The following is a 230,686-nucleotide window of genomic DNA, read 5'->3' as shown; positions in this document are numbered from 1 at the left end:
AGGCCGCGTACTCGGCGGAGCTGGCCGCGCGGGCCGGCGACCGGTACACCGAGCTGATGGCGCTCGCCTTCCAGGCCCAGATCGAGACCCTCATGGGCCACCCGGACGCCCCCGCGACCATCCGGCGGGCGCTGGAGGAACCCCAGGACCCGAGGGTGGCCTGCCATCACAACGGGGCCGGCTACTCCCGCTTCCGCTGGCTGATCATGAGCGACCAGCTGCCCGAGGCCCGCGCCGCGGTCACCGCGCTGCTGCGCGAGGTGCGCCGGCACGGGTGGGTCGAGAGCGAGGTGCACTTCCTGCGCGGGGTCGCCGAGACCGAGCTGCACTCCGGCCACTGCGGGCGCGCCCTCGACCTGGCCCGCGAGAGCCTGCGGCTGGCCCGCGACACCGGGATCGGCGAGGTGGCCTCCGCGGTGCTGACCTCGCTCGCGGAGGCCGCGGGCGGGGAGCTGGACCGGGCGCTGGCACTGGCGCGGGAAGCGGTGGAGCACGCCGAGGAGGACGGCGACCAGATGTACGTCTCCCGCGCCCTGGCCGCCCTCGGCCACGCCCAGCTGGTGGCGGGGGACGCGCAGGGGGCGGTCCGTTCGCTGCGCCGGGTGCGCGAGGTCGAGCAGGGCCTCGGCATCACCGACCCGGCGCGCGGCCGCTGGCACGGCGACCTCGCCGAGGCCCTGGTGCGCAGCGGTGAACTCACCGAGGCGCAGGACGTCATCGACGTCACGCGCGAGCAGGCGCTGCGGCTGAACCGCGAGAGCGTCCTGGCCGTCCTGGACCGGGCCGAGGCGCTGGTCCGCGCGGCCCGCGGCGAACGGGACGCGGCCGTGGCCCAGTTGACGTCGGCGCAGGACCGGCTCGGCAAGCTGGGCTACGGCCTGGAGGAGGCGCGGGCCGCCTTCGCGCTGACCCAGCTGCGCACCGGCGCTCCCGGCCCGACGTCGTACGACGAGGCGGCCCGGCTGTTCCGCCGCTGCCGTGCGCTGCCGTGGCTGCGGCAGGTCGAGGCGGCCGCCGAGGCGCGCCCCGCGGAGACGGTCCCCACCCCCGTCTCCCCGCCGGACGGCCTGGACAGCCTGAACGGGCTCGCCGCGATGGAGCGTCAGGTCGCCGCGCTCGTCATGGAAGGCGCGACCAACCGGGAGATCGCCGCGCGCCTGTTCATCAGCGTCAAAACGGTCGAAGCCACACTTACCCGCGTCTATCGCAAGCTGGGGATCCGATCGCGGGTCGACATCGTCAGACTCGCGGCGGGACGCCGTACGACGTAACTTCACCCGTCTTTGTCGGTCGCGCGGGTTTACCGACCACGACCGAGGGTTTTCCCTGCCCAACTCCCTTAGGGGGTTCCCTCATTGGGAAGGGCAACTTCCGGGACCTACCTTGTGGATGTGCCGCTCGCCGGGCACACGGGGTCGGTCCCGCGGCCCCCGTGCACGACCCCCCACCCGCGCGTCCCCCACCGGCAACCCCCACTGAGGAGTCTCATGCTCGGGCTCACCCGTGCCAGAAAGACCGCCGCCGTCGCGGCGACCGCTGCCGCCGCCGCGGCCGCACTGCTCAGCGCCCCCACCGCTGAGGCCGCACCCCAGCCCATCGTCGGCGGTACGACGACCACGACGACCGCGTACCCGTTCATGATGCAGATCACGGACGCCTCGCAGAACCAGTTCTGCGGTGGCACGCTCGTCTCCGCGACGAAGGTCGTCACCGCGGCCCACTGCATGGTCGGCGAGACCACCAGCAGCGTCCGCGTCGTCGGCGGCCGCACCTACCGCAACGGCACGAACGGCACGGTCAGCCGGATCAGCGACATCTGGGTCCACCCGGACTACACGGACGCCACCGACGGCAACGACGTGGCCGTGCTGACCCTGTCGACCTCGATGCCGTACACGACGGCCTCGTACGTCGACTCCTCGGACACCGGTGTGTACGCGACCGGCGCCACTGCGCGCATCGTCGGCTGGGGCACCACCTCCTCCAACGGCAGCTCCTCCAACCAGCTGCGGACGGCGACCGTGCCGATCGTCTCCAACTCCAGCTGCGCGAGCTCCTACGGTTCGGACTTCATCGCGTCCGACATGGTCTGCGCCGGATACACCTCCGGCGGCGTTGACACCTGCCAGGGCGACAGCGGCGGTCCCCTGCTCATCGGGGGCGTCCTGGCAGGGATCACTTCCTGGGGCGAAGGCTGCGCCCAGGCCGGTTACCCGGGTGTCTACACCCGGCTGACCACCTTCTCGGACGAGGTGACCGAACAGGTCGAGTCGTAACCGGGATCGGCACCCAGAAGGTCTCCTGAGCATCCCTCAGGTGAAAGACCAGGGGGCGTTGCGGGCCTCCACGAGCGGCCCGCAACGCCCCCTATCCATGTCCGGCGCCTCCCTTCCATGGGCCGTTGTCAGTGGGGACTGTTTCAATGGGTGGCGGATGTGGGTGCTGGGTGACTGGGGGTGATGGGCATGGTGTCCGCGGACCGTTTGCCGGCCTTCGCGGCGATGTCGCTGCTGGTGATCGTGATTCCGGGGCCGAGCGTCCTGTTCGTCATCGGCCGCGCCCTGGCACACGGCCGCCGCACGGCCGTCGCGACCGCGCTCGGCAATGTCTTCGGCTCCTATCTGCTGGTGGTCGCCGTCGCGGTGGGGATCGGCTCGCTGGTGGAGCGGTCCGTGGCGATCTATCTGACGGTGAAGCTGGCCGGCGCGGCCTATCTGGTCTACCTGGGCGTGCAGGCTTTCCGGCACCGGGGGGAGCTGAAGGCATCGGCGATACAGGCGCAGCCGGCCGGACCGTCGCGCGGTGATCTGCGCACGGTCCTCGACGGCGCCCTCGTCGGTGTCACCAACCCGAAGGGCGTGGTGTTCTTCGCCGCCGTGCTCCCCCAGTTCGTGGACCACTCGGCGGGCCATGTCCCGTTGCAGATGCTCCTGTTGGGCCTGGTCCCGATCACCATCGGCCTGGTCACGGACACCTTGTGGGGCCTGACCGCGTCGGCGGCCCGCACCTGGTTCGCCCGCTCCGACCGCCGTCTGTCGCTGATAGGCGGAGCGGGCGGATGCACGATGATCGGGCTCGGGGTGACGGTCGCGGTGACCGGGCGGGCCGACTGACGCCCACCGGGGCATGGCTGTGGCTACGGGATGACGGTCCCGAAGCGGATGTCGTACGGCGTCTCCGGGTGCATCACCTTCAGCATCCGCTCCCCTTCTTCGGTCACCTCCGCGCGCTGGGCCTTGGTGAGTTCTGTGAACTGCTCGATGACGAGGGCGTCGCCGAGGATCCGCCACACGCCCGCGAGGAAGCCGTCGACAAGGAGGGGGCAATAGACCGTGTTCGCCTGCCAGGTGCGGCCATGGTTGGCGGGTGGAATCACCCGGGTGCGGTCGGCGTGGGAGAGGAGGAGGTTGTCGAACTCGGGCAGGAAGCGGGGCAGGGCCGGGGTGTCCGGGTCGGGGCGCGGGGCGTCGGGGAGGTCGAAGAGTTCGACGCCGTTCTCGTCCTGGAAGGTGACGAGCTCGGGGCGGAGCCGTTCGAAGGCGTCGCGCATCCGGGTCAGGCCGGACCAGGTCTGCATGTCCTTCACGGAGGCCGGCCCGAAGGCGGCCAGATAGCGCAGGACCGTGGCCTCCGGGGAGGCGGCCGGCTCGGCGGGGCGGCCCAGCCAGTACTCGGCGGTGGTGAGGGCGACTTGGGCGCTGCGCCCCCACATCCCCCGCGGAGTGATCTGGACGAGCGGCAGCTTGCAGCGGGCGGCGACGGCCAGGGACTGCGGATCGGCGTCCGGCCACTCGGCGCCGAGGGCCTCGCGGAGCTGCTTCATGGTGCGGGGCTCGGCCTCGACGAGGTCGCGGGCGAGGGCGGCGAGCCGGTCCAGGTCGACGCCGACGAGGCCCTTGCGGAAGTAGTTGATCTCACGGTCCCGGGCGGGCTGGACCAGCGGGCGCAGGGTGAGGCTGTCGTCGGCGGTGTGCAGATGGATGGTCGAGCGCATGGTGACGATGCGCACCGTCGCACGGTCGGCCAGCAGCCCCGACAGCTCCTCGGGCGTGAAGCCGTCGAGCCGGGCGGCGAGCGCGTAGTACGGCGGCTTGACCTCCTGTGCCTGCAGGCCGACCAGATGCTCGACGGCCGCCAGAGCGGACATCCGCGAGCGGCGCAGCAGCAGCTGCCGGTCGAGGGTGGCGCGGTTGAGGGCGCGGGTGCCGAGCACGGGGCCGGGGGTGGTCGTCGTCTGCTTCGTGCCGCGCGTGGCCGTGGTCCGGTCCGTGCCGGGCTGGGGCGTGGTCCGCTTCGTCATGCCGGGCACGCTAGCGAGGCTTGCGGACACCTTCGGTCCGCAACTCTCACGGAATCCAGGTTCGGCCCGTCCCGCCCATGCCATTCGCCCCGTATATCCTGCTCCGAGATCACGCACTCGTCGTCCCGACCGGGAGGCAGCCGCGATGTCCGAGCGACGCGCACGCCCCGCCTCGAAGAACTCCATGAAGTCAGTCTGGCGCCGGGCCCTGACTCCGCCGCAGTCACCGCAGCCACCGGATCCGGATCCGCCGACGCGCCCGGCTGTTCCCGGGTCCTCCGAGGTGGCGAGCGTCGTGGAGGCGGCGGTGTACCAGGACGGCGTCCGCGTCTCCTCCCCGGCCACGCTCGCCGACACCTACGGCGAACTGCGCGACCAGCCGTCCGGCATGGCGTGGATCGGACTGGCCCGCCCCACCGAGGCGGAACTCCTCTCCCTCGCGGCGGAGTTCGACCTGCACCCGCTCGCGGTCGAGGACGCGATGGAGGCACATCAGCGGCCCAAGCTGGAGCGCTACGGCGACACGCTGTTCGTGGTCCTGCGCGCGGCCCGCTACCTCGACGCGCCCGAGGAGGTCGACTTCGGCGAACTGCACGTGTTCGTCGGCCCCGACTTCGTGATCACCGTCCGCCATGGCGCGGCCCCCGATCTGTCGGCGGTGCGGCAGCGCATGGAGGAGACGCCGGAGCTGCTCAAACTCGGCCCCGAGGCCGTGCTCTACGCGATACTGGACGCGGTGGTCGACGGCTATGAGCCGGTGGTGGCGGGCGTCCAGAACGACATCGACGAAATCGAGACCGAGGTCTTCCGCGGCGACCCCGAGGTCTCCCGCCGCATCTACGAACTCTCCCGCGAGATGGTCGAGTTCCAGCGCGCCACCCGCCCGCTGGTCGGCATGCTGCACGGCCTGATGGCGGGGTTCTCCAAGTACGGCACGGACGAGGAACTCCAGCGCTATCTCCGCGACGTGGCCGACCACGTCACCCACACCAGCGAACGCGTCGACGGCTTCCGCCAGGCCCTCACCGAGATCCTCACGGTGAACGCGACGCTGGTGACGCAACAGCAGAACGCGGAGATGCGGGCGTTGGCGGAGGCGGGATTCGAGCAGAACGAGGAGATCAAGAAGATCTCGAGCTGGGCGGCGATCCTGTTCGCCCCGACACTCGTCGGGACCATCTACGGCATGAACTTCAAGCACATGCCGGAGTTGAGCTGGAGCTTCGGATACCCCTTCGCCATCTGCCTGATGGGGGTGGTTTGCGTGAGCTTGTACGTGATTTTCAAACGCCGGGACTGGCTCTGAGCCCCTGATTCGCCCGGCCTCGGTCGATCCACTCCCGGGCTAGACCGGGAGGGAGGCGAAGGCCTGGAGCGCGGCCGTCTCCTTCAGTTCCGCCCAGACCGTCTTGCCGTGCCGGGCGTGTCGTGTGCCCCAGTGTTCGGCGAGTTGGGCGACGAGGAGCAGGCCGCGGCCGCCCTCGTCGTAGGTGCGGGCGCGGCGTTGGTGCGGGGTGGTGCTGCTGGCGTCGGAGACCTCGCACAGGAGGCTGCCGACGGGGTCACCGCCCGGCCCTCCAGGAGGCTGGGGAAGGATGAGGCGCAGGCGGATGGGGGGACGGCCGTAGCGGATGGCGTTGGTGACCAGTTCGCTCACCACCAGTTCGGTGGTGAAGTCGAGGTCGTCGAGACCCCAGGTGCTGAGCTGGCGGGAGACGCTCGAGCGGGCCCCGGCGACCGCGGCCGGGTCGGGCTCCAGGTCCCAGCTGACGACCTGGCGGTCCCCGAGGGCGTGGGTGCGGGCCAGCAGCAGGGCGACGTCGTCGTCCGGGCGGCCCGGCAGCAGGGCTTCGAGCACGGCGTCGCAGGCGGTCTCCAGGGAGGGGGCGGGCCGGGCGAGGGCTTGGCGGAGCAGGGTGAGCCCGGTCTCGACGTCGTGGTCCCAGGCCTCGATCAGACCGTCGGTGTAGAGGGCGAGGAGGCTGCCTTCGGGGAGGTCGACCTCGGTCGCCTCGAAGGGCAGGCCGCCGAGGCCCAGCGGTGGGCCCGGTGGCAGGTCGAGGGTGGCGACGGGGCCGTCGCGGGTCACCACGGCGGGCAGTACGTGGCCCGCTCGGGCGAGGGTGCACCTGCCGCTGACGGGGTCGTAGACGGCGTACAGGCAGGTGGCCCCGATCTCCGCGGAGGCGGTCTCGGTGTCCGGGTCGGTGGAGGCCTCGGTGGACAGGCGGTTGACGACGTCGTCGAGGTGGGTGAGGAGTTCGTCCGGCGGCAGGTCGATGTCGGCCAGGGTGCGTACCGCGGTCCGTAGCCGGCCCATCGTGGCGGCGGCGTGGATGCCGTGCCCGACCACGTCGCCCACGACGAGGGCGACGCGGGCTCCGGAGAGCGGGATGACGTCGTACCAGTCGCCGCCCACGCCGACCTGGCCACCGGCGGGGAGATAGCGGCAGGCGACCTCCACGGCGGACTGCGGTGGCATCCGCGTCGGGAGCAGGCTGCGCTGGAGGCTGAGAGCGGTGCTCCGGGCGTGGGTGTACCGGCAGGCGTTGTCGACGGCTATGGCCGCCCTGGCGGCGATCTCCTGAGCGAGGAGCAGGTCCTCGTCGTCGTAGCGGTCGGGGTTGCGGTGGCGGGAGAACTGGGCGACGCCCAGGGTGGTGCCGCGGGCGCGCAGGGGCACGACCAAGGTCGAGTGGACCGGGTGGACCTCGTGTGCGTCGAACGGGCCGTCCATGTGGTGCCGTGAGGGCTGCCCGGTGGCCAGGGCGCGGCCGGGCGGCGATCCGTCCGGGACGGTGTGGAGCTGCTGCTGCGCGATCGCCGGGTCGGGGTCGCCGGTCACCGAGCGCCGGGCGACCCGGCGCAGTACGCGCGGTTCCTCCACCGGGGCGTCAGGGTCGTGGAGCGCGGAGTCGAGCAGGTCGACGGTGACGAGGTCGGCGAACCGCTCAGTGGCGAGATCCGCCAGTTCCTCGGTGGTGCGGGCGATGTCCAAGGTGGTGCCGATGCGCACGCCGGCCTCGTTCACCATCGCCTGCCGCCCCCTCAGGCGGCGGTCCCGCTCCTCCTGGAACGCCGTGACGCCCTGCTCGGACGTGCGGTCCACGTATCCGGTCGTCGCCGCGATCACTTTGCGCGCCGCCGCGCTGATCAGCTCGGGGTCGCTCGTCAGCCGGGGCAGTTCCGCGAGCAGCCGGTCGAGGGCGATGCCCTGGGCGAGCCGGTGGGCCCGCAGCATCGCGGTGACGGGTATCCCGTGCCGGGCGAGCCGGCGGGCGCGGTCGACGAAGGCGACGGGCGGATCGATCAGGCCCGGCTCGATGCCGTGCTCGAGGCCCGACAGCGCGGTGAGGATGTGCTCGGCGATGTTCATCGCCGTCATGCGGGCGAGGCCCGGGTCCTCCCACAGCTGCGGTACTTCGCCGCGCAGGCACTCCTCCACGTCGGCGATCAGCGTCTCCGCGCTCAGGCCGAGCACATGTGCGGCACGGGAGACGAGGCTGTCCGCGGTGACGTCCACAGTTCGACGTTACGCCGTACGGCTGGGTACGGATCGTCGGGAGGTGCGCCCCGCCCGGCCGCCTCGATGCCCGCGCGCGGGGAGACGCCGCCTGCCCGGACCGCGATGACACGAGGCAGGCAGGGTGGTGCGGGGGCTCGTGCCGGGTCACGGGACGGAGGCGGAGTTCTCCTCGTACCGGTCGGCCTCCCTCGCCACCGGCTCCTCCTCGCGGTGCTTGCCGGTGGCCTTGCGGCCGGGCGGTACCGCGAGGACGATCACCGTGCCGGCAACCCTGACGCTCCCGCCGATCAGGCTGGTCAGTGTCACGGCGTGGCGTCTGTGGGACGACATGGGCGAAGGACTCGTGCACCGCGTCGAGGAGGGGCCTGGGCCTGCCGGGCGCCGCCGGCGGGGTTCTTCGCGACCTGCCCGGCCACCGCCAGGCCGCCTCCCACCGAGTCCTTCGCCGTCTCCAGCGCGGCGTGCGGGAGATTGCCGCCGACCAGGTCGGTCAGCCGGTCGCGGTAGGCGGTGCCCAGCAGGCAACCTCCCGCGGCGCCGAGATCATCGCCCGGCGCACGGTGTGGTGCCGGACGAGACGTACGGCCGTCGCATGGCCGCCTGCGCGACGCTGGACGCCGCGGGGTCCCGGCTGGCCCTGGTCGGCCGTCCGGCATCGGCGGCGGACCTGCCGGTGACGGGCGCCGACCACGACAACTGCGGCGGCGGGCTTGATGTGCCGGGTGACGTACCGGTCGTGGGCTATGACGACGTGCCCTTCGCGCGACCGACCTGACCCCGCCTCTCACGACGGTCCGGGCGCCACACGAGGAACACGGCCGTACGGCCGGCTCTGGAGCGCGAGGAGTTTCCGCCCGGTGACGACCACGTCGGTGCTCGGCATGCAGTCGGTCCGGCTCTTGTGGCGCGGCTTTGTGCGCGGCCCTGGTGTGCTGCCACCACCCGGGCCAATCGGCAACCCCGAGCGCTACCCCATCCGGTGGCTTATCGCCGTCGCAGGGTTATTCATATCAGCCTATTTCCTATTCATCCACTGTCCGGCTCTTGGTGCTGACCAGCCGTCACGAGGCCCTGAACCAAGTCGAGGAGAGTGGAGAAAATGACAACATCGCCGAGATGGCGATCTGTTCTTGCGCCGGCCGCCATGGCTGCCGCGCTCGCCGCCGCCGCGCTGACGAGCGCGAGCACCGCCCACGCACAGGACCACATCACCCCGCACCCTCCGCACCCGGCAAAGCCCGCCCACCCGGCACATGGGCCGAAGCCCGCCTACCCGGCACATCCGGGGAAGCCGGCGTACCCGGCACATCCGGGGAAGCCGGCTTATCCAGCGCATCCGGGGAAGCCGGCCAAGCCCGCTTATCCGGTCAAGCCTGCCAAGCCTGAGCTGCCGGCCAAGCCTGACCACCCGGTGCATCCAGGGAAGCCGGCCAAACCTGCTTACCCGGCCAAGCCCACCAAGCCCGAACTCCCGGCGAAGCCCGCCTACCCTGCCAAGCCGGAACTCCCCACCAAGCCTGCTCTCCCCGCAAAGCCCGAGCTCCCGGCAAAGCCGGAACTCCCAGCGAACCCCGCACTCCCGGCCAAGCCCGCACTGCCCGCAAAGCCGGAACTCCCAGCGAAGCCCGCACTCCCGGCCAAGCCCGCACTGCCCGCAAAGCCAGAGCTGCCTGCGAAGCCCGCACTCCCCGCGAAGCCACAGCTGCCGACGAAGCCCTCGCTGCCGGCCAAGCCCACCAAGCCGGAACTCCCCACAAAGCCGGAACTCCCAGCGAAGCCGGCTCTCCCCGCAAAGCCGGAGCTCCCCACCAAGCCCTCGCTGCCGGCCAAGCCCACCAAGCCGGAACTCCCCACAAAGCCCGAACTCCCGGCCAAGCCGGCTCTCCCCGCAAAGCCCGAGCTCCCCACCAAGCCCTCGCTGCCGGCCAAGCCCACCAAGCCGGAACTCCCCACAAAGCCCGAACTCCCGGCCAAGCCGGCTCTCCCCGCAAAGCCCGAGCTCCCCACCAAGCCCTCGCTGCCGGCCAAGCCCACCAAGCCGGAACTCCCCACAAAGCCCGAACTCCCGGCCAAGCCGGCTCTCCCCGCAAAGCCCGAGCTCCCCACCAAGCCCTCGCTGCCGGCCAAGCCCACCAAGCCGGAACTCCCCTCCAAGCCTGACCACCCCACAGTCCCGAAGAAGCCCGACCACCCCAAGAAGCCCGACCACCCCAAGAAGGTCGAGCACCCGAAGAAGGTCGAGCACCCCAAGAAGGTCGAGCACCCCAAGAAGGCCGAGCACCCCAAGCACTCCGAGAAGCACGAATGGTGAGCACGGCAAGGAGAGGCTGACCCTCCGTCTCCAGGGAGCGGCACAGGTCGGCCGGCGTAGCTGGGCCCGGGTGTCCGGGCCCGGCTACGCCCATGTCAGGCCCGGCCGCGCTCTTGCGGGCAAGCTCATCCACCCCGTGGATGAGGCAGATCCGGGATTGCGATCGCCCGGAGGATGGTGGCGCGGAAGCGGACGGCCCATAGTCGTCCCTACCCGCACGCCGCTGTCCGGACCAGCCGCCGGCGTGCGGTCGTCCACCGCATCCGCCGTGTGGTCGTCCACCGCATGCCGTGCGCCGTCGGCGCCAGTGAACGGCATGCCCGCTCCCGTACGCCGTCCCTGGAGTCGCCATGCCCGGTTCCGTTTCCCCGACGCCACCCGCCGCCGCGGCCGATGACGCCGCTCCGCCGCCCGTCGCCGTGGCGGGCCCCGCCCACCTGCTGCGTGTGACGCTGCTGATGGCGGGCAGCTGTCTGCCGATCCTCGGGGCCGTGCTGATCGCCCCGGTGCTGCCGAGGATGCAGGACCACTTCGCCTCGACGCCGGGCGCCAAGGCCCTCGTCCCCCTCGCACTGACCGTGCCGGCGCTGTCGCTGGCGCTGCTGGCGCCGTTCGCCGGGGTGATCGTGGACCGGCTGGGCCGCAAGCGGCTGCTGATCGTGACGACCGTCCTGTACGCCGTGTTCGGCACGGCACCGCTCTGGCTGGACTCGCTCGGCGCCATCATCGCCAGCCGGGCCCTGGTCGGTGTCGCCGAGGCCGCCATCATGACCTGCTGCACCACGCTGATCGGCGACTACTACTCCGGTCACCGGCGGGTGAAGTACCTCGCGCTGCAGACGATGTGCGCCTCCGCGTCCGCCACCGTCTTCTTCGTACTCGGCGGAGCCGTGGGCGCGGCGGGCTGGAAGATGCCCTTCTGGGTGTACGCCGTGAGCCTGGCCCTCGCTCCGCTGATGGCGTCCGCCCTGCCCAGCCCGGTTGCCCGCGCGGCCGGCGACGAGAGCCCTGCCGGGGCAGCGAACTTGGCGGTCCACCGTCCTTTCCCCTGGCGGCAGTTGGCGGGCGTCTGCGCCCTCACCTTCTTCGGGGCGATGGTCTTCTACACCGTCCCCGTGGAGATGTCGTACCTGCTCGACGACCTCGGCGTGGAGAACTCCGGCATGATCGGTCTGGCCACCGCGATCGCGAGCGCCGCCACCGTGGGCGGTGCGGTCGCCTTCGCCCGGCTCCGGCGCTCTCCCGACCCGATGCTGCCGGCCGTCTTCGCGGTCTGCGCGCTCGGCTTCGGGGTGATGTCCCTGGCGGGCAACGCGCCGCTGCTGGTCGCCGGGGCGGTGATCAACTGCCTGGGTACGGGCATGCTCCTGCCCGCGTTGCTGACGAGCGCCATGTCCCGGCTGGCGTTCGAGGACCGCGGGCGTGGGACGGGACTGTGGATGGCGGCCTTCTTCGGCGGGGAGTTCGTGTGCCCCTTGGTACTGCTCGCCGGGGAGTCGGCGGTCGGCGGCCTCGCGGGTGCGGTGGGGGTTCTGGGGGCGGCTACGGCGCTGGTGGCGGCGAGTCTGCGGGCTGCCGGCCCGGCAACGCCCCGAGGGGCGCGGGGAACCGCGCGACCAGCCACCACGGACCCGCAGCCGAACGGCAACCCGTCGCGGCACTCACAGTAGGTCGCTTCAGCCCCCTCCGTCGGCGTCCCCCCTCAACGTCTCCCCCACCTCCGCCGCCTTCCGCCGCAACCAGATGTGCGCCGCATCCTGCGCATGCACCGGATGCCACCACAACGCCACCTGCACCGGCACCGCTTCGAAAGGACACGGCAGAACCCGGACCCCCGCCGAGCGCACCGCCCTGCGGGCGAGCCGCTCCTGGATCATCGCGACCCTGCGGGTGCCCTCGATCATGTGCGGCAGCAGCTGGAACGTCTGGACCGAGACCTCCACTTGGGGGCTGATGCCGAGCATGCTCAGCTGGCGGGCGGCCGGGGCGTCGTAGGGGCGCTGGTAGACGGCCCAGGGCAGCCGGGCCAGGTGGTCGAGGGTGAGGGCGTCGCCGACCTCGGGGTGGTCCTCGGCGATCAGGCACAGCCAGCGGTCCTGGTAGAGGTCGATCGCGGGGAAGCCGTCGATGACGCCGTGCGGCATCAGCAGTCCGTCGACCGTGCTCAGCAGGGCGGCGGTGTTCTCGGTGACGGAGGGCGCCGGGTGCTGGAAACCGAGCCGGATGCCGGGCGCCTCGTGGTGGACGGCCCGGGCGAGCGCGGCGCCGAACACGGCCGCGCCGTAGTCGGAGGCGAGCAGCGTGAACTCGCGGGACTCGGCGGCCGGGTCGAAGTCGGCCTGGCTGGAGAAGACCCGCTCCAGCAGGTCGCACGCGGTGGCACTGCGGTCCCGCAACGCGACGCCGAGCGGCGTCAGTTCGTAGGAGTTGCCGGTCCGGGCGAGCAGTTCGTCGTCGAAATGGCGGCGCAGCCGGGACAGCGCCGCGCTCATCGCCGGCTGGCTCAGTCCGATGCGCTCGCCGGCCCGGGTGACGTTGCGTTCCTCCAGGAGGGCGCGCAGGGCGACGACCAGATTGAGGTCGAGTCGGGACAGGTTCACCGGGCACCGCCTAGCGAGCGAGGGCCATCCATAACGTGGATGAGCCATATCCACAAGATTGATTTCCGTGATCGGCCGATCGGGTTCAGAGTAGACCGCAACCCAGCGGGAGGACATCTCATGGCAACACTCGTGCAACCTGCCGGCCCGTTCGCGCTCGGCACGTTCTCCGCTCCGGGCGTGGCCGCGTTCCCCGGACTCGTGGCCCGGGAGCGGGTACTGAACCTGCGCCAGGTCCTGGCCTGGGAGCCGTCCGATGTGCGCGCCGTACTGGACCGGTGGGAGGAGGCCCTCCCCGTCCTGCGCACCCTCGCGGCGGAGGACGCCCTGGACTGGCAGCCGCTGGAGGGCCTGCGGGTGCGCGCCCCCGTCGAGCCCCGGCAGATCTTCCAGTCCGGCGCGAACTACCGGCAGCACGTGATCGACCTGGAGGTCGCCCACCGCTCCCCCGACGACCCGCGCACGGTCGAGGAGGCGCGGGCCGAGATCGCCGCGGTGATGGACCGGCGGGCGGCCGAGGACCTGCCGTATGTCTTCATCGGCCTGCCCACCACGATCGCCGGCCCGTACGACGACGTCGTCCTCCCCTCCTGGGCCGAACAGCCGGACTGGGAGCTGGAGTTGGCGGCTGTGATCGGCAGGCCCGCCTACCGGGTGTCCGTCGAGGAGGCGCCGGAGTACGTCGCCGGGTACACGATCGCCAACGACCTCACCGACCGCGCCACCGTCTTCCGGCGGGACATGAAGGCCATCGGCACGGACTGGCTGCGCTGCAAGAACACCCCGGGCTTCACGCCGCTCGGACCGTGGCTGGTTCCGGCCGAGTCGATCTCCGATCCCGGTGATCTGCGGGTCACCCTCAAGCTCAACGGCGACACCATGCAGGACGAGTCCACCAAGGACATGTTGTTCGGCATCGCGCGGCTGGTGTCGTACATCTCGCAGACCGCGCGGCTGCTGCCCGGCGACCTGGTGCTGACCGGCAGCCCGGCCGGCAACGGCATCCACTGGGGGCGGCTACTGCGGGACGGCGACGTCATGGAGGGGTCGATCACCGGTCTGGGCGTGCAGCGCACCCGCTGTGTGGCGGAGGGCGCGGCATGAGCCCGGACCGGCACGACCCCGAGGGCGCGATCGCCGAGGCCGCCAAGGCGTACTCCAACTGGGGGCGCTGGGGCGAGGACGACGTGCTCGGCACGCTCAACTTCCTCGACGAGGCCAAGCGCCGGGAGGGTGCCGCCCTGGTACGGCGGGGCGTGAGCTTCTCGCTGTCGCAGCGGTTCGACATGAACGGGCCGCAGAAGGGCTGGCGGCGGCGGACCAACCCCGTGCACACGATGCTCGACACCGGCACCGACGCGGCGCTGGGCAACCAGGGCTTCCCGCACGGCATCGGCGGCGCGGACGACGTGATCGCGATGCCGCTGCAGTGCTCCACCCAGTGGGACGGCCTCGGGCACATCTTCGACCACGGCAACGCCTGGAACGGGCGGAAGGCCGAGAAGGTCGTCACCTCCGACGGCGACCTCGTCACCGGCATCGAGCACATGGCGCCGTACGTCGCCGGGCGTGGCGTCCTGCTGGACGTGGGCCGCGTGGTCGGCGAGGACGGTGAGGACGGCGAGCTGCCCGACGGGTTCGCCGTGACCGAAGAGCACCTGACCGCGACCGCCGAGGCGCACGGGGTGAGGGTGGGCCGCGGTGACCTCGTGGTCGTGCGGACCGGGCAGCTGGCCCGGGTGCGCCGGGACGGGTGGGGCGACTACGCGGGCGGGCCCGCGCCGGGGCTGTCGTTCACCACGGCGGACTGGCTGCACCGCACCGAGATCGCCGCGATCGCCACCGACACCTGGGGCTTCGAGGTTCGGCCGAACGAGTTCGAGGGCGCCTTCCAGCCGCTGCACCAGGTCGTCATCCCCAACATGGGGCTGCTGATCGGCGAGATGTGGGACCTGGAGGCGCTCGCCGAGGACTGTGCGGCGGACGGCGTGTACGAGTTCTGGCTCACCGCCGCTCCCCTGCCCATCACCGGGGCCGTGGGCTCACCCGTCAACCCCATCGCCGTCAAATAGGCCCGCGGCCTGCCGGGTTCCGCCCTTCGCTCCCGCCCCGGTGGCATACCCGGCCCCCTGGCCACCCGTCAGTCCGCTCACCGACGGGTGGCCCCTCACACCACCGTCACCGAGTATCCGCCGGAAATGTCCGGCTCGCACTCGGAGCGGCCGCACCGCACCCCCGCCCCCCAACCCAGCACCCCGCACCTCCAGCCGCTCGATGCCGCGCGGCCCGACCTCGGGAGGGACCCCGACATGACCGACAGCCGCTCCCTCTCCCAGCCTCCCGCTGGGGGAACTCCCACCGTCCTCGTCATCGGCGGGGGCGCTTCCGGCAACGCCGTCACCATCCTGCTGCGCCGCGCCGGCATCACCGTCGACCTGATCGAGGCCAGGCCCGACTGGAACGCCACCACCGGCTCCGGCATCACCCTCCAGGGCAACGCCCTGCGGGTCCTGCGCGACCTGGGCCTGTGGGCGGAGGTGGAGGCCTGCGGATTCGCCTTCGGCACGCTGGGCATCACCGCCCCCGACGGCACGGTGCTGCACATCGCGGAGGACATCAGGACCGGCGGCGAGGACCTGCCCGCCACCCTCGGGATGCAGCGCCCCCGGCTCCAGCAGATCCTCATCGACGCGGTCCGCGCCTCCGGCGCCACCGTGCGCCTGGGCACCACCGCCGAGTCCCTGGAGCAGGATGCCGACGGGGTCTCGGTCCGCTTCAGCGACGGCACCGAGGGCCGCTACGACCTGGTCGTCGCCGCCGACGGCGTCAACTCCGCCACCCGCGCCGCGATCGGCATCACCGACAAGCCGGAACCGACCGGCATGGGCATCTGGCGCATCGCCGCCCCGCGCCCCGAGGGCGTGGACCGCACCGACCTCGCCTACGGCGGCCCGGCCTACATCGCGGGCTACACGCCCACCGGCGAGGACACCCTCTACGCGTACCTGGTCGAAGGGTGCCGGGACCGCGCGTCCGTCGACGCGGCCGACCAAGCCGACGAGATGCGCCGCCTGGCGCAGGCGTACGGCGGTGCCTGGCCGGAGATCACCCAGCACATCACCGACTCGAAGCAGGTCAACTACACCTGGTTCACCCGGATGCTGGTCGAGGGCTCCTGGCACCGCGGCCGGGTCGTCCTCGTCGGCGACGCCGCCCACTGCTGCCCGCCCACGATCGCGCAGGGCGCGGCCATGTCCCTGGAGGACGCCCTCGTCCTCACCGAGTTGCTCACGAGCGGACGGGACTGGGACGACGAGCTGTTCCAGAGCTACTACGACCGACGGATCCCCCGGGTCCGGACCGTCGTCGAGGCGTCCGTGCAGATCGGCCAGTGGCAGCTGGACGGCGTGCGTGACGCCGACCTCCCCGGGCTGATCGGCCGCACGATGAACTTCCTCAAGGAGCTGCCGTGACGGTGCCCACCGTGGACATCCACGCCCATCTGCTTCTCCCGGAGATCGAGGAGGCCGTCGCCGGTCACCCCGGACTCGCCGGGGCCCAGGGTCTCGACGCCCGCCGCAACGGCCCGGCGGCCCTCGCCGTGAACGGCCCCATGGTGGGCGCCCGGGTGCCGAGGCTGACGGACGTCGCCGTGCGCCTGGCGGCCATGGACGAGGCCGGCGTGGACGTGCAGCTGGTGAGCCCTTCACCGGGCCACTACCACTACTGGGCCGGCCCTCGACTGGCCGACACCGTCTGCCGGTCGGCCAACGAGGGCACCGCCGCGCACTGCGCCAAGGCCCCCGACCGTCTGCACGGCCTCGGTCTCGTCCCCCTCCAGCACCCCGACCTCGCGCCGGCCCTGCTCGACCACGCCCTGGAGCAGGGGCTGAGGGGCGTGGAGATCTCCTCGCACGCCCCGGGGCCGGGCGGGACCCGGGAGGTGGAGCTCTCCGACCCGCGGCTCGCGCCCTTCTGGGCCCGCGCGGAGGAGAAAGGCGCCCTGATCTTCCTGCACCCGTTCGGCTGCACGCTCGACGAGCGCCTGGACCGGTGGTACCTGTCCAACACGGTCGGCCAGCCCACCGAGAACGCCGTCGCCCTGTCCCACCTGATCTTCTCCGGCGTCCTGGACCGCCATCCGGGCCTGAAGCTGGTGGCCGCGCACGGGGGCGGCTACCTCCCCACCCACATCGGCCGCTCCGACCACGCCTGGCGGGTCCGCCCCGACGCCCGGAGCTGCTCACGGGAGCCGAGCAGCTATCTGAGGCGGCTGTACTTCGACTCCCTCGTCCACGACCCGCTCGTACTCCGAGCCCTGATCGGCACCGTCGGCCCCGACCGCGTCCTGCTCGGCTCCGACTTCCCCTTCGACATGGGCACCGACGACCCGCTGGGCGCCCTGCGCGCGGCCGGCCTGCCCGACCACGACTTCCACGCGGTGCGGGGCGGCAACGCCGCCGCCCTGCTCGACCTCGCCTGAGGAGGAACCCCCCATGAGCAACCGTCTGCTCACCCACCTGCGCCACGTCGACCTGGCCGTACCCGACTACGACAAACAACTCGACTTCTACGCCGGCGTCTGGGGCCTGACCAAGGTCGCCGAGGACTCCGGGATCTCCTTCCTCGCCGCCGAGGGCAGCCCCGAGCAGTACGTCGTACGCCTGCGCAAGGCCGACGAGAAGCGCCTCGACCTCGTCTCCTACGGCGCGGGAAGCCCGGCCGACGTGGACACGCTCGCCGAGCAACTCCACTCCCAGGGCGTGCAGTTGGTCTCACGGCCGGGCAAGCTCGACACCCCCGGCGGCGGTTACGGCTTCCGCTTCTTCGACGTCGACGGCCGCACCATCGAGGTCTCCGCCGACGTCGAGGTCCGACAGCACCGCAGGATCGAGGAGAAGGAGTCGATCCCGGTGAAGCTGTCGCACGTCGTCCTCAACTCGCCGGATCTGGACAAGACCAAGGCGTGGTACGAGACCCACCTCGGTTTCCGGCTCTCCGACACCCTCGGCCATCCGCACATCGGCGACGTCATGCATTTCATGCGGATCAGCAACCAGCACCACTCCATGGCCATCGCCAAGGGCCCGCACACCTCGCTGCATCACATCTCCTTCGAGATGCGCGGGATCGACGAGTACATGCGCGGCTCCGGCCGGGTGATGCGCGCCGGCTTCAAGAAGATCTGGGGGCCAGGCCGGCACATGGCGGGGGACAACACCTTCACCTACTTCCTCGACCCGCACGGCAACACCGTCGAATACACCACCGAGCTGGAGGAACTGGACGAGGACACCTGGCACCCGCACGTCTACGACTTCTCCCAGCCCGAAGTCACCGACCAGTGGGGCACCGCCAACCCCATGAACGAACTGGTCACCAAGGAGTCCTTCAACGACCCCGACGGCGGCTGCTTCGTCGCCCCGCCGGTGTAAGGGGCGCCGACCGTTGCGTATCGCCACCTACCTGTACGAGGGGCGCCGTCACTGCGGGGTCGTGGAGGACACCGTCGTCCGGGCCCTGCCCGACGGCACCTCGGCCCTCGACGCCCTCGGCGCCCGTCCTGTGGGCGATCCCGTCCCGCTGTCGGACGTACGCCTGCTGCCGCCGCTTCAGCCGCCGACCGTCCGGGACTTCGTCACCTTCGAGGAGCACGTCGAAGGCGTACGGCGCTCCGTGGACGGGACCGCCGGGGTGCCGGAGCGGTGGTACGCGGCGCCGACCTTCTACTTCACCAACCCCTACGCGGTGTACGGCCCGCACGACGACATCCCGATGCCGCCGGGGTCGGCCGTGCTGGACTTCGAGCTGGAGGTCGCCGCCGTGATCGGCCGCGAGGGCCGCGACCTCACCCCCGAGCAGGCCCGGGACCACATCGTCGGCTACACCGTCTTCAACGACTGGTCCGCCCGCGACCTGCAGTCGGCGGAGATGAAGGTGGGGCTGGGCCCCTGCAAGGGCAAGGACACCGCCGCGACCCTCGGCCCGTACCTCGTCACCGCCGACGAACTGGAGCGGTACCGCGACGCCGACGGCTTCCTGCGGCTGGCGCTCACCGCTTCGGTGAACGGCGAGGTCGTCGGCAAGGACCTGCTGTCCAACATGAGCTGGACCTTCGAGGAGATGGTCGCCTACGCCTCGCGCGGCACCTGGGTGCGCCCGGGAGACGTGCTCGGCTCCGGCACCTGCGGCAACGGCGGCTGCCTGGCCGAGCTGTGGGGTGTGCGCGGCGCACAGGACCCGCCGCCGCTGAAGCCCGGCGACACGGTGACGCTCACCGTGGAGGGCATCGGTTCCGTGTCCAACACCGTGGTGCCGGGCGAGGCACCGGTGCCGCTGCCGACGGGCCGCCGCCGCAGCCGGGAGCGGCCGTGACCGATCCGCGTCCCAGGCGGCTGCTCGGCAAGGTCGTGGTCGTCACCGGCGCGGCCCGGGGCCAGGGCGCCGCCGAGGCCGAGGCGCTGACCCGCGAGGGCGCCCGGGTGATCGCCACCGACGTCACGGAGGCACCCGGCTGCCGCCGCCTCGACGTCACCAGCGACAAGGAGTGGGCCGAACTCGCCGCCGAGATCGAGGAGTCGTACGGCCGTGTCGACGGCCTGGTCAACAACGCGGGCGTCACCTGGCGCGCCCGCCTCGGCGACGTACGTCCCGACGACTTCGACCGCGTCCACGCCGTCAACGTGACCGGCCCGCTGCTCGGCATCCAGCGCCTCGCCCCGCTGATGCCGCCGGGCTCGGCCATCGTCAACGTCGGCTCGACGGCCGCGCTCACCGGGCACTATCCGGTCGCCTACACGGCCAGCAAGTGGGCGCTGCGGGGCCTGTCGAAGACGGCCGCGACCGAACTCGGCCCCCGCGGCATCCGCGTCAACACCATCCACCCCGGCTACATCGAGACCGAGATGACCGCCTCCGCGGCCCCCGCGTTCCGCGCGGCGAACATCCGCGAGACACCGCTCGGCCGTACCGGCACCGTCGACGAGATCACCCCGCTCGTGGTCTTCCTGCTCTCCGCGGAGGCGTCCTTCATCACCGGCGCCGAGATCCCCGTGGACGGAGGCCTCACCGCACACGGTGGCGTCAAGTCCCTCTCGGATGCGCTGCGATCTCCTGTTCCGCCCAGATGATCTTGCCGTCGGCCGTGTACCGCGCCCCCCAGCGGTGCGACAGCTGAGCCACCAGAAACAGCCCCCGGCCCCCCTCATCCATGCTCCGAGCGTGCCGCAGCCGCGGAGCGGTGCTGCTGCCGTCGGCGACCTCGCAGGTCAGGCGGGAGTCGCGGAGCAGCCGTAGGCGGATGGGAGGTTCGGCGTAGCGGATCGCGTTGGTGACCAGCTCGCTGACGATCAGCTCGGTCGTCATGGCCAGTTCCGCGAAGCCCCAGTCCTCCACCTGCCGGGTCGCGCGGGCCCGGACGTCGGCGACGGCGGCCGGGTCCACGGGCACGTCCCACGAGACGACGTGCTCGGCACCGAGGGCATGGGTGCGGGTCAGGAGCAGGGCGATGTCGTCGGGCTGCGGCACGGGCACGAGCTGCCGCACCGCGGACGAGCACAGGGTGCCGAGGTCGGGGTCGCGCCGGGACAGCAGGTCGCCCAGCCGGGCCATGCCCCGCTCCATGTCGCCGCCGGCCGCGTCGATGAGCCCGTCGGTGTAGAGGCCGAACAGGCTGTTCTCGGCGAGTTCGATCTCGCAGGCCTCGAACCCCATCCCGCCCAGCCCGAGCGGCGGCCCGGCAGGGGGCTCCGGGAAGGAGACCTGCCCGTCGGGCGAGACGACGACCGGTGGCGGGTGCCCGGCACGGGCCATCGTGCAGCGCCGGGTGACCGGGTCGTAGACGGCGTACAGGCAGGTCGCCCCGAGGAAGGCGGTCGTGCTCTGGTGGGCCGCCCCGGCCCCGTCGGACCCCTCGGGCACCTGGGCCCCCGCCTCGTACGGGTGCTCCTCGCTGAGCCGGAGCACCAGGTCGTCCAGGTGGGCCAGCAGTTCGTCGGGCGGCATCTCCATGTCGGCGAGGGTCTGTACGGCGGTGCGCAGCCGGCCCATGGTCGCCGCCGCGGTGATGCCGTGGCCGACGACGTCGCCGACGACCAGGCCGACCCGGGCGCCGGACAGCGGGATCACGTCGAACCAGTCGCCGCCGACCCCGCCCGTCGGGTCCGCCGGCAGATAGGAGGAGGCCACCTCCAGCGCCGTACCGCCCGTCAGGGCCTGGGGCAGCAGACTGCGCTGCAGGGTGACCGCGGCCGTGTGTTCCCGGGTGTAGCGGCGGGCGTTGTCGACGCACAGCGCCGCTCGGGCCACCAGCTCCCGGGCGACCAGGACGTCGTCGGGCTGGAACGACACGGGATTGAGCGACCGGAGGAACGTGGCGAGGCCCAGGGCGGTGTTGCGGGCCCGCATCGGCACGGAGATCAGGGAGTGCAGGCCGAACTCGCGCATGCTGGCCACGCGCGCGGGCTGTTCGGTGGCCCACTGCTCGTCCGACGGATCGAGGACCGGGATGAGGATCGGCTCGCCGTCGACTATCAGATGCGCGTCGTGAGGCGGGGGCACGAAGTCCACCCGGTCCCCGATCCGTGCCACGGCCTCCGGGGCGCCCTCGCGCACCGAGCTCAGACCGGCCCGGCGCATCACCGGCCTGGGGCGCGCCGGTCCCGCGTCGGTGAGCCACGCTCCGTGTCCCTCGGTGCTGAGCACGGGCTCCAGAAGGTCCACGACGACGAAGTCCGCGAAGCGGGGGACGGCGAAGTCGGCCAGTTCCTGAGCGGTCCGCAGCACGTCCAGCGTCGTGCCGATCCGCGTGCCTGCCTCGTTGACCAGTGCCAGCAGCCGGCGGGCGTTCCACCGCTCGGTGACGTCCAGAACCATGTAGCAGACACCGGTGATCGAGTCGTCCTGGTCCACGAGGGGGAAGAACGAGGTGGAGTAGGCGTGCTGGCGGTGCGGATCGGCCCAGCTCCAGCCCACGTACTCGTAGTCGGTGACCGGGACGCCGGTTTCCAGGACCTTGCGCATCAGGCCCTCGATGGTCTCCGTCTGGAGGCCCGGCAGCAGTTCGCTCAGCCGTCGCCCCAGCCGCTGCTCACGGGGCACTCCGCCGAAGCGTTCCAGGGTGTCGTTCAGCCAGACGTAGCGCAGCTGTGTGTCCATCACGGCCATGCCGACCGGCGAGCGGGTCAGGAACCCGTCGAGGATGGACTGGCCCACCGTCCACTGCGGGCGCCGCTCCCGTGCCGAGATCAGAAAGCACTCGTCCGTCCCGATGCGGAAGGACGCGGAGACCCGCAGGTCCACGTCGATGCGGCGGCCGTCACGGTGCCGTAGTGGGATGAGCCCGCTCCACCCCATGCCGGCGCGGCAGCGCTCCGCGATGCCGGCCACCCGCATCGGATCGCCGGGTATCGCCAGCAGACGCGCGGCCGGGCCGCCGACGATCTCCGGCGCCGGGTGGCCGAGGAGTACTTCCGCGGCCCGGGTCCAGCCGAGCACCGTCCCGTGTGCGGACACCACCGCCGCCGCGTCGGAGGACGCGTCGAAGAGCGCGCGCGGTCCTGCGGACGGAGGCGCGTCGGGTTCTTCTCGCGGAGCATCCATGGGTCCTCACGCAGCGTCCATGGGTCCCATCCCGTACACGACCATGTTCCTGCTTGTCCGCCGGATGTGCACGGGGCCGAGGGCCCCGTGCCCTCCGTCTCCTCTCCGGCCTCCCTCTCCGCGCCGGGCGCGCGGCGGACGGACCGGAGCGGTGGGCACGGCGGAGGAGCGGAGGGAGCATGGAAGTGCCGGCCGTCCCAGCCGTGGTACCCGGGGGTGTATGGCCGAGGTCGGCGGGCCCGGCCGGCCGGTGGCGGAGGAGCTGGGATGACAGCCGAATCTTTCGAGTCCAACCGAGACGAGTACGGCCCCGAGGCGTCCCGCCCGATCGGCCTGCTGGACGTGCTGAGCGTGGCCGCGGTGGTCGTGGACGCCGACGGGCGCATCGTGTTCTGGACCCCGCAGGCCGAGGAGCTCTTCGGCTACACCTCCGAGGAGGCCCTCGGCACCCATGCGGCGCGGCTGTTCATCCACCCCGAACATCTGCCGGCGGTGGCGAAGCTGTTCGCCGAGGTGCTGAAGACCGGCCGGAGCTGGGCCGGTGCCTTCCCCATCCGGCACAAGGACGGCAGCACCCGGCTGACGGAGTTCCGCAACATGCGGCTGCTGGACGATCTCGGGGACGTCTACGCCCTGGGCATCGCGGCCGACCACTCCCTGCTCCAGCGCGTCGAGACCGACCTGGCGCTGTGCGAGCGGCTGATCAACCAGTCCCCGATCGGTCTCGCCCTGCTCGACCCCGATCTGCACTATCTGCTGGTCAACCCGGCGCTGGAGCGCATCGACGCCACCCCGGCCGAGGACCACATCGGCCGCCGGCTGCGGGAGACCCTGCCGCTGCCCGACATCGACACCATCGAGTCCGCGCTGCGCCAGGTGCTCACCACCGGCACCCCGCTGCTCGACCAGTACCACGTGGGCCGCCCGCCGGCCGATCCCGAACACGAGCACGCCTGGTCGCTGTCGTTCTACCGGCTGGAGGACCCCGGCGGGCGGATCCTGGGCGCGGCCATCTCGTTCGTCGACGTCACCGAGCGGCACCGCGCGGCCGCCGAGGCCGACCGGGCGCGGCGGCGCCTCGCCCTCATCGCCGACGCCTCCACCCGCGTGGGCACCACGCTGGAGGTGGAGCGGACCGCCCACGAACTGGCGGAGGTCGCCACGCCCGAGCTGGCCGACGTGGTCGCCGTGGACATCCTGGACTCCGCCCTGGCCTGCCGCCGCAAGCGCAAACCTGACAACGGCCCCGAGCTGTTCCGCGCCCTCGCCCTGAAGTCGGCGTATCCCAGCGTGGCCCTGCGCGCCGCCGACCCGCCCGGAGACCTCGCCGCCTACGAGGGCGACCGCCTGGTCACCCTCTGCGTGCACACCGCCCGCCCGGTGCTGGTGCGCCATGTCGGCCCGCACGATCTGCCGCGCATCGCCCGGGACCCGGAGGCCACCTCCCTGCTGGCCCGGGCCGGCGTCCACTCGTATCTGGCGGTGCCGCTGATCGCCCACGGCGAGGTGCTCGGCGCCCTGGACCTGAAGCGCACCCGCAACCCCGTGCCGTTCGACGACGACGACGTCGTCCTGGCCAGTGAGCTGGCCAGCCGAGCCGCCGTGGCCATCGACAACGCCCGCTGGTTCCAGAGCGTGCGCAACACCGCCCTCACCCTCCAGCGCAGCCTGCTGCCCGACCACCCGCCGCACCACCCCGGCCTGGAGCTCGCCTCCCGCTACCAGCCCGCCCAGGCCACCAGCGAGGTCGGCGGGGACTGGTACGACGTCCTGCCGCTGACCGAGGACAGGACCGCCCTGGTCGTCGGCGACGTCATGGGCAACGGCATCGACGCCGCCGCCACCATGGGCCGGCTGCGCACCGCCACCGTCGCCTACGCGGACCTCGACCTCGATCCCGGCGCCGTGCTCCAGCACCTGGACAAGATCACCTGCGATCTGGAGCACTACATCGTCACCTGCCTGTACGCCGTGTACGACTCCCGCACGCGTCGGTGCCACATCGCCAACGCCGGGCACATGCCGCCCGCGCTGGCCCACCCGGACCGGCCGCCCGAACTGCTCGACCTGCCCACCGGAGCCCCGCTCGGCGTCGGCGGCATCCCGTTCGAGACCACCTCGGTCGACCTCGGCCCCGGCGATCTGCTGGTCCTGTACACCGACGGCCTCGTCGAGACCCGGCACCACCCCATCGACGACCGCCTGAACGTCCTCCTCGGCTTCCTCGACGAACCCCGCAGGCCGCTGGAGGAGACCTGCGACCTCCTGCTGTACGGGCTGCGCCACCCCGACGACCACGACGACGTCGCCCTGCTCGTCGCGCGGGTCCTGTAGCCGGAGTCCGTCCCGACCCTCGAGCGTCCCGACCCGCGGCCGTCCCGTTCCGGGGCCGTCCCGTTCCGGGGCCGTGCACGTCTTGCCCGCGCCGTGCGCCCGGCGCACGCTGGTCGTATGGGTGCGCAGAGCGGCCCCACGCTCATCAACTCGGTACAGCGGGCCTTCCGCCTGCTGGAGGTGGTGAGCGCGCACGAGAACGGCGCGCCGGCGAAGCAACTCGCACGGGAGGCAGGCCTGCCGCTGGCCACGACGTATCACCTGCTGCGGACGCTGGTCCACGACGGATATGTGCGCAAGCTCGACGACGGCGGGTTCATCCTGGGCGAGCGGCTCCAGACGCTGCACACGGCGGGCCGCACCCAGGCGCTGCTCAGCCGGATCCGTCCCACGCTCGCCGCGCTGCGGGACGAACTGCACACCGCCGCCTACCTCACCTTCTACGAGGAGGGCGAGATCCGGGTCGCCGAGATCGTCGACGGCCCGCGTGCCCCCCGGGTCGACCTATGGGTGGGGTTCGAGGACGCGGGGCACGCCACGGCGCTGGGCAAGTCGGTCCTGCGCGAGCTGGACGAGGAGTCACGCAAGGAGTACCTGTCCCGGCATGCGCTCGCCGACCTCACACCCAGGACTATCACCGACACGCGTGACCTGCTCCGGCGGCTCGACGCCTCGCCGATGGCCCCGGCCGTGACGGACATGGAGGAGTACTCCCTCGGCACGGTCTGCGTCGCGGTGCCCGTGTACAGCGGGACGACCCTCGGCTCGCTCGGCGTCTCACTGCGGGCCGACCGGCGCTCCCGGCTGGAGGAGATCACAGCGCGGCTGATCCCCACCGCGAGCCGCGTCACCAGGGGCCTCTCGCTCACTATCTGAAAATGCCGTCCTTGTCCCGTCCGGACCGAACCGATTTCCTAAATAAACCGGACATTTCACGGGCGTAAGCCCCCGCACACAGGTGAGGACAGCGGACAAGACATGAGCGAGGCCCTCCACCACGGCCGTGACCACTGGCCGAGGCGACTGGGCGCGGCTGCGCCCGTACTGCCCATCCTGATCGTCTCCGCCCTCGTGTTCTTCGATCTCATCGGCGGATCGGGGATGACCTGGGTGCCGCTGCTCGCCACGGGTCCCGCGCTCGCCGCCACCACCTGCGGGCCGCGCGGCGTCCTGTACGTGGGCCTGCTCGCCGCCGCCCTGAGCGTGACCCTCGGTATCCGCGGCGGCGCCGCGGATGCCAGCGAGCTGGCGGTCGCACTGGCCGCCCTGCTGGTGGTCACCCTGGCGTGCGCCCTGACCAGCGCGCTGCGCGGACGGCGCGAGCGGGTGCTGGCGGCGGTCCGCTCCGTCGCCGAGGCCGCCCAGCACGCCCTGCTCCAGCCCATACCGGCCACGGTCGGGCCGTTCCGGGTGGCCGTCCGCTACAGCGCCGCCGCGGCGGAGGCCCGGATCGGCGGCGATCTCTACGCGCTCGTGTCCACGCCGTACGGGGTCAGGCTGATCGTCGGCGATGTGCGCGGCAAGGGGCTGCCGGCCGTGGGGACCGCCGCGCTGGTGCTGGGTGTCTTCCGGGAGGCCGCCCACGACGAGCCCGATCTCCTCGCCGTCGTCGCGCGGATCGAGCGGAGCCTGGCGCGCAACCTGGGCAGCGACGACTTCGTCACCGCCGTGGTCGCCGGGTACCCCGGGGACGGGCAGCTGGAGGTCGTCAACTGCGGCCATGCGCCGCCGCTGCTGGTGCGCGACTCCGTCGTGGTGCCGGTCGAGCCGGACCGTCCGGCCCCGCCCCTCGGCCTGCGCACCCTCTCGGGCGAGACCCCCGCCCTGCAGGTACTGCCCTTCGCCGACGGCGACCAGCTGCTGCTCTACACCGACGGCGTCACGGAGGCCCGCAACCGCGACCGCGAGTTCTACCCCCTCGCCGAGGGCCTGGCCCGCCACACCTGCGACGAGCCGTCCCGCACCGTGACCGCCCTCCACGACGAACTGCTGAACCATGTGGGCGGCCAGCTGCACGACGACGCGGCCCTGTTGCTGCTGTGCATACCGCCCCAGGTGCCTGCACCCGCCTCAGGGGCGCGGGGAACTGCGCGACCAGCCACGACGCCGCGGTAGACGAAAGACGGCAGAACGCGGCACTCTCCCCACCGCCCTCCTGGCGGAGCGCCCCCGTGTTAGAAATGAGGCATGGCCGGAATCCTCGGCCGCCTGCGCTCGCTGTTGAGCGCGCGTACCGTCGCCCGGCAGGTCTTCGTGCTGCAGGCGGCGATCGTCGTGCTCCTCGTCGTCGCCGCGGTGGTGGCCCTCGTGCTGCAGGTTCGCGCCGACAGCAAACGGGAGGCCGGCAACCGGTCCCTCGCCGTGGCCGAGGCCTTCGCGCATGCGCCGGGCATCGCCGAGGCCCTGGCGGCCCCGGATCCGACCGCGGTGCTCCAGCCGCGTGCCGAGGCGGCGCGCGAGGCCACGGACGTCGACTTCATCGTCGTGATGACCAGGGACGGGATCCGCTACACCCACCCCGACCCGGACCAGATCGGCAAGCACTTCATCGGCACCATCGCCCCGGCCGCCGCGGGCGGAGTCGTGCGGGAGACGTACACCGGAACGCTGGGGCGGTCCGTGCGGGCCGTGGTCCCCGTGACCGACGGCGACGGCCGGGTCGTGGGGCTGGTGGCCGCCGGGGTGACGCTGGACCGCGTCGGCGGGTTCGTCGATCAGCATCTGCCGGTGCTGATCGGCTCGGCGGCGGTCGCGCTCGCCGTGGCCACCGCCGGGACCGCGCTGGTCAGCCGGCGGCTGCTGCGGCAGACCCATGGGCTGGGGCCCGCCGAGATGACACGGATGTACGAGCATCACGACGCCGTCCTGCATGCCGTACGGGAGGGCGTGCTGATCCTGGACGGCAAGCGGCGGCTGGCCCTGGCCAACGACGAGGCGCGCCGGCTGCTCGGGCTGGCCCCGGACGCGGAGGGCCGGCGCTGCCGCGAGCTGGGCATCGGGAGCGACCTCGCCCAGCTGTTCGCCTCCGGGCGGGACGCCACCGACGAGGTGCACCTGGCCCGGGGCCGTCTGCTCGCCGTCAGCCAGCGGGCGACCGACCGGGACGGCGGGCCGCCCGGCAGCGTGGCGACGCTGCGGGACACCACGGAACTGCGGACGCTGACCGGCCGTGCGGACGTGGCGCAGGAGCGGCTGAAGCTGCTGTACGACGCGGGACTGGAGATCGGCACCACCCTCGACGTCACGCGCACCTCGCAGGAGCTGGCCGACTTCGCGGTGCCGCGGTTCGCGGACTTCGTCAGCGTCGATCTGGCGGACCCGGTGCTGCGCGGCGAGGAGCCGAAGGTGGGCCGCACGGACATGCGCCGGGTCGCGTTCCGTGGCGTGCGGGAGGGCAGCCCGCTCTATCCCATCGACGAGCTGATCCACTTCGCCCCGACCACCCCGCAGGCCTTCGGGTTCGGCACGGGCCAGACCGTGCTGGAGGCGGACATGCCCGCCTTCTCCGGCTGGCAGGAGCAGGATCCCGAGAACGCGCGCAAGATCGTGGACTTCGGGATCCACACGATGCTCACCGTCCCGCTGCGCGCCCGTGGCGTCATCATGGGCATGGCCACCTTCTGGCGCGCCGACCGGCCCGAGCCTTTCGAGCCGGACGACGTCTCCCTCGCCGAGGAGCTGGTGGCGCGGGCCGCCGTCAGCATCGACAACGCCCGCCGCTACACGCGCGAGCACACCCTGTCGGTCACGCTCCAGCGCAGCCTGCTGCCCCGGGCCCTGCCCGACCAGAGCGCCCTGGACGTCGCCTACCGCTATCTGCCCGCGCAGGCGGCGCAGGGCGGGGTCGGCGGCGACTGGTTCGACGTCATCCCGCTGCCGGGGGCGCGGGTGGCGCTGGTCGTGGGGGACGTCGTAGGGCACGGACTGCACGCGGCGGCCACCATGGGGCGGCTGCGCACCGCGGTCCACAACTTCTCCACCCTGGACCTCCCGCCCGACGAACTCCTCGGCCACCTGGACGAGTTGGTCGCCCGTATCGACCAGGACGAGGGCGACGTCCTGCACGACGGCGAGCGCGCGCCCGTCACCGGAGCGACCTGCCTGTACGCCGTGTACGACCCGTCCTCCGGGCTGTGCAGCCTCTCCCGCGCCGGCCATCTCGAACCGGCCCTCGTCCACCCCGACGGCCACGTCGAGTTCCCCGCCGTCCCCGGCGGGCCGCCGCTGGGCCTGGGCGGCAGCCTGCCCTTCGAGGCGACGGAGCTGCGGCTGCCCGAGGGCAGTGGGCTGGTCCTGTACACGGACGGGCTGGTCGAGGACCAGGGGCGGGACATCGACGAGGGACTGGAGCGACTGCGCGGGGCGCTCGCCGCGGCGCCTCCGACGCACGGCCGGACGCCGGAGGAGACGTGCATGGCGGTCCTGGGTGCCCTGCTGTCCGAGCGGCCGCGCGACGACGTCGCTCTCGTCGTCGCCCGGACGCGACTGCTGCCCGCCGACCGCGCGGCGACCTGGGACGTCCCGGACGACCCCTCCGCCGTGGCCCGGGTCCGGGCGGCGGCCACCCGGACGCTGGACGACTGGGGGCTGACGGAGGAGGCGTTCACGACCGAGCTGATCCTCAGCGAGCTGGTCACGAACGCCCTCCGCCACGCCACCGGCCCCATCCGGGTCCGTCTGATCCGCGACCGCGCCCTGATCTGCGAGGTCTCCGACGCCAGCAGTACCGCACCGCATCTGCGCAGCGCGGCCACGACGGACGAGGGCGGCCGGGGGCTGTTCCTGGTGGCGCAGTTCGCCGAGCGGTGGGGCACCCGCTACACGGCGCACGGCAAGGTGATCTGGACGGAACAGCCCCTGGGCGTCTGAGTCCTGCGGCGCCTCAGTCCCCGTGCGCCTCCAGCGCCGCCCGCACCCCCGACTCAAGGGCGCCCTCGATCCACGACGGCTTGACCGACGTGTGGTCCCCGGCGAAGTACAGCGGACCCTCGGGGGCACGGATGGCTTCCAGCAGCTCCGTGTGCTGGCCGGGGAGGAGCACGGATGCCTCGCCGTACGCGTACGGATCGCGCAGCCAGCTCTGTGTGCGCCCGGCGCCGGTGTAGAAGACCTCGACGCGCTGGCCGTAGACCTGTTGCAGGCCCCGCAGCGCGTGCGGGTAGCGGGCGTCCTCGTCGAGGGAGTCCCAGCGGGAGGCGTCGTCGGCCCAGCTGTAGGAGGCGAGGACGACACCGCCCTTGCTGCCGTCGACCGGATGGGAAGGGTTGATCATGAAGCGGTTGGAGTTGTCGGAGACCGAGCCGCCGCCGATGATGTGCGCCGCCTCCGGCTGGTCGCGGGTGGCCCAGCGGTTGGCGGCGTAGTGGGCGCGCTGCGCGTCGCTGATGTGGCCGCGCGGGACGGAGGGATGGGCGCCGAGAAGGCTGCCGTCGGCGGGGGCCTTGCCCTTGCGGTAGTCGTCGTAGAGGCCGGGCCGTACGGCGTCGAGCTCCCGTTTCCAGTCGGCCTCGGTGAACTCCCACCAGCGGCGGCTGAACTCGAGCAGCACCTTGGTCGCGCTGTCGTAGTGCAGCTCGGCGACCGCCCGCCGTTTCTTGTACGACATCAGCGGGCTGACCTGCACCTGCCGGAGCCCCGAGAACGGCACGGTGACGATGGCGAGGTCCCCGGTGAACTGCTCGCGCACGACCTTGCCGTCGCGTCCCTCGGAGACGGTGTCGATCCAGACGTGCGGGCCGTCGGCGCGGACGTGGGAGGTGTCGTCGGCGCCGGGCCGGCCGGGGGCCCAGTACTCGACGTGGGTCGCCCGCCGGTCGAGGCGGAGGACGTCGGCGACCTCCTTCAGCAACGCGTCCGGCAGTGTCGCCGTGCCGCCGACCAACTCCCAGAACGCGGTGTCGGGGCTGATCAGCGACTGGCTGATGAAGCTGTGGATGAAGGACAGCGGCAGCCGCGAGGTGAGGTTCTCCAGGGTGCCGATCAGATCGATGGTCCGTTCGTCGAAACCCGCCTCCTCGGTGAGGAACCGGTACATCGACCAGTCGCCGTACTTCTGCACGACCCGTGCCCAGCCCCGCACCCGCTCGGGCATCGGCTTGTCGACCCGCTTGCCGTCCGGCCCGACGGTGCTGAACTCGTCGCGCACGGGGTCCAGGGCGCGGCGCAGGATGGTCGAGGAGGGTGTGTCCCAGTACGCGCGGGGCACGCCGAAGGAGCGGTTGATCCTGCGGGGCGACCTGGCGTACTCGGAGCGGCGCACGCGGATGCCGTTGACGTGGAGCCAGGCGTGGTTGACGGGCTTGCCCTCGCCGTCGACGTCGACGAGGTGGAACCGGCGGCGTTTGACGCCGAGCTGGTCGATCAGGCTCATCACCAGCGGATGGCTGCCGGGGATGCGCATGGCGCCGGCCTCCGCGTACTGGGCCGGATCGGCGAAGGCCTGCGCCGCGTGCTCGTGCCCGCCGGTGCGGAAGGTCTTGATACGGCCGCCGACGCGGTTGCCGTTGGCCTCGACGAGCGTGACGTGGTGCCCGGCCCGCTTCAGCAGCCAGGCGGCGACCAGGCCGGCGGGTCCGGCGCCGACGACGAGGATCTTCTTCGCCGTCTTCGTCTTCGCGCGCGGGAGCCCGGAATCGAGGATCTTCCGGTACGTCGGCACCAGCGCCCGGTCCTGGTCGTCGACCACGAGGAGGGCGCGGGCGACGGCCAGGCAGGTGTCCCAGTCGGCGGTGGACCGCGGCCGGTGCGGGGCCTGTTGGGGGACGGCGGGTGCGGCGGCGGCCACGGTGGGAGTTAACGCGGCCAGCGCGGCCGTCGTGGCGGATGCGGTCGTGAATCGCCGCCGGGAGACGGGAGTTGAGCCGACAGGCGCACGGTGATTGTCCATATGCCCTGGATACGGGGGCGGAAGGAGGGCCGGTAGGGCAACCGTCGGTTCATCACCTGAACGGGCAAGCGCACCATCACGGCCCCACGCCGGGCGTGCGTCCGCACGCGGGTTTGTAAAGCGCGGATGACGAAACCGTTGACGGGGACATGGCCCACTTTTATCTTCGTGTCCCCATTACGATCGGAATCACGAACTCCGTTCGAAATCACGGACAGGGACGGTCTCGTATGCCCCGGATGTCTCATCCGCTCTTCAGGAAACGCCACAGATCACTGATCCTCTGCGTGCTCACCGCGCTCCTGGCCCTGATGGCGACCACGCAGCCGGCGTCCGCGGCGGACGGCCGCCCGTACACCAACCCGCTGAAGTCGTTCAAGGGCGCCGATCCCTGGCTGCAGTACCACGACGGCAACTACTACCTGATCACCACGACGTTCACCGGCATCCTCGGCATCCGCAAGTCGCCGACTCTCGCGGGCCTCGCCACCGCGCCCAACGTGCAGGTGTGGTCGGACACCACGTCGACCCGCAACACCAACTTCTGGGCGCCGGAGATGCATCTGTTCAACGGCCACTGGTACGTGTACTACTCGGCCGGCCAGAGCGGCGTCGCCTGCTGCGACTCCCAGCGCACCCACGTACTGGAGAGCGCCGGCACCGACCCGATGGGCCCGTACACCTACAGGGGTTCGCTCACCGGCTCCAACCTCACGCCGGGCGGCTGGCTGATCGACGCGAGCGTGCTGCAGGCCAACAACCGGCTGTACCTGATGGGCAGCGGGTTCATCAACGGCAGTACGCAGAGCCTGGTCATCGCTCCCCTGAGCAATCCGTACACCCTCGCGAGCAGCACCTTCACCGTCATCTCCAGCCCGACGCTGGACTGGGAGCGCTCCGGCAACCCCGTCAACGAGGGCCCCGAGCCGCTCTATCACGACGGCCGCACCTTCCTGACTTACTCCGCGAGCTCCTGCCAGACCGCCGACTACAAGCTCGGCCAGCTGGAGCTGACCGGCACGGACCCGCTCAACCCGGCCTCCTGGACCAAGAAGCAGACACCGGTCTTCCAGCGCAGTGACGCCAACAGCGTGTACGGCCCCGGCCACAACGGCTTCTTCACCTCGCCCGACGGCACCGAGAACTGGATCGTCTACCACGCCAACTCCGCGTCGAACGGCGGCTGCGGCAACGGCCGGACCACGCGCGCCCAGGAGTTCACCTGGAACGCCGACGGCACCCCGAACTTCGGCACCCCTGTCGCCCTCGGCACCACGCTGCCCGGCCCGTCCGGCGAGACGGCGGCGACGCCGGCGTCGTACACCCTCGTCAACCGGGGCAGCGGCAAGTGCCTCGACGTGAACGGCGGCAACACCGCCGACGGCACGAACATCTTCCAGTGGACCTGCAACGGCGGGGCCAACCAGAAGTGGAAGGTCGAGGACCTCGGCGACGACACCAACCGGCTGGTCAACGTCGCCACCGGCAAGGTGATGGACACCGCCGAATGTTCCGCCGCCGACGGCGCCGACATCCGGCAGTGGTCCTGGCTCAACAACAAGTGCCAGCGCTACCGCCTGGTCTTCACCGCGAGCGGCGACCACGTCCGGATCGTCAACGAGTCCACCGGCAAGGTCGCCGACGTCGCCGACTGCGGCACCGCGAACGGCACCGACGTACGGCAGTGGACGTGGCTGAACAACAACTGCCAGCAGTGGAAGCTCGTCCCCACCACCTGATCGCTCGCCCTTCTCATCGCCCTTCTCTGATCCGGAGAACTCCCTTGAGACGCATAGCCGTACGGCTGCTCATGGCCGTCCTCGTCGCCCTCGCGGCCTGCCTCACCGGGCCCGCCCCCGCGGCCCAGGCAGCCGTCCCCGACTCCCCCGCCGTGACCTACACCAACCCGATCGCCGAGAAGCGGGCCGACCCGCACATCTTCAAGCACACCGACGGCTACTACTACTTCACCGCGACCGTCCCCGAGTACGACCGCATCGTGCTGCGCCGGGCGACGACCATCCAGGGCCTGTCCACGGCCCAGGAGGTCACCATCTGGACCAAGCACGCCAGCGGCGTGATGGGCGCGCACATCTGGGCGCCCGAGATCCACTACATCGACGGCAAGTGGTACGTGTACTTCGCCGCCGGGGCCACCAACGACATCTGGGCGATCCGGATGTACGTCCTGGAGGGCACCGGCGCCAACCCGCTGACCGCCACCTGGACGGAGAAGGGGCAGATCAAGACCCAGTGGGAGAGCTTCTCCCTGGACGCCACGACCTTCGTCGTGAACGGGGTCCGGTATCTGGCCTGGGCCCAGCGCGACCCATCCGTGAACAACAACACGGACATCTACCTCGCGAAGATGGCCAACCCCTGGACCATCACCGGTACTCCGGTCCGGCTGTCCCGTCCCACCTACTCCTGGGAGACGGTCGGCTACAAGGTCAACGAGGGCCCGGCGGTCATCCAGCACGGCGGCAAGGTGTTCATGACGTACTCCGCCAGCGCCACCGACAGCAACTACTGCCTGGGCATGCTGACCGCGTCCGCGAGCGCCGATCTGCTCAACGCGGCGAACTGGAGCAAGAGTTCCACGCCGGTGTTCACCAGCAACGCGAGCACGAGCCAGTACGGTCCGGGGCACAACTCCTTCACCGTCTCCGAGGACGGCAAGTCCGACATCCTCGTCTACCACGACCGCAGCTACAAGGACATCTCCGGCGACCCGCTCAACGACCCCAACCGCCGCACCCGCGTCCAGAAGCTGTACTGGAAGGCCGACGGCACCCCCGACTTCGGCATCCCGGTGGCCGACGGGGTCACACCGCAGCGCTTCTCGTCGTACAACGTCGCGGACCGGTTCATCCGGCACTGGGAGTACCGGGCCAAGATCGAGCCCAACGTCTCCCCGCTCGCGGACTCGCAGTTCCGCGTCGTCACCAGCCTGACCGGCAGCGGCACGGTCTCGCTGGAGTCGGCCAACTTCCCCGGCTACTACCTGCGGCACAAGAACTTCGAGGTGTGGCTGGAGAAGAACGACGGCACCCCACAGTTCGCGGCGGACGCGAGCTTCTACAAGCGGGCCGGGCTGTCCGACTCGGCGGGGGTCTCGTACGAGTCGTACAACTACGCCGGGCGCTACATCAGGCACTACGAATACCTGCTGTACGTGCAGGCTCCGAGCACTGCGACGGACAGAGCGGACGCCACGTTCTATGCCCAGTAAGACGTCTCACCAGGTGACGCCTTGATTCCTTAAGATCGTTCCGTGGTCACCTTCCTCGTCGAACGCACCGTTCCGCTCCCCCTGGACGAGGCCTGGCGCCGCCTGACGGAGTGGCCCCGGCACGGCGAGGCCGTCCCCTTCACCCGCGTCTCGGTCACCACCCCCGAGCCCACCCACGAGGGCACCCTCGTCGTGGCCCGCTCGGGGGTCGGCCCTCTCTCCTTCGACGACCCGATGGAGGTGACCGTGTGGCAGCCGCCGAAGGGCGACTCACCGGGCCTGTGCCGGCTGGAGAAGCGGGGCCGGGTGGTCAGGGGCTGGGCCGAGATCGAGGTGCGGCACGGGCCGGGAGGGCGTGCGCGGGTGGTGTGGCGGGAGGAGCTGGGGGTGCGGTGGCTGCCGGGGCTCTTCGACGGTGTGCTGGAGCGTACGGGGCGGTATGTGTTCGGGCGTGCCGTGAATCGCCTGCTGCGCACCGCCTGACCGGTCGTTGTCAGTGCCCTCTCCTAGGGTTGCGCCGAACTCACGGTTCTCGCAGGGGAGGGTGGCGCGATGGGTGCCAGCGGCTGGACGTACGTCACCGAGTACAGGGGTGGTGTCGAGGCGTCCTTGGCAGCACTGCATGAGGAGGTCTTCGAGGAGCTCTACGGCGACGACGACGAGTACGGGTCGATCGGGGAGCTGTGGGCGGACGAGGATTTCATGGGTGAGGAGGGGACGCACTCGATCCTCGACATCCAGCGGGTCGTCCTCACGACGGCCGCCCCGTCGGAGCTCGACCCCGACGACTACATGACCCTGCGCCCCCTTGCGCCCGACCGGATCCTGCACCATTTCCGCAGCGACCGGCCGACGCCGGAGCGGTTCCAGGAACTGGTCGACGAGTCGTACGCGGACCTGCTGCGCCGCCGGCCGCACGAGCGCGGCGAGACGCTCCTCGACGAGAGCCGGATGCGGTGGACCGGACTGTACGTCGTCCTGTACACCGGCAACGAGCCGAGCCACCTCGCGGTGTTCGGGCAGTCGGGCGACTGAGCCTGTCCGGCCCAGGCGGGGGCTTCTGGCAGCGCCACGCGATCAAGCCACCGACCCGATCCGCCCCGCCGGCGTCGACCCGGACGTGGCGTCGTGATGGATCGGCGTGTGAGCGCCGGTGAGTGAAACCCCGCTGCCACCCCGCCGGTTCGCGACGATCTCCGACGCGATCGACAGGGCCGTCTCCTCCGGCGTACGGGCGCCGAGGTCGAGGCCGATGGGCGACCGGAGCCGGGCCAACTCCAGCTCGGTCACGCCGACTTCCCGCAGCCTCTCGTTCCGGTCGAGGTGGGTACGGCGGGACCCCATCGCGCCGACGTACGCCACCGGCAGCCGCAACGCCAGCTGAAGGAGAGGTACGTCGAACTTGGCGTCGTGCGTGAGCACGCACAGGACCGTCCGGGCGTCCACGGACGTCCGCTCCAGGTACTTGTGCGGCCACTCCACGACGATCTCGTCGGCCTCCGGGAAGCGGGCCTTGGTCGCGAAGACGGGGCGGGCGTCGCACACCGTCACGTGGTAGTTCAGGAACTTGCCGATCCGCACCAGCGCCGACGCGAAGTCGATCGCGCCGAAGACGATCATCCGGGGCGGCGGGACCGAGGACTCGACGAGCACCGTGAGCGGGGCTCCGCAGCGCGAGCCCTGTTCGCCGATCTCCAGGGTGCCGGTGCGGCCGGCGTCCAGGAACGCGCCCGCCTCCGCCGCGACCGTGCGGTCCAGCTCGGGGTGGGCGTCGAAGCCGCCGTCGTACGAACCGTCGGGACGCACGAGCAGTGCCAGGCCGAGCAGCTCCCGTGGCCCGGACACCACCCTCGCGACCGCCGTCGCCTCTTGGCCCGCGGCCGCCCGCAGCGCGGACGCGAGCACCGGGCGGACCGGATCCCCGGCCCGGACCGGCGTGACCAGGATGTCGATGATGCCCCCGCACGTCAGGCCGACCGCGAAGGCGTCCTCGTCGCTGTAGCCGAAGCGTTCCAGGACCGTCCCGCCGTCCTGCAGCGCCTGTTGGCACAGATCGTAGACCGCGCCCTCCACACAACCGCCGGAGACCGAGCCGATCGCCGTGCCGTCGGCGTCCACCGCGAGCGCGGCGCCCGGCTGGCGGGGTGCGCTGCCGCCGACCGCCACCACGGTGGCCACGGCGAAGTCACGTCCCTGCTCGACCCACCGGTTCAGCTCCTCGGCGATGTCCAACATCTGTCGGTCTCCTTGAACAGCGGTTGTGTGGAGGGCGGTGCTAGAACCGGCTAGTGCACGCCCAGCCAGCTCTCAATGGGATTGAGGGCGAAATACACCAGGAAGATGCCTGTCAGCGCCCACATGAACACCCCGATCTCCCGGGCCTTGCCCTGAGCGGTCTTGATGGCGACGTAGGAGATGACGCCGGCCGCGACGCCCGCGGTGATCGAGTACGTGAACGGCATGATCACGACGGTGAGGAACACCGGGATCGCGGTGGCCCGGTCCGACCAGTCCACGTGCCGCGCGTTCATCATCATCATGGCGCCGATCACCACCAGCGCCGCCGCCGCGACCTCGCCCGGCACGATCGCCGTCAGCGGGGTGAAGAAGAGGCAGGCCGCGAAGAACAGGCCGGTGACGACCGAGGAGAGGCCCGTACGGGCACCCTCGCCGACGCCGGTCGCGGACTCGACGAACACCGTCTGACCGGACGCGCCGGACACACCGCCGATCGCACCGCCCGCGCCATCGATGAACAGCGCCTTGGACAGTCCCGGCATCCGGCCCTTGTCGTCGGCCAGCTTGGCCTCGGTACCGACGCCGATGATCGTCGCCATCGCGTCGAAGAACCCGGCGAGCACGAGGGTGAAGACGATCATGCCGACCGTCATCGCGCCGACCTCGCCCCAGCCGCCGAACTCGACGTTGCCGAAGATCGAGAAGTCGGGCATGGACACCGCGCTGCCGTGCAGTTCGGGAGCGCCGCTGGCCCACTGCTTGGGGTCGATGACGTCGAACGCGTTGAGGGCGACGGCGAGGACGGTGCCGCCGACGATGCCGATCAGGATCGCGCCGGGGATGCCGCGCGCCTGGAGCATGAAGATCGCGAGCAGGGTGGCCGCGAAGAGCAGGACGGGCCAGCCTGCCAGTTCGCCGGCCGGGCCGAGGGTGACCGGGGTCGCCTCGCCCTGGTGCACGAAGCCGGCCTTGTAGAAGCCGATCAGGGCGACGAACAGGCCGATGCCCATGGTGATCGCGTGCTTCAGCGCGAGCGGGATCGCGTTCATGATCATCTCGCGCAGGCCGGTGACGACCAGCAGCATGATGACGACGCCGTACATCACACACATGCCCATGGCCTGCGGCCAGGTCATCTGCGGGGCGACCTGCGAGGCGAGCACGCCGGAGACGGAGAGGCCGGCGGCGAGGGCGAGCGGCACCTTGCCGAAGAAGCCCATCAGCAGCGTCGTGAAGGCCGCCGCGAACGCGGTCGCGGTGATGAGGGCCTTCTGGGCGAGCGTGTCCCCTGCCGCGTCCTTGCCGGACAGGATCAGGGGGTTGAGGAGGAGGATGTACGCCATCGCCATGAAGGTGGTGACGCCGCCGCGCACCTCACGCGCGAGAGTGGATCCTCTCTTGGTTATGTGAAAGTACCGGTCGAGCCAGGACCGTCCGGCCGGGACGCGGGTGCCTTCTCCCGCGTCTTCGGCTGTGGTCGCCGGCTCCAGTGACTGCTGGGTCATGTGGGCCTACTCCCAAGGTTCAAAGGGGCACCCGTACCAACCGCCGCGGCGGCTACGGGATTTGGGAAGGTGCTGCGGCCGCACGACCCGGGGGACGGCCCGAGACGAACGATCTGGGGGGGTACTCCGGGCGGCGCGGAGTGTGACGTTCCGTGCGCCGCCCGGAGGGTCTGTCACGCGGTTCCGGTGAGGTGTTCCGGACGCACCGGCGTGCGGTTGAGCTCCAGCCCGGTCGCGTTCCGGATCGCCGCGAGGACGGCCGGGGTCGACGACAGGGTGGGGGCCTCGCCGATGCCGCGCAGCCCGTACGGGGCGTGGTCGTCGGCGAGTTCGAGCACGTCGACTGGGATGGTCGGCGTGTCGAGGATCGTGGGGATGAGGTAGTCCGTGAAGGAGGGGTTCTTCACCTTCGCCGTCTTGGGGTCGACGACGATCTCCTCCATGACCGCCACGCCGAGACCCTGGGTCGTACCGCCCTGGATCTGGCCGATGACGGACAGCGGGTTGAGCGCCTTGCCGACGTCCTGCGCGCAGGCCAGCTCGATGACCTTCACCAGGCCGAGCTCGGTGTCGACCTCGACGACGGCGCGATGCGCGGCGAAGGAGTACTGGACGTGGCCGAAGCCCTGGCCGGTGCGCAGGTCGAAGGCCTCGGTCGGGCGGTGCCGCCACTCGGCCTCGACCTCGACGGCCTCACCCTCCAGGACGTCCACCAGATCGGCGAGGACCTCGCCGCCGTCGGTGACGACCTTGCCACCCTCCAGCAGCAGTTCCGCCGTCGCCCAAGCCGGGTGGTAGGAGCCGAACTTGCGGCGCCCGATCTCCAGGACCTTCTCCCGGACCAGCTCGCAGGAGTTCTTGACGGCGCCGCCGGTGACGTACGTCTGCCGCGAGGCCGACGTCGAACCGGCACTGCCCACCTGTGTGTCCGCCGGGTGGATCGTCACCTGCGTGACGCCCAGCTCGGTGCGGGCGATCTGCGCGTGGACGGTGACGCCGCCCTGGCCGACCTCCGCCATGGCCGTGTGCACGGTCGCGACGGGCTCGCCGCCGACGACCTCCATGCGCACCTTGGCGGTGGAGTAGTCGTCGAAGCCCTCGGAGAAGCCGACGTTCTTGATGCCGACCGCGTAGCCGACGCCGCGTACGACGCCTTCGCCGTGCGTGGTGTTGGACAGACCGCCCGGCAGCTGCCGTACGTCCGCGCCCTCGCTGCTCTCCCACTGGCGCTCCGGCGGCATGGGCATCGCCTTGACGCGGCGCAGGAGTTCGGCGACCGGGGCCGGGGAGTCGACCGGCTGCCCGGTCGGCATGATGGTGCCCTGCTCCATCGCGTTCAGCTGCCGGAACTCCACCGGGTCCATGCCGAGCTTCTTCGCCAGCTTGTCCATCTGCGCCTCGTAGGCGAAGCACGCCTGGACCGCGCCGAAGCCGCGCATGGCGCCGCAGGGCGGGTTGTTGGTGTAGAGGGCGATGGCCTCGATGTCCACGTCGTCGATCACGTACGGGCCGACCGACAGGGAGGAGGCGTTGCCGACGACCGCCGGGGAGGCGGAGGCGTAGGCGCCGCCGTCCAGGACGATCCGGCACTTCATGTGCGTGAGCTTGCCGTCCTTGGTGGCCCCGTGCTCGTAGTAGAGCTTCGCCGGGTGACGGTGGACGTGCCCGAAGAAGGACTCGAACCGGTTGTAGACGATCTTGACCGGCTTGCCCGTGCGCAGTGCCAGCAGACAGGCGTGGATCTGCATCGACAGGTCCTCGCGACCGCCGAAGGCACCGCCGACGCCGGACAGCGTCATCCGCACCTTCTTCTCGGGCAGGCCGAGCACGGGCGCGATCTGGCGCAGGTCGGAGTGCAGCCACTGGGTGGCGATGTAGAGGTGGACGCCGCCGTCCTCGTCCGGTACGGCGAGGCCGGACTCGGGGCCGAGGAAGGCCTGGTCCTGCATGCCGAAGGTGTACTCGCCCTTGACGATCACGTCCGCCTTCTTGGCGGCCTCCTCCGCGTTGCCGCGGATGATCGGCTGGCGGTGGACGATGTTGGGGTGCGGGACGTGGCCGCTGTGGTGGTCGTCGCGGTTCTCGTGGATGAGGATCGCGTCCGGGGCGGTCGCGGAGGCCTCGTCGGTGATGACGGGCAGCTCCCGGTACTCGACCTTGATCTTGGCGGCGGCGCGGCGGGCCGTCTCCGGGTGGTCGGCGGCGACGATCGCGACCGGCTCACCGTGGTGGCGTACCTTGCCGTGCGCGAGAACCGGGGTGTCCTGGATCTCCAGGCCGTAGTTCTTCACGTCGGTCGGCAGGTCGTCGTACGTCATGACGGCGTAGACGCCCGCCATGGCCAGCGCCTCGCTTGTGTCGATGGACACGATCTCGGCATGCGCGACGGTCGACCGCAGGATCTGACCCCAGAGCATGTCCTCGTGCCACATGTCGGACGAGTACGCGAACTCGCCGGTGACCTTGAGGGTGCCGTCCGGGCGGAGGGTCGACTCACCGATGCCGCCCTTGGTCTGGGAGCCCTGCGTGATCTTCGTAGGAGCGCCGTTGGTGGGCATGCTCAGACCGCCTCTCCCTGCCGGGCGGCCGCCAGGCGGACCGCGTCCATGATCTTCTCGTAGCCCGTGCAGCGGCACAGGTTGCCCGACAGGGCCTCGCGGATGTCCGCGTCGGTCGGGTTGGGGTTGTTCTCCAGCATCTCGTCGGCGGCGACCAGCAGACCCGGCGTGCAGAAGCCGCACTGGACGGCGCCGGCGTCGATGAACGCCTGCTGGATGGGGGAGAGTTCGGTGCCCTCGCCGGTCTGGGAGTCCTGCCCCTTGGCCGCCCACTGCTGGGCGTCCTGCAACGACGTACCGCAGGCACCGGAGGCGCAACCGCCGCCCTCGGCACGCTGCTTGGCAAAGTCCGCGAGACCCTCGACGGTCACGACCTCGCGGCCCTCGACCTGACCGGCGGCGACCAGGCAGGAACACACCGGCACGCCGTCCAGCCGGACCGTGCAGGACCCGCACTCGCCCTGCTCACAGGCGTTCTTGGAGCCCGGCAGACCGAGCCGCTCGCGCAGCACGTACAGCAGGCTCTCGCCCTCCCAGACGTCGTCGGCTTCCTGCGGACGTCCGTTGACAGTGAAGTTGACGCGCATCAGGCGACACTCCCTTCCTGATTGGTCGTGCCGTCAGTGCCGCGGTACGACTCCCAGGTCCAGGTCAGCGTGCGGCGGGCCATGATGCCGACCGCGTGGCGGCGGTAGCTCGCCGTGCCCCGGACGTCGTCGATCGGGTTGCAGGCGGCGGAGCACAGGTCCGCGAACTGCTTGGCGACCGACGGGGTGATGATCTTTCCGTTGTCCCAGAAGCCGCCCTCTTCGAGCGCCGCGTTCAGGAAGTCCTCGGCGGCCTTGGCCCGGATGGGCGTAGGAGCGGCCGAACCGATCCCCGTACGGACGGTCCGCGTCCGCGGGTGCAGCGCGAGCCCGAACGCGCACACGGCGATGACCATGGCGTTGCGGGTGCCTACCTTGGAGTACTGCTGCGGCCCGTCGGCCTTCTTGATGTGCACGGCGCGGATCAGCTCGTCCGCTGCCAGCGCGTTGCGCTTCACACCCGTGTAGAACTCGTCGATCGGGATACGGCGGCTGCCGCGCACCGACTCGACCTCGACCTCGGCGCCGGCCGCCAGCAGGGCGGGGTGGGCGTCACCCGCCGGGGAGGCGGTGCCGAGGTTGCCGCCGACGCCGCCGCGGTTGCGGATCTGCGGGGAGGCGACCGTGTGCGAGGCGAGAGCCAGGCCCGGCAGCTCGGCGCGCAGGCTCTCCATGATCTTGCTGTACGGCACCGAAGCCCCGAGCCGCACGCTCTCCTCGCCGACCTCCCACTCGTAGAGGTCGCCGATGCGGTTCAGGTCGAGGAGGTACTCGGGCCGGCGGTGGTCGAAGTTGATCTCGACCATCACATCGGTGCCACCCGCAATCGGCACAGCGGTGGGGTGCTCGGCCTTCGCGGCGAGCGCCTCCTCCCAGCTGGCGGGGCGAAGGAAGTCCATGACCGGCTCTCTTCTTGGTCTCGTGGGTCGTACGGTTTGAGCCAGATCTGGTGCGGCGGGCCCGGCTCGTTCATGTGCTGTTAACGCGCATTGACGTCAGTACACAGCGCCGTCCTCCACCGGGGTCAGTCACGGAAACCATGAAGGAGTTGGCTGGCCAGCGCGGTCATCTTGTAGATTCGTATGAACGGAGGTCACCAGTAACCTCCCCGTTTTTCCGTGGAAACGTGAGACACAGCCCTTGTGACCAGGGACACAGCCGGCACACGGCCCGGCGGAGGACGGTCACCGTTCACCGGCCCGCCGGGCGGGCCGCTCATCACACGACCTTCTAGATCCATCGTAGATTTCGAGACAAAGAACGGCGGCGACGAGAATGCGGCTGCGCGCACTGCTGGACACCGACGCGCTGGGCCTCAAGCTGCTCGGCGGCGAGGACGAGCTGGACCGCACCGTGCGCGGTGTGATGACCACCGACCTCAGGGACCCCAGCCGCTATCTCTCGGGCGGCGAGCTGGTCCTCACGGGGCTGGCCTGGCGCCGGGGCCCCGCGGACTCCGAGCCGTTCGTGCGCCTCCTGGTGCAGTCCGGGGTGGTCGCGCTGGCGGCCGGTGAGGCCGAGCTGGGGGACGTACCCGAGGACCTGGTCCTGGCCTGCGCCCGCCACCGGCTGCCGCTCTTCGCCGTGCACGAGTCGGTGGCCTTCGCGACGATCACCGAGCATGTCGTACGGCAGGTCAGCGGCGAGCGGGCCGGGGATCTCGCGGCCGTCGTCGACCGGCACCGCCGCATGATGACATCGGGCCCGGCGGGCGGCGGCCCGGACGTGGTCCTCGACCTCCTCGGCTCGGACCTGGACCTGCGGGCGTGGGTGCTGTCGCCGACGGGGCGGCTCATCGCCGGTTCGAAGGTCGGGGGCCCGGCGCTGCCCGCCGACCTGTGCGGGAGGCTGGCGGCGGAGCACCTGTCGGCCGCCCGCACGGGCCGCCGCGGCCCGCACCGAGTGACCCTCGGCAGTACGCCGTACTCCCTCTTCCCGATCCGCAGCAGCGGCCGCTCCCCGCAGGCCGCGCGGGACGTGCGCGAAACCGTCCTGTCGGACTGGCTGCTGGCCGTGGAGGCGGACGCGAGCGACTGGCCCGAGGAGCGGCTGGACCTCCTCCAGGGCGTCACCCAGCTGATCGCGGTGGAGCGGGACCGCAGGGACGCGGCGCGCACGGTCCGCCGCCGCCTCGCACAGGAAGTCCTCGAACTGGTCCAGACGGGCGCGGCACCAGCCGAGATCGCGGCGCGCCTGCGGGTCGCGGCCCCGGTGCTGCTGCCCGGCCTCGGCGCGGCACCCCACTGGCAAGTGGTGGTGGCCCGGGTCGAGTGGGAGGGCGGGGACATCGAGGCCGGCCCGGTCGCCCAGTCCCTGCTGGAGGAGGTCCTGGTGGACCCGCTCGCGACCGGCCCGGAACCCTCCGACCGCATCGCCGTGGCCCACACGGGCGACGAGGCCATCGCCCTGGTCCCCCTGCCCGCCGTCTCCTCGGAGCACGACGGCTCCGAGGCGGGGATCCTCGCCGACGCGCTCCTCGACTCCATCCGGGACCCGCTGGCGGCGGGTCTGGACGACGACGGCCGGGTCACGCTCGGCGTGAGCGCGGCGGTGCACTCGGCGGAGGGCCTGCGCGGCGCCCTGGAGGAGTCCCGCCACGCCCGCCGGGTGGCGGCGGCCCGTCCGGGCCGGGTCTGCGCGGCGGGACACCAGGAGCTGGCGTCGCATGTGTTGCTGTTGCCGTTCGTACCGGACGACGTCCGCCGGGCTTTCACGGCAAGGCTGCTGGATCCCCTCCGGGACTACGACCGCCGCCACCGCGCCGAGCTGATCCCCACCCTGGAGGCCTTCCTGGAGTGCGACGGCTCCTGGACGCGCTGCGCGACCCGTCTCCACCTGCACGTCAACACGCTGCGCTACCGAGTGGGCAGGATCGAGCAGTTGACGAGCCGGGACCTGTCCCGCCTGGAGGACAAGCTGGATTTCTTCTTGGCATTGCGGATGAGTTGAGCCCCCGCCACGTCTCCCGGGCCCCGGCCCGGGATGGCACCAAGTGCCGCCGCTGTCCCACGACTTTGTGAAATCCTTCACCCACCCTCTTGGCCGGGCCCGGCGATTCATGCTGAGATGCGGCCACCACTCAACAGCTCGATGGCGTGCTCGGGGAGGGCAAGGTGGCGGATACCGCCATGTCTGGTAACGGAACGACCGCCGGTGACGATCCACTCCAGACCGCGGTATGGCGGCTGCGCTCACGCGCCTGCTGGGCGGACGCGGCGGCCCTGCTCCAGCCGGTCACCGCGCAGGCCGCGCTGCAGCGGGCCGCGCTGCTGGTGGAACGGTGCCTGTACACCGAGCAGGGCTGGGAGGAGGCCGAGGACGCGCTGCGCACGGCCGAGGCGCTCGCCCACAGCGACGAGGAGCGGGGCGCGGCCGCTTGTGAACGCGGGCAACTTGCCTATGCGGCGACGTTGCACTCAGTGCGCGACCGGGCCGACGAGGCGCGGGCCGCGCTGGGGCGGGCGGCGGCGCTGATCCCTCCGGGGGCGGCGGGGAGGGCGTTGCTGGACTTCCGCCGGGGCCTGCTGGCGGAGAACCTGGCCCGCTCGCCCCAGGCGGCCCGCGCGGCATACCGCCGCGCGCACGCGGGCGCGACGGCTCACGCCGACCCGCTCCTGCTCTCCTTCACCTGGCGCCACCTGGCTGGACTCGCCTTGCGGGACGGTGAGTTGGCGGAGGCGCGGCACGGGTTCGCCGAGTCCCTCCGCATCCGCGAGGAGCTGGGCTACCTGGTGGGTACGGCGCCCGCGCTCGCCTCCCTGGCCGACACCGAGTCCGAACCCGAGGCGTCACGCCTGCGCGAGGAGGCCCGCCGCCTGTTCCGCCTCCTGGATGGTGTCCCCACCTGGCTGGCCCACCAACTGGCCCCCACGCCCCCGGCAGCCACCGCCTGAGCCAACCGCACATTTCCTCGCCCCCGCCGCCCCTACCCGTCCCATCCCGAAGGGGCTCCGCCCCTTCCACCCCACCAGGGGGGCTCCGCCCCCTGGACCCCCGTCGGCCCTGAAGGGGCCTCGTCCTCAAACGCCGGACGGGCTGAATCACGCGGACCGGCGCCGGGGAGTGACCGCCGCCAGATGCGCAGCCCACGGGGTGGGTGGAAGACGGACGGAGTCCTGGTGCCGCAGTCGCGTACGGCGGGAAGGGGACGTGCCGGGGGGTGTCCGCCCGCAGTGGCCGGCGTCAACACCCGGTACCTCCTGGCCTAAGGCCAGCCGCCGGTCCGAGGACGGACACCCCCCGGCACGGGCCCGACCCACAACGAGACGGAAGGCGCTACGCGCACCCCCACCGAACCCCACAGGCCGCCGCAGGCATCCCCGGCTCAACCGCCGGAGGCACCCGCAAAGTGCTCCCCCACCAGCGACCGCACAACCTCCAACTCCCCGGCGATCAGCGCATCCAGCAGAGCCGTGTGCTCCGCGGCGTCGGCGATGAGGTCGGCGTGGCCGCGGACAGAGGGGCGGGTGGCGCTCACCAACGGCCACTGGGCGCGGCGGTGGAGGTCGTCGGCGACCTGGACGAGTTGGTCGTTGCCGCAGAGCGAGAGCACAGCACGATGGAAGGTACGGTCCGACTCCGCATAGGTCGCCCGGCAACCGGTCGACGCCGCGCGGACCGTCGCCTCGGCCAACGGCCGCAGTTCCGCCCAGCGTTCGGCAGGGACCGTACGGGCGAGCCGCAGCATCACCGGCACCTCGATCAGCGCACGGACCTCGGCCAGCTCGGCCAGCTCCCGGGCCCCGCGCTCGACCACCCGGAACCCCCGGTTGGGGACGACCTCCACGGCCCCCTCCAACGCGAGCTGCTGCATGGCCTCACGGACCGGCGTCGCGGAGACACCGAAGCGTTCGCCGAGTGCGGGAGCCGAGTAGACCGCCCCGGGAGTCAGCTCGCCGGTGACGAGCGCGGTACGCAGGGCATCGAGGATCTGTCCCCGCACCGAGGCCCGCTGGACGACCGGCCGCGGCCGCGGGATCGGCAGCTCACTGTGCGTGTGCTCACCACGAGCCGTCGGCGCCCCCGAGGTCCCCGGGACCCGGCCCCGGTCCCCGCCCGCAGCCCCGCCCTGCGACGGCACCCGCGGCACGTCCGACCGGGCGCCCTCCGGGACGCCCGACCGAGCCTCCGGGACACCCCAACGGTCACCCTGGGCACTCGACGACCCCGAGCCCGCCAATACCCCCGAGGCCCCCGAGGCCCCCAAGACAGCCGAGGCGCCCGAGCCCCCCGACACGCCCGAACCATTCACCCGCGAGGCTCCTGAGACCCCCGACACCTCCGAGACCTCCGAGCCCCCAGAAACCTGCGGAATCCCCGTCCCCGCGGAGCTCTGCGCGCCCTGCTTCACGGGTCCTCCTCCGGACGTGTCGGTACTTGGGGTCATTACGGCGGGTTGTTACTCACCCGTCAAGCACCTTAGGCGCAGAACGCGACAGTTCAAACCACAAAGATCACGGGTAAGGTAAGCCTTACCTTTAATGCCTCGCGGATCGGCGGTCCAGTATGCCCGTGCCCCCCTCAGCCCTCGCGGACGCGTACACCCGTCTCACCGAGGCCTTCCCGGGGCTCGACATCACCCAGCCGGCCACCGACGAGCCACTCCCCCGGCACGACGGATGGATCCCCGCCACGGCGCTCGCAGCGGGCGGCACCGGCCTGGACGCCTTCCTGGCCTGGGACGACGCACAGATACTGCGCGACTACGGTCAGCCCGCCCGCCCGGACGTCGTCGCGAGCTTCGGCCTGCACCGCTACGCCTGGCCCGCCTGCCTCCTGATCACGGTGCCCTGGTTCCTCCTGCGCCGCGTCCCCCGCTTCTCCGTGACGCATGTCTCGTACGACCGCACGGCCCCCGGCCTCTCCATAGGCCGCCTCGCCGCCCGCCCCAAGTCGTTCGCCTGCCTCCCCGGCGACCCCGCAGCGACACTGCCCGGCGCCAGGGTCGTACCCGACGAGGAGGCGCTGCGCGCGGAGGTACGGGCCGCCGTCGCCGAGCACCTCGAACCCGTCCTCACCGGCTTCGGACCCCGTATGCGGCGACGCGGACGCGCCCTGTGGGGCATGGCGACCGACGAGGTCGTGGAGGGCCTGTGGTACGTCGCCCACCTGTTCGGCGACGGCGAGCAGGACCGGGCCCGGCGCGAGCTGGAGCTGTTGCTGCCGGGCGCGACGAAGCCGTACGTCGGGTCGGCCGCCTTCCGCGAGCTGACCGGCCCGAACGGCGAGTCCCTGCCCACCCGGGACCGGGCGAGCTGCTGCATGTTCTACACCCTGCGCCCCGAGGACACCTGCGCCACCTGCCCCCGCACCTGCGACGCGGACCGGGTCACCAAGCTTCTCGCCACCGCGAGTTGACACCCCCTCAGGCCCGCCCTGGGAAGAGGTGCCGTAAGATCCCCCGCGAGCAAGGCCCCCGTGACGGTTACAGGCGTTTCACAAATTCCTCACTCAGCACAGGAACTTTCCGTGGAACCACCCGTACGGGTAGTCTTGTTCGAACTCAACTCCCGCCCCTCAAGCGGCAGTTCGAGCAGAACGCCGCCCTGGGCATCCCCTTGCACTTCCTTGGCGGCCTCTTGCCCCGAAACCCCCTGAGGGCCGGTGGGATTGGGCCACTATGGCGGGCGTTACGCCCTATCCCAATGCAAGGGACCCCAGATGAGATTGACCGACATATCGCTGAACTGGCTGCTTCCGGGCGCCGTCCTGCTCCTGGGCCTGCTGGCGGCGATAGCGGTGCTGCGGCGCGGGAAGGCCTCGGGGAAGGACACGAGCGCGGACGACTCGTGGGAGCGCAGCGAGGAGCGCCGCAGGCGCAAGGAGGCCATCTACGGCACCGTCTCCTATGTCCTGCTGTTCTGCTGTGCGGCGGTGGCCGCGGCACTCTCCTTCCACGGTCTGGTCGGCTTCGGTGAGCAGAACCTCGGCCTCTCCAACGGCTGGCAGTACCTAGTGCCGTTCGGCCTCGACGGCGCGGCGATGTTCTGCTCCGTCCTCGCCGTGCGGGAGGCCAGCCACGGTGACGCGGCACTCGGCTCCCGGATACTCGTGTGGACGTTCGCGTTCGCCGCGGCCTGGTTCAACTGGGTGCACGCACCCAGGGGCATCGGCCACGACGGCGCCCCGCACTTCTTCGCCGGCATGTCCCTGTCCGCGGCGGTGCTGTTCGACCGGGCGCTGAAGCAGACCCGCCGGGCCGCCCTGCGCGAGCAGGGTCTGGTGCCGAGGCCCCTCCCGCAGATCCGGATCGTCCGCTGGCTGCGGGCGCCCCGCGAGACCTACAAGGCCTGGTCGCTGATGCTCCTGGAGGGTGTGCGCAGCCTGGACGAGGCGGTCGACGAGGTCCGCGAGGACAAGCGGCAGAAGGAGGAGACCCGCCTGCGCCGCCGCGAGCAGCAGCGCATGGAGCGCGCCCAGCTGAAGGCCATCAGCCGGGGCCACCGCGGCTTCGTCGGCCGTGGCGGTGGACGGCACGCCGAGCCGCAGGCGGCCCTGGAGCGGGCCGACCGGGTCACCGCGGAGCCTGCCATATCCACGCCGGAACAGCTGCCCGTGCGCTCGCGTCCCTCACTGCAGCCCGTACGCACCGGTTCTGACCCGGTGACCGTCGACCTCACCGCGGAGGACGACACCATGGCGCTGCCGCGACTCGACTCCCTGGAGCGCAAGCTCAAGGACCTTGAGCAGCAGTTCGGCTGAGAACGCCTCTCATCGACGGGAAGGGGCGCGATCCGGGACCCGGGTCGCGCCCCTTCCCCTTGCCGTACGCCATCGGCCGTACGGCGTCCGCGCCCGTCGTCAGGCGGCACCCGCGTCGAGTTCGAACCACACCGCCTTCCCCACCCCGTGCGCCCGCACCCCCCAGTCGTCCGCTAGGGACTGCACCAGGACCAGGCCTCTGCCGTTCGTACCGTCGTCGGCGTTCGGTACGCGCAGTCTGGGCCGGCGGGCCACGAAGTCCCGCACCTCCACCCGGAGTCCGCGTGGTCCGACGGTGGCCGTCAGGACCGCTTCACGGTCGGTGTGGACGATCGCGTTGGTGACGAGTTCGCTGGTGAGCAGTTCGGCTATGTCCGATCGTCCGGGCCTCCCCCAGTGCCGTAACAGTTCGCGCAGGGCCTTGCGGGCCTCTGGTACGGCCCGCAGGTCCGCCCGCCCCAGTCTGCGCCTCAGTTGGGGTGTCTGCGTGTGGTCCTCGGCGCTCGCGGCCCTGTCCTCCACTGCCTCCACCGAGGAGGCCCCGTATGCGATGGGACCGCCTCCCCGTGCCTGCCTCTTCATGACCCCCGCCCGCGTGCCGATGTCGGTTCCCCTCCTGGCTCGAACACGTTCACGGGAACCATTCCCAGTCGGACCCCCGACAGTCATGTCGAATCGTCAACGACCAGGTGTTCGGCCAGGGTTGGGGCAGGCAGCGCCGAGTGGATGAAACCGGGAACGTCACCTGCCGGCCGCCCGGAAGCCGCCGAACGCGACGACCGGAGCCCGTCGGCCACCGGCCAAGGGTCCTGCTTCCGGGCGGGGGGCAGGTTTCCGGCGAGGGGAGGCGGGGCGGTGCGTCTGCCCCGGGAAGGGGCGGCCGACCAGGGCAGTCCCGCACGGCTTCCAACCGACGGCCCCAGGGGCGTCCTGACGGTGGAGGATCGGTCCGTCCGTCGATTACGGGCTGCCGACGCCGCCGTACTCGATGCAGAGGTGGGGCAGGTGGGGATCGACATCGAGGCGCCGTCCGAGCCGATGCGCGCGGTCGGTGAAACTGGCCGGAATTCGGCCGTGCCGTGGGTGCGGGGCCGCCCGCCCGACCCCCGTCCGGGAGGGCGGCCCCACTGGGTGGTGGGCCGGTGGTGCGTCGGTCAGTAGAGCTTGTTCACCGCGGTGGTGGTCGTCTTCTTGAAGGCCTTCACCGGCGCGTCCGTGAAGTCGCCCATCTGCCCCCATTGCACGACGGTGACGGTGCCGCCGTCCCGGCCGACCGACAGCAGGTGGATGTCCATGGCGCCCCAGGAGGCACGGGTGTGCACGCCGTGGACGCGGGCGCCCTCCTCGACCGGCAGGCTGCCGTAGCTGCGGTACTCGGCCTCGATCTCCGGGTCGGCGTCGCTGCGCAGGGCGCAGGACCGGATCTCCTTGTTGAGGCGGGTGGCGAGGGCCTTGGCCTTGGCCTTGTCGCCGACGACGACGTTGAGCTGCTCGGCGCCGGTCTCGAGGTCGGTGCGGAAGGTGCGGTAGCGGGAGTCGTAGCCGAGCAGCGCCTCGCCCAGGCAGCCCTGCATCTCCTCCGGGACGCCGTCGGTGACCTTCCCGGCGGTCCAGGCGGAGGAAGGGTGCGGCGGGAGTTCGGACGCCGAAAGGAACTTCGGCGCGGGCGCCTTCGTCGCGGCGCCGGCCGGTGCGGCGGTGAGTGCGGCGCCTGTGGCGAGGGCCGCGACGACGAGTGCGGCGAGCGCGCCGGCTCGGGTGCGCTTGGGCATGGGTGTCCCCCGTGAATGAGATGAGTGCGTGAACGATCGGAAGTGGGTCGTCACCGACGCCGGATGGTCCGTCCGGCCCCCCTGGGCACTGTCGGCCCGGCCGGTGCGACACCAGAAGCATCAGCCGTCACAGTCGGCGGACGCAACCTCCGGCGCCCGATCCGCGACGGTGGAACCATCCCAGCCCTTCTGACGTGCAGGTATATGGAGTGCCTGGGATGCCGTCCCGGGACGGGGAGGACGCGGGGGAACGGTGTCTGAAGTGCAGGACGACGTCCAGGAGTTCGCGGCGCTGCTCACACGGCTGAAGGAGCGCACCGACCGCAGCTACGGTCAGCTGGCCCGCCGCCTGAACATGAACACCTCCACGCTGCACCGCTACTGCGCCGGTGACGCGGTCCCCGTCGACTTCGCGCCCGTGGAACGCTTCGCCGCGCTGTGCCGGGCGACGCCGGAGGAGCGGCTGGAGCTGCACCGGCTGTGGATCCTGGCGGTGGCGGCGCGGCAGCGGGCGCGGACGGCGAGCGCGCCCGCGACGGACGGTGCCGCATCATCGAAGGACGGCTCCCCCTCGGAGACGGCCGAACAGTCAGGGCCCGACGAGCGGGAAGCACAGCTCCCCTTACCCGGACAACCGGCACCGGCCGACCCCGCCCGCCGCCCCTGGTACCGCCGTCGGCGTCTCCTGGTCACCGCGGCCGTGGCCACGGCGCTCCTCGCCACGCTGGGCAGCCTCTCCGCGCTGCCGGACGACGACCGTCCCCGGGCGAGCGACTCCGTGCAGGGCGCCGATCCGACCCGTACGACGACGGCGGGCACTCCCGGCCCGGCCTCGACCGCGTCGCCGAAGCCCTCCTCCAGCACCACGCCGTCGCCCTCACCCGGCACCTCGGACGCTAAGAAGTCCTCGCCGAAGCCCACGGCCACCGCCGGCAGCCCGTCGAAGGAGGCAGGACAGAAGCAGCCCTCGACCGGCGTTCCCCTCACCTGGAGCGCCAACTCCCATGTCTGGCAGGGCGGCTGCGGACACGACTACGTCGTCTCCAAGTCCCCGCAGCAGGTCCCTCCGCCTCCGCCACCGCAGGACGCCGGGACCTGGGCGGCCTCGCAGAGCGCGGTGCACGGGCGGCAGACGATGGTGGAGATCTCGGTGCAGGGGCGGACGTCCACCGCCGTCGTCCTGGAGGCGCTCCGGGTGCGCGTCGTCGGCCGCTCGGCGCCCGTCGAGGGCAACTCGTACGCCATGGACAACGGCTGCGGCGGAGCGCTGACGCCCCGCTACTTCGACGTCGACCTGGACAAGGACCGGCCCATCGCCCGCCCGGTCGACGGCAACGACACGGGCACCCCCATCCCGGCGATGCGGCTGCCGTACCGCGTATCCGCCGAGGACCCGGAGGTGCTGCTGGTCGACGCGCAGACGAAGACCTGCGACTGCAGCTGGTACCTCGAACTCGACTGGTCCTCCCGGGGCCGCACCGGCACGGTCCGCATCGACGACCACGGCCGCCCGTTCCGCACGACGAGCATCGAGGGGCTGCCGAGCTACGCGTACGACACCTCGGCGCGCAAGTGGGTGCCGTACTCCTGAGCCGTACGACCCGGGTGCGGGGCTACGCCTCCCACACGGCGGCGGCCGTACGGTCGTCGGCGTACCCCTTGACCCGGACCTGGGTGTCGGCGAGGAACGCTGCGAGGCCGGGCGGCTCGGGGGCGGACCACCGTCCGGTCAGGTAGGAGGCGAGTTCGGGTTCGCCGCGCAGCGGGTCGGCGAGGCCGCCTGTGCACATCAGGAGGGTGTCGCCCGGGCGGGCCACCGAGGCGCGGAAGCGGAACGGTTCGCGGGGCGGTTCCGGGGCGGGGTCGTAGGGGCTCGGGGGTGTGGTGATGCCGAGGTCCATGGTGAGGCGGTCGCCCTCCGGGGTCTCGGCGGGGGGCGAGCCGAAGCCGACGACGGGTGCGCCGGTGGCGTCGGTGGCGCGGGGCTCGATGTCCTGCCATGCGCCGTCCCGCAGACGGAACAGTCCGCCTGCGCCGACGCCGAAGAAGACACGCGTACGGCACTCGGGGTCGGCCGGGAGCAGGAGGCAGCGCAGCGTCGCCCCGTACTCCTCCGGTTCGATGCCCTGTTCTGCCGCGCTGGCGCGGAGTTTGCCGAGGCTGCGGTCGGTGAGGCGGTGCAGGCCGGACTTCAGGTCGCCGCGCCGTGCGGCCCTGATGTCCTCCGCGAGCCTCGGGTGACTGCGGCCGACGGCCCGGCCGATCCAGTGGCAGGCCTCGGCGGCGGCGCGGTGCGCGTTCGGGGTGGCTCGGGCGCCGGTCGCCATCGCCACGAGGACCAGGGCGAGTTCGCCGGTGCCGAAGCGGGCGGTGAGGAGGGAGTCGCGGCGGGGCTCGCCCCGGTAGCGGGCGGAGTCTCCGCGCAGGGAGACGGCTCGCAGGGTGCATGCGCCGTAGTGCGCGCCGTCCAGGACGGTGTCGGCGACCAGGTCGTCGAGGTCGTCGGGGTCCGCGGGTGGGAGGGCGGTGGGTTCGGGGGCGTAGGTGGGAGGGCCGTTGCCGACGTAGTCGAGGGGGTCGGGGGGAGGGCGGGGAGGTCGACCCGGGTCGCGGGGCGGGGCTCGTCGTCACTCGTGGGCGCCGGGAGCTCCCGGGGGTCCTGGGGCTCCTCCACCGTGAATCCGGGCGGCTTCGGCAAGCCCGGTGGGAAGGTCGACCCGCCCTCCATGGCATCCGTGCTCGCCCGCTGTGCCGGGACCGCGGTGCCCGTCCCCTGATTCACCGCCCCCGCCGCCGAGGCGAACCGGTCGTCCAGTGAGTCCGGTGCCGTTGTCGGGCCCGTGTCCTCGGCGGAGTCGCCGTACAGTTGCCCCCACCAGTCGTCCTCGTGACCCGTGGGCCTTCCCCCCTGCTGGCTCATGCCCTCAATTGTCCACCGCACGGGCAGGATGAAAACGGGGCATCCGGAAAATCCGCCCCGGTACGCGGCGTTGAAAACGGCGTGTCGAGTGAGGTGTTGAACAGCCTTGCGAAACACCGCACGCACCATGTCGCCTTCTTCCGGTGCTGCCCCCGGCGACACCTTGGCAGAGTGACAGGTGGTGCGGCGATGATGTGTTGAGGCGGTTTTACGCCCTGGCTGTTCTTCCGGCACGGACCGGACAGCGGTGTTCGACTGGGGAGGGGCGCGGCCCGATGCTGGGAGCGATCGGTCTCGACGAGACGCACGAGTCGGCGTACCGGGCCCTGGTCTCCGTGGGCGCCGCCGACGTACCGGATCTCGCGCGACGGCTGACGCTCGGCGAGTACGACACCGAACGCGCCCTGCGCCGGCTGGAGCGGCACGGGCTCGCGGCGCAGTCCTCGGCGCGGCCCGGCCGCTGGATCGCCGCGCCGCCCGGGGTGGCGCTGGGCGCGCTGCTCACCCAGCGGCGGCACGAGCTGGAGAAGGCGGAGCTGGCGGCCGCGATGCTCGCCGAGGAGTACCGGGCGGCGGCCGCCGAGCCCGCGGTGCACGATCTGGTCGAGGTGGTGACCGGGGCGGCCGCGGTGTCGCAGCGCTTCCTGCAGCTCCAGTTGGGGGCGCGGGAGGAGGTGTGGGCGCTGGTCACCGGCACCCCGGCCGCCGTCACCGGCGTGGAGGACGACCCGGAGGAGCAGGCCGCCGATCGCGGCGTCCGCTACCGGTCGGTGCTGGAGCGCTCGGTCCTCGACCGGCCGCACGGCGTCACAGAGCTGTCGGCCGTCCTCGGCCGCGAGGAGCAGGTGCGCGTCGTGGACCAGGTCCCGACCGAGCTGGTGATCGCCGACCGGACGCTCGCCCTGGTGCCGCTCGCCTCGCACGCCTCGCTCGCCTCGGAGCCGGCCGCCCTGGTCGTCCGCGCGAGCGGGCTCCTGGAGCTGCTCTCCGCGCTGTTCGAGTCGGTGTGGCGGGAGGCGCTGCCGGTACACCTCGGCGCGTCCCGCGTCACCGAGCAGCAGCCGGACGGGCCCGACGACACCGACCTGGAGGTGCTGTCCCTGCTGCTGGCCGGCCTGACCGACGCGAGCGTGGCCAAGCAGCTGGACCTGGGCCTCAGGACGGTGCAGCGCCGGGTGAAGCGGCTGATGGAGCTGACCGGGGTGACGACGCGGCTGCAGCTGGGGTGGCACGCGTACGAGCGGGGGTGGGTGGCGCGGGAGCGGCAGGGGTGACGGGGACTGAAGCGGCGAGGGTGACGCCGGACCTGCGGCGGCAGGGGTGACACCGGACCTGCGGCGATACGGCTGATCTGCGCGTTCTCGCGAGCTCCGGCACTCTGGTCAGATGGGACTGTGGGACCTCGTGCTGGTCGGCCTGGTCCTCCTGCTCGGCCTGTGCGGCGTGCTGGTGCCGGGGGTGCCGGGGTCGTGGCTGGTGTGGGCCGCGGTCATGTGGTGGGCGCTGCAGGATCCCCAGCCGGTCGCGTGGTGGGTGCTCGTGGGGGCCACCGTGGCCCTGTTCCTCTCCCAGGTGGTGCGCTGGGCGCTGCCGCCGCGCCGGCTGCGTCCGGGCTGGGCCGACCGTCACATGGCGGTGTACGCGGGAGCGGGGTCGTTCCTGGGTTTCCTGCTGTTCCCCGTGATCGGCTCGATCCCCGGCTTCATGGCCGGCATCTACCTCGAGGAACGGTTCCGTCTCGGCCGCCACGGCGAGGCGATGGCGGCGCTGCGGACAGCGATGCGGTCGGGCGGGTCGAGTGTGCTGGCGGAGCTGTTCACATGCCAGCTGATCGCAGGGGCGTGGGTCGGGGCCGTGCTCTGGGGCTGATACATCGGGCCTCTCCCGTCATATTGACGACCACGCACCCCTTCTCTACGTTGCATGCCGGGATAGCTCCGATGAATCGCGTACGCCGCTGCACAAGCCGCCGGGAGGCGCCATGCCCAGCCCGTCCAGACGCACCGTCCTCGCCTCCGGCTCCGCCCTGGGCGGGACCCTCCTCACCGGCGGGCTGCCCGCCCAGGCGAGCGCGGCCGACCCCGAGAGCACCGCGGGCACCGCCCACGAACCCCCTCCGGACCCCTGGCGCACGGTCCTCGCCGACGCCGACCTCGTTTGGCAGCGGATGCCGGCGACCTGGTACGAGGGCCCCTTCCTCGGCAACGGCTTCCTCGGTTCCGGCATCTACGCCGAGCCGGGCGCCGAGACGAGGGCCGTGCGCTTCAACGTCCAGCACTCCGAGGTCCAGGACCACCGCCCCGAGTTCGGCTCGCTCTTCGGGCTGGCCCGGCTCCCGATCGGCCACTTCACGCTGGAGCCGGTGGGCACGATCACCGGCCTGGACTGGCGGCTCGGCCTGCGGGACGCCGAGCTGACGGGCACCCTCACCACGGACAGGGGCACGCTCGCGCTGCGCGCCCTCGTGCACAACGACCGTTCCGTCCTCGCCGTCGAGGTCACTCCCAGCGAGGGCGAGCGCGGCTTCCGGTGGGTTTTCCATCCGGCGGACGCGATCAGCCCCCGGGCGGCCTTCAGACCACTGCCCGACGGCTACCGCGGCAACCCGCCCCCCGAGGTCACCGAGCACGACGGCGTCCTGGCCGCCGTACAGCCCCTCCTGGCGGGCGGGCAGCACGTGACGGCGTGGCGGGAGCGACGCGCAGGCGGGGCCCGGACGCTGTACGTCCATGTCGCGCACTCGTACCCCGGGACGACGGCGTTGGACCGGGCGCTGAAGGCCGTACGCCGCGCGAGCCCGCTCCCGTACTCCGCGCTGGCGGTGACGCACCGGGCCTGGTGGCACGCCTACTACCGCAAGAGCTTCCTCTCCCTCCCCGACGCCCGCCTGCAGCGCTTCTACTGGATCCAGCTCTACAAGACCGCCTCCGCCGCCCGCCGCGACGCCCCCGTCATGGCGACGTGCGGCCCCTGGCTGGAGTCCACGCCCTGGCCCAACACCTGGTGGAACCTCAACGCCCAGCTGGAGTACTGGCTGATCCACGGCTCCAACCACCTCGAACTCGACGCGATCACCCGGTCGCTCAGCGAGTTCCGCGACAACCTGGCCAAGGAGACGGCACCCCCGTACCGCGCCGACTCCCTCGGCATCCCCCGCACCACGGACCCGCACCTGGTCAACGGCGCGGCCGGCACCCTCACCGGCTACGGCGTCGGCATTCCCGGCCAGGACCCGCCGACCCCCGAGGTCGGCAACCTCACCTGGGCCCTGCACAACGTCTGGCTCAGCTACCGCCACACCATGGACGAGTCGATCCTCAGGGACGTCCTGTTCCCCTTGCTGCGCAAGGCGATCAACTACTACCTGCACTTCCTGGAGCCGGGCCCCGACGGCAGACTGCACCTGCCCGCCACGTTCTCCCCGGAGTACGGCGGCAACTCACGGGATTGCAACTACGACCTGATGCTGCTGACCTGGGGCTGCCGCACACTCCTCGAATCGGCCGAACTCCTCGGCATCGACGACGAGTCGGCGCCGCGCTGGCGCGAGGTCCTGGCCCGGCGCGTGCCGTATCCGACCGACGCGAACGGCTTCATGATCGGTGCGGACATCCCGTTCGCCAAGTCCCACCGCCACTACTCGCACCTGCTCGCGGTGTACCCGCTGTACGAGCTGACCGGCCGCACGTCCCACGAACGCGATCTGATCGAACGGTCGTTGGCCCACTGGGTGGGCTTCGAGGGCGCCCTCCAGGGCTACACCTTCACCGGCGCGGCGTCGATGTCCGCGCTGCTCGGCAAGGGCGAGGACGCGCTGAAGTACCTGGGCGAACTGATGTCCCGCTTCGTCCAGCCCAACACGATGTACAAGGAGTCGGGCCCGGTCATCGAGACCCCTCTGTCGGCGGCCCAGTCCCTGCACGACATGGTCTGCCAGTCCTGGGGCGGGGTGATCCGCGTCTTCCCTGCCCTCCCGGACGCCTGGGCGGACCTGACGGTGCACGACTTCCGCACGCAGGGCGCGTTCCTGCTCTCCGCGGTCCGCGCGGGCGGGGTCACCCGCTGGGTGCGGCTGGTCGGCGAGGCCGGCGCGCCCTGCGTCGTACAGCACGGCATCACGGGGCCGGTGGAGGTGCGGGACGGCCGGGGACGGCCGCTGCGGTACTCCGACGCCGGCGAGGGGGCGATCCGCATCGCCCTGCCGAAGGGCGAGTCGGCCCTGATCACGGCACGGGGTGACCGCCCGGATTTGACGATCGCACCGGTGCGGCCGAACGAGGAGGCATCACGGTGGGGGCTCCCGGCGGAGTAGGCCCAGAGCCCTAGGCCAAGGAGCCGATGCGCCGCGGGTACGGGCGTGTTTCGCTGGCCGCATGACCGAATTCAGCGAGGCGGAACGCGCGTACCTGAGATCGCAGCGGCTGGGACGGCTGGCCACCGTGGACCCGGCGGGGCAGCCACAGGCGAACCCCGTCGGCTTCTTCCCCCAGGACGACGGGACGGTCCTGATCGGTGGCAACGCGATGGGCACCACCAAGAAGTGGCGAAACCTGCAGAAGAACCCGAAGGTCGCGCTCGTCGTCGACGACCTCGTCAGCGTACGGCCGTGGCGGGTGCGCGGGATCGAGATCCGCGGGGACGCGGAACTCCTCACGGGCCCGCACGAGTTGGGCCCGTACTTCAGCGAGGAGGTCATCCGCATCCGTCCGCGGTGGGTCCGCAGCTGGGGGCTGGAGGAGGACTGATCTCAGACGGGGGCCTGGATGGCGCCCTCCAGTGTGAGCAGCCGCACCTTGCGGTCCAGGCCGCCCGCGTACCCGGTCAGTGTCCCGTCGGCGCCGATCACTCGGTGGCACGGCCGGAGGATCAGCAGCGGGTTGGCACCGATCGCCCCGCCGACGGCCCGTACGGCGGCACGCGGGGCTCCGATCCGGGCGGCGATCTCGCCGTACGTGGTGGTCGCCCCGTACGGAACGGTGTCGAGGGCAGCCCAGACGCGCTCCCGGAACTCACTGCCGTCGCTGCGCAACTCCAGCCGGAACTCCTTGAGTTCACCGGCGAAGTAGGCGGCGAGCTGTTCCTCGGCCGGGCGGAAGAGCGCGGGATCGCGCCGCCAGCCGTCCTGGACGGTACGGCCGCCCTTCTGGCCGGGCACGGAAAGGGAGGTCAGGACGCCGGTCGAGGGATCGGCTGTGAGAAGGAGACGGCCGAGCGGGCTGTCGAGCTCGGTCCAGTGAGTCGAGGCCGGGGTGGTCATGCTTGCTCCAACTCCCCTGCTGCGAGCAGGTGTTGCCAAGCGTAGGAGCGCCAGGGGCGCCAGCTGTCGGGGACGTCCACGCCGGGCGGCGCGACGTCCGGATCGCCGAGGGCACGGCTGCGGATGACGGAGACGGTACGGGCGTCCAGACCGGGCAGACCGAGCAGTGCACGCCGTGCCTCGTCCCGGTCGGCGCCCGGGTCCAGCCGTACGGCACCGTCGGCGAGGGCGGCGGCGAGCGCGCCCAGAGGACCACCGGACTCGGGCTCGGCCTCGGCGAGGACGGCCGCTTCGGGGAACAGATGGGTGAGGCCGCCACAGGGCGCGTCGAGCGCCTTGCCGTACCGCCGCACCAACTGCTCGGCTTCCGCCGACCCGACGAGCGCCCGCACCGCCGCCTCCTCCGCGTCCGCGGCGCCGGGCGACCGCAGACCGGGTCTGGCGGCCACGAGTGCGGCGAGCCGCGGATCGGCGCCGAGCCGCTCGTCGACGGCGTACGGGTCGGCGTCGAGGTCGAAGAGACGCCTCAGGCGCTGCACGGCAGTGGTCAGGTCACGGGGGTCGGTGAGGTGGAGGCGGGCGTCGAGCCAGCCGCCGGGATGGGTTGCGGGCGGAGTCCTCGGCAGGCCGGGGCGCTCGTCGACGGCGACGATTCCGGTGCCGTGCGGCAGCCGGAGGGTGCGCCGGTACGTCCGGTGCCCAAACGGTCCGCCGACGTCCTCGACACCGGGCACGGCCTCGCGTTCCAGCCGGTCGAAGACGGCACCCGCCTGGTACGGCCCCCGGTACGCGAGCCGCAGCGGGATCCCGGCGGACGGGGTGGCCCCGCGCCGGGATGCCCTGCGTGCGGCGGCCGCCCTCAGCCGGCTCGGCGTCGACGCGTACACCTCCCGGACGGTGTCGTTGAACTGCCGCACGCTGGCGAACCCGGAGGCGAACGCGATCTCGGTGATCGGCAGCTCGGTGGTCTGCAGAAGCACACGGGCGGTGTGCGCCCGCTGGGCCCGGGCGAGCGCCACCGGCCCGGCACCGAGCTCGGCGGTGAGCTGCCGCTGCACCTGCCGGGCGCTGTAGCCGAGCCGCTCGGCGAGCCCGGCGACGCCCTCCCGGTCGACGATCCCGTCGCCGATCAGCCGCATCGCCCGCCCCACCACATCGGCCCGCACATTCCACTCCGCGGACCCCGGCACGGCGTCCGGCCGGCACCGCCGGCAGGCCCGGAAACCCGAGCCCTGCGCGGCGGCGGCCGTAGCGAAGAACCGCACGTTGCACCGCTTCGGCGTGACCGCCGGGCAGCTGGGACGGCAGTAGATGCCGGTCGTCGCGACGCCGAAGAAGAACTCGCCGTCGAACCGCGCATCCCGGCTGCGCACCGCCTCGTACCTGGTGTCTTCGTCCATCACAAGGTCCAGTGTGGGCGAGGTACGAGAATGCCGCTGGCGGAAATCGGACACGGCGCTGGCCGCGCCCCTAAAGGGGCGCGGGGAACTGCGCTGCCAGCCACAACGAACCCGCAAGCCGCCAGTCGGCAGATGAGGCACCCCAATAGGCGCTACCGCCACCTCCGCCGCTTCGCCTCCATCGCCGCCCTCCCCTCAACACCCTTCCGCTTCCAGTCCCGCCTGAGCTCCGCACGGACCCGCGCATCCGTCTTGGCCACGATCCACTGGTTCTCCCGCATGAGCTTGCGGTAGCTCTCCAGTCGCCGCAGTGGCAGCTCACCGGCATCGATCGCGGCCAGCACGGCGCACCCGGGCTCGGCATCATGCGCACAGTCCTGGAACCGGCACCCCTCGGCCAGCTCCTCGATCTCCGAGAAGACCTGGCCGACCCCGGCCCCGGCGTCCCAGAGCCCGACGCCCCGCAGCCCCGGGGTGTCGATCAGGACCCCGCCGCCGGGCAGGGCGAGGAGGTTGCGGGTGGTGGTCGTATGGCGGCCCTTGCCGTCGATGTCACGGGTGGCCTGGACCTCCATGACGTCCTCGCCGAGCAGCGCGTTCGCGAGCGTCGACTTGCCCGCGCCGGACTGTCCGAGCAGCACGGACGTACCGCCGGAGACGACCGCGACGAGCACGTCGAGCCCGTCCCCGTCCACGGCGCTGACCGGCAGCACGGGCACCCCCGGCGCCGTGAGCTCCACGTCCTGGACGAGATGCGAGAGCGTCACCGCGTCCGGCACGAGGTCGGCCTTGGTGAGGACGACGACCGGCTGCGCGCCCGACTCCCAGGCCAGCGCGAGGAACCGTTCGATCCGGCCGAGGTCGAGCTCGACGGCCAGCGACACGGCGACGATCGCGTGGTCGACGTTGGCGGCGAGGATCTGCCCCTCGGACCGCTTGGAGGAGGTGGAGCGCACGAAGGCGGTACGGCGTGGCAGATACGTGCGTACGTAGCGCGGGTTGTTGCCCGCGGGTTCGACGGCGACCCAGTCACCGGTGCACACGACCCGCATCGGATCGTGCGGGGTGACGAAGGCCGTGTCGGCGCGTACGACCCCCTCGGCGGTGACGACGTCGCACTGCCCGCGGTCGACCCGTACGACGCGCCCGGGCAGCAGCCCTTCGGCGTCGTACGGGGTGAACGCGTCGGCCCAGGCCGAGTCCCAGCCGTAGGGAGCCAACGCGGAGAAAACAGAGGTGGAAGTCAACGGGTGACCCTTCACAAGGGTGGCCCCGGCGGCCGCGTACGCAGGACGCGGAGAGATGAGGTGTGATCAGCCGACGGCCACGGAGGTGGACTTGATGAACTGGATGCGGGCAGCGCCCATCGCAATGACAGCCATCGGTCGACACCTCCTCACACGCATCTGCTTCACACACGTCTGCTTCGACGGCGGCGGCCACCGGCCACCGCCTTGAACCGCCGTCACTCTAGCCCGGCCCCGTGAAGGCCCGTCAACCGGTTTTAGGCACAGTCGTGCCCGTTCAGCGCGAAGTCGTACGCCGGCGAGTTCTCGCCCTCCCACGAGGCGATGAAGCCGAAGGAGAGGGTGCCGTTCTCGGTGACCGTCTTGTTGTAGTCCGCGGCCGTGGCCGTCACCCGAGAGCCGTTCTGGGCGAAGCTCGCGTCCCACATCTGGCCGACCTGCTGGCCGTCCCGGAAGGACCAGGCGACGCGCCAGTCGTCGAGGGCCCGTTCGGTGGTGACGGTGACGGTGGCCTGGAAGCCGTCGGGCCATTCGTTGACGAGGTCGTACTGGACGCTGCAGGTGGCCGCTTCGCTCGCGGACGGCTCCGGATCGTCCTCGCCGGCCGTGGCGGACTGGGTGCCCTGGGGTTCCGGGTCGGAGTTCTTCGGCGCGGGTGAGTCGTGCCGCGTGCTGGTCCGCGACGGCTGGGGCGAGTCCGCCGCCGACGAGTCCGCCGACCGGGTGGCGCCCGTGACCGGCGCGGAGAAGTCGGGGCCGGAGACCGGCTGACGGTCGGACGCGTCGCCGCCCGCCACGGTGCCGTCGCCGGTGGAGCCGCCAGGCATCATCGACACCGCGAGGGCGAGCGCGGAGACGAGGACGGCGGCGACGAGAAGGCCGCTACGCACGACGCGCGCCTTGTGCGCGCCGGGGTTCGGCGGGCCGGCGTCCGCGTCCGCCCGCTCGGGGCGTCCGGCGCCGAGGCGCACCTCGGCGGCCCGGCGGCGGCGCTCCAAGTAGGCGAGGCCGCCCCAGCCGATCACCCCGCCGGCCAGCGCCCCGGGCAGCCCGCCGCCGTGCAGTCGCAGACAGGCGGCGGCCTCGGCGCACTGCACGCAGGTGGCGAGGTGGCGGGAGAGGTCGTCCGGGGTGTCGGCGGCCGTCGAGCGGGTCACGGCGTCGAGGAGTCGGGCGTAGCTGCGGCACCGCGCGTCCATCGGCGTGTCGAGGTGGTTGCGCTGGCAGCGGTCCCGGAACAGGCCCCGGACCTGGGCGAGTTCCTCGGAGACGGTGTCCGGGTCGAGGCCGAGCCGGCGGGCCACGACAGCCGGCGGCAGCGCCTCCACCTCGGTCAGCCACAGCAGCGCCGCGTCCGGTTCCTGCATGTCACGCAGTCCGCGCAGCGCGAGCGGGCGCTGCAGCGGGGGTCCGGTGTAGCGGGCGGCCTTGTCGGAGTTGAGCCACAGGCGCAGGTCGGGGTCGAGCTTGTGGCCCTGCCCGGTCTCCTCCCAGGCGGCCGCCGTGGTGCGTACGGCGGTCAGCAGCAGGGGGATCCGGGGCAGCCGGGCCGAGCGGCGGCCCGTGCTGCGGAAGGTTCCGGCCTCGGTCTCACGCGCCTCGCGTATGCCGGTCGAAAACGCCTCCGCGGCCAGCTGGCCGGCCGCGGTGGAGCCGGCCGTACACAGATCGGCGTACGACAGCACGGCGTCCCAGCACTCGGAGAACAGCGCGGCCTCGGTGGCGTCCTGGGGGGTCGGCAGGTCGGGCATGAGTCTCCTGCATCCACATGCGAGGTCAACTCGCCACATCAGCAATGGAGTTGGGGGGAACCTCGCGGCAGGGCATGAGCTTTTCACGGTTCCTGCACAACTGACAAGCGCCGTCTTCAGATGTCTGACAGACCGTCGCTCCCCGCAACTCCAGCCACTGGTACGGACGCCGGCCCCGTCCGTCTCAATTACACCCTCGCGGAATCCTCCGCTACACCGTCGCGGACTCCTCCGCCGGAAGACTGTCCATGAAAGAGCTGACCGAGAACACCGCGCGCCCGGGGCCGGGAGGGCCGTAGCCGGGCGGGGAGGACAGGCCGAAGTCGTCCATCGTGGCGCGGTAGGCCTCCAACAGCCGGATGTGGTACTCCAGCGGCGCGCCCTGCGGGTTGGCCTTGCCGAGCGGGGTGGTCGGCTCGGGGCACCAGGTGGTGAAGCGGGGCGTGATCCCGTGGGACATGAAGAAGCGCAGGCCCTCGGTCGTCGAGGCGATCGCCTCGTCCACCGTGGTGAAGCCGAACGGCTCCGCCATCTCCACGCCCGCCACGAAGTTGGGGATGACGTTGCGTGCGCCGAAGACCTCGGCCGAGTCGAGGATCCGCTTGTGCCACTCGTCGCGGCCGACGTACCGCTCCTTGCCGGGGCAGTACAGCTCGAACAGGCGCCGGTCCCACACCTCGTAGTTGGGGTGGTAGATCTGCACGCCGTAGTCCTTGAACCGCTGGACGTCGTCGCGCGGCAACGCCTGCGCCACCACCTTGCCGATCCACCGCCCCGGGAAGCGCTCCTCGATGGCCTTGGCGTAGTGGCCGTAGAAGTCGGCCTCGTCCCGGCCGGCGACCGTCTTGGTGATCGCGCCGCCGGTGAGCGTGTAGGCGGTGGACGTCTTCGCGGTGTCGTACCGGTCGATGATCTCCAGGGCCTCCAGGACCTCCTCGACGTCCTTCACCCCGGTGTAGGGGCGCCCTGCCGCCTTGTGCTGGCGCCAGTTGTGGTTGATGTCGCAGTACTGGCACTCCTCCTTGGCGCCGAAGTACTGGCAGACGCGGAAGACGGTGAGGTAGATCAGGTAGCCCCACTGGATGGTCGGGGCGACCTCCATGACCGACTTCCCGTTGGCGAGGGTGTGCCGGTAGTACTCCGGCATCGGCGGCACACCGACGTCGGCGATCCGCTTGCCGTCGAGATAGAGACCGAGGATCCCGTCCTCGCCGGCCGCCACCCGGTACGGCGACGACGGGTTCACGCGCACCGAGACGACCGTCCGGCGCAGGTCGTACGGGCCGCCGGTGAGGATGATCTCCTCCGGCGGGCGGCGCAGCGCGGCCTCGCCGAGCTCGGGCAGGGTGCCGTGGTCGAAGGAGAAGATGAAGTACGACTTCGGCTTGACCTCACCGCCCTCGTTGTCGCTGAGGGCGGACGGGTCGAATGCCACGCCACCCCGCAGCAGGTCCTCTTTGAAGACGGCTTCCCGCGGTACGTGCGGGAATCGCTCCATCAGATCCTCGACCAGTGCGGTGCGGCTGCCCATCCGTAATCTCCTCCCGGCTCAGGCGTACGACTCCTCACGGTATGCCCCTGCCCGGGCGTGAGCCGCGCCGGGGCCCCCTCGGGGCGCACGTGGCGTGACCTACGCCTCCCGCTCCAGGGCCGCGGGGTCGACCGGGTGCGCCAGGTCCCCACCCGCCCGCAGCCGTGCGGCCTCCTCCGCGACCGCGAGCCCCAGGCGGGCCGCCTCGTTGCCCTGGGAGCCCGCGAGGTGCGGGGTGATGAAGGCGTTCGGCAGGTCGTACAGGGGTGAGTCGGCGGGCAGGGGCTCGGGGTCGGTGACGTCGAGGATCGCGGAAATGCGGCCGGTGCGGAGCTCGGCGATCAGGGCCTCGTGGTCGAGCAGGCCGCCGCGCGCGGTGTTGATCAGGACCGCTCCGTCCGGCATCAGGGCCAGCTCGCGGGGGCCGATGAGGTGACGTGTCTCGGGGGTCTCGGGGGCGTGGATCGTCACGATGTCCGACGTGCGCAGGAGGTCGTCCAGCGGCAGCAGCGGTACGCCGAGCGCCGCGGCGCCCGCCTCGTCGACGTACGGGTCGGTGAGACGCACGCGCAGGTCGAAGGGGCGCAGGAGTTCGAGCACGCGGCGGCCGATGCGCGAGGCCCCGATCACCCCGACCCGGCGGCCGTGGTTGCCGATGCCGGGGAAGAGCCCCCACCCCGGGAAGGCGCGCTCGGTACGCAGCCGGTCGCGGGCGGCGAAGAGGTCCTTCCCGGCGAGCAGGATCATGGCGAGCGTGTACTCGGCGACCGGCACGGCGTTGGCCGCGGCCGCCGAGCTCACCGCGATGCCCCGCCGCCACAGCTCGGGCGTGGCGAGGCTCTTGACCGAGCCGGCCGAGTGCAGCACCGCGCGCAGTTCCGGGGCGGCGTCGAGGGCGGCGGCGTCGAGGCGGGGGCAGCCCCAGCCGGTGACGAGGATCTCGGTGCGGGCGAGCACGTCCTTCACGCGCGGGTCGGTGAAGTCCTCGGCCACCAGGGCGGGATCGATGTCCACCGACTCCCGCAGCCGCTCCAGCACCTCCGGCGGGAAGACCTGCGGCACGTGCTCGGCGGTCATGGCGAAGAGGGCCTGCGGAAGGTGGGTCAAGGACGTGGACTCCGGCTCGGCGAGAGAGGGGCGGGAAAGCGGTCTCTACGGTAGGCAGGCGCGGATGAGAGGGTCAACGCACAGGCAGCACGCACAAACACCACGCACAGGCGCTCCCCTGCAGGACGGCACGGCACTCCCCCGGCAGGACGGCACGGCACTCACTCTCAAGGACGGCACGGCACTCACTCTCAAGGACGGCAAGGATGACCGAGACGATCACCAACTGGGCGGGCAACATCACCTACTCCGCCAAGGAGTTGCACCGGCCGTACTCGCTGGACGCGATCAGCGCCCTGGTGGCCGGGAGCGATCGGGTGCGGGTGCTGGGCAGCGGGCACTCCTTCAACGAGATCGCCGAGCCGGGCCCCGAGGGCGTCCTGCTGTCGATCGCCGGTCTGCCGCCGGTGATCGACGTGGACGGCGAGACCCGTACGGTCCGTGTCTCGGGCGGCGTACGGTACGCCGAACTCGCCCGCGCGGTGCACGCGCACGGGTTCGCGCTGCCCAACATGGCGTCCCTGCCGCACATCTCGGTGGCCGGCTCGGTCGCCACCGGCACGCACGGGTCGGGGGTCGGCAACGGCTCGCTGGCCGCGCCCGTGCGCGAGGTGGAGCTGGTCACGGCGGACGGGTCGGTGCTGACCGTCGGGCGGGGCGATCCGCGGTTCGGCGGTGCGGTCACCTCGCTGGGCGCCCTCGGTGTCGTCACCTCCCTGACGCTCGATCTGGAGCCGTCCTTCGAGGTGGAGCAGCACGTCTTCACCGAACTCCCGCTGGCGGGGCTGGACCTGGCGGCCTTCGAGGCCGTGATGTCGTCGGCGTACAGCGTGAGCCTGTTCACCGACTGGCGGGCGCCGGGATTCCGGCAGGTATGGCTCAAGCGGCGCACCGGCCGGCCGCTGCCCGGCTTCCCGTGGGCGGCGCCCGCCACCGAGAAGCTGCACCCGGTGCCGGGGATGCCCGCGGTCAACTGCACGGAGCAGTTCGGGGTGCCGGGGCCGTGGCACGAGCGGCTGCCGCACTTCCGGGCGGAGTTCACGCCGAGCAGCGGGGCCGAGCTGCAGTCGGAGTATCTGCTGCCGCGGCGGTACGCCATCGATGCGCTGCACGCGCTCGACGGGATCCGGGACACGGTCGCCCCCGTCCTGCAGACCTGCGAGGTGCGCACGGTCGCCGCCGACGAGCAGTGGCTCAGCCCCTCCTATGGACGGGACACCGTGGCGCTGCACTTCACCTGGATCGAGGACACGGCCGCCGTGCTGCCGGTGGTGCGGCGGCTGGAGGAGGCACTGGACGCCTTCGAGGCGCGGCCGCACTGGGGGAAGGTGTTCACGGTGCCGGCGCAGGTGCTGCGCGGGCGGTATCCGCGGCTGGCCGACTTCCGGGCGCTGGCGCGGGAGCTGGACCCGGGTCGGAAATTCGCCAACGCCTTCGTGCAGGAGATACTGGGTGACTGATGGCCTAGGAGACTTTGTAAACCCCCTTTCCTAACCCCTTGTCGAAAGTCCCCGCACGCCATAGCCTTGCGCCGCGCCGGTGCCGACGACGAGCCGGCATGGACTGAAGGGACGGGGGCAGGCCCGGTGAAGCGCACATCACGCGACATCCGCACGGCGAACCGCTATGAGGTGCTGCGCCAGATCATCGCCACGTCGCCCACCTCCCGGCAGGAGCTTGCGGCCGCCACCGGTCTCAGTCTCGCCACGGTCGCCACCCTCGTGGGCGAGCTGCTCGACCTCCGGATGATCACGGAGGTCGGGTTCGAGGACTCGGCCGGCGGCCGCCCCCGTGGGCTCGTGGCCGTCAACGCGTCCGGGGGCGCGCTGATCGGCGTCGACATCGCGGAGACGTACGTCCGGGTCGAGCTCTTCGATCTCGGGTTGAACGTCCTGGCCCGCGCCGACGAGGACATGCGCCCCGGCGAGTCCCGCCCCGAGCAGGTCGTCGGGCATGTCGCCGCGGCCGTCGGCTCAGTGGTCGCGCAGGCCGGGGTGGAGGGCGCGCGGGTGCTCGGCGTCGGGGTGAGCGTGCCGGGTCAGGTGGACCGGGACACCGGTGTCTCCGAGTACGCACCCAACTGGGACTGGCACGACGTGCCGCTGCTCGACCTGCTCTCCGAGCACATCGCCTACCCGCTGTACATGGACAACCCGTTGCGCGCCTGCGCGGTGGCCGAGCTGTGGTTCGGTGCCGCGCGCGGCAGCGGGGACGCCGTGGTGGTCAACCTCGGGACCGGTGTGGGCGCCGGGCTCGTCCTGGGCGGCGGGCTGCACCGGGGCGTGAGCAACAGCGCGGGCGAGTGGGGGCATACGACGCTCGTGCTGGACGGGCGGCTGTGCCACTGCGGGAACCACGGCTGCGTGGAGACGTATGTCGGCGCGCCCGGAATCATGGTGAACCTGCGGGAGTTGGCCGCCGACAGCACCCTGCTGCACCCGGAGGACCAGACGGCCACGATCGACGCGCTGGCCCGTGGCGTCGCCGCGCACGATCCGGTGGCCGTCAAGGTGGTCCGGGACACCGCCCGCTATCTGGGCGCCGGGATCGCCGACCTGGTGAACCTGTTCAACCCCGAAGTCGTCGTGCTGAGCAGCTGGGTCGCCGCCACGCTCGGCGAACCGCTGCTGCACGAGGTGCGCGAGGCTGTGGCCCGGCACGCGCTGAGGCGTCCGCTGGCCGCCACCCGGATCGTCCTCTCCCCCATCCCCACCGACCCGGTGTGCCTGGGCGCGGCGACGTTCGCGCTCGAAGGGGCGCTGCAGTCCGTGGGACAGAGGGCCGGGACGAAGCGCGCCGGACCGGCGCGCAGCCGGGCGTGATTCCCCTGGTCTGAAGCAGGTTCGCGGGCCGCTGGTGCGGCGGTCCGCGAACCCGTCACGTCCGGTATCCCGAACGTTGCACAACGCTTCGTGCAGACTTCGTCCAACCCCTTGCCGAAGCCTTAGCCGAAGGTTAACGTCCCGCACCGCACCCCCCTTTGAGCCAACTGGCGCTGAGCCGCATCAGCCACAGGCACAGGGCCGCAGCCGTACTCGAGACAAGGACGTCAGCATGTCGGCAATGAGCAACAACAACTGGGACCGCCGCACCGTTCTGCGGGCCGCGATGGGTCTGGCCGCCGCGGGCGGGCTTGCCGCGTGCGGCAGCAACACCGGGCGGGGCAGCGGAGGTTCGGGCGGCGGGCTCGTCCAGTACTTCCACGCGTACGGCGAGGCGGGCGTCGAGCAGGCCGTCAAGAAGTACGCGAAGGCGTACGACAAGACCGACGTCACCACCCAGTGGATCACCGGCAACAACTTCGAACAGAAGCTGTTCGCCGCGCTGCTCACCAAGAACGCGCCGGACGTGTTCGAGTTCCACCCGCAGATCCAGCTCGTCAAGAGCGGGCAGGTGGCGGACCTGACCGACATCATCGAGCCGGTCAAGGACGACTTCAACCAGGCCGACATCAAGTCGCACACGGTCGACGGGAAGATATACGGCGTCCGGATGATCGACGACCCGCAGTTCTTCTTCTACCGGCCCTCGCTCTTCGAGAAGGCGAAGGTCGAGGTGCCGACCACGCTGGAGGAGCTGATCGAGGCCGCCGCCAAGCTCAAGACCAACAAGGTCAAGGGCGCCTACCTCGGCAACGACCTCACCCCGGTCCAGCACAACCTGATCTGGTCGGCCGGCGCCGACACGCTCACCGCGGACAACAAGCCCGCCTTCAACACCGACGCGGTCGCCGAAGGCCTGAAGCAGCTGCGCTCCCTGTTCACCAGCGGCGACCTGCTGCTCGACGCGCCCGCCGACTGGTGGGACCCGTCGGCCTTCACCCAGGGCCTTACGGCGATCCAGTGGTGCGGCATGTGGGCCATGCCGGCCATGCAGCAGGCGCTCGGTGACGACATCGGCGTCTTCCCCTTCCCGAAGGTCGGGTCCGCCGGCAAGGAGTCGGTCTACAACGGCGGCTGGTCGATGTTCGTCAACGCCAAGGGCAAGAACGTCGACGCGGCCAAGGAATACGTGAAGTGGCTGTGGATCGACCAGAAGGAGTACCAGGAGGACTTCGCCACCTCCTACGGCTTCCACATCCCGCCGCGCACCTCCCTCGCGGAGTCCGCCACCAAGCTGAAGACCGGCCTGCCGGCCGAGGGCGTGAAGCTCTTCAACGAGTTCGGTCACTTCGACAACATCGGCTGGACGCAGGCGATGATCGCCGCGGTCAACGACGTGATGGCGAACTCCGTCCGCAAGGACGGTGACCCCAAGGCCCAGCTCGCCGCCGCGGAGAAGAAGGTCAACACCGAGCTCAAGAAGCTCTTCGGATAGGCCGCCGGACGGATCTCGACATGTCGACCACCACCACACGCGGGGTCGCCCACCCCGCCCCGGCCAAGGTCTCCAAGGACCGGCCGCGGCGGGGCCTGAGGGCGAACAGCACCTTCAACTTCTGGCTCTTCACCGGGCCGTTCCTGATCGGCCTGGTGATCTTCGTCTTCGTGCCCATCGGCTGGAGCCTGTACCTCAGCTTCTTCGAGGCACGTTTCACGGTCACGCCGAGCGAGTTCGTCGGCTTCGACAACTACCGCCAGATCCTCACGGACACGGACTTCCGGAACTCCCTGGTCACGTTCACCGTCTTCGCCGCATTCATCGTGCCGACCACCTGGGCGCTGTCGCTGGGACTCGCGCTCCTGGTGAACCGGCTGCGGTTCATGCGGGCGTTCTTCCGGTCGGTGTTCTTCCTGCCGACGGCGGTCAGCTACGCGGCCGCCGCGCTGATCTGGAAGATGTCCATCTTCAACGGCGTCCGCTTCGGCATGGCCAACACGTTCCTCGGCTGGTTCGGGATCGAGAACATCGCCTGGCTGGGCAACCCCGATCCGCCCTGGTACTGGCTGGTCATCGTGACCGTCCGGCTGTGGCTGCAGTCCGGTTTCTACATGATCCTGTTCCTCGCGGCGCTGCAGAACATCCCGAAGGAACTGTACGAGGCCGCCTCCATCGACGGCGCCAAGCCGGGCTGGCAGACCTTCCGCTACATCACGCTCCCCCAGCTGCGCGCGACCTCCACCGCGGTGGTCCTGCTGCTGCTCATCGCCGCCTACCAGGCCTTCGACGAGTTCTTCATCCTGCTCGGCAAGGCCACTTGGGGCATGCCTCCGCTCGTCGAGCTGTACAAGATGGCGCTGGGCGAGAACCAGAACTACGGCGCGGGCAGCGCGGGTGCGCTGGTCCTGACCGCGCTCATCTGCCTCGTGACCCTGTTCCAGGGCAAGCTCATGGGCTTCGGAAGGGGTGACGAGTCCCAGTGACCACCACAGCACCCGACGTCAGCAAGCCGGTGAAGGCCAAGCGCCGCGGCGGCGTCATGAGCAACACCGGTCTGTACATCGCGACCGGCGTGGCCGCCGTCCTCTTCCTCATCCCGTTCTATCTGATCGTCCGCAACGCCTTCATGACGGACCCGGAGATCACGGGCGAGGAGTGGAAGTGGTTCCCCACCGACATCCAGTGGGGCAACATCGCCGAGCCGTTCGACGACGTCACGGTCGACTTCGCCCGGTCGATGTGGAACTCCCTGGTCGTCGCCGTACTGCACACCACGGGAATTCTCCTGATCTGCTCGCTGGCCGGATACGGCCTCGCCCGCATCCCGTACCGGCACGCCAACAAGATCTTCTACGCCGTACTGGCCACCCTGATGGTGCCCACGGCCGTGACGTTCGTGCCGAGCTTCGTGCTCGTCTCGTCGCTCGGCTGGGTGGACACCTACCGCGGTCTCATCATTCCGGGCCTGTTCAGTGGTTTCACCTGCTTCCTGTTCCGGCAGTACTTCTTGGGGTTCCCCAAGGAGCTGGAGGAGGCGGCGCGTGTGGACGGGCTCAGCTACTGGGGCGCGTACTGGCGTGTCGTCGTGCCCAACTCGCTGAACTTCTTCGCGGCGATCGCGACGATCACCTTCATCGCGGGCTGGAACGCCTTCCTGTGGCCCCTGGTCATCGGCCAGGACCCCAGCGCATGGACGGTGCAGGTCGCCCTCTCGTCGTACGCGACCAACCAGACCGTCAACTACCACCTGATCTTCATGGCCACGGCCATCTCCATCCTGCCCCTGCTGTTCGTGTTCCTGTTCCTTCAGCGCTGGTTGGTCCAGGGAATCGCACAGACCGGCATCAAGGGCTGACGCCTTCTTCTCAAGACCTGGAGACCGATGTCTTTCCGCACCACCCCACCCGTCGACTACGTCGAGGACGTCTCACCGGGCCGCGGGACCCTCCCGCCCCGCGCCTGGTACGCGTCCTCGGACGCCAAGTCCCTGTCCCTGAACGGCAGCTGGCGCCTGCGTCTGTCGGCGACCGCCGGCGCCGAGGACGACTCGTTCGCCGCGGAGGGGTACGACGCCGGGGACTGGGCCGAGGTCACGGTCCCCGGCCACTGGGTTCTGCAGGGCGACGGCGCCTTCGGGTCGCCCATCTATACCAACCACCTCTACCCCTTCCCGGTCGATCCGCCGCGCGTCCCGACCGAGAACCCGACCGGCGACCACCTGCGGGTCTTCGACCTGCCGGAGGACTGGCCCGCCCTGGACGAGGGCGGCGCCGTCCTGCGCTTCGACGGCGTGGAGTCCTGTGCCCGTGTCTGGCTGAACGGCACGGAGCTCGGCGAGTTCAAGGGCTCCCGGCTGCCGCACGAGTTCGCCGTCGGGGAGCTGCTGAAGCCGGCCGGCAACGTGCTCGCGGTCCGTGTGCACCAGTGGTCGGCGGGCTCGTACCTGGAGGACCAGGACCAGTGGTGGCTGCCCGGCATCTTCCGTGACGTCACCCTCCTGCACCGCCCGGCGGGCAGCGTGGGTGACTTCTTCGTGCACGCCTCCTACGACCACACCACCGGCGAGGGCACCCTGTGCGTCGACTCCGACGTCGACGGGCGGGTGTCCGTGCCCGCCCTGGACATCGATGTCGCGACCGGCGAGCCGGTGACCGTCCCGGTCGAGCCCTGGTCGGCGGAGACGCCGAGGCTGTACGACGGTGAGCTGATCACCGCCGGGGAGCGCGTGCCGCTGCGCATCGGCTTCCGTACGGTCGCCCTCGAAGACGGCCTGATCAAGGTCAACGGCAGGGCGATCCTCTTCAAGGGCGTCAACCGGCACGAGTGGCATCCGGAGAAGGGCCGCGCCCTCGACCTGGAGACCATGCGCGAGGACGTGCTGCTGATGAAGCGGCACAACCTCAACGCCGTCCGCACCTCGCACTACCCGCCGCACCCGGCCTTCCTCGACCTGTGCGACGAGTACGGCCTGTGGGTCATCGACGAGTGCGACCTCGAAACCCACGGCTTCACCGAGCAGGCCTGGCGCGACAACCCCGTCGACGACGACCGCTGGACCCCGGCCCTGCTGGACCGCGCGGCCCGCATGGTCGAGCGCGACAAGAACCACCCGTCGATCGTCTTCTGGTCCCTCGGCAACGAGGCCGGCACCGGGCGCGGGCTCACCGCGATGGCCGAGTGGATCCACGGCCGGGACCCGGAACGGCTCGTGCACTACGAGGGCGACATCAACTGCCGTGACACGGACGTGTACTCGCGGATGTACGCCTTCCACGACGAGGTCGACAGGATCGGACAGCGACTCGACGGCGGCACCCACAAGCGCCGTGAACTCCCGTTCATCCAGTGCGAGTACGGGCACGCCATGGGCAACGGGCCCGGTGGCCTCGCCGACTACCAGGAGCTCTTCGAGAAGTACGACCGGCTCCAGGGCGGCTTCATCTGGGAGTGGATCGACCACGGCATCAAGCACCCCGAGCTGGGCTACGCCTACGGCGGCGACTTCGGCGAGGAGCTGCACGACGGCAACTTCGTCTGCGACGGCCTGATCTTCCCGGACCGGCGGCCCTCCCCCGGGCTCGTCGAGTACAAGAAGGTCATCGAGCCGGTCCGCATCGAGGGCGACGGCGCCGACGGCACCGTACGCGTGACCAACAAGTACGACTTCGCCGATCTGTCGGCGCTCGCCTTCGAGTGGGCGTACCAGGTGGACGGCGAGACGGTCGAGGCGGGCGCCCTGTCGGTGCCGAACCTCGCGCCCGGCGAGTCCGCGGACGTCAAGCTGCCGGAGCCGCCCGCGCACGAGCCGAGCGGCGAGACACAGTGGACCGTACGGGCGCTGCTCGCCGCCGACACGGCATGGGGGCTGAAGGATCACGTGGTGGCCTGGGGCCAGGTCCCGGTGCACGCGCGTCGGTCGCCCGCCGTCACCGCTTCCGTCCGTCCCACGGCGAGCGAGCGGCTGATCACGCTCGGCCCGGCCTCCCTCGACGCCCGCACCGGCGCGCTCACGGCCATCGGCGGTGTCGAGGTGACCGCGCCGCGCCTGGACGTGTGGCGGGCGCCGACGGACAACGACGACGGCGCCGAGTGGCAGACGGACACCCGCTACGGGATGCTCTGGCGCAAGTACGGCCTGCACCGCATGCGCCACCGCCTGGACGCCGTCGAGCTGAGCGACGACGCGCTGACGGTACGGACCCGGGTGGCGCCCGCCGCCTGGGAGTTCGGCCTCGCCACGGTGTACCGCTGGACCTCCGACGGCGAGCGGCTGAAGCTGACCGTGTCCGTGACGCCGGACGGCGACTGGACGGTGCCGCTGCCCCGGCTCGGCATCCGGTTCGGGCTTGCGCAGGCGGACCGGGTGCGGTGGTTCGGCGGCGGTCCCGGTGAGGCGTACCCGGACACCCGGCTGGCGTCGATGGTGAGCCGCTGGCAGGCGACCGTGGACGAGCTGCAGACGCCGTACCTCCGCCCGCAGGAGAACGGCGCCCGTGCCGACGTCCGCTGGGTGGAGCTCGGCGGGCTGCGGATCGAGGGCGACCCGGAGTTCTGGTTCAGCGCGCGGCGCTGGACCAACGAGCAGCTGGACGCCGCCCGGCACCTCACGGATCTGACGCCGGGCGAGACGGTGTGGGTCAACCTCGACCACGGCCAGCACGGCATCGGCTCGCAGTCCTGCGGCCCGGGCCCGCTGCCGCAGTACTACCTGCGGGCCGAGCCGGCGGAGTTCTCGTTCGTGTTCTCGACCACCAGGTAAGAAGACCATTAATCGATTGACCGATTGATCGACTTTCCGACAGTGTCGGGACGTCGCCTGCGGCCGGTCGGCACTCCCGCCGACCGGCCGCGACTTGTCTGATCAGACAAAGGAGTTGATGCCCCTTGGATGGCAGCATCGAGGTTCGCGGCCTGTCCCGGACCTTCCACACCACCGTCCGCCGGCCCGGTCTCGCCGGCGGCCTGCGCTCCCTGGTCAATCCGGAACGCGTCGCCAAGCACGCCGTCTCCGACGTGACCTTCTCCGTCGCCCCCGGCGAACTCCTCGCCCTGCTCGGCCCGAACGGCGCCGGCAAGTCCACCACCATCAAGATGCTCACCGGCATCCTCACGCCCACCTCCGGCGAGGCCCGGGTCGCGGGCGTGGTGCCGTACGAGGAGCGCGAGCACAACGCCCGCAACATCGGCGCGGTGTTCGGGCAGCGCACCCAGCTGTGGTGGGACCTGCCGGTGCGCGAGTCGTTCGCGATCCTGCGGGATATCTACGAGGTGCCGAAGGCCGAACATGCCGCCCGGCTCAAGGAGTTCGACGACCTCCTCGACCTCTCCTCCTTCTGGGACACCCGCGTCCGCCATCTCTCCCTCGGCCAGCGCGTCCGCTCCGACCTGGCCGCCGCCCTGCTGCACGATCCGCCGGTCGTCTTCCTCGACGAGCCGACCATCGGCATGGACGTGGTGGTCAAGGAGCAGGTGCGGGAGTTCCTCCGCAACCAGGTGGAGCAGCGCGGCCGTACGGTCCTGCTGACCACGCACGACATGACCGAGGTGGAGCGGCTCGCCGAGCGCGTCGTGCTGATCAACCACGGGCGGCTGATGCTCGACGGCACCCTGGACGAGATCCGCCGCAAGTTCGGCTCGACCTGGCAGGTGCGGGCGACGCTCGCCGACCCGCACACCGATGTCGTACCGCCGCCGGGGATCGCGCTGCTCCGGCACGACGGCCCACGTGTCGTCCTCGGCCCCGACGGGCCCGACGCCCCGACCGTGCACCAGGCGCTGAAGGCGGTCATCGAGCGGTTCGAGGTGACCGACATCGGCATCGACGAGGCGGACCTGGAAGACGTGATGAGGGCCGCGTACGCCCAGGCGGGCGCCGCCGCGGAAGGGGCCTGACATGGCGGTCCTGCACGCCTGGCGCGCGGCCCGCGTCACCCCGCTCGGTGAGCTCCACGCCCCGCCCCGCATGACCGCCGTCCTGCTCCGGCTGACCGTGCAGGTGGTCCTGGTGTGGTCGCTGTGGCGCGGTCTGTACGCCCAGACCGGCACCACCGCCGGACTCGACCGGGACCAGGCGGTGACGTACGCCGTGCTCGCCGTACTGGCCTCCCGCCTCAGGGAGTTGGACCAGCACACGGGCCGGGACATGGTGCTGCAGCACATGCAGCTCGGCACCATCGTCTACTGGTACCTGCGTCCCCTGCCGCCGCAGCGCTACTACGCCCTGCGCGCCCTCGGCGAACAGCTCTACGGGCTGGCGTGGGCGCTGGGCGGCTACGCGGTCTGTCTGGCCGTGGGAGTCGTGGAACCGCCCGGGTCCGCCGCCGTGGCCGGGGTGTTCCTGCTGAGCATGCTGCTCGGCCAGTGGGTCCTGTACTACATCATGCTCGTCCTGGACCAGCTGTGCTTCTTCACGCTCCGCAACAACGCCGCGATGCTGATCCTCCTCTTCGCGCAGAACCTGCTGGCGGGCGTGTACGCGCCGCTGTGGTTCTTCCCGGACTGGTTCATCACACTGAGCGCCTTCCTGCCCTTCCAGGCGACGCTGAGCGTGCCGCTGTCGCTGTACGTGGGCCGGATTCCCTTGTCGGACGCGGCGTTCCAGCTGGCCGTACAGGCCGGCTGGGTGGTGGCGCTGGCGCTGTTCACCCGGTGGGTGTGGCGGCAGGCCGCGCGGCGCGTGATCTCGCAGGGAGGCTGAGATGTCACTGAAGGCTCTGCGCATCGTGTGGCGCATCACCGCCCTCAACTTCCGTGCCCAGCTGGAGTACCGCACCGAGTTCCTGATGATGGTCGCGATCGGCGCGGTCTGGCAGGTGTCGGTGATCGTGTTCGCGACCGTGCTGCTGACCCGGTTCACCGGGATGGGCGGCTGGGACAGCTCCGACGTGCTGCTCATCCCGGCCACGCGGATGCTGGCCCACGGCTTGTTCGTACTGTTCCTGGGACGCATGCACTGGGCGGGCCGGCAGATCCAGGAAGGCAGGATCGACACCTATCTGCTGCGCCCCATGCCGGTCCACCGCCAGGTCCAGCTGGACTACTTCCCCACCAACGCCATCGGCGACCTGACGGTCGCGGCGGGCCTGATGGTGGGCGCGCTGTCGCGCAGTGATCTCGACTGGACGGCGGGCCGGATCACGTACCTGGTCGCGGCCGTGCTGGGCGGCATGCTGCTGGAGGCGGCCCTGTTCACGGCCGTGGCCTCCGCGGCGCTGCGCTTCCCGGCCGCCGACTACTGGGGCCGCTGGCTGGAGGAACTCCTCGGCACGTTCGGCAGCTACCCGCTGAACGTCCTGCCCAAGGCGGTGGGCGGCTTCCTCACCTACGGCCTCCCGCTCGCGTTCGTCGCGTACTTCCCGGCGGCGGTGCTGACCGGTCACGGCCACGACACCATCGTCCCGTACTGGCTGGCGGCGGCCTCCCCGCTGCTGGGCGTGCTGGCGTACCTGGCGGCGCGGCTGCTGTGGCGGTGGAGCCTGCGGCGCTACACGGGCGTCAACGGATGACGGAGACGGCGCGTTCCTGAGAGCCCTTCTCCGGCCGGCCGCCCTGAGTGCCGGCCGGAGAAGGGGCGTTACCGCAGATGACTGATGGTGGTCACGGACAGCTGATCCGGGTGTCCCCGGCGTCCGTCGTGCAGGTGTCCGTGCCGAAACCGCCGTTGGCGGTGTCGTTGCCGGAGACGTTGTCGACGGTGTTGAGGACGTCGTTGCCGGAGTTGCCGATCAGGTTGTCGTTGCCGGGGCCGCCGTTGAGGGTGTCGTTGTTGAGGCCGCCGTCGATGCGGTCGTTTCCGAAGTTGCCGTACACCGTGTCGGTCCCGGAACCGGCGTTGATCGTGTCGTCGCCGCCGAGGCCGCAGATGACGTCGGTGCCGCTGGTGCCGGTCATGCTGTCGTTGCCGCTGGTGCCGATGCGGGTGCAGCCGCGGGAGTTGTTGACCGTGGTGGGGGACGTCGTGGTGTTGTTGGCGGTGTCCGGGTCGGTCTGGGCGGCGCTCACGGTGGCCCGGTCGGTGAGGGTTCCCGTGGCCCGGGGTTCGACGACGACCGTCACGGTGGTGCGGGCGCCGGCGGCGAGCGTGCCGAGGGCGCAGGTCGCGCCGGTGGCGGAGGTGGTGCAGCTGCCCTGGCCCGGGGTGGCCGAGATGACGGTGGCTGCGGGGCCGGTGACCGTGTCGGTGAGGCTGATGCCGGTGGCCGAGGTCGTGGTGCTGTTGTTGGTGACCGTCACGGTGTAGGTGGCGCGGTCGCCGATGCTGACCGAGCCGGTGCCGGTCTTGGTGACCGACAGGTCGACGCCGGCGGGCGGCGGAGGCGGCGGCGGGGTGCCTTCGCCGCCGAGGTAGCGGGCCAGGGCGCGCAGGCCGTCGTTGTTGTGGCCGAAGGCGACGATCTTGCCGTCGGACTGGAGGGCGAGGCTTCTCACCCGGTCGCCGGGGCCGAAGTCGGTGGTGGTGCGGCCGTTGGTGCCGAAGCCGGTGTCGAGGGTGCCGTCGGCGTGGTAGCGGGCGAGCGCGTAGTCGCCGCCGGCGGCGCCGCCCGCGACGATCAGGTCGTCGGGCTGGAGCATGAGGTCGTGCACGGCGGAGCTGGTGCCGAAGTCGGTGGTCACCACACCGTTGGTGCCGAACGTCGCGTCGCGGCTGCCGTCGAGGTTGTAGCGGACCAGGGTGAAGTCGTCGCCGCTCGGTCCGGACATGACGATCTTGCCGGTGGACTGCACCACGACGGTCTCGCCCCAGTTGTAGCCGCCCAGGTCCGTGGTGACCTTGCCGTCGCCGCCGAAGGTGGTGTCGAGGCTGCCGTCGGAGTTGTAGCGGGCCAGGGCGAAGTCGAAGGAAGTCTCGCCCGCGTAGCCGGCCACGACGATCTTTCCGTTGGGCTGCAGGGCCATGTCCCGGGGGACCGCACCGCCCACCTCGGAGAACGAGGTCACGGCCACGCCGTCACCGCCGCCGAAGGCGCTGTCCGGGCTGCCGTCGGACAGGTACCTCACGACCGCGAACCAGCCGCCGGCGTAGGCCGCGGCGACGATCTTCCCGTCGGGCTGCACCGCGACACCGGCCGAGTCCTCGGCCCCGCCGGCCAGGCCTGGGCTGACCCAGCCGTCGCCGCCCCCGAAGGAGGTGTCGACGCTGCCGTCGGAGTTGTAGCGGGCCACCGTGAACCAGCAGCAGCCCGCGAACTCGTCGTCGGTCTCCTGATGCCGGCCGACCACGACGATCTTCCCGTCGGGCTGGAGCGCCACCCCCTGGGCCACGTCGTCGCCGCCCTCGATGTCGGTCAGCACCTCGCCGTCACCGCCGCCGAAGGAGGTGTCGACGCTGCCGTCCGGATTGTGTCGCATCAGGGCGAAATCGGCGCCGAAGCGCTGTTCCCAGCCGACCGAGACGATCTTGCCGTCGGGCTGGACGGCCACGTCCTCGCCTTCGGCCTGGGTGGAGGTCGGGATGCTGACCCGTCCGCCGGTGCCGAACGTGGGGTCCAGGTCACCGGGTGCGGCGAACGCGTCGTGCGGCACGGTGACGACGAACGCCAGTGCCGCGGCCAGGGCGGTCGCGGCACGTAGGGATCCCCGTAGGGAAGCAATGATGGACATGCCGCCAGAGTCCGGGAGATCGGCACCACTTGGGGGCGGCTGGCCAGCGGATCGGCTCACTGGGCCGCAGAGCTCCACCCTGCGGGGTGACCGCTCCGACGATATGAAAGCCCCGCTGACCTCGCCCGATGAACGACGATCACGAACGGACAGCCCGCGCAAGGGCCTACGCCGCCGAAGGCGCCAAGCCGAGCAGTGGGGCGTGTGGGACCTGCTCGGGGCGTCGGTCGCGGGGTGCGCCGAGGATGCCGAACGGGCCGCGCGGTGGCGGGAGTTGGAGGACGGGGACGAGGAGACGCTGCCACTGCGCGCCGTGGTGCCGGAGAGTACGTCCCCGCAGTCGGAGGTCGTGCCGTGGATCGTGTGCCCGCCCTGCGGCCGGGTGCTGGGCCGGGTGCACCGGCGCGAGGAGTGGGGCGGCCTGTCGTACCTCGCGGAGGCGTACGTCGTCTTCGCCCGGGACCGTGCGTTCGGGCCGCTGGTCTTCGACCGGGAGGACGACGGGGCGGCGTGGGCCGCGCTGGATGCGCTGCGTACGGCGTGCGGGTGCTGGTGAGCCGGTCAGGGAGGTCTGCGGCCTGACTGCCGTATCGGTGTGAAGAGTGCGGCGACCGCGATCAGGACGCAGCATGCGCCCGCGAGCAGGCCCACCGGGGCGGTGCCGTGCCGTTCCGCGGCCCAGGTGAGGACGGCCGCGCCGACCGGGGCCGCCGCGTACTGCAGGGTCCAGAAGGCGGACGTGACCCGGCCCAGCAGGGGCTCCGGGGTCACCTCCTGGCGCAGCGACATGGAGCAGGTGCCCGCCATGCCGGCACAGGCCAGGAAACATGCGCTCAGGGCCGCGACGACGGGTACGTCCCGTGCCCAGCCGAGCCCGGCGAAGGACAGCCCGCACAGCGCGACCGCGCCGGTCCAGGTCGGTCCGAAGCCGAGCCGGCGACGGGCCCGTGCCACCAGCAGGGCGCCGGTGATGGTGCCGAGCGCGCCGACGGCCATGACGGTGCCGACCGTGCCGTCGTCGTGGCCGAGGTCGTGCTTGAGGTGGTAGATGACCAGGTCGTTCAGGCCGAGGGTGAGGAAGCTGAAGACGAACAGCAGGGCCGTCAGAGCGCGCAGCACCGGGTGACCGAGGAGGAAGGCGATCCCGGCGCGCAGGTCCCGCCACAGTCCCGGTCGTTCGGTGGGCTGCGCCGGCCGTCCCTGCAGCCGTACGAAGGACAGACAAGCGGCGGAGACGCCGAAGCTGGCCGCGTCCACGCCGACGGCCGTGGCGGGGCCGGACCACGCGGCGACCAGGCCGGCGCACAGCGGCCCCAGCACGCCGGCCGCGGCGGCGGTCGCGTTCAGCCGGCCGTTGGCCTCGGTGAGCCGGTCGGTGCCGACCAGCCCGCGCACGACGGTGACGTAGCCGACGGCGAACAGCATGCCGACGGCCTCGCACAGCGGCAGGACCACGTAGAGCAGCCAGATCTGCGGCCCGAACAGCCACACCAGCGGCACGAGTCCGTACAGGACCATGCGTACGAGGTCGCAGACGATGAGCAGTCCGCGCCGGTCGACGCGGTCCACGACGGCCCCGGCGAACACCGCCGCGACGACCGAGGCGGCCCCGCCGACCGCCGTCAGCAGGCCCATGCGGGCGAGCGAGCCCGTCGCCTGCAGCACCAGCAGCGGCAGGGCGATCAGGGCGAAGGAGTCGCCGAGGACGGAGAGGGTCTGCGCGGCCCAGAAGACCCCGAAGTCCCGCTGCCGCCAGAGCGGGCGAGCGGGGCCGGCCGGGGGTGTGGGAGGCGAGTCGCTGCCGCACTCACCCTCGCGCTGCGCCTCGTACGTCATCCGCCTCCCGTCGACTCGGACTTCGGACGTGCCGCGAGTCCCCGGCAACCTTAGGGGCGCCCCCGGCAACCACGGAACACCGCGCCCGCCTCCCCCGCCTCCACTCGCAGGAGGAGCCGTGTCCCGAGAGTTACGAAGCCAAGCCCGCCTAGACCGGGCTGCCGAACGGGGTCAATCCGGCGGCCTGAGGCGGGGGTTCGGCGGGGCGGGCGGCAGGTCGCTGTCCAGGGAGCGGATCGCGGGTATCGGTGAGGGCAGCAGCCACAGCAGGGACAGCGTTCCGCCGATCGCGGCCGTGACGAGGGTCGCCCGCAGGCCGATCGTGGTGGCCAGCGCCCCTCCGACGACCGCGCCGAGGGGGCGCACGCCGTAGTTGACGGTGCTGTAGGCACCGGTCACGCGGCTGCGCAGGGCGTCCGGGATCACGGCGGTCTGCAGGGAGTTGAGGTTGACGTCGAAGAGCATGACGCCGAGGCCGACGAGGAAGTAGGTCGCGCCTAGGATCCCGGCGCGGGCCCACGCGGGCCCGTCCGCCCCGGCGGCGAGGGCGATGGGCGCCGGGAACAGGACGGCGCCGACGGCGATGCTGCGTCCCACGCCGATCCGCCGGGACAGCCAGGGCGCCGCCAGCGCGCCGACGAGGAAACCGCTCGCCCCGATGCCCATCGCCAGTCCGATGGCCGCCGGGGAGAGGTGGAGGACGCGGTCGGCGAACAGCACCACCAGGCCCGTGCCGGCCACGAACGTGAAGAAGTTGAGGGTCGTCGTGCAACCAAGGCCGGCCCGCAGTATCGGATCGCGGACGATGTGGGTCACGCCCTCGCGCGCGTCCCGCACCAGTGAGGTGCGGTCACCGGTGGCGGGCGCCGGTTCGTCGACGGTGATCCGGCGCAGCAGCAGCGCGGACGCCACGAAGGACAGCGCGTCGGCGGCGACGGCGACCGGCGCGGTCAGCGCCTGCACCAGCCCGCCGCCGAGCGCCGGTCCGGCGACGAAGGAGGCCGAACGGGCGGCACCCAACTTGCTGTTCGCCTCGACGTACGCCGAACGCGGCACCAGAAGCGCGAAGAAGGGCGCCCAGGCACAGCCGGCCACCACGCTCGCCAGACCGGTCAGCAAGGCGACGACGTACAACTGGCCGAGCGTCAGGCCACCGCAGAGATAGCCGATCGGCACCGTCGCCAGCACGCCCGCGCGCACGAGGTCCGTGACGATCAGCAACCGCCTTTTGCGTGGCCTGCGTTCGACCCACGCGCCCAGCACGAGGGCGAGCAGCTGAGGCGTCCACACCAGCGCCGTCAGCCAGGCCACTTGGCCGGCCGAGGCGTCGAGCACACCCGCGGCGACGAGGGGCAGCGCCAGCTCGGAGATCCGGTCGCCGAACTGCGAGACGGCACTGCCCGCCCAGCAGCGCACGAACCTCCGGTCCCGCCACAGGGACGCCGGGGACACGAGCCCACGCTCGCGCCTCATGCGTCCGGACCCTCGGCCGATCCCTCCGCCGCCTCCGGCAGGGCGTACCGCAGCAGCCGTACGTCACGGGTCTCCGGCGGCCGTTCGGCAGGGTCACGCATCACGTACGGCGCGAGTACGGCCTCGATGGCGTCGTCGATCGCGGCCAGTTCGTCGGCCGACACCACGATCCGCGTGTCGGCCAGCTTCGCGACTCTGCGCCAGGCCGGCTCCAGCCGCGGCTCGGTCTCGGTGGCCCAGCGCTCGGGCAGCTCCGCGGCCCGGGCGAACATCTCCCAGCCCAGCGCCCGCGCCGCCGAGGCGCCCTCCGCGTCCTCCGGCATCTGGAACCGGAAGCCCCGCGCCACCGCCTCCCACCGCCGCTCCCGCCGATCGGTGCCACCCTCGGCGTCCCTGACCAGGCCGAACCCCGCCAGATGCCGCAGATGCCAGCTGGTCACGGACGGGGTGGCCCCGACCTGCGGGGACAGCTGGGTCGCCGTGGCGGGGCCGTGCCGCTGGAGGCGTTCGAGGATGGCAAGCCGTACGGGATGCGCCAGTGCCCGCATGGCCTTCGGATCGGTGATCTCTATGTCGCCGAGGCGATTCCCGGTGTTCTCCCGCGCATCCATGACGTGAGAGTGTTCTCTCAGAAATCGTGAGAGTCAACTCTCAGACCGCATAAAGACGTTCGTAAGAAGCCCCGACCTCAGTGGTCCGCGCAGCACGGCGTCGGGTCCGGCACCTCGAAGGGGACGAGTGTGCCGCCCACGGCCGGCATGGCGGTGAGGACGAGTTCGCCGTTCTGCCACTGCGGCCGTACGTGGTTCGCCGTCATCAAGCGTGTGTCGGGCGCCGGTCGGCGGGGACTGCCCAGGACCGTGACGCGGTCGATCGCCGAGCGGTCGAGCAGGTCCGCGACCGTCAGGGTGCCGGTCAGGACCGAGACGCCCGGGTAGATCACCGCCCGGCCCAGCGCGTCCGGCGACCCGTGCGACACCTCGTACTTCCGGGCGGTGAGCCGCTCCTGGGCGGTACGCAGGAGCGGCTCGGACGGGAGGGTGAGGGAGAGAGCCACGCTTGGCCGGTCTCCCCGTACCAGGTGGGTGCAGCCGAACGCGCCCTCGGGAAGGGCGAGTTCGGCCGCCAGGGTGTGAAGCAGGTGGTCGGCCGTGCGGAGGTCCCGGACGTCCGCGTCCACCGTCAGGACGTACGGCGTCATGAGGGCAGGACCCACACCGGGTTGGAGTAGAACCACAGGTCGCGCCAGGGGTCGGCGTCACCGACGACGTCGATGGCCGGGCCGGCCGGGTCGACGGCGGCGCCCATCGGGCCGACGGCGCCGCGGTTGCCGTCGGTGCCGCGCAGACGGACGTAGACGGGGTGATCGACCTTGCCGAGGTCGTACGTGAGGCGGACCGTGCCGGTCGACTTGTCGACCTCGTACGACTTGACCACCTTCGCCGTCGGCGCGGTGAAGGTGTCCTTGTCCGCGACCGGGCCGGTGACATCGCCCTGGATGACGTCGACGCGGGCCAGCTTCGGCACGAAACCGGCCCAGTTGGGTCCGCCGGCCATCGCCACGTCGACCGTCAGCGTGACGTTCGTGCCCTTCCTGACGTGCAGGGCGCCACCGAGCGTGGCCCAGCGGCGGCCGCCGGTCACGCGGACGTCGAGGGCGCTGATCAGCTGCCCGTGGTCGACCCAGACGCGGCCCGCGCGGATGCCGTCCATGACGGCGGCGTAGGAGAAGCCGTCGGCGCCGACGTGTGTACGGCTGTACTGGCCGGGCCAGTAGTCGCCCTGGGTGATGTCGATCCTGCCGCCGTAGACCGGGTCCGGGTACCGGCCGTCGGTGGCGAAGTCGCCGCCGGTGCCGCGCACGGCCGTGTCCGCGTACACCTGGTGGGAGTCGGAGTTGGCGGTGATCCACCAGGGCTTGCCCTCGGCGAGGAGGCTGTCCCACAGGCCGCCGACGGTGGCGGTCATCCAGTCGAAGCCGCCCCAGGTGCGGTAGCTCTCCAGCGGGTAGCCGGGGAAGGAGTTGGCGCTGGGGTTGTTGTCGTAGATGCCGCGGGCGCGGGCCATGCCGAGGGGGGCGGGCAGGCCGGCCGCCTGGTGGCCCGGGGCGCCCTCGAAGCCGACGGCGATCTGGCGTGCCGGGCTCGCGTCGCGCCAGCCGCGGATCTCGTGCGGGGAGTCGACACCGCGCCGCGCCGGGTGGTTGGCGAGCATCAGCGCGTCCTTGACCTTGCGCCGCCGCACCTGCTCGGCAAGGAAGTTCAGGCCCGCGACGGCGAGCGCCTCGTTGGCGGGCGTGGAGTCGCCGGCGCCCTTCACGCTGCCGTCGTAGTCGGTCTCGAACTGCTTGAGGACGGAGACCTCGTTCTTGCCGGGGTGCACGAAGACGGTGCCGTGCTCGGCGGCCGGGATGTTCCACTCCAGGCCCTGGAAGACGAGCGTGTCCTCGTAGGCGGCCCGGGCCGCCCTGATGTCCGGGTTGACCTTCTCGACGCCGATCTTGGCGTGGGTCGCGCTGCCGTGGTCGGTGATGACCAGCCAGTCCATGCCGTGCTTGGCGCCCTGCCGGACCTGGTCGACGACGCGGTACTTGCCGTCGCTGCTGTACTGGGTGTGGATGTGGTGGTCGCCGGCCAGCCACAGGAACCCGTTCGTCCTACGGCCGCCGGAGGCACCGCCGGTCGCGGATGCGGCGGCCGGGGTCGGGGCGAGGACGCCCGCAGCCGTCAGCCCGGCACCGAGCAGACCCGCGCGGCGCAGCAGGGTCCGGCGCGACTGCTGCTCGGGGGTCAGGGCCTCGTCGGGGACGGAGGTGTCGAAGGCGGCGGGCAGGGCGCCGGATGCCGCCGCATCGTGCGCGTGGTCGTGCCCGTGTCCGTGATGGTGGTGGTGGCCGTGCGCGTGCCCGTGTCCCATGAACGCCTCCCCTTGCCGCTGCCTTCTGCGACTGCCTTGTACGACTGCCGTCCGCGGCTGCCTGCTGCGGCGCTTCTGCGCCGCCTGTGGAGGATCAAGGCGAAACATGAACGTTGAACGAGCAGCGCGTGGCCGCCGGGTTCCCCGGACACGGCGGAACGCCACGCTTCTCAACTGTTTCCCCAACGGCCCTTGTACGTCACCCTGGTTGACACTGAACCTGAACACCGCTCACCTTCAGTGCTCACCGTCTTGCTCCTCTGTCACCCCCCGGAGACACCCCCACCATGAGAAGACTGATCGGCACGCTCGCGGCGGCCGCGCTGGCCCTCACCGGCCTCACCACCACCGCGGCGACCCCCGCGACGGCCGCCACCTCCGGCACCTTCAACGTCCTCACCTACAACATCGCGGGCCTCCCCCTCGGCCTCGGCGACAGCGACCCCGAGACGAACACGCCGCTCATCGGGCAGCGCCTGGCCCCGTACGACATCGTCAACGTCCAGGAGGACTTCAATTACCACGCCTCGCTGTACGCCAACGACACCCACCCGTACCGCACGGCGACCAGCGGCGGAGCAGGCTTCGGCGACGGCATGAACACCCTGTCCGACTTCGCCTTCGAGGACTTCCAGCGGGTGAAGTGGAACAACTGCACGGGCACCAACTGCCTGACTCCCAAGGGCTTCTCCCTCGCCCGCGTGCGCCTCGCCGAGGGCGTGTTCGTGGACCTCTACAACGTCCACACCAACGCCGACTCCGACGACGCCGCGCTGGCCGCCCGCCGGGCCAACATCGAGCAGCTGTCGGACTTCATCCAGGCGAACTCGTCCGGCAACGCGGTGATCGTCATGGGCGACACCAACACCCGCTACACGCGCACCGGCGACAACATCCGCACGCTGGCCGGCGAGAACGGCCTGACGGACGCCTGGGTGCAGCTGGTCAAGGGCGGCGCACCCCCGGCGGCCGGCAGCGACGCACTGCTCTGCGACGCGACCGCCCCGACCAACAACTGCGAGGTCGTCGACAAGGTCCTCTACCGCGGCGGCAAGCTGCTCACCCTGAACGCCACCAGCTACAACAACGACTGGAAGTCGTTCCTGCGCTCCGACGGCGAGCACCTCTCCGACCACTTCCCGCACACGGTCGGCTTCTCCTACACCCTCAACTCCTCGTTGCGGGCGAGCGACTTCTTCGGCGGCCCGCACGGCACCGCCTTCAACGACGCCGACGACCTCCCGGCGTCGCCGTCCCCCCGCACGCTCACCCTGCGCGGCGGCTCCCGTCTGGACGCGGTGTCCCTGACCCACGACGGCGGCACCACCCTCGCCCACGGCGGTACGGGCGGCACGGCGACGTCCCTGACCCTGGCCACGGGCGAGCACCTCACCGCCGTAAAGCTGACACAGGGTCAGAAGGACGGCCGCACGCGGATCTTCTCGGCCTCCTTCACGACGGACAAGGGCCGCACGCTGTCCTCCGGCACGGCGACGTCGGACACGAAGACCTTCACGGCGCCGTCGGGCTGGCAGATCGTCGGCTTCACGGGGCGGTCGGGGGACGAGATCGACAAGCTCGGGGTGCTGTACGCCCCGATCGGCTGACGCCTCGCGGTGAGCCCGGCCTCGCCCAGGATGGCACCGGCAGCCTGATTGCCTAGGATGCCTCCTAGAGGCCCTAGGCCAGGTTACGTATCCGGAGGTCAGCCACCCCATGGCCCGCGCAGGACTCACCGCCGACCGTCTCGCCGCGGCCGCCGCCGAGCTCGCCGACGAAGTCGGGTTCGAGAACGTCAGTCTGTCCGCCTTGGCCCGGCGCTTCGGGGTGAAGGACGCGAGCCTGTACTCGCACGTGAGGAATCTGCAGGAGCTGCGGACGCGGGTCGCGCTGCTGGCCGGTGGCGAGATGATCGACCGGATCGCCGCGGCCGTGGCGGGGCGGGCCGGCAAGGACGCGCTGGTCGCCTTCGCCGACGCCTACCGGGAGTACGCCCTTCAGCACCCGGGCCGGTACGCGGCCACCCAGATCCGGGTCGACCAGGCTCTGGTCGCCGACTCCCCCGCGATGCGCCGCACCGCCGAGATCACCTACGGCATGCTCCGCGCCTACGGCCTCGAGGAGCCGGACCTCACGGACGCCGTCCGTCTGCTGCGCAGCACCTTCCACGGCTACTGCGCCCTGGAGTCCACCGGCGCGTTCGGTGCGCCCCGGGCGGTACAGGAGTCCTGGGAGCGCGCCATCGACGCTCTGCATGTGGCGCTCGTGAACTGGCCGCGGAACGAGCACGACCGGCGGCCGCCCCAGTTGTCACCCTGACCTCTTAGACTGGAAGCTTCGCGGAGGTCACACGCCGCCACCACGGGGGAGGGAGCGGGTCTTGTCCCAACAGCAGCTCGGACGCGGCCCCTTGAGGTCCCGTCAGCCCGGCCCCACACCGCCCGCTCCCGATGAGGAACCCCCGGACGGCTCGCCCCCGGCGCGCTTCGTCGGCTGGCTCGGCGGCCTCGGGTGCGCGGCCGCCGGATACGGCGTGTTCCAGTTCCTGTTCAGTGTGCTGCCCGACTCGCTGGACGGTTCGGCCGCCCGGTATCTGATCTCCGGGGTCAGCGGACTCGGCACGTTCGTCGCGGCCTGGCTGGCGGCGGCACTGCTGCGGGCCCGGGCGGCAGCCTCGACCGCCGATCCCGCGCGGGTCACCGCCGTGGGAACCGCCGCCATGGCGCCGGGCGCGCCCGGCCCGCTCCCCCGGGTCTTCGCCGCCGCCTACGACACCCTCGTCGACCAGGTGTCCGTCGTGGCCGACCCGCAGCGCGGTCGGCTCACGGGCTGGCCGCACGCCCTCGGCGAGGACTCGCCGTCCCGGCCCACCCCCGTCGGCACCGCGTACGGCCTGCACATCATGCTCGACCTCGGCATGCCCGACGGACGGCTGAGCACCGGCGACCTGGTGGACACGCTGTGGCGGCTGCGGCTCGCGGACGGCGGCTGGTCGGCGCGGTCGCAGGGATCCGAGGCCCGCCCGGAGGTCACCGCGCTGGTGCTGGGCGCGCTGGCCCGGGCGGGCGCCTCCGGCGAGCGGCTGGCCGCCGAGGTGGACCGCTGCGCGAGCGGCTTCACACGCCAACTCGACCGTGCCGGGCGGGAGTCGACCCATGTGGTGACGACCGTGCTGCGCGGTCTGCTGCGGGCCGCGCCCCGCTCGGACGTCCTGCCCCTGCTGCGCGAGGCCCTCGCGGACGGCGCGATCAGCGACCCGCGCCGGGACCATCTGCGTTGCTGGGGCTACCGCCTGCAGCCGCCGTACGGCAGACCGTCCCCGCTGCACACCGCGCAGGCCGTCGTAGCCCTGGACCGGGCCGCCCGGGTCCTGGGCGAGGACGGCGACGCCCGCGCCGCCCGGGCCCGGACCGCCCGCGAGGACGGCATCCGCTGGCTGCTCTCCTGTCCGGACGCGCCGCACGACACCTGCCCGGACCTGGAGAACCTGCACGAGGAGGTGCGCCGGCCGCGCACGGACGACCCCTCCCACCACGAGGTGCTGAACGTACGGCACTTCACCGCATCCTGGCTGGTCCGTGCCCTGCTCACGCCGGGCGCCCTGGAGCTCGCCCGCGCCGACGGGCTGGAGGACGAGTGGCGGGTGCGGCTGGACGGAGCCGTCGCCGCGGTGTGGGCGGGGCAGACGGACGGCATCTGGTTCTGGCGGCTGGGCGGCAGCGCCGAGCAGCGTCGCCCGATGTGGATGACCTATCAGGGTCTGTCGGCGCTGCGCGCGCATGCCGTATGGATGTACCAGCCGGGTGGCTGAACTCGAAGGTGGCGAGCGGTTGTTGGAGGGCGAGTGCATGGGCGGTCGGCAGATCCTGGCGGCGCGGCGGCTGCTGGCCGGGGCGCTGGACGGTGACCTGTCCGAGCAGGAGCTGGCGGCCGCCGCCCGCTCGGTGGTCACCGCCCTCGGGTCCCCCGACCGGCTGCCCGAGCTGATCGCCGATCTCGCCTCCGGCGCGGGAGATCCGGAGGGCTGCGCGCGGCTGTCGTACCGTCATGTCCTCGGCTTCGACAAGCTGCTGCTCATCGACGGCGGCCCGCGGCACATGCTGCGCGCGCACGTGTGGCATCCGGGGGCGGGCGCGATCGGCGAGGAGGACATCCACAACCACCGCTCGGCGCTGGCCTCGTACGTGGTCCAGGGCCGGTTGGCCATGGAGCTGTACGAGGTCGTCGTCGACGACGGGGACGGCGGTGTCGCGGCGGACCGTTACGAGGAGTCGCTGGCCGAACGGTCGGCGGACTGGGTGCTGAAGCCGGCCGGTGCGGCGCGGCTGCGGCTGACGCATGTGGGGCAGTACGCGGCGGGCAGCTCGTACGCCCTGCCCGCGCACACCCTGCACCGGGCCTGGTGCGACACGGACGCGCCCACGGTGACGCTGTTCCTGGAGACGGGCGCCGAACGGCGCCGCCACACCGATGTGTTCACGACGGCGGGCCCGCATCCGGGCGCGGTGGCGAAGGTGCCACTGGAGGTGCGGGACTATCTGGGGGCGTTGAGCGATCTGGCGGAACGGCTCAGGGCCTTGTGACGGGACGCGGTGCGCTGGACAGGCGGCGCCCCCGCTCGCCCGGCGGCTTGGTACGCCGGGCGAGCGGGGGCGGCATCGGCTGTGGAACGGATTACGGGAGTTTCACGAACGGCGACAGGAAGGCGCGGGCGCCCGGGGTGTCCAGGCGGTACGTCACGTTCGTCGCGTAGCACGGGGTGTCGCCGGTGATCGTGGTGGCGGCGAGGACGTTCTTGCCGCCGATCACCGCGAAGTTGGGGCCGCCCGAGTCGCCGTAGCAGGCACCGCCGTTGCCCTGTGGCGCGGTCATCGCCAGGCGTACCCAGGAGTCGTTGAGGGCGTTGAAGGTGACGGGCGCCTTCATCCGGACGCCGCCGCCGGGGTGGGTCTGGCCGCCGGGGCCGTTGACGGCCTCCTGGGTGCCGTATCCGGCGACGAACCAGTCGGTGGCGTTCAGGCCCTGCGGTCCGAGCGCGCCGAGCTGGTTCGCGGTGGGCAGGGTGGCCGGGGTGAAGGTCCAGCGGGCCTTGACCAACGCGCCGGGCAGTTCGATCACCGAGATGTCGTGGGTGTCGGAGGCGGGCCCGGGGTAGTCGGGGTGGCTGTGTGCGGTTCCCTGGACGGCGACGGCCCTCGCCTGGGCGGCCGGGTCGCCGGGGTACTTCTTGGCGGCGGCGTCGAGGCCGGCCTGCACGTCCTGGTCCAGAGACACGTAGAACTTCACGTTGTCGGGCCAGTCGGTGGTGCAGTGCGCCGCGGTCAGGAAGGTGTCCGCGTCGATCATGGTGCCGGAGCAGACCCAGTCGACCCGGTCCGGGGTCGCGGGATCGCCGTCGTTGTCCCAGGTGGCCACGAGCGCGCCGACCTCGGTGCGTTCGGGGGCGGGCGTCGCGTTGTACGAGTTGATGGCCGAGGACGGCAGCGCCGTGGCGAGCACGGCCGCACAGGCCGCCGCGGTGACGGCGGTGGCGCGTATCGCTGACAAAAGAACTGACCCTTCTGCAGATGAGCCCGGGTGTTCTCCTGTGGGGGGTGCGCCAAGTGAAACGCCTGGTGGCGGCTGCGACAAGAGCGTGCCTGCTTCTGCAGGGTTTTCCCTATGCGATCGGCATACGACAGGCGTGCGATCGGCCCCTGCGGGCTCAGGACCCGGTGAAGGCCTGGCGCACGATGTCTAGGTTGTACGCGTCGATCTCCACACTGGTCAGCTCGGACCGGCCGAGCCACCGCGCGTCCTGATCGGGCTCGGGGAGCGTGACGCTCGCGGACAACGGCCTGACGAGGAAGTTCTCCTGCCAGTTCTTGATCTCATGCCCCCGGTAGTCGCTGACGAAGGACGACTCGCCGACCTTGCGGACGACCTCGCCGAGCAGCCCGGTCTCTTCCTTCAGCTCACGCAGGGCCCCGTCCTCAGGACTCTCACCCGGCTCCAGCTTCCCGCAGGGAACACCCCACACCCGGGGCAGGAACCGCTCCTTCTCGCTGCGCCGCACCAGCAGCACCCGCTCCTGGTCGTCCATCACGACGGCGGCCGCCAGTCGCCTGTCGCCGGGGATGTCCATGGTCATGGTTCCTCGGTCCCTCGCCGGTGATGAGTCCAAAGGGTTTGATACCCGCGAAAGAGTCAACGGTAACAGGAACCCGCGGACCGTCGCCGTGAGTCAGGTCGCGCCGCGGCCGTCACCGGCGGCTGAGCGCGTCCACTTCGTCGTACGACGGTGTGGGGCCCCGAGGAGTCCGGCCCGCCCTGATCTCCGCGACCGCCTCCAGGGCCGCGCCCAGCACCCGCCGGTACGGCAGTGAACCGAGGCTCACGCGCCGCACGCCGAGGTCGGCGAGGTGGGGGAAGCTGGGGCCGGACGGCGAGTAGAGGACGTTGAGCGGCACGTCGAGGCGCTGGACCAGAGCGGCGATCTCGCCGGGGTCGGTGAGTCCGGGGACGAACACACCGTCGGCGCCCGCCCGTCGGTAGGCGTCGATCCGGGCCATGGTCTCCTCGCGGTCACCGGCGCCCAGCCAGTACGTGTCCGTGCGGGCGTTGACGAACAGATCCGGCGCCGCCGCCTTGACGGCTGCGATCTTCGCGGCGTGCAGACCGGCGGAACCCAGACGGTCCTCGAGATTGATGCCGACGGCTCCGACCGCCGCGAGCTCCCGGGCGAACTCCCCCACATCGTCCGGATCCTCGCTGTAACCGTCCTCCGCGTCGACGGAGAGCAGGTACGGCTCCGAGCCGAGGGTGAGGGCGAGTCGTAGCGTCTCGTCGCGGGTGGCCGGCGTCCCGTCGGGCAGACCGGCAGCCGCGGCGACACCGAGGCTCGTCGTGCCGATCGCTCGGAAGCCCTGGGCCGCGAGGGCGGTCGCGGAGGCGTGGTCCCAGGCGTTGGGCAGGAGGAGGGGCTGGTCCGCGTGGTGAAGGTCGGTGAAGGGGCTCTCGGTCACACCGGCACGCTACGGCCTGGTCGCTTCGGTACCGGCCGAAGTGTGCGGGTCGACGTGTGGGGGTCGACATGTGCGGGTCGAAAGAGGCGGATCGGTCACGCTGCCGTCCGGGGCGACCAGGCCGTCGCGCATCAACTCGGCTACGAAGGTGCGCAGTTCGCTGACGGCGGCGTCCAGCTCGGCGCGGGACAGCCCGTCCGAGTGCGGCACCGCCCTCTGGAGCGGGCAACCTCCGAGCCGTCGGCGGCGACGAGGAAGCATGACATCCGCAAGACGCACCCCCACCAGCGGCCACCGCCGGGTCCGCATGGCCCGGCGCCCCCTCGTCGCGGGCGTTGCCGCCACCGCCGCGCTGGTCGGGGTCTGGTACGCCACCGCCGGTGCGGCCACGACCACGGCGCCGAACCTCACCCCCACGACCACCACGGTGAGCCTGCCGGCGAAGTTCCCGTACCTGTCGGCGGGTTACAACAACACCCGCGAGTGGACGCGCACGGCGACCGCGGTGGCCCCGAACGGCACCCTGCGCGTCGCCTGGCCCGCGGCGGACGGCGTCCACGTCACCCCGCTGACCGCCGCCGGCAAACGTTCGGGCGCGGACACGATCGTCAAGGGTGCCGAGGAGGTGGGCGGACTCGTCGCCCACAACGACGGCTTCGCGCTGCTGACCCGGGTCGCCGACACCAACAAGTGGAAGGAGACGGCGGCCGCGATCGTCCGCTACACGGGCGGCAAGCAGACCTTCCGCACCAAGCTCACCGGCACCGCGACCAACGACACCTCCCCGACCCTCGACGGCCGGCTCACCTGGAACGGCAGCAAGTACGGCGCCTACTTCGTCGTGCACGGCGCGGGCGGCTTCGCCGACGGGCACTTCGGCGACAAGCTGTCGTACGTCAGCGCCAAGGGCGCGGGGCTCAGCGGCGGTTGGAGCTGGGGGTGCAGCCACAACGAGGGCATCGCGCTGCACGCCGAGAAGACCGGCGCCTTCACCTCCCTCTGCTTCGACGACTGGCGTTCGGGACTGTTCGTGTCGACGGGGATCGGCGCGCCAGACAACGCCCCGGTCGTGCAGCGCGAGCAGTGCTGGGCGGGCTACTGCGGGGGTACGTACCCGAGCCGCACCGGTGACCTCGTGAAGTCCTCAACCGGCCGCTACGCCACCGCCTTCGCCTCCCGCGGCGCCGCGTCGGCCAGGAAGAACCCCGACGACTCCTCCGGCCGCGGCTGGACCGTCACCCCGAAGACGAGCACCCACCAGGTGGCGGTCGCCTTCCTCAAGAACCGCAACTCCGGCCCCGGCAAGGCGATTCACCTCTCGAACACCAAGGGCACGGAGCACGTGAACGTCCGTCTCGCCCCGTACGGCAAGGACCGGTTGCTGCTGTCGTGGGAGTCGCTGAAGGACGCCAAGTGCAAGGACGGCACCTGCACCGGCACCTTCACGGGCACGCACTTCCGGCTCATCGACTGGAACGGCAGGTTCCAGAGCGCCACGAAGGTCGTCGGCGCCCGGATCACCGGTGACCTCGCGGTCCAGAAGGACGGCACGCTGACCTGGGCGTCCGTCCCCGTCACCCCGTCGTACACGACCGCGCTCACCGGGGCGTCCCCCATCACGAGGACGCTGCAGATCGCTCGCCTGAAGCCCTGAAGCCGTTCGGCATACAACCACCGCCCCCGTCCGATGCGTCTCACCTGTGCGAGGCACGCGGACGGGGGAGGTCGGTGCGGTGTCCGGACGAGCGATGCACAGTGCCGTGCGGAGCGTACGGCGGTTCTTCTGGCTGCCCGGCGGCACGCCACGTCACCCGGCCCGGCCGCTGCCTCTGCTTCGCGTCTGGCTGTTCCTCCTGGCCGTGGGGGCCGGCGGCGCCGCCCTCGGCCTGGAGTGGGAGGGCACCTTCGCCATGTTGCTGGGGACGGTGTACGCCATGCTCGACGACGTGATCGAGGGCGTACGGCATCGCTGGCCTGCCTTCGTCGCCGCGTCGTCGGTCGGCTGGGCCGTCGACCGGCTCGCGTACGCCGCCGTACCCGCCGTCTCCGACGCGCTGTGGGGCGAGTACGCCGTCCACGCCGTATGGACCCTGGCCTGCCTGGCGACGTTCGTCGCGATCAGCCGTCTGCCGCCGTGGGGGAGGGATTGATCCACTCGGCCATGCGCTGCATGACCTCGACGGGCACCGCCGGGTTCCGGAAGGCCGTCTCCGCGGTGCCGGGGCCCCGCAGCAGCCTCGTCAGGAGCCGGGCCGGCAGGTGGGGGTGGACCGCGGCCGCGTACCGTACGGAGTCGTGCGGGTCGTCGAGCAGCCTCGCCGCGGCGGCGGCCGACAGCCGGGGGTCGGTCGCGGCCCGGTACCGCACCTCCGCACTGCCGTCGCGGCTGAATCTCTCGACCAGTTCGGGCGTCGACGCCGGATCGTCCAGGGCCAGTCTGCGCATGCGCGGGCTCGGATCGTCGGCGTACCGCAGGAGGTCGTGGCGGGGAAAGTTCGGGTGGCCGCGCGGCCGGTCGGGGACGGTGAGGCTGCCGGTCCACCACCGCCACACCCGCAGCAGCATGTCCGCGGGCGCGTCATCACACGATTCGGCGAGGAAGAGCTGGACGACGCGGTCCTCGTCGCGGGCGAGACGCTCGACGACGTCCGGCGGCAGATGCCGGGCCCTGGCCACGCTCCTGCGCACGAGGAAGTGGGAGGAGGCGGCCAGGCGTCGCATGGCGTCCTCGTCCTCGTGCAGGGCCTTGACCCAGTCCAGTTCCCGGTAGCGGGTGACCGGATCCATGTCGATGGGGACAGCTGCGCGCTGCTCCTCGGTGAGGTCGGGGCGCGTGGACACCACGAAGCGGACGTAGTCCTCGGGGTCCTCGGCCAGGAGGGCGACCAGGTCCGGGTCCAGACGCGGGTTGGCGGCGAGTGAGTACCGCTCGTGCCGCTCACCGTGCCTCGCCACGTGCTCGGCGAGATCGCGCTCCAGGAGACAGGTTTCCAGCGCGCCGGCCTCGATGTCCTCGGCTTCGTACACCGACCGCGGCATCGGGTGCTCCCGGTGGTGCAGCGGCCGGACCCTCGCCCGCACGATGCCGTGCGGGTCGGCCAGGAGCGCCGCCCGGCCCTCGGCGTCGAGATGGGGCCAGGCCGGCCGGCAGGCCACGGCCCGCACACCGTCGTCGGGATCGGCGGCCAGCGCGACCGCCACAGCGGCGGGCAGGCCCTTCAGCAGGGCGGCCTCGGAGCGCACGCGCGCGGACGGATCGGCGGCGAGCTCGCGGTAGGCGTCCTCGGTGAGCTCGGCCCAGCGATCGGCGGCGATCATGGTCATCCGCCACCGGTCACGCTCGTCCCGCTCACCGAGGACGAGACGCTCCCACTGCTCCGGCGTCAGATCCGGCGAGGTGTCGGCCACCAACGCCCTCACCTTCCACTCCGGGTGGGACACGGCCGCCTCCACGATCTCCGCCGGCAGGTGGGCGTAGAACCCCCAGCGGGACCTGAACAGTGCGGGGCCGCGCAACTCCACCGGTACGGCCGGACTGCGCGCCAGCCCGCCGGCCCACGCGTCGAGCAGCTCCTCCGTGGGCTTCGGCCCCTCGAACAGCGCCGCCCAGGCCGCCGCCCGCTCCTCCGGCGTCTCGTCGGCCGCCGCCCGCGCGGCCTCCTCCCGCCGCTCCTCGATCCGGTCGACGGCGACGAGCCGTACGTCGTGCTCCGCGGCCGTGACGCCCAGCAGGGTGTCCCCGTCCGGCGACAGGGTGACGAACGCCGGCCGCCCGGGCCGCTCGCCCAGCACCCCGGCGAGATCCCAGCTTTCGGTGAGCCGGACCCGGACCCAGCTCGCGCTGCCGGGCAGGTCGATGAGGAACACGCCGTCCGCGCCGAGGATCCCCGCCTCGGACGCCAGCCGGTGCCAGTGCGCGTTGAGTTCGGCGACCAGGTCGGGCCGGTCCGAGCGGACCTTCACGGCCGGTTCGGCCTCCCGGGCGGCAACCCACCGCCACGCGGCCGGAGCACACAGCACCTCCTCGACCTGCCAGTCCCCCACGACCTCAAGTCCGGCCCGCCCCAGCAGTTCGACCAGCTCGTCTCTCCCCATGATCCCCCATGATCCCCAAACCGCCCGGGACGGCTCAGACCGGGGTGGCGATCTCCACTCCGGCATCGACGAACCGGGCCTCGACCGTACGCCCGTCGCCCCAGCGGACCTGCAGCCCGTCCTCGCCGTCCACGCGCACGGTCACCAGCTCGTCCAGCGGCACGGGATCCGGCTCGGCGGTGAGCCGGGCGAGGGCGACGAACAGCGTGGGCCCGTCACCCATCACCCCGCCGTGCACGGGCAGAAGTTCGGCACGCACGCCCTCCCCGGCCGCCCACCCCGTCACCCGTACCGACGTCCCGGCGGCCGCCCCGGCGACCAGATGGGCCCGCACCTCCACCGCGCCCTCGGCCAGCACCAGACTCGTGACCCGGACCCCGTCACCGACGCGGTGCCGCGAGGCCACCCAGCCGTCGCCGAGGCCGAGCGGCTCGATGCCGGTGCGGCCCGGATCGTCTCCGACGATCACGCTGTTGTCGTACGACGGTGAGGGCGCCGTCGCCGTCGAGTACGCGAGCCGCGTGTAGTAGGGGTCGTAGCGGACGTCCTCGCTGCCGTGGTTGTGGAGGCGGACCAGGCCGTCCGAACTCGTGGACTGCAGCAGCCAGTTGGGCGCTGCGATCGCGGTCACGGCATCCGCGCGCTCGGCCGGGGCCGGCTCCTCGGCGGCCGTCCACACCTCGTGCTCCGCCGGCAGGAGCAGACCGAGGAAGCCCTTGCTCGCCCAGTACGGGGACGCCGGGCCCGAATAGCCCTGCAGGACCGCCTCGTCGGGGCCGTGCCAGCCGAGGGTGAGCAGGCCGTTCGCGTCCACCGCGCCCCGCTCCAGGAAGTACTTCAGCGCACCGGAGGCCAGCCGTCTCGTCTCCCCCGGCGCGAGCGGCGTACGGCCGGTCAGGGCGCCCAGCCACAGCGGAGCCGTCGTGGCGAACCGATACGTCAGGGAGCGGCCCTGGTGCATCGGGGCGCCGTCGCCGCCGAACAGTCGGGCGTAGTCGTCGAGATGCCGCTGGAGCCGACCCCCGTACAGCTCCAGCAGCCTCTCGTCCTGGGCCAGCCACGCGTGCAGCACCGGATACAGGTGCATGGCCCAGCCGTTGTAGTAGTCGAACTTGCGGCCGTCGCCGTCCGTGTACCAGCCGCCGCCGACGTACCAGTCCTCGATCCGCTCCAGCCCTCGCTCGATCGCCTTGCAGGACGCCTCCGTCTCGTACCCGATCTCCTGGAGGAAGCCGCCCACCGTCACCGGGAACAACTCCCAGTTGCAGGGCCAGGCTTCCGCGGTCAGGGCGTCCGCGAGCCAGGCCGCCGCCCGCTGCCGCACCGCGTCGTCCAGCCGGTCCCATAGCAGCGGCCGCGTCAGCCGCAGCGCGAGCGCGATCGACGCCGCCTCGACCAGCGGCTGGCCGCGGTCCTCGATGCGGGGCCAGACGCCCGCGACACCGGCCGCGAGTCCGTCGGCGTACCGCTCCAGCGCGGTCGGGTCGCGGCGGAAGGCGGCCAGGAGCAGCGTGCGGGCGTAGCCCTCCAGGCCGTCGGAGAGGCGGCCGGACCAGCTCTCGCGGTCGCCGGGGAAGCGGTAGAGGGCGCGGTCCTCGGTGGCGTACGGCTCGACCGCCGCGAGCAGGGCGTCGGCGGCCGCCTCCCAGTGGGCGCGGGTGTAGCCGGTGTACGGGCTGCGGGTGCGGTCGTCGGGAGGGAGGCGCATGGGTCTCTTTCCTGCTGGCGAGGTCGGGCCCGCCTGCTCGACAGGTCAGGCCTGGGGCGCCCCGGTTCCGGTCGGGACGCCCCAGGGGCTCATCCGGAACTCATCCCACCCGAACCAGGCCCTCCGGCACCAGATGCCGGGCGACGAGTTCTTCGCGGACGAGTCCCGCGTACACCGTCGCGCCGCGGACCGAGGTGTGGGTGTTGTCCCGCTTCTCGTTGTAGAGGTACAGCGCCTTGGAGGCCTCGACGCCCAGGGATTCCACCAGTGCCTTGGTCTTCGCCGTCACGTCGATGAGGGGGACGCGCCGGTCGGCGGCGACCGAGCGGATCACCGCCGGGTGGTCCACACCGAGTCCGTTCACGAGCAGGGCCGTGTTGTTGTTGAGCGTACCGTCGGAGTTGAACCAGCGGCGCACGATGGGCGTCACCAGAACGGGCTCCCCGCCCTTTTCCCGCACGCCTGCGACGAGTGTCTCCAGATTCGCCCGGTACGTCGCTTCGTCGGTCGTCTTGTCGTTGTGGGCGAGCTGGATCAGGACCAGGTCGCCGGGGCGGATCCGCGGCTGGACGGTGGCCCACAGGCGGGAGTCGGCGAGGTAGGTGACCGTGCTCTCGCCGGAGTCCGCGTAGTTGGCGACGGACAGGCCCTTGCGGAGGTACTGCGGGAGCTGCTGGCCCCAGCCGGAGTACGGGTCGCCGGGCTGGTCGCAGACGGTGGAGTCGCCGACGAGGAAGATCTGGCGGGCGTGCCGGGCCGGGGTGACCTCGATGCCGGCGAGGGCGGGGGCCGAGCCGCCGAGTCGCAGGTCCAGGCCGGGGGTTGCGTCGGGGCCCGTGGGTTCGCCTTCAGGGGTACGGACGTTCACGGTGAAGCTGCGGGCGACGCGGTCGCCGGCGGGGGCGGACGTCTCGGGGAGCAGGGAGCGCCGGGTCTCACCGCTGATGCTCGTGCTGGACGCCGTCTCGCCGCCGAGGAGGACCTTCACGTCGTAGGTGCCGGGCGGGACCTCGAAGTGGCAGGCGGTGGCAGTGCAGTTCTCGATGCCGAGGGGGCGCCGGCCGCCGTACGACTCGTACGCGTGGGCCGGTACGGCCGCCAGGCCGGTGCTCAGCGTCACCGCCGCCAGGACGGCGAGGTTGAAACGTCTCATGCGTCGGCTCCTCCACAGGACGACAAGGCCTGGCGCTGGACCGTACCGTGCTGGGCAAGCGCTTTCTAGTACCCGCGCCGATTTCACAAGATTGCCAACTCCGTCGCTGCGAAAGCCCTTTCGCGAAATCGATTCAACTGTCACTCTCACTCACACCCGCACCCCCACACTTCCCGAACACGCGTCTCGAAGGAGGCACCCCCATGTCCGGATCCGCCAACAGACCGGTCCGACGCCGCGCCTTCGTCCTCGGAACCGCGGCCGCGGCAGGTACAGCGGCGCTGAGCGGCACCGCCTCCGCCGCGGCCTTCGGCTGGAGCGACGACGGGTCGAACTACGTCGTCGACACCGGCGCCAACCTCGTCTTCAAGGTCAGCAAGACCAACGGCGACCTGACCTCGCTGGTCTACCGCGGCACGGAGTACCAGGGCTACGACGGCAAGAACTCGCACATCGAGTCCGGCCTCGGCACCTCCACCGTGTCCATCAGGCAGTCGGGGTCGACGATCCTGATCTCGGTCGCCTACGGCACGCTGCGGCACTACTACGCGGCCCGCAGCGGCGAGAACAACATCTACCTGTGGACCAACAAGGCCGACGACTCGGTCTCGGCGACCCGCTACATCCTGCGCGTGAAGAAGGGCCTGTTCCTCAACGACGAGCCCGACTCCTACACCTACGCGCCCACCACCATCGAGGCCTCGGACGTGTTCGCGAAGCCCGACGGCCAGACCCGCTCGAAGCACTACTCCAGGCTCCGGGTGATGGACTACGACTACACCGGCTGGACGACCGGCAGCGTCGGCCTGTGGATCGTGCGCAGCAACCACGAGAAGGCCTCCGGCGGCCCCTTCTACCGCTCCCTCCTGCGCCATCGGAGCGCGGACGGCGGCGGCCTGTACGAGATCCTGTACTACGGCCAGAACCAGACCGAGGCCCAGCGCTTCGGCCTCCAGGGCCCGTACGTCATCGCCCTCACGGACGGCGGAGCACCCTCCTCGTCGCTGTTCCCGGGCACGCTCACCACCTCGTGGGCGGACTCCCTCGGCATCTCCGGGTACGTCGACGCGAGCGGGCGCGGGCGGGTGGCCGGGGTCGGGATCTCGGGGCGGAACACGGCGTACCCGTACACGGTCGGGATCGCCAACTCGTCGGCGCAGTACTGGGGTTCGGCTCGGTCGTCGGACGGCTGGTTCTCGATCGGGGGTGTGCTGCCGGGGACGTACACCCTCACCGTCCACAAGGGCGAACTCGCCGTCCACACGACCTCGGTGACGGTCACCGCGGGCAGTACGACCACCCTGAACACCCTCGCCATCCCGTCCTCCAACGACCCGGGCAACGCCACCGCCATCTGGCGGATCGGCGACTGGAACGGCACGCCGAGCGGCTTCAAGAACGCCGACCTGATGACGTACGCGCACCCGTCCGACGTGCGGGCCGCGGCCTGGACCGGCAACGTCGTCATCGGCAGCAACGAGACGGCGTCCTTCCCCTGCTACCTCTGGAAGGACGTCAACAGCGGCATCCTCGTGTACTTCAGGCTGACGGCGGCCCAGGCGGCTGCCGCGCACACCCTGCGGATCGGGGTGACGACGGCGTACGCCAACGGCCGGCCTCAAGTCACGGTCAACGACACGTGGACATCCGCCATCCCCTCCCCGCCCACCCAGCCGAACACCCGGTCGCTGACCAACGGTTCGTACCGGGGCAACAACCACACGTTCACGTACAGCGTGCCGGCGTCCGCCTGGAAGACGGACAACAGCCAGTACAACGTGCTCAGGATCGACGTGGTGAGCGGTTCGGGGACGACGGGCTATCTCAGCGCGGGCACGGCGATCGACGCGATCGACCTGCTCGCCTGAGGCGCCCCCTGACATTTGGTCAGGTTCCGCGCGTCCACTGCTGGTTGGTTCCTCCGTTGCAGGTGTACGTGATGATCGCGGCGGAGTTGGCGGTGGACGCGCCGTTCACGTCCAGGCACTCGCCGGTGGCGCGGGACTTGATGTTCACGTAGGAGCCGGTGGTGGTGAGCGACCACTGCTGGCTGGTCGCGGAGGCGTTGCAGTTCTCCTGGGTGACCGTGTTCGCGTTCTCCTGCACGCACAGGGAGCTGTGCCGGGTGATCAGCTGGTAGTAGCCGCCGCTGCCGACGGACTTGAACCAGTACTTCTGGTTGGTGCCGCCGTTGCAGTCGTACTGCTTGATCTGGGCGCCCTGCCACTGCGACTGGCTGATGACGTCGGCGCACTTGGAAGAGTGCCGGGCGATGAGCGTGTTGTACGTGGCGCTCGTCCCGCCGATCGATCCGGTGGCCGTGTCGATGGTGACCTCCGGCGACCAGGACATGGAGATCGAGGTCGCGGAGGGAAAGGTCAGCGGCAGCCAGACATAGCGGGAGTCGTTGACGGTGCCGCCGAAGGAGTTGCCCCAGCGGTCGCCCAGGTAGAGGTACGAGGTGGTCGAAGTGCCCTGCACCGGGAGGACGTACGCGGTCTGCGAGCCGTAGGCCGTGGAGTCGCCGATGTTGGTCATCGAGGTCCAGGGGCCCGCAATGTTGGTGGCCGTGGCGTACTGCTGCTGGTTGGGGTTCCAGCCGGTGGCGCCCGACGTCAGCATGAAATAGACGCCGTTCCGCTTGAACAGCGCGGGCGCTTCCCGGTGGCCGCCGTGCCAGGGGTCCGCGACCAGGGCGGCGATGCCCGTGTAGTCGCTGGTCAGTCGGTAGATGTGCAGGTCGTAGTTCTCGCGGGCGGCGGAGGCCATGTAACCGGTGCCGTCGGTGTCGACGAAGACCGTGATGTCGCGGGACATGTGCTGGCCGAGTGGGCGGAAGCTGCCCTGCCAGGTGTAGTTGCCGTCGACGGTGTCGGACACGGCGACGGCGGCACGGGCCTCGCTGTAGTCGGTGCCGTTCTCCTTGTGCATCCACATGACGAACTTGCCGGTGGAGGCGTTGTACATGACCTTCGGGCGCTCGATGTTGGCGGTGGCCAGCTCCGAGGCGGACGACTGGGTCAGGACGTGGTTGCGGAACTCCCAGTTCTTCAGGTCGGTGGAGCGGTAGGCGTCGACGTACCGAAAGGTGTTGTCGGCGTTGCGGTGCTCGCCGAACCAGTAGTAGTAGGAGCCGACCTTGAGGACACCGCCGCCGTGGGCGTGCACGAGGTTGCCCGAGGTGTCGGTGAACTGGGTGCCGTTGGTGATGGTCTGGGGTGCGGCCGTGGCGGGGCCGGCGGTGGCCAGGGCGCCGGCGAGCGCCAGACAGAGGGCGAGCAGAACAGCGTACGCACGTCTCATCTCACACACGCTCCTTCACTGTCGCGGCAGTCGTGTCGGTGGCCGGGTCCGCCGCCGTGTCGGCCACGGGTATGCCGAAGTCCGGCGTGCCGTCCGGTTTCCAGCCGAGCTTCTGGACGCGGGTGTGACGGTTGGGGTCGTTCAGCGGGTCGCCGACGATCTCCTTGTACTGGCGGGCGTGATAGACGAGGACGTCGCTGCGGCCGTCCTCGGCGACGGTGAAGCAGTTGTGGCCGGGGCCGTACTGCTTGGTGGTGTCGTTGCTGGTGAAGACCGGGTTCGGGGACTTGGACCAGTTGGCCGGGTCCAGGAGGTTGGCGTGCGCGTCGACGGTCAGCATGCCCACGCAGTAGTGGTGATCGGTGGCGGAGGCCGAGTAGGTGAGGAAGATCCGGCCGTTGCGCTTGAGGGCGTACGGGCCCTCGTTGACCTTGTAGCCGATGCACTCCCAGTCGTACTCGGGCGTGGACAGCCGCACCTGAGGACCCGTCAGGGTCCACGGGTTCTCCATCTCGGACAAGAACAGCCCGGTGTTGTTGTCCATCCCTGGTTCGTGCTGCGCCCAGCACAGATAGCGGGTGCCGCGGTGGGTGAAAGTGGTGGCGTCGAGTGAGAAGGTCTCCCAGGCCGTCTTGACCTGGCCCTTCTCCACCCAGGTGCCCTTGAAGGGGTTGGGGTGGGAGTTCTCCAGGACCCAGATGCGGATCCGCCACACGTCCTCGGCGGGTGCGGCGGCGAAGTAGATGTACCACTTGCCGCCGATGCGGTGGAGTTCGGGCGCCCAGATGTGCGCGCCCATGTCTCCGGTCGGGTGGGCCCGCCAGATGACCGACTCGGGGGCCGTGGACAGGCCGTTCAGGGTGCGGGAGCGGCGCAGGATGATGCGGTCGTACTCGGGGGCGGTGGCCGTGAAGTAGTAGAAGCCGTCGATGTGACGGTGGATGTGCGGGTCGGCGCGCTGCTGGACGAGGGGGTTCACGTAGGGGGCTGCCTTCGGCGGGGCGGCGTGGGCGACGCCGGGGAGAGCGGGGACGGCGGCCAGGGCGCCGGCGGCTGCGGCGCCCTTCAACAGCAGTCTGCGGCTGGGGACTTCGGGCAGGTCGTCTTCGCGGCTCATACGGACTGCCTCTCGGGTTCTCAGAGGGGGGAAGTGTTCGAAATGACGGACATGATCTGTCATTACGAACGCCGAAAAGGTAAGGGGGCGGAAGGAGGAGGTCAACGGGTTCGACGTGACGGAGAGAGCGCTTTCCAAAGGGCCGCCATTTTTCTGTTATCGGTGCCCTCCCCACCCGTCTCCGATGACGTGCGCAGCCTTACCCACAAGACAGCAGCGGCCGCCGGCGCCCTCGCGGCGGTCGCCGCCCTCGCCGTCGCCGCTCCCCCGGCGGCCGCCGCCTCCCGCGATGTCACCGCCGACGTGCTCGCGGACCGGGACGTGACGCTGACCGGCGACACGGTGGTCAACGTGCCTTCCGGTACGACGACGTACGACGGCGTCTTCCGCGGCGAGGGCACCCTCACCGTGCGTGGCAGTGGAACCTTGGTCCTGACCAAGGACAGCGACTTCACGCTGCCGAAGTCCCGGCAGCGGCAGAAGGTGAGCGTCCTCGGCGGCAACCACCCGTACGTCACCACGACCGACGCGGACCCGCCCGCGATCACGGTCGAGCGCGGGGCGACCCTGCAGTACGGCAACGGCGGCACGACCGGGCTGATCGGGCACTTCCCGTACAACACCCCGGCGTTCCGGCTGAACCAGGACAACATCCGGGTCGACGGCACCCTGCGGCTGTCGCTGAAGAGCGCCTACAACCTGGGCACGATCAGCGGCTCCGGGCTGATCACCCAGCCGCGCTTCCTCTGGGGCACCTGGGACCTGTCGGGCACCCACTCCTTCTCCGGGGTGATCGACAACGGCACGCAGGTCAACGCCGGGCGGCCGGAGTTCGCCACGTCGCTGCCGAACGTCCGCAAGGTCCTCAATCAGGGCACCTTCACCGTGGACACGCCGCTCGGTCGGACCGTCACCATGGGCATGGACTTCTACCAGCGCGAGTACGGCAGCGACATCAACGTCCAGTCCCGGCCGGGCAGCAAGGTCGTGCTCACCGGCCAGTACAGTTGGTCGGACCAGGGCGGCGACACGAACCCCTCGCTCAGCGACCCGGCCCTCAACTGGACCCCGGCGCGCAAGAACGTCAACAAGCGCGGCACCAACATCAAGGGCGCGAACGTCCAGTGGGGCGACGGGACGACGAACAAGATCTTCATGCCCGGGACCGCCGAGACCGTCTACATCAACCTGCTGGCGGCACGGTCCCGTTCGCTGCTGACCTTCGACTACAACGGCCCGGTGACGCTGGGCGCCCCCATCGGCGGCGGCACGTTCCACGACACGCTGGCCGCGCCCGGCGCCGGGGATGTCGTCATCAAGGGGACGAAGGGCAACGACGTCACCTTCGCCGCCGTCCAGTACTACGACGGCTCGACGACGATCGAGAACGGCGCCGTGCTGCGGCTGGGCAGCGGCAGGCCGGGCGGCGACGGCGGGCTCCACACACGGGGCGGCCTCTACAAGGTGATCAACAACGGCTCCCTCGTGCTGAACAACACGAACAAGGCCCTGTCCCTGTCCCGGATCAGCGGCAGCGGGTCGCTCACCCAGGCGGGGGCGGCCACGGCGACCCTGACGGGGAGCGCGGTGACGTACACCGGACCGACGACGGTCAAGAAGGGCACCCTCGCCCTGCGCGGCGGCGCGACGCTCGCCCGGAGCAAGGCGATCCGGCTCACCTCGGCCAAGTCCCGCCTGGACGTGGGCACTTCCACTCTGCGTGTGGGCGCGGGAAAGACACTGACGGGCAAGGGCACAGTGAAGGGTGCGGTGACGAACAACGGCGTGGTCGCGAGCGGGCTGACCGTCTCCGGCAACTACACGCAGTCGGCGAAGGGCGAACTGGTCCTGCGCGACAGCCCGTTGAAAGTGACGGGCGCGGTACGCCTGGCCGGGGACCTCGATCTCGCGTCCGCCGCGGCCGCGACGAAACCCGCCCGGAAGATCACCATCCTCGACCACCAAGGGCGAGCGAAGACGACCGGCGCCTTCACCGACCTGAAGGAAGGCGAGAAGCTGCAACTGGACGACACCACGTACCGGATCAGCTACCGCGGCGGCGACGGCAACGACGTGATCCTCACCGCCGTCACCACGAGCCCCTCCCCCGGCTCCGCCGCCCCCCGCACGGCAGCCGACCCGGCCACCTCACCGGGCACCCGCACCGCGAGCGCCGCAAGCAACGGCCTCGGCTGGTGGCCGTACGTCCTGGCCGCGGGGCTGCTCGTCGGGCTCGCGCTGCCAGCGACGCGGCTCGGGCGGGGGCGGGGGCGGCGCCGGGGAGGGCGACACGCGGCGCAGGGTTGACGACCGTGCGGGCGTCGGGCTTCGGGCCTCGGGCCTCGGGCCTCGGGCCGACCGGACGACAGGTTCTACCGTCCGCTCGGGGCCCCTGGGAACCCGAGTGACAGGGCTAGGGTGCGCGCCTCGGCCACGAGAGCGGTCTCAGGCATGCGGCCAATCCAGACCGCATGAATGTCCCACACGCCGGACACCCACCCCGTCTCGACTACCGTCGTCACCATGACCAGCACCATCGCCCTCGCCGAAGCTCTCGCCGCCGGGACCGTCGTGCTCGACGGCGGTATGTCCAACCAGCTGGAGTCCGCCGGGCACGACCTGAGCGACGAGCTGTGGTCGGCACGGCTGCTCGCCGAGCGGCCCGAGGCGGTCACCGAGGCGCATCTCGCCTACTTCGAGGCGGGGGCGGACGTGGCGATCACGTCCAGTTACCAGGCCACGTTCGAGGGCTTCGCCAAGCGCGGGATCGGTCATGAGCGGGCGGCCGAACTCCTCGTCCTGAGCGTGGAGTTGGCGCGCGAGGCGGCACGGCGGGCGCAGGCCGAGGGCGTCACACGGCCGCTGTGGGTCGCCGCGTCCGTCGGCCCGTACGGGGCGATGCTGGCCGACGGCTCCGAGTACCGGGGGCGGTACGGGCTGAGCGTGGCGGAGCTGGAGCGCTTCCATCGGCCCCGGATCGAGGTGCTGGCCGGAGCGCGGCCCGACGTGCTGGCGCTGGAGACCGTCCCGGACGCCGACGAGGCCGAGGCGCTGCTGCGAGCGGTGCGGGGGCTCGGTGTCCCGGCCTGGCTGTCGTACTCCGCCGCCGGCGACCGCACCCGCGCCGGGCAGCCGCTGGAGGAGGCCTTCGCCCTGGCCGCCGACGCCGACGAGGTGATCGCGGTCGGCGTCAACTGCTGCGCGCCGGAGGACGTCGAGAGGGCCATCGGGATCGCCGCCCGCGTCACGGGCAGGCCCGTCGTCGTCTACCCCAACAGCGGCGAGTCCTGGAACGCCGAGACCCGCGCCTGGGACGGGCGTTCCACCTTCGCCGCCGAGCAGGTACGGGGGTGGCAAGAGTCCGGCGCACGGCTGATCGGGGGGTGCTGCCGGGTGGGGCCGGAGGCGATCGGCTCCATCGCGCGTACGGTCGCGGAGGCGCGGTAGCCGCGGGGCAGTGCCGGCCACGTCGGTTTCCGGTCACCGCCGGTAACGCTCGCCGCCGTACTCGAACGGTGATCGGTTACGCTGGCCGCGCCGCCGCGTGGCGATCGCCGGCCGGCCCCTGGGGGTGCCGCGGATCGCCCGGCGGAAATCACCAGCACCTGCGTCAGGCAACGTGACGTGCCCTTCCGCCCGTCCTGTAGGACGCATGTGTCGCGAGCGCACGAAGGAGACAACGATGGCGGACCGAACACCCGACACCGGCGTCCTCGACCAGGACGACCCGCCGACGGAGCCTTCCCGCGCAGCACGCGAAACGGGGCCGGACTTGGCGGACGAGAGCAGCGGAGAGTCGCCCGGGGGCCGGTGTCGGAATCGGGGGCGCCTGAGTCGGGGGGAACGGTGGAAACGGTGGAGTCGGGGGAAACAGCAGTGTCGGGGGAAACAACGTTGTCCGGGGAAAGGTCAGAGTCGGAGGAAGCGGCCGAGTCGAGCGAATCAGCGGATTCCGCGGAGTCGGCCGACGAGCCGGACGAGCGGGAGGCTCCAGAAGAGACGCACGAGCCGGATCAGCCCGAGGACGCCGCCGACCCAGCGGCACAGGAACCGGACGGTCCGAAGGACACCGCTGACGCAGCGGCGGAGGAGCCGGACGAGCCGACGGACGCCGCCGGTGAAGCGGCAGAGGAGGCGGACGCGGCCGACGCGGTCGCCGCGCGCGGCACAGCCCCCGCTCAGGAGGCGGAGCCTCTCGCCGAGGAGGACCCGGACGCCGAGGACGACGACGTGTCAACGGACGAGGCCGCCGAGGCGGCTCCGGAAGGCCACGTCACGTCAACGGACGCGGACGACGAGGCGGCTCCCGAAGAAGACAGCACGTCATCGGACGGGGACACCAACGCATCGCCCGAAGGCGACGCCACGGCACCGGACGACAACGCCGACACGGCGCCCGAAGACGACGCCACGGCATCAGACGAGGACGCGGCGGCGGACGCGGACGCGACACCTGAAGAAGACGGCACCGCACCGGACGAGCGCGCCGAGGCGACTCCCGAGGAAGACGGCGCCGCACCGGACAAGAAGGCCGGCGCCACTCCCGAAGACGCGAGGGCTACGGCATCGGACAACACGGACGAGGCGACCTCCGAGGACGAGCCCGAGGAGGCCGCCGCCTCTGAGGCGTCCGAGAACACCCGTACGGTCGCTCTGCGGACCCTCGAGGACGCGGCCGGAGTCGACAAGACCATGGCGATCGACGTCGCCGACCTGCCGCCGGCCGAGCCGTCGGCCGCCCCGGCCACCCGGCAGGAGGCGCAGGAGGCGGACGACGCCCAGAAGGCTGAGGACACGGCAGACGACGAGGACGCGCAGCCCGCCCCCCTCGATCTCCTCGCGCAGCTCACCAACACCCCGCCGCCACCGGCCACCCCGGCCCGCACGCTGCTCCGCAGGGTCAAGATCTGGTCACCTCTCGTGGCGCTCCTCGCGCTGGTCGTGCTCGTCGTCCAGCTCGTCCGTCCGCTGCCCGAACCGACCCTCGCCGTCGACGCTAAGGCGGCGTCCTTCACGATCGGCGGCGGCACGTTCACCATGCCGTGGCCCGAGAAGGGGCAGGCCGCGGTGATGGTCGCGGGCTCGGGCAGCATCGGGACGTTCGGGGAGCAGAAGCCCGTCCCGACGGCCAGCGTCGCCAAGATCATGACCGCGTACGTCATCCTCCGCGAGCACCCCCTCGACCGGGACGAGCCGGGCCCGCGCGTCACCGTCGACGCCCGGACCGTGGAGGAGGGCAAGGCCAAGGACGAGTCGCGCATCGAGGGGCTGAAGGCCGGTCAGACGTTCAGCCTCCAGGACATGCTGAAGATGCTGATGATCCCGTCGGGCAACAACGTGGCCCGGCTGCTGGCCCGGTGGAACACGAAGACCGACGACGAGACCGCGTTCGTCCGGAAGATGAACGACGCGGCCAGGTCGCTCGGCATGAAGAACACGACGTACACCGACCCCAGCGGTCTCGACAAGGGAACCGTCAGCACGGCCGTCGACCAGCTCAAACTGGCCGAGGCGGTCATGAAGTTCGACTCCTTCCGCGCGGTCGTCGCCCTGCCCGACGCCGACATCCCCGGGGCCACGCGCATCTACAACAACAACGCTCTGCTGGGCGTGGCCGGGCTGAGCGTCAGGGGCATCAAGACCGGCTCCAACACCCCCGCCGGGGGAACGCTTTCCTGGGCCGCGTACAAGACGGTGGACGGCGAGGACCGGCTCGTCCTGGGCACGATGATGGACCAGCACGTCACGGGCCCGGACCCCAACGGCTCCAACAGCCTCCAGCTGGTGCTGGACAACAGCGAGAAGGTCATCAAGGCGGTCCGGGACGCCCTCACCTCGGCCACGGCCGTACGCAAGGGCCAGGTGGTCGGGCACGTCGACGACGGTCTCGGCGGCCGTACGCCGGTGGTGGCCACGCGGGACCTGAAGGTGGTCGGGATACCTGGTCAGAAGCTGACGCTCACCTTCCGCGACGGCGGCAAGGAGATCGGCGACGGGACGAAGGCCGGGACCGTGGTCGGTGAGCTGACGCTGAACGGCGCTGCGGGGGCGGAGCGCGTGCCGGTGGCGCTGCGGTCGGAGTTTCGGGAGCCGTCCGTCGGGACGAAGCTGACGCGGATCGGGTGAGACGAGCGGGTGCGGCGAGCCGGTGCTGCGAGCGGGCTCGGCGAGCGGGTGCGGCGAGCGGGTTCGGTCGGGAGCCGGTTCCGCTGTGCCCGCCCGTTCTCCCTCCCGTGGGCACCCCGCCCGTCAGGTCAGCGCGGCGGCGATCTGTTCCGTGGCCTCGGCGATCAGGGCCTCGCTCGGGCGGGCCTCGCGTGTGGAGCGTTCGGACATGACGGCCATCACGAGGGGGGCGGAGCGGGGTGGCCACACTAGGGCGATGTCGTTGGCCCGGCCGTAGGTGCCGGTCCCGGTCTTGTCGGCGACCCGCCAGCCCTTGGGGAGGCCGGCCCGGATGCGGTTGCCGCCGGTGGTGTTGCGTTCGAGGAGGTCGGTGAGCAGGGCGCGTTTGTCGGCGGCGAGCGCGTCGCCGAGGACGAGCGTGCGGTAGTCGGCGGCGATCGCCCGGGGCGTGGTGGTGTCGTCGGGGTCCCCGGGGCGGGACCGGTGGAGCTCGGGCTCGTAGTGGTCGAGGCGGCTGACGGTGTCGCCGAGCTCGCGCAGGTAGGCGGTCAGCCGCTTGGGGCCGCCGAGGTCGCGCAGCAGCAGGTTGGCGGCCGTGCCGTCGCTGTGCCGGATGGCGGCGTCGCAGAGCTGACGGATCGTCATGCCCTGGTCGACGTTCTTCCGGGTGATGGGTGAGATGGAGTTGATGTCGCCCCAGGCATAGGTGACGCGCTCGTCCAGGTGGCGGAGCGGGTTGCGGTCGAGGACGGCGGCGACGGCGACGGTCTTGAAAGTGGAGCAGAACGCGAAGCGGTCGTCCGCCCGGTGGGCGATCGCCGTGCCGGTGCCGGTATGCAGGGCGTACACGCCGAGCCGGGCATCGTGCTTGCGTTCGAGCGCCCGGAGCGACGGCAGATCCAGAGGCTTCGCGGAGGCGGAGGGCGAGGACGACGAGCGTGCCGGTGCCCGGGACGCCAGGGCGGCCGAGCGGTCCCGTGTGTCGCCGCACCCCGTCAGGGGCAGCAGGACGGCCGCGGTGAGGAGGGCGCGGCGGGACGGGCCGGATTGCTCTGGGGTCATGCGGTTGTACCTGCTTTCGGAAGCCGAGTCGTACCCTGCCGCGGCCGGCGCAGAAGAAAGGGGGGTCGTCGCTGTTCTACGCGCCGGGGTCGGTGGAGTTCAACTCGTCCATCCTGCCGTGTGATTGACTCGCGCACCTGTGCGGGTGGGGGTGGTCCGGAGAGCGGCCGGGCAGCGTGCCGTATGTCCGTGCGGAGCAGGGGGGCTCAGTCCTGGGAGGGTACGGGCCTGGTGCTGCCGGCCAGTGTGTCGGCGGGCCGGTGGGCGTCCCGTGTCCGGGTCAGCAGGGACAGGCCGGCCAGGGCGGCGCCCGACATCAGGACGAGGTAGACGAGGCCGTGCCGGTAGCCGGTGGCGATGTCCTCCGGGGCCGGCGGCGTGTGGCGGGCGACGCCATGGAACACGATGCCCATGACGGAGAGCCCGACGGCGCCGGCCACCTGCTGGGTCGTGGCCAGCAGACCGCTGGCGGCGCCTGCCTGAGCGGGTTTCAGGTCGTCGAGGACGAGCGTGAGGAGGGGGGCCATCACTGCTCCGGTGCAGGCCCCGTTGACGGCGAGCAGGACGGCCAGCACCGGGATGTTCACGGAAGTGGCCGCCGCGAGCACCAGCGGGAACTGGGCGGCGAAACCGGCCGTCCGGATCCACATCGCGGCCTTGAGCGGCCGTGTGGGGCCCCAGCGGGCCGTCAGGGCGGAGGAGGCCATGCTGGCCGCACAGAAACCGACCATCAGCGGGCTGGAGACCAGTCCGGACTCCAGGGGGGTGAGACCGCGCCCCTGCTGGAGCAGCAGGGCCAGGACGTACAGGGCCGAGGACATGGTGGCGTAGAAGGCGCACACGGTCAGCAGGCCGATGCGCAGGGTGCCGACGCGGAGCAGGCTGGGGGGCAGCAGCGTGTCGCGTCCCCGGGCCTCGGTGCGGCGTTCCCAGAGCCAGAATCCCGGCAGCAGCACCGCGGCCCCCACGAGCATGAGCAGGGTCCATCCCGGCCAGCCGGCCGAGCGGCCGACCGTCAGGGGAACCACCAGCAGCACCATGGCCACGGCGAACAGCGCGACCCCTGTGCGGTCGATCCTCAGGCTTCCCTGCCCATCGGTCGTCGGCAGCAGGCGCGGGGCGAGGATCAGCGTCACGATGCCGACCGGAAGGTTGACGAGGAAGGCCCACCGCCAGGACAGGCCCAGCCAGTCCAGGCTGATCAGCAGTCCGCCGATGAGCTGGCCCGTGGCCATCGCGCTGCCCGTCGCCAGGCCGTAGCCGCGCATCGCCCGGGGGCGCGCGGCCGGCGGGTAGTGGAGCTGGATCAGCGCCAGCACCTGCGGGAACAGCACGACGGCAGCACCGCCCTGGAGCGCCCGTGCGCAGATCAGCCACCATACGTCCGGTGCGAAGCCGCACATCGCCGACGTCGCGGTGAACAAGGCGATCCCCACCACGAAGGCCTTCTTGCGTCCCCAGTGGTCGCCGAGCCTGCCGCCGAGCACGACGAGGCTCGCGTAGACGATGGCGTAGACGGCCACGACGAGTTCGATCTCGCCGCTGGTCGCGTGCAGGTCCTCGGTCATGGAGGGGACGGCGACGTTGACGATGAAGAAGTCCAGGGTGGGCATGAAGGCGCCCACGAGCAGCACGGCGAGCACCGGTCGGCCCGCTATCCGAGGGTCAGGCGCAGGTGCGGCTCGACCAGGTGGGGCGCGAGCATGAATCCGTAGTGTCCGAGGTCCGTCTCCATGATGTGCGCCTGGGCGCCCCGGATGCCCGCCGCCAACTCGCGCTGTGTCTCGGGGGGATACGCGCGGTCGGTGGTGAAGCCGACGATGCGGGTGTCGGCGGTGATGCGGGCGAGCGCGTCCTCGATGCTTCCCCTGCCGCGCGCGACCGTGGCGTGCAGGGCCGTCTCGGAGAGGACGACGTTGCAGTTCGCGTCGAAGCGTTCCCACACCTTGTCGCCCTGCGCCAGCACGTACTCGCGGAACTTCTCGTGGCAGCCGTCCGAGTCGTGGTACCACGACTGTCCGCCGAACCGGTCCTGCCAGTAGCTCTCCGTGCCGTAGCGGATGTGCGCGAAACTGCGGGCGAGGGAGACGCCGGTACGGGGGCCGCAGCCCTCGGGGAGGTGGTAGAACTCGCCGCCGTGGAAGTGCGGATCCCGCCGGATCAGCTCCAGTTCCACATGCGTGTGGCCGGCCTGTTCGACGCGGGTGGCCGCCGCCACGGCGATGAGCAGGAGCCGGCCCACCCGGTCGGGGCGGGAGACCGCCCATTCCAGGGCCCGCGCCCCGCCGATGGACATGCCGATGACGGCGTGCCAGCGCTCGATGCCCAGCGCGTCGGCCAGTGCGGCCTCGGCGTTGACCTGGTCCACCACGTCGAGCGCCGGGAAGCGCGAGGCCCAGGGCCTTCCCTCCGGGTCGAGGCTCGCCGGGCCGGTGCTTCCGTCGCAGCCGCCGAGGTTGTTGGCGACGATCACCTGGAAACGGTCGGTGTCGACCGCCTTGCCGGGCCCTATCAGGCTGTCCCACCAGCCCTCGGCGGGGTGCCCCGGCCCCGCGGGGCCCGCCGCGTGGCTGGTCATGCTCAGCGGCGGCAGGATCAGCACCGCGTTGCCGCGGTCCGCGTCCAGGGTGCCCCATGCCTCGTACGCCATGGTCACCGGTCCCAGGGACTGCCCGGAGATCAGCGCCAGCGGTTCCTCGGCCGAGTGGGTCGTGACGAACCGCCGGTTTCCCGAGGGGTCACCGGGCTGCCAGGCTCCGGTGTTGTTCAGACGCATGCGCGTTCCCTCCGTGACTGGGCAGGCGGGAATGGGACGACGGGGCCTGCGGGTCTGCGTGGGTCAGTGGTCGGCGTAGCGGCTGCGCAGCAGCTTCTTGTCGAACTTGTTGGTGGCCGTCTTCGGGATCTCGGGGACGAACTCGAAGCGGTCCGGCACCCACCACTTCGGCAGCCGGCCGCGCAGGAAGGACCGCAGTGCGTCGGCTTTCGGCGTGGCGCCGGAGCGTGCCAGCACCACGGCCAGCGGCCGTTCCTGCCACCGGGGGTCCGGCACGGCGACGACCGCGGCCTCCAGGACGGCGGGGTGGTCCATGAGCGCCGACTCGACCGCGATGGAGCTGATCCACTCGCCGCCCGACTTGATCAGGTCCTTGCTGCGGTCCGTGATGCGGACGTAGCCGTCCGGGTCGATGGTCGCGATGTCCCCGCTGCGCAGCCAGCCGTCGTGGAACTTCTCGGCGTTGGCGTCGTCGCCGGCGTTCTCGTAGCTCGTCGCTCCCCACAGCGATCTGACTTCGAGCTCTCCCTGGGTGACCCCGTCGTGCGGCAGCAGCCGGTCCTCGTCGTCGACCAGCCGTACCTCGACGCCCGGTACGGCCAGGCCCTGCGTGTGGTGCAGTTCCAGCTGCTTCTCGGGGGGCAGGGAGGTGAGGCCGCTGCGGACGTTCGTCAGGGCGACCGTCGCCATGTTCTCCGTCATGCCGAGGCCCTGCTGCATGGTCACGCCGCGGTCGGCGTACCGGTGCACGAGGCCCTGCGGGATCGCCGAGCCGCCGCAGACGATGCGTTCCAGGGACGCGAACACCTCTTTGGGCGGGTCCATTTCGTCCAGGGCGAGCCAGAAGGTGGGCACGCCGGCCGACAGGGTGACCTGCTCCCGCTCCAGGGTCTGGGCGATGGCCCCGGGTTCGAGGTGCGGTCCGGTGAAGACCAGGCCCGCTCCGGCCAGGGCGGCCGCGTAGGGCAGCCCCCAGGCGGTGGCGTGGAACAGCGGCGTCAGCGGGAAGATGACGTCGCGTTCGCGGACCGCGAAGGCGTCGGCCGCGCACATCGCGAGGGAGTGCAGGACGAGGGACCGGTGCGAGTGGGCGACGGCCTTGGGGTGGCCCGTCGTGCCGCCCGTGTAGCACAGGCAGGCGGTACGGTCCTCCGCCACGTCTCGCGGTTCGACGGGATCGGCGTCGGCCAGCAGCCGCTCGTAGGAGAGCGCGTCGGCGAACGCCGGGTGCACGTCGCCCCCGTCGGGGATCACGACGAACTCGCGCAGCGACCGCAACCGGGGCAGCAGCCGGGCCAACCGCCCGGTGAGGGAGGCGTCGACGACCATCACGCGGGAGTTCGCGTGGGCCACGACCCATTCGATCTGCTCGTCGGAGAAGCGGACGTTGACCGGCACCAGCACAGCGCCCGCCATCGGCACACCGAAGAACCACTCGAGGTGCCGTGTGCTGTTCCAGGCGAAGGTCGTCACCGCGGAGCCCTGCCCGACGCCGAGGCGTCCGAGGGCGTCCGTCAGCCGTCGGACGCGTTCCTGCAGGGCCGCCCAGGACGTGCCGTGGGGCTGCCCGGCGAGGTCGACCTCGCGGATCTCCTTGGCGGGTGCCACGGTTGCCGCCCGCCGCAGCAGCATGCCCACCGAGAGCCCGATTCCGCCCCGCCCGGTCATGATGCAAGCTGGACGAGGGTCATGCCGTCGTGGACGGTGAGCAGGGCGGCCCGCACCCGGGGGTCCTCGACGACGTGCTTGTTGAACTTGACGACGTCGTGCGCCCAGTTGGCGAACATGCGCTCCACCCATTCCTCGCCCGTCACGGCCTCGTCGGCGGGCGGCAGGGAGCGCGGGTCGAGGACCTCGCCGCCCCACAGGGTGTTGTCGACGACCAGGAGTCCACGGGACCGCAGGAGGCCGCGGGCGAGGATGGTCTCGAAGTAGGAGATGTAGTTCGGCTTGTCCGCGTCGAGGAAGATGAGGTCGAAGTCGCCGTCGACGTTCTGGAGAACGGTGAGGGCCTCGTCGAGCACGGGCTTGATCTTGTGCCCGTGCGGACTGCGCTCGAACGCCCGGGTGGCGACGTCCTGGGCCCGCTTGTCCGCGACGTAGCTGTCGATGGTGACGACCTCGCCGTCGTCCGGCAGGGCCTCGGCGATGGCGACGGTGCCGTGGCCGGTGAAGGTGCCCACCTCCAGCACGCGGTTCATTCCGCCCGTGGTGATCAGCATCTGCAGGAAGGACGTCTGGATGTGCGCGGTCGATATGTCCGCCCACTCGGGGGTGGCCCTCGCGGTTTCCTCGGCGATGTCCTGCAGCTCGGCGGAGACGGGAGAGGAAAGGCGCTCCGCGTACTCCCGGATTCCGTCGCGGAAGATGGTGGGCTTCTTGAAGACGGCGTCGGACCTGTGTTCCATGGCTTCTTCTCTCCTACGACGTGGGGGTGGCGTGCATCGTGACGTAGTTGGTCCCGATCCAGTCCCCGAACGTCGCGGTCTCGCCGTCGAGGGTGTCGACCTCCAGGCCGTAGCCGCGGGCCTTGGGCACGGAGAAGCTGAAGTCGGTGGAGGGGCGCAGGAAGAACACGCTCGAGGTACGGCCGCTGCCCTCACGCATGCCGGCTTCCGGGGACCTGACATGGTGCCGGGGCGCGGGGACGGCGCCCTGGGTGACCAGGGGCGCGATGGCGCCGCACAGCACGATCACGGTGTCCGGGACGTGCGGCAGGTCCACCAGTTCGCCGCCGATCTCGGCCTGGAGGCTGACGAACCCGTTGGCGCACGGCGTCTGGTGGATCAGGGTGATGATGGACAGGTCGTAGTGCGGTGCCATGCGCCGCGGCTCGTGCTCGGCGGCGCGGTGCTCGGGGACCTCGGGGAAGTACCGCAGCCGCAGCACGGGGTCGCAGTCCAGCAGGGTGTCGATGTCCCGACCGTCCGAGCCGTCGTATGTCCCGGTCGCCTCCAGGACGACCTGAGCGGTCTCCCGGGCGGCGGCGTAGAGGCCGACGAAGTAGTCCGTCCAGATCTCCTCGAAGCGCTGCGAGGGGAAGAGGTTGTCGGAGATCCCCATCGAGTACACCATCGAGTAGTCCGTGTAGGTGCCCGTCCTGGTCACCTGGGCCGTGCTCTCGGCCTCCAGCGCGGAGTAGCCGCGGCGCAGGGTCGGGATCTTCGTCGTCACGGCCGCCTTCTCCTCGGGCGTGCCGTGGGCGAAGAAGTCCATCGCCGTGTCGGTGGCGAGTTTGTGGTCCTGTTCGCCCACTCCGCAGTCGGTGAGGTAGAAGACGCCCGCCTCGGTCACACACCTGCGGAATTCTTCCTGGTCATCGCCTTTCTTCAGCGCGGTGAGGCTGAATAGGGGCACTCGGGGCACCGTCGTGTCCGTCATGGTGGCCCGCTCCTTCCCGGATCAGTCGTAGAAAAGTACGGCGCGCATTTCCAGGGACGTTCGGAGATGTCCGCTGTCGGGGCCTTTCTCGTCGTAGAACGCCGTGTGCGGGCACAGGCCGGCCACGTCGGCCGCCCCGGGGCGCTCCGTGCCGTCCGCGGCGAGCGCCAGACCGCGGCTCGCGCTGTCGTAGATCTTGAAGAGGAGGGCCTCGTGGGGTGCGAGCGAGCGCCAGTAGTGCCAGCGGTGGCGGGGGTTGTGCTTCACGGAGTAGTTCTCGCGGTCCTTGAGCCACTCCGGGAACTCCAGCCGGGTCGGGACGAGGTCGGCGGAGAGGTCCAGTGACCGGTAGTCGCACAGGGCGAGGGGGTAGTTGCGGACGGGCTCCAGCAGGGGCCGCCAGACGTTGACGATCTGGAACCTGCCGAAGCGGCGGGCCTCGCCGGCCTGCCGGGCGGCGCGGGCCCGGGCGCTGTTCGGGCTCTGGTCGACGTGGACGCGCTGGTGCGGCGCCTGATGGGGAGTCGCTCCGGAGGGGGTGGCGTCCTGGCGTCGTACGGTGGCGTCGAAGAACTCCACCGCCTCGGCCCCGGTGACGGACGTCAGCAGCTCCGCGGTCTCCCGACGGTACTGTTCGAGGGCCGGCTCGGCTTTCTCCGCCAGGGCCCTCTGGTCGGCCCGTGTGGGGGCCGCGACCATCTCGAACCCCATGGTGTCGAGGGTGGGCCGTACGGCGCTGTCGCGCAGGTCCGTGACGGTCGTCTCGTGCGGGACCATACGGAAGTTGAGGACCACCTCGGGCGGCCGCGACAGGGCGTCGATGCACCAGTCGTCGTCCGGGGCGCCCGGGGTCAGCGGTGCGGCGTAGTGCAGGACGGTCGATACGGCGGACACGGCGGCGGGCTAGCCGTTCGCGGCCGTGCGGCGGAAAACGCCCCGGTCCAGCTGAGGGCTGGCGTTGGCGTACACCATGTCCATGGTCAGCACCTCGCGGAAGGACGCCAGGTACTGCTCCAGCAGGGCCGGGCTGTAGCGGTGCCAGTAGGGGATCATGTCCTCGATGACGAAGTAGTCGCCCTCCTGGAGGAGATGGTCGACCGCCCACCGCATGATGTTGAAGGTGTCGGCGTGCGCGTCGTCGATGAACAGCAGCGGGTGGGCGACGTCGCCGAGCAGCTTCTCCAGCGTCCCGAGATCGGTGCAGTCGGCCTCGTGGAGGGCGATGTCGGTCATCTCGGTGGGGGGAATCTGGCAGCGGGAGAGATCCTGGTCGATCCCGATGACCTGGCAGTCGACGCCCATGAGCCGGGTCAGGTCGCGGAACCAGACCAGGGAACCGCCGCTGTAGACGCCCAGTTCGACGATGGTGCGGGGGCGGAACTCCCACAGCAGGTCGTGGAGGGCCGCCTGGGCCTCGGGGTCCTTGAGCAGGCGCAGGCCCCGCCACTGATAGCGGGCGAAGTCCGGGTAGCCCAGGTCGCGCGGCGCCTGCGCCCACCGGTCGAGCGGCCAGTCACGCGGCCGGTCCGTCAGTACCGGGGGACGGTAGACCGGGTCGTCGCCCAGTCCTCGGAATGCGTTCAGATCCAGGAAGTTCTCGCGAGAGTAGTCGTTCAATGAGCTCTCCCCTGAGTTTGCGCCGCATTTCGGCTCTGCGATGCTAACCAGCTCTCCTCTTTCCGTTCTCTTGGGGCTCTCTCGGGGGCCTCTCCGCGGAATTCAAAGAAGGCTCGAAAAGGGCTGGCAGAAAACGTGCGAGGAAAAGGAAGATATTCGCTGTCGGGTGTTTGCCCAGCGCAGAAGGGAACGATGACCATTGGACGTGATAGGCGCCGGATATGGCCGCACCGGTACGTTGTCGATGCAGGCGGCACTCCAGAGGCTCGGGTTCGACCCCTGTCATCACATGACCGAAGTGATAACGAACCCCCGGCAGATGCCGCTGTGGCAGGAGGCGCTCGCGAGTGACCGGGTGGATGTACGGCGGGTCTTCGACGGGTACCGGGCGACGGTGGACTTCCCCGGCTGCGTCTTCTGGCGTGAGCTGATGGAGGCGTGGCCCGAGGCGAAGGTCGTGCTGACGGTGCGGGATCCGCACCGCTGGTACGCGAGCGCCCGGAAGACCATCTTCTCCCGGCACATGCAGCAGCCGACGGACCCCGACCCGGACGCCGCCGCGTTCGGCCGTTTCATGACCGAGGAACTGCGTCCCCGCATGCTCGACGTGGGCGGCGACCGGCCGTTGAACGAGATGGACGAGGACGAGGCCGTCGCGGCGTTCAACCGGCACATCGCCGAGGTGAAGGCCACCGTGCCGGCCGAGCGGCTGCTGGTCTTCCAGGTGAGCGAGGGCTGGGGTCCGCTGTGCGAGTTCCTCGAAGTACCGGTCCCCGACGAGGAGTTCCCGCACGTCAACGAGGCCGACGGCTTCCACGAGCGGGCCAGGGAGCTCTTCGAGGAGCGGCGGCGGGCGCTCGCCGCGGCGGGCAGCTGACAGGGCGTGGCCCCAGGATCCCGGCGGGTCCTGGGGCCATGCGGGTCGGGCTCAGGTCTGGCCGTTCTTGGCGATGAGCGCGTGGAATCCCTGCTGGAGGTAGTCGCCGTACGCGATCGGCGGGTTGAGCTCCTTTCCGCCGGTGTCCTCGGGGCTGAACGGCTCCATCACGGTGGTGTGCCCGGCGTGCAGGAAGAACGGCAGGGACAGGCGCTCCGCGTTGATGAACTTCACCCGGTGGTTCGGCGCCGGGAAGTAGTCGTTCGTGAGGTAGCCCATGTAGGTGCCGCAGTTCACCAGGAAGTTGTCCCCGGACGTCGGCAGGTCCTGCCAGCCGTCCACCGTCTCGACCTGGAGGTTCTGCACCTCGGTCTGGAACAGGACGGTGATCATCGACACGTCCAGGTGGTCCTCGAAGCTGAGCTTCGTGCCGTCCGGGCCCGTCTTGACCGGCGGATACTCCTCCAGGTAGGGGTAGCGGATCAGCGACACGGCGGACAGCGTGTCGGCCTCCGAGAGCGGGGCCTCGAAGAATTCCTCCGGCTTGCCCAGGGCCAGGGCGAAGCCTCGCATCAGCGTCTTGGAGAGCCGGAACATGTCCCGGTAGTACTGCTCGCAGAACGGCCGGAACCGTTCGTGCCGCTTCTCGTCCGGCCAGATGTTCACCTCGTGCATCGGCGCCCCCGACTTGATCATCGGGTGGTCCTCGCTGAACGACGGGTTCAGATAGCACCAGGACTCGACCGCCTTCTTGCCCTTGACGGCCATGTAATAGCCGTTGCGCACACGCGGGTTGTTCTTGTTGTACGCGTTGATCGCGAGGTCGTACTTCTCCTCCTCGGTCATGGTGCGGTGGAACTCGTTGACCACGTCCTGGAGCAGCTGGACGTCGATGCCGTGGTGGGAGGCGTAGAAGAACCCGGATCCCCGGCAGGCCTTGTTGATCTCCTGCGCGACGCGCGTCTTGCCGTCCGCGTCGCCGCCGAAGAGCGGCGAGATGTCGATCGTCGGCACGTGCGCCGACGGCATCAGGATGGGCATGGAATCCTCCGTTTCGTCAGGCGTCCCGCAGCGACGCCGAGATCCGCTCGCACATGTCGGTGACCAGGCGCTCGTTGCGCACCCACGAGTGATGGGTCTCGCCGCGCAGCGGATGGACCTCGATCGACTCGGCCGGCAGGAGGGTGTCCAGAGCGTTGTACGGGGTCCCGCGGTAGAACTCGAACAGCCGGTGCTGCTGGTCGTCGCGGACGATCTCGTTGGGCTGCTCCGCCTTGAACATCACCAGCCTGCCGAGCCGGTCGGCCAGCCGGTCGAGGTCCTCCCGGCTCGGTGTGTAGTGGTAGTTGATGGGGTCGAGGAGGTCCTCGACCCCGGGGAGGCCGATCTCGGCCGCCGCATGACGCATGTTGAAGTACGAGTCGATGACGAACAGGTTGTCGATCTTCTCCCCCGCGCGCGCCAGCTGCGCCGAGGCCTCCAGGGCCACGATCCCGCCGAAGCTCCAGCCGAGCAGGCTGTACGGTCCGGCCGGCTGCACCTTGCGTATGTGGTCGAGGTAGTAGCGGGCGACGGCCTCGAAGGACTCCATGGGCGTGTGCAGGTGCACGTTGTTGAACAGCACCAGCCGGTGTCCGGGCAGCCGCTGCGCGAGGTTGCTCAGGTAGCTCTCGGCCCCGCCCTCGCCGGGCGGGAAGACGAAGAGGGTGTGCTCCGTGTGCCCCTCGTCGACGAGGATGTACGGCTCGAAGGCGTCCCCGGTGACCGGGGGCCGGCCCGTTTGCGTCCGGCCCGCCCCGGAGCGGGTGACGGTCGCGGTGTGGGCGGCCAACCGCTCCAGCCACGTGTGCAGTTCGCTCGTGAACCGCCGGGTGGTGGCCTCGTCCAGCCGGCTGTCGACCACGGTGACCAGGCGGTCGCCGGCGCATCGCATGGTCACGTCGACGCCGAACTGGTCCGCTCCCCGGTTGCGGTCGGAGAGGTGGCTGCCGGACATGGCCGAGTCGAGCTGCCAGCCCGTCTGCCGGTCCGGTGCCTGCGCTCCCCCGCCGGCTCCCGCGTCGGCGAACCGGCCGAGGTAGTTGAAGCTGACCGGGGCGAGCGGGGCGCGCTCGCTGCCGTACCGGCCGAAGAGGGCGCCGTAGCCGATGCCGTGGTGCGGCACGCGGCGGCAGGCCTCCCTCGTGCCGAGCACGCTGCGGCGCAGGTCCTCCGGATCCGTCTCCAGGGCCAGCGGGTACATCGTCGTGAACCAGCCGACCGTGTCCCGGACGTCGGGCGCCCCCGCGAACCGTTCGCGGCCGTGGCCCTCGACCGTGACGTGGTGGGTCGTCCGGCCGGTGACCGCCCCCAGGGCCAGCCCGGTCGCCGTCAGCAGCAGCTCGTGCAGGGTGGTGTCGTACGCCCAGTGGCTCTCGGTGAGCAGGGTCCGGGTGTCCGACGCGCTCAGCGTGAACTCCTCGCGGAGCGTCGCCGCGCCCTCCACGGCCGACAGCTCCCCCCGCGCCGCGGCCAGTCCGCCCTGGACGTCCTCCCACAGGCGGCGCTCGTCCTCCTCGGGGACGTAGCGGCGCAGCGCCTCGCCCCACTGGCGGTAGCTGCTGGTCTTCTTCTCCAACTCGCCGCCGTGGTACAGGATCTCGAGGTCCTGGGCGAGGATGTGCCAGCTGACGGAGTCGACGATCAGGTGGTGCAGGGCGAACCAGACGCGTGCGGTGCCGTCCTCGAACCCGTGCAGGTAAGCGGCGCAGGCGGTCGGGCCGTGCTCCAGGTCGAAGCCGCTCTGCCACTCGGCGAGTTGTTCGCGGACCTCCGCGTAACGCAGGCCGCTCACGTCGAGTTCGTGCAGGACGACGTCCGGGGTGCCCTCGGCGTAGGACTGGGTGACCTGGGCGGAGGACTGGGTGGCCTCGGCCGCGTCGTCGCCGAAGCCGCTGTAGCGCAGGCGGAACGCGTCGTGGTGGTCGACCAGGCGGGCCAGGGAGTCGCGCAGCCTCGGAAAGTCGAGCGGTGGTGTCCGGACGGCGAAGTTGTGGTTCCAGTGGGCGCGGTCGGCGAGCGGCTTGGCGAGGAACCACTCCTGGACGGGCAGCAGCGGACAGGGGCCGCTCAGCCGTCCCTGCTCCGGCTCCTCCTGGCCGTCGCCCGGCGTGCCGTCCCCGCCGTCCGCCCTGGACAGGACGTTGTCGACGAGCTGCCGGACGGTCGGGAAGTCGAAGACGTCCTTGACGCCGATCCTGCGGCCGGCCTCCCGCTGCACCTGGCTCGCCAGGTGCAGGGCGCTGATGCTGTCGCCGCCCGAGCGGAAGAAGTCGTCGTCGATGCCGACCGTGCCGCCCGGCAGTTGCGCGCTCCACAACTGGCACAGCCGGGCTTCCATACGGCTGCGGGGCGCCGCGTAGGCGGCTCGCCGGGCCGCGAAGTCCGGCGCGGGCAGCGCCTTGGTGTCGAGCTTGCCGTTGACGGTCGTCGGCAGCCGGTCCAGGCGTACCAGCGTCGACGGCACCATGCCCGGCATCAGCCGGGCCCGCAGGCCGGCGAAGATCGCGTCCTCGTCCACGGGCGCGTGGCGGTCGGCCACGTAGTAGCCGACCAGCCGCCTGCCGTCGGGGGAACGCTCGTCCCCGGCGGCGACGACGGCGCACTCCCGCACGTGCGGGCAGCCGGCGAGGACCGCCTCGACCTCGCCGAGTTCGATGCGCAGGCCGTTGATCTTGACCTGGGCGTCGTTGCGGCCGACGTACCGGAGCTCGCCGTCGTGGGCGCGGCGGACCAGGTCACCGGTGCGGTACAGCACTTCGTGGCGCCCCGCGCGGCGCTCGTCCTCGGTCCGGAACGGGTTCGGCAGGAACCGCTCCGCGGTCAGCTCCGGCTGGTTGAGATAGCCGTCCGTGACGCACTCTCCGGCCACGTACAGCTCGCCCACCGCGCCCGGCGGGAGCAGCCGCAGGCCATCGCCGAGCACGTACAGCCGGGTGTTGCCGAGCGGCTGTCCGAGGGCGTTGGCGTAGGGGTCGCCGGGTTCGAAGCGCCGGACGGTGTTGTAGACGGCGGTCTCCGTGGTGCCGTAGGCGTTGAACAGCGGGCCGGCGAACTCGCCGCGGATCTTGTCGAAGTGGCGTTCGTGGAACGCCTCACCGGCGACCAGCACACACCGCAGGCGCGTCAGACGCGCCAGGTCGAGCTGGGTGATCTGCGTCGGCGTGCCGCTCAGATACGTCAGCCCGGCCCGGTCCGCGTAGTCGTAGAAGCCGTCGTCCTCGGCGGGCGGGGACGGCGGCACGACCAGGGTGTGGCCGCCGAGGACGGACAGCACCAGTTGTTCGACGGAGAAGTCGAACACGTAGTTGGCGAGGAACAGCACGCCTTCGCGGGTGGTGGCGGGGCCGCCGAAGTAGCGTCCGGCGAGCTGCTCGCGGAAGCTGTCCACGGCGCGGTGCGGCACCAGCACGGCCTTGGGGCGGCCGGTCGTGCCCGAGGTGTAGATGGCGTACGCCAGGTCGCCGGGCGAGACCTCGGTGACCGGGTTCTCGGTGGAGCGGTAGCCCATCGGCAGCCGGTCCGTCTCCACCAGCACCGGCCGTGCGGCGGCGGGCAGCGTGCGCAGGCGGCCGGCGTGGGCGTGCTCCGTCACCATGAGCCGCGCCCGCGTGTCCTGGAGCATGAACTCGATCCGGTCGTCGGGGTAGCCCGGGTCGATCGGCGCATACGCCGCCCCGGCCTTCCACACCGCCAGGATCGCGGTGACCATCAGGTCGCTCTTGTCCAGCACCAGGGCGACCAGGTCGTTCGGCCGGAGCTGCACGACGGAGCGCAGATAGTGCGCCAACTGGTTAGCACGCTCGTTCAGTTGACGGTACGTCAGCTGCGTGTCGCCGTACACCAGCGCCGTCCGGTCCGGGAAGGCGGCGGCCGTCTCCTCGAACACGGCGTGCAGTGTCCGGGCGGGTCCGGTGGCGGTGGCGGTGGCCGCCGAGCCGGCGGCGGTCAGCAGCCGTGCCCGGCCTTCCTCGTCGACGCCCGTGACCTCGGCCAGCCGGGCCCGCTCGCCCGCCGAGGTGAGCCGGGTGAACTCACGCAGGACGTGCCGGAAGGCGGCGATGAAGCCCTCGGCGCTCGCGTCCTCGAAAAGGGCAGCGGCGTACGTCAGGTTGCCCGCCAGTCCGCCGCCGTCGGTCTCGGTGAGCGTGGCCGACAGGTCGAACTTGGTGGCCGTCCAGCCACCGGCGTCCGGCTTGTGGGCGGTCAGCACCGGCGTTCCGTCGGCCACCGGGGTGGCGTCGGGGCGGTCCGTGACGTTCTGCAGGGTGAAGTTGACCTGCAGGACGGGGTGGCGGCTCGGGTCCTTGTCCACGTCGAGTTCCTTGACGAGCTGCTCGAACGGCAGCTCGCCGTGCACCTGGGCCGCGACGACGTGCTCCCCGACGGAGCGGACGTAGTCCACCAGCGTCGCCTGCTCGTCGACTCGGACCCGCAGTGCGAGCAGGTTCGCGAAGAAGCCGACCGTGCGGTCGAACTCCGGGCGCCCACGGTTGGCGGAGGGGGTGCCCACCACGAAGTCGTGCTGTCCGGTGTGCATGGCCAGCATCAGGCACCAGGCGCCGAGCAGCACGCTGTAAAGGCTCACCCGCGCCGAACGGGCCAGCGCCCGTAGCGCCTGCACGGTCTCGTCGTCCAGCGCGAACTCGATCTCCCGGCCGCGGTAGTCGAACCGGGCGGGGCGCGGGTGGTCGAGCGGCAGCTGGATCGTCTCGAACCCGGCCAGCGCGTCCGTCCAGAACTCGGTGAGCTCCGCCAGCCGGCGACCGGTCAGGTACTGCCGCTGCCACACGGCGAAGTCGGCGTAGGTGCCGCGCACTGTGCCGAGGTCCGCGGCGGGCACCCCCCGCAGCAGGGCCGCCAGCTCCTGGCGGAGGACGTTCCACGACCAGCCGTCGAAGCAGGTGTGGTGCAGGACGAGACTCAGGTACAGGCTGTCGGGGTCCGTGGCGAGCTCGAACAGGTCGGCTCGCAGGGGCAGTTCCTCGTGCAGGCGGAAGACGTGGCCCTCGCAGCGCACGAGCCGCTCGTCCAGCTCGGCGGGCGTGCCGACCGTGTGCACGGCCGCGTGGAACAGGGCCTGTGCTGCGTCCTCCGGCAGCGTGTACTGCCGGCGGACGCCGTCCTGGTCCGTCCTGAGCAGGGTACGCAGGGCGGGGTGGCGGCGCAGCAGCGTGCGCAGGGCGTGGTCCACCGTGTCCCGCGACACCGTGTCGTGCAGCGGGATCCGCAGCGCGAACGGGATGTTGTAGGCGGCGGTGCCGCCCTCGAACTCGTCGATGAACAGCAGGCGTTCCTGCGCGAGCGACACCGGAGGGCGGCCGGCCACGGTCGCGGCGCGTCCGGCGGTCTGCTCGGCGTTGCCGTCCTCACCGTCGTTCGTCCGCGCCGCCATGTCCCGGATGTGCTGTGCCTGCGCGCCGAGGGACGTGTGCTGGAGCACGGTCCGGACACCGAGGCCACGGCCGAAGCCGCTGGTGATGGCCTGCGCGAGCGCCATCGCCCGGATGCTGTCGCCGCCGAGCGCGAAGAAGTCGTCGTGCACGGAGATGCGGTCCGGGGCGACGCCGAGCACCGTGGCCCAGATGCCGCACAGCTTGACCTCGACGTCGTCGGAGGGGGCGACGTACTCGCTGCCCTCGCCCGCCCCGAAGTCCGTCTCGGGGAGCCGCCCTGTGTCCAGCTTGCCGCTGGGGGTCACGGGGATGTCCGTGATCCGCAGGACGCGCGCGGGCACGATGGCCTCGGGCAGCTTCCTGCGCATCCACTCCTTCACGTCCTGCTCGTCGTGCTCGCGGTCGCCGATGTAGAAGCCGACGAGGTACTTCTGCGCCGCCTCGAAGCCGGACCCCTGGTGCTCACGGGCGATCACCAGGGACCTGGTCACGCCGGGATACGACGACAGGACCGCCTCGACCTCGCCGAGTTCGACGCGCTGGCCGCGGATCTTGACCTGGAGGTCGGTGCGGCCCAGGCACTCCAGCTCCCCGTCCGGCAGCCACCGCACCAGGTCGCCGGTCTTGTACAGCCGCGCGTTGCGCCCGGCCGCGCGCTCCTCGGGCGTCTGGAACGGGTTGTCGATGAACCGCTCCGCGGTCAGCTCCTCGCGGTTGAGGTAGCCGCGGGTGACACCGACGTCACCGATGTACAACTCGCCCATGCCGCCGACCGGAACCCGCTTCATCGACTTGTTGAGCACGTAGGCCGTGGTGTTCGCCACCGGGTGGCCGATGCTCTTCGTCGAACGGCGCTCGTCCACCGCCGGGTACGGCCGCTTGTGGCTGGTGATCGAGATCTCCGTCGGGCCGTACCCGTTGATGATGGTGCCCGGGAAGCTCCCGCGGATCTTGTGGAACACCGGCTCGGTGAAGTCCTCGCCGATCGCGTCGATGCGGGTCAGGGACGTGGTCGTCGAGTAGTCGTACAGCGACAGCACCGACGGTGTTCCGGAGAGGTAGGTGACCTTCTCGTCGTTGATGTACTGGTACAGGCGCTCGGCGTCCGTGCGCATCGTGTCGTCGAGCACCACCAGCTTCTGCCCGTTCAGCAGCGCGTCGGTCATCTGCTCGACGAAGTGGTCGAAGACGTAGTTGGAGAACGACAGCAGCGCCTCGTCGCCCTCGCTCTTGTCCAGCGAGAACAGCTTCGCCAGGGAGACCTGGAGGTTGACGACGCCGCGGTGCTCGACCAGGACGGCCTTGGGGTTGCCGGTGGTGCCGGAGGTGTATATGGCGTAGGCGAGGTCGGTGCTCGTGACCTCGGTGACCGGGTTCTCCGGCGACCGGTAGCCCATCGGCAGCCGGTCCGCCTCCACCACCGGCAGGCCCTCCGCGGCGGGCAGCGCGCGCAGCCGCCCCGCATGGGCCTCGTTGGCCACCACCAGCCGCGCACGGGTGTCCTGGAGCATGAACGCGATCCGGTCGTCGGGATAGCCCGGGTCGATCGGCACATACGCCGCGCCCGTCTTCCACACCGCCAGGATCGCGGTGATCATCAGCTCGCTCTTGTCCACGACGAGACCGACCAGGTCGTTCGGCCGCAGCTGGACCACCGAGCGCAGATAGTGCGCCAACTGGTTGGCCCGCTCATTGAGCTGACGGTACGTCAGCCGGGTGTCGCGGTAGACGACCGCGATCTCGTCCGGCCAGGCCGCGACCTGTTCCTCGAAGAGGCCGTGCAGGGTCTTGTCGGCCGGGAAGTCGACCTGGGTGCGGTTCCAGGCGTCGAAGCGCTCGACCATCGCCGGCGACACGAGCTCCAGGGCGTCGACGGGCCGGGTGATGTCCTGCGCCACCTGGGAGAACAGGGTGTGGGTGACATCGAGCAGGGTGTCGATCGTGGCGTCGTCGAAGAGTTCGCCCGCGTACCACAGGGTGACCGTCAGTTCGTCGCCCTCCTCGCGGGCCACGACGGCCAGCGGGTAGTCGACCTTGTCGGCGTCGTACGCCTTCTCGAAGCGGAGGAGTTCGTCGTGCTCCTCGGCCTCCTCCAGGAGCCGCGGGTAGTTCTCCAGCACCAGCAGCGTGTCGAACAGCCGGCGTTTCATCCCGCCGGTCTGCAGCCGGCCCAGCTCGACCGTGCTGCGGCCGTTCATGGTGTTCACGACGGACTGGATGCCGGCGATGGCCGCGCCGACGCTGCGGCCCGTCTGCTCGTCGTGGTCGACGACCAGGGGCAGGGTGTTGATGTACAGGCCGACCGAGTTCTCGATGCCGTCGACGTGCAGATTGCGGCCCGAGACGATCGTCCCCACCACCGTGGTGTCCCCACCGCCGATCGCGTACAGCACCTTGTGCCACACGAACTGCAGCACCGAGTGCAGGGTGACGGAGTGAGCGGCGCACAGCGACTTCAGCGTGGCGGTCAGCTCCGCGCCGAGGCCGAGCTTCTTCGTCCGGTGTTCGCGGACGTGGTCGTAGTCGCTCAGGTCGACCTGGTAGCGGATGTCCTCCTTGAGCAGCCCGTCGAAGTCACCGCGCTCGTCGATGCGCTCGATCTGCCGCAGCCAGTGGTCGACGTGCTCGTCGCGGTGCTCCTCCCAGTACCGCTGGGCGGCCGCATAGGCGTGGTCGACGTCCGGCTCGATCTCGGCGCCGCGCAGCAGGGCCAGGTACACGCGGTGGACCTCGTCGTGCAGGACCGGCAGGCTCCAGCCGTCCAGGACGAGGTGGTGGCAGCTGAAGATCAGCGAGTACAGGTCCTCGCGCTGCCGGATCAGATAGACCCGGAACATGCGGCCCTCGGCGGGATCGTACGGCTCGGCCCGGTCGCGCTCCTGCAACTCCTTGATACGGGCGTCCTGTTCGGCCGGGTCGGTCACGTCGGTCAGGTCGACGAACCGCCAGTCGAGGGGCCGGTCGTCGGGGTCGATGATCTGGAGGGGTTCCTCGCCCCACTCGAAGCGCAGCCGCAGCGCGGGGTACTTGTGCTGCGCGTGCCGCCAGGCCCGCCGCATCAGGTCGGGGCGGATCGGACATCGGTAGCGGTGCACCGACTGCATGACGTAGGCGTCGTCGCCGTGCCTGCGCTTCAGGGCGTGGTACAGCAGGCCCTGCTGCAGGCCGTTCGCGCGCAGGCGTACGGCTTCGCCGTCGGCCGCGGACGGTGCGTGAGGCGCGGACCGTTCGTGGGCCGGGCCGAGTTCCGGCTCGGGCTGCGTGCCCCGCTGCCGGTCCAGGTGGTCCGCCAGCTCGGTCAGGGTCCGGAGGGTGAACACGTCCTCCACGCCGACGAAGACGCCGAGCCGCTGCCGCACGCGGGCGATGAGCAGGATGCAGGAGATGCTCTGGCCCCCGAGCCGGAAGAAGTCGTCCCGGTCGCCGATCCGTTCCGCCGGCACACCGAGGACCTCGGCCCAGATCTCGCGCAGCTGCTCCAGGACGCCGTCCGCCGCGCGTGCCGTGGAGATCGCCGGTGCAGTGCCCTCCGCGGAGATCGCCGGTGCCGCGCCCGAGCGGGCGAGGTCCACCTCGGGCAGCGCACGCCAGTCCACCTTGCCGTTGACGTTGACCGGGATGCTGTCGAGGCGCACCATGCGCGCCGGGACCATGATCCGGATGAGCCGCTCCTCCAGGAAGGCCAGCAGGTCCTCCTCGGTCACCTCCGCCGACGGCTCGGTCGTGTAGTACCCGACCAGATGACGGTCGCCGGCCCCGCCCGCCCCTTCGCGGGCCACCACGGTGCACTTGCGCACGCCCGGGTACTCGGTCGCCTGCGCCTCGATCTCCCCCGGCTCCACGCGGACGCCGTTCAGCTTGAGCTGGAAGTCGCTGCGGCCCATGAACTCGACCTCGCCGGAGGGCAGGACCCGGGCCAGGTCACCGGTCCGGTAGAGGCGGGCGTTGCGCCCCAGCAGCTTCTCCTGCGCCGACTGGTACGGGTTCGGCGTGAACCGCTCGGCGGTGAGGTCGTCGCGGTTGAGGTAGCCCGGGGCGATGCCGTTGCCGCCGATGTACAGCTCACCGATGGCGCCGATCGGCAGTTGCTTCAGGTTCTGGCTCAGCACGTACCACTTCACGTTGCGCAGCGGCCGGCCGATGCTGCGGTCCGGGCGCTCCGTCACTCCCGGCCCGAACTCCTTGACGGCGGTGACGAAGGCCGCCTCGGTGAAGGCGTACTCGTTGATGACGCGCCCGGCGAACCGCTCGCGCAGCTGCCGCAGCCCGGCCGCCGTCAGCTCCTCACCGACCAGCAGCAGCTTCTTCAGGCTCGTGCAGCGCCGCAGGTCGAAGTGCTGGAGCACGGATCCGGTGGCGTTGAGATACGTCACGCCGTGCTGCTCGATGTACGCGGGGAACCGGTCCGGGTCGAGCCTGACCTCCTCCGGGACGATCACCAGCGTCTGGGAGTTGATGAGCGCGATCAGGGTCTGGCGCAGGTGCGGTTCGAAGACGTACGCGGCGAAGAGCGCGACCCGCTCCTCGCCGGGCCGGCGCATCTCGTAGCGGTCGGACAGGTCCGTGATGCTGTTCACGACGCTGTCGTGGTACTTGGGAACCCCCTTGGGGACGCCCGTGGTGCCGGAGGTGTAGGTGACGTAGGCGAGATCGCCGCTGCCCAGGGACAGCCGCGGCTTCTCCCACGGCGCGCCCGTGGCGCCGTCCTGCCGGCCGAGCACGGTCTCGATCTCGATGACGCGCACACCGGCGTGCCCGGCCCCGAGGATCTCCTTGAGCCGGGCCGCGTGGTGGCGGTTGGTGACGATGCCGGTCAGGCCGGTGTCGCCGACGATGAAACGGACCCGTTCGGCCGGGTAGGCGGGGTCGATCGGGACGTAGGCCGCACCGGACTTCCACAGCCCGAGCGTGGCCACGACGCCCAGGTCGCTCTTGTCGAGGTACATCCCGACCAGTTGCTGCGGCCGCACCCCCATTTCCGGCCCGAGCAGCCAGTGCGCGAACCGGTTGGCGCGCTCGTCGACCTGACGGTAGGTCAGCCGGGTGTCGCCGAAGACGACGGCCTCCCGGTCCGGCGACCGGTGCACGGCGTCCTCGAACAGGTCGTTGAGCCGCTTGTCCACCGGGAAGTCGCCATCGGTGGCGTTCCACTTGTGCAGCTGCTGGCGCTGGTCCTCCGACACCAGCTCCACGGCGGCGACGCGCTGGGCGGGACGGCCGAGGAACTGGCCGAGCACCTCGCGTACGACGTCGAGCACGCCGGAGATGGTCCGGTCCTCGAACAGCTCGTCCGCATAGGCCATGGACCACTGCAGATGTCCGTCCGTCTCGACGTCCCGGACGACCACCAGGAGCGGCGACGACGGCAGGTCGGCCAGGGCCACGTCCTGGTCGGCGAGCACGAGCAGCGCGTCGAACAGACCGCGTCCCAGCACCTCGTCACCGGTGACGTACGCGTCCTTGCGGCGCACGTCCTCGCCGAGTACGCGCACCGCCTCGCGGCAGGTGAGCCGGGCCTGTTCGACGTGGTCGACGATGACCGGAAGCACCCGGGACTGTGCTGCGCCGTCGCCTTCCGAGGCGTCGACGAGGGCCGCCACCGTCCGGTTCCCGTGGCCGTACGCCCGCATGACGCCGTGCAGCGCGGCCAGCGCGAACGCGGCGACCGACACACCGCCGTCCTCGCGCAGCGCGGTCTTCAGCGCGGTGTAGTCCTGCCCGCCGATGCGCAGGTCCTGCCGCTTCGTCGCACGGACGGCGGGGTCGTCGTCCCGCACCGCGATCTTGTTGCGCCACTCGTCCTTGAGGAGCATCTCCAGATCGCAACGCTCGCTCGATACTGCTGCAATGCGGGCAGACCAGTCCGCGGCAGTCGTCGGATACGGTGCTGACTTCATACGTGGGCTCTCCGTCGTACAGGATCTGTGCGACGCACGGCGGGGGCCGGGGCCGCCGCAGGGCCGCGAAGGTCAGAGAACGTGGTCGGGACAGGGCCTGTCCGGCGGCGGATCAGGCCGGCTGCAGCGCCTGGAGGCTGTGGGCCAGCGCCTCGAGAGCCTGGTCGATCTCGCTCTCGGTGATCGTCAGCGGCGGGCGGAAGCGGAGGCTGCGCTCGCCGCACGGCAGGGCGATGACGTGGTGGTCGCGGTACATCCGGCGCAGGACGTCGTCGCGGAGGTGAGCGTCGGGCAGGGTGATCGCGCACATCAGGCCGCGGCCGCGGGCGTTGCTCACGAGGGCCGGGTACTCGGTGGCCAGGGCTTCGAGGCCGTCGCGGAGGTACTTGCCGCGCTGTACGACGGTGTCGAGCAGCTGGGTGCTCTCGATGGTCTCGAGGATGCGGGTGGCCCGGACCATGTCGGCGAGGTTGCCGCCCCAGGTCGAGCTGATCCGGGAGGAGACGGCGAAGACGTTGTCCGCGACCTCGTCGATACGGCCGCCGCCCATCACCCCGCACACCTGCGTCTTCTTGCCGAACGCCACCAGGTCCGGCCGCAGACCCAGTTGCTGGTAGGCCCAGGGGGTGCCGGTGATGCCGCCGCCGCTCTGCACCTCGTCGAGCACGAACAGGGCGTCGTGCTCGTGGCAGAGCCACTGCATCGCCCGGAGAAAGCCGGCGCTCAGGTGGTTGTCCCCGCCTTCGCCCTGGATCGGCTCGGCGACGAAGCAGGCGATCATCCCGTCCGCGGCACGGAAGGCGGCCTCGGCGGCGTCCAGTGTCCGCTGTTCGGCCTCCCGGTTGGCGGGCCCATGGGCGCTGGTCGGATGCCGCAGCGCAGGCGTCGGGAGCCGGGGCCAGTCGAACTTGGGGAAGCGGGCGGTCTTCGCCGGGTCGGTGTTCGTCAGCGACATCGTGTAGCCGCTGCGGCCGTGGAACGACCGCTCCAGGTGCAGCACTTGGAGGCGGTTCACGCCCTCCTCGTCCAGGCCGAGCCGCTGCGCCTTCCAGTCGAAGGCGGCCTTGAGTGCGTTCTCCACCGCCAGCGCGCCGCCGTCCACGAAGAACAGGTGCGGCAGCAGCGGGTCGCCGAGCACCCGGGCGAACGTCTCGACGAACCTCGCGTACGGGACGGTGTAGAGGTCAGGGTTGGACGGCTTGTTGACGGCTGCCGCGGCGAGCTCCCGCATGAACTCGGGATCATCGGTAATGCAGGACGGATTGATACCGAGCGGCGCGGAGGCGAAGAAGGAAAAAAGGTCGAGATAGCGGTCGCCCGTCACAGCGTCGACCAACTGCGTGCCGTGACTTGCGGACAGGTCGAGAACGATTTCATAGCCGTCGACGAGCACATGACGCCGAAGCGTACGGTGCACGTCACGAGCGTTCAGATTTTCCGTTTCCAAGAGGCCTGACTCCGGACAACGTCCCTGTTCACCCATGTGCGAAGACTCCTGTAGTGAACCGGATATTCTGGACCGCCCATGCTATGCGGCAGCCCTCTTGAGCCCCTCTCCCAGCTCTCTCGCATTTCTCTCCGCAGAACTTTCGACACTTTCCGAGGAATTCTCATTTCGTGAGCGGAGGGCAGCTGCTATTGTCCGACGCGTCGATCAAATTCCGGCGGTACCGATATTCTCCGAGTGCGCGGGAGATCACGACATGGCCTTTGCCGACTGGGCCGATGCCCGCGGCCGCATGCTGCTCGATCCCACCGTCGTCAACCTCAACACCGGCTCCGCCGGGCCGCTGTCGCGCAGCACCTTCGAACGCGTCACCGAGTTGCGTACCCGCCTCGCCCGCGCACCGATGGACTTCCTGCTGCGCGAACTCCCCCCACTGCTGTGGCGGGCCCGCGCACACCTGGCCGGCTTCCTGGGCGGCGACCCGCACCGGCTGGTGCTCACGACCAACGTCACCGGAGCCGTCAACCTGGTGGCGTCGTCGCTGCCCCTCGACGCGCCCGGCGAGATCCTGCTCACCGACCACGAGTACACGCCGATGCGCTGGTGCTGGGAGCGGACGGCCCGGCGGCAGGGCCTGACGATCAGGACGTTCCGGGTGCCGACGATGCCCGCCGATCCGGGCGAGATCGTCGATGCCGCCGTCGCTGCCATGACGTCACGGACCCGGCTGCTGTTCTTCAGTCACGTCCTGTCGACGACCGGACTGGTGCTGCCCGCCCGGGAGTTGTGCGAGCAGGCCCGCCGCCGCGGGATCGTCACCGTGATCGACGGAGCCCACGCGCCCGCGTTCCTCGACCTGGACCTGGCGGACCTCCCCTGCGACTTCTACGCGGGCAGCGGCCACAAGTGGCTCCTCGCCCCCACCGGGGTCGGGTTCCTGCACATCGGTCCCGGGCAGGAGGACAGCCTGGAGCCGACGCAGGTGAGTTGGGCGTATCACCCCCCGGCGGGGAGCGGACCGCCGGACGAGCCCGACCGGTTCGGCAGTACGCCGCGGCTGCGCAGGCTCGAGTGCGAGGGCACCCGCGACCTGAGTCCCTGGCTGGCCGTGCCGGAGTCGGTCGACTTCCAGGCGCGGCTCGGGTACGCCAGGATCCGCTCCCGCAGACGCGAGCTGACCGACCACGCCCGCCGGCGCCTGACCGACTGGCAAGGGCTGGAACCTGCCACGCCCGAGGCTCCGGCCCTGTCCGGCGGCATGGTGGCGTTCCACCTTCCCGCGACGACGAGCGCGGACGAGCTGCGCCGAGCGCTCTGGGAGCGCTTCCGGATCGAGGCGGCGGTGGCCGACGGGCCCGAGCGGCCGTCGCTGCGGATATCGGCGAACTTCTACACCACCGAAGCCGAGATCGACTACTTGGCGGACGCACTGAAGGAGCTTCTTTCCCCCGCGTCGTCGACCACCGCGTCACGTAAGGAGAGTTGAGTGCAGATGGACACGACGGTCCCCACGTTCAGCCTGACAGACCTTCAGGCCGGGCTGCATCAGGACGAGTTCCGCCGCTGTCTGGCGGAGAAAGGCGTCTTCTACCTGTCGGACAGCGGGCTGTCGGAGGCCGACCACAGGTCCTCCAAGGACGTCGCCGTCGACTTCTTCGACCACGGCACGCAGGAACAGAAGCGGGCCGTCACCGCCAAGGACCCCACCATCCGGCGCGGCTTCACGGGACTGGAGTCGGAGAGCACCGCGAAGATCACCAACAGCGGCTCCTACACCGACTACTCGATGTGCTACTCGATGGGGACCTCCGGCAACCTCTTCCCCACGCTGGACTTCGAGCGTATATGGACCGGCTACTTCGACCACATGTACGACGCCTCCAAGGAGGTGGCGCGGCAGGTCCTGAAGACGACCGGTACCGAACCGGACGGCGGTGTCGAGCACTTCGTCAACTGCGAGCCGGTGCTGCGGTTCCGGTACTTTCCGGAGGTTCCCGCGCACCGCAGCGCCGAGGAGGAGCCCCTGCGGATGGCGCCGCACTACGACCTGTCGACGGTGACGCTGATCCAGCAGACGCCGTGCCCCAACGGGTTCGTGAGCCTGCAGGTCGAGGTGGACGGCACCTTCGTGGACCTGCCGGCCCGGCCGGACCGGGTTCTCGTCTTCTGCGGAGCCGTCGCCACCCTCGCGACCGGCGGCCGGGTTAAGGCCCCGCGCCACCATGTCGCGGCGCCGCGCCGGGACCAGATCGTCGGCAGCAGCCGTACGTCCAGCGTCTTCTTCCTGCGCCCCAACGCGGACTTCACGTTCTCGGTCCCGTTGGCCCGGCAGTGCGGATTCGACATCAGCCTGGACGGCGACACCGCCACGTTCCAGGACTGGATCGCGGGCAACTACGTCAACCTCCGTACGAAGACCAAGGCGTAGGGCGGCCATGAGCACAGCGTCAGTCAGCAGCACCCACGACGTGAGGGGACTCCCCAACCGCCCCTACGCCGGTCCCAGGCGCCGGTCTGTTCGGCCCGCGCGCCCGACGCCCCGGCGGACGTCGACCGGGCCCTCGACACCGCGCACACCGCGTTCCTCGCCTGGCGGGCCTCCATGCGCCGCGCCACCAACACGGTGAACTTCTCCGGCCGGGTGGCGCCGGCGCAGGGCGTCGACTTCACCGCCTGGGGCCTGGTCAGGCCGACGTGCCGACCCTGAGGAACTGTTCGTCCTGGCGCAGGATGGCCTGCATCATCCTGGTCATCCTCGCGCCGGGGTTGATCCCGATGTGCTCCCGCAGTTGCCGCTTCGCACGGTGGAAGACCTGGATCGCGTCGGCCTGGCGGCCCTCGGCGTAGTACGCCTTCATGAGGCTGACGTAGAGGTCCTCGCGGAGGGGATCACGGTCGACCAGTTCCGACAGCCGGGCGATCGCCTCGCTGTAGTGCCCGAGACCAACGTCTATCAGAGCGCGCAGTTCGACGGCTGCCGTCCGCTCCTCTTCCAGGGCCTCCCCCTTCAGCCGCAGCCGGCCGGAGGTGACGTCGGCGAACGCGGGTCCCTTCCACAGCGCCAGCGCGGCGTCGAGCCGCTCGGACGCGTCCTTGTGCTGTCCGCCCGCGTACAGCTCCCGGATCGTGCGCACCATGTCCCGGAAGACGAAGAGGTCGATGGCCTGCGCGGGCACCCGCAGCTCGTAGCCGCTGTCGTGCGAGCCGACCGCGTCCCGTGACAGCCCCGCCTTCTCCAGGGCCGTACGGACCATCCAGGCCGAGGTCTGCAGCTGTCCGGAGACCGTCAGGGGCGGCTCCCCGTCCCAGGACTCCTCGCTGATCAGGTCCTTGGAGATGACCTGCCCGGGCCGTAGGGCCAGACAGGACAGGAACCGCTTCTGCCGTTGCCCGGGTATCGGCAGCGGCATGGCGTTCTTCACGAGAGTCACGGGGCCGAGAAGCCGGATCGTCACGCTGTTGCGAGTGGTCATGTCGAATACCCCCTGTGGATGGTCCACGCCCTCGCCCGAGGGGAGTGGACATGGCATGGATGCCAGTGGTGACACTGCGTCGGATCGGGGCGGAGCCGTCACTGGTGTGTGGTCGTGACCAGGAGCCGGCCTTCCTCGAAGACCGGCTCACCGAGACGAACTCCTCGGCCGCTTCACATGAGTTCCGATGGCGTTCTGCTGTTCAGGTGGCTTACCGCTGTTCAGGTGGCGTACCGCTGTTCAGGTGGCGTACCGCTGTTCAGGGGTGAGTCAGTTCAGCCTCACCCCACGAGGTTCTTCAGGAACTTCGCCGCGATCGGTCCGGCGTCGGCACCGCCCGAACCGCCGTCCTCCAGAAGGACCGACCAGGCGAGGTTCCGGTCGCCCTGGTAGCCGATCATCCAGGCGTGGGTGCGCGGCGGGGTCTCGGAGCCGAACTCCGCCGTGCCCGTCTTGGCGTGCGGCTCACCGGGGATGCCCTTCAGGGCCCAGCCGGCGCCCTCGGTCACGGTCGCGCGCATCATCTCGCGCAGCGCGGCGACGACACCGGAGTCGAGCCGGGCGGGGGCCTCGTACTTCTTCTTCACGGCGCCGGGCACCAGGACGGGCTGCCGGAACACGCCCGCCTTCGCCGTCGCCGCGACCGATGCCATCACCAGCGGTGAGGCCTGCACCCGGGCCTGTCCGATGGTCGAGGCGGCCTTGTCGTTGTCGCTGGTGGCGACCGGAACGCTGCCGTCGTACGTCGTGGTGCCCACGTCCCAGGTGCCCCCGATGCCGAACGCCTCCGCGGTGTCGTGCAGGGCGGAGGGGGACAGCTTGCTGCGGGAGTTGACGAAGAAGGTGTTGCAGGAGTGGGCGAAGTTGTCCTTGAAGGTCGATCCGGCCGGCAGCACGAACTGGTCCTGGTTCTCGAAGCGCTGGCCGTTGACGCGGGTGAACTTCGGGCAGTCGCCGGGGTCCGAGGGCGTCATCCCCTGCTTCAGCAGGGCGGCGGCGGTCACCACCTTGAAGGTGGAGCCGGGCGGGTACCGGCCCTCCAGCGCACGGTTCATGCCGGAGGGCATGTTGGCGGCGGCCAGGATGTGCCCGTTGGAAGGGTCGACGGCGACGATCGCCGCGTTCTTCTTCACCCCGGCCAGGGCTTCGGCGGCGGCCTCCTGCACCTCCGGGTCGATGGTCGTCCGCACCGGCTCGCCCGTGCGCGCCTTGGTGCCGGTGAGCTTCTTCACCACCTGCCCGGACTGGCGGTCCACGACCACGACCGACTTCAGCGGGCCCGCTCCGCCGGTGAGCTGCTTGTCGTAGCGGGCCTGGAGGCCCGACATACCCTTGCCGGTCTTGTCGTCCACCATCCCCACGAGGGAGGCGGACTCCAGATCGTCGCCGTTGGTGTCGAGGATGGGCGCGCGGTCCCGCGTCTTCAGGGCGAGTGTCTGCCCCGGAACCATCTCCGGGTGGACCATTTCGGTGTGGAATTCGACCTTCCATTTACCGTCGGTCCTGATGACGTCCGCCTTCGAATCCCATGAATAGGCCCCCGCTCCCGGAAGCGTCATCTTCACGGTGAACGGAACTTCCACTTCCCCTTCGGTCTTCTTCTCACCGTCGCCAGCGCTGATCTCGGTCTTCGAGGGATCGAGGTTGGTCATGACGGATTTGATCAGCGACTCGGCATTGCTCGGACTGTCCGTCAGCCGGCCCGCCCGCGGGGCGTCGGCCGCCCGCCAGGCGTCCAGGAACTTCTGCAGCTCAGCCTTCGCGTCCACCACCTGCGGGTCGTCCGACCCTTCGCCGGCCATCAGGCTGGAGTAACCCCAGTAACCGACCCCGACGCTCACGGCCAGTGCGACAACCGTCGAAACGACGGTCCGGCCACGGGAACGACGCCTGCGGGGCTGGGGGTAATCGCTGTGGCTGCCGGAATGGGTCATGCAGCTCAGATTAGGCGGGCGTGCCCGCCTGTCGTTCACCGCCATGCGGCATTCAGGACAGTCCCGGTGTGAAAGAGGTGGTACGGCTGATCCGAACGGCGGCCGTATGGATTCGCAGGTAAAGAGACGTCAAAGGCGGACATCATTACAAGATCTACACGTCGAACACACAGGGTCGATGCCGCACGAAGCGGACGTTTTTTCGTGAACATTGGACTAGAGCACTGGAAGAACCCGGCCCGAAGCGGCTGCCTTTACGGAGCAAACTGGCTGAATCGAAACGGCCTGGCCGGGCGCGACCGGAAAATTTCTTGAATCAAGCCGGGCGCCCGGTTTTCCAGGGCTTTGCGGAGAATCGACGTACAGGGATCAGTTCTTCAGCACGGCCTCCATCACGTCCCGCGCGATGGGGGCGGCCAGACTGCCGCCGGAGATCTGCTCACGCGAGATGTCCATGTCGGTCGGGTCGATGAAGACGGCCACGGCGACGGACTCGCCGTCGGGCTTCACGCCGTACGAGACGAACCAGCCGTAGGGAACCTGGTCGCGCACGTTCACACCGCGCTGGGCCGTTCCGGTCTTGCCGCCCACCGTGATGCCTTCGATGAGGGCCCGCTTGGCGCTGCCCTCCCTGGCGGTGTGCTCCATCATCTCCCGGACCTTCTCGGCCGTGGCCTCGGAGACGGCCTGGCTCATGACCTGCGGCTCGTGCTCCTCCAGCGGGTTCAGATCGGGCGACCGCAACTCGTCGACGATGTAGGGCTGCATCACCTTGCCGTCGTTGACCAGCGCGGCGGTCACCATGGCCATCTGCATCGGAGTGCTGGTGAGGCTGCCCTGGCCCATGCCGGTCAGCGCGGTACCGGGCTTGTCCAGGTCCTCCGGGTAGAGGCTCTTGGTGGCGCGCAGGTCACCGAGGTCGGACGAGTAGACGTCCTCGTTGAACCCGAACTTCTCGGCTGTCTCCCGCATCTTGTCCGCGCCCACCTTCACGGCCGCGTCGAGGAAGACGTTGTTGCAGGAGTACTGCATGGCCGTCTTCATCGACGCCTTGTCGCAGACGCCGTCCCCGGCCTCGCTGCTGATCCTGTTGGTCGACTGGGGCAGCTGGTACGGCGACGCCGCGTCCGAGGCGGCGTCGACGTCCGTCACCACGCCGTGCTCCAGTGCCGCCGCCGCGGTGAGGATCTTGAAGGTCGAACCGGGCGGGAAGGTCTCCCGCAGCGCGCGGTTGGCCAGCGGCTTGCTCTTTTCGGCGCCGAGCGCCTTGAACCGGTCGCTCTCCTTGAGGGAGTTGCCCGCGAACGACGCGGGGTCGTAGGACGGGGCCGAGACGAGGGCGAGCACCTTGCCCGTCCTCGGGTCCAGGGCCACGACCGAGCCCCGGGCGCCCAGTTCCGTGAGGCCCTTGTATCCGGCCTCCTGCGCCTTGGGGTCGATCGTCGTGATGACGTCTCCGCCGCGCCGTTCCTTTCCGGTGACGACGTCCGTGAAGCGCTCGAACGCCAGCCGGTCGTCCTGCCCGCTGAGCACGCTGTCGTAGGTGCTCTCCAGGAAGGTCATTCCCATGGCCTGGGAGGCGTATCCGGTGACCGGCGCATACATGGGACCGTTCTTGTACGTGCGCTGGTACTTGAGCTCCGCCCCTTCCACCGGCTTGGAACCCGTGACCGGGCGCGCCCCCACGATGATGTCGCCGCGAGGTGCCGCGTACTGGTTGATCAGCACCCGACGGTTCTTGTCGTCGGTGGCGAGTTCGTCCGCCTCCATGTACTGGAGCCAGTTGGCCCGAATCAGCAGCGCGAGCATCAGAAGCCCGCAGAAGATGGCGATGCGCCTGAGCGGCTTGTTCACGCGGTCGCACCTCCAGCGGCGACTGGCTCGTGCGCTGGTAACAGCGGTATTCGGGCAGGGATCGGAGTGCAGAGAACCATGGCTGCACCATAGTTGAGCGCGATGCCGTGTTCTCGGACAACGCATCAGGACAAGCCGACGAACGCGACGGCGATGGTGGACCCGGCGCCTCGAAGTGACTTGATATTGAGCTACGGACGGCTGTCGGAGTCGCTTAGGCTCGGCCTCGAAGCGACCCTTTGTCCCAAGGCGAGAAATCTCCCGAAGCCGCCAACGCATCTCCCTTTTCCAGCGCACGTGCACGCCAGGAGAGTTCGGCTCGGTCGCTGTGGCACGTGAGAGCCGGTGTCATATCCCCGGTCGGATCAGCGCGCCGCGCGTCCGGGCGGGGATATGACACCGGCTCAGAGGCGGTGGGATGCCCGAACGGGCTCCCGACGACGGCACAGCAAAGGGACCACGCGTGACCAACATCCCCGAGACGGGCCGGACGCCGCGCGTCCAGATCCGGCTCGTCGTCATCCAAATCCTCGTCCTCTCCCTCCTCGGCACCCTCGGCGGACGCCTGTGGCACTTACAGATCCGCGAGGGCGACGCGCATGCCAAGGAAGCCTCCGGCAACCTCGTCCAGCAGGTCGTCCGGCCCGCGGTGCGCGGCTCGATCCTGGACGCGCGGGGCGTGGCGCTGGCGGACAACGAGACGCGACTCGTCGTGTCCGCTTCGCGGACGGATCTGCTGAAGATGCCGGACGACGGTGAGGCGGTGCTGACGAAGCTGGCGGGTGTGCTGGGCATGGCGCCCAAGGAGGTACGGGAGAAGGTGCGGCTGTGTGATGCGCAGACGCCGCAGCCGTGCTGGAACGGCTCGCCGTACCAGCCGATCCCGATCACCGACGAGGCCACCCCCAAGCAGGCCCTGCAGATCCGTGAGCGGGCCGAGGACTTCCCCGGCATCACCGCCGAGCCGCAGGCGGTGCGCCGCTACCCCAGCCCGGGTGAGGCCAATACCGCCCAGGTGCTGGGCTACCTCTCCCCGGTCACCGACGAGGAGATCAAACAGGCCCAGGACTCCGACTCGCCCTACCTGCGCTCGGACCAGGTGGGCCGCTCGGGTCTGGAGCGCCAGTACGACAAGGAGCTGCGCGGCAAGGCCGGGGTCACCCGCTACGAGGTCGACAACCTGGGCCGGGTGATCGGGCAGGCCCAGTCCGATGCCGCCAAGGCCGGCTCCAACCTCGTCACCAGCATCGACGCCCGTGTGCAGCGGGTGGCGGAGTACGAGCTGAACGACGCGATGAAGAAGGCCCGCCAGGAGTGGGACCGCAACACCAACGAGCGCTACAAGGCCGACTCCGGTGCGGTGGTGGTGATGGAGGCCAAGACCGGCCGCATCGTCGCCATGGCATCGAACCCGACGTACGACCCCAACGCCTGGGTGGGCGGCATCTCCGCCAAGGACTACAAGAAGCTCACCGGCAAGTCCTCCAACTACCCCCTGCTCAACCGCGCGATCCAGGGCCAGTCCGCCCCCGGCTCCATCTTCAAGGTCGTCCCCACGGCCGCCGCGGTCAACGCCGGCTACTCCTTCGACGGCCCGTACCTGTGCTCCAGTTCGTACTCCATCGGCAACCAGGTCTTCACCAACTTCGAATCGGAAGACCACGGCCCGATCAGCCTGGGGCGCGCACTGGAGGTCTCCTGCGACACGGTCTTCTACCGGCTGGCCCATGAGGAGTGGAAGCGTGACGGTGGCACCAAGCCGAAGAAGAACGCCAACGACTGGTTCTACAAGACGGCGCACCAGTTCGGCCTCGGTGCGGAGACCGGTATCGACCTGCCCAACGAGGTCACCGGCCGCATTCCGGACCGCCAGTGGAAGCAGGCGTACTGGAAGGCCAACAAGGACGCCTGGTGCAAGTACGGCAAGAAGGACGGCAGTTACGCCGAGAAGATCGCCTACGAGAACTGCCTCGAAGGCAACCGGCTGCGTGCCGGCGATGCGGTCAACTACTCCATCGGACAGGGCGACACCCTGGTCACCCCCATCCAGATGGCCACCATCTACGCGGCCATCTCCAACGGCGGCACCCTGTACGACCCCACCGTCGGCAAGGCCGTCATCAGCGCCGACGGCAAGTCCGTCCAGGAGATCGAGCCCAAGTCGCACGGCAGGCTTCCGATGACGAAGCAGACCCGGGACGCGGTCGACGAGGCCCTCGCCGGCGTGGTCACCCGTGGTTCGGCGGACTGGCGCTTCGTGGGCTGGCCGCAGGACAGGATCCCGCTGCACGCCAAGACGAGTACGGCCGAGGTCTACGGCAAGCAGACGACGTCATGGTTCGCCACGTACACCGAGGACTACGCGGTCGTCATGACGATCTCCCAGGGTGGTACCGGTTCCGGCGCCTCCGCCCCAGCCGTCCGCAACATCTACAACGCGCTGTACGGCGTCCAGAAGGACGGCTCGATCGACGAGAGCAAGGCACTGCTGCCGACCCCGCGGACGAGCCTGCCCAAGATCCGGCCGGACGGCAGCATCGCCGCACCGAAGGACTGACGGACAGCGGCCGGCCCCCTGTCCGCCTCCGCCTGTCCGCCTCCTCGGCCTTCGTGACGATGGCCTGCGCACAGGACTCGTCCACGCCCTTCACCCGCTACTGGCCTCTCGGAAACCGGTTGCCATCATGTTGCCGCCGGCTCCCCAGGGGGAGGGCAAGGGTGCCCGGAGGAGGGACGAGGCAGGGATGACCAGGAAGAGCGAGGACGCGGGGCGCAGCACCATCCGGGACGTGGCGGCCCGTGCCGGGGTGTCCGCGTCGACCGTCTCCCGCGTGCTCGGCGGGGTGTATCCGGTGAGCTCGACGACGCGTACCCGCGTGATGCGGGCGGTGCGGGACCACGACTACGTCGCCGACGCGCGTGCCAAGGCGATCGCGGGGGTCGGCACGCCCACGCTGGCGTTCGTGCTGGAGGACATCACGGGGCCGTCGTTCGCGCACATGGCGCACGGCGTGGAGCGCGAGGCCCGACGGCTCGGGCATCTGTGCCTGGTGTGCACGACGGAGGGCGACGTCCAGCACGAGGTGGAGTTCGTCGAGATGATGCGCGCCCAGCGCGCCGCCGCCGTGATCCTGGTCGGCGGCTCCGCCGACACCCCCGAGTGCCGCGAGCGCACCCGCCGTATGGCCGACTCGCTGGCGTCGGCGGGCTCCCGGCTGGTGCTGTGCGGGCGGCCGCCGCTCGGCGCCGGGGCGCCGGTGACGGTCATCGAGTACGTCAACGAGGGCGGGGCCTACGCCCTGGTCGCCCACGTCCTCGCCCAGGGCCACCAGCGGGTGCTGTTCCTCGGCGGCAAGCCCGACCACACCACCGCCCAGGGTCGTGAGCGAGGCTATCTCGCCGCCCATCGCGCCCGCGGTCTGGAGCCCGACCCGGCGCTGCTCCTGCACGGGGACTTCACGCGCGACGCCGGGCACCGTCTGATGCGCGAGGCCCTTGAGCAGGGGCTGGAGTTCACGGCCGTGGTGGCCGCCACCGACATGGTCGCCGCCGGCGCGCTCACCGCCCTGCACGAGGCCGGCCTGGACGTCCCCGGCGACGTCTCACTGGCCGGCTACGACGACATCCCCTTCGCCCGTGACCTGCACCCGGCCCTGACGACCGTCCACGTCCCCTACGAGGAGCTGGGCCGCCTCGCCGTACGCACCGCGCTCGGCCGTACCCCGGAGAACCCGGACGAGCATCTGCTGCTGGGCACGCATGTGGTGGTGCGCAACTCGGTCGGGACGCCGAAGGGCTGAGGGTCCGCCGCAGAGCTGAGTGGGGGTGGCCGCCCACGCGGGCGCACGAACGGCGCGGCCGGTCGCGGCGCTCGTGGCACCGCGACCGGCCGCGGGATCGGACCGTCCGGATCCGATCGCTCGGCAAGGCCCCGCCGTCAGGGCTGGACGGGCCTGCCGCGCCCCCAGGCCCAGGCGAGCCGGTCGGCGCCGGACTGGTTGGTGGTGGCCAGCCACGGGCGGGCGGGGTCGCCGATCAGGGTCTGCATCGAGTAGGTGTCGTCGGTGCGCAGGCCGGGCCAGTAGACGGAGCCCATCTTGAGCTCGCGGAAGGTGTCGGTGACGGCCTGGATGAAGTTGATGTAGTTGTTGGACGGCGCCGGGTGGTTGTAGTCGAGGCCGGTCGTCATCGGGGCGCCGAACTCGTCGGCGACGGTCCGGTTCGCGCAGTCGCCGATGCGCTCCTTCAGGTCGGCCACCCACTGGTCGTAGGTGGCGTACTCCTTCCAGAACCCGTAGGGGTGCAGCGACAGGTAGGTGCCCTTCAGGCGCGGGTCGGCGCAGACGGAGGTGACGTGGTCGTTGTAGCCGGCGCCGCTGACGAAGACCCGGTTGCGAGGCACGGACGGGTAGGTGTCCAGCCACTTCGCGGCTATGTCGGCCCACTCGGTGTCGGTGTAGCCGTGCGGCTCGTTCATCGGCTCGAAGTACACCCGGGAGTTGCCCTTGTAGGCCCTGACCACGGTGTCCCACATGGGCCAGTAGGTGGCGGTGTCGTCGATGAAGCCGTCCCGGCGCTCGCCGGTGCCCTCCCAGTAGGAGACGATGACCTTGAAGCCCTTGGCCGTCGCCGCGTCGATCACGCCGCGGTACGACTTCCAGTAGGAGCCGTTCACGGTGTACGGGTTGATGGGCAGGCGGACGGTGTTGGCGCCGAGGTTCGCGCGGAACGCCGAGATGACGCGGCTCGACTTGGCGTAGGTCTGGGCGTAGGTGTCGGAGGTCGACAGGCCGGACAGCTGCAGGGTGTCGTCGGCGAAGTTGTCACGGGGATCGGCCCAGTTCACTCCCTTGAACTGGGTGGTGTCGCGGCTCGGTGCGGCGGAGGCGGGACTGCCCGCGAGGGTGGTGCCGCTGATCGCGGCGATCGCGACCGCCGCGAAGGCGGCACGCAGCCGGGGGGTGAAGCGGTTTCTCGAGGGGGTCTTGCGCATCAGCTGGCCTTTCGGAGATGACGGCACCCGGCGTGATGTTTACGTAAACATGGTGGACGCAAGGCCACGTGTGCGCCTTGGACCAGGCGGGCTCAGTGGGGGATGTTTACGTAAACTTCAGGGCGTCGGAATCGTGGCATCCGCCCCCACGACCGTCAAGGTTTCCCCCGCGTAACATCCCAGGGCGGGCGCGGTGACGCGCACCGGCAACGAGAGGGCGGGGTGATGGAACGGTGGACCTGAGCGAGCACGAGCAGCCGGTCTCCGTGGCCGCGGGCGGGGGTGCCCAGCGGGGCGGCTCCGGTGTGCCCGGCGAGCGCCGTAAGCAGCGGGTCTCCATGGCCGATGTCGCCCGGCTCGCGGGGGTGTCGTCCCAGACGGTGTCGCGGGTGTCCAACGGGCATCCCGGCGTGATCGAGGCGACCCGGGAGCAGGTGCTCGCGGCGATGCGGGAGCTGGGCTACCGGCCCAACAGCGCCGCACGCGCCCTGCGCTACGGCCAGTTCAACACCATAGGCGTGATCCTGTTCAGCCTGTCGTCGACGGGCAACAGCCGCACCGTGGAGGCCATCGCCACGCACGCCGCGGCGGAGGGGTACGCGATCACGCTGATCCCGATCGACGTCCCGACCCAGGACAACGTCCTCGGGGCCTTCACCCGCATGGGAGAACTGGCCGTCGACGCCGTCATCGTGATCATGGAGATCCATCTGCTCGACGCCGGGACGGTGCAACTGCCGCCCGGTGTGCACGTCGTGGTCGTGGACTCCGACGCCGGGGACCGCTACAGCGTGGTCGACACCGACCAGGCCGACGGTGCCCGCAAGGCCGTCCGGCATCTGCTCGACCTGGGCCATCGCACCGTATGGCATGTGGCGGGCCCCCGGGCGTCCTATGCCGGACAGCGCCGGACCGAGGCGTGGCGCGCCGTCCTGGAGGAGGCCGGACGCCCGGTGCCGCCGCCGCTGCGCGGTGACTGGTCGGCCGAGTCCGGCTATGCGGCGGGTCTCTCGCTGGCCGAGGAGCCCGACTGCACGGCCGTGTTCGTCGCCAACGACCAGATGGCTCTCGGGCTGCTGCGCGCCCTGCACGAACGCGGTCGCCGCGTCCCGGAGGACATCAGTGTCGTCGGCTTCGACGACCTCCCGGAGGCTGCCTTCTTCGTGCCGCCCCTGACCAGCGTCCACCAGGACTTCGCCGAGGTGGGCCGCCGCTGCGTCCAGAACGTCCTCCGGCAGGTCCGCGCCCAGGGCGGCGCCCGGCCAGGGACCGACCTCGTCCCCACCCGCCTGGCGATCAGACGCAGCACGGCGGCCCCGCGGAGGTGAGGGAGGGCGGCCGCCCCTGCCGACGGCAACCGGTTGCTGACCCCGCGCCACCGCATCGACGCCGGTTCTGATCCATCTCGGCGGCCGAGGGCCTGCCCGCCCCCTCAGTCTCGAACCCTTCACAGGCTCTGTCCGTGCCGGCGTACCGCGCCGGGGAGGCGCAGACGCCGTACGACCGACCGCAGTTCCGTACTACGCGTGGGCGAACCGTCGGCCAGGGCCGATGCGGGTGTGGATTGCTCAGGTGTGACGGCCGCGGCCCACAGGGCGAGTTCGGCGTCGCGCGGGCCGTACGCCGTGTGGGTCGCGCCGTCGCCGAAGACCCGCACCGGATGCGACTCGTCCCAGGCCTGCCACCCCGGGTCGCCCTCCGCCGCGAACCGCACCCACGCCCGGTGCATCTCGTCCGCCAGCTCCTGCGGGGCGCCCTCGCCGGCCAGCTTGCGGGACTCGGGAACCTCTCCGGTGTCGAAGACGAAGCCGAGCTCCAGGGCGTGGCAGGCGCCGAGGTCGGGGAGGTTGGAGGGCCAGGCGAACTCGTACACGTACGACGACCCGGGGCGGGCGTCGGCCAGGCGCTGCAGCGGGAGGCGCAGCAGGTGGTCGGTGACCATCTGGCCGACGATCTCGGCGGTGCCGGCATCGGGGTGCAGGGCGCGGTAGCCGCGGGGCACCTCGGCGCCGACGTGGCAGCGGGCCATGGCCCCGGCCAGGGCGACCGCGCCGAGCCGGTCGACACGCTCCAGGAGGCCGCCGGGGACCAGCCACAGCCGGTACTCGTCGCGGGTCCAGCCCGTCATCAGATCGACGCCGGAGGCGGCGTCGCCCTCCGTGAGCGCCTCGAGCGGGTCGCGGGGGACGATGTCGCCGTCGACGACGATCCCGAAGGCGGGTCCGCCCACCACGGGGCTGCTGAGCCGGCCCACCTCGGCCTGGGTGTGCAGGAGCAGCTCACGGTCGACGTCGGCGAAGGCGGCGGCGGTGGCGGGGATCCTCAGCCGGTTGGCCATACGGCGCACCATCCGCCGTACCTTGTCCCGCTCGGCGGCCTCGGGCGGCCCGCTCTGCAGGATGGCCCGCCGGACGAGGCCCTGGGCCTGCGGGGCGGCGAGCAGGGCGCCGATGCTGATCGCGCCGGCGGACTGGCCGAAGAGGGTGATGCGGTCGGGGTCGCCGCCGAAGGCCGTGATGGACTCGTGGACCCACTTCAGGGCGGCGAGCTGGTCGCGCAGGCCGGGGTTGGCGGGGGTGTCCGGGAAGAGGCCGTAGCCCTCCACTCCCAGTCGGTAGTTGACCGAGACGCAGACGACGCCGTCACGGGCGAAGGTGCGCCCGTCGTACACGGGCACGCCCGAGGAGCCGCGGGTCAGGGCGCCGCCGTGCAGCCACACCATGACCGGGAGCCGGGCACTCGGGCCCGGCTCCGGGGTCCAGACATTGAGGTTGAGACAGTCGTCGCCGGGCACGACGGGGTCGGACAGGTACTGCGCGAAGGCCTCGGAGTACGGGGGTTTCGGCGGGGTCGGCCCGAAGTCCCCGGCGTCGCGCACGCCGTCCCAGGGTTCCGGCGGCACGGGCGGCCGGAATCTGTTCGGACCGAACGGGGGCGCCGCGTAGGGAATGCCACGGAACACCGCGACGCCGCGTTCGTACCGGCCCCGTACGGCACCGTACGGCGTGCTCACCACGGGATCTGCCTGGACTGCCGTCATCCGTCCACCAGCCTCCTCACCGCGCTCGTGCACCGTGAAGATCAGAGCACCTCATTGTGGCCCGTTATTCCGGTGCGCGAGCGGTGTGGCGGCCATTCGGCGTACGGGGCGGCTTGGCGTACGGGGCGGCTTTCGGCGTACGGGCGGCTACTTGGCGTACATCAGCGTCCCGAAGCCCAGCTGGTCGTAGCCGCCGCTGGTGGAGCCGTAGTCACCGCCGCCGCCCTCGGGGTCGACCGAGAAGCACATCTGGGCGATGTACTTGCCGCCAACTCGTTCCTGTACGCCGGTGTCGGCTCCCTCGGCGGCACGCTCATCGCGCTCGCCACGGGCTACGGCCTCGCTCGCTCCGACTTCCCCGGGCGGGGCGCGGTGTTCGCGTGCGTGGTCGGCTCCTTCCTGATCCCGATCGCGCTGCTACAACTGGTCCGGCAAACGCCTGGAGTCGGGGATCGACGTCACCAGTCTCGTCCTGACCGGTGCCCTGCTGTCGATCATCCCGATGGCGATCATGATGGTGGCGATGCGGCGCTACTGGCGGACCGGTGTGACGCTGGGGGCCCTCAAGTGACCCGGCTGCACAACCCGGTGATCCGCGGCTTCGCCCCGGATCCCTCCCTGGTCCGGGGCAAGTGGTACTACGTGGCGACCAGCTCCTTCGAGTGGTTCCCGACGATCCCGATCCACCGCTCCCGCGATCTGGCGCACTGGAAGTACGCGGGCCACGTCCGGGGCGCGGTCCCCGGCGACTCGCTGGCCGGGGTACCCGACTCGGCCGGCGTCTGGGCGCCCCCGCTGAGCTGGGACGGTGAGCGGTTCTGGGTGGTGTACTCCGTCGTGCGCTCGGTCGGGACGCCGTACTTCGACCTGGACTCGTATGTCTCCACGGCCACCGACGTGGACGGGAAGTGGAGCGCCCCGCGGCGCGTCGCCAGTCACGGTTTCGACCCCGCGCTCTGCCACGACGAGGGCCGGCTGTGGCTGCTCAACATGCAGAGCGACCACCGCCCGGGGGGCAGGCGCTTCGCCGGGATCGTCCTGACGGAGCTGGACCCCGAGAGCCTCGCCCCGATCGGTGACACCCATCTGCTGCTCCAGCACGAACGGCTCATCGAGGGGCCGAAGCTGCTCAAGCGCGACGGCTGATACCACCTCGTGCTCGCGGAGGGCGGCACGGGGGTGAAGCACGGCGTGCTGGTGGCCCGCAGTCGGGCGATCACCGGGCCCTACGAGCTGGACGGTCAGCCTCTGCTGACGACGCGGGACGACCCGTCGGTGCCGTTCCAGAAGGCCGGTCATGCGGAGCTGGTCGAGACGCCGGACGGCGAGTGGGTCCTCAGCCATCTGACGGCCCGCCCGCTCCGGACGCCGGACGGCCCCCGCTGCCCCCTCGGCCGGGAGACCGCGATCCAGGCGCTGACCTGGGACAAGGCGGGCTGGCCCAGGCTGCGGCACGGGGGCTGGCATCCGGAGGTCGAGGTCGACGTACCGACGCGGCCCGCCGAGCCGGTGCTCTAACACGCCCACGCCGACGGCCCGTTGGGCTTGCCCTGGAGCACCCTGCGCGGATACGCCGACCCGAGCTGGGCCGACACCACCACCCGCCCCGGCTGGATCCGGCTGCGCGGCCGGCACGGTCCCGAGTCGCGGTGGGCGCACAGTCTGCTCGCCCAGCGCATCACCGAGCACCGCGCGGAGGCCGAGGTCACCGTGGCGGCGCGGCCGCGCACGTTCACGCAGGCCGCCGGGCTGGTGCTCTGGTACAACGCGGAGGCCTATCTGACCCTCGACCTCACCTGGGCCGAGCCGGAGGGCGAGGAGCAGCGCGGGCAGCAGTGGCGAGGGGGCGGCCGTACGGTGCTCGGTCTCGTGGAGCGGGAGGAGTTCGGCAGGCGGCGGTCGTCGACGTCGATGCGGAGGGACCGCTGACGCTCGGCGTGACGGTCGACGGCGGCGAGGCGCGGTTCTGGTACGTCCTCGGCGGCGTCCGCGTGCCCGTCGGGCTGCCGCTGGACTTCAACAAGCTCTCCGACGACTACGGCTCCAAGCTGCGCTTCACCGGGGCGATGGCCGGCATCCATGCCGTGGAACTCGTCGACTCTGCGTTCACGGCCGACTTCACGGGAATCCGCCTCACCTGCCGGCAGCCCTGAGCCTGTTCGAGGTTTCGAAAGCCAGAGCACGTGCAGACCTTGCGAACTCCGGCCTCTTCCGGACTCCTTGCGGTGAACCTAGGGTAGGAAGCGCTTACTTTTTCCGCGCTGGTCGAAAACTTTTCATGGCCCTCGGGCGGGCCGGAGAGGTGGTTCCCGATGGTCCGTACGGGCAGTGCGAGCGTGGCGGCCGGACCGACACTGGCGGTCGTGGCCCGTGAGGCCGGGGTGTCCGTGCCGACCGCATCCAAGGTGGTCAACGGCCGGGAGGACGTGGCCCCCGAGACCCGCCGCCGGGTCACCGAGGCGCTGGACCGGCTCGGCTACGTCCGCAGACCCCGCTTCGACGCGGCGAAGACGCCGGGCCTGGTCGACCTCGTCGTGCACTCGCTGGACACCTCCTGGTCGGGCGCGGTGCTGCACGGGGTGGAGGCGGCGGCCCATGACGCGGGACTGGAGGTCGTGGTCTCCGCCGGTCTGACCCGCACCCGGGGTGGCCGGCCGGAGCGGGGGTGGCTGGACAAGCTCACCGCGCGCGGCTCGTCCGGGGTGCTGTTCAATCTGGCCGAGCTGACGGCGTCGCAGTACGCGTGGCTGGAGCAGCATCGCATCCCGTTCGTGATGATCGACCCGGTGCTGGAGCCGCCGCCCGGCGTGGTGTCGGTGGGCGCCGCGAACTGGCACGGCGGGGTGACGGCGACCGAGCACCTCCTGGCGCTCGGCCACGAACGCATCGCCGTCGTCGCCGGTCACCAGCGCAAGATGTGCAGCAACGCCCGGGTGGCCGGCTACCGCTCCGCGCTCGCCTCGGCCGGGATACGGCACTGCCCCGAGTACGTCCGCCACGCGGGCTTCGACGAGAGTGTCGCCCACCGCCGCATGCTGGAACTCCTCGACCTGCGCGAACCGCCGACGGCCGTCTTCGTCTGCTCGGACCGGATGGCCCTCGGGGTCTACCAGGCGCTGGCGGAACGGGGGTTGAGCGTGCCGGACGACATGAGCGTCGTGGGCTTCGACGACCTGCCGGAGGCCCGCTGGATCAGCCCCGCCCTCACCACGGTCCGCCAGCCGCTGTCGGAGATGGCGGCGACGGCGCTGCGTCTGCTGGTGCGGATGATGGACGGGGATCTGCCGGAGAGCACGCGGACGGAGTTGTCGACGCGGTTGGTGGAGCGGTCGAGCACGGCCGGTCCGCGCTACCGGTCGCCCTGCTGAGCCGTCCTGCCGGCTCGGGGTGTCCGTCAGCGCGGGTGGGCCTCCAGACACGAGGAGGTTCGCACATTGGACCGAGAGGGTGGTCGATGCGGCTTTTGTCCCGTATGCCCTGGTAGATCCTTTTCTGCCTGCTAGCTTCGCGAGCTGTCGGAGGGGTCCGGGGGCATCGAGCCGAGGCCCCGGGCCGTGGCTGTGAGGTGAGCGAGGGTGACGGGTATGAGCGAAGAGCCGGACAGGCCGGCGGTGGCTCCGTTCAGGCGCAGGAGTTTCCTGGCCTCGGCCGCGGTGGCGGCGGGAGCGCAGGCCGTGATCGCCGGTGACGCGCAGGCTGCCGCGGTGCCGGCGGAGGGGCCGGTTGCCGCGCCCCGAGTCGGGTCCGTGGCGCGTCTGCTGGCCGTTCCCGAGAGTGATCGCGGAGTCCAGTGGCTCAGATCGGCTCTGCAGGTCGCCGTAGGCCTCGAACTCGCCACCATCCCACCGTACTTGTGCGGCTGGTGGTCCGTCAGGGACCACCGCAGCGAGGTCGCGCGGATGATCCGGCGCATCGTCGGCGACGAGATGTACCACCTGAGCATCGTCTGCAACCTGCTCGTGGCCGTGGGCGGACGGCCGCAGATCAAGGCGGCCGCACCCGCCTTCCCGGGCCCGCTGCCCGGTGGTGTGCGGGCCGGGGTGACCGTCTATCTGTCGGGCCTCACCAAGCCCTTCGTGCGCGACGTGATGATGGCGATCGAGGCCCCGGAGGAGCCGCTCACCCGGAGCGCGCAGAGCTCGCCCACCGTCGGCGAGTTCTACACCGGCGTGCTGCAGGCGTTCCGGACCGTGGAGCCGGAACTGGTGGTGCGGGGACAACTGTCCGCGTACGTCGGCGGCGACGACCTGCGGCCGATCGAGACCCTCGACGACGTCGAGAGCGCCATCGGGATCATCAAGGAGCAGGGCGAGGGCACCGACAGCTCCCCGGCCGACCCCTTCGAGGACGACCACCCGGCGCACTACTACGCCTTCGGCGAGATCTACCACGGCCGGGAGCTGCGCGAGACCGACGACGGCTGGAGGTACGTCGGCGCCCCCGTGCCCTTCCCCGACGTGCGCCCGATGGCCCCGGTCCCGGTCGGCGGCTGGCCCAATCCGCCGGTCCATGTCCAGCGGCTCCTGTACCGCTTCGACGCCAACTACAGCACCGTGCTGGACCGCCTCGACGACGCCTGGGCCGGCGGCGGCCACCGCACCCTGAAGGCGGCCGTCCACGCCATGCACGGACTGGAACGCCCCGCCGTGGAACTGATGGAGACCAGAATCCCCTACGCCCCGGGCCACACCTACGGCCCTCAGTTCCGCGCCCTCCGCAGACCGCGCCGCTGATCGCGCCCGGCGAGGGCCGGCACGGCACGGCGAACCCCGGTGCGAGCGGAACGCGCCGGGGTTCACGTTCAGATCGGCCGCGGCACTCCTACCGGACGCAACACCACGCCCGGATCCTCCCGGGCCGCCGCACCGCTTCCACCGCGTCTACCGGCTGACCTCGGACGCCGCGACCCTGCGCCGGGCCCGCGGCCGCCCCGGCGGCAGGCCCACCTGGGGCCCGCCGGCCCAGGCCGCACTGCGACGCCTCACGACAACGGCGGGCCGCTGAGAGGTTTCGCCGACCAGACGATCCCGCCGAGCAGATGCGCGCGGAAGTCCGGGTCGTCGTACGCCTCGGCGGCATGGCCGAGAGCCGTGTAGAAGACGCGGCCCGAACCGTGCTCGCGGCACCACGCCAGCGGATGGTCCTCGCCCATACCGCCACCCTCGTACGACGACTCGTCGGCGGAGACCAACACCCGTACCGCGTCGCGCGGGTTGGTGCGGAAGTCGTACCACTCGTCGACGAAGTCCCATACGGCGGGAAGGTGCCGGGTGGCCGGATGGTCACTGTCCTCGACGACCGCCTTGCCGGGCTGGTACTCGGGGTGCCGGTCGAACCAGGCGCCCAGCAGCTCGCCGTAGTACGGCCAGTCGTACTCGGTGCAGGCCGCCGCGTGCACGCCCACGAAGCCGCCGCCCGACTCGACGTACGCGGCGAGCCGCTCGCGCCCGGCGGGGGTGAGCACCTCGCCGCTGGTGGAGAGGAACACCACGGCCGCGTAGCCGTCGAGGGACTGCTCGAAGGCCGCGGGATCCTCGGTGTGGTCCACCTCGAAGTCGCCGAGCGTGCGGACGGCTTCGACGCCGGCCGGGATGGATGCGTGCCGGTAGGCGGTGGTGCGGGTGCAGACGAGGAGTCGCGCGGGCATGTGACCGAGCCTAGGGGAGCCGGGGTCGGGGTCCCACAGCTGCCGGTGATCCGAAAATTTCGGGTTCGACGGGAGTGCTCGCGCTGCCGCTCGCACCGCCTCCCCGATGCCCAACGACCCGCGCTGTTGAGTCGGTTCACCCCGCGCACACTCCCACCCCCGCGACAATGCGTGCATGGCCCATGACTGGCAGCAACAGATCCGCACGCTCCACGCCGAGTTGATCCGGCGCGACGACCCCGCTGCCTGGGTGCGAGAGGCCGACGCCGTGGACGCGTCTCTCCGCTATCCGGGGTTCGCCCTGCGGGGGCCGGTGTTCGGGGTCGCCGTGCAGGATCCGGCGGTGGGGCCCGAGTGGCGGGTGCTCAAGCCGGTCGTGAACGGGATGCCGCAGATGTGCCGGGACTCGCTGAACACCCATCTGTGGTTCCGTGCGAAGGACGACACCGATGATCCGGCCCTACGGCGTGAACTACTGGCCGCCGTGGACGTGTTGGACCGGAAGGCGGTGAACGAGGTCGAGGCCTGCGGGGTGCGGTACCGGATCGTGCGCGGGGACGAGTTCACGCGCTGCGACGACGACAACCGGCTGGAGCCGCCCCGCCCCACCGACCCGGAGCCCGCCGAACACACCTGGGAGCGGCGCGCCGACCACACCCCCTCCCCCGACCTGGACCTGGTCCTCGACCCCGGCCCGAAGGACGACGGGCCGATGGCGGGCGCCATGCGGGCGGGCCTGCGCGGGTTCGCGTACCACGGCATGCGGTTGCCCGCCGATGTGCGCCGTGACTCGGAGAGGGCGGTCCACTCGCACCCGCGGGTCGTGCTGCTGCCCACCTGTTTCGGCGTGGTCGAGCGCGAGCGAACCGGCTGGGAGCCCGCCCTCGCGCTCCAGGCCACCGCGCACGACGCCCGGCGCGTGCTCCATGACGCGATGGACGAGATGTGGCCCATGCTGTACCGGTTCGACGACGAGAAGAAGGCCGTGTACGAGCGGGCGGCCGAGGAGTTCCGGGCACTCGAACGCGCCGACGAGGCCCGTGTGGCAGGGCGGACGTTCCGGATCTGCCGCGTAGAGCGCATGGTCCGTATGGGCCCCGACGGCCCGGAGACCCCGCGCCCCTCGGACGTCGACGAGTACGGCCCCATGAAGATCCATCCGGCGCTGCTGGAGGACGGAACCGTCGTCTTCGACGAGTGAACAGCGATATGTGATGGTTCGTCATCTTCCTTCTGGCGCACAGGTGTTCCATATAGCGGGCCGCTCTGCATAGCCTCGGCTGCGATGAACGCCATCCCCCCGCTTCTTGACCATCTCGTCCTCGCGACCCCCGACCTGGCCGCCACGGTCGCCGACTTCGCCCGGCGCACCGGCGTGACCCCCGCCCCGGGCGGCGTGCACGTCGGGCTCGGCACCCGCAACTACCTGGTGTCGCTCGGCGACACCAGCTACCTGGAGATCATCGGCCCCGATCCCGAGCAGTCCGCACCCGGCCAGCCCCGCCCCTTCGACGTCGACGGGCTGACCTCCCCGCGCACGGTCACCTGGGCCATCAGCCCGCCCGACCTGGACGCGGCCATCGCGGCCGCCCGGGCCCGGGGCTACGATCCCGGGTCCGCGCAGGCGATGAGCCGCCGCAGACCCGACGGCACCCTGCTGGAGTGGCGGCTGACCGACGGCGACGACGCCCACCCCTCCGGCCTGGTCCCCTTCCTCATCGACTGGGGCACCTCGCTCCACCCCACCGCCTCGGGCCTGCCCACCACACCCCTCCTGTCCCTCTCGGCGACCGCCCCCGAGCCCGCCGAGATCCGGCCCCTGCTGGCGGCCCTCGGCACGGACCTCGACCTCACGACGGGGCCGGTGGGGATGACCTTCACCGTGGACACACCGCGTGGCCCGGCGACCTTCCGCTAAGGTCCCGGTGATCTTCCGCCAGGGTCTCGCTCCCCTTCGGGTGTCCGATTCCTTCAAGACCGGCCGTTCTCCGGCTGCCTACGCTGGCCGCATGACTCCACGATTCGATGCCATCGGCCTCGTCGTCTCCGACATGGCCGCCGCCGTCAGCTTCTACCGCCGCCTCGGCTTCGCCTTCCCCGAGGGCGCCGAGAACGAGCCGCACACCGAGGCCCACCTGCCGGGCGGACTGCGGCTGATGCTCGACACCGAGGAGACCGTGCGGTCCTTCCTCCCGCAGTGGCAGCCACCCACGGGCGGCGGCCGCCACTCGCTGGCGCTGCGATGCGCGGGCCCGGCGGAGGTCGACGCGGTGTACGAGGATCTGGTGAGCGCCGGCTATCACGGCGAACTCAAGCCGTGGGACGCCTTCTGGGGCCAGCGGTACGCCACCGTGCACGACCCGGACGGAAACGGCGTGGACCTGTTCGCGCCGCTAGCCGCCCCGCCCACCGAGTAGCTCGCCGAGCGGCATGCCCGCCAACTCCTTGACGTCCCGGGCGAGATGAGCCTGATCGGCGAACCCGGTGCGGGCCGCCGTCTCGGCGAAGGGAACGCCGCGCCGCGCCAGGGCGAGCGCGCGTTGCAGCCGCAGGATCCGGGCCAGCGTCTTGGGGCCGTAGCCGAAGGCGGCGAGCGACCTGCGGTGCAGCTGGCGTGCGCCGAGCCCGAGCTCATCGGCGGTCGCGGCGACCGGCCTGCCGGCGTGGAGGGCCTCCACCAGCCTGATCAGCAGAGGTTCCGGCGGGGTCACGCGTTCCAGTACAACCTCTTCGAGCGCCGTCGCCGGGTCAGCGGCCGTAGCGACGCGTCCTTGCAGCCGCCGTACCTCCGCGGCGGGCCACAGCTCGGCCAACTCCACCCGCTGGTCGCGCAGTTCGTACGCCGGCACCCCGAGGAACGCGGGCGCGGCACCCGGGTGGAAACGCAGCCCCATCCAGGCGCTCGGCTCGCTCTCGATGACGTACGCGTGCGTGTCGGGCCCGGCCACGAGCAGCCGCCCGTCGTTCCAGAGCAGGTCCATGCATCCGTCGGGCAGGACGCGTCCCGGGCCGGCCCCGGACGGGGTGTTCGTCCAGACGACGGCACCGGTGAGCCGGGACGCGCGCTCCGCGTACATGTAAGCCAGGCTAAGCGGCATGCCCCTTCAGGGGCGCGGGGCTGTGTCGATATGCGGCTCCGCCGCGTGGCACCCTACGAAGCCCGCCCCCGACGCTCCTGCGGACTCACCCCGTACACCCGCTTGAACGCACTGGACAGAGCAAACGCGCTGCCATACCCAACCCTCCGCGCGATCGCATCCAACGTGTCGTCGGTGTCACGCAACGCATCCGCCGCCAGCGCCAGCCGCCACCCCGTGAGGTACGTCATCGGCGGCTCCCCCACCAGCTCCGTGAACCGCCGGCCCAGCGCGGCCCGCGACACCCCCGCCTTGGCCGCCAGCGAAGCGACCGTCCAGGGATGGGCCGGGTCGTCCTGGACGAGACGCAGCACGCGCCCGACGACCGGGTCCGCCAGCGCCCGGTACCAGGCGGGGGCCTCCGCCTCCGGACGGGAGAACCAGGCCCTGAGCGCGGCGATGACCAGCAGGTCGAGCAGGCGGTCGAGGACGACCTCCTGGCCGGGTTCGTCGCGGACGATCTCCTCCATGAGGTACGGCGTGAGCGGGCAGTCCCACACGTCGGCGGTGAGCGACAGCAACGGCGGCAGCGCGTTCAGCAGCCGCCCGCTGATCTCGCCCTCCCACAGATACGTACCGATCAGTATCACGGCCGAGCCGTCCAGCCGGTCGCCCCAGGTCCGCACGCCCAGGTCCATCGAGCCGCTGAGGGAGCGCCCGTCGGGATAGCGGCACTCGGCGCCCGGCAGGACGAGGGCCTGGGGCGGGGTCGCCGGGTCGTCCGCGCAGAGGTACGGGTCCGGGCCGCGCGCGATGGCGAGGTCACCGGCCCGCAACCGCACCCGCTCCCCCGTGTCCGGGACGATCCAGGCGTCGCCGCGGACCATGACCATGACGGTGAGCGGGGCACGGTCCTCGATGCGTACGCACCACGGCGGTTCGAAGCACGCGCGGATCATGAAGGCGCCACGCGCGCGTGGACCCTCCAGCAGGCCTGTCAGGGCGTCCATGGCGTCAGCGTAGACGTCCGCGCATGGGAATGAGCCGTTCAGCGATGGGCTGTTGGGCCGCGCGACCGTTGACTGGAGGCATGACGCAGAACACGACGCAAACGCAGATGACCGTGGTGGTGACGGGGGCCTCGGGGCGTACCGGGAGCCGGGTGGCGGAAGCGGCACGCGCCGCGGGGCTCACGGTGCGGGCCGCCTCCCGGGCACAGGGCTTCGACTGGGAGGACCCGACGACCTGGGCTCAGGCCCTGCGGGGCGCGGACGCCGCGTACCTGATGTACCCGTCCGACGTCGGCTCCCCGGAGGCGGCCGAGGGCGTCGGCGCGCTCGCCCGGGAGGCGGTGGGGCTAGGGGTACGGCGGCTGGTGCTGCTGTCGGCGCGTGGCGAGGACCAGGCGTTGCCGACCGAGGAGGCGCTGAAGGCGTCCGGCGCGGACTGGACGATCGTACGGGCCACGTGGTTCTCGCAGAACTTCAGCGAGGGGCCGCTGGTGGAGGGCATGGTGGGCGGCGAGCTCGTCTTCCCGGCGGGTGAGGTGAAGGAGCCGTTCGTCGACGTGCGGGACATCGCGGATGTCGTGGTGGCCGTGCTGACGTCCGGGGACCGGTATGCGGGGCGGACGCTGGAGCTGACCGGGCCGCGGCTGCTGTCCTGGCGGGAGGCGGTCACGGAGATCTCCGGGGCGTCGGGCCGCACGATCGCGTACACGCCGGTTCCGACGCGGGCCTACGGTGAGGCGCTGGCCGGCTTCGGCATCCCGCCAGAGGAGGTCGAGCTTCTGATCGGGATCTTCGAGACCCTGATGGACGGCCGCAACGCCCACGTCACGGACGACGTGCGCGAGGTGCTCGGCCGGGAGCCGCGGGACTTCGCCGACTTCGCGAGGGAGGCCGCGGCGGCGGGGAAGTGGAAAGCGTGAGCGGTGGGGTTGCCGTTGCCCGGCGTTGACGGTGCACGATCGTCAGGCCCTCCCCTGATCCTCCGGCTTGTGCGGCGGGTGCGTGCTCTTCACATGGGTGCGCAAGCGGGACGACACGTCCTCCGGTGGCAGGAAGCGCGTCCAGCGCTCGGGGAACTCCGACGGCATGTCCGGGTCGTCGGGATCGTGTTCGTGGGCGGCCGCCGTACGGGCCACGTACTCGGCGACCTGGGCCTCGCGCATCCGCTCGTTCGCGGCGCGGGCCGCGGCCGTCGCGGCGGCCGGCCAGACCCGGTCGATGGCGGCGTTGACGGCGGCCCCGACGAGCACGGCGAACGCGGACACGCCGATCCACAGCAGCACGGCGACGGCCGCCGCGAGGGAGCCGTAGATCGTCGCGCCCTCGATCGTGTTGGTGAGGTAGATGCGCAGCAGGAAGCTGCCCAGCACCCACATGCCGAGGGCGACGAGCGCTCCGGGCACGTCCTCGATCCAGGGGGAGCGGACCGGCACGGACACGTGGTACAGCGTCGTCAGGAAGGCGATCGACAGGACGATCACGACCGGCCAGTACAGGACCTGCACCACGGTCTCCGACCAGGGCACGATCCGGACCACCGCGTCCGGCCCGGCCACCATCAGCGGCAGCGCGACCGAGCCGATCAGCAGGGCCGCGAGGAACAGCAGGAAGGCCACGATCCGGGTCTTGACGATGCCCCGGACGCCGTCGAGGCCGTACATCACGGTGATGGTGTCGATGAAGACGTTCACCGCGCGCGACCCCGACCACAGGGCGAACAGGAAGCCGACGGAGATGACGTCGGGGCGGCCGCCCTTCATCACGTCGTCCAGGATCGGCTGGGCGATCTGGCGCACGCCCTTGTCGGACAGGACCGTGCGGGAGGCCTCCAGGAGGTTGGCCTCCAGGCTGGAGATCGTGTCGGTGCCGGTCCAGTCGTCCACGTAGCCGAGGAGACCGATCATGCTGAGCAGCAGGGGTGGCACGGACAGCAGCGTGAAGAACGCGGCCTCGGCCGCGAGACCGAGGATGCGGTACTCGATGCAGGAGTTGACGGTGTCCTTGAGCAACAGCCAGGCGGTCCTGCGCTTCGACACGTTCCGGTAGAGGACACGTGCCCGGTGGAGACGGCCGGAGGTCGGCTGGGGGGATTCACTTGCTGGCTGCACGACCTAAAGGTATCCGCCACACGGGGGCGCACTCATTGCGGCGCCGAGGCACACCCCGTCGCCACCTGCCCGCTCCCCCGCGCCGCCGCCGTGTCAGGGTGGAATCCACCGCCCTACGGAGGGATAGGTTCACAGCCATGGCAGGCAGCACGCACACCGTGACCAACCAGCCCCCGCCCCTGGTCGCCCACGACGTCTACACCTCCGACCGTGCCCTGACCGAGGCCGTCGAACGTCATCTCGCCCCGGAGCTGCAGGACGAGGTCCGCAGCGAGCTGGCGGCGCTCGGCCGGACCTGCGGCTCGGCGCAGGTGCAGGAGTGGGGGGCACTGGCCAACGAGAACCCGCCGCGGCTGCGCACGCACGACCGCTACGGCCGTCGTATCGACGAGGTCGAGTTCCATCCGTCCTGGCACCGGCTGCTCGGCAAGGGCGTCGCGGCGGGGATGACCGCGGCCTGGGTGCGGCCGGGCGGGCATGTGCGGCGGGCCGCCGCCTTCCTGCTGTGGTCGCAGGTCGAGGCGGGCAACGGCTGCCCGCTGTCCATGACCCACGCGGCGGTCCCCGCCCTGCGCACGGACCCCGATCTGGCCGCCGAGTGGGAGCCGCGGCTGACGTCCATGATCTACGACCGCGAGCTGCGGCCCGCCGGGCAGAAGGCCGGGGCGCTGTTCGGGATGGGCATGACGGAGAAGCAGGGCGGCAGCGACGTCCGCGCGAACACGACGGCCGCCACCCCGCTCGCCGAGGCCGGGACGTACACGCTGACCGGGCACAAGTGGTTCTGCTCGGCGCCGATGTCGGACGGCTTCCTGGTGCTGGCACAGGCCCCGGACGGGCTGACCTGCTTCCTGGTGCCGCGGGTGCTGGAGGACGGCAGCCGCAACGTGTTCCTGATCCAGCGGCTCAAGGACAAGCTGGGCAACCGCTCGAACGCCTCCGCCGAGGTCGAGTTCGACGGGACGTGGGCACGCCGGATCGGCGAGGAGGGGCGCGGGGTGCGCACCATCATCGAGATGGTGGCGGCGACCCGGCTGGACTGCGTCCTGGGCTCTGCGGGACTGATGCGGCAGGCCGTGGCACAGGCGATCCACCACTGCACCTACCGAGAGGCGTTCGGCGGCAAGCTCGTCGACAAGCCGCTCATGCGCAACGTCCTGGCCGACCTCGCCGTCGAGTCCGAGGCGGCGACCACCCTCGCGCTGCGCCTCGCGGCCGCCTACGACGACGGCGGCGAGCAGGAGCGGGCGCTGCTGCGGATCGCGGTACCGGCCGCCAAGTACTGGGTGACCAAGCGGTGCACGCCGTTGACGGTCGAGGCGTCCGAGTGCCTCGGCGGCAACGGCTACGTCGAGGAGTCCGGCATGCCCCGACTGGTGCGCGAGTCCCCGCTGAACTCGATCTGGGAGGGCGCGGGCAACGTCCAGGCCCTGGACGTACTGCGCGCGCTGCAACGAGAGCCGACAGCACTCAACGCCTTTCTCCAGGAGGTGGGCCAGGCGCGCGGCGCCGATCACCGCCTGGACGCCGCGATCAAGTCCCTGCTGACCGAACTCGCTGACCTGGAGGGCATCGAGGCTCGGGCCCGACGCCTCACCGAGCGTCTGGCACTGGTACTCCAGGGCTCCCTGCTCGTCCGCTTCGCCCCACCGGAGGTGGCCGACGCATTCTGCGCGTCCCGCCTGGGCGGCGACGGAGGCGCAGCCTTCGGCACACTGCCGTCGACCCTGGACCTGAGGTCGGTGGTGAACAGGTCCAGGCCGCAGCCTGAGACCTAGGGCGCGGGGCTGTATCGATATGCGGCTCCGCCGCGCGGGCACGACCAGCCACAACCGGCCCGCAGACGCCAACGCACCTCAAGAGGCACCCCCCGACGCGCAAACACGGCCAAACCGCCGGAGGTAGGGGTGGTGCTGCGCCGACACGGCACCACCCCCACTGGCCCGTTCGAGGCCACGAACGCCGCTCGGGACGGCGTTGCTCAAGTTTCAACCAAGCCAGAACGGTTCACCAGGGTTGCAAGGGGTTGCAACTTGTGGCCGCCTGTGGGCGGACTGGGTCCCTCCGCCCTAGCTGGACGGCACTATGAGACTCACAGTCAGGATGAGACCTGTTCTCCCCGGAGGGACCCTTGGCGCTCTCGCCGACGGACGTGACGCAGCTGGCCGCAGTGGACTCGGCGCGGGCGGCGCGGGTGCTCAGCGACGTCCGCGCCGCCACGCTCTCCGGACAGCGCGCGCCCGTCGCGCCGCGCCCGGTGATCGAGCAGTCCTGGGAACGCATGCTGCGCAGCGGAGTCGATCCGGACCACGACGTCCGGTCCGGGCTGCTCTCCCGGGAGGAGGTGCAGCGGCGCCGGGAGTCCACCGTGCTCAGACATGTGCTGCCGGTGCTGCGCGAGGGGCTGCTGTCGGTCGCGGACGTCGCCCACCACATCATGGTGGTCGCCGACGACGAGGGCCGGGTGCTGTGGCGGGAGGGCAACTCCGCCGTGCTGCGCAAGGCCGACAGCCTCGGGTTCGAACTGGGCGCCGACTGGCGGGAGAGCGTCGTCGGCACGAACGGCGTCGGTACCCCCGCGGTGGTGCGCCGGCCCGTGCAGGTCTTCGCCTCCGAGCACTTCCAGCGCTCGCAGACCTCCTGGACCTGCACCGGCGCCCCCATCACGGATCCGCGGGACGGCCGGCTGATCGGCGTGGTGGACGTCAGCGGGCCGCTGGAGACCATGCATCCGGCCACGCTCGCCTGGGTCGACTCGGTGGCCAAGCTCGCCGAGGCCCGGCTGCGCGAACTCCATCTGACCTCGCTGGAGCGGCTGCGCGCAGTGGCGGCGCCGGTGCTGGCCCGGCTGCCCGGGCGGGCCCTGGTGGTGGACCGGGACGGCTGGACCGCCGCGGTGACCGGGATGCCGTACCCGAACCGGATCGCGCTGCCCAAGTCCCTGGCGCCGGGCCGCCGGTGGCTGCCGCCGCTCGGCCCCTGCTCGGTGGAGCCGCTGGCGGGCGGCTGGCTGCTGCGGCCCGCCGACGAGCCGGTGCCGGCCGGGGCGACGCGGATCGTGCTGGATCTGACGCAGCCGCGCCGCTGGTCGGTGACGGTGTCCGGCGGGGCGGGGTCCTGGAGCCATGAACTGAGCCCGCGGCACGCCGAGTTGCTCTACCTCCTGGCCCTGCACCGCACCGGCCGCAGCGCGGCGGGACTGGCCGAGGACATGTTCGGCGACGCGGGCCGTACGGTGACGGTGCGGGCCGAGATGTCCCGCGTACGGCGCTATCTCGGCGCGTTCCTGGAGCACCGGCCGTACCGTTTCCGCGAGGACGCGGAGGTCGACGTGCTGCTGCCGGACGACCCACGCGGGTTGCTGCCGCAGTCGACGGCGCCGGGTGTGGTGCGGGGGCGTTTGTCGGCCGAGGTGTCCTGAGAGCTGAGCTGGGTGCATGACGCCTGTTCGCCGTGGCGAGAAATGCCGTCTGGCGACTGCGGGTCCGATGTGGCTTGTCGCGCAGTTCCCCGCGCCCCTGAAGGGGCGCAGCGCTGGTCCGGCGTTTTGAAGAATCCGCATATTTGCGGGGTCTTCGTCCGCAAGCGTGCCCACCTGCCGTAGCATCCCTCTACGAGCCACCCCACCTGCTCCTTTGGTCAACGCCCAGACCAATAGCCGCAGTTGGCTCGCCTCGGGAGGTTGGGATGAAGCACCGCGGCAGACACCGTCGACGCAAGCAGGGCCGTGCGGTACGCGCGTTCCTGGCCGGAACCGCCCTCGCGCTCACCGCTGCCGCCACGATGATCAGCGCCTCGCAGGCGACGGTCGGTGACAACCCCGGGGCGCTGGAGCCTCTCACCAGGGCCGCCGAGGTCCGGGCGCTGAGCCTCCGGGAGCAGATGGTCCCGCAGGCCACGCTCGACGAACTCGCCTCCGGGATGGGCAAGCCGGTCGGCGTCCGTGCCGTCCTCGAGAGCGCCGACCGCAGCCTGCGCGCCGCGTCCGGCTGTACGGCCGGCGAGCGCACGGCGCTGCCGGTCGCGCCGGCCGCCACGCGCGCGTACTGCTGGGACGCCGCCGACACCCGGGGCTGGCGGGCGGGCGCGGTCACCACCTCGGGGGACGCCGACGACGACGGCTGGTGGAACGACAACCGGGTGCTCCTGTCCGGCTGGAGCCAGGGCGCCGACGGGCGGGGCCTCGCCCGGGTCGCCTTCGTCGACGCGAACGACCTGGGCCGCCTCCGGTACGCGTCGGCCCTTCTCGTCGTCCCGGTGGACGGCGGACGCGACTACCGCGCCCTGCCGTCCCGCCTCTCCGGCATGGTCTGGTACCAGGACAAGCTGCTGGTGACCGCCGCCGACGGGCTGTACGTGTACGACATGAACCGCGTCCAGCGCACCACGGTCGACAGCCCGGCGGTCGGCCGCGTCGCGGACGGCTGGTCGGCGCACGGCCAGCGCTTCGTCCTGCCGGCCGTCGCCTCGTACCGCCTGACCGGCGCGAGCGCCGCTCCCCGCCTCGGCACCATCTCCCTCGACCGCAGCACGGCGCCCGACAGCCTGGTCGCGAGCGAGTGGACGCCGACGGACAGCGACGAGCACGCCCGACTGTGGCGCTACGACTTCAGCAAGGACCCGGCCCGCCCCGGACTCCTCGCCACCGACGCCACCGGATTGGTGCCCGCGGTCGAGGCGTACGAGACGGAGGCGTCCGGCATCAAGGGCCTCCTGTCGCACCGGGCGGCCGGGGCGGACCGCGCCGACTGGTACCTGGGCCGCACTCCGGGCACCAACGACCGGCAGGGCAGCCTGTGGCGCCAGGACCCCGAGGGCGCCGAGGCGACCCGCTGCGGCGAGGAGAACGCCCCAAGGTGCTGGGGCACCCAGGTCGGCCCCCTGTCGTACTGGGAGGCAACCGGCGAGGTCTGGTCCCAATCGGGCCGGATGTTGTTCGCGCTACCGCTGAGTTCGATCGATTCGGCGCTAGGCTGAGGCGCCCCAAGGGGCGGGGAACTGCGCGACCAGCCACGACGAACACCGCAGACGCCCGACGACACATCGCCGGCACTTCCTGTCGCGGCACTCCCCGCGGAGCGCACCCGCACCGATCGACAGATCGGCCACCCGGATGATTCCCTGACCGACATGCCCAACATCGCCGTGACCACCTGGTCCCTGGAACAGACCTCCCCACCGACCTCCTCCCGGCCCAAGCCCCGCAGGGCGACGTGCGCATCGTTCGGGCCGAGGTGCCCTCGCCCGAGTTCAGCCGGTTCCTGTACGCCTCCGTCGGCGGGGACATCCGGTGGATCGACCGGCTCGGCTGGACGTACGCGCGGTGGCAGGAGCATCTGGGGCGGCCCGGGGTGGAGACATGGGTCGCCCACGACCGGGGAACGCCGGCCGGATACGTGGAGCTGGAGCCGCAGGACGACGGGGTCGTGGAGATCGTCTACTTCGGCCTGATTCCGGCCTTCCGCGGCCGGCGGATCGGCGGGCATCTGCTGTCGTACGGCGCCGCCCGCGCCTGGGATCTCGCGGACCGCTGGCCGGGGCTGGCGCAGACGAAGCGGGTGTGGCTGCATACGTGCAGCAAGGACGGGGAGCACGCCATGGACAACTACCTGCGGCGGGGCTTCAGGCTCTTCGACACCAAGGTCGAGGAGGAGGCCGAGGTGGCCACGCCCGGTCCGTGGCCGGGGGCGTACCCTGGCTGACCAGGGCAGAAACGGCCGATTCGGGCCATGTGACCGACGACACCCTTGTCTCGTACTCCGGGACAAGGGTGTCCGCATGATGGACAAAGCTGGACTGTGTCCAGATCGCCATGACACGCTTCCGTCATGTCTGGAACTGGAATTGCCTTGGTGAGTCGGCGGCACGTCGACCTCGGCCGCATGTCCAGCGCCATCTGTCCGGCGCGCTGAGTGCATCCCCTCTGCGCCCGACACTCCCCTTTTTGTCTGATTCTGCGCAATGCCGCGCATGTCTGCCCATGCGCCCGTACACGCAGGTCAGAGCCGCATTCCCGCCTGTCCCGAAGGACGTAACAACCATGGCCGCCACCCCGCAGAAGCCTGCCGCCGCGACTCCCCGCCGCAAGGTGAGCCGTCACCGCGGCGAGGGTCAGTGGGCCGCGGGGCACTACACCCCGCTCAACGGCAACGAGCAGTTCAAGAAGGACGACGACGGTCTCAATGTGCGGACACGCATTGAGACGATCTACTCCAAGCGGGGGTTCGACTCCATCGACCCCAATGACCTGCGCGGCCGTATGCGCTGGTGGGGCCTGTACACCCAGCGCAAGCCCGGGATCGACGGCGGCAAGACCGCGATCCTGGAGCCGGAGGAGCTGGACGACAAGTACTTCATGCTGCGGGTGCGGATCGACGGCGGTCGCCTCACCACCCAGCAGCTGCGGGTGATCGGTGAGATCTCGCAGGAGTTCGCGCGCGGCAGCGCGGACGTCACCGACCGGCAGAACATCCAGCTGCACTGGATCCGCATCGAGGACGTCCCGGAGATCTGGAACCGGCTCGAGGCCGTCGGGCTGTCCACGACCGAGGCCTGCGGCGACTGCCCCCGCGTGGTCATCGGCTCGCCGGTCGCCGGTATCGCCGAGGACGAGATCATCGACGGCACCTGGGCGATCGACGAGATCCACGACCGCTACATCGGCAGCAAGGAGTTCTCCAACCTGCCGCGCAAGTTCAAGACGGCGATCTCCGGCTCCCCGCTCCTCGACGTCGTGCACGAGATCAACGACATCGCCTTCGTCGGCGTCGAGCACCCCGAGCACGGCCCCGGCTTCGACCTGTGGGTCGGCGGCGGGCTGTCCACCAACCCGAAGCTCGGCGTCCGGCTCGGCGCCTGGGTGCCGCTGGAGGAGGTCCCGGAGGTGTGGGCCGGCGTGGTCGGCATCTTCCGTGACTGGGGCTACCGCCGCCTGCGTACGCGCGCCCGTCTGAAGTTCCTCGTCGCCGACTGGGGCCCGGAGAAGTTCCGTCAGGTTCTGGAGGACGACTACCTCGAGCGCAAGCTGGTCGACGGACCCGCGCCCGCCGAGCCCGCGGGCCGCTGGCGCGACCACGTCGGCGTGCACCGGCAGAAGGACGGCCGTTTCTACGTCGGTTTCGCCCCGCGCGTCGGCCGCGTCGACGGCGCCACCCTGACGAAGATCGCCGAGGTGGCCGAGGCGCACGGCTCGGGCCGGGTCCGGACCACCGTCGAGCAGAAGATGATCATTCTCGATGTCGAGGAAGCGCAGGTCGAGCCGCTGGTCGAGGCCCTGGAGGCGCTCGACCTCACGGCCAAGCCCTCCCCCTTCCGGCGCGGCACCATGGCCTGCACCGGCATCGAGTACTGCAAGCTCGCCATCGTCGAGACCAAGGCGCGCGGCTCCTCCCTCATCGACGAGCTGGAGCGCCGGATCCCGGACTTCGACGAGCCGATCACCATCAACATCAACGGCTGCCCGAACGCCTGCGCCCGTATCCAGGTGGCGGACATCGGTCTCAAGGGCCAGCTCGTCCTCAACGACCAGGGCGAACAGGTCGAGGGCTACCAGGTGCACCTCGGCGGCGCGCTCGGTCTGGAGGCCGGGTTCGGTCGCAAGGTGCGGGGTCTGAAGGTCACCTCCGAGGAGCTGCCCGACTACGTCGAGCGTGTGCTGAAGCGGTTCCAGGCGGAGCGCGAGGACGGCGAGCGGTTCGCCACCTGGGCCGCGCGTGCCTCCGAGGAGGCCCTCTCATGAGCGAGCGGGCCGCCCCCTTCTACTGCCCCTACTGCGGCGACGAGGACCTACGGCCGAGTGAAGCCCTCGAGGGCGGTCACGGCGCGTGGGAATGCGCGGCGTGCAACCGGGCCTTTCAGCTGAAGTTCCTCGGGCTGCTCGCCCGGGGCCTTCGGCACAGTGACGCAGGGGGTAACGAGATATGACGACGGCACAGGAAGAGCGCACCACGGCCGATCTCAAGGCGCTCGCCGAGCAGGCGGGCCGTGACCTGGAGGAGGCCTCCGCGCTGGAGATCCTCCAGTGGGCGGCCGACACCTTCGGCAAGCGCTTCTGCGTGACGTCCTCCATGGAGGACGCGGTGGTCGCCCACCTCGCCTCCCGTGCGATGCCCGGGGTGGACGTCGTGTTCCTCGACACCGGCTACCACTTCGAGGAGACCATCGGCACCCGCGACGCGGTCGAGGCCGTGATGGACGTCAACGTCATCACGCTCACCCCGCTGCAGACGGTCGCCGAGCAGGACGCGCAGTACGGCCCCAAGCTGCACGACCGCGACCCCGACCTGTGCTGCAAGCTGCGCAAGGTCGAGCCGCTGGAGCGAGGGCTCAAGGGCTACGTGGCCTGGGCGACGGGTCTGCGCCGCGACGAGTCCCCGACCCGGGCGAACACCCCGGTCGTCGGCTGGGACGAGAAGCGGCAAAAGGTGAAGATCTCCCCGATCGCCCGCTGGACCCAGGACGACGTGGACGCGTACGTCGCCGAGCACGGCGTCCTGACGAACCCGCTCCTGATGGACGGCTACGCCTCCGTCGGCTGCGCCCCCTGCACCCGCCGCGTCCTGGAAGGCGAGGACGCACGCGCCGGCCGCTGGGCGGGACGCGCCAAGACCGAGTGCGGGCTGCACGGATGACGGCGCATGCCTTCGAGGCGAACACCGGACTTCACACGGCGTCCACAGCTCCTGCTGCTACTGCTGTGACGGAAGCGACCACTGCGACCCAGGAGAACCACGTGACGAGCGGAGCCACCGTCTGGCTCACGGGTCTGCCGAGCGCCGGCAAGACCACCATCGCCTACGAGCTGGCCGGCCGGCTGCGCGAGGAGGGCCACCGCGTCGAGGTGCTCGACGGCGACGAGATCCGCGAGTTCATCTCGGCGGGCCTCGGCTTCAGCCGCGAGGACCGGCACACCAATGTGCAGCGCATCGGCTTCGTCGCCGAACTGCTCGCCCGCAACGGCGTACTCGCCCTCGTCCCGGTCATCGCGCCCTACACGGACAGCCGCGACGCGGTGCGCAAGCGGCACCAGCAGAACGGGACGCCGTACGTGGAGATCCATGTGGCGACGCCGGTCGACGTGTGCTCCGTACGCGATGTGAAGGGTCTGTACGCCAAGCAGGCCGCGGGCGAGCTCAAGGGGCTCACCGGGGTCGACGACCCGTACGAGGAGCCCGAGTCGCCCGATCTGCGCATCGAGTCCCAGAACCAGACCGTGCAGGAGTCCGCGGCGTCCGTGTACGCCCTGCTCACCGAAAGGGGTTTGGCATGACGACCACCGTCGCCACGGTGGAGGAGGGTACGGACTCCCCGTACGCCCTCTCGCACCTGGACGCTCTGGAGTCCGAGGCGGTGCACATCTTCCGCGAGGTCGCGGGCGAGTTCGAGCGGCCGGTGATCCTGTTCTCCGGCGGCAAGGACTCCATCGTCATGCTGCACCTGGCGCTGAAGGCGTTCGCTCCCGCGGCGATCCCCTTCTCGCTGTTGCACGTCGACACCGGGCACAACTTCCCCGAGGTCATCGAGTACCGGGACCGTACGGTCGCCAAGCACAACCTGCGGCTGCACGTCGCGTCGGTGCAGGACTACATCGACCGCGGGGTGCTCAAGGAGCGCCCGGACGGCACCCGCAACCCGCTGCAGACGCTGCCGCTGACCGAGAAGATCCAGAGCGAGAAGTTCGACGCGGTCTTCGGCGGCGGGCGGCGCGACGAGGAGAAGGCGCGGGCCAAGGAGCGCGTCTTCTCGCTGCGCGACGAGTTCTCGCAGTGGGACCCGCGCCGGCAGCGGCCGGAGCTGTGGAACCTGTACAACGGCCGCCACGCGCCCGGCGAGCACGTCCGGGTGTTCCCGCTGTCCAACTGGACCGAGCTGGACGTGTGGCAGTACATCGCCCGCGAGGGCATCGAGCTGCCGGAGATCTACTTCGCGCACGAGCGCGAGGTCTTCAAGCGGGCCGGGATGTGGCTGACCGCCGGCGAGTGGGGCGGGCCGAAGGACGGGGAGACCGTCGAGAAGCGGCTCGTGCGGTACCGGACCGTGGGCGACATGTCCTGCACGGGTGCCGTCGACTCGGACGCGGTGACGCTGGAGCAGGTCATCACCGAGATCGCGGCGTCCCGGCTCACCGAGCGCGGCGCCACCCGCGCCGACGACAAGCTCTCCGAGGCCGCGATGGAAGACCGTAAGCGCGAGGGGTACTTCTAAGCATGAGCACGACGACGACCGAGGAGCTCTCGGCCACCACCCTGCTGCGGTTCGCCACCGCCGGCTCCGTCGACGACGGCAAGTCCACCCTCGTCGGCCGGCTGCTGCACGACTCCAAGTCGATCCTCACCGACCAGCTGGAGGCCGTCGAGCGCGCCTCGGCCAGCCGCGGCCAGGACGCCCCGGACCTCGCGCTGCTGACGGACGGTCTGCGGGCCGAGCGGGAACAGGGCATCACGATCGACGTGGCGTACCGTTACTTCGCCACGCCCCGGCGCCGGTTCATCCTCGCCGACACCCCGGGCCATGTGCAGTACACGCGCAACATGGTCACGGGCGCCTCGACGGCCGAGCTGACGGTGATCCTGGTCGACGCCCGCAACGGCGTCGTCGAGCAGACCCGCCGGCACGCCGCGATCGCCGCGCTGCTGCGGGTGCCGCACGTCGTCCTCGCCGTGAACAAGATGGACCTGGTCGACTACCAGGAGTCGGTCTTCGCCGCGATCGCGGAGGAGTTCACGGCGTACGCGCTCGAGCTGGGTGTCCCGGAGATCACCGCGATCCCGATCTCGGCGCTGGCCGGCGACAACGTGGTGGATCCGTCGGCGAACATGGACTGGTACGGCGGGCCGACCTTCCTGGAGCACCTGGAGACGGTCCCGGTCGCCCACGACCTGAGCCACTGCCACGCCCGGCTGCCCGTGCAGTACGTGATCCGCCCGCAGACCGCCGAGCACCCGGACTACCGGGGCTACGCCGGCCAGATCGCCGCCGGTTCCTTCCGCGTCGGCGAGTCGGTGACCGTGCTGCCGTCGGGCCGTACGTCGAAGATCTCCGGCATCGACTTGCTGGGCAAGCCGGTCGACGTCGCCTGGACCACCCAGTCGGTGACCGTCCTGCTGGAGGACGACATCGACATCTCCCGCGGTGACCTGATCGTGCCGACCAAGGACGCGCCCGCGACCACGCAGGACATCGAGGCCACGGTCTGCCATGTCGCCGACGCCCCGCTGACCGTCAACCACCGGGTGCTGCTCAAGCACGGCACCCGCACGGTCAAGGCGATCGTCAAGGACATCCCGTCCCGGCTCACGCTCGACGACCTGTCCCTGCACCCGCACCCGGGACAGCTCGTCGCCAACGACATCGGCCGCGTGAAGATCCGTACGGCGGAGCCCCTGCCCGTCGACTCCTACGCCGACTCGCGGCGGACGGGTTCGTTCATCCTCATCGACCCCAACGACGGCACCACGCTCACCGCGGGCATGGTCGGCGAGTCGTTCGCCTCGCCGGAGCCGGTCAAGGACGAGGCCGAGGACGACGGGTGGGACTTCTGACCATGCCGGGTCACGACTACTACTCCACGTTCGCGAAGGAGGGCGGCCGCGTCGGCAGCGGCGCCCTCGGGAGCGGGCAGGGCGGAGTGCCGCGATGTGTGCGCTGACCCGCGCGCACCGCATGCGCGCCGCTCCGCACCGACCTGCCGACTCCCCGGCCACGACCCGGTAAGGGCGTGAGAGCCGGGCCACCGAGAGGAACACCTCCCGTGCCTGCCACCCCCGCCGTGCGACGGCTCCTCGCCGTCCTGGCCTCGCTCCCGCTGCTCGCCCTCGCGGCGTGCGGCTACGGCTCCCAGGCCAAGGAGAGCACGGAGCAGGCCATCGCCGGGGCGCCCAAGGTCGACGGGCTGGACTCGGTGAAGATCGGCTACTTCGGGAACCTCACCCACGCCACCGCACTGGTCGGCCGGCACGAGGGGCTGTTCCAGAAGGAGCTGGGCGGCACGAAGGCGGAGTACTCGACGTTCAACGCCGGTCCCTCGGAGATCGAGGCGCTGAACTCCGGTTCCATCGACATCGGCTGGATCGGGCCCTCGCCCGCCATCAACGGCTACATCAAGTCGAACGGCAAGAACCTGCGCATCATCTCCGGTTCGGCCTCGGGCGGGGTGAAGCTCGTCGTCAACCCGGAGAAGATCAAGTCCCTGAAGGACGTCAAGGGCAGGAAGATCGCCACGCCGCAGCTCGGCAACACGCAGGACGTGGCGTTCCTCAACTGGATCTCGGAGCAGGGCTGGAAGGTCGACGCGGAGAGCGGCCAGGGCGATGTCTCCGTGGTCCGCACCGACAACAAGATCGCGCCGGACGCCTACAAGTCCGGCTCGATCGACGGTGCCTGGGTGCCGGAGCCGACCGCGTCCAAGCTGGTCGCCGAGGGCGGCAAGGTGCTCCTCGACGAGGCCGACCTGTGGCCCGACAAGAAGTTCGTGATCACGAACGTCATCGTGTCGCAGAGCTTCCTGAAGGAGCACCCGGAGGCCGTGGAGGCCGTGCTCCGGGCCTCGGTGAAGACCAACAAGTGGATCGCCGGCCACCCGGAGCAGGCGAAGGCCGCGGCCAACGCGCAGCTGAAGGCCGACACGGGCAAGCCGCTGCCGGCCGATGTCATCGACCCGGCGTGGCAGTCGATCCAGGTCACCGACGACCCGCTGGCGGACACGCTCGGCACCGAGGCGGAGCACGCGGTCAAGGCCGGGCTGCTGCAGAAGCCGGACCTGACCGGCATCTACGACCTCACCCCGCTGAACAAGGTCCTCAAGGCCGAGGGCGAACCCGAGGTCGATGACGCCGGTCTCGGCGCGAAGTAAGGCACAGGCACCGATTCCGATGAGTTCCCAGGAGGTGACGACCATGGCAACCGCCCTCGCCAAGGCCGCCGACACGGATGCGTCCGTGGAGCACGCCGCGCGCATCGAGCATGTCTCGAAGTCCTTCGCCGGCCCCACCGGGCAGCAGCTCGTCCTCGACGACATCACGCTCGATGTCGCGCCCGGCGAGTTCGTCACCCTCCTCGGGGCGTCCGGCTGCGGCAAGTCGACGCTGCTGAACCTGGTGGCCGGTCTTGACCGGCCCAGCGCGGGCAGCATCACCACCGACGGCCGGCCGGCGCTGATGTTCCAGGAGCACGCCCTCTTCCCGTGGCTGACCGCGGGCAAGAACATCGAACTCGCCCTCAAGCTCAGGGGCGTACCCAAGGCCGAGCGGCGCGGCCGCGCCGAGGAGTTGCTCGAACTCGTCCGGCTGAAGGGGGCGTACGGCAAGCGGGTGCACGAGCTGTCCGGCGGTATGCGCCAGCGCGTCGCCATGGCGCGGGCGCTCGCCCAGGACAGCAAGCTGCTGCTGATGGACGAGCCGTTCGCCGCGCTGGACGCGATCACCCGGGACGTCCTGCACGACGAACTGACCCGTATCTGGCGGGAGACCCAGCTGTCCGTCCTGTTCGTCACGCACAACGTGCGCGAAGCCGTCCGGCTCGCGCAGCGCGTCGTGCTGCTGTCCTCCCGTCCGGGCCGCATCGCGCGCGAGTGGACGGTCGAGATCCCGCAGCCGCGCCGCATCGAGGACGCCGCGGTGGCGGAGCTGTCCCGGGAGATCACCGAAGAACTGCGTGGGGAGATCCGCCGTCATGGCCAGCACTGAGACGAACGCCGCCCCGAAGGACGGCAATGATCTCGCCGGACTCGAAGCGGGTCTGGACGCCCTGGAGACGGTGCAGACGAGCCGTACGCCGTTCCGCCGGACCCTGACCCAGAAGATCCTGCCGCCGGTCGTCGCCATCGCCCTGGTGCTGGCCGTCTGGCAGTTCCTGGTGTCGTCCGGGGTCGCCGACGACCCGACCAAGCTGCCCGCGCCGGCCGACGTGTGGAACGAGCTGCGCGAGTCGTGGCTGCAGGGCACGCTCCACGAGTACGTCTGGACGTCCGTCTCGCGCGGTCTGCTCGGCTTCCTGTTCGCGCTGGCGATCGGTACGCCGCTGGGGCTGCTGGTGGCGCGCGTCCGGTTCGTGCGGGCGGCGATCGGGCCGATCCTGTCGGGTCTGCAGTCGCTGCCGTCCGTCGCGTGGGTGCCGCCGGCCGTGATCTGGCTGGGCCTGAACGACCGGATGATGTTCGCGGTGATCCTGCTCGGGGCGGTGCCGTCGATCGCCAACGGTCTGGTGTCGGGCGTGGACCAGGTGCCGCCGCTGTTCCTGCGGGCGGGCCGCACACTGGGCGCGACCGGGCTGAAGGGCACCTGGCACATCGTGATGCCGGCCGCGCTGCCCGGCTATCTGGCCGGTCTGAAGCAGGGCTGGGCCTTCTCCTGGCGGTCGCTGATGGCCGCGGAGATCATCGCGTCCTCGCCCGACCTGGGCGTGGGTCTGGGACAGCTGCTGGAGAACGGCCGCAACACCAGTTCCATGTCCATGGTCTTCTTCGCCATCCTGCTCATCCTGATCGTCGGCATCGCCATCGACCTGCTGATCTTCAGCCCGCTGGAGCGGTGGGTGCTGCGCAGCCGCGGTCTGCTGGCAAGGAGCTGAAGCCTGTGTTCACGAAGCCGGTTCTTCTCGTCATCGCCCACGGCAGCCGTGATCCGCGGCATGCCGCGACGGTGCATGCCCTGGTGCGCCGGGTGCGGTCGCTGCGGCCGGACGTGCGGGTGGAGACCGGCTTCCTGGACTTCAACATCCCGTCGGTGCAGGGGGTGCTGGAGTCGCTGGCGGCGGAGGGTGTCCGGGATGTCGTGGCCCTCCCCCTGCTGCTGACGCGCGCGTTCCACGCGAAGGCCGACATCCCGGCGGTTCTGCGGGCGGCACCGCCGCAGCTGCGCATCCGGCAGGCGGAGGTGCTGGGTCCGTCGCCACTGCTGCTGTCGGCTCTGGAACGTCGTCTGTACGAGGCGGGGTTGACGCCCGCCGACAAGTCCTCGACCGGGGTCGTGCTGGCCTCGGCGGGGTCCACCGACCCGGAGGCGATCGCAGTGATCGCAGAAATCGCGCGGGAGTGGCGGCACACCGGTTGGTGCGCCGTGCGACCTGCGTTCGCCTCCGCATCTCTTCCCCGCACCGAGGACGCGGTGCGTTCTCTCCGCGAGCTCGGCTGCGAGCGGGTGGCCGTGGCGCCGTACGTCCTGGCGCCCGGGTTCCTGCCGGACCGCATCGCGCGGGGGGCGGCCGAGGCGGACGCGGATGTGCTGGCGGATGTGCTGGGGGCGGCGCCCGAGGTGGCGCGGGTGGTGTTGGAGCGGTACGAGGCGGCGGGGGTGCGGGTGTTGGCGGCCGTTGGGGCGTGATGCCTCCGGCGGTGGGGCCGCGGATGCCTGCGGCGGCCTGTGCGGGTTCAGTGGGGGTGCGCGTAGCGCCTGCGGGTGCGTTGTGGGTCGGGAACTACAGGCCCGTGGGGGTGCGCGCTGTCCCCCGTGCGGCTGCGGCAGCCTCCGTAGCCGCGAGCCGTCACACCGACCCAGCCGCGGTTGTCATGCCCACTTAGCTGCCGGCAGTCGTGTCGCTGGGGCGGCACGGGTGGGCGCAGCGGCACCCCGCCAGCGCCGGGCTGCGTACCCACCCCCGGCCGGCCCCCACGCCGGGCAAGCCACAAGCAGGCGGCAGTAGGTCGCGGCTGGTCAGCGCCCGCTTCGATTCGGAAAAAGGGCCTCCCCGGCCGTGGGGATCTGCTGGGATGGTCCCTCGAAGAGCTATCGGGGGAGCGGCGCACGTGGCTGGACGGGAGTTCGGGCATCACCTGGGGCTGCCACGGGCGCTGTCCGGGCTGCCGTTGAGCCCGCTCGTGCCGGGTTACGCCGAGCTCGTCACCGCGCAGCACGCGGCAGGGTTACGGCACCTGGGCGAGGCGATGCTGCCTCCGGGCGGCGGAGGATTACGTCTGCTCGACGGGCTGTACGTACCGTCCGGCCCGCGGGGTCGGCGACGGGTGGACGGCACACTGCTGGACGACCTGGCCCGCGCCGCCACCCCTACGGCGTCCGTCGCGGCGCTGCTCGCCGAACTGCACCGTCGTGATCCGCAGGCACCGCGCAGGGTCGTGCTGTATCAGCTGATCGGCCTGCTGCAGGAACGGGACCGCAGTGAACGCCCGCGTATCGCCCTCGAGTTGGGTGTGCACCCGGACGAGGTGCCCGGGTTGGTGGCAGCGGCCCGGCTGCGGCCCACCCTCAGCCGGCGGCAGCGCGACGCCGCCGAATCCCTCGCCGACGCCTGGGCACGGCACCGCCCGCACCGGGCCCGCGCCCTGCTGGAGCGGCTGCCACAGGACCGTACCGATCCGGCGCTGGAGGCGCTGCGGGGGGTGCTGACCGCCCGGTTGGGCGACGTTGAGGCTGCCCTGCGGGCGGCCCGGGAGGCCGAGGTGCACGGGGACACCGAGCGGGCGGCCGAGGAGTTGCTGCGCGCTCTGTACGAGGCCGCCGACGACCGGCGGGCCCTGCGCGGTCTGGTCCGTCACCACGGGGGCCGGTCCGGGCGGCGGGCACTCCTGCAGGCCGAACTCGGCCCCGATCACGTCGCGTTGACTTGGCCGACGACGGAAACGGATGCGGATGCGGGTGGTGACGGCGGCTGGCTGGTGCTGTGTCTGTATCGGGACGAGCGGGGTGTGCCCCAGGTCCGGGAGGTGGTGGGGCAGCGTGATGGGGCCGGGACATTGCGGGACGCCGCCGTCGCGCTCGGCTCCAGCGTTCGGTACGCCGCCCTCCCGCTGCGTGACGGACGCGTGGCCGGGCCGCCGCTCGTCTCGCGCCGGGTGCTCGTCGCCCCGGAGGTGGAGGGGCTGACGCTCAGGGACGGGCCCGAGCGGATCGAGGGATCCTGGCGGCGGCCGAGCGGCGCCGCGGAGGTGACGGTCGAGCGGACCGGGCCGGACGGGAGCAGCGAGCAACTGCCGGGCCGGGGCGACGGGTTCACGGCTACCGGGCTCGCGGTCGGTGACCACGCCTTTCGCGTTGTCTGTCATTATCGGGCGCCCGGTGGGGCCCTGGTCCCCTCCCCCGGTGTCCGCGCCACTCGTACCGTCCACCGGTGGCCCGAGCCCGTCCGCACCCTCACCGCCCGCCCCGACGGCACCGCCCTGCGGTTCGACTGGACTGGTGCGCGGGGCGCCGACGTCCACCTGGTCCGGTGGCCCGGCGAGGCCCCGGCCCCGGGCAGTGAGTTGCGCACCGACCGGCTCCCGGCGCGGCTCGACCCCGCCGACGGGGCCGACCGGGCCGGCGTGCTGGATCCGCCGCCTGCCGGGTTCCTACGGGTCGCCGCCGTCGCCGTGCTCGGTGAGCGTGCGCTGGCCGGTCCCGTCGTCGACGTCGAGGTGCTGCGCCCGGTGACCGGGCTCGCCGCCCGGCGGCTCCCTGAGGGGCAGGCCGCGGTCACGCTCGACTGGCCCGACGGTGTCGGTCATCTGCTCGTGAGCTGGGAGGCCGTGGGTGGTGGGGTGGCGCTCGACGCTCGGGGTGCGGGCCCGAACGGAGACACGGGCGCCGGTGGGCGGCGTATCGTCACCGCCCATGCCTACCGGCGTGGCGGGCTGCGGCTTCCCGTCGGCCCCGGTGGCGTCCGCATCCGGGCCTCGACCGCACCGCGGGCGCCCGGCGCCGTCGTCGTACCGGCCGCGACCGCCGAGGTCGCACTGCCGCCGGACACGTCGATCGGATATCGACTCGTGCGTGCACCCCGCCGGTTCCTCGGCCGGGGCCGCACCCTGTTGCGCGTCACTCTGTCCGCTCCCCGAGGACATACCGGCGTCCCCGAATTCGTGTGCGTCGCGCGCACCGGCACCCTCCGTCCGCGGAGTGCAACCGACGGCACCACCGTGCTGCGCATCCCGGGCACCGATCTGACCCGCCACGGCACGGTCGAGCAGGAGCTGCCGACCGCGCCCTGCCCTGCCCCGTACACGCTGCGCGGCTTTCTGCTGGGTGAGCACGCCGCCGACGTACGCCTCGAAGAACCGTCCCCCGCGACCCTGGTGGTGCGCTGAGTCATGACGACCGTGATCTGCCCCTACTGCTTCGACCGCACCTCCGCGGCCAAGCTGCCCTACCGCTGTCTGATGACGCCGAGCGGTGTGCGGGGCGGCACCCCGTGCGGCCCCCAACGCGACGACATATGGGCGGGGTTCATGGGACCCAGCGTGCCCCCGGCGGCCAGGATGCGCGGCCCTGTCTTCACCCCGGCCCGCAGGATCCCCGCTCTGGGCGGCGGACTGCGCGGTGGCAGCAGCGTGCCCTGCCCGGACTGCGGGGTGCCTACCCCGGTGCGGGTGTGCCGGGTCTGTCACAGCGATCTGCCGAGCGACTACTGCGACCAGGACAGCCGGATCATCGCGCTGGTCGGCGCCAAGGCCTCCGGCAAGAGCACCTATGTGTCCGTGCTGGTCAACGAGTTGAACCAGCGTGTGGGACAGGCCTTTCACGCCTCGCTGGCCGCGATGGGGCAGACCACCCAGCAGCGGGACAAGGAGATGGCCGAGGATCTGTACGAGCGGCTGCGGCTGCCGGACGCCACCCGCCCGGCCGCCCTCGGCTTCAACGACCCGCTTCTGTACCGGCTCAGTGTGCCCAGACGCGGCCGACCGGGCTCCGGCACCCGGCACACGACTCTGGTGTTCTTCGACGCGGCGGGCGAGGACCTCGCTGGCGCCGAGGCGATGGACCGCTACACCCGCTATCTCAGCGCCGCCGACGGCATAGTCCTGCTCGTCGATCCGCTCCAACTCGGTTCGGTGCGGGACCAGTTGCCCGTGCACGACGGTCCTCCGCTGCCCGTCGTCGAGACCCCTCCGCGGCAGATCGCTTCCGACCTGGCCGCCCAGCTGCGCGCCCACGGCAAGGGCGGCTCCCGCGGGCGGGTGTCCACGCCGATCGCGGTCGCCGTCACCAAGACGGACATGCTCAAGTCGCTGCTCGATCCCCATTCGCCGGTGCTGCGCAACGCGCCGCACACCGACGGGCGGTTCGACGAGGACGACCGGCTCGCCGTGCACGAGGAGATCCGGTCACTGATGGCGGAGTGGGATTCGGGCGCTCTCGTACGCCAACTGGAGTTGGACTTCGCCGAGTTGTCGCTGTTCGGACTGTCGGCGCTCGGTGCGCCGCCGCCCGCCGAGGCGCCCGCGGACGTACCCAAGTCGGGGCCGCAGCCGGTGCGGGTGGAGGATCCGCTGCTGTGGCTGCTGGCCCGGCGGGGGCTGCTGCCCGTGCGGTCCACCGCGAAGGGACGCGCAGGGAAGGAACGTGTCAAGTGACCCTCGCCCAACTGCACTACACCTCGGCGCCGCCCGGGCCCGACGGTTCGGGCTTCCGGTTCACGGCGGTCAGTGCCGGGGTCCCGCAGGGGCTGCTGCGGGAGGCCGAGCAGGTCATCGGCTACGAGCCCCCGCGTGACTTCCCGGCCCGCCCCGACGCCGAGCAGCTCAAGAGCTTCCCCAAGGCCTTCAGCTTCTCCGAACTCGCCGATGGCGGGCGACTGTTGAGCCGTTCCGTCTACACCGGGGCGGACTACAGCGGTCGTTGGGGGAACTTCCACGCGCACGCGCTGCATCTGCCGCCGGGGACCCGGCTGCCGGATGGTGCGCTGCCGATCACGGCCTGGGAGTCGCCGCGCTGGGCCGACACCACGCCGCCGGACGGCCGTCCCGTTCCGATCGACCGCTTCGAGCCGTCCGGCCTGCTCCGCCGGGACAGCCTGATCGCGTTCGCTGTCTCGCGGTCCGACCGCCTGGCCGCGTTCTTCGCCGACCTGCGGGCGGTGGTGGAGACCCCGGACGCCGCCGCCCAGATCGTGCTCGTCGAGCACGACAGCGCGGACGTCGCCCAGTGGATCGCACTCGCCTGCACGGTCCTGCCGCGCGAACAGGCCCACCGGCTGACGTTCACCACCTACACCCGCCGACCGCAACAGGCCCGCCAGCAGATCATCGGAGTCCTGCCGTCCTCCGAACCGATCACCCACGACCACCGCTACCGGGTCCACGACTGTACGGCCCGACCGGCGCCGGAACCGGTGACCGCAGCGGACGCGTGGGCCGAGATCTGCGCGCAGATCTGGTGCGCCGGACGCCCCGACCTGTTCCGTGACACAGCCCCTGAGACCGGGCCGCTGGCGGTGGCCGCGCTGGTGGCGGGCGTCGAGCTGGGCACGGCGGGTCGTACGGCGGCTGCGCGGTGGGCGGTCGAGCACGCGGGCACGCTCGCTGACGACATGTTGACGGCGCTGGTGGGCGCCTTGTGCGAGGGCGGCGAGACCGGGGGTGCCCGGGATGCGGGTCGCACCGGGTCCGGATCGGGCGCACACGCCGACGACTCTGACGCCCCCGCCGACGGCGAAGGGGCCGCCCTTGCCGCCTTGTTGGCCCGGCTGGAGGGTCGGCTGCCGAGCGTCGTGACCGCGCCCCTCGCAGCGCGGGTTCTGGTCTCGGCCGTACGGGGGCGCGGCCCGATGCCCACGCTGCGTGCCGGGTCGCTGACGGCGGAGGCCCAGGCCAGGCTGGCCCGGGAGCTGGCGCCCGCGCTGCGTGCCGGGATCGCCGACGAGCGGGAACCGGCCACCGGCCGCCCCCTCGCCCTGCTGCGGACAGCGGACCTCCTGGACATCGACTGCCAGGACCTGCTGCCGGAACTGGCGGGCCGACTGGCCCGGGGGCTGGTGGCGGAGCCGTCCGCGGGGGTGGGGGAAGCAGCGGGCAACTCCTCGGCGGGTTACGGGGCGACCGACTCGGCGGGGTATGGGGCGACCGACTCGGCAGGGTACGGAAAGGGACGTTCCCCGGTTGACGGGGAAGGGCGTTCCCCGGCTCGCGGAGAGGGGCGTTCCGCAGTTGACGGCGCGGGGCGTGGGTCGTCCGGCGGCGCGGGTCGCCACCCGGCCGACGCGTGGTGGAGCCAAACCCCGGCCGACAGTGCCGGCAGGACTCCGGCCGATGGTTCGGGGAGGGCTCCGGCCGATGGTTCCGGGAGGAGTCCGGCCGACGGTTCGGGGAGGACTCCGGCCGACAGTTCGGGCCGGCATCCCGCCGACCGCGAGGGGCGTACGTCCCACATCGGCACGGGTGACCGGCCGGGCGACGCCTGGTGGAGTCACGCCCCGAGCGACAGCCCCGGCAGGGCTCCGGCCGACACTGTGGGCGGCACTGCGGGCGGCACGCGGTCCGACCTCCTCGGTCGTACCCCCGCCGACAGCCGGGGCCGTACCCCCACCAACGGCCCGGGCCACACGCCGGTCGACAGCCTCGGCCCCGCCCCGGCCGTCGGCCCTGCCACCACCCTCGCGGGCAGCCCGCCCGCGCACCCCCCGTCCCCCTGTCCTCCCGCCCTCCTCGACGCCGTGCAAGAGCACCCGGCCCTGCGCATCGCGCTGTTCGGCGCTCTGAACGCGCTGGCCGCGGCCGATCCGCCCAGTGTGGCGCGGAGGCTGGCCGGGGTGGGGCTGCCCGTGGAGGGGGAGACCGCGTTCCCGCATCTGCGGATGTGTGTCATGGCGGGCGGGCCCGATGGCGGGTCCGGTGGTGACCGGCTCGGTCGGTTCCACGGTGTCCTGCGCACCGCGGGCGTCTCACCGCACGCCGACACAGGGGTCCTGCGCACCGCGCTCCGGCTGGTGTGGTCCGGCGAGCTGCCGACGGGCCAGGAGGGGAGCCTGCTGCTCAACCAGCTGGGGTCGGACATCCACCGCGCGGCCGGCACCCGGGACATACTGATCGACGCCGCGCTCACCGCGCCCCCGGACGACCCCGACGTCCCCGTGCTCGCCGTCGACCTGCTGCGCTGCTTCCCCACGGAGCTGCGGCCCGGGCAGCGCGCGGCCCTGCTTCTGCTGGAGTTCGCCGATCTGCTCGGTACCGAGGGCGAGGGCGAGGACTGGGTCGGCCGGGCGCTGGAGCTGCGGGACGGCGCGGCCGAACCCGTGCCGGAGACGGTCGTTGAGCGGGTGTTCGACGCCCTGGCGCGGCGGCTCGTCCTGGGACCGGGGCCCGAGAGCGAGTTGTACCCCTTGGCCAGGGCGGCCGAACCGCGGCTGCTCGCGGCGTACGAGCGGGTGGGGCGCTCGGACCGGGTGGCCGACCGGCTGCGGACGGTGCCGTCGTATGCCGCCGCCTGCTTCAGTGCGTGGAGCGCCTTCGCCGGGACCCGCCCTGGGTGGGACGAGACGCGGACGGTCCTGCTGACGAAGGTGCTGCGGCCGATCGTGCGGGCACTGCCCGCCGAGGACGTCACCGCCATCGAGGAGGCCCTCGGCCGCACCGGCCGCGGAAGGCTGGACGCGTTCCGTACCTGGAACCGCCCCGGTGCCCTGGGCCGCCTCGCCGGCCGCCTGTCCGGGCGCGGCCGTCGCGGCACGGACCAGCCACAGGTGTGGTCCGGGGACGTGGAACCGCCGGGGACAGAGGGGCGGCGCTGATGATTGCTCTCACTGCGGTGGACAGTCTCACCCTGTCCCTCCCGCTCGTCCTCCTGCTCGGCTCGGTCCTTCTCCTCGCCGTCGGCCTCTGTCTCTTCCGCTTGCTGTGGCATTTCCTCGGCATCGGTGTGCGGGCCGTGTGGCGCGGGCTCGGGCCCTGGCAGGTGGGGCGGCCCGATCAACGCGTGCCGGCCGTCGGGGCGAGCGAGCCCGCTCATCTCGGGTACTGGTGGCGGCAGATGTGGGTCGATGCCGTCTCGGCCGCCGGATACGGGATGCGGGTCATCTGGACCGCTGTCCGCGACCCTTGGATGGGGCGTTTCGTACGGAACCTCTTCCACGGGCGCCGTCCCTCGGGCATCCGCGGCAGCACACCGGCCTCCCGTTTCGTGCTGGTCGTGAGCGTGGCCCCGGGCGTCGCCCTGGGCGCGCTGCTCGGGGCCGCGCTCGCAACCGTCGTCCTCGGCGTCGTCCATGCCGTGTTCGCCCTGCTGCTCGGGCTGGTCTGGCTCGGCTGCGCGGCGGCCGTACCGGTGCTGCGGGGTGTGGAGCGGGGGTGGCTGCTGGTGCGTGGGGTGCGCGTCAAGTGTCCGTACCCCGGCTGCTATCGGGCCGTGCCGCTGGCCGTGCACCGCTGCCCGGACTGCCGGGCCGAGCATCGCGTGCTGCGGCCGGGACGGTACGGCGTCCTGTGGCACGTGTGCGGGTGCGGGCACCGGCTGCCGGCCGCCCGGCTCTCGGGCCGTGGCAAGCTGACCGCGCTGTGCCCGCACTGCGCTCGGCCCCTGCCGGAGACGGCCGGCACCACCCGGGTCGTGCACGCGCCGCTGGTCGGCGGGACGTCGTCCGGCAAGACGATGCTGATGGCGGCGATGGTGGAGGGCCTGCACGCGTGGGCGCGACGCGGCGACCTGACCGTCGAGTACGCCTCCGCGGAGGACAAGCGCACGGCCGCCGACCTCAACCAGGAGCTGCAACAGGCCGGTTGGGCCCACGCCACGACCGGTGGCCAGCCGCGCGCCCTGATGCTGACCGTGGCGCGCGGGCGGCGGCGCAGGCTGCTGTACCTGTACGACCCGATGGGCGAGTCGGTGAGCGACGCCGAACGCGTGCGTGCCCAGCAGTACTTGGCGCACGCGGACGGCATCGTCCTGGTGGCCGACGTGCTGGCCGACCCCAAGGTGCGCGGCAGGCTGAGCGACGAGGACGCCCGGCGGGCCGGGGCCGCCCGGCCGTCGCCGCAGGGGCCCTGGGAGACGTATCAGCGGCTGATCGGCGAGCTCACGGCGCTGGCCGGCCGGCGCGGGCGGCTGTCGGTGGCGGCGGTCGTCACCAAGCGGGACGTGCTGGACCAGCTGAGCTCGCTGCCCGTGGCCGGTGCGCGGATCGACAGCTGGCTGGAGGAGATCGGCCTGGGCGGCCTCGTACGCGCTCTCGGGCACGACTTCCGGTCGGCGCGTTACTGGGCCGTCAGCGCCCACGCCGCCACCGGCACCGGCCCGCTGGAGCCGGAGCAGCGCAGGGCCGCCGAGCCGGTGCTGTGGCTGCTCGCGGCCTCGGGGCTGAGGACCGCGGGGCTGGTCGGGCCGGACGGCGGGGCGGGTGGCAAGGACCGCAGGCTGCGGCTGCGCGGCACCGGCGAGAAGGAGAGGAAGTACAGCCCCGCATGACCCAGGTGACCAGATCGATCGGGCGTGGGCGGCGCATGGCGGCAGGCCTGTTCGTCGCCTCGCTCGTACTGACGGCGGCCGCCGTGGCCCTGCTCGCGCTGTGGCTGCTGCCCTGATCCCCGCACGCACGCGGATCACGAACATCACGAACATCACAGGGATATCGACCACCGGAAAGGACAAGCTTCAGTGAGTGACATTCCCGGCGGGCCCATGGCGAACCGGCCGGTCCACTTCATCTGGCTGCTCGACTGCTCGTACTCGATGCAGGGCGAGAAGATCGCCAGACTCAACTACGCGATCAGGGAAGCGATTCCCGAGATGCGTTCGGTGGCCCACGACAACCCGGCCGCCCAACTGCTGCTGCGTACCATCACGTTCTCCACCACGGCCCAGTGGCACCACCCGACGCCGGTCCCGGTCGACGACTTCACCTGGCAGGACGTCGAGGTGGACGGCATGACCAACCTCGGCGAGGCGCTGACGCTGGTCTCGCGTGAGCTGCAGAGCCCGCCGATGCCGCAGCGGGCGCTGAAGCCGGTGCTGGCGCTGGTGTCGGACGGTGTGCCCACGGACGACTGGAGGGCCGGTCTGAAGGCGATCGACGCGACGCCGTGGGGCCGTAAGGCGGTACGGGTCGCGATCGCGATCGGCGCCGACGCGGACCGTTCGGTGCTGCAGGAGTTCCTCGGCAACCCCGAGCTGCAGCCGCTGGACGCCAACAGCCCCAAGCAGCTGGCGGCGGCGATCCGCTGGGCGTCGACGGCGGCGGTGAAGGCGGCGTCGCAGCAGATGGCGGCCTCGGCGGACTCGGCCGTGAAGCAGCCGTACGCGCCGCCGGTGCTCGACGACGACGATGACGACGACGTGTGGTGACGCTCGGGGTGCGACGCTGGGAGACGCTCGGCGAGAGCGTCCAGGGGGTCAACAAGCAGCACAACCAGGACTGGTACGACTGTGCGGGCACCGGCGGCGGTGACGACCCGCTGGTGCTGGCGGTGGCCGACGGACACGGTTCGGCCGCGCACGCGCGCAGTGGGCTCGGTGCGCGGTTCGCCGTGGACCGGTTCCTGCTGCGGGCGGCCGAGTTCGGGCGGGCCGCCCGGGACTGCCATGAGCCGGGGCGCCTGGCGCGGCTGATGACGTACGCCCGGGACGACTTCCCGCGCGCCCTGGTGCACGACTGGCGGGAGGCGGCCCTCGGTCACTGGGACCGGCACCGCCCGGTCGCCGACGACGGGGCGCGGGAGCCGGAGCAGGACGAGAAGCTGGTGCTGTACGGCACCACGCTGATCGGCGCGGTGCTCACGCCGTGGCTGTTCGTGGCGTGGCAGATCGGCGACGGCGACCTGGCGGTCGTCGAGCACGACGGGGCGCTGCGCCGGCCGCTGGCGACCGGCGAGGAGGACCTCGGCGACGAGACGGAGTCGCTGTGCGGTCATGAGGCCTGGCGTGCGGTGCGGATGCACTGGGCGCCGGTGTTCGACGAGGCGCGTGTGCCGCGACTGGTGGTGCTGTCGACGGACGGGCTGTCGAAGAGCTTCGCCTCGGCGGACGGCTACCGGGAGTTCGTCGCGGGCCTGGACGGGCGTCTGGCGGCCGAGGGCAGCGACGGGGTGCGGGCCTCGCTGCCCGGGTGGCTGCGGCAGGCCTCGCAGTACTCCGGCGACGACACGACCCTGGCGGCGGCGCTGCGCCCCGTCGGCCCGGCGAGCCGGAGCACCGGGCCCATGGAAACGGAACGGAAGACGGAGACGTAGAAGATGAGCGGCATGCTCGACAGCGGGACGCGGCTGGCCGCGGAGAACGGCGACGAGGTCGAGATCATCGACATGCTGGGCGCCGGCGGCCAGGGCGAGGTGTACCGGGTGCGGACTCCGGGCGGCGACAAGGCGCTCAAGTGGTACTACCCGACGTGTGCGACACCCGAGCAGGAGGCGATCGTCAAGGAGCTGGTCAGCCGGGACTTCGACGACGACCGGTTCCTGTGGCCCGAGGCGTACGTCAGCGCGCACCGGGGTTCGTTCGGCTATCTGATGGCGCTGCGCCCGGAGCGCTTCAAGGGGCTGCCGGACCTGTTCCGGCGCCAACTGCGCACCAGCACACGGGCGTTGCTGACGGCGTGTCTGTACACGGTGGAGGCGTATCAGGCGCTGCACTCGCGCGGGATCGCCTACCGGGACATCTCCTGGGGGAACGTCTTCTTCGATCCGGCCACGGGTGACGTGCTGGTCTGCGACAACGACAACGCGGTCGTGGAGGGCGACGTCAGCGGCATCTCGGGGACGATGAAGTTCATGGCGCCGGAGCTGGTGCGCGCCGAGCCGGGCGCGCGGCCGGGCACGCAGTCCGATCTGCACTCGCTGGCCGTGCTGCTGTTCATGCTGCTGATGAACCATCATCCGCTGGAAGGGAGACGCGAGTTGGGCATCCACTGCTTCGACGAGGCGGCGGAGAAGCGGCTGTACGGCAAGAGCCCGCTGTTCGTCTTCGATCCGGCGGACGACTCCAACGCGCCCGACCCGATGGAGCACGCGACCGTGCTGGCGACGTGGGACGCGGCGGTGGGCACGCTCCAGGAGCTGTTCCGCCGCAGCTTCACGACCGGCCTGCACGATCCGGCGGCCCGGGTGCGCGAGACCGAGTGGCGCAACGCGCTGCGGGCGGTGCTGGACTCGGCGGTCGAGTGCGCGTCCTGCGGCCGGCAGAACATGACGGAGCCGGGCGAGAAGCCGCCGCCGCGCGCCTGCTGGGGGTGCCGGACGCAGCTGGTGCTGCCGCCCCGCCTGACGGTGACCACTCCCCCGCCGCGCACGGAGCACCACATCCGGTTGCGCCGCGCGGCCCGGGTCCAGGCGCACCATCTGCTGCCGGAGCCGACGCGGCACGACTGCTCGGACGCCTCCCTGATCGCGGAACTGGTCGAAAACCCAAGCAAGCCGGGCCGCTTCGGCATCAAGAACCACTCGAAGGAGACCTGGACGGGCACCCGCTCCGACGGCACGCCGCAGCAGATCGGGCCCGGCCAGACGGTTCCCCTGCGCTCGGGGCTGGAGCTGGACCTGGGAGGCGGGGTGCGGGCGGTCGTACGGGCCAAGTGACCGCAGGGAACGGGCGGGCGCCCCGCGACCATGGGTGCGCGGGGCGGCCCCGGATGTGCGGGGCGGCCCGCTGTCACAACCCGAGCACCCGGCCGAGTTCCTGGACCAGGGCGAGGCTGCCGCTGCCTGCCGCCACGCCGATGCCGATGGTCTCCAGGGCGGAGCGGATACGGCCGCGGTTGGCGGGCTGGCCGTCCTGTTCGGCGCCCAGCAGCTCGCCCTGGATGATCTGCGCCTGCGGGACGAGCGCCGGGTTGTCGATGTGCAGCCGCTCGACGAGCCGCTCCGCGAGATGCAGGACGGCGGCCGGGTCGGCGCCGTTGTTGACCTCGATGTGTCCGTGGTCGCCGATGTTGGCCGGACCGTTGATGTTGCGGATGTTGTACGTGCTCATGTCCCACCTCCTGTGATGTGCGCGGTTCAGGGCCTGGCCGGTGGCATGCCGCCGGCCGGTTGCCCGGAAGGACCGCTCCCCTGTGGTCCGGCGGGCTGGTTGATCGTGCCGCCGGCGCCGATGTTGCTGGGGCCGTTGACGTTGTTGATGTTGTAGGTCTGCGTGATGATCTGCTGCGCCTTGTCGAACGAGCTGGTGTCGATGTTGTGGTCCTTCAGGAACCGCTCGGTCGCCGTGAGCACGCCCTGCTGGAGCCGGTTGAGGAAGTCCGCCGCGTCGCTGAGTTCGTTGTGCCCCGCCTGTTCCCAGTCGCCGTACCGTTCGCGCAGGCTGTCGGGGGCGCCGTAGTCGTGGATGACGTGCTGCCTGCTGATGTCCCTGCGCAGCTTCCGCAGAGACTTCGCGGAGCGGCGCCGCTGCCGGCCCCGCTCGGAGATGCGCCCAGGAGCGCCTTTCAGCTCGGGCCACAGGCGCAGCGTCGTATACGCGACCATGCTCTTCCAGCGGTCGAACGGGGCCGCCGGCAGCCGGTCGACCTGGTGGAAGCGGGGGCCGAGCGGCGGTATCGCGTAGACGGCGACCTCCCAGCTGAGGCTGGGCCGGTTGAGGATGGCCCGCACATACATGGACACCACGATCCGCCCGCCCTCGCCGACCCGCTCCAGGCACAGATGCGTGCGCATGGCCGCGCCGGGTTGCTGCAGGCCTGCCTGGACGAGCTGCTTGGGGATCTGGGCCCGCGGTCGCGCGGTGCGGTCGGGTACCAGGTCCTGGAGGAGGTAGGCGTGGCTGCCGAGGACGTAGAGCCGGTTCCTGGCGCGCAGGCCGTCCAGGCCGGAGATGCGTTCCATCTCGCGTGCCACATAGGTGTGGAGGTCGATGGCGTCGAAGGGCCGTATCGGCAGGGTGCCGCCGCCCGGCGCCTCGGCGGGCTTGCTGACGTCGATGGGCTGCCAGACGACGACCTTCCCGAGCTGCATGTGACCACTGCCGACGAACGGCTTGTCGAGAGCGGCCGCGTCCGTGTACGGCAGGACGTTGGCGCGCTTGAGGTCGTGCAGCCAGGCCTCCGCCTCGGGTTCCACGGGCGGGGCGAGCGCATCGGCCTTCTCCTGGCCGTGGAACACCTTCTGCGCCGCGGCACGCGCCCGGGACTCCGCGTGGTGAACCAGCCACCACGTGGCCACGAGGACGCCGATCACGCCGTAGTACCCGGCCTGGACGACCGTCCTGTGACCGCCGATCAGTCCCCACAGGACCGCGAACAGGCTGATCACCAACAGCGCGCCGAGCGCGGCCAGTTGACGGTCCAGTGCCTCCCGTCGCTGCACGGCCACCCGCGCGTGCCGGGCGAGCGCCACGAAGTTGACACCGAGGGTCAGCCCGATGGCGTTCAGCCGGTCCCCGGTCAGGTCGCGGTCGACCTCGAAGGCGAGGTGATCATCCAGATGAACGGACGCACACAGCCGCCGGGTCACCCCGTCCTTGCGGTACTGCGGCAACACCGGTAACGCTCTGCCCGCCACGGTGACCTGCCCTTCCTGCTCTCCTGCGCGCTTCACCCTAAGGACAACCTCTCCTGGTTGTCCCGGAGTTCGGGAAGTCGCGCGGAGCGGGTCAGCCCACGTTGACAAGGGGCCGCGGGAACAGCGGCGTGCCGACCTGAGCCGGTGGTCGAGCCCGGCCCGGCGAGGTTTCTAGGCGAAGGACAGTCCACCCGTGCGGGTGCGCTTGAGTTCGAAGAAGTCGGGGTGACGGGCCAGCACTCGGAAGCTGTCGAAGAGTTCGGCCGCCTCGGCGCCCCTCGGTATCGCCCGCAGCACCGGCCCGAACCACACCGTGCCGTCGACATGGATGGTGGGCGTGCCGACGTAGCCGCCCGGCCGGCCGTCGGTCGCCGGCTCGGCGCCGGCCTCATGGCTGCGGCGTACGGCCTCGTCGTACGACGTGTCGTGCGCGGCGTCGGCGAGGTCGCCCGGAAGACCGAGCTCCGCGAGCGACTCGGCGATCACGGCGTCGAAGTCGTCCTCCTTCCGCTCATGGATGCGCGTGCCGAACGCGGTGTACAGATCGCGCAGGACCTTCTCTCCGTGCCGTTCGGCGGCAGCCACGGCCACCCGCACCGGGCCGATCGACTTATCCACCAACTCCCGGTACCAGTCGGGGAGTTCATTGCCGATGTTGTGCAGGTACAGGCTCATGGCGTGGAAGCGGAGGTCGAGCGGGCGTTCGCGCTCGACCTCCAGCAGCCAGCGGGAGGTGATCCAGGCGAAGGGGCAGGCGGGGTCGAACCAGAAGTCGACGCGGGTGGGTGCGGTGTCGGTCATGGCTCGACGGTACGAGGCAATGGGGACGGATTCCCGGCCCAATCACCTGCCTCTTCAGTGGTCCAATCCCGGTGAATCGCCTGCCGCCGCGACCGCCTCGTCGGCCAGCCGCACCAGCTCCCCCAACGGCATCGATCCCGCCGCCCGACGAAGGCGCGCAAAGGTGTTGGCGAGGTGCTGGAGGAGTTCGTTCAGCGGAGTCGGTACGCCGTGCAGGCGGCCCAGGAGGGCGATCTCGCCGTTGAGGTAGTCGGCCTCGATGGTGCCGGTGCCGCGGGTGAGGGACTGCCAGGAGGAGCCGCCGCCGCGCGGGACGCCGTCGAGGGGGACGAGGGTGACCTTGTCGCCCCGTGCCGCCTGCTGTTCCTCGGCGCTCGCGTACGCGATCCCGGCGGCGTCGAGCACGGCCGCGCCCTCGGCCCGCACGCGCCGGAGCAGCCGCGCGGCCTCTTCACCGGCGACGGGGCCGGCCACCGCCTCCAGGGCGTTGCCGAGGTTGCCGAGCAGCTTGGCGTACTGCCAGCGCGCCACGTCCGGCACGACCGGCGCCTCGAAGTGCGACTTCTCCAGGTCGGCGGCGACGAGGCGGGCGGTCTCGTCGGTGCCGTGCGGGTGGCGGCCGATGTGCAGGATGCCGGTGAGGGGGCTGCCGGCCGCGGAGACGACGCCGGGTTCGACGTACGTCGACGGCAGCCAGACGCAGACGCCGTACACCCGCCGGAAGAGCCGCAGGGCGAGGCGCTGGCTCTCGACGCCGTTCTGCGCGCAGAGCAGCCCAAGCCGCTCGGCGGCCGTCCCGCCGCCCGCGACCGGTACGGGGGCCCAGGTCTGCAGCGCGGCCGCGCTGTCCTGCGTCTTGACGGCGAGGACGAGGACGTCGTCGGGGCGCAGCTCCCCGAGCGCGGCCGGCCCGTCGACGACCGGCAGCCGGTGGATCAGTTCGCCCTCCGGCACCCTGAGCCGCAGCCCGCGGTCCCGCAGCGCCTCGTGGTGCGCGCCCCGCGCGACCAGGACGACCTCGTGCCCCGAGCCCGCGAGCCGTCCGCCGACGACGCCGCCGACCGCTCCTGCCCCGATGATGATGTAGCGCATACGACGTCACTCCCCCTCGGCGCTGAACGGCGTCCCCTGGTGGAAGTACAGCTGCCACCCGTCGTCCGTCCGCCGCCACAGCGAACTGCGGTGCGCGTGCCTGCCGTTGCACTCCGTGTCGAAGACGAGGTGGACGACGTCGGGGGCGAGCTGGACCCCCTTGAACCCGGAGGTGACGGCATACCGGTCCGCCGGATCGGTCTGCGCGGGCAGGCGGGACACGGTCGACGCCCGGTCCCAGCGCCGTCCCGACGCCCCGAACTCGTGGAACTCGGGGTGCAGCAACGACCCCAGCAGTTCGGGCGAGCGGCGGACTTCGGGATCGAGCAGCTTCAGCTCGCCCTCGACGGCGACCTCCACGGCTGTGTTACGGACGTCAGTCACCAGTCATCTCCACGAGTTTCACCACGGTGTTCCAGTTACGGCTCGTGGCAATCAAACCCTTGTTGATCCGTGGCCTCGACAGAATTTCGGCGAGCTTGGAGCGGCCCAGGCCGTTCGGGACGTACAGGTACAGCGCCCGGTCGCCGAGGCGGAACTCCTCCGGGAGGTAGGCGGCCTGGTCGATCTCCGCGAAGCGCTCGGCGTCGACCGGGGCGGAGAAGTAGGTGACGTGGAGCTGCTTGGGCTCCAACTCGGATGCGGGGAAGGGGCAGTTGTCGGCGATCGCCTTGAGGTAGGCGTGGTCGCGCACGATCACGTCCACGGTGAAGCCGAACTGCTTCTCGATCGCCGACGCGAGCTCCGCGGCCAGGGACTCCTCGTCGCCGTGGTCGGCGGTGAAGACCGCCTGGCCGCTCTGCAGGTAGGTGCGTACGCCGCCGTGACCGAGACCGGTCATCAGGGTGCGCAGGTCGGCCATCGGGACTTTTCTGCTGCCGCCCACGTTGATTCCGCGCAGGAGTGCCGCATACGTCGTCGTCATCCGGCCACTTTACGGCGATCCCGCAGCCCAGGGGCGGTCGTCGTGCCCCGTGGGGGTGGGCACGAGGACCGCCCGGCCCCCGTAACTTACTTACCGGTCAGCATGCGGCACAAGCTGCGCCTCCCTGATCACCTTCCCCGACACGGCCGGATAGATGTAAGGGGCCGCCGTCCTACCCAGTGGGGAGGGCCCGGGGGCCGAGGGGATGAGTTCCGGCCGCCGCACTTCACCGGGCAGCACGACGAGATGCCTTTATCCGGCTCATACCTTCGAAACGAAAGGTGGCGGCAGGGGGCCGGCACCGCGATCAAGGGGGCAAGCCCGTCATGGGGAACGGAGATTCGCGGGTGCGGGGCCTCGCCGCCCGGGCCGGCGGCTGGAGCGCCCGGCACCGATGGGCGGCGGTCGGCATCTGGGTGCTGTTCGTCGTCCTGGCGATGGGGCTCGGTTCGGCGGCGGGCCGGGTCGACGTCAAGGAGAGCGACCAGCTGAAGGGCGAGACCCACACCGCGGCCAGGATCATCGAGGACGCGGGGATCGAGGAGCCGGCCGGTGAGACCGTCCTGATCCAGGCCAAGGACGGTTCGCTCAAGGCCACCGACAGCGAGTTCCGGGCCGCCGTCACCGCGGTCGTGAAGGCGGTCGAGGGCACCGGCAAGGTCACGGACGTGACGTCGCCGTACGACACACAGACGATTTCGAAGGACGGCCGCAGCGCGCTGGTGCAGTTCGACATGCGCGGCGAGTCGGACACCGCGGGTGAGCGCGTGGAGCCCGTGCTGAAGGCCGTGGAGGACGTCCAGAAGGACCACGGGTCGCTGCGGATCGAGGAGATCGGCGGCGCGAGCATGATGAAGACGTTCGACGACGCGTTCGGGGACGACTTCCAGAAGGCCGAGTACTCCGCGGTGCCGGTGGCCCTCGGCATTCTGCTCATCGCCTTCGGCGCGCTGGTGGCGGCGCTGCTGCCGGTGCTGCTGGCGATCACCGCGATCATGGCGACGATGGGCCTGATGGGCCTCGTCAGCCATGTGATGCCGATGAGCGACACGGCCAACTCTGTGATGCTGCTGGTCGGCCTGGCCGTCGGCGTCGACTACTGCCTGTTCTATCTGCGCCGCGAGCGCGAGGAGCGCGAGGCCGGCCGGGACGCGCAGACCGCCCTCAGGGTCGCTGCCGCCACCAGTGGCCGCGCGATCATCGTCTCCGGCATCACGGTGTGCGTGGCGATGGCGGGCATGCTGTTCACCGGGCTCGTCACGTTCCAGGGAATGGGTCTGGCCTCGCTGATCGTCGTGGCGGTCGCCATGATCGGCTCGGTCACGGTGCTGCCGGCGCTGCTGTCGCTGCTGGGCGAGCGGGTCGAGAAGGGCAAGATTCCCTTCCTGCACCCGGAGAGCAAGTTCCGTCGCAACCGGGGGCGCGGCAACCGCGAGAGCCGGTTCTGGACGGCCGTGCTGAAGGGCGTGCTCGCGAAGCCCCTCGTCTCGCTCGCGGTCGCGGGCGGCGCGCTGCTCGCCATCGCGGCTCCCGCGGTCGGCATGAAGACGCAGAACCTCACGCTGGACCAGGAGTTCGGCGACTCGCTGCCCATCGTGCAGACGTACAACCGGGTCAACGAGGCCTTCCCGGGCGGTTCCGAGCCCGCCGAGGTCGTCGTCAAGGCCGACGACATCAACGCGCCCGAGGTGAAGTCCGCGCTCGCCGACTTCCGTGAGCGGGCGGTCAGTTCGGGCGCCTCGCGCGGCCCGGTGGAGATCAAGCTGCACGACGAGCAGAACGTCGCCTTCGTGTACGTCCCGCTGGTCGGCGGCTCCGATCTCGACAAGGCGGGTGCGAGCCTGGACAAGCTGCGCGACGACGTGCGCCCGGCCACGCTCGGCAAGGTCGACGGCGTCGAGGCGCCGATCACCGGACAGGTCGCGGGCTCGAAGGACTTCAACGATCAGGTGGCCGGAGCGGTCATCCCGGTCTTCGCGTTCGTCGTGGTCTTCGCCTTCGGGCTGATGCTGCTGTCCTTCCGCTCGCTGACGATCGCCGTCACGTCGATCGTGCTGAACCTGCTGTCGGTGGGCGCGGCGTACGGCATCCTCGTCGCCGTCTTCCAGCACGGCTGGGGCGCGTCCCTGGTGGGCGCGGAGGGCGTCGGCGCGATCGTCACCTGGCTGCCGCTGTTCCTCTTCGTGATTCTGTTCGGCCTGTCGATGGACTACCACGTGTTCGTGGTCTCGCGGATCCGCGAGGCGCGTCTGCGGGGCCTTACGACGAAGGACGCGATCCAGCACGGTGTGGTCACCACGGCCGGGGTCGTCACCAGCGCCGCGGTCATCATGGTCGCCGTGTTCGCGATCTTCGGCACCCTGTCCATGCAGTCCATGAAGCAGATGGGCGTGGGCCTCGCGGCCGCGGTCCTCATCGACGCGACGATCATCCGGGGCGTGCTGCTCCCGGCGGTGATGGCGCTGCTGGGCGAGCGCAACTGGTATCTGCCGAAGTGGCTGAACCGGCTGCCGGACCTGACGCACGACGAGGCACCGGAGGCCGTGACGCGGGGCGCGGTGCGCGATGACGAAGGTGAGCCGGTGAGGGTCTGACCTCACCCTGAGCCTCACCCTGAGCAAGAGAGGGCCCGTTGGTCACCGGGGAGCCAACGGGCCCTCTCTTCGCTCACTTCTGGGGAAGCTCCGCCTCGATGAGGTCGGCCGCGCGCCGCGTACCGCCCTCCTCGGCCATCTCGCCCTGGATGTCCTTCAGGCGCCGGGCGACCTCGGGATCGTCGACCAGCGCGAGGGCGGCGGTGCGCAGGGCCTCGGCAGTGGCCTCCTCCGTCGGGAGGTGACGGGCGACGCCCAGGGCCTGGAGCATGTCCGCGTTGCCGAACTGGTCCACCGCCTGGGGTACGGCGATCATGGGCGTGGCGGTCGCCAGTCCCTCCTGGCTGCCGCCCGCGCCGGCATGCGTGACGAACAGGTCGGCCTGCTTGAGGACCGCCAACTGCGGTACCCAGGACCGCACTTCGACATTCTCCGGTACGGCACCCAGATCCCCGGGGTCCACATGCTGGCCGATCTGCAGCACGAGATGCCAGCCCGGCAGCTCGCCGAACGCCTTGACGCACTCGCGGTAGAACGCCGGCTGCTTGGTGAAAGCGGAGCCCAGCGACACGAGAACGACCTTCTCGGCACCGGCGGGCCGCTGCCAGTCGCCCTCGGCGCCACGGTCGCCCTGGCAGGCGCCGACGAAGGTGTACACGGACTCGTCGACCCGGTCGGCGTGGGGCTGCAACGCCTTCGGGATCAGGACGAGCGAGCGGTCGGGACGACCCGCGAAGGGATCCGGGTGCTGGGTGATCCCGTTCTCGGTGAGCCAGTCGCGGAACCTGGCGTAGTAGGCGCGCCCGCGCTCGGTCTTCTTCGGCTCCGCCCACATCGGCTCGGCGACCTCCTCCTCGTATCCCTCCCAGGCGACGAGGTTCGGCGAGAGCGAGATCACGGGTACGCCCCAGCGGTGGCCGAGGACGCGGGCCGGGTACGAGGTGATGTCGTGCAGGACGAGGTCCGGTTCGTCCCCCTCGTACGCCTCGATCAGCTGGGGCAGCGCCTGGATCGCGTCGTCCAGGAACGGCTCGACGTTGTCCAGCAGCGTGCTGCCCCAGGCCTCCGGGTCGGCGTCGGGACCGGGCAGGGTCGAGTTCCAGAGCCTCGGCTCCGCGCCGGTCTCGGCGACTTTCTCGGCGAACGCGGGCGGAATCGCGTACGTCACCCGATGGCCGCGGGCGACGAGTTCACGGATCACCTCCAGGCTGGGGTTCACGTGGCCGTGGGCGGCGATCGAGAACATGGCGATGTGAGCGGGTCGGGCCGTGCGAGCGGGACTGGTCATGACGTCGACCTTAAGCGAGACGATACGTCTCGTGCAACTTGCTTTCATGGGCCCAGCACCTCGTGCAGCCGCAGCCACGCCCCCGGCGGCACCTCGCCGACGAGGACCCTCGTGTCGAGGCCGGCCACGCGGAACGCCGCGTCGACCCGCCGCCTGGGATGCGCCCGCCGCAGCGAGGCATGCAGCGAGCCGCCGACTCCCGAGAACCCGAGCTCGACCAGGCGCCGCCAGCTGTCGTACGCGCCGGCGTCGAGCAGTGGGGTGCGACGCCGCTCGATCCGTACGATCCCGGCGTCCACGCGCGGCACGGGACGGAAGCTGCGCCGCCCTACCCGGCCGACCAGCCGCCACTCGTGGCAGGGCCAGGTCAGGACCGTCAGCCGGCTCCAGCTGCCGTAGTCGCCGGTGCGTTTGCGGGCGTACTCGAGCTGGGTGAGGAGTGTGGCGTCGGTGAGGGCGGGTGCGCGCAGGCACCAGTCGACGATGGCGGCGGTGCGGGAGAAGGGCACGTTGCCGGCGACGGAGAAGGGGGTGCGCGGAGGTCGCGCGGCGAGGAAGTCCTCGCCGATGACGTGTACGCGGGGTGCGTCCGAGAAGCGGGCCCGCAGGGCGGGTACGAGGCGCCGGTCGATCTCGTACGCGTGCAGTTCGCGGCAGCGCGGGGCGAGCAATTCGGTCAACGCGCCGTCGCCCGCGCCGACTTCCAGCAGGAAAGGGTGCTTTCCGTCGCGCGGGACGGCGAGTTCGGCGAGGCGTGCGGCGGCGGCGCGGTCGGTGAGGAAGCTCTGCGAGAGCGCGCGGGAAACGGGGGTGGGGCGGCCCATGGCCGGTGGTCCTTGTCTTCCGTGACGGGAAAGGGGCAGACGAATGCCCCGACCGGAAGACGAAAGGAGAGGAGAGGAGAGGCGCTCGGACGCTCACTGGCGTCAGAGGGTGATGCTGCTCCCCGGGCCGGTCAGGGCACCAGGGCCGCGGCGCACCCGGATGGAGTACGTGCAGCCCCGGCCGTGACCGGAGATGAAGATCGCGTTGGGTCCCACGTACGGCACGCTAGGGGGGCCGAGGTGGGGCGGGCAACGGGTTTTCCGCCGCCCGCCCACCACCCGCCCGCCGACCGCCGACCGCCCGACGCTCAGCGCTGGTATCTCGCCAGCACCAGGTTCCCGTCGTCCTCCAGCCGCTCGCGCAGCTCGTCGAGTCCGATCGCCCCGCTGTAGTACTCCTGGAACGCCGGGGTCGCCACCTTGTCCTTCCACTCGGGATAGCCGCGGACGGACTGTGCGGGCGCCGGGCGCAGCTGCCCGGCGAGGGCCGTGCCGGTGGCCCAGTCGTTCTCGGCCGTGTGCAGGGCCGGGTCCTTCAGCGCCTCGGTGCCGGTCGGCAGCATCCAGTCCCCCAGCGCGAGCCGCACCATGTTCTCGGGGCGGAGCAGGAAGTCGATGAACTGGGCCGCCTCCCGCTGGTGCGGGCTGTCCTCGGCGATGGACAGCGTCTGCGGGCTGACGCCCTGGGTGAGCCCGTCGGTCCCCGCCGGGGCGGGCAGCACCTGCCAGTCGAAGCCCTTCGGTGCCTGCTGCACGATCTGCTGGCGGTAGGAGAAGCCGAGCGGGACCATCGCGTATCTGCCGCCGAAGAAGCCGGGCAGGGTGTCGGAGCCGCCGCTGCCCAGGGTCGTGGGCGAGGCGCTGCGGTCGGTGTTCGCCTGGTCGTGGATCGTGCGCGGCACGACCTGGTCGCCCGGCTCGAATCTGATCGTCACCTTGCCGTCGGCGCCCCGGTGGAACAGCTGTCCGCCCGCCGACAGGGACAGGTTGAGGGTGGCGGACACGGGTTCCTTGAGGGGCCAGGCGACGCCGTACTTGCCGTCTCCGCTCAGCTGCTCGGTGACCTTCCGGAACTCCGGCCAGCTCCACGGCTGTTCGGGGGTGGGGATGCGTACGCCCGCCTCCTTCAGCCACTTGGCGTTGGCGATGATCACCCGTGGCTCCTGGAGGAACGGCACGCCGTAGACACCGTCCCCGAACGTCGCCGTGTCCCAACTGTGCTGCGGAATGTCGGACTTGAGCCGCTGCGGCAGCAGGTCGGTCAGATCGGCGAGGTAGCCGCCGTACGCGAAGTCCGCGAGGTCGTCCGAGGCGTCGTGGATGATGTCCGGGGCCTCACCGCCCTCGAAGGAGGTGAGCAGCTGGTCGTGGACGCTGTCCCAACTGCCCTGGACGTACTCGACCTTGACGTCCGGGTGGGTGGCGTTCCACTCCTTCACCAGCTCCTTGTTGACCTCGACGGACTCCTCCTGCCAGGCCAGGGACTGGAAGCGCAGGGTGATACGGCCGTCGGAACCGCCGTCACCGTCGCCGCTGCATCCGGCGATCAGCAGGGCCGCCAGGACGAGGCCCGCGAGGAGTTTTGTACGCATCAGTTCTTCACCGCCCCGGCGAGCATGCCGCCCGTGATCCGCCGCTGGATGACCGCGAACACGACCAGCGAGGGCAGCGTCGCGAGGAACGCGGCGGCGGCCAGCGGGCCGAGATCCGCGACGCCCTCCGCGCCGATGAAGTGGGTGAGGACGACCGGCAGGGTCTGTTTCTCCGGGGTCTTCAGCAGAACGAGCGCGAAGAAGAACTCGTTCCACGCCGTGACGAACGCGAACAGCCCCGTCGCCACGATCCCCGGCGCCAGCAGCGGCGCGGTCACCGAGACGAGGGTCCGCAGCCGACCGGCGCCGTCGACCGCCGCCGCCTCCTCCAGCTCGGGGGGCACCGCGCGGACGTACCCGACGAGCATCCACAGCACGAACGGCAGCGCCCACACCACGTACACCATGATCAGCCCCGGCACCGAGTCGATCAGCCGCAGGTTCTTCAGCACCAGGAACAGCGGGATGATCACCAGCACGAGCGGGAACGCCTGGCTGACGACCACCCAGCCGGTCGCCGCGCGCGCGAGCCGGGTGCGCCGGCGGGCCATGACATACGCCATCGGGGTCGCGAGCAGTACGGCGATCAGGGCGGCGCCGAGCGCGGCGATCAGGGAGTTGAGGGCGGCGTGCAGCAGGGGCTGCTCGTCGAAGGCCTGGCGGAAGTTGGCGAGGGTGGGGTCCTTCGGGATCCAGGTGGGGTGCAGGCTGCCGAGTTCGCGGGGCGGTTTGAAGGCGGTGGAGACCAGCCAGAGGAAGGGGAAGGCGAGGAAGAGGAGATAGGCGAGCAGGGCGGCGTACTGGCCGATACGGCCCGTGGTGCTGGTCCTCACGACTCGTCACCTCCCCTGAGGCGGCCCGCCAGGAACAGGGCGAGGAGTATCGAGATCAGCGCGACCATCACGCATCCCATCGCCGCCGCGTAGCCGAACTGGCCGTAGCGGAAGGCCTCTTCATAGGCGAAGAGCATGGGCAGGCGGGTACGGCCGCCCGGTCCGCCGCTGGTGAGCACGTAGACCAGGGCGAAGGAGTTGAAGTTCCAGATCAGGTTGAGGGCCGTGATGGAGAGGGCGACGGGGCGCAGGGCGGGCCAGGTGACCGTGCGGAAGCGGCGCCAGGCGCCGGCGCCGTCCACGGCCGCCGCCTCGTGCAGTTCGCGCGGGGTGTTCTGCAGCCCGGCGAGCAGGGCGACCGTCGTGGTCGGCATGCCCGCCCAGATGCCCACGACGATGACGGCGGGCAGGGCGGTGCCGAGCCCGCTGAGCCAGTCACGGCCGTCGCCGAGGCCCAGGTCGCGCAGCGTCTCGTTGAGGATGCCCGCGTCGGGGTTGTAGACCAGCCGCCACATGACGCCGACGACGACCTCGGGCATGGCCCACGGGACGATCGCGAGGGCGCGGGCCAGCCACCGCAGCCGTAAGTCCTGGTTGAGGAGGAGGGCCAGGCCCAGCGCCAGCAGGAACTGCGGCACGGTGACGCCGACCGCCCAGACCAGGCCGATCCGGAACGACTCCCAGAACAGCGTGTCGTGCAGCAGGTCCCGGAAGTTGAGAGCGCCGATCCACTGCGTGGGCTCGGTCCGTCCGGACTGGGCGTCGGTGAAGGCCAACAGGATTCCGTAGAGCAGCGGTCCGACGCTCAGGACGAGGATGGGGATCAGCGCGGGGAGTACGAGGAACCAGGCGCCGTGTTCTGTGACGCGCCGCTGCCTCTTGGGCCTTCTGCTGCCCGGCGCGCGTCTCACCGGCCTCTCCGCCTCGGTCACCGATGTCACGGAATCAGCCCCTTTGCGCGGCTCGGATGGGCCCCGTCATGGTCGTGAAGGCGCCGTACCCCGTCAAGACCGCGCGCACGCGGTCCGACCTGTGGAAATGCGAGACTGAGCGCGGATGGCGGGAATCCGACGCCGTTCACGCGGGCGTACGACCACACGGAGGCGGGCGATGGACGAGGCACGGGCGCGGGACGTACTGGCCGCGGCGGGAGTACTGCCGGGGCCGGCGCGGGACGCGCAGTTGCTCGCCCTGGGCGAGAACGCGGTGTTCGCCGCCGGTGACCTGGTCGTCAAGGTCGGCCGCGACGCGGAACTCCTCGACCGGGCCCGGCGCGAACTCGACATCGCGGTGTGGCTGGCCGGGGCGGGCGTGCCGGCGGTGCGGGCGGCTGCCGCCGAGGCGCTGCTCGTCGAGGGGCATCCGGTCACCGTGTGGCATCGGCTGCCCGAGCCGGTACGGCCTGCCGAACCGCGGGATTTGGCCGAACTGCTACGGGTGGTCCACGCGCTGCCGGCGCCCCCTTTCGCGTTGCCTCCGCGGGAGTTGCTGGGGGGTGTGGAGCGCTGGCTGCGGCTGGCAGGGGATGCGATCGACGCGGCGGACGCGGCGTATCTGCGGGAGCGGCGGGACGGGTTCGCCGCGGCCGCGGGTGCGTTGACGCCGCATCTGACGCCGGGGCCGATTCACGGGGATGCGTTGCCGCGCAATGTCCATGTGGGGGCCGATGGACCGGTACTGGTCGATCTGGAGACCTTCTCGTTCGATCTGCGTGAGCACGATCTGGTGGTGATGGCGCTCTCGCGGGATCGGTACGGGTTGCCTGCGGCGGCTTATGACTCGTTCGTCGAGGCGTACGGCTGGGATGTGCGGGAGTGGGAGGGGTGTTCGGTGCTGCGGGGGGCTCGGGAGACGGCGAGTTGTGCGTGGGTGGCTCAGCATGCGCCGAGCAATCCGAAGGCGTTGGCCGAGTTCGAGCGGCGGGTGGCGTCTTTGCGGGACGGGGACGACACGGTGCGGTGGTATTCGTTCTGACGCCCACTGTCCGGGGGACTCGTCGATGTCGGGCGACTGCGGGTCCGACCAGTTGCCGAGTCCTACCGGACCGCGACAGAGGCAACACGACACTGTCCAGCCGACGAACGTCCGACCTGTGACGGGTGCCGTCAACCCTCTGGATGAAAGTCAACAGATCACTGGATCGCCGATTCACCCACCCAGCCCACCCCCAGCCGCTAATCTCTCCGATCACTTGACGTGAACGGGGGGGTGCCCATGGTGAATGCTGGCCGTGTGCCGGACTGCTCCGGTGGCCATCGCGGCCTGCCGGTGACCGGCGCCGGGGTCCACCTTCAGGATCAGCTCGAGATCCTCATCCAGGACTTCCGCACAAGCGCCGATCCACCGATGCCGGCATTCGTCCTGCACGCGCAGGACAGCGCTGACGACGGCGCGGTGGCCGGACTGGTCCGGCAGCTGTACGCGGGTCAGGAAGCGCACGGCACGCGGTGCGCGGTGGCGCAGGACGCCTACGACGGCGGCACGGAGGTCCGCCGGGCCGCGGCCATGGTGCGCGCACTGAGCGACCCGAGGAAGTGGGGTGGCCCGAAGGCGGTCTACCGGCGGTACGCGTTCCCGCGGCTGCGGCTGGTACACGCCATCGACGACGCGGTCGCGGAACTCGGTGACAGCTGGCCCGCACCCACCCTCGGCAGCCCCGAGGCCGGGCAGGACCAGCGGCAGCGGCTGCTCGACCAGCTGGCCCGGCAGCGCTGGCGCCCGAAGGGCCGCGGGCGCTGGAGCCCGGGCCTGCAGTTGTCCGACATGGCGCACATCCTGCCGGCGAGTATCGTGGCCGGGCTCGCCGCGCTCCTCGCCCGCACCGACTGGTACATGGCGGTGGGTGCGGGCCTCGCCTTACTCGTCCTGCTGACGGTCTTCAGCTCCGTCCTGCCGGGGCGGGCACCGATTTTCCTGTGGCTGCGCCGGGAGAGCCGCTGGTTCCTGACCACGACCTTCCTGCGGGCCGCGGACCAGGAGGACCCTACCGAGGTCTCGCTGCTGCGCCCGGTGCGGTCCTGGAAGGCGATCGCGGCCCGGGCCTACGACGTGGCCGAGGCGCTCAAGGCGGGCGACGACTTCCATCTCCAGCTGTGCGTGCTGGCCCTGCGGGAGGACCTGCGCGACAACCACCGCCGCTGGAGCTGGGACCTGCGTGGCTTCAAAAGGCCCCGCCCGCCCATGCTGTTCCTGCCGCACGCGGACGTCTACAACGGCGGCATCGAGCTGATCCGGGCGGTCAGCGACGTACGCAGCCGGCGCAGCGAGCTCGACCCCTTGGTCGTCGTCGCCGCGGTGCGCACCCAGGACGTGGCGCGCCTCGAGCGCAGCGCGGTCCGTACGACACCCGACCCGGAGTCCTCGCAGCGCAGGTTCAGCGACCAGTTGCGCACCTGGTACCGGGAGTGGGCCCGCAACCTGCGCGCCGGGCAGTCGCCCAGCCGCGAACGGCCCGTGCTGCCCTGGGTGATGAAGATCCCGCTCCCGCACGACCAGCTCGGGCCCGTCGAGGACCGCCACCGGCACCTGCGAGCGTCCACCCGGCCGACCCTCGCCCGCCTGGTGTGGTCCCTGCACACGGTGGTCCTGGTTCTCGCCGTCATGACCGCCGGCACCGTCATGCGGGCCGACGCGCTGCACGAGCGGTACTGCTCGTCGGCCGTACTGACCGCCAACCGGGACACCCGGCGCCAGGCGGCGCCGGACGGCGGCACGGAGTGCATCGGCGTCGCGACGGGCGACGTCCGCTTCGCCGACTGGCTACCGAAGGCCGACGGGGGCGACGATCCCAAGACGCTGGTCGGCCGGGGCGAGACGCCGTGGACCGTGCAGCAGTTGGAAGACCTCATCGCCCGGCAGAACGCGGACGTCCTCGCCCACCACGCCGACAACCACGTCACCGTGGTCTACGCCGGCCCGCTCAGCCACGACCCCGACGGCTCCTCGCTCGTGAAGGGCGCCCAGGAACTCGCGGGCGTGTACCTGGCGCAGGCCGTCATCAACGAGGGCTCCAGCGTCAGGCTCCGTGTGCTGGTCGCCAACGGCGGCCTGGACCTGGGCCGGCAGGTCGGAATGGCGGAGGCCATCGCCTCGTACGCCGCGCACGACCCGACCGTGGTGGGGGTCGTAGGCGCCGGCCGTGACCTGAAGTCGAGTCGGGAGACCACCCGCATCCTCATGGAGGCCGGCCTGCCGATCGTCTCCGGCACCAACTCCGCGACCCACCTGCCGCGGGAGTACGCCAACTGGTTCAGCCTGGCCGCCACGGACCAGTGGCAGGCACGGCAACTCGGCCTGATCGCAGCCCAGTTGCGCAGGCCGGGCACGCCGCAGCACGCACTGGTGCTGGCCCGGGACACGACGAAGACCCCCGACATGTACACCGACGAGCAGGCGCGTCACGGCCAGGACATGCTCGAGGACCACGGCTTCACCGTGCCGCCGAAGCCACGCCGCTACACACGCGACGGCGGCAGGCCCGAACTGCGCCGGCATGCCCGGGAGATCTGCCAGGACGGCACCGTCCCCTCCGTGATCTACTTCGCCGGCCGGGTCGAGGACCTCGATCCCCTCATGAACCAGCTGAGCCGCGAGCCCGGCTGCTCCGGAAAGCCCATCGCCATCCTCACCGGCGACGACCTCTCCAAGGCCGACTTCCTCCGCGGCCGGAACAGGGTCGCGCCCGAGGTCACCCTGTACCACGCGGCACTGGCCGAACTGGAGAAGGCTGCCGTCCGCACGGACTTCTACGCGGACGCCGCCCGGCACCTGCCGGGTGTCAAAGGGCAGCGTCTGGACCCCGACAGCCCCGCTCTGGCCAGCGGCCAGACCGCGCTGGCGCACGATGCGACGCAGGCTCTCTACGAGGCGGCCAGCCGGGACGACAAGCCGCAGAGCCGCGCCCTGACTTGGGTGAACCTGCGCACCGTCCAGGTCCCGGACATGGCCACCGGCACCATCGACTTCACCACGGCCCCGCTGTACGGCGACCGCACCGGCCACAGCATCGTCCTCAAGAAGGTCCGCCGCAAGGCCGACGGCACCGCCGAGCTCCGCGTGCTGTGCAGCCGCGTCGCGGGCGACACGACCGCCCTCACGGAGACCGAGTGCGACATCAAGGACCCCAGGTGACTGAGCGTTCGGTCCGTTGATCCGTGTGTGGTCCCGGGTCAGGTCTCGCGCCGGTTGAGGGTGGCCTCGCCGGTGAGTCTGCGGGCGACTCGCCTGAGACAGGACCAAACGCTCAGTCAGGGCGTTGCCCTGCCGTCACTTTCCCTGTTCTGGATTGTGCGCGCGCTTCCGCGCAGCTCCGCCAGAACCGTGCGGACCGCTGCCCTGGCCGTTCGTTCGGGGCGGTAGAGGGCGTCGATGTGCCGTCGCGCCTGCACTCCGCTGAGCGGCCGGAGCACCAGCGCAGGATGCGGACGCATCGTCCAGCGTGGCATCAGGGCGATGCCGCCTCCGGCCGCCACTGCCTCGGCCACCACCGCGAACTCGTTGATGCGGTGGGCCAGATGGAGGCGGCGGCCGGCCGCTGCCGCGATGGCCTCGATGACCGCCAGGACCGGGAAGCCGTCGTGCACGGTGATCCACGGCTCGTCGGCCACGTCGCGCGGGGTGACGCGGCGCTTGGCGGCCAGGGGGTGGCCGGCGGGCATGGCCACGTCCAGCGGCTCGCGCAGCAGCGTCGTGGTGGACACCGTGTCCGGCCAGGGCGGCGCATGGTCCAGGCGGTGGGCGAGGACGATGTCGTAGTCCCGGGTCAGCCGGGGGAACTCCTCCTGCGGTACGTCCTCGTCCGCCAGCCTCGGCACCGGCTTGCCCGGACCGGCCAGCGCGCGGAGCAGGAGCGGGAAGAACGCCGTACCCGCGCTGTGGAACGCCGCCACCGACACGTCGCCGTCCGGCCGCCCGACGAACTCCTCGACCGTGTGCCGCGCCCGCGCGAGCGCCGTCTCCACCTCGACGGCGGCGCCCGCGAGCGCCTGTCCGGCGTCGGTGAGCACCAGGCGGCGCCCCTGACGCTCGGTGAGCGGTACCGGGATCGCGCGCTGCAGCAGCCGCAGCTGCTGGGAGATCGCCGACGGCGTCACCAGCAACGCCTCGGCGACCGCCGTGACACTGCCCAGTTCGCCGAGCTCCCGCAGGATCCTCAGCTGCCGTTCGTCCATTGCCTCGGTCCAGGGAGGGGAAGGAAGTGCTGACGGTTGAGTGCTGATGGTGAGCTGGTTGAGTGCTGATGCCGTCTGATGGTGAAGTGCTGCTAAATGATCGTTTTAGAAAGTGGTACTGGGCTTCAGGGTAGCTTCCGGGGCACCGTAGGGCGCGTGTCCGACGTCCGCCGTACCGATGCGGTACTCCTCCTGGTCGCGCTCGTCTGGGGATCCAGCTATCTGTCCGCCCAGACGGCCACGGCCGCGCTCCCCGTCCTGCTGGTGCTGTTCGCCCGCTACGCCCTGTCCGCACTCACCTGCCTCGGCGTCGTCGCCTCACGGCCGCGCGGGTCGCGCCGGTGGACGCGTGACGAGCTGCGGGCCGGTGTGCCCCTGGGGGTGACCCAGGCCGCGGTGCTGGTCGTGGAGACGTACGGCGTCGCCCACACCAGCGCCGCCAACGCCGGGCTCATCATCAGCCTGACCATCGTCCTCACCCCGCTCCTCGACCGCGGCGGCCACCGCGGGGCGTTGCCCGGCTCCTTCTTCGCCGCGACCGGCGTGTGCGTCCTGGCCGTCGGGCTGCTGATGTCCGGCAACGGCTTCCACGCGCCGCGCCTCGGCGACCTGCTGATGCTCGGCGCCGCGCTGATCCGGGCCGTGCATGTCGCGCTCGTCGGCCGGTTCACGGCGGGGCGGCCGATCCGCCCGTTGCAGTTGACGACCGTGCAGACCCTCGTCGGCACGGCCCTGTTCCTGCCGGTCACGGCCCATGACCTGCCGACGCTGGTCCGCACGGACCCGGCGACCTGGGCCCAGCTGGCCTATCTCGCCCTGTTCTGCAGTGTGTTCGCCTTCCTCGCCCAGACCTGGGCCGTGCAGCGCACCTCCGCGAGCCGGGCCAGCCTGCTGCTGGGTACCGAGCCGGTCTGGGCCGTCGCGGTGGGCACAGCCCTCGGCGGCGACCACCTCACACCGCTCACCGGCCTCGGGGCGGCGCTCATGGTCGCCGGCACGTACTGGGGGCAGGCGGTGGAACGGACGCACCGCGGCGCACCAGGGCCCCTGCTTCCCTCATCCCACACACTCGACAAGGACCCGGCATGCCCGACCGAACCCTCCACGACACTTACGACCACCTGATCTCCCTCCTCGACTCCTCCTCCGTCGACTACCGCCTCGTCGACCACGAGCCCGAGGGCGCCACCGAGGCCGTCTGCGCGTTGCGCGGGCACCCGGCCTCCGAGGCCGCGAAGTGCATCGTGCTGCGGGTCAAGGTGGACCGGCGCACGACACGTCACGTCCTCGCGGTCGTCCCCGGGGACCGACGGGTGGACCTGGACGCCGTCCGGGCGCTGTTCGCCGCGCGCTATGTCGGCTTCAGCGACCCGGAGACCGCCGAGCGGCTGGCCCGCGCCGTCCCCGGCACCGTCCTGCCGTTCAGCTTCGATCCCGGCCTGGAACTGGTCGCCGATCCGGCCGTCGTGGCCCAGCCGAAGCTGTACTTCAACGCGGCCCGGCTGGACCGCTCGCTGTGCATCTCGGGCGCCGACTACGGGCGGCTGGCCAAGCCCCGCATCGAGCGCATCGCGGCCGACGGCGACAGCGACGCGCCTGATCCGGTGTGAGTGTTTGTTTCCGCTCCTGGGTGCTTGATCGAACGCCTGGCATACCTCGCCCGTAGGACGCCCCCGGGCCGGCCAACTGGTCCGCCGTCACGTCGGCCGTCGCACCCGCCGGTGCTCAGATCGCCTCGCCAGCCACTGTCTCCTCCGCCGGCTCCCGCAGCGGCCACGTCCCGTCGACCACCGCGGTGGCGTCGCCCTTGCGGCGCAGGAAGCTCTGGAAGTCCGCCGCCCACTCGGCGTACCACTCGATCTGGCGGCCGTGCAGTTCCGCCGGGCCGAGGGCCGCGATCTTGGGATGGCGGCCGGCTATCGCACAGGCCAGGCGGGCCGCGGCGAGGGCGTCGGCGGAGGCGTCGTGCGCGGAGTCGAGTGAGATGCCGTACTCCCGGCAGACCGCTTCGAGGTTGCGCTTGCCACGGCGGTAGCGGTCGGCCCAGCGGTCGATGGTGTACGGGTCGATGACCGGGGCGGGGGCGATGCCGCCCAGGCGGTCGCGCAGGGACGGCAGTCCGTGCCGCCGCAGTTCGGCGGAGAGCAGGCTGAGGTCGAAGGCCGCGTTGTAGGCGACGACCGGCACCCCCGTCTTCCAGTACGCCACGAGGACGTCCGCGATGGCGTCGGCCACCTGGTCGGCCGGGCGGCCCTCGGCGGCCGCGCGTTCATTGCTGATCCCGTGCACCGCGACCGCGTCCGCCGGGATCTCCACGCCCGGATCCGCCAGCCACTCCTTGTGCCCCATGGGCTGCCCGTCCCTGACCTCGATCACGGCCCCTGTGACGATGCGCGCCTCGCGCGGATCCGTCCCGGTCGTCTCCAGGTCGAAACCGATCAGCAGCTCCCGGTGCCAGCCCATGGGCGGTCCCCCTTCTTGGTGGTGCGTTCCCCCAGTGGTCTCCACCTTCCCATGCGCCACTGACAATCAGAGGACCGCATTCCGCTTACGTGGCGGACAGAGCTTCCACGGCGGGACAGTTCAGGACACCGGTCGCGAATCCGCCCACATGAGCTCGAACTCCTCGCGATACGTAGGGAAAAGCCCGCCTTCGTCGATCTCGTCCGACTTGACCACCCTGCTGCCGTTGCGCAGCACCAGGACCGGCGCCTCCAGCCCGCGCGTCCGCCGCAGATAGGACTGCACGACCGCGATGCCGTCGGAGCCGTCGCCGTCCACGAGGTACGCCGTGAAGCGGGGCGTCTCGTCGAAGACCTGGATCTCGAAGGCGCCCGGGTCGCGCAGCCGGGACCGGACGCGGCGCATGTGCAGGATGTTCATCTCGACCGCGCGGCTCAGCTCGCCGCGCTTGATGCCCAGTTCGCGCTCGCGCCGCTTGACGGAACTGGAGGCCGGGTTCAGGAAGAGCAGGCGCACCCGGCAGCCCGACTCGGCGAGCCGCACCAGGCGGCGCCCGGAGAAGTTCTGCACGAGCAGATTGAGGCCGATGCCGATGGCGTCGAGCCTGCGCGCTCCGCCGAAGATGTCCTCGGCCGGGAACTGGCGCAGCAGCCGTACCCGGTCGGAGTGCACGGCGACCACGTCGGCGTACCGGTCGCCCACCAGGTCCTCGACCGCGTCGATCGGCAGCCGGCGCGCGGACGGCACGTCGCCGCCCGCGCCGAGGATCTCGAGCAGGCGCGCGGAGGCCCGTTCGGCCTGGTTGAGGACCGCCTCGGACAGGGCCCGGTTGCGCGAGACGACGTTCCGGGTGACTTCGAGCTCGTCCAGGGCGAGTTCGACGTCCCGGCGGTCGTCGACGTACGGCTCGAAGCACGGCCAGTGCTGCACCATCAGCTCGCGCAGCTGCGGCAGCGTGAGGAAGCTGAGGACGTTGTCGTCGGCCGGGTCGAGCAAGTAGCCCTTGCGGCGGCTGACTTCGCGGACGGCGACCGCCCGCTGCACCCACTCCTGCCCGGCAGGTCCGGCCGCCGCCACGACCCACTCGTCGCCGTGGACGGGTTCGTAGATGGGCCGCAGAACCGCGGCCACGACGGCCCGCAGCCGCTGTTCGACGAGGTTCAGCCAGATGTAGGCCCGGCCGGCTCGCTGGGCGCGCGTACGCACCTCGCGCCAGGCGTCGGCGTCCCAGTCGAGCTCCGGGCCGATGGAGTTGGTCTCCATCGGCCGGGCCAGGGACACCGCGCCAGGTGGGACGTCTGTGGAGTTCCCCTCGTGACCCTCGTCACCAGGGGGCAACTCCAGCCCTCCCGAGCCCACCCGCGCACCGCCTTCCGCTCCCCCGAGCACTCCCCGTCCCAACGATCAAGGAAGGGTACTCCGGGAGCGGTGGGCGGTGCAGCCGGATGGACAGGGTCGTTTCTCAACTACGGGGCCGCCAGTGGCCGTTCTGCCAGGCGAGCTCGCTCGGAGTGAGCGGATTCATAGCCGTGACATCCCGCGGAACGATGGAGAATCCCTGCCAGTGGACCGGCATGGGCTGCTGGTCCTCGTCCCGGGCGATGTGGTGGAAGCCCACGTTCATCCACACGATCGGGTGGGTGAGGTTCTGGCCACCGACCCACTTGTCGACGGACTTGGGGTGGCCGTTGCCGCACCCGGGGTTGTTCGTGGCGAACTTCTCGCACTTGTTGTACTCCGTGAAGTACATGTCGTGCTTGGTGAAGCTGCGGCCCGGGTACTTGGTGGTGGCGCCCGGGACGATCTCGTACGAGCGCGCGTGGCCGTCCTTGTTCTTGCCGGTCGCGCTGACCATGCGCCACCAGCGGTAGGCCTTGGCGTCGCCCGCGAGTTCCTTGGTGACCTTGGTGCGGGTGGTCTTGGTCTTCGGGGCCGGGTCACCGGCGGCGGGCGCGGTCACGGCGGAGTCGTACTGCTCGACCCGGTTCTTGGAGGAGCCGTCGAGGCCGAAGTCGAGCCGCCAGAAGACGTTGTGGCTGTGGCTGGTGGCCTTGGCCGCGTCTCCCTTGCCGATGGGCCAGCCGCGGCCGTCACCGGCGTCGTAGTCGTCGTAGGAGAGGCTGCCGGTGGCGCCGACGTTCATGGTGACCGTGCCGTCGTCCTGGAAGCGCCACTCGGTCATGTACTCGTACCAGCCGACCTGGTTGACCGTGTAGACGAGCAGGTCCTTGCTCTGGGCCTGGTAGACCTTGTTCGCGGTGTCGCCCTGCATGCGGTACGCGTGACCGCGCGCGCGGGTCGTGGTGCACAGGCCCTTGACGTTCGGGTCCTGCCAGGCTTCCGGGACCTTGACGGTCTTGATGGTGCCGCCGGGGCACTCACCGGGCGCCAGGTTCATCAGCCCCTGGGCGAAGCCGAAGCCCGTCAGGTCGTCGTACTCGACGCTTCCGTCGTCGTACGGGACGTGGATCTGGCCGAGCCTCGCGCTGTTGAGGACCTTGATCGGCTTCGTCTCGCCCTTGGGCTGGTAGGAGATGTTCTCCAGGACGAGCCCGGCCTTGCCGTCGTAGCGCCAGCACATCCGCCAGGTCGTGCCGCCGGTGAGCTTCTGCTCGATGCGGTAGTTGGCGCTGCACTCGGCGGCCGCCGCGGCGGCGGCCCTCGGCTGGGCGGAGGCGGGTCCCGCGCCGGTCGTCGCGCCGGCGGCCAGCGCGGCCACGGACAGGCCCACGGCAGCGCCCTTGCGGGCACGGCTCAATCTGTTCACGCGCATGAAGAAGTGACTCCTCTTACGGGAGGTGCAGGTACATGGGTGTGGGTTGGAAAAGCGAACGGACGGCCGCTCAGCCGATGTCGAGCTTGCCGACCTTGCGGGCACTCAGGTCGACCACGAAGGACCGGGCGTCGATCCAGGGCCCGTTCTTGACCTTCGGGAACAGCCGTACGCACCGGTGTTCGCCGCACTTGTCGAGTACGGCGGGCTGGGCGCCCGGAGTGGCCCGGTACACGGCGCCGTTGAGCAGCAGCTGGTCCGGGGAGGTGAGCTCCTTGCCGGTGGCGTCCTTGTAGTCCGCCTTCATGCCCGCGCCCAGCGGGTCGGCGATCAGGAGCTTGGCCGCCTCGGCGTACTCGTCGCGGCTCAGCGGCGGCTGGACGCCGTGCTCGGTGGAGGTCTGCTCGACCTTCCCGGTGTCGAGGTTGACGGTCTTGGTGACTAGCGCGTCCGTCTTGTAGTCGTAGAACGTCACCTCGGCCCGGCGCGGTGCGCTCGAGTCGTCCAGCTCGTCGGCCTCCGGCTCGGCGAGGTCGACGCCGACGCGCTGCGGGCCGCGGTCGCCTTCGACGTTCTCGCCGGCGCTGCGCAGCTGCGGGCTCGCCGCGAGCTTGGCGGCCCGTTCCATCTCGTCGTCGGTCAGCGGGTCGTTGCCCGTGCCCTTGTCACCCTCGCTCGGGGCCTGTTCGACGACGCCCGGCGGTACCGCGCCCGGCCCCTGTCCCTGGGCCGTCTGCTGGGCGGACTGACCGCTGTTGGTTCCTCCCGTGTCGTCGGCCCCGGCCGTTCCCGGCAGGGTGATCCCGACCATCACGGCGGTTCCGGCCACCGCGATGGCCGCACCTGCCACCACCTTCCCCAGATGGCGGTGCACTATCTTGCGCACATCTTCCCCCTACTCCCCGTACGTCCCCGGGAGTACGTGTTGGCCCCACTGGTACGGCCCTGCTGGCTATACCCGCGTCTGCACTGGTCGACCGGTAAGAGGGACGTAAGTCATAGGTGGTTCCATCACTTTCGGGGAGACTCGACGTCAAGGCGCCCCCGACGGCGCGCTCCAGCTGAAAGAGTCGTATCCATGCAGGTCTGGCCTGGAGAGGCATATCCACTCGGTGCCACCTACGACGGCGCCGGCACCAACTTCGCGGTCTTCACGGAGGCCGCGGACCGAGTAGAGCTGTGTCTGCTGCACGACGACGGCTCGGAGACGGCGGTGGAACTGCGGGAGAGCGACGCGTTCGTGCGGCACGCGTACGTGCCGGGCGTCATGCCGGGGCAGCGGTACGGGTTCCGGGTGCACGGCCCGTACGCCCCGGAGCGCGGCCTGCGCTGCAACTCCGCGAAGCTGCTGCTCGACCCGTACGCCAAGGCGATCAGCGGCGCGATCCGCTGGGGTGAGGAGGTGTACGGCTACCACTTCGACAAACCCGACAAACGCAATGATCTGGACTCGGCGCCGCACACGATGTCGTCGGTCGTGGTCAACCCGTACTTCGACTGGGGCGACGACCGGCCGCCGCGCACCGAGTACCACCACACGGTGATCTACGAGGCCCATGTGAAGGGCCTCACGATGCGTCACCCGGGGCTGCCCGAGGAGCTGCGCGGCACCTACGCCGCCCTCGCGCACCCGGCGATCATCGAGCACCTCACCGAGCTGGGCGTGACGGCACTGGAGCTGATGCCCGTACACCAGTTCGTGAACGACCACCGTCTGGTCGACATGGGCCTGAACAACTACTGGGGCTACAACACGATCGGCTTCTTCGCCCCGCACAACGCGTACGCCTCCTGGGGCGACCGCGGCCAGCAGGTCCTGGAGTTCAAGTCGGCGGTGCGGGCGCTGCACGAGGCCGGCATCGAGGTCATCCTCGACGTGGTCTACAACCACACGGCGGAGGGCAACCACCTGGGCCCCACCCTGTCCTTCCGGGGCCTGGACAACCCGCGCTACTACCGCCTCACGGACGACCCGCGCTACTACATGGACACCACGGGCACCGGCAACTCCCTGCTCATGCGGTCCCCGCACGTCCTGCAGCTGATCATGGACTCGCTGCGCTACTGGGTCACCGAGATGCATGTCGACGGCTTCCGCTTCGACCTGGCGGCCACCCTGGCGCGGCAGTTCCACGAGGTGGACCGGCTGTCGTCGTTCTTCGACCTGGTGCAGCAGGACCCGGTGGTCTCCCAGGTGAAGCTGATCGCCGAGCCGTGGGACGTGGGCGAGGGCGGCTACCAGGTGGGCAACTTCCCGCCGCTGTGGACCGAGTGGAACGGCAAGTACCGCGACACCGTGCGGGACCTGTGGCGCGGCGAGCCGCGCACGCTGGCGGAGTTCGCCTCCCGGCTGACCGGCTCGTCCGACCTGTACCAGGACGACGGGCGGCGCCCGCTGGCCTCCATCAACTTCGTCACCTGCCACGACGGTTTCACGCTGCACGACCTGGTCTCGTACAACGAGAAGCACAACCACGCCAACGGTGAGGACAACCGGGACGGCGAGAGCCACAACCGGTCCTGGAACTGCGGGGCGGAGGGCGAGACCGACGACCCGGACGTCCTGGAGCTGCGCGCACGCCAGATGCGCAACTTCATCGCCACGCTGATGCTGTCCCAGGGCGTGCCGATGATCAGCCACGGCGACGAGTTCGCGCGCACGCAGCGCGGCAACAACAACGCGTACTGCCAGGACAGCGAACTGGCGTGGGTCGAGTGGCCGGAGGACGAAGAGCACGGGGCGGCCGGGGAGGACGGCTCGGGCGAGGCGGCCGGGGGCGGCCTGCCTCGCGAGCTGCTCGCCTTCACGCGCGCGATGGTGTGGCTGCGGCGGGACCATCCGGTCTTCCGCCGGCGGCGCTTCTTCCACGGGCGGCCGGTGCACGGCACCCACGACGACCTGTCGGACATCGCCTGGTTCACGCCGCAGGGCAAGGAGATGACCCAGCGGGACTGGGACCGGGCGCAGGCGTCGGCGCTGACGGTGTTCCTCAACGGCAACGCGATCTCGGAACCGGGCCCGCGCGGGGAGCGCATCACCGACGACTCGTTCCTGCTGATGTTCAACGCCTCCCCCAAGACCCTCGACTTCGTCGTGCCGGTCAACCACGGCCGCCAGTGGCAGGTCGTCGTCGACACGGCCCGCACGGACGGGGTGCCGCCGGGGACGGGAGCGAAGGTGCAGGCCGGGGACCGGTTGACGTTGGTAGACCGGAGCCTGACGGTGTTGCAGCGGCCGGTCTAGGACGGCATGTCGGTGCGTGTCCGCTCGGCCCCCGTCCCGGGCTCGTCCCTGTCGGGCACGCGCGCGTGGAGGTCGCTTTCGGCGGTGCGTCCGGTGTACGAGGCCGGCCGCGCCGTCAGCGCGATCGCGCAGGCGAGTGCCGCGGCCGGCATCGCGGCGCCCCCCACGGCGTACCCCGGATGTGCCGTCACCACCGCCGTGCCGGTCGGCCAGCCGTCCCATCAGCGGGCCGCAGGCCACCTGCCCGACGGCGAGCGCGCCACCGGTCAGTCCCGCCGCCGCCAAGGAGCCGCTCGTCCGAGCGGCCAGCAGCACGCTGCCGAACTGGCGGGTGGCGGTCGGCAGCCGTGCCAGAAGGCCATGACCGGCCGCAGCGGCCCGGTCAGGCTGATCACATGACGGTAGGTCTCCAGCGTGCCGCGTCGACCGGTCGTTCCCGTCTTTCCCGTCTTTCCCGTCGCTCGGCGCTGAGCACGCGCGTGGGCCCACGTGGCGGTGACGATGACACGAACCGCTGCGGGGCGGGTACGTAGCTTTCCATGACACCTGAGCGACCTGACCCGATGGTGCCGACCGCCACCTACCGGTTGCAGCTGCAGCCCGCGTTCCCGTTCGAGGCCGCGGCGGCGGCCGTGCCGTATCTGGCCTCGCTCGGCGTCTCGCATCTGCACCTGTCCCCCGTCCTGGAGGCGGTTCCGGGGTCGGGGCACGGCTATGACGTCGTGGACCACGCGCGCGTGCGCGAGGAACTGGGCGGCGAGGAGGGGCTGCGCGCGCTGGCGCGTACCGCGCGCGAGCACGGTCTGGGCCTCGTGGTGGACATCGTCCCGAACCACATGGCCATGGCCCCGCGCCACAACCGCGCGCTGTGGGAGGTACTGCGCGAGGGCCCCAAGTCGCCGTACGCGCGATGGTTCGACATCGACTGGGAGGCACAGGGCGGCCAGGTGCTGCTGCCGGTGCTGGGGCACCCGCTGGGCGAGGAGCTCGGGCGTATGGAAGTGGACGGCGACGTCCTGCGGTACTACGACCATGAGTTCCCGCTGCGCGAGGGCACCGAAGACCTGCCGCTGCCGCAGTTGCTGGACGCCCAGTGGTACCGCCCGGTGTGGTGGCGGCTGGCCCGGACGGAGCTCAACTACCGGAGGTTCTTCAGCATCTCGCAGCTGATCGGCGTACGGGTCGAGGACCCGGAGGTGTTCGAGGCCACGCACGCCAAGATCCTCCAGCTCCTCCACGAGGGCGTGATCGACGGACTGCGCATCGACCACCCCGACGGCCTCGCCGACCCCGACACGTATCTCGCGCGTCTCCACGAGGCGACCGGGGGGCGCTGGACGGTCGTGGAGAAGATCCTCTCGGACGGGGAGCACCTGCCGGCCTCCTGGCCCGTCGCGGGCACCACCGGCTACGACGCCCTGCGCCACATCGACGGCCTCTTCACCGACCCGGCGGGGTACGGGGAACTCCTGGGCCAGTACCGGCGGTTCGCGGCCCCGCAGACCGACCGGGGCGGCGACTGGGAGGCGACGGTACGGCGGGCGGCGTACAAGGTGCTCACGCACGAGCTGGCCACGGAGATCGACCGGCTGACGCGCGTGGCGCACCGCGTGTGCGCGACCTCCCTGGAGCCCGCGCTGCGCGACCGCGCGCCCTGGGCGCTGCGCACCGCGCTGCAGGAGCTCCTCGTGCGGCTGGAGGTCTACCGGCCGTACGCCTCCGGTGACGCGGCCCGCGTGGTCACCGAGGAGGCCGCGGCCGAGGCCCGGCTCGCCTTCGTCGTGCCCGAGGAGGCCGGCGCGGTCGACGTCGTGCGCGACCTGGTGCTCGGGCGGGCCGGTGACGGGCCGGAGCACACGGAGTTCCGGACGAGGTTCGCGCAGACGGCGTCGGCGCTGCGGGCCAAGTCCGTGGAGGACACGGCGTTCTACCGCTATGTGCCGCTGCTGTCGGCGACCGAGGTGGGCGGGAACCCGGGGAGCCCCGCGGTCTCTCCCGACGAGTTCCACGCCTACTGCGCGCGCGTGCAGCGCGACTGGCCCCTGACCGGGACGGTCGCCTCGACGCACGACACCAAGCGCAGCGCCGATGTACGGGCCGCGCTCGCCGTGCTCACCGAGTGCCCGGAGCGCTGGGCGGATGTCCTGACCGAGGTGACCCGCGACGGCGAGGGCGTACCGGACGCGCAACTGGCGTGGGCCGCCTGGCAGACGGTGTTCGGGCTGGGCGAGGCGGCCGTGGAGCGCGTTCAGGGAGCCCTGCTGAAGCATGTGCGCGAGGCCGGGCTGTTCACCAGCTGGACGGAGCAGGAGCCGCCCTACGAGGAGGCGGTGGCGGCGTTCGTCGCGGCTGGGCCGTGCGGGGCGCCGGGCGAACGCGTGGCGGCGTTCCGGGGCGGCCTGGAGCCGCACATCCGGGCGAACCTGCTGGGCCTGGCCCTGGTCCAGCTGACGATGCCGGGCGTCCCGGACGTCTACCAGGGCACCGAGGGCGAGTACCGGGCGCTGGTGGATCCGGACAACCGGCGGGCCGTGCGGTTCCCGCACGAGGAGCCGGGCGACAAGGGTGCGGTGACGGCGGCCGCGCTGCGGCTGCGCAGGCGGCGCCCCGACGTGTTCGGTGACTCGGCGTCGTACGCGCCCTTGGCCGCCCAGGGCCCGGCGGCAGCCCACTGTGTGGCCTTCGTGCGCTCCGGAGAGGTGCTCACCGCCGTGACGCGCCTGTCCCTGCGGCTGGCCCAGGCGGGCGGCTGGCGTGACACGTTGCTGCCGCTGCCGCCGGGGCGGTGGGCCGATGTGCTGGTCCCGGAGCGGGAGTTCACCGGTCACGCGCGCGTGGAGGAACTCTTCGAGCGGCTGCCGGTGGCACTGCTGGAGCGGGTCGGCCCGCAGTCGCCGTAGCCGAGGAAGCGCTCGCCCGGCGCGTACGACGTCACCGCGCGCCGTGGTGTCCTGTCGACGACCGGCTCGTACCCGCGCACGCTCCCGGGGCTCGGGCCCGATGACCGGCGCGTGGTGACGAACGGCGACGCGCACCGCACGCCCGGGCTACCGGCGTCCCCTGGTGGCCGATGCGAGGTGATCGGCGTGGCGTACGGCTCGTTCCATCACTCCTGAGGCACGTAGGTCGCCCTCGTCAACCGGCAGGGCCGACGCTGTATGTGGCGATCCTGTCGCACACGCCCGCTGCCTCCCCCGGGGGCCTGCCTGCCGGAGGCAAATGCAACTGGGCGCCCCCTGGAGCCTCCCCCGTGAAGTCCTTGACACCTAAACCAGACCATGGGGTACTGCGGATTGCGAAGCCGGGCGGACGTGACGGGGGTGAGTCTCCTGCCGGAGCTACGCTACCCCACCCTGACCGAACTGGTCCTGTCCGCCCACGCCTTGGTCGCCCACCGACCCGACCTGTGCGCCCTCAGACAGGTAGGGGCCTCCCGCGCGGGCAGGCCCCTCCACCTGCTGTCGATCGGCCATGCCCGACGCGCCGTCCTCGTGGTCGCGGGCGCACACTCCAACGAACCCACGGGCGGCCCCGCCCTCCTCGCGGTCGCCGAACGCGTCCTGCACGAGCCGGCCTTACGGGCCGACACCTCCTGGCACTTCCTGCTGTGCGCGGACCCCGACGGGGCGAGCCTGCACGTCACCCCGGCGCCCCGCAGCCTGTTCGACTACCACCTCGGCTTCTACCGGCCCGCGGCCACCGAGCAGCCGGAGTGGGCACCCGCCACGCTGCCGCCCGACCGGCTGCCGCCCGAGACACGCGCGCTGACCCGGGTCATCGACGAAGTGCGTCCCTACCTCCAGGTGACCCTGCACGGCACCGATCTGGGCGGCAGCTGGGTGCAGCTGACGAAGGACGTCCCCGGGCTCGCCGAGCCGTTCGCGAAGTCCGCGGCGGAGCTGCACATCCCGGTGGAGACCGGCGCCTCGGACGCGGCGGGCTGGCCCGCGGCCGGCCCCGGGGTGCATGTGATGCCGGCGCCGGGCGCGGGCGCGGCGTACCCGAGCATGCCGGACGACGCGCGCAGCAGCACCTGGTACCACGTGCACCGGTACGGCGGCCTCACCGCGGTCGTCGAGGTGCCCATGTGGGCGAGCGACCTGGTGGACGACCCGGCGCCGCATCCGGACCCGGCCAGGGCGATGCGGCGGCTGGGGGCCCGGCTGCGGCGGGACGGGCTGGAGGTGGAGCGGGTGCTGGCCGAAGCGCTCCCCCGCCTGGACGGCGTCGACGGGCCCCTGCTGCGGGCCGCGAAGTGGGCGCTGGAGCTGGTGCCGGGACTGGCCGCCGACTGGATGCACACGCCGCCTGCCGACGACACCATGGCGTACGTCGGGAGCGTGGACGCCTTCGGGCGCCGGCTGCCGCTGCGGGCGGCGGCCATGCTGCTGCGCGTCCTGCAGGAGGCCGACGACCGCGCGGCACCGCGCCTCGAACACCTCGTGGCGACCTGGAGCGACGCCTTCGCCGAACGCTTCCGCGCCCGCTGGGTGCCCCTGGAGCACCAGGTCGAGCACCAGTGCCGCACGGTTGTCGCGGCGGCGCTGCATGCACGGGACCGTGCCGTATGAGTCACGCGGCGCGGTGCGGCAGGACGGCGCCACGCGCGGGGGCACCCGCCACGCGCGCGTGGCGGCTCGCCGCGGCTGTACGGCTGCTGCAGCGGCCGTATCAGCCGTCCATGGTGAACACCGAGCCCGTCCGCGCGGCCAGCGCGCAGGAGTTGGAGAAGGTCTCCCGGTACTCGACGGATCGTCCGCCCCACGTGCCGCGCGCGTAGGCGGTGACCGGCGCGTAGATCATGGGGCAGAAGGTGTTGTCGGGCTGGAGCCGGGCGAGTCGGCTGATGTCGCCGCCCACCTTCTCCAGCTGCTCGCAGGCCTCGACCGCACGTCCATGGCCCTGCGGCGGGTCGCAGCTGAGGAGGATGCCGCGGCTGTGCCCACCGTCGCCGTGCGTGCCGTCGTGTCCCCCGTCCCCCCGCACGTCGCCGCGCCCGCCGTCGCCGGGGGTGAGCGTGAGGAAGAGCCAGTTGGTCGGCCCCGGTTCCAGAAGCGGCTCCAGGAGCGGTTCCTGAGCCGCCGCGGGAGCCGGAACCGTGCCGAGGACGAGGAGCGCGGCAGCGGCCGACAGGCCGGTCCGTACCGCTTTCGCCGCGCGCGGGTGTTCGGTGAGGCAGCGCCTCGTGAGGGATTGCGTCATTCCCGATGCATCGGCACGGCGGCGCCGGCATTCCACCCCGACTCACCCGAACGGGAGCACGCGGGCGCGTACCGGCCGGCGAGTTCGAACGTGGCGAGGACCACCCGTGCCTGGTACTCCACCTGGCGCGCGACCGGTATCCAGTGCGCCCCGCACCCGTCGCGGTAGTCGTCGCACCACTCGTCGAGCAGCCGGTCCAGTTCCGGCATGACGCCGGCCGGGTCGCGCCCGGCGGCCGTCACGAGCTGGTGCAGCAGCCCGGCCGTCCGCAGGGCGAGGCGCCGCCCGGCGATGCGCAGGGCGGCCAGATGGGCGGTGCTGAGCGGCGGGAGGGGGCGGGCGCCACCGGGGTCCGGGACGTCGGGGTCCCAGGTGTCGGCGAGCCCGGGGCAGACCAGTAAATAGTCGTCCACCGGGGCGAGCAGCCGGGCCGTCTCCGGTCCGGCGGGAAGGTGGGGCCGCAGACGCTCCAGCAGCCGCTCCAGGACGCGGGTGTCATGGCGCAGGGTGTGGCTCACCCTGCGCAGGACCGTTTCCTCATCGGCGGGCGGAGTACCGTCCTCCACCGCCGCCACACCCCACATGGGTGCCTCGACGACCGCTGTGACCGTGCCGTGCCGGTGCGGATGGAACCACGTCGACTCGACGGCCGCCTCGGTGATGGCGGCGGCCAGATCGCCCCGGCGTGGCCGCGGGATCCGGTAGACCGCGGGTCCCAGTTCCGGCCAGTACAGGGTGTCGTAGGGGCCGAGCTCGCGCGGGATGCCCAGGCGGGCGGCGGAGTGCGCGACGCGCTGGGCGAGGCCGGGCAGGTCGTGGGTCAGCTCGACGAAGCCGCCGCCGACGTCGACGCCGTGCAGGGAGCACTGCAGGAAGGGCCGCAGTTCGTCCTGGAGGTCGAGCAGGGCGCGGGTCTCCGGCAGCGTGGCGGCGTCCGCGCCGTCGGGCAGCCATTCGGGCTGTTCCAGGAAGCCGGGCCGGAAGAAGTGCCGGAAGTAGCCGCCGAGGGCGTACGGGCCGTGCAGCCATCCCTCGTTCCGGCGCAGGCCGTCGGGGTCCAGGCACAGCAGCAGGTTCCAGGTGGCGTCGGCGCCCGCGTGCAGCCGGGGGTCGGCGAGCACCCGTTCGGCCAGCCGGAGTACGGTCGCGCCGCCCACCGGTTCGTTGGCGTGCGGTCCGGCCACCACGAGGGCCTGACGGCTGCCGCGGCCGACGGACAGCAGCCACAGGGGTGTGCCCGCGCGGGACGTCCCCACACGGCGCAGCCGCGCGTCACGGGGGCGGCGGGCGACGAGTGCGGCCGCCCGGGCCCCCAGCTCGTCGACGGTCGGGTAGCGGAGGAGTGGCGGCAGGGCACACCTCCACAATGTGGTGCCGTCGATTCACCTGGTGTGCATGGTGTACGCACAGTCAGTCACGAGTTGACGAGTACGTCAACACCGTAGAGCGCAAAGGGATTTCACTCGGCAGGTGATCAACGCGTCACGTAAATGCAAGGCCAGAGCTGAGGTTCGGCTCAGTTCGCGGCGAGCCGGAACGACATCCGGCCGAAGCCGACCTGGTCGCCCTCACGAACCACTACGGCCCCGATGACGCGTCGGCCGTTCACCGTGGTGCCGTTGGTGGAGCCGAGGTCGCGCAGCACCCACAGGCCGGCCTGGTGGCTCAGCTCGGCGTGCACCCGGGACACCGTCTCGTGGGTCAGCCGCAGCCCGTTGGCGGGGTCGCGGCCTATGCGCAGCGGATGACCGGCGGCGGGGTGGGGCAGCAGCAGCTTGGGCAGCCGCTCGGCCTGCCATGCCCGGCGCAGCCGCACGGTGAAGCCGGAGACCGCCTCGACGGTGCCGAACACCAAACGCGACAGACGGCTCTCGACGGGCAGGTCGGCGGTGAGCGCGGCGAGCTCGTCCACGCGGCGGGCGGTGAGGGCGAGCTCCATGCGCCGCACGAACGTGTCGTGCGACAGCCGGCCCATGGCGACGCCGTCACGGAGCACCTTCAGCGCCTTGTCGCGCTCCGCGTCGGAGAGCCGCGCGGGGTACGTGTTGAACTCGAAGGACGACGTCACGGTGCTGATTGTCGGTCAGTGAACCCCCGGTGTCCAGAAAACGCGGAAACGATGGCCACGCGCGCGTGCTCGGCGAGGCCGGGCGCGACACCCGCCGCAAAAGGGAAGATTCAAAAGCGGATTGATCTCGTTTGAAGCACCATGGACGGGCTACATCACGGTGAGCAGACGAAGGGGAACCGTCCGTGCAGTTCGAGGTGTGGGCACCGCAGGCCGACCGTGTGACGCTCCATTGCGAGGGTGCCACGCGCGCGTTGGAGCGCGATCCGGATCGCGCGGGATGGTGGTGGGGGGAGGCAGAGGCGCGGGACGGGACGCGGTACGGCTTCTCGCTGGACGACGGTCCCGTGCTGCCCGACCCGCGCTCCCGTCGGCAGCCGGACGGCCCTGACGGGCTGAGCGCGGTCGTCGACCACGGCCGGTACGAGTGGCGTACCGAGTGGGCGGGCAAGCCACTGCCCGGTGCGGTGCTGTACGAGCTGCACGTGGGCACGTACACGCGTGAGGGCACCCTGGACGCGGCCGCCGAGCGGCTCGGCCATCTCGCGGAACTGGGTGTCACACACGTCGAGTTGATGCCCCTGTGTCCCTTCCCCGGGCGGCACGGCTGGGGCTACGAGGGGGTCTCGCTGTGGGCCGTGCACGAGCCGTACGGCGGGCCGGAAGCGCTGAAACGCTTCGTCGACCGGGCTCATGAGCTGGGCCTGGGCGTGGTCCTCGACGTCGTGCACAACCACTTCGGCCCGTCCGGCAACTATCTGCCCGCCTTCGGGCCCTACCTCACGGACACACATCAGACGCCCTGGGGTTCCGCCGTCAACCTGGACGCGCCCGGCTCGGACGAGGTGCGCGCGTATCTCGTCGAGAGCTCGCTGGCCTGGCTGCGGGACTACCGGATCGACGGGCTGCGCCTGGACGCGGTGCACGCGCTGGTGGACACGCGCGCGTGCCACTTCCTGGAGGAGCTGTCGACGGCCGTCGACAGCCTCTCGGCCGACCTCGGCCGACCGCTGTACCTGATCGCCGAGTCCGACCTCAACGACCCTCGGCTCATCACCGCGCGCGAGGAGGGCGGTCTCGGTGTGCACGCCCAGTGGAACGACGACTTCCACCACACCCTGCACACCGCGCTGACCGGCGAGTCCCAGGGCTACTACGCCGACTTCGCCCGAGCCCCCATGGCGGCCCTGGCCAAGACCCTCACCGGTGGTTACTTCCACGACGGCACCTACTCGAGCTTCCGGGGCCGGCGCCACGGTCGCCCCCTGGACCGCACGCGCGTGGCGGCGCACCGCCTCCTCGGCTACAGCCAGACCCACGACCAGGTCGGCAACCGGGCCCAGGGCGACCGGCTCGCGGCCGCGTTCCTGCCGGAGTCCCCCGGCCTGCTGGCCTGCGCGGCCACACTCACGCTGACCGCGCCGTTCACGCCGATGCTGTTCATGGGCGAGGAGTGGGCCGCGAGCACCCCCTGGCAGTTCTTCACCGACCACACCGACCCGGAGCTCGCCGAGGCCGTACGGCGGGGCAGACGGCGCGAGTTCGCGGCGCACGGCTGGGCCGAGGAGGACGTGCCCGACCCGCAGGACCCGGCGACCCGGGACCGCTCCTGCCTCGACTGGTCCGAACCGGACCGCGAGCCCCACGCGCGCGTGCTGGCCTGGTACCGCCGTCTCCTCGCCCTGCGCCACGAGCAGCCCGACCTCACGGATCCCGACCTCGCCGACACCAAGGTGGCCTACGACGAGCAGGGGCGCTGGCTCGCCTTCCGGCGCGGCGACGTACGGGTGGCCGTCAACCTCGCCAAGGATCCGGCGGCGATCCCCCTGGGGCCCCGTCAGGCGGTCGTACTGGCGGCTTGGGAGCCCGTGGAGGCGCCGGGCGCGGACGGGGTGCTGCATGTGCCCGGGGAGTCGGGCGTGGTGCTGTTGCAGGGATGAGCGGGGCGGTGCCGGGGTGCGTAGCGCCGGGCGGGGGCGCGTGCGCGCGCATCGCCCCTTCGGAGCCGCCCGCCCTGCACCACCGGCCGTGGCGCCGTCGCCTCCTCCGGGCAGGAGAGCCCGCGTGCTCGGGGGTTCCCCACGCGCGTACGGCACATCCTCGCCGTACTGGAGCTTCTCGCCGTACTAGAGCTCCTCGTCGCCGTCGTCCTCCCTGAGTTCCGTCACGCGCTCCAGCAGGATCGCCTCCCACGCGTGCCGGAGCTGCGTCCGCAGCAGCGGGAGGGGTGTCTCGCCCTTGCCGTCGAGGCGGGCCGCGAGGTGCAGGACCGCGTCGCAGCGGGCGAGCCAGAGGCCGCGCAGGCAGGGGCGGGCGCCGTAGCCGGCGAGGGTGGCGGCGCGCACGGCGGCCGGGGAGCCGACGGTGAGGGCGAGGCCGGCGATGTCCTCGGCGGGGTCGCCCAGGACGGTGTCGGCCCAACCGAGGAGGCCGCGCACCCGGCCGTCGGCGCTGACCACGAGGTGGTCGCCGGTGAGGGCGTGGTGGACGAGGACGGCGGTGCCGGGCTGGGCCGCGAGCTGCACGGCGGCCGGCTGGGTGAGCTGGCGCAGGCGGGTGGCGTCGAACTCGTCGGCGTCGGCGAGGCGTGCGGCGGCACGTTCGGCGGCCCTTCGCAGGGCCTCCAGCGAGCGTGGGGCGGCGCGCGGCACACCGAGCGTCTCGGCCTGCCGTACCGGGACCTCGCGCAGCCCCGTGAGCAGCCCGGCCAGATCGGTCTCGCCGACCGCGGACACGTCGTGCTGGGTGCCCGACCCGCCGGGCACCTTGGTGTCCAGGGTGTAGGTCAGCCCGGGCGCCCACTCCCCGTGCGCGATGCTCGTCGGCACGGCGACGGGGACGTGCGGGCGGACGAGGTCGCGCAGGCGCAGTTCGCGGCGCTGGCGGGCGGCTGCGTCACGGTCGGGGGCGAGGCGCAGCACATGGCGGGTGCCGACCAGCCAGGTGGCGGGTTCGGCGCCCGGGGCGGCAGGGCGGACCTCCGGTCCCGCCGAGTCGTCCGCGCCCTCCTTGAGCAGGGAACGGACCAGTCGGCGGACAGTGTCCGCGGTGGGTGTCGGTGCCTGGGTCATGGTCGCGCCGTTGTCGCTCGGGGGTCTACGGGGGCTCCTTGCTCCGGGATCGGTCGCCGGATCAGTCCACTATGACCATCTCGCGGGTCGTGTCGTTGAGGCGCCGGCCGCCGTCCTCGGTGACCGTCACGATGTCCTCGATGCGCACTCCGAAGCGGCCGGGCAGGTAGACGCCGGGCTCCACGGAGAAGCACATGCCGGGCCTCAGCGGCTGCTCCTCGCCCTCGATCATGTACGGCGGCTCGTGCGTGGTGACGCCGATGCCGTGCCCGGTGCGGTGGATGAAGTACTCGCCGTATCCGGCGTCCGCGATGACCGCGCGGGCGGCCCGGTCGACCTCCTGGCAGGCGACGCCGGGCCGTACGGCACGGAAGCCCGCTTCCTGGGCCGCGCGCACCAGGTCGTGGACGCGGCGCTCCTCGTCGGTGGGTTCCCCGACGTGGACCGTGCGGGAGGTGTCGGAGCCGTAGCCGTACCTGAGGCCGCCGAAGTCGAGGACGACCATGTCGCCGCTCTCGATCACCCGGTCGCCCGCCTCGTGGTGCGGGTTGGCGCCGTTGGGGCCCGAGGCGACGATCGTGAAGTCGACCTGGGAGTGGCCGAAGCCCCGCAGCAGGTCGGCGAGGTCGGCGGCGACGTCGGACTCGCGGCGGCCGCCGAAGGGAACCTTCCGGATCTCCTCGAACGTTGCGTCTGCGGCCGCACCCGCGGCCGCCAGCAGCTCCACCTCGGCGACGTCCTTGACGGCCCGCAGCATCGGCAGGACGTCGGTGAGGGAGGCGTAGGCGGTGCCGGGAAGCGACCGCTGCAGGGCCAGCAGATGCATCGCCCACGCGTTGTCGCTGATGCCGAACCGGCCGCTCGCGTCGAGGAGGGCGGCGGTGGCGGCGTAGGGGTCCTGGCCGTCGGTCCAGTCGCGCAGGGTCAGACCGGGCGCGCCGGAGGCCTTCGCGGCGTCCGGGGCCTCCAGGGCGGGGACGACGAGGACGGGGTCCCGGCCGGGCACGAGGACCAGCAGGGTGAGCCGCTCGGTCTCCGCGGGGGCGCGTAGCCGGTGAGCCACACCAGGTCCGGGCCGGGGGCCACCAGCAGCCCGGCCAGTCCGGCGTCCGCGGCCGTCCGCGCGGCACGCTCCATCCGGGCCCGGTAGTCGTCGGCGGTGAAGGGCGCGGGTGCGGTGCCGGTCATCCGGGCCTCCCTGGGCGCTGATAAGGACTACGGGCAGCATCCTGCCCGTAGGGAAGGGGCGGCGCGAGCCGGTCGGCGAGTCTTTCGGCAGGTCTTTCGGACGGCTGGTGGTGGGGCACGGCGTCAGCTCTCCCATGCCATGGGTCAGCTGTCCAGCGCCATCCGGACGCCGAGGAGCAGCAGGACGCCTCCGGAGACCTGTTCCAGGCGCCGGCGCACGCCCGTGCGGGACAGCACGGCCTTCATCCGGCCGACGAACCACACGTAGAGGCCGTAGTAGCCGACCTCGTACACCGCCCAGAGCGCGGCCAGGCCGACCATGGCCGGCAGGTGCGGGGCGCCCTCCGGCACGAACTGCGGGAGGAAGGACAGGGCGAAGACGGCCGCCTTGGGGTTTGCGAGGTTGAGCAGCAGCCCGCCGCGGTAGGAGGCCCAGCCGCTCTTGTGGGTGGCCTCCCAGCTGCCTTCCTCCGCGCCCTTGCCGCGGCGCGCCTGCCGCAGCGCCTGGACGCCGAAGCCGACCAGCACGACCGCGCCGACGATCCGCATCACGTCGTACGCCACCTCGGAGGCCGTCAGCAGCGCGGTCAGGCCGAACGCGGCGACGACGCCCCAGATGAAGACGCCGGTCTCGTTGCCGAGCACGGTCAGGAAGCCGGAGCGTCTGCTGTGCAGGGACTGCTTGATGATCAGGACGGTGCTGGGCCCGGGCGAGGCGGCGACGAGGGTACAGGCCCCCAGGAAGGCGATCAGGGTGGTCAGCATGGGGTCATCGTGGCCTTGTCGGCGGAGGGTGACCAGTGGTTTTCCCGTACTCCCGCAAGGGGAGGCGGGCCGTCAGGTGACGACGCCCGGGACGACCGTGAGCTGCTGGAAGCCGCCGCTGCGGTGGCGCACCGTCAGGACGGCCTCGCTGCCCGGGCGGGACGCGGCGACGGCCCGCGCCAGGTCCGCGGCCGATTCGACGCGGGTCTTGTCGAACGCGAGGATCACATCGCCCCGGATCAGGCCGGCCGCGTATCCCGGGCCGGGCACGTGAACGCCGACGACCAGGGCGCCCGGCTTCCCGGCGTCCACGGCTTCCACACCGAGGGTGGCGACGGCGGGAGCCGGAGAGGGGCTCGGCATCGGGGAGCGGGGGTGTGCGGAGGGGGCCGGGGTTGCGGAGGCGCCCTGTCCCGCGCGGCGTTGCAGTTCGGCGAGCTTGCCCATGCCGATCATCGTGGCTCCCATCGCGCCGAGTCCGACCCCGGACAGGACCAGGACCATCCCGACGAGCAGGGCGACCAGGAGGGTTGTGAGCCGTCGGCCTCGTCGGCGGGGCGCGGCGTGCGGGCGCCGTGTGTCGGGGCCTGGCTCGGGGCCGTCGCCGGGCCCCTGACCTGGCATGGGCTTGGGTCGCAACGCAGTCTGTTCCATCGGATCGCCTCCGCCTGGTGACTACCCTGCGCACCGGCGCACAACGAGCCACGATCGAGTGAGACTGACCGGTGGTCAGGAACGGGAAGCCATAGGCGTCACGGCGAAAACGGGACGTCGGAGGAGGTGGCGGAGGGGCGGGCCACTGCCTCACCACGCCCGTTCGGCCAACGCCTCCGCGACCGCCGCCGCGGCTCCCCCGAGCGCTCCCGAGTGCACCAGTTCCGTCCGGTGCACGACTCGCGGTTCGGTGACCGGTACGGCGACCGTGCCGGGTACATCGGTGGCGGCCGGGCGTGGCAGCAGGGTCAGGCCGTGCCCCGCCGCGGCCAGGGCGGTGAGGGTGCGGACGTCGGTGCCCTCGTAGCGCAGGGCGCAGCGGAAGCCGTGGCCGCCGTTCGCGGCGCGGAGGTGGGCGAGCGGCAGCCCGGCGTCAGGGGCGTCCAGCCAGCGGGCGTCGGCCAGGTCGCCGAGGCGCAGCCCCGCGCGCCGGGCGAGCGGGTGGGTGTCGGGCAGGAGGACACAGACCGGCTCCTCCCCCACGCCGTACGTGGTCAGCGGTGCCACGTCGGGCAGTCGCAACGGGTCGCTGGGGGCGGCCAGGCCGTCCACGAGGCCGAGATCCGCCGTACCCGTGGCGACGGCCGCGGGGACCTCGTCGCGCGGCAGCACGCGCAGGGTCACTCCGGAGGCCGGCAGCGCGGCGAGGACGCGCGGCCCGAGCGCGGTCGGCGCGGTTGCGAGCGTCAGCCCGTGGTCGGGCGCGGCCACCATGCGAACGACGTCCGCGCGGGCCGCCTCCAGCCGCAGCAGCAGCGGCCCCGTGTGTTCCAGGAGCCGCTCGCCGGCCGCGGTGGGCGCGACGGGGCGGCGGGTGAGCAGCGGGGCGCCGAGGTCCTGTTCGAGCGCGGCGATGTGCTGGGACACCGCCGACTGGGTGTAGCCCAGTTCGCGGGCGGCCTCGGAGAACGAGGCGAGGCGGGCGACGGTGACGTAGGTGCGCAGCAGGTGCGGGTCCATGCCGGACAGCATCCCCCATGCCATCAGTTCTGCTTATCGGAGGTGTAGTAATCATCGTTGGACGTGAACCACGCCGCGCGCCCAGGATGAGGGCCATGACCGACACCACGATGCCCGTTGCGAAGGTCGCCCTCGTCGGCGACCGGTCCCCCAACGTCGTCTCGCACACCCGCATCCCCCAGCTGCTCGACGCGCTCGCCGCACACGACCGGCTTGTCCTGGACGCCTACTGGATCCCGTCCGAGGACGCCGAGGCCGAGGGCGCGGTGCGCGGCTTCGACGCCGTGTGGGTGGTACCGGGCAGCCCGTACCGCAGTGAGGCGGGTGTCCTCGCCGCGATCCGCACCGCGCGCACGGAGGGCATACCGTTCCTCGGCACCTGCGCCGGCTTCCAGCACGCGTTGCTGGAGTTCGCCCGGAGCGCCTGTGGGCTGCCGAAGGTGGCGCACGCGGAGAACGACCCCGATGCCGAGGACTTTCTCATCGAACCGCTGGCCTGCTCGCTGGCCGACCACGAGGACACCGTCGTGCTGGAAGCGGGGTCGCTCGCCCAGTCGGTGATCGGTGCCGAGCGGACCGTGGAGCGCTACTCCTGCCACTACGGCCCCTCCCGCCACCTCGACACGCTGCGGGAACACGGGCTGCGCTTCAGCGGGCAGGACACCCAGGGGCAGGTCAGGATGGCAGAACTGCCGGGCCACCCCTTCTTCCTCGCATCCCTGTTCCAGCCGGAGCTGTCCGGCGAGGGCTCGCGCCCGCACCCGATGGTCCGGGCGCTGGCGCGAGCCGCGGTGGAGCACGCGGCGCGGAAGGTCCCCACGCACGCGTGACGCGCCGCGCGTGCCCGACGCGGCACGCGCGCGTGGGTCAGCCCGTGTGTCCTCCCTCGGCGGTCAGAAGTCCGTTGTCAGTGGCGGCTGTTACGTTCTGTGACATGACCGATCGCGCGCTGCCGCTGCTCCGAGAGAACCCCCGACTGGCCGGACTGGCGGCCTTCCCCTTCGGCTTCGACATCCACCGTGCGGCCCATGGTCACGTCGAGGAGGTCCGCCTCGCCTCGGGCGGGCCGCTCGACATAGTCGCGGGGGACGACACCGGCGGTACGTACTTCGTGTGCGCGGACGGCTCGGTGCTGTACGCCGACTCGGAGGGCTCGGCCGGGATCATCGGCTCCAGCGTCGACGAGGCGCTCGAGATCATGATCGGTCTGGCGGAAGCCGAAGAGGAGGACGGGGACGAGGAGGACGAGGCCCAGCAGGGCCATGGCCTCGAAGAGGCGCGGGCCGAACTGCGCGCCGCCTTGGGCTTTCCGGAGCGCTCCCCCACGGAGCTGGAAGCCATGCTGCGGGCCGCGCT

At 71.3% G+C, this 230,686-nt stretch carries 177 protein-coding genes and 6 pseudogenes (2 of these 183 only partly in view); 103 read left to right on the top strand and 80 right to left on the bottom strand.

The features are described from left to right. The 3 genes from ACQEV2_RS34045 to ACQEV2_RS34035 form a co-directional block, all read left to right on the top strand. Positions 1-1,271: the 3' end of a helix-turn-helix transcriptional regulator gene (locus tag ACQEV2_RS34045; protein ID WP_433050279.1), read on the top strand. 1,675 nt of this gene lie to the left of the window's left edge; only the last 1,271 of its 2,946 coding nucleotides appear in the window; the start codon falls outside the window, past its left edge; the stop codon is at positions 1,269-1,271. A 216-nt stretch (positions 1,272-1,487) separates the two neighbouring features. Next, complete coding sequence (locus ACQEV2_RS34040) at positions 1,488-2,276, top strand: S1 family peptidase (protein ID WP_433050276.1); 789 nt, start codon at positions 1,488-1,490, stop codon at positions 2,274-2,276. 189 nt (positions 2,277-2,465) lie between these two features. Beyond that, the gene (locus ACQEV2_RS34035; protein ID WP_433050273.1) at positions 2,466-3,113 is read left to right on the top strand and encodes a LysE family translocator; all 648 of its coding nucleotides are present in this window, start codon (positions 2,466-2,468) and stop codon (positions 3,111-3,113) included. Positions 3,114-3,136: 23 nt separating this feature from the next. Here the strand turns inward: ACQEV2_RS34035 and ACQEV2_RS34030 are convergent, their stop codons facing one another. Then, positions 3,137-4,300, bottom strand: a complete 1,164-nt coding sequence (locus tag ACQEV2_RS34030) for a winged helix DNA-binding domain-containing protein (RefSeq protein WP_433050270.1) — start codon at positions 4,298-4,300, stop codon at positions 3,137-3,139. A 145-nt stretch (positions 4,301-4,445) separates the two neighbouring features. Here ACQEV2_RS34030 and ACQEV2_RS34025 point away from each other — a divergent pair, with 145 nt between their 5' ends. Further along, on the top strand, positions 4,446-5,606 hold the full coding sequence (locus tag ACQEV2_RS34025) for a magnesium and cobalt transport protein CorA (protein WP_433050267.1): 1,161 nt from the start codon (positions 4,446-4,448) through the stop codon (positions 5,604-5,606). Between the two features lie 39 nt (positions 5,607-5,645). Here ACQEV2_RS34025 and ACQEV2_RS34020 read toward each other — a convergent pair whose 3' ends face one another. Together ACQEV2_RS34020 and ACQEV2_RS34015 are read right to left on the bottom strand one after the other, a co-directional pair. Next, a complete protein-coding gene (locus ACQEV2_RS34020; RefSeq protein WP_433050264.1) occupies positions 5,646-7,823 on the bottom strand; it encodes an ATP-binding SpoIIE family protein phosphatase in 2,178 nt (725 codons plus the stop codon). A gap of 147 nt (positions 7,824-7,970) precedes the next feature. Next, complete coding sequence (locus ACQEV2_RS34015; RefSeq protein WP_433050261.1) at positions 7,971-8,132, bottom strand: hypothetical protein; 162 nt, start codon at positions 8,130-8,132, stop codon at positions 7,971-7,973. A gap of 259 nt (positions 8,133-8,391) precedes the next feature. Here ACQEV2_RS34015 and ACQEV2_RS34010 point away from each other — a divergent pair, with 259 nt between their 5' ends. The 3 genes from ACQEV2_RS34010 to ACQEV2_RS34000 all read left to right on the top strand — a co-directional run bounded on the left by ACQEV2_RS34010 (position 8,392) and on the right by ACQEV2_RS34000 (position 11,807). Next, entirely contained in the window at positions 8,392-8,601 is a 210-nt protein-coding gene (locus ACQEV2_RS34010; RefSeq protein WP_433050258.1) for a hypothetical protein, read from the top strand. Positions 8,602-8,970: 369 nt separating this feature from the next. Beyond that, positions 8,971-10,137: a hypothetical protein gene (locus ACQEV2_RS34005; RefSeq protein ID WP_433050255.1), complete on the top strand. Its 1,167-nt coding sequence runs from the start codon at positions 8,971-8,973 to the stop codon at positions 10,135-10,137. A gap of 350 nt (positions 10,138-10,487) precedes the next feature. Beyond that, a complete protein-coding gene (locus tag ACQEV2_RS34000) occupies positions 10,488-11,807 on the top strand; it encodes an MFS transporter (protein WP_433050252.1) in 1,320 nt (439 codons plus the stop codon). A 6-nt stretch (positions 11,808-11,813) separates the two neighbouring features. Here the strand turns inward: ACQEV2_RS34000 and ACQEV2_RS33995 are convergent, their stop codons facing one another. After that, complete coding sequence (locus tag ACQEV2_RS33995) at positions 11,814-12,737, bottom strand: LysR family transcriptional regulator (RefSeq protein ID WP_433050249.1); 924 nt, start codon at positions 12,735-12,737, stop codon at positions 11,814-11,816. 120 nt (positions 12,738-12,857) lie between these two features. Between ACQEV2_RS33995 and ACQEV2_RS33990 the strand changes: the two genes are divergently transcribed. The 7 genes from ACQEV2_RS33990 (at position 12,858) to ACQEV2_RS33960 (ending at position 19,867) form a co-directional block, all read left to right on the top strand. Beyond that, positions 12,858-13,841: a fumarylacetoacetate hydrolase family protein gene (locus tag ACQEV2_RS33990; RefSeq protein ID WP_433050246.1), complete on the top strand. Its 984-nt coding sequence runs from the start codon at positions 12,858-12,860 to the stop codon at positions 13,839-13,841. Then, positions 13,838-14,809 (top strand): cyclase family protein, encoded by a 972-nt coding sequence (locus ACQEV2_RS33985; protein ID WP_433050243.1) that lies wholly within the window; start codon positions 13,838-13,840, stop codon positions 14,807-14,809. The genes ACQEV2_RS33990 and ACQEV2_RS33985 overlap by 4 nt, the downstream gene beginning before the upstream one ends. Positions 14,810-15,046: 237 nt before the next feature. Further along, entirely contained in the window at positions 15,047-16,210 is a 1,164-nt protein-coding gene (locus tag ACQEV2_RS33980; protein ID WP_433050240.1) for an FAD-dependent oxidoreductase, read from the top strand. Continuing rightward, on the top strand, positions 16,207-17,220 hold the full coding sequence (locus tag ACQEV2_RS33975; protein WP_433050237.1) for an amidohydrolase family protein: 1,014 nt from the start codon (positions 16,207-16,209) through the stop codon (positions 17,218-17,220). The genes ACQEV2_RS33980 and ACQEV2_RS33975 overlap by 4 nt, the downstream gene beginning before the upstream one ends. A gap of 13 nt (positions 17,221-17,233) precedes the next feature. Beyond that, positions 17,234-18,172: a VOC family protein gene (locus tag ACQEV2_RS33970; RefSeq protein ID WP_433050234.1), complete on the top strand. Its 939-nt coding sequence runs from the start codon at positions 17,234-17,236 to the stop codon at positions 18,170-18,172. Positions 18,173-18,185: 13 nt separating this feature from the next. After that, a complete protein-coding gene (locus ACQEV2_RS33965) occupies positions 18,186-19,112 on the top strand; it encodes a fumarylacetoacetate hydrolase family protein (RefSeq protein WP_433050231.1) in 927 nt (308 codons plus the stop codon). Further along, positions 19,109-19,867 carry an SDR family NAD(P)-dependent oxidoreductase gene (locus ACQEV2_RS33960; RefSeq protein ID WP_433050228.1) on the top strand — a complete coding sequence of 253 codons (759 nt, stop codon included), beginning with the start codon at positions 19,109-19,111 and terminating at the stop codon, positions 19,865-19,867. Before ACQEV2_RS33965 ends, ACQEV2_RS33960 begins: the two co-directional genes overlap by 4 nt. On the opposite strand, the gene ACQEV2_RS33955 is transcribed toward ACQEV2_RS33960, so the two are convergent. Further along, on the bottom strand, positions 19,821-22,337 hold the full coding sequence (locus ACQEV2_RS33955; RefSeq protein WP_433050225.1) for a SpoIIE family protein phosphatase: 2,517 nt from the start codon (positions 22,335-22,337) through the stop codon (positions 19,821-19,823). The two genes, ACQEV2_RS33960 and ACQEV2_RS33955, sit on opposite strands and share 47 nt — an antisense overlap. Before the next feature lie 267 nt (positions 22,338-22,604). On the opposite strand from ACQEV2_RS33955, the gene ACQEV2_RS33950 reads away from it, so the two are divergent. The 4 genes from ACQEV2_RS33950 to ACQEV2_RS33935 all read left to right on the top strand — a co-directional run bounded on the left by ACQEV2_RS33950 (position 22,605) and on the right by ACQEV2_RS33935 (position 29,540). Then, positions 22,605-24,671: a SpoIIE family protein phosphatase gene (locus ACQEV2_RS33950; protein WP_433050222.1), complete on the top strand. Its 2,067-nt coding sequence runs from the start codon at positions 22,605-22,607 to the stop codon at positions 24,669-24,671. A gap of 117 nt (positions 24,672-24,788) precedes the next feature. Further along, a complete protein-coding gene (locus tag ACQEV2_RS33945) occupies positions 24,789-25,547 on the top strand; it encodes an IclR family transcriptional regulator (protein WP_433050220.1) in 759 nt (252 codons plus the stop codon). A 102-nt stretch (positions 25,548-25,649) separates the two neighbouring features. Beyond that, positions 25,650-26,786: a PP2C family protein-serine/threonine phosphatase gene (locus tag ACQEV2_RS33940; RefSeq protein WP_433050217.1), complete on the top strand. Its 1,137-nt coding sequence runs from the start codon at positions 25,650-25,652 to the stop codon at positions 26,784-26,786. A gap of 72 nt (positions 26,787-26,858) precedes the next feature. Next, positions 26,859-29,540, top strand: a complete 2,682-nt coding sequence (locus ACQEV2_RS33935) for a SpoIIE family protein phosphatase (RefSeq protein WP_433050214.1) — start codon at positions 26,859-26,861, stop codon at positions 29,538-29,540. A gap of 13 nt (positions 29,541-29,553) precedes the next feature. Here ACQEV2_RS33935 and ACQEV2_RS33930 read toward each other — a convergent pair whose 3' ends face one another. Next, positions 29,554-31,557, bottom strand: a complete 2,004-nt coding sequence (locus tag ACQEV2_RS33930; protein ID WP_433050211.1) for a flavin monoamine oxidase family protein — start codon at positions 31,555-31,557, stop codon at positions 29,554-29,556. Positions 31,558-31,796: 239 nt separating this feature from the next. On the opposite strand from ACQEV2_RS33930, the gene ACQEV2_RS33925 reads away from it, so the two are divergent. The 4 genes from ACQEV2_RS33925 (at position 31,797) to ACQEV2_RS33910 (ending at position 35,824) form a co-directional block, all read left to right on the top strand. Beyond that, complete coding sequence (locus tag ACQEV2_RS33925) at positions 31,797-33,296, top strand: family 43 glycosylhydrolase (protein ID WP_433050209.1); 1,500 nt, start codon at positions 31,797-31,799, stop codon at positions 33,294-33,296. A gap of 71 nt (positions 33,297-33,367) precedes the next feature. Next, positions 33,368-34,789: a family 43 glycosylhydrolase gene (locus tag ACQEV2_RS33920; RefSeq protein ID WP_433054983.1), complete on the top strand. Its 1,422-nt coding sequence runs from the start codon at positions 33,368-33,370 to the stop codon at positions 34,787-34,789. A 42-nt stretch (positions 34,790-34,831) separates the two neighbouring features. Further along, positions 34,832-35,272, top strand: coding sequence for an SRPBCC family protein (locus ACQEV2_RS33915; protein WP_433050206.1), 441 nt, complete (start codon positions 34,832-34,834; stop codon positions 35,270-35,272). A 69-nt stretch (positions 35,273-35,341) separates the two neighbouring features. After that, positions 35,342-35,824, top strand: a complete 483-nt coding sequence (locus tag ACQEV2_RS33910; RefSeq protein ID WP_433050203.1) for a hypothetical protein — start codon at positions 35,342-35,344, stop codon at positions 35,822-35,824. Between the two features lie 42 nt (positions 35,825-35,866). Here the strand turns inward: ACQEV2_RS33910 and ACQEV2_RS33905 are convergent, their stop codons facing one another. The 5 genes from ACQEV2_RS33905 to ACQEV2_RS33885 all read right to left on the bottom strand — a co-directional run bounded on the left by ACQEV2_RS33905 (position 35,867) and on the right by ACQEV2_RS33885 (position 42,576). After that, positions 35,867-37,024 carry an XdhC family protein gene (locus ACQEV2_RS33905; protein ID WP_433050200.1) on the bottom strand — a complete coding sequence of 386 codons (1,158 nt, stop codon included), beginning with the start codon at positions 37,022-37,024 and terminating at the stop codon, positions 35,867-35,869. Between the two features lie 50 nt (positions 37,025-37,074). Beyond that, on the bottom strand, positions 37,075-38,532 hold the full coding sequence (locus ACQEV2_RS33900; RefSeq protein ID WP_433050197.1) for an NCS2 family permease: 1,458 nt from the start codon (positions 38,530-38,532) through the stop codon (positions 37,075-37,077). Between the two features lie 173 nt (positions 38,533-38,705). Next, on the bottom strand, positions 38,706-41,090 hold the full coding sequence (locus tag ACQEV2_RS33895) for a xanthine dehydrogenase family protein molybdopterin-binding subunit (protein WP_433050194.1): 2,385 nt from the start codon (positions 41,088-41,090) through the stop codon (positions 38,706-38,708). Between the two features lie 2 nt (positions 41,091-41,092). Next, the gene (locus ACQEV2_RS33890) at positions 41,093-41,677 is read right to left on the bottom strand and encodes a (2Fe-2S)-binding protein (protein ID WP_433050191.1); all 585 of its coding nucleotides are present in this window, start codon (positions 41,675-41,677) and stop codon (positions 41,093-41,095) included. Beyond that, a complete protein-coding gene (locus ACQEV2_RS33885; RefSeq protein ID WP_433050188.1) occupies positions 41,677-42,576 on the bottom strand; it encodes an FAD binding domain-containing protein in 900 nt (299 codons plus the stop codon). Before ACQEV2_RS33885 ends, ACQEV2_RS33890 begins: the two co-directional genes overlap by 1 nt. 376 nt (positions 42,577-42,952) lie before the next feature. Here ACQEV2_RS33885 and ACQEV2_RS33880 point away from each other — a divergent pair, with 376 nt between their 5' ends. Both ACQEV2_RS33880 and ACQEV2_RS33875 read left to right on the top strand, forming a co-directional pair. Further along, on the top strand, positions 42,953-44,626 hold the full coding sequence (locus ACQEV2_RS33880) for a PucR family transcriptional regulator (protein ID WP_433050185.1): 1,674 nt from the start codon (positions 42,953-42,955) through the stop codon (positions 44,624-44,626). A 179-nt stretch (positions 44,627-44,805) separates the two neighbouring features. Then, entirely contained in the window at positions 44,806-45,570 is a 765-nt protein-coding gene (locus ACQEV2_RS33875; RefSeq protein WP_433050182.1) for a hypothetical protein, read from the top strand. A 431-nt stretch (positions 45,571-46,001) separates the two neighbouring features. On the opposite strand, the gene ACQEV2_RS33870 is transcribed toward ACQEV2_RS33875, so the two are convergent. After that, entirely contained in the window at positions 46,002-46,766 is a 765-nt protein-coding gene (locus ACQEV2_RS33870) for a GntR family transcriptional regulator (RefSeq protein ID WP_433050179.1), read from the bottom strand. 416 nt (positions 46,767-47,182) lie between these two features. Between ACQEV2_RS33870 and ACQEV2_RS33865 the strand changes: the two genes are divergently transcribed. Further along, positions 47,183-48,034 carry a (2Fe-2S)-binding protein gene (locus ACQEV2_RS33865; protein ID WP_433050176.1) on the top strand — a complete coding sequence of 284 codons (852 nt, stop codon included), beginning with the start codon at positions 47,183-47,185 and terminating at the stop codon, positions 48,032-48,034. A 303-nt stretch (positions 48,035-48,337) separates the two neighbouring features. Continuing rightward, positions 48,338-49,378, top strand: coding sequence for a DUF2637 domain-containing protein (locus tag ACQEV2_RS33860; protein ID WP_433050174.1), 1,041 nt, complete (start codon positions 48,338-48,340; stop codon positions 49,376-49,378). 99 nt (positions 49,379-49,477) lie between these two features. Here ACQEV2_RS33860 and ACQEV2_RS33855 read toward each other — a convergent pair whose 3' ends face one another. Then, entirely contained in the window at positions 49,478-49,900 is a 423-nt protein-coding gene (locus ACQEV2_RS33855) for an ATP-binding protein (RefSeq protein ID WP_433054981.1), read from the bottom strand. 632 nt (positions 49,901-50,532) lie between these two features. Beyond that, a complete protein-coding gene (locus ACQEV2_RS33850; protein ID WP_433050171.1) occupies positions 50,533-51,150 on the bottom strand; it encodes a hypothetical protein in 618 nt (205 codons plus the stop codon). A gap of 253 nt (positions 51,151-51,403) precedes the next feature. Between ACQEV2_RS33850 and ACQEV2_RS33845 the strand changes: the two genes are divergently transcribed. Further along, on the top strand, positions 51,404-52,741 hold the full coding sequence (locus tag ACQEV2_RS33845) for a helix-turn-helix domain-containing protein (RefSeq protein ID WP_433050168.1): 1,338 nt from the start codon (positions 51,404-51,406) through the stop codon (positions 52,739-52,741). A gap of 22 nt (positions 52,742-52,763) precedes the next feature. On the opposite strand, the gene ACQEV2_RS33840 is transcribed toward ACQEV2_RS33845, so the two are convergent. Then, positions 52,764-53,576 (bottom strand): PP2C family serine/threonine-protein phosphatase, encoded by an 813-nt coding sequence (locus ACQEV2_RS33840; RefSeq protein WP_433054978.1) that lies wholly within the window; start codon positions 53,574-53,576, stop codon positions 52,764-52,766. A 769-nt stretch (positions 53,577-54,345) separates the two neighbouring features. On the opposite strand from ACQEV2_RS33840, the gene ACQEV2_RS33835 reads away from it, so the two are divergent. From ACQEV2_RS33835 to ACQEV2_RS33820, 4 genes are all read left to right on the top strand, one after another. After that, entirely contained in the window at positions 54,346-55,344 is a 999-nt protein-coding gene (locus ACQEV2_RS33835) for a helix-turn-helix transcriptional regulator (RefSeq protein WP_433050165.1), read from the top strand. A gap of 112 nt (positions 55,345-55,456) precedes the next feature. Next, complete coding sequence (locus ACQEV2_RS33830; protein ID WP_433050162.1) at positions 55,457-55,939, top strand: DUF456 domain-containing protein; 483 nt, start codon at positions 55,457-55,459, stop codon at positions 55,937-55,939. Between the two features lie 112 nt (positions 55,940-56,051). After that, on the top strand, positions 56,052-58,382 hold the full coding sequence (locus ACQEV2_RS33825) for a glycosyl hydrolase family 95 catalytic domain-containing protein (protein WP_433050160.1): 2,331 nt from the start codon (positions 56,052-56,054) through the stop codon (positions 58,380-58,382). 61 nt (positions 58,383-58,443) lie between these two features. Next, positions 58,444-58,815, top strand: coding sequence for a PPOX class F420-dependent oxidoreductase (locus ACQEV2_RS33820; RefSeq protein WP_433050157.1), 372 nt, complete (start codon positions 58,444-58,446; stop codon positions 58,813-58,815). 2 nt (positions 58,816-58,817) lie between these two features. Here the strand turns inward: ACQEV2_RS33820 and ACQEV2_RS33815 are convergent, their stop codons facing one another. The 6 genes from ACQEV2_RS33815 to ACQEV2_RS33790 all read right to left on the bottom strand — a co-directional run bounded on the left by ACQEV2_RS33815 (position 58,818) and on the right by ACQEV2_RS33790 (position 66,363). Beyond that, on the bottom strand, positions 58,818-59,327 hold the full coding sequence (locus ACQEV2_RS33815) for a methylated-DNA--[protein]-cysteine S-methyltransferase (protein WP_433050154.1): 510 nt from the start codon (positions 59,325-59,327) through the stop codon (positions 58,818-58,820). Next, a complete protein-coding gene (locus ACQEV2_RS33810; protein WP_433050151.1) occupies positions 59,324-60,727 on the bottom strand; it encodes a bifunctional transcriptional activator/DNA repair enzyme AdaA in 1,404 nt (467 codons plus the stop codon). The genes ACQEV2_RS33815 and ACQEV2_RS33810 overlap by 4 nt, the downstream gene beginning before the upstream one ends. Before the next feature lie 152 nt (positions 60,728-60,879). Next, the gene (rsgA, locus tag ACQEV2_RS33805; protein WP_433050148.1) at positions 60,880-61,974 is read right to left on the bottom strand and encodes a ribosome small subunit-dependent GTPase A; all 1,095 of its coding nucleotides are present in this window, start codon (positions 61,972-61,974) and stop codon (positions 60,880-60,882) included. Positions 61,975-62,231: 257 nt separating this feature from the next. Next, positions 62,232-63,725: a cellulose binding domain-containing protein gene (locus ACQEV2_RS33800; protein ID WP_433050145.1), complete on the bottom strand. Its 1,494-nt coding sequence runs from the start codon at positions 63,723-63,725 to the stop codon at positions 62,232-62,234. 211 nt (positions 63,726-63,936) lie between these two features. Next, entirely contained in the window at positions 63,937-65,256 is a 1,320-nt protein-coding gene (locus tag ACQEV2_RS33795) for a radical SAM protein (RefSeq protein WP_433050142.1), read from the bottom strand. 99 nt (positions 65,257-65,355) lie between these two features. Further along, positions 65,356-66,363: a hydroxyacid dehydrogenase gene (locus tag ACQEV2_RS33790; RefSeq protein WP_433050139.1), complete on the bottom strand. Its 1,008-nt coding sequence runs from the start codon at positions 66,361-66,363 to the stop codon at positions 65,356-65,358. A gap of 206 nt (positions 66,364-66,569) precedes the next feature. On the opposite strand from ACQEV2_RS33790, the gene ACQEV2_RS33785 reads away from it, so the two are divergent. From ACQEV2_RS33785 to ACQEV2_RS33745, 9 genes are all read left to right on the top strand, one after another. After that, a complete protein-coding gene (locus ACQEV2_RS33785) occupies positions 66,570-67,823 on the top strand; it encodes a D-arabinono-1,4-lactone oxidase (protein ID WP_433050136.1) in 1,254 nt (417 codons plus the stop codon). Positions 67,824-67,949: 126 nt separating this feature from the next. Continuing rightward, positions 67,950-69,185 carry an ROK family transcriptional regulator gene (locus ACQEV2_RS33780; RefSeq protein ID WP_433050133.1) on the top strand — a complete coding sequence of 412 codons (1,236 nt, stop codon included), beginning with the start codon at positions 67,950-67,952 and terminating at the stop codon, positions 69,183-69,185. Positions 69,186-69,417: 232 nt separating this feature from the next. After that, entirely contained in the window at positions 69,418-70,680 is a 1,263-nt protein-coding gene (locus tag ACQEV2_RS33775) for an ABC transporter substrate-binding protein (RefSeq protein WP_433050130.1), read from the top strand. A gap of 20 nt (positions 70,681-70,700) precedes the next feature. Further along, the gene (locus tag ACQEV2_RS33770; protein WP_433050127.1) at positions 70,701-71,666 is read left to right on the top strand and encodes a carbohydrate ABC transporter permease; all 966 of its coding nucleotides are present in this window, start codon (positions 70,701-70,703) and stop codon (positions 71,664-71,666) included. Beyond that, positions 71,663-72,538 carry a carbohydrate ABC transporter permease gene (locus tag ACQEV2_RS33765; protein ID WP_433050124.1) on the top strand — a complete coding sequence of 292 codons (876 nt, stop codon included), beginning with the start codon at positions 71,663-71,665 and terminating at the stop codon, positions 72,536-72,538. Before ACQEV2_RS33770 ends, ACQEV2_RS33765 begins: the two co-directional genes overlap by 4 nt. 27 nt (positions 72,539-72,565) lie before the next feature. Next, the gene (locus ACQEV2_RS33760) at positions 72,566-75,442 is read left to right on the top strand and encodes a glycoside hydrolase family 2 TIM barrel-domain containing protein (protein ID WP_433050121.1); all 2,877 of its coding nucleotides are present in this window, start codon (positions 72,566-72,568) and stop codon (positions 75,440-75,442) included. 125 nt (positions 75,443-75,567) lie between these two features. Then, complete coding sequence (locus ACQEV2_RS33755) at positions 75,568-76,575, top strand: ABC transporter ATP-binding protein (protein WP_433050118.1); 1,008 nt, start codon at positions 75,568-75,570, stop codon at positions 76,573-76,575. 1 nt (position 76,576) lies between these two features. Beyond that, complete coding sequence (locus ACQEV2_RS33750; RefSeq protein ID WP_433050115.1) at positions 76,577-77,380, top strand: ABC transporter permease; 804 nt, start codon at positions 76,577-76,579, stop codon at positions 77,378-77,380. A gap of 1 nt (position 77,381) precedes the next feature. Beyond that, positions 77,382-78,188: an ABC transporter permease gene (locus ACQEV2_RS33745; RefSeq protein ID WP_433050112.1), complete on the top strand. Its 807-nt coding sequence runs from the start codon at positions 77,382-77,384 to the stop codon at positions 78,186-78,188. 91 nt (positions 78,189-78,279) lie between these two features. On the opposite strand, the gene ACQEV2_RS33740 is transcribed toward ACQEV2_RS33745, so the two are convergent. After that, positions 78,280-80,283 carry a calcium-binding protein gene (locus ACQEV2_RS33740; protein ID WP_433050109.1) on the bottom strand — a complete coding sequence of 668 codons (2,004 nt, stop codon included), beginning with the start codon at positions 80,281-80,283 and terminating at the stop codon, positions 78,280-78,282. A gap of 202 nt (positions 80,284-80,485) precedes the next feature. On the opposite strand from ACQEV2_RS33740, the gene ACQEV2_RS33735 reads away from it, so the two are divergent. After that, positions 80,486-80,839, top strand: a complete 354-nt coding sequence (locus ACQEV2_RS33735) for a hypothetical protein (RefSeq protein WP_433050106.1) — start codon at positions 80,486-80,488, stop codon at positions 80,837-80,839. A gap of 5 nt (positions 80,840-80,844) precedes the next feature. Here ACQEV2_RS33735 and ACQEV2_RS33730 read toward each other — a convergent pair whose 3' ends face one another. The 5 genes from ACQEV2_RS33730 to ACQEV2_RS33710 all read right to left on the bottom strand — a co-directional run bounded on the left by ACQEV2_RS33730 (position 80,845) and on the right by ACQEV2_RS33710 (position 86,508). Beyond that, positions 80,845-82,119, bottom strand: coding sequence for an MFS transporter (locus ACQEV2_RS33730; protein WP_433050103.1), 1,275 nt, complete (start codon positions 82,117-82,119; stop codon positions 80,845-80,847). Between the two features lie 171 nt (positions 82,120-82,290). After that, positions 82,291-83,592, bottom strand: coding sequence for an MFS transporter (locus ACQEV2_RS33725; RefSeq protein ID WP_433050100.1), 1,302 nt, complete (start codon positions 83,590-83,592; stop codon positions 82,291-82,293). Continuing rightward, positions 83,589-84,203 (bottom strand): ArsR/SmtB family transcription factor, encoded by a 615-nt coding sequence (locus ACQEV2_RS33720; protein WP_433050097.1) that lies wholly within the window; start codon positions 84,201-84,203, stop codon positions 83,589-83,591. Before ACQEV2_RS33720 ends, ACQEV2_RS33725 begins: the two co-directional genes overlap by 4 nt. 77 nt (positions 84,204-84,280) lie before the next feature. After that, the gene (locus tag ACQEV2_RS33715; protein WP_433050094.1) at positions 84,281-84,793 is read right to left on the bottom strand and encodes a hypothetical protein; all 513 of its coding nucleotides are present in this window, start codon (positions 84,791-84,793) and stop codon (positions 84,281-84,283) included. Beyond that, positions 84,790-86,508 (bottom strand): PHP domain-containing protein, encoded by a 1,719-nt coding sequence (locus tag ACQEV2_RS33710; RefSeq protein ID WP_433050091.1) that lies wholly within the window; start codon positions 86,506-86,508, stop codon positions 84,790-84,792. Before ACQEV2_RS33710 ends, ACQEV2_RS33715 begins: the two co-directional genes overlap by 4 nt. Positions 86,509-86,795: 287 nt before the next feature. Between ACQEV2_RS33710 and ACQEV2_RS33705 the strand changes: the two genes are divergently transcribed. The 4 genes from ACQEV2_RS33705 to ACQEV2_RS33690 all read left to right on the top strand — a co-directional run bounded on the left by ACQEV2_RS33705 (position 86,796) and on the right by ACQEV2_RS33690 (position 91,091). Then, positions 86,796-88,115: a jacalin-like lectin gene (locus ACQEV2_RS33705; RefSeq protein WP_433050088.1), complete on the top strand. Its 1,320-nt coding sequence runs from the start codon at positions 86,796-86,798 to the stop codon at positions 88,113-88,115. A 109-nt stretch (positions 88,116-88,224) separates the two neighbouring features. Next, positions 88,225-88,827: a TetR-like C-terminal domain-containing protein gene (locus ACQEV2_RS33700; RefSeq protein ID WP_433050085.1), complete on the top strand. Its 603-nt coding sequence runs from the start codon at positions 88,225-88,227 to the stop codon at positions 88,825-88,827. 61 nt (positions 88,828-88,888) lie between these two features. Next, positions 88,889-90,319 carry a hypothetical protein gene (locus ACQEV2_RS33695; RefSeq protein WP_433050082.1) on the top strand — a complete coding sequence of 477 codons (1,431 nt, stop codon included), beginning with the start codon at positions 88,889-88,891 and terminating at the stop codon, positions 90,317-90,319. A 37-nt stretch (positions 90,320-90,356) separates the two neighbouring features. Then, the gene (locus tag ACQEV2_RS33690) at positions 90,357-91,091 is read left to right on the top strand and encodes a hypothetical protein (protein WP_433054975.1); all 735 of its coding nucleotides are present in this window, start codon (positions 90,357-90,359) and stop codon (positions 91,089-91,091) included. 91 nt (positions 91,092-91,182) lie between these two features. Here ACQEV2_RS33690 and ACQEV2_RS33685 read toward each other — a convergent pair whose 3' ends face one another. From ACQEV2_RS33685 to ACQEV2_RS33670, 4 genes are all read right to left on the bottom strand, one after another. Continuing rightward, a complete protein-coding gene (locus ACQEV2_RS33685) occupies positions 91,183-92,055 on the bottom strand; it encodes a trypsin-like serine protease (RefSeq protein ID WP_433050079.1) in 873 nt (290 codons plus the stop codon). Positions 92,056-92,212: 157 nt separating this feature from the next. Further along, positions 92,213-92,638 carry an NUDIX hydrolase gene (locus ACQEV2_RS33680; RefSeq protein ID WP_433050076.1) on the bottom strand — a complete coding sequence of 142 codons (426 nt, stop codon included), beginning with the start codon at positions 92,636-92,638 and terminating at the stop codon, positions 92,213-92,215. Positions 92,639-92,750: 112 nt separating this feature from the next. Next, positions 92,751-93,512 (bottom strand): isocitrate lyase/PEP mutase family protein, encoded by a 762-nt coding sequence (locus ACQEV2_RS33675; RefSeq protein ID WP_433050073.1) that lies wholly within the window; start codon positions 93,510-93,512, stop codon positions 92,751-92,753. Positions 93,513-93,521: 9 nt separating this feature from the next. After that, positions 93,522-93,722, bottom strand: coding sequence for a hypothetical protein (locus ACQEV2_RS33670; protein ID WP_433050070.1), 201 nt, complete (start codon positions 93,720-93,722; stop codon positions 93,522-93,524). Between the two features lie 49 nt (positions 93,723-93,771). Here ACQEV2_RS33670 and ACQEV2_RS33665 point away from each other — a divergent pair, with 49 nt between their 5' ends. After that, complete coding sequence (locus tag ACQEV2_RS33665) at positions 93,772-95,166, top strand: hypothetical protein (RefSeq protein ID WP_433050067.1); 1,395 nt, start codon at positions 93,772-93,774, stop codon at positions 95,164-95,166. 79 nt (positions 95,167-95,245) lie between these two features. Beyond that, complete coding sequence (locus ACQEV2_RS33660) at positions 95,246-95,662, top strand: hypothetical protein (protein WP_433050064.1); 417 nt, start codon at positions 95,246-95,248, stop codon at positions 95,660-95,662. Here ACQEV2_RS33660 and ACQEV2_RS33655 read toward each other — a convergent pair. From ACQEV2_RS33655 to ACQEV2_RS33645, 3 genes are all read right to left on the bottom strand, one after another. Beyond that, the gene (locus ACQEV2_RS33655) at positions 95,631-97,607 is read right to left on the bottom strand and encodes a PE-PGRS family protein (protein ID WP_433050061.1); all 1,977 of its coding nucleotides are present in this window, start codon (positions 97,605-97,607) and stop codon (positions 95,631-95,633) included. The genes ACQEV2_RS33660 and ACQEV2_RS33655 overlap by 32 nt on opposite strands. 34 nt (positions 97,608-97,641) lie before the next feature. Beyond that, complete coding sequence (locus ACQEV2_RS33650; RefSeq protein ID WP_433050058.1) at positions 97,642-99,315, bottom strand: DUF2264 domain-containing protein; 1,674 nt, start codon at positions 99,313-99,315, stop codon at positions 97,642-97,644. 100 nt (positions 99,316-99,415) lie between these two features. Next, a complete protein-coding gene (locus ACQEV2_RS33645) occupies positions 99,416-100,468 on the bottom strand; it encodes a rhamnogalacturonan acetylesterase (RefSeq protein WP_433050056.1) in 1,053 nt (350 codons plus the stop codon). Positions 100,469-100,671: 203 nt separating this feature from the next. Here ACQEV2_RS33645 and ACQEV2_RS33640 point away from each other — a divergent pair, with 203 nt between their 5' ends. After that, positions 100,672-102,336 carry a rhamnogalacturonan lyase B N-terminal domain-containing protein gene (locus tag ACQEV2_RS33640; protein WP_433050054.1) on the top strand — a complete coding sequence of 555 codons (1,665 nt, stop codon included), beginning with the start codon at positions 100,672-100,674 and terminating at the stop codon, positions 102,334-102,336. 19 nt (positions 102,337-102,355) lie between these two features. Here the strand turns inward: ACQEV2_RS33640 and ACQEV2_RS33635 are convergent, their stop codons facing one another. Then, positions 102,356-103,771: an RICIN domain-containing protein gene (locus tag ACQEV2_RS33635; RefSeq protein WP_433050052.1), complete on the bottom strand. Its 1,416-nt coding sequence runs from the start codon at positions 103,769-103,771 to the stop codon at positions 102,356-102,358. Between the two features lies 1 nt (position 103,772). Beyond that, positions 103,773-104,888 carry a glycoside hydrolase family 43 protein gene (locus tag ACQEV2_RS33630; RefSeq protein ID WP_433050050.1) on the bottom strand — a complete coding sequence of 372 codons (1,116 nt, stop codon included), beginning with the start codon at positions 104,886-104,888 and terminating at the stop codon, positions 103,773-103,775. A 189-nt stretch (positions 104,889-105,077) separates the two neighbouring features. Between ACQEV2_RS33630 and ACQEV2_RS33625 the strand changes: the two genes are divergently transcribed. From ACQEV2_RS33625 to ACQEV2_RS33615, 3 genes are all read left to right on the top strand, one after another. Then, positions 105,078-107,195: an autotransporter-associated beta strand repeat-containing protein gene (locus ACQEV2_RS33625; protein WP_433050048.1), complete on the top strand. Its 2,118-nt coding sequence runs from the start codon at positions 105,078-105,080 to the stop codon at positions 107,193-107,195. A 216-nt stretch (positions 107,196-107,411) separates the two neighbouring features. Next, entirely contained in the window at positions 107,412-108,335 is a 924-nt protein-coding gene (mmuM, locus tag ACQEV2_RS33620; RefSeq protein ID WP_433050046.1) for a homocysteine S-methyltransferase, read from the top strand. A gap of 447 nt (positions 108,336-108,782) precedes the next feature. Continuing rightward, positions 108,783-111,014 carry a serine hydrolase gene (locus ACQEV2_RS33615; RefSeq protein WP_433050044.1) on the top strand — a complete coding sequence of 744 codons (2,232 nt, stop codon included), beginning with the start codon at positions 108,783-108,785 and terminating at the stop codon, positions 111,012-111,014. Between the two features lie 123 nt (positions 111,015-111,137). Here ACQEV2_RS33615 and bla read toward each other — a convergent pair whose 3' ends face one another. The 8 genes from bla to ACQEV2_RS33575 form a co-directional block, all read right to left on the bottom strand. Further along, positions 111,138-112,076 (bottom strand): class A beta-lactamase, encoded by a 939-nt coding sequence (gene bla / locus ACQEV2_RS33610; RefSeq protein ID WP_433050042.1) that lies wholly within the window; start codon positions 112,074-112,076, stop codon positions 111,138-111,140. A gap of 206 nt (positions 112,077-112,282) precedes the next feature. Continuing rightward, on the bottom strand, positions 112,283-113,710 hold the full coding sequence (locus ACQEV2_RS33605; protein WP_433050040.1) for an MFS transporter: 1,428 nt from the start codon (positions 113,708-113,710) through the stop codon (positions 112,283-112,285). A 20-nt stretch (positions 113,711-113,730) separates the two neighbouring features. Then, the gene (gene metX / locus ACQEV2_RS33600; RefSeq protein ID WP_433050038.1) at positions 113,731-114,852 is read right to left on the bottom strand and encodes a homoserine O-acetyltransferase MetX; all 1,122 of its coding nucleotides are present in this window, start codon (positions 114,850-114,852) and stop codon (positions 113,731-113,733) included. A gap of 63 nt (positions 114,853-114,915) precedes the next feature. Continuing rightward, complete coding sequence (locus ACQEV2_RS33595) at positions 114,916-116,520, bottom strand: long-chain-fatty-acid--CoA ligase (RefSeq protein WP_433050036.1); 1,605 nt, start codon at positions 116,518-116,520, stop codon at positions 114,916-114,918. Further along, positions 116,517-117,260 carry an O-methyltransferase gene (locus tag ACQEV2_RS33590; protein WP_433050034.1) on the bottom strand — a complete coding sequence of 248 codons (744 nt, stop codon included), beginning with the start codon at positions 117,258-117,260 and terminating at the stop codon, positions 116,517-116,519. The genes ACQEV2_RS33595 and ACQEV2_RS33590 overlap by 4 nt, the downstream gene beginning before the upstream one ends. Positions 117,261-117,273: 13 nt before the next feature. Then, the gene (locus ACQEV2_RS33585) at positions 117,274-118,233 is read right to left on the bottom strand and encodes a 2OG-Fe(II) oxygenase family protein (RefSeq protein WP_433050032.1); all 960 of its coding nucleotides are present in this window, start codon (positions 118,231-118,233) and stop codon (positions 117,274-117,276) included. A 21-nt stretch (positions 118,234-118,254) separates the two neighbouring features. Next, positions 118,255-119,127, bottom strand: a complete 873-nt coding sequence (locus ACQEV2_RS33580; protein ID WP_433050030.1) for a CmcJ/NvfI family oxidoreductase — start codon at positions 119,125-119,127, stop codon at positions 118,255-118,257. Positions 119,128-119,136: 9 nt separating this feature from the next. Beyond that, the gene (locus ACQEV2_RS33575) at positions 119,137-119,850 is read right to left on the bottom strand and encodes a CmcI family methyltransferase (protein WP_433050028.1); all 714 of its coding nucleotides are present in this window, start codon (positions 119,848-119,850) and stop codon (positions 119,137-119,139) included. A 205-nt stretch (positions 119,851-120,055) separates the two neighbouring features. On the opposite strand from ACQEV2_RS33575, the gene ACQEV2_RS33570 reads away from it, so the two are divergent. Beyond that, a complete protein-coding gene (locus ACQEV2_RS33570; RefSeq protein WP_433054972.1) occupies positions 120,056-120,727 on the top strand; it encodes a sulfotransferase family protein in 672 nt (223 codons plus the stop codon). Between the two features lie 51 nt (positions 120,728-120,778). On the opposite strand, the gene ACQEV2_RS33565 is transcribed toward ACQEV2_RS33570, so the two are convergent. The 3 genes from ACQEV2_RS33565 to lat form a co-directional block, all read right to left on the bottom strand. Continuing rightward, positions 120,779-121,768 carry a 2OG-Fe(II) oxygenase family protein gene (locus tag ACQEV2_RS33565; protein WP_433050026.1) on the bottom strand — a complete coding sequence of 330 codons (990 nt, stop codon included), beginning with the start codon at positions 121,766-121,768 and terminating at the stop codon, positions 120,779-120,781. Positions 121,769-121,784: 16 nt separating this feature from the next. Beyond that, on the bottom strand, positions 121,785-132,974 hold the full coding sequence (locus ACQEV2_RS33560) for an amino acid adenylation domain-containing protein (protein ID WP_433050024.1): 11,190 nt from the start codon (positions 132,972-132,974) through the stop codon (positions 121,785-121,787). A gap of 196 nt (positions 132,975-133,170) precedes the next feature. Further along, positions 133,171-134,541, bottom strand: coding sequence for an L-lysine 6-transaminase (lat, locus tag ACQEV2_RS33555; protein ID WP_433050022.1), 1,371 nt, complete (start codon positions 134,539-134,541; stop codon positions 133,171-133,173). A 220-nt stretch (positions 134,542-134,761) separates the two neighbouring features. Between lat and ACQEV2_RS33550 the strand changes: the two genes are divergently transcribed. Both ACQEV2_RS33550 and ACQEV2_RS33545 read left to right on the top strand, forming a co-directional pair. Further along, entirely contained in the window at positions 134,762-135,991 is a 1,230-nt protein-coding gene (locus ACQEV2_RS33550) for an aminotransferase class V-fold PLP-dependent enzyme (RefSeq protein ID WP_433050019.1), read from the top strand. 6 nt (positions 135,992-135,997) lie between these two features. Further along, positions 135,998-136,933 carry a 2OG-Fe(II) oxygenase family protein gene (locus ACQEV2_RS33545; RefSeq protein ID WP_433050016.1) on the top strand — a complete coding sequence of 312 codons (936 nt, stop codon included), beginning with the start codon at positions 135,998-136,000 and terminating at the stop codon, positions 136,931-136,933. Between the two features lie 256 nt (positions 136,934-137,189). Here the strand turns inward: ACQEV2_RS33545 and ACQEV2_RS33540 are convergent, their stop codons facing one another. From ACQEV2_RS33540 to ACQEV2_RS33530, 3 genes are all read right to left on the bottom strand, one after another. After that, complete coding sequence (locus ACQEV2_RS33540) at positions 137,190-137,978, bottom strand: AfsR/SARP family transcriptional regulator (RefSeq protein ID WP_433050013.1); 789 nt, start codon at positions 137,976-137,978, stop codon at positions 137,190-137,192. 281 nt (positions 137,979-138,259) lie between these two features. Further along, positions 138,260-139,912, bottom strand: coding sequence for a penicillin-binding transpeptidase domain-containing protein (locus ACQEV2_RS33535; RefSeq protein ID WP_433050010.1), 1,653 nt, complete (start codon positions 139,910-139,912; stop codon positions 138,260-138,262). Between the two features lie 369 nt (positions 139,913-140,281). Beyond that, entirely contained in the window at positions 140,282-141,766 is a 1,485-nt protein-coding gene (locus tag ACQEV2_RS33530; RefSeq protein WP_433050007.1) for a peptidoglycan D,D-transpeptidase FtsI family protein, read from the bottom strand. Positions 141,767-142,229: 463 nt separating this feature from the next. On the opposite strand from ACQEV2_RS33530, the gene mrdA reads away from it, so the two are divergent. Next, complete coding sequence (gene mrdA / locus ACQEV2_RS33525; RefSeq protein WP_433050004.1) at positions 142,230-144,323, top strand: penicillin-binding protein 2; 2,094 nt, start codon at positions 142,230-142,232, stop codon at positions 144,321-144,323. A gap of 187 nt (positions 144,324-144,510) precedes the next feature. Further along, the gene (locus ACQEV2_RS33520) at positions 144,511-145,566 is read left to right on the top strand and encodes a LacI family DNA-binding transcriptional regulator (RefSeq protein WP_433050001.1); all 1,056 of its coding nucleotides are present in this window, start codon (positions 144,511-144,513) and stop codon (positions 145,564-145,566) included. A 137-nt stretch (positions 145,567-145,703) separates the two neighbouring features. Here the strand turns inward: ACQEV2_RS33520 and ACQEV2_RS33515 are convergent, their stop codons facing one another. Beyond that, positions 145,704-146,759, bottom strand: a complete 1,056-nt coding sequence (locus tag ACQEV2_RS33515; protein WP_433049998.1) for a glycoside hydrolase family 5 protein — start codon at positions 146,757-146,759, stop codon at positions 145,704-145,706. Positions 146,760-147,097: 338 nt separating this feature from the next. On the opposite strand from ACQEV2_RS33515, the gene ACQEV2_RS33510 reads away from it, so the two are divergent. Then, positions 147,098-148,087 carry a LacI family DNA-binding transcriptional regulator gene (locus ACQEV2_RS33510; protein WP_433054969.1) on the top strand — a complete coding sequence of 330 codons (990 nt, stop codon included), beginning with the start codon at positions 147,098-147,100 and terminating at the stop codon, positions 148,085-148,087. A 67-nt stretch (positions 148,088-148,154) separates the two neighbouring features. Beyond that, positions 148,155-148,337 carry a hypothetical protein gene (locus ACQEV2_RS33505; RefSeq protein WP_433054966.1) on the top strand — a complete coding sequence of 61 codons (183 nt, stop codon included), beginning with the start codon at positions 148,155-148,157 and terminating at the stop codon, positions 148,335-148,337. 115 nt (positions 148,338-148,452) lie between these two features. Here ACQEV2_RS33505 and ACQEV2_RS33500 read toward each other — a convergent pair. Next, positions 148,453-149,799: pseudogene (locus tag ACQEV2_RS33500) on the bottom strand (carboxylesterase/lipase family protein); the annotation flags it as partial. A gap of 267 nt (positions 149,800-150,066) precedes the next feature. On the opposite strand from ACQEV2_RS33500, the pseudogene ACQEV2_RS33495 reads away from it, so the two are divergent. From ACQEV2_RS33495 to ACQEV2_RS33465, 7 genes and pseudogenes are all read left to right on the top strand, one after another. After that, a pseudogene (locus ACQEV2_RS33495) lies at positions 150,067-150,370 on the top strand (carbohydrate ABC transporter permease); the annotation flags it as partial. Further along, positions 150,367-151,317 (top strand): annotated as a pseudogene (locus ACQEV2_RS33490) (family 43 glycosylhydrolase). The pseudogenes ACQEV2_RS33495 and ACQEV2_RS33490, both read left to right, overlap by 4 nt. Positions 151,318-151,344: 27 nt before the next feature. Continuing rightward, positions 151,345-151,728: a hypothetical protein gene (locus tag ACQEV2_RS33485; protein ID WP_433049995.1), complete on the top strand. Its 384-nt coding sequence runs from the start codon at positions 151,345-151,347 to the stop codon at positions 151,726-151,728. 8 nt (positions 151,729-151,736) lie between these two features. After that, a complete protein-coding gene (locus ACQEV2_RS33480; RefSeq protein WP_433049992.1) occupies positions 151,737-151,952 on the top strand; it encodes a hypothetical protein in 216 nt (71 codons plus the stop codon). Between the two features lie 159 nt (positions 151,953-152,111). Next, on the top strand, positions 152,112-153,167 hold the full coding sequence (locus ACQEV2_RS33475; RefSeq protein WP_433049989.1) for a LacI family DNA-binding transcriptional regulator: 1,056 nt from the start codon (positions 152,112-152,114) through the stop codon (positions 153,165-153,167). A gap of 216 nt (positions 153,168-153,383) precedes the next feature. Continuing rightward, positions 153,384-154,532 (top strand): ferritin-like domain-containing protein, encoded by a 1,149-nt coding sequence (locus tag ACQEV2_RS33470; RefSeq protein ID WP_433049986.1) that lies wholly within the window; start codon positions 153,384-153,386, stop codon positions 154,530-154,532. Positions 154,533-154,560: 28 nt separating this feature from the next. After that, a pseudogene (locus ACQEV2_RS33465) lies at positions 154,561-154,803 on the top strand (hypothetical protein); the annotation flags it as partial. Here the strand turns inward: ACQEV2_RS33465 and ACQEV2_RS33460 are convergent. Next, a complete protein-coding gene (locus ACQEV2_RS33460) occupies positions 154,781-155,446 on the bottom strand; it encodes a ThuA domain-containing protein (RefSeq protein WP_433049983.1) in 666 nt (221 codons plus the stop codon). The pseudogene ACQEV2_RS33465 and the gene ACQEV2_RS33460 sit on opposite strands and share 23 nt — an antisense overlap. Positions 155,447-155,621: 175 nt before the next feature. On the opposite strand from ACQEV2_RS33460, the gene ACQEV2_RS33455 reads away from it, so the two are divergent. The 3 genes from ACQEV2_RS33455 (at position 155,622) to ACQEV2_RS33445 (ending at position 157,863) form a co-directional block, all read left to right on the top strand. Then, on the top strand, positions 155,622-156,647 hold the full coding sequence (locus ACQEV2_RS33455) for a DUF5954 family protein (RefSeq protein ID WP_433049980.1): 1,026 nt from the start codon (positions 155,622-155,624) through the stop codon (positions 156,645-156,647). Between the two features lie 84 nt (positions 156,648-156,731). Next, entirely contained in the window at positions 156,732-157,364 is a 633-nt protein-coding gene (locus tag ACQEV2_RS33450; protein WP_433049977.1) for a VOC family protein, read from the top strand. A 91-nt stretch (positions 157,365-157,455) separates the two neighbouring features. Continuing rightward, positions 157,456-157,863, top strand: a complete 408-nt coding sequence (locus ACQEV2_RS33445; protein WP_433049974.1) for a VOC family protein — start codon at positions 157,456-157,458, stop codon at positions 157,861-157,863. Here the strand turns inward: ACQEV2_RS33445 and ACQEV2_RS33440 are convergent. Beyond that, entirely contained in the window at positions 157,840-158,523 is a 684-nt protein-coding gene (locus ACQEV2_RS33440) for a DUF6597 domain-containing transcriptional factor (RefSeq protein WP_433049971.1), read from the bottom strand. The genes ACQEV2_RS33445 and ACQEV2_RS33440 overlap by 24 nt on opposite strands. 74 nt (positions 158,524-158,597) lie before the next feature. Beyond that, positions 158,598-159,533, bottom strand: coding sequence for an AraC family transcriptional regulator (locus ACQEV2_RS33435; RefSeq protein WP_433049968.1), 936 nt, complete (start codon positions 159,531-159,533; stop codon positions 158,598-158,600). An 80-nt stretch (positions 159,534-159,613) separates the two neighbouring features. Here ACQEV2_RS33435 and ACQEV2_RS33430 point away from each other — a divergent pair, with 80 nt between their 5' ends. Beyond that, on the top strand, positions 159,614-160,453 hold the full coding sequence (locus ACQEV2_RS33430) for an NAD(P)H-binding protein (protein ID WP_433049965.1): 840 nt from the start codon (positions 159,614-159,616) through the stop codon (positions 160,451-160,453). A 42-nt stretch (positions 160,454-160,495) separates the two neighbouring features. On the opposite strand, the gene ACQEV2_RS33425 is transcribed toward ACQEV2_RS33430, so the two are convergent. Next, positions 160,496-161,641 (bottom strand): YihY/virulence factor BrkB family protein, encoded by a 1,146-nt coding sequence (locus tag ACQEV2_RS33425; protein ID WP_433049963.1) that lies wholly within the window; start codon positions 161,639-161,641, stop codon positions 160,496-160,498. Positions 161,642-161,778: 137 nt separating this feature from the next. Here ACQEV2_RS33425 and ACQEV2_RS33420 point away from each other — a divergent pair, with 137 nt between their 5' ends. From ACQEV2_RS33420 to ACQEV2_RS33315, 22 genes and pseudogenes are all read left to right on the top strand, one after another. Then, complete coding sequence (locus tag ACQEV2_RS33420) at positions 161,779-163,419, top strand: acyl-CoA dehydrogenase family protein (RefSeq protein WP_433049960.1); 1,641 nt, start codon at positions 161,779-161,781, stop codon at positions 163,417-163,419. Positions 163,420-163,772: 353 nt separating this feature from the next. Further along, the gene (locus ACQEV2_RS33415) at positions 163,773-165,062 is read left to right on the top strand and encodes a GAF domain-containing protein (protein WP_433049957.1); all 1,290 of its coding nucleotides are present in this window, start codon (positions 163,773-163,775) and stop codon (positions 165,060-165,062) included. Between the two features lie 266 nt (positions 165,063-165,328). Continuing rightward, the gene (locus ACQEV2_RS33410; protein WP_433049954.1) at positions 165,329-166,618 is read left to right on the top strand and encodes a hypothetical protein; all 1,290 of its coding nucleotides are present in this window, start codon (positions 165,329-165,331) and stop codon (positions 166,616-166,618) included. A 153-nt stretch (positions 166,619-166,771) separates the two neighbouring features. Continuing rightward, positions 166,772-167,343: pseudogene (locus tag ACQEV2_RS33405) on the top strand (GNAT family N-acetyltransferase). 126 nt (positions 167,344-167,469) lie between these two features. Further along, complete coding sequence (locus ACQEV2_RS33400; RefSeq protein ID WP_310591794.1) at positions 167,470-167,553, top strand: putative leader peptide; 84 nt, start codon at positions 167,470-167,472, stop codon at positions 167,551-167,553. A gap of 128 nt (positions 167,554-167,681) precedes the next feature. Next, on the top strand, positions 167,682-169,379 hold the full coding sequence (locus ACQEV2_RS33395) for a nitrite/sulfite reductase (protein WP_433049951.1): 1,698 nt from the start codon (positions 167,682-167,684) through the stop codon (positions 169,377-169,379). Further along, complete coding sequence (locus ACQEV2_RS33390; protein WP_433049948.1) at positions 169,376-169,564, top strand: hypothetical protein; 189 nt, start codon at positions 169,376-169,378, stop codon at positions 169,562-169,564. Before ACQEV2_RS33395 ends, ACQEV2_RS33390 begins: the two co-directional genes overlap by 4 nt. After that, on the top strand, positions 169,561-170,271 hold the full coding sequence (locus ACQEV2_RS33385; protein WP_433049945.1) for a phosphoadenylyl-sulfate reductase: 711 nt from the start codon (positions 169,561-169,563) through the stop codon (positions 170,269-170,271). The genes ACQEV2_RS33390 and ACQEV2_RS33385 overlap by 4 nt, the downstream gene beginning before the upstream one ends. After that, entirely contained in the window at positions 170,268-170,909 is a 642-nt protein-coding gene (gene cysC, locus ACQEV2_RS33380) for an adenylyl-sulfate kinase (protein WP_433049942.1), read from the top strand. Before ACQEV2_RS33385 ends, cysC begins: the two co-directional genes overlap by 4 nt. Next, positions 170,906-171,844: a sulfate adenylyltransferase subunit CysD gene (gene cysD / locus ACQEV2_RS33375; protein ID WP_433049939.1), complete on the top strand. Its 939-nt coding sequence runs from the start codon at positions 170,906-170,908 to the stop codon at positions 171,842-171,844. The genes cysC and cysD overlap by 4 nt, the downstream gene beginning before the upstream one ends. Positions 171,845-171,846: 2 nt before the next feature. Further along, positions 171,847-173,181 (top strand): sulfate adenylyltransferase subunit 1, encoded by a 1,335-nt coding sequence (locus ACQEV2_RS33370; RefSeq protein ID WP_433049936.1) that lies wholly within the window; start codon positions 171,847-171,849, stop codon positions 173,179-173,181. A 209-nt stretch (positions 173,182-173,390) separates the two neighbouring features. Next, positions 173,391-174,491, top strand: coding sequence for an aliphatic sulfonate ABC transporter substrate-binding protein (locus tag ACQEV2_RS33365; protein ID WP_433049933.1), 1,101 nt, complete (start codon positions 173,391-173,393; stop codon positions 174,489-174,491). Positions 174,492-174,534: 43 nt separating this feature from the next. Further along, positions 174,535-175,323 (top strand): ABC transporter ATP-binding protein, encoded by a 789-nt coding sequence (locus ACQEV2_RS33360; protein ID WP_433049930.1) that lies wholly within the window; start codon positions 174,535-174,537, stop codon positions 175,321-175,323. Next, positions 175,310-176,206: an ABC transporter permease gene (locus tag ACQEV2_RS33355; RefSeq protein ID WP_433049927.1), complete on the top strand. Its 897-nt coding sequence runs from the start codon at positions 175,310-175,312 to the stop codon at positions 176,204-176,206. The genes ACQEV2_RS33360 and ACQEV2_RS33355 overlap by 14 nt, the downstream gene beginning before the upstream one ends. Before the next feature lie 5 nt (positions 176,207-176,211). Beyond that, complete coding sequence (locus ACQEV2_RS33350) at positions 176,212-176,958, top strand: sirohydrochlorin chelatase (protein ID WP_433049924.1); 747 nt, start codon at positions 176,212-176,214, stop codon at positions 176,956-176,958. 422 nt (positions 176,959-177,380) lie between these two features. Then, positions 177,381-179,654 carry a hypothetical protein gene (locus ACQEV2_RS33345; protein WP_433049921.1) on the top strand — a complete coding sequence of 758 codons (2,274 nt, stop codon included), beginning with the start codon at positions 177,381-177,383 and terminating at the stop codon, positions 179,652-179,654. A gap of 3 nt (positions 179,655-179,657) precedes the next feature. After that, positions 179,658-180,920 carry a TRAFAC clade GTPase domain-containing protein gene (locus ACQEV2_RS33340; protein WP_433049918.1) on the top strand — a complete coding sequence of 421 codons (1,263 nt, stop codon included), beginning with the start codon at positions 179,658-179,660 and terminating at the stop codon, positions 180,918-180,920. After that, on the top strand, positions 180,917-184,072 hold the full coding sequence (locus tag ACQEV2_RS33335; protein WP_433049915.1) for a GTPase-associated protein 1-related protein: 3,156 nt from the start codon (positions 180,917-180,919) through the stop codon (positions 184,070-184,072). Before ACQEV2_RS33340 ends, ACQEV2_RS33335 begins: the two co-directional genes overlap by 4 nt. Beyond that, a complete protein-coding gene (locus ACQEV2_RS33330) occupies positions 184,072-185,742 on the top strand; it encodes a TRAFAC clade GTPase domain-containing protein (protein ID WP_433049912.1) in 1,671 nt (556 codons plus the stop codon). Before ACQEV2_RS33335 ends, ACQEV2_RS33330 begins: the two co-directional genes overlap by 1 nt. 213 nt (positions 185,743-185,955) lie before the next feature. After that, entirely contained in the window at positions 185,956-186,618 is a 663-nt protein-coding gene (locus ACQEV2_RS33325) for a vWA domain-containing protein (RefSeq protein WP_433054963.1), read from the top strand. Then, positions 186,612-187,502 (top strand): protein phosphatase 2C domain-containing protein, encoded by an 891-nt coding sequence (locus ACQEV2_RS33320; protein ID WP_433049909.1) that lies wholly within the window; start codon positions 186,612-186,614, stop codon positions 187,500-187,502. The genes ACQEV2_RS33325 and ACQEV2_RS33320 overlap by 7 nt, the downstream gene beginning before the upstream one ends. 3 nt (positions 187,503-187,505) lie before the next feature. Continuing rightward, the gene (locus ACQEV2_RS33315; protein ID WP_433049906.1) at positions 187,506-188,843 is read left to right on the top strand and encodes a protein kinase domain-containing protein; all 1,338 of its coding nucleotides are present in this window, start codon (positions 187,506-187,508) and stop codon (positions 188,841-188,843) included. A gap of 73 nt (positions 188,844-188,916) precedes the next feature. Here ACQEV2_RS33315 and ACQEV2_RS33310 read toward each other — a convergent pair whose 3' ends face one another. The 6 genes from ACQEV2_RS33310 to ACQEV2_RS33285 all read right to left on the bottom strand — a co-directional run bounded on the left by ACQEV2_RS33310 (position 188,917) and on the right by ACQEV2_RS33285 (position 193,581). Continuing rightward, positions 188,917-189,237 carry a hypothetical protein gene (locus tag ACQEV2_RS33310; protein WP_433049903.1) on the bottom strand — a complete coding sequence of 107 codons (321 nt, stop codon included), beginning with the start codon at positions 189,235-189,237 and terminating at the stop codon, positions 188,917-188,919. Between the two features lie 26 nt (positions 189,238-189,263). Then, positions 189,264-190,799, bottom strand: coding sequence for a hypothetical protein (locus ACQEV2_RS33305; protein WP_433049900.1), 1,536 nt, complete (start codon positions 190,797-190,799; stop codon positions 189,264-189,266). A 135-nt stretch (positions 190,800-190,934) separates the two neighbouring features. After that, positions 190,935-191,564: a mycothiol-dependent nitroreductase Rv2466c family protein gene (locus ACQEV2_RS33300; RefSeq protein ID WP_433049897.1), complete on the bottom strand. Its 630-nt coding sequence runs from the start codon at positions 191,562-191,564 to the stop codon at positions 190,935-190,937. Between the two features lie 54 nt (positions 191,565-191,618). Beyond that, positions 191,619-192,656, bottom strand: coding sequence for a ketopantoate reductase family protein (locus ACQEV2_RS33295; protein ID WP_433049894.1), 1,038 nt, complete (start codon positions 192,654-192,656; stop codon positions 191,619-191,621). A gap of 6 nt (positions 192,657-192,662) precedes the next feature. Next, positions 192,663-193,040, bottom strand: coding sequence for a DUF4440 domain-containing protein (locus tag ACQEV2_RS33290; protein WP_433049891.1), 378 nt, complete (start codon positions 193,038-193,040; stop codon positions 192,663-192,665). Continuing rightward, entirely contained in the window at positions 193,033-193,581 is a 549-nt protein-coding gene (locus ACQEV2_RS33285) for a DUF1697 domain-containing protein (RefSeq protein ID WP_433049888.1), read from the bottom strand. Before ACQEV2_RS33285 ends, ACQEV2_RS33290 begins: the two co-directional genes overlap by 8 nt. 326 nt (positions 193,582-193,907) lie before the next feature. On the opposite strand from ACQEV2_RS33285, the gene ACQEV2_RS33280 reads away from it, so the two are divergent. Further along, positions 193,908-196,175, top strand: coding sequence for an MMPL family transporter (locus ACQEV2_RS33280; RefSeq protein WP_433049885.1), 2,268 nt, complete (start codon positions 193,908-193,910; stop codon positions 196,173-196,175). 73 nt (positions 196,176-196,248) lie between these two features. On the opposite strand, the gene ACQEV2_RS33275 is transcribed toward ACQEV2_RS33280, so the two are convergent. The 5 genes from ACQEV2_RS33275 to ACQEV2_RS33255 all read right to left on the bottom strand — a co-directional run bounded on the left by ACQEV2_RS33275 (position 196,249) and on the right by ACQEV2_RS33255 (position 201,653). Further along, complete coding sequence (locus tag ACQEV2_RS33275; protein WP_433049882.1) at positions 196,249-197,463, bottom strand: glycosyltransferase; 1,215 nt, start codon at positions 197,461-197,463, stop codon at positions 196,249-196,251. Positions 197,464-197,507: 44 nt separating this feature from the next. Then, positions 197,508-198,287, bottom strand: a complete 780-nt coding sequence (gene erm, locus ACQEV2_RS33270) for an ErmE/ErmH/ErmO/ErmR family 23S rRNA (adenine(2058)-N(6))-methyltransferase (protein ID WP_433049879.1) — start codon at positions 198,285-198,287, stop codon at positions 197,508-197,510. A 308-nt stretch (positions 198,288-198,595) separates the two neighbouring features. Next, entirely contained in the window at positions 198,596-199,879 is a 1,284-nt protein-coding gene (locus tag ACQEV2_RS33265) for an ABC transporter substrate-binding protein (RefSeq protein ID WP_433049876.1), read from the bottom strand. After that, positions 199,879-200,712 (bottom strand): carbohydrate ABC transporter permease, encoded by an 834-nt coding sequence (locus ACQEV2_RS33260; RefSeq protein ID WP_433049873.1) that lies wholly within the window; start codon positions 200,710-200,712, stop codon positions 199,879-199,881. Before ACQEV2_RS33260 ends, ACQEV2_RS33265 begins: the two co-directional genes overlap by 1 nt. After that, the gene (locus ACQEV2_RS33255) at positions 200,709-201,653 is read right to left on the bottom strand and encodes a carbohydrate ABC transporter permease (protein WP_433049870.1); all 945 of its coding nucleotides are present in this window, start codon (positions 201,651-201,653) and stop codon (positions 200,709-200,711) included. The genes ACQEV2_RS33260 and ACQEV2_RS33255 overlap by 4 nt, the downstream gene beginning before the upstream one ends. Positions 201,654-201,822: 169 nt before the next feature. Between ACQEV2_RS33255 and ACQEV2_RS33250 the strand changes: the two genes are divergently transcribed. Together ACQEV2_RS33250 and ACQEV2_RS33245 are read left to right on the top strand one after the other, a co-directional pair. Continuing rightward, a complete protein-coding gene (locus tag ACQEV2_RS33250) occupies positions 201,823-202,686 on the top strand; it encodes a phosphotransferase (protein WP_433049867.1) in 864 nt (287 codons plus the stop codon). A 240-nt stretch (positions 202,687-202,926) separates the two neighbouring features. Further along, positions 202,927-205,842 carry an ABC transporter substrate-binding protein gene (locus tag ACQEV2_RS33245; protein ID WP_433049864.1) on the top strand — a complete coding sequence of 972 codons (2,916 nt, stop codon included), beginning with the start codon at positions 202,927-202,929 and terminating at the stop codon, positions 205,840-205,842. A gap of 116 nt (positions 205,843-205,958) precedes the next feature. Here ACQEV2_RS33245 and ACQEV2_RS33240 read toward each other — a convergent pair whose 3' ends face one another. Beyond that, complete coding sequence (locus ACQEV2_RS33240; protein WP_433049861.1) at positions 205,959-206,882, bottom strand: LysR family transcriptional regulator; 924 nt, start codon at positions 206,880-206,882, stop codon at positions 205,959-205,961. Between the two features lie 156 nt (positions 206,883-207,038). Between ACQEV2_RS33240 and ACQEV2_RS33235 the strand changes: the two genes are divergently transcribed. Both ACQEV2_RS33235 and ACQEV2_RS33230 read left to right on the top strand, forming a co-directional pair. Continuing rightward, positions 207,039-208,007 carry a DMT family transporter gene (locus ACQEV2_RS33235; protein ID WP_433049859.1) on the top strand — a complete coding sequence of 323 codons (969 nt, stop codon included), beginning with the start codon at positions 207,039-207,041 and terminating at the stop codon, positions 208,005-208,007. Further along, a complete protein-coding gene (locus ACQEV2_RS33230; RefSeq protein WP_433049856.1) occupies positions 207,968-208,492 on the top strand; it encodes a YbaK/EbsC family protein in 525 nt (174 codons plus the stop codon). The genes ACQEV2_RS33235 and ACQEV2_RS33230 overlap by 40 nt, the downstream gene beginning before the upstream one ends. A 115-nt stretch (positions 208,493-208,607) precedes the next feature. On the opposite strand, the gene ACQEV2_RS33225 is transcribed toward ACQEV2_RS33230, so the two are convergent. The 4 genes from ACQEV2_RS33225 to ACQEV2_RS33210 form a co-directional block, all read right to left on the bottom strand. Next, on the bottom strand, positions 208,608-209,345 hold the full coding sequence (locus tag ACQEV2_RS33225) for a 3'-5' exonuclease (RefSeq protein ID WP_433049854.1): 738 nt from the start codon (positions 209,343-209,345) through the stop codon (positions 208,608-208,610). A gap of 120 nt (positions 209,346-209,465) precedes the next feature. Beyond that, positions 209,466-210,704, bottom strand: a complete 1,239-nt coding sequence (locus tag ACQEV2_RS33220; protein ID WP_433054960.1) for an SAV2148 family HEPN domain-containing protein — start codon at positions 210,702-210,704, stop codon at positions 209,466-209,468. Positions 210,705-210,807: 103 nt separating this feature from the next. After that, the gene (locus ACQEV2_RS33215) at positions 210,808-212,118 is read right to left on the bottom strand and encodes a copper amine oxidase (protein ID WP_433049852.1); all 1,311 of its coding nucleotides are present in this window, start codon (positions 212,116-212,118) and stop codon (positions 210,808-210,810) included. 70 nt (positions 212,119-212,188) lie between these two features. After that, complete coding sequence (locus tag ACQEV2_RS33210) at positions 212,189-213,004, bottom strand: Tat pathway signal sequence domain protein (protein ID WP_433049849.1); 816 nt, start codon at positions 213,002-213,004, stop codon at positions 212,189-212,191. 192 nt (positions 213,005-213,196) lie between these two features. On the opposite strand from ACQEV2_RS33210, the gene glgX reads away from it, so the two are divergent. From glgX to ACQEV2_RS33190, 4 genes are all read left to right on the top strand, one after another. Further along, on the top strand, positions 213,197-215,362 hold the full coding sequence (glgX, locus tag ACQEV2_RS33205; protein ID WP_433049846.1) for a glycogen debranching protein GlgX: 2,166 nt from the start codon (positions 213,197-213,199) through the stop codon (positions 215,360-215,362). A 6-nt stretch (positions 215,363-215,368) separates the two neighbouring features. Beyond that, entirely contained in the window at positions 215,369-215,761 is a 393-nt protein-coding gene (locus ACQEV2_RS33200; protein WP_433049843.1) for a hypothetical protein, read from the top strand. A gap of 140 nt (positions 215,762-215,901) precedes the next feature. Further along, a complete protein-coding gene (gene treY / locus ACQEV2_RS33195; RefSeq protein WP_433049840.1) occupies positions 215,902-218,262 on the top strand; it encodes a malto-oligosyltrehalose synthase in 2,361 nt (786 codons plus the stop codon). Positions 218,263-218,682: 420 nt separating this feature from the next. Continuing rightward, positions 218,683-219,933 (top strand): M14 family zinc carboxypeptidase, encoded by a 1,251-nt coding sequence (locus ACQEV2_RS33190; RefSeq protein WP_433049837.1) that lies wholly within the window; start codon positions 218,683-218,685, stop codon positions 219,931-219,933. Between the two features lie 100 nt (positions 219,934-220,033). Here ACQEV2_RS33190 and ACQEV2_RS33185 read toward each other — a convergent pair whose 3' ends face one another. The 3 genes from ACQEV2_RS33185 to ACQEV2_RS33175 form a co-directional block, all read right to left on the bottom strand. Continuing rightward, on the bottom strand, positions 220,034-220,564 hold the full coding sequence (locus ACQEV2_RS33185) for an SSI family serine proteinase inhibitor (RefSeq protein ID WP_433049834.1): 531 nt from the start codon (positions 220,562-220,564) through the stop codon (positions 220,034-220,036). Next, on the bottom strand, positions 220,561-221,931 hold the full coding sequence (locus tag ACQEV2_RS33180; protein ID WP_433049831.1) for a M14 family zinc carboxypeptidase: 1,371 nt from the start codon (positions 221,929-221,931) through the stop codon (positions 220,561-220,563). The genes ACQEV2_RS33185 and ACQEV2_RS33180 overlap by 4 nt, the downstream gene beginning before the upstream one ends. 149 nt (positions 221,932-222,080) lie before the next feature. Then, positions 222,081-222,632 carry an FHA domain-containing protein gene (locus ACQEV2_RS33175; RefSeq protein ID WP_433049823.1) on the bottom strand — a complete coding sequence of 184 codons (552 nt, stop codon included), beginning with the start codon at positions 222,630-222,632 and terminating at the stop codon, positions 222,081-222,083. A gap of 185 nt (positions 222,633-222,817) precedes the next feature. On the opposite strand from ACQEV2_RS33175, the gene treZ reads away from it, so the two are divergent. Next, positions 222,818-224,572: a malto-oligosyltrehalose trehalohydrolase gene (gene treZ, locus ACQEV2_RS33170; protein WP_433049820.1), complete on the top strand. Its 1,755-nt coding sequence runs from the start codon at positions 222,818-222,820 to the stop codon at positions 224,570-224,572. Between the two features lie 186 nt (positions 224,573-224,758). Here the strand turns inward: treZ and ACQEV2_RS33165 are convergent, their stop codons facing one another. From ACQEV2_RS33165 to ACQEV2_RS33145, 5 genes and pseudogenes are all read right to left on the bottom strand, one after another. Beyond that, on the bottom strand, positions 224,759-225,703 hold the full coding sequence (locus ACQEV2_RS33165) for an aminoglycoside phosphotransferase family protein (protein ID WP_433049817.1): 945 nt from the start codon (positions 225,701-225,703) through the stop codon (positions 224,759-224,761). Between the two features lie 61 nt (positions 225,704-225,764). Further along, positions 225,765-226,891: pseudogene (locus ACQEV2_RS33160) on the bottom strand (aminopeptidase P family protein). Between the two features lie 144 nt (positions 226,892-227,035). After that, a complete protein-coding gene (locus ACQEV2_RS33155) occupies positions 227,036-227,656 on the bottom strand; it encodes a LysE family translocator (RefSeq protein WP_433049814.1) in 621 nt (206 codons plus the stop codon). Between the two features lie 72 nt (positions 227,657-227,728). Continuing rightward, on the bottom strand, positions 227,729-228,310 hold the full coding sequence (locus ACQEV2_RS33150) for a PDZ domain-containing protein (protein WP_433049812.1): 582 nt from the start codon (positions 228,308-228,310) through the stop codon (positions 227,729-227,731). A gap of 150 nt (positions 228,311-228,460) precedes the next feature. Beyond that, positions 228,461-229,330 (bottom strand): LysR family transcriptional regulator, encoded by an 870-nt coding sequence (locus ACQEV2_RS33145; RefSeq protein ID WP_433054957.1) that lies wholly within the window; start codon positions 229,328-229,330, stop codon positions 228,461-228,463. A gap of 110 nt (positions 229,331-229,440) precedes the next feature. Between ACQEV2_RS33145 and ACQEV2_RS33140 the strand changes: the two genes are divergently transcribed. Both ACQEV2_RS33140 and ACQEV2_RS33135 read left to right on the top strand, forming a co-directional pair. Beyond that, the gene (locus ACQEV2_RS33140) at positions 229,441-230,160 is read left to right on the top strand and encodes a CTP synthase C-terminal region-related (seleno)protein (protein WP_433054954.1); all 720 of its coding nucleotides are present in this window, start codon (positions 229,441-229,443) and stop codon (positions 230,158-230,160) included. A 104-nt stretch (positions 230,161-230,264) separates the two neighbouring features. Continuing rightward, positions 230,265-230,686, top strand: the 5' end (the start) of a protein-coding gene (locus tag ACQEV2_RS33135; RefSeq protein ID WP_433049809.1) for a hypothetical protein. 1,063 nt of this gene lie beyond the right edge of the window; the window shows 422 of its 1,485 coding nt (coding positions 1-422); it begins with the start codon at positions 230,265-230,267; the stop codon falls past the right edge of the window.

Origin of the sequence: Streptomyces sp. CA-251387 (assembly GCF_050936625.1) — a bacterium.
Lineage (GTDB): Bacteria > Actinomycetota > Actinomycetes > Streptomycetales > Streptomycetaceae > Streptomyces.
The sequence above is the reverse complement of the archived record's forward strand: the minus strand, read 5'-3'. Positions and strand labels throughout refer to the sequence as shown.

Excerpts from the sequence above, each read along its gene's own strand:
- erm (WP_433049879.1), bottom strand. The coding sequence starts at position 198,287 with ATGGGCCGCCCCACCCCCGTTTCCCGCGCGCTCTCGCAGAGCTTCCTC.
- ACQEV2_RS33690 (WP_433054975.1), top strand. The coding sequence starts at position 90,357 with ATGGGCGGTCGGCAGATCCTGGCGGCGCGGCGGCTGCTGGCCGGGGCG.
- ACQEV2_RS33715 (WP_433050094.1), bottom strand. The coding sequence starts at position 84,793 with ATGACGCCGTACGTCCTGACGGTGGACGCGGACGTCCGGGACCTCCGC.
- ACQEV2_RS33815 (WP_433050154.1), bottom strand. The coding sequence starts at position 59,327 with ATGACCACCCCGGCCTCGACTCACTGGACCGAGCTCGACAGCCCGCTC.
- ACQEV2_RS34005 (WP_433050255.1), top strand. The coding sequence starts at position 8,971 with ATGGCTGCCGCGCTCGCCGCCGCCGCGCTGACGAGCGCGAGCACCGCC.
- ACQEV2_RS33885 (WP_433050188.1), bottom strand. The coding sequence starts at position 42,576 with ATGGACTTCCTTCGCCCCGCCAGCTGGGAGGAGGCGCTCGCCGCGAAG.
- ACQEV2_RS33910 (WP_433050203.1), top strand. The coding sequence starts at position 35,342 with ATGGGTGCCAGCGGCTGGACGTACGTCACCGAGTACAGGGGTGGTGTC.
- ACQEV2_RS33830 (WP_433050162.1), top strand. The coding sequence starts at position 55,457 with ATGGGACTGTGGGACCTCGTGCTGGTCGGCCTGGTCCTCCTGCTCGGC.
- mmuM (WP_433050046.1), top strand. The coding sequence starts at position 107,412 with ATGACCAGCACCATCGCCCTCGCCGAAGCTCTCGCCGCCGGGACCGTC.
- ACQEV2_RS33655 (WP_433050061.1), bottom strand. The coding sequence starts at position 97,607 with ATGGGGAGAGACGAGCTGGTCGAACTGCTGGGGCGGGCCGGACTTGAG.
- ACQEV2_RS33860 (WP_433050174.1), top strand. The coding sequence starts at position 48,338 with ATGAGATTGACCGACATATCGCTGAACTGGCTGCTTCCGGGCGCCGTC.
- ACQEV2_RS33725 (WP_433050100.1), bottom strand. The coding sequence starts at position 83,592 with ATGAGGCGCGAGCGTGGGCTCGTGTCCCCGGCGTCCCTGTGGCGGGAC.
- ACQEV2_RS33150 (WP_433049812.1), bottom strand. The coding sequence starts at position 228,310 with ATGGAACAGACTGCGTTGCGACCCAAGCCCATGCCAGGTCAGGGGCCC.
- treY (WP_433049840.1), top strand. The coding sequence starts at position 215,902 with ATGACACCTGAGCGACCTGACCCGATGGTGCCGACCGCCACCTACCGG.
- ACQEV2_RS33770 (WP_433050127.1), top strand. The coding sequence starts at position 70,701 with ATGTCGACCACCACCACACGCGGGGTCGCCCACCCCGCCCCGGCCAAG.
- ACQEV2_RS33520 (WP_433050001.1), top strand. The coding sequence starts at position 144,511 with ATGACCAGGAAGAGCGAGGACGCGGGGCGCAGCACCATCCGGGACGTG.
- ACQEV2_RS33825 (WP_433050160.1), top strand. The coding sequence starts at position 56,052 with ATGCCCAGCCCGTCCAGACGCACCGTCCTCGCCTCCGGCTCCGCCCTG.
- ACQEV2_RS33470 (WP_433049986.1), top strand. The coding sequence starts at position 153,384 with ATGAGCGAAGAGCCGGACAGGCCGGCGGTGGCTCCGTTCAGGCGCAGG.
- ACQEV2_RS33545 (WP_433050016.1), top strand. The coding sequence starts at position 135,998 with ATGGACACGACGGTCCCCACGTTCAGCCTGACAGACCTTCAGGCCGGG.
- ACQEV2_RS33865 (WP_433050176.1), top strand. The coding sequence starts at position 47,183 with ATGCCCGTGCCCCCCTCAGCCCTCGCGGACGCGTACACCCGTCTCACC.
- ACQEV2_RS33730 (WP_433050103.1), bottom strand. The coding sequence starts at position 82,119 with ATGACGTACGAGGCGCAGCGCGAGGGTGAGTGCGGCAGCGACTCGCCT.
- ACQEV2_RS33590 (WP_433050034.1), bottom strand. The coding sequence starts at position 117,260 with ATGGAACACAGGTCCGACGCCGTCTTCAAGAAGCCCACCATCTTCCGC.
- ACQEV2_RS33850 (WP_433050171.1), bottom strand. The coding sequence starts at position 51,150 with ATGCCCAAGCGCACCCGAGCCGGCGCGCTCGCCGCACTCGTCGTCGCG.
- ACQEV2_RS33340 (WP_433049918.1), top strand. The coding sequence starts at position 179,658 with ATGACGACCGTGATCTGCCCCTACTGCTTCGACCGCACCTCCGCGGCC.
- ACQEV2_RS33640 (WP_433050054.1), top strand. The coding sequence starts at position 100,672 with ATGTCCGGATCCGCCAACAGACCGGTCCGACGCCGCGCCTTCGTCCTC.
- ACQEV2_RS33930 (WP_433050211.1), bottom strand. The coding sequence starts at position 31,557 with ATGGACAATCACCGTGCGCCTGTCGGCTCAACTCCCGTCTCCCGGCGG.
- ACQEV2_RS33785 (WP_433050136.1), top strand. The coding sequence starts at position 66,570 with ATGACCGAGACGATCACCAACTGGGCGGGCAACATCACCTACTCCGCC.
- ACQEV2_RS33435 (WP_433049968.1), bottom strand. The coding sequence starts at position 159,533 with ATGGACGCCCTGACAGGCCTGCTGGAGGGTCCACGCGCGCGTGGCGCC.
- ACQEV2_RS33540 (WP_433050013.1), bottom strand. The coding sequence starts at position 137,978 with ATGACCACTCGCAACAGCGTGACGATCCGGCTTCTCGGCCCCGTGACT.
- ACQEV2_RS33230 (WP_433049856.1), top strand. The coding sequence starts at position 207,968 with ATGCCCGACCGAACCCTCCACGACACTTACGACCACCTGATCTCCCTC.
- ACQEV2_RS33325 (WP_433054963.1), top strand. The coding sequence starts at position 185,956 with ATGGCGAACCGGCCGGTCCACTTCATCTGGCTGCTCGACTGCTCGTAC.
- ACQEV2_RS33810 (WP_433050151.1), bottom strand. The coding sequence starts at position 60,727 with ATGGACGAAGACACCAGGTACGAGGCGGTGCGCAGCCGGGATGCGCGG.
- ACQEV2_RS33635 (WP_433050052.1), bottom strand. The coding sequence starts at position 103,771 with ATGAGACGTGCGTACGCTGTTCTGCTCGCCCTCTGTCTGGCGCTCGCC.
- ACQEV2_RS33990 (WP_433050246.1), top strand. The coding sequence starts at position 12,858 with ATGGCAACACTCGTGCAACCTGCCGGCCCGTTCGCGCTCGGCACGTTC.
- ACQEV2_RS33395 (WP_433049951.1), top strand. The coding sequence starts at position 167,682 with ATGGCCGCCACCCCGCAGAAGCCTGCCGCCGCGACTCCCCGCCGCAAG.
- ACQEV2_RS33880 (WP_433050185.1), top strand. The coding sequence starts at position 42,953 with ATGCGGCTGCGCGCACTGCTGGACACCGACGCGCTGGGCCTCAAGCTG.
- ACQEV2_RS33935 (WP_433050214.1), top strand. The coding sequence starts at position 26,859 with ATGGCCGGAATCCTCGGCCGCCTGCGCTCGCTGTTGAGCGCGCGTACC.
- ACQEV2_RS34040 (WP_433050276.1), top strand. The coding sequence starts at position 1,488 with ATGCTCGGGCTCACCCGTGCCAGAAAGACCGCCGCCGTCGCGGCGACC.
- ACQEV2_RS33185 (WP_433049834.1), bottom strand. The coding sequence starts at position 220,564 with ATGACGCAATCCCTCACGAGGCGCTGCCTCACCGAACACCCGCGCGCG.
- ACQEV2_RS33775 (WP_433050130.1), top strand. The coding sequence starts at position 69,418 with ATGTCGGCAATGAGCAACAACAACTGGGACCGCCGCACCGTTCTGCGG.
- ACQEV2_RS33925 (WP_433050209.1), top strand. The coding sequence starts at position 31,797 with ATGTCTCATCCGCTCTTCAGGAAACGCCACAGATCACTGATCCTCTGC.
- ACQEV2_RS33680 (WP_433050076.1), bottom strand. The coding sequence starts at position 92,638 with ATGACCATGGACATCCCCGGCGACAGGCGACTGGCGGCCGCCGTCGTG.
- ACQEV2_RS33215 (WP_433049852.1), bottom strand. The coding sequence starts at position 212,118 with ATGCGCGTGAACAGATTGAGCCGTGCCCGCAAGGGCGCTGCCGTGGGC.
- ACQEV2_RS33245 (WP_433049864.1), top strand. The coding sequence starts at position 202,927 with ATGGTGAATGCTGGCCGTGTGCCGGACTGCTCCGGTGGCCATCGCGGC.
- ACQEV2_RS33565 (WP_433050026.1), bottom strand. The coding sequence starts at position 121,768 with ATGCCCATCCTGATGCCGTCGGCGCACGTGCCGACGATCGACATCTCG.
- ACQEV2_RS33955 (WP_433050225.1), bottom strand. The coding sequence starts at position 22,337 with ATGGATGCTCCGCGAGAAGAACCCGACGCGCCTCCGTCCGCAGGACCG.
- ACQEV2_RS33140 (WP_433054954.1), top strand. The coding sequence starts at position 229,441 with ATGCCCGTTGCGAAGGTCGCCCTCGTCGGCGACCGGTCCCCCAACGTC.
- ACQEV2_RS34035 (WP_433050273.1), top strand. The coding sequence starts at position 2,466 with ATGGTGTCCGCGGACCGTTTGCCGGCCTTCGCGGCGATGTCGCTGCTG.
- ACQEV2_RS33760 (WP_433050121.1), top strand. The coding sequence starts at position 72,566 with ATGTCTTTCCGCACCACCCCACCCGTCGACTACGTCGAGGACGTCTCA.
- ACQEV2_RS33385 (WP_433049945.1), top strand. The coding sequence starts at position 169,561 with ATGACGACGGCACAGGAAGAGCGCACCACGGCCGATCTCAAGGCGCTC.
- bla (WP_433050042.1), bottom strand. The coding sequence starts at position 112,076 with ATGACCCCAGAGCAATCCGGCCCGTCCCGCCGCGCCCTCCTCACCGCG.
- ACQEV2_RS33535 (WP_433050010.1), bottom strand. The coding sequence starts at position 139,912 with ATGACCCATTCCGGCAGCCACAGCGATTACCCCCAGCCCCGCAGGCGT.
- ACQEV2_RS33355 (WP_433049927.1), top strand. The coding sequence starts at position 175,310 with ATGGCCAGCACTGAGACGAACGCCGCCCCGAAGGACGGCAATGATCTC.
- cysD (WP_433049939.1), top strand. The coding sequence starts at position 170,906 with ATGACGACCACCGTCGCCACGGTGGAGGAGGGTACGGACTCCCCGTAC.
- ACQEV2_RS34025 (WP_433050267.1), top strand. The coding sequence starts at position 4,446 with ATGTCCGAGCGACGCGCACGCCCCGCCTCGAAGAACTCCATGAAGTCA.
- ACQEV2_RS33445 (WP_433049974.1), top strand. The coding sequence starts at position 157,456 with ATGACTCCACGATTCGATGCCATCGGCCTCGTCGTCTCCGACATGGCC.
- ACQEV2_RS33895 (WP_433050194.1), bottom strand. The coding sequence starts at position 41,090 with ATGCCCACCAACGGCGCTCCTACGAAGATCACGCAGGGCTCCCAGACC.
- ACQEV2_RS33985 (WP_433050243.1), top strand. The coding sequence starts at position 13,838 with ATGAGCCCGGACCGGCACGACCCCGAGGGCGCGATCGCCGAGGCCGCC.
- ACQEV2_RS33315 (WP_433049906.1), top strand. The coding sequence starts at position 187,506 with ATGAGCGGCATGCTCGACAGCGGGACGCGGCTGGCCGCGGAGAACGGC.
- ACQEV2_RS34000 (WP_433050252.1), top strand. The coding sequence starts at position 10,488 with ATGCCCGGTTCCGTTTCCCCGACGCCACCCGCCGCCGCGGCCGATGAC.
- ACQEV2_RS33550 (WP_433050019.1), top strand. The coding sequence starts at position 134,762 with ATGGCCTTTGCCGACTGGGCCGATGCCCGCGGCCGCATGCTGCTCGAT.
- ACQEV2_RS33595 (WP_433050036.1), bottom strand. The coding sequence starts at position 116,520 with ATGACCGGGCGGGGCGGAATCGGGCTCTCGGTGGGCATGCTGCTGCGG.
- ACQEV2_RS33145 (WP_433054957.1), bottom strand. The coding sequence starts at position 229,330 with ATGGACCCGCACCTGCTGCGCACCTACGTCACCGTCGCCCGCCTCGCC.
- ACQEV2_RS33390 (WP_433049948.1), top strand. The coding sequence starts at position 169,376 with ATGAGCGAGCGGGCCGCCCCCTTCTACTGCCCCTACTGCGGCGACGAG.
- ACQEV2_RS33460 (WP_433049983.1), bottom strand. The coding sequence starts at position 155,446 with ATGCCCGCGCGACTCCTCGTCTGCACCCGCACCACCGCCTACCGGCAC.
- ACQEV2_RS33940 (WP_433050217.1), top strand. The coding sequence starts at position 25,650 with ATGAGCGAGGCCCTCCACCACGGCCGTGACCACTGGCCGAGGCGACTG.
- ACQEV2_RS33515 (WP_433049998.1), bottom strand. The coding sequence starts at position 146,759 with ATGCGCAAGACCCCCTCGAGAAACCGCTTCACCCCCCGGCTGCGTGCC.
- ACQEV2_RS33920 (WP_433054983.1), top strand. The coding sequence starts at position 33,368 with ATGGCCGTCCTCGTCGCCCTCGCGGCCTGCCTCACCGGGCCCGCCCCC.
- ACQEV2_RS34030 (WP_433050270.1), bottom strand. The coding sequence starts at position 4,300 with ATGACGAAGCGGACCACGCCCCAGCCCGGCACGGACCGGACCACGGCC.
- ACQEV2_RS33585 (WP_433050032.1), bottom strand. The coding sequence starts at position 118,233 with ATGACGGACACGACGGTGCCCCGAGTGCCCCTATTCAGCCTCACCGCG.
- ACQEV2_RS33710 (WP_433050091.1), bottom strand. The coding sequence starts at position 86,508 with ATGGGACACGGGCACGCGCACGGCCACCACCACCATCACGGACACGGG.
- ACQEV2_RS33945 (WP_433050220.1), top strand. The coding sequence starts at position 24,789 with ATGGGTGCGCAGAGCGGCCCCACGCTCATCAACTCGGTACAGCGGGCC.
- ACQEV2_RS33420 (WP_433049960.1), top strand. The coding sequence starts at position 161,779 with ATGGCAGGCAGCACGCACACCGTGACCAACCAGCCCCCGCCCCTGGTC.
- ACQEV2_RS33980 (WP_433050240.1), top strand. The coding sequence starts at position 15,047 with ATGACCGACAGCCGCTCCCTCTCCCAGCCTCCCGCTGGGGGAACTCCC.
- glgX (WP_433049846.1), top strand. The coding sequence starts at position 213,197 with ATGCAGGTCTGGCCTGGAGAGGCATATCCACTCGGTGCCACCTACGAC.
- ACQEV2_RS33900 (WP_433050197.1), bottom strand. The coding sequence starts at position 38,532 with ATGACCCAGCAGTCACTGGAGCCGGCGACCACAGCCGAAGACGCGGGA.
- ACQEV2_RS33835 (WP_433050165.1), top strand. The coding sequence starts at position 54,346 with ATGCTGGGAGCGATCGGTCTCGACGAGACGCACGAGTCGGCGTACCGG.
- ACQEV2_RS33455 (WP_433049980.1), top strand. The coding sequence starts at position 155,622 with ATGGCCCATGACTGGCAGCAACAGATCCGCACGCTCCACGCCGAGTTG.
- ACQEV2_RS33300 (WP_433049897.1), bottom strand. The coding sequence starts at position 191,564 with ATGACCGACACCGCACCCACCCGCGTCGACTTCTGGTTCGACCCCGCC.
- ACQEV2_RS33410 (WP_433049954.1), top strand. The coding sequence starts at position 165,329 with ATGAAGCACCGCGGCAGACACCGTCGACGCAAGCAGGGCCGTGCGGTA.
- ACQEV2_RS33560 (WP_433050024.1), bottom strand. The coding sequence starts at position 132,974 with ATGCTCCTCAAGGACGAGTGGCGCAACAAGATCGCGGTGCGGGACGAC.
- ACQEV2_RS33265 (WP_433049876.1), bottom strand. The coding sequence starts at position 199,879 with ATGCGTACAAAACTCCTCGCGGGCCTCGTCCTGGCGGCCCTGCTGATC.
- ACQEV2_RS33330 (WP_433049912.1), top strand. The coding sequence starts at position 184,072 with ATGATTGCTCTCACTGCGGTGGACAGTCTCACCCTGTCCCTCCCGCTC.
- ACQEV2_RS33740 (WP_433050109.1), bottom strand. The coding sequence starts at position 80,283 with ATGTCCATCATTGCTTCCCTACGGGGATCCCTACGTGCCGCGACCGCC.
- ACQEV2_RS33700 (WP_433050085.1), top strand. The coding sequence starts at position 88,225 with ATGGCCCGCGCAGGACTCACCGCCGACCGTCTCGCCGCGGCCGCCGCC.
- ACQEV2_RS33820 (WP_433050157.1), top strand. The coding sequence starts at position 58,444 with ATGACCGAATTCAGCGAGGCGGAACGCGCGTACCTGAGATCGCAGCGG.
- ACQEV2_RS33310 (WP_433049903.1), bottom strand. The coding sequence starts at position 189,237 with ATGAGCACGTACAACATCCGCAACATCAACGGTCCGGCCAACATCGGC.
- ACQEV2_RS33510 (WP_433054969.1), top strand. The coding sequence starts at position 147,098 with ATGGCCGATGTCGCCCGGCTCGCGGGGGTGTCGTCCCAGACGGTGTCG.
- ACQEV2_RS33650 (WP_433050058.1), bottom strand. The coding sequence starts at position 99,315 with ATGCGCCTCCCTCCCGACGACCGCACCCGCAGCCCGTACACCGGCTAC.
- ACQEV2_RS33800 (WP_433050145.1), bottom strand. The coding sequence starts at position 63,725 with ATGCCCGACCTGCCGACCCCCCAGGACGCCACCGAGGCCGCGCTGTTC.
- ACQEV2_RS33665 (WP_433050067.1), top strand. The coding sequence starts at position 93,772 with ATGACATCCGCAAGACGCACCCCCACCAGCGGCCACCGCCGGGTCCGC.
- ACQEV2_RS33645 (WP_433050056.1), bottom strand. The coding sequence starts at position 100,468 with ATGAGACGTTTCAACCTCGCCGTCCTGGCGGCGGTGACGCTGAGCACC.
- ACQEV2_RS33295 (WP_433049894.1), bottom strand. The coding sequence starts at position 192,656 with ATGCGCTACATCATCATCGGGGCAGGAGCGGTCGGCGGCGTCGTCGGC.
- ACQEV2_RS33225 (WP_433049854.1), bottom strand. The coding sequence starts at position 209,345 with ATGGGCTGGCACCGGGAGCTGCTGATCGGTTTCGACCTGGAGACGACC.
- ACQEV2_RS33890 (WP_433050191.1), bottom strand. The coding sequence starts at position 41,677 with ATGCGCGTCAACTTCACTGTCAACGGACGTCCGCAGGAAGCCGACGAC.
- ACQEV2_RS33450 (WP_433049977.1), top strand. The coding sequence starts at position 156,732 with ATGAACGCCATCCCCCCGCTTCTTGACCATCTCGTCCTCGCGACCCCC.
- ACQEV2_RS33275 (WP_433049882.1), bottom strand. The coding sequence starts at position 197,463 with ATGACCAGTCCCGCTCGCACGGCCCGACCCGCTCACATCGCCATGTTC.
- ACQEV2_RS33240 (WP_433049861.1), bottom strand. The coding sequence starts at position 206,882 with ATGGACGAACGGCAGCTGAGGATCCTGCGGGAGCTCGGCGAACTGGGC.
- ACQEV2_RS33200 (WP_433049843.1), top strand. The coding sequence starts at position 215,369 with ATGTCGGTGCGTGTCCGCTCGGCCCCCGTCCCGGGCTCGTCCCTGTCG.
- ACQEV2_RS33720 (WP_433050097.1), bottom strand. The coding sequence starts at position 84,203 with ATGGATGCGCGGGAGAACACCGGGAATCGCCTCGGCGACATAGAGATC.
- metX (WP_433050038.1), bottom strand. The coding sequence starts at position 114,852 with ATGCGTCTGAACAACACCGGAGCCTGGCAGCCCGGTGACCCCTCGGGA.
- ACQEV2_RS33475 (WP_433049989.1), top strand. The coding sequence starts at position 152,112 with ATGGTCCGTACGGGCAGTGCGAGCGTGGCGGCCGGACCGACACTGGCG.
- ACQEV2_RS33155 (WP_433049814.1), bottom strand. The coding sequence starts at position 227,656 with ATGCTGACCACCCTGATCGCCTTCCTGGGGGCCTGTACCCTCGTCGCC.
- ACQEV2_RS33745 (WP_433050112.1), top strand. The coding sequence starts at position 77,382 with ATGTCACTGAAGGCTCTGCGCATCGTGTGGCGCATCACCGCCCTCAAC.
- ACQEV2_RS33285 (WP_433049888.1), bottom strand. The coding sequence starts at position 193,581 with ATGACGACGACGTATGCGGCACTCCTGCGCGGAATCAACGTGGGCGGC.
- ACQEV2_RS33750 (WP_433050115.1), top strand. The coding sequence starts at position 76,577 with ATGGCGGTCCTGCACGCCTGGCGCGCGGCCCGCGTCACCCCGCTCGGT.
- ACQEV2_RS33705 (WP_433050088.1), top strand. The coding sequence starts at position 86,796 with ATGAGAAGACTGATCGGCACGCTCGCGGCGGCCGCGCTGGCCCTCACC.
- ACQEV2_RS33400 (WP_310591794.1), top strand. The coding sequence starts at position 167,470 with ATGTCTGGAACTGGAATTGCCTTGGTGAGTCGGCGGCACGTCGACCTC.
- ACQEV2_RS33950 (WP_433050222.1), top strand. The coding sequence starts at position 22,605 with ATGACAGCCGAATCTTTCGAGTCCAACCGAGACGAGTACGGCCCCGAG.
- ACQEV2_RS33875 (WP_433050182.1), top strand. The coding sequence starts at position 44,806 with ATGTCTGGTAACGGAACGACCGCCGGTGACGATCCACTCCAGACCGCG.
- ACQEV2_RS33280 (WP_433049885.1), top strand. The coding sequence starts at position 193,908 with ATGGGGAACGGAGATTCGCGGGTGCGGGGCCTCGCCGCCCGGGCCGGC.
- ACQEV2_RS33165 (WP_433049817.1), bottom strand. The coding sequence starts at position 225,703 with ATGACCCAGGCACCGACACCCACCGCGGACACTGTCCGCCGACTGGTC.
- ACQEV2_RS33795 (WP_433050142.1), bottom strand. The coding sequence starts at position 65,256 with ATGGGCAGCCGCACCGCACTGGTCGAGGATCTGATGGAGCGATTCCCG.
- ACQEV2_RS33440 (WP_433049971.1), bottom strand. The coding sequence starts at position 158,523 with ATGTACGCGGAGCGCGCGTCCCGGCTCACCGGTGCCGTCGTCTGGACG.
- ACQEV2_RS33970 (WP_433050234.1), top strand. The coding sequence starts at position 17,234 with ATGAGCAACCGTCTGCTCACCCACCTGCGCCACGTCGACCTGGCCGTA.
- cysC (WP_433049942.1), top strand. The coding sequence starts at position 170,268 with ATGACGGCGCATGCCTTCGAGGCGAACACCGGACTTCACACGGCGTCC.
- ACQEV2_RS33360 (WP_433049930.1), top strand. The coding sequence starts at position 174,535 with ATGGCAACCGCCCTCGCCAAGGCCGCCGACACGGATGCGTCCGTGGAG.
- ACQEV2_RS33430 (WP_433049965.1), top strand. The coding sequence starts at position 159,614 with ATGACGCAGAACACGACGCAAACGCAGATGACCGTGGTGGTGACGGGG.
- lat (WP_433050022.1), bottom strand. The coding sequence starts at position 134,541 with ATGGGTGAACAGGGACGTTGTCCGGAGTCAGGCCTCTTGGAAACGGAA.
- ACQEV2_RS33250 (WP_433049867.1), top strand. The coding sequence starts at position 201,823 with ATGGACGAGGCACGGGCGCGGGACGTACTGGCCGCGGCGGGAGTACTG.
- ACQEV2_RS33370 (WP_433049936.1), top strand. The coding sequence starts at position 171,847 with ATGAGCACGACGACGACCGAGGAGCTCTCGGCCACCACCCTGCTGCGG.
- ACQEV2_RS33630 (WP_433050050.1), bottom strand. The coding sequence starts at position 104,888 with ATGAGCCGCGAAGACGACCTGCCCGAAGTCCCCAGCCGCAGACTGCTG.
- ACQEV2_RS33905 (WP_433050200.1), bottom strand. The coding sequence starts at position 37,024 with ATGTTGGACATCGCCGAGGAGCTGAACCGGTGGGTCGAGCAGGGACGT.